Annotated in this window: 206 protein-coding genes, 4 tRNA genes, 4 pseudogenes and 1 riboswitch (2 of these 215 running past the window's edge); of the genes and pseudogenes, 55 read left to right on the top strand and 159 right to left on the bottom strand. The window is 70.7% G+C overall.

Annotation, left to right across the window (positions count from 1 at the left end):
• The 8 genes from ACFYNL_RS31505 to ACFYNL_RS31540 form a co-directional block, all read right to left on the bottom strand.
• A protein-coding gene (locus ACFYNL_RS31505) for a hypothetical protein (RefSeq protein ID WP_388809353.1) crosses the window boundary here: on the bottom strand, nt 1-860 show its 5' portion. The gene continues 1,813 nt to the left of window position 1, outside the view; 860 of the gene's 2,673 nt are visible here — the first part of the coding sequence; the start codon lies at nt 858-860; its stop codon lies beyond the left edge, outside the window.
• Nucleotides 861-865: 5 nt separating this feature from the next.
• Complete coding sequence (locus tag ACFYNL_RS31510; RefSeq protein WP_388809356.1) at nt 866-1,699, bottom strand: hypothetical protein; 834 nt, start codon at nt 1,697-1,699, stop codon at nt 866-868.
• Nucleotides 1,700-1,877: 178 nt separating this feature from the next.
• Nucleotides 1,878-2,618 carry a Crp/Fnr family transcriptional regulator gene (locus ACFYNL_RS31515; RefSeq protein WP_388809359.1) on the bottom strand — a complete coding sequence of 247 codons (741 nt, stop codon included), beginning with the start codon at nt 2,616-2,618 and terminating at the stop codon, nt 1,878-1,880.
• Between the two features lie 1,236 nt (nt 2,619-3,854).
• Nucleotides 3,855-4,844, bottom strand: a complete 990-nt coding sequence (locus ACFYNL_RS31520; protein WP_388809362.1) for a malate dehydrogenase — start codon at nt 4,842-4,844, stop codon at nt 3,855-3,857.
• A 665-nt stretch (nt 4,845-5,509) separates the two neighbouring features.
• Nucleotides 5,510-6,745 (bottom strand): DUF2690 domain-containing protein, encoded by a 1,236-nt coding sequence (locus ACFYNL_RS31525; protein ID WP_388809365.1) that lies wholly within the window; start codon nt 6,743-6,745, stop codon nt 5,510-5,512.
• 422 nt (nt 6,746-7,167) lie between these two features.
• On the bottom strand, nt 7,168-7,803 hold the full coding sequence (locus tag ACFYNL_RS31530) for a helix-turn-helix domain-containing protein (RefSeq protein ID WP_388809367.1): 636 nt from the start codon (nt 7,801-7,803) through the stop codon (nt 7,168-7,170).
• A 138-nt stretch (nt 7,804-7,941) separates the two neighbouring features.
• Nucleotides 7,942-8,418, bottom strand: coding sequence for a DUF3017 domain-containing protein (locus tag ACFYNL_RS31535; protein ID WP_388809370.1), 477 nt, complete (start codon nt 8,416-8,418; stop codon nt 7,942-7,944).
• Entirely contained in the window at nt 8,408-9,262 is an 855-nt protein-coding gene (locus ACFYNL_RS31540; protein WP_388809373.1) for a bifunctional methylenetetrahydrofolate dehydrogenase/methenyltetrahydrofolate cyclohydrolase, read from the bottom strand. Before ACFYNL_RS31540 ends, ACFYNL_RS31535 begins: the two co-directional genes overlap by 11 nt.
• Before the next feature lie 253 nt (nt 9,263-9,515).
• On the opposite strand from ACFYNL_RS31540, the gene ACFYNL_RS31545 reads away from it, so the two are divergent.
• From ACFYNL_RS31545 to ACFYNL_RS31590, 10 genes are all read left to right on the top strand, one after another.
• Nucleotides 9,516-10,193, top strand: a complete 678-nt coding sequence (locus ACFYNL_RS31545; protein WP_388809376.1) for an RDD family protein — start codon at nt 9,516-9,518, stop codon at nt 10,191-10,193.
• 263 nt (nt 10,194-10,456) lie between these two features.
• On the top strand, nt 10,457-11,059 hold the full coding sequence (locus ACFYNL_RS31550) for a hypothetical protein (RefSeq protein ID WP_388809378.1): 603 nt from the start codon (nt 10,457-10,459) through the stop codon (nt 11,057-11,059).
• Between the two features lie 162 nt (nt 11,060-11,221).
• Entirely contained in the window at nt 11,222-11,995 is a 774-nt protein-coding gene (locus ACFYNL_RS31555; RefSeq protein WP_388809381.1) for an FHA domain-containing protein, read from the top strand.
• Nucleotides 11,992-13,578, top strand: a complete 1,587-nt coding sequence (locus tag ACFYNL_RS31560) for a protein kinase (RefSeq protein WP_388809383.1) — start codon at nt 11,992-11,994, stop codon at nt 13,576-13,578. The genes ACFYNL_RS31555 and ACFYNL_RS31560 overlap by 4 nt, the downstream gene beginning before the upstream one ends.
• A gap of 93 nt (nt 13,579-13,671) precedes the next feature.
• Complete coding sequence (locus ACFYNL_RS31565; RefSeq protein WP_388809385.1) at nt 13,672-14,058, top strand: hypothetical protein; 387 nt, start codon at nt 13,672-13,674, stop codon at nt 14,056-14,058.
• 178 nt (nt 14,059-14,236) lie between these two features.
• Complete coding sequence (locus ACFYNL_RS31570; RefSeq protein ID WP_388809387.1) at nt 14,237-14,980, top strand: FHA domain-containing protein; 744 nt, start codon at nt 14,237-14,239, stop codon at nt 14,978-14,980.
• A complete protein-coding gene (locus ACFYNL_RS31575; RefSeq protein ID WP_388809390.1) occupies nt 14,977-16,371 on the top strand; it encodes a protein kinase in 1,395 nt (464 codons plus the stop codon). The genes ACFYNL_RS31570 and ACFYNL_RS31575 overlap by 4 nt, the downstream gene beginning before the upstream one ends.
• A 75-nt stretch (nt 16,372-16,446) precedes the next feature.
• The gene (locus tag ACFYNL_RS31580; protein WP_388809393.1) at nt 16,447-17,082 is read left to right on the top strand and encodes a M23 family metallopeptidase; all 636 of its coding nucleotides are present in this window, start codon (nt 16,447-16,449) and stop codon (nt 17,080-17,082) included.
• 210 nt (nt 17,083-17,292) lie between these two features.
• Nucleotides 17,293-17,712, top strand: coding sequence for a hypothetical protein (locus ACFYNL_RS31585; RefSeq protein WP_388809396.1), 420 nt, complete (start codon nt 17,293-17,295; stop codon nt 17,710-17,712).
• 23 nt (nt 17,713-17,735) lie between these two features.
• Nucleotides 17,736-18,284, top strand: a complete 549-nt coding sequence (locus ACFYNL_RS31590) for a peptidoglycan-binding domain-containing protein (RefSeq protein WP_388809398.1) — start codon at nt 17,736-17,738, stop codon at nt 18,282-18,284.
• On the opposite strand, the gene ACFYNL_RS31595 is transcribed toward ACFYNL_RS31590, so the two are convergent.
• Together ACFYNL_RS31595 and ACFYNL_RS31600 are read right to left on the bottom strand one after the other, a co-directional pair.
• Nucleotides 18,271-18,501: a DUF397 domain-containing protein gene (locus ACFYNL_RS31595; protein WP_388809401.1), complete on the bottom strand. Its 231-nt coding sequence runs from the start codon at nt 18,499-18,501 to the stop codon at nt 18,271-18,273. The two genes, ACFYNL_RS31590 and ACFYNL_RS31595, sit on opposite strands and share 14 nt — an antisense overlap.
• Nucleotides 18,479-19,273 carry a helix-turn-helix domain-containing protein gene (locus tag ACFYNL_RS31600; protein WP_388809403.1) on the bottom strand — a complete coding sequence of 265 codons (795 nt, stop codon included), beginning with the start codon at nt 19,271-19,273 and terminating at the stop codon, nt 18,479-18,481. The genes ACFYNL_RS31595 and ACFYNL_RS31600 overlap by 23 nt, the downstream gene beginning before the upstream one ends.
• On the opposite strand from ACFYNL_RS31600, the gene ACFYNL_RS31605 reads away from it, so the two are divergent.
• Together ACFYNL_RS31605 and ACFYNL_RS31610 are read left to right on the top strand one after the other, a co-directional pair.
• Nucleotides 19,253-19,741, top strand: coding sequence for a hypothetical protein (locus tag ACFYNL_RS31605; protein WP_388809405.1), 489 nt, complete (start codon nt 19,253-19,255; stop codon nt 19,739-19,741). The genes ACFYNL_RS31600 and ACFYNL_RS31605 overlap by 21 nt on opposite strands.
• Nucleotides 19,742-19,753: 12 nt before the next feature.
• Nucleotides 19,754-19,834: pseudogene (locus ACFYNL_RS31610) on the top strand (peptidoglycan-binding protein); the annotation flags it as partial.
• 93 nt (nt 19,835-19,927) lie between these two features.
• On the opposite strand, the gene purH reads toward ACFYNL_RS31610, so the two are convergent.
• Together purH and purN are read right to left on the bottom strand one after the other, a co-directional pair.
• Complete coding sequence (gene purH, locus ACFYNL_RS31615) at nt 19,928-21,493, bottom strand: bifunctional phosphoribosylaminoimidazolecarboxamide formyltransferase/IMP cyclohydrolase (protein WP_388809407.1); 1,566 nt, start codon at nt 21,491-21,493, stop codon at nt 19,928-19,930.
• Entirely contained in the window at nt 21,490-22,119 is a 630-nt protein-coding gene (gene purN / locus ACFYNL_RS31620; RefSeq protein ID WP_388810096.1) for a phosphoribosylglycinamide formyltransferase, read from the bottom strand. The genes purH and purN overlap by 4 nt, the downstream gene beginning before the upstream one ends.
• 353 nt (nt 22,120-22,472) lie before the next feature.
• Between purN and ACFYNL_RS31625 the strand changes: the two genes are divergently transcribed.
• Nucleotides 22,473-23,264, top strand: coding sequence for a hypothetical protein (locus tag ACFYNL_RS31625; RefSeq protein WP_388809409.1), 792 nt, complete (start codon nt 22,473-22,475; stop codon nt 23,262-23,264).
• A 1,097-nt stretch (nt 23,265-24,361) separates the two neighbouring features.
• On the opposite strand, the pseudogene ACFYNL_RS31630 reads toward ACFYNL_RS31625, so the two are convergent.
• Nucleotides 24,362-25,834 (bottom strand): annotated as a pseudogene (locus ACFYNL_RS31630) (DUF6350 family protein); the annotation flags it as partial.
• A gap of 96 nt (nt 25,835-25,930) precedes the next feature.
• Between ACFYNL_RS31630 and ACFYNL_RS31635 the strand changes: the two are divergent.
• Nucleotides 25,931-27,028: a helix-turn-helix domain-containing protein gene (locus ACFYNL_RS31635; RefSeq protein ID WP_388809411.1), complete on the top strand. Its 1,098-nt coding sequence runs from the start codon at nt 25,931-25,933 to the stop codon at nt 27,026-27,028.
• A gap of 90 nt (nt 27,029-27,118) precedes the next feature.
• On the opposite strand, the gene sucD is transcribed toward ACFYNL_RS31635, so the two are convergent.
• The 7 genes from sucD to ACFYNL_RS31670 form a co-directional block, all read right to left on the bottom strand.
• Nucleotides 27,119-28,003 (bottom strand): succinate--CoA ligase subunit alpha, encoded by an 885-nt coding sequence (gene sucD, locus ACFYNL_RS31640; protein WP_388809413.1) that lies wholly within the window; start codon nt 28,001-28,003, stop codon nt 27,119-27,121.
• 28 nt (nt 28,004-28,031) lie between these two features.
• Nucleotides 28,032-29,213 (bottom strand): ADP-forming succinate--CoA ligase subunit beta, encoded by a 1,182-nt coding sequence (sucC, locus tag ACFYNL_RS31645; protein WP_388809416.1) that lies wholly within the window; start codon nt 29,211-29,213, stop codon nt 28,032-28,034.
• A gap of 544 nt (nt 29,214-29,757) precedes the next feature.
• Entirely contained in the window at nt 29,758-31,893 is a 2,136-nt protein-coding gene (locus tag ACFYNL_RS31650) for a hypothetical protein (RefSeq protein ID WP_388809418.1), read from the bottom strand.
• 292 nt (nt 31,894-32,185) lie between these two features.
• A complete protein-coding gene (locus tag ACFYNL_RS31655) occupies nt 32,186-33,268 on the bottom strand; it encodes a hypothetical protein (protein WP_388809421.1) in 1,083 nt (360 codons plus the stop codon).
• A gap of 300 nt (nt 33,269-33,568) precedes the next feature.
• Entirely contained in the window at nt 33,569-34,732 is a 1,164-nt protein-coding gene (locus ACFYNL_RS31660) for a VWA domain-containing protein (protein WP_388809423.1), read from the bottom strand.
• Between the two features lie 207 nt (nt 34,733-34,939).
• Nucleotides 34,940-37,435 carry a DUF5682 family protein gene (locus ACFYNL_RS31665; RefSeq protein WP_388810099.1) on the bottom strand — a complete coding sequence of 832 codons (2,496 nt, stop codon included), beginning with the start codon at nt 37,433-37,435 and terminating at the stop codon, nt 34,940-34,942.
• Nucleotides 37,436-38,013: 578 nt separating this feature from the next.
• Entirely contained in the window at nt 38,014-39,144 is a 1,131-nt protein-coding gene (locus ACFYNL_RS31670; RefSeq protein WP_388809426.1) for an AAA family ATPase, read from the bottom strand.
• A 166-nt stretch (nt 39,145-39,310) separates the two neighbouring features.
• Here ACFYNL_RS31670 and ACFYNL_RS31675 point away from each other — a divergent pair, with 166 nt between their 5' ends.
• Complete coding sequence (locus ACFYNL_RS31675; protein WP_388809428.1) at nt 39,311-40,666, top strand: SWIM zinc finger family protein; 1,356 nt, start codon at nt 39,311-39,313, stop codon at nt 40,664-40,666.
• A 143-nt stretch (nt 40,667-40,809) separates the two neighbouring features.
• Nucleotides 40,810-42,438, top strand: coding sequence for a DUF5691 domain-containing protein (locus ACFYNL_RS31680; RefSeq protein WP_388809431.1), 1,629 nt, complete (start codon nt 40,810-40,812; stop codon nt 42,436-42,438).
• A gap of 230 nt (nt 42,439-42,668) precedes the next feature.
• On the opposite strand, the gene ACFYNL_RS31685 is transcribed toward ACFYNL_RS31680, so the two are convergent.
• On the bottom strand, nt 42,669-43,091 hold the full coding sequence (locus ACFYNL_RS31685) for a cobalamin-dependent protein (protein ID WP_019754804.1): 423 nt from the start codon (nt 43,089-43,091) through the stop codon (nt 42,669-42,671).
• A gap of 648 nt (nt 43,092-43,739) precedes the next feature.
• Between ACFYNL_RS31685 and ACFYNL_RS31690 the strand changes: the two genes are divergently transcribed.
• Together ACFYNL_RS31690 and ACFYNL_RS31695 are read left to right on the top strand one after the other, a co-directional pair.
• The gene (locus ACFYNL_RS31690) at nt 43,740-44,600 is read left to right on the top strand and encodes an esterase/lipase family protein (protein WP_388809434.1); all 861 of its coding nucleotides are present in this window, start codon (nt 43,740-43,742) and stop codon (nt 44,598-44,600) included.
• Nucleotides 44,601-44,894: 294 nt separating this feature from the next.
• Complete coding sequence (locus tag ACFYNL_RS31695; protein ID WP_388809435.1) at nt 44,895-46,358, top strand: M23 family metallopeptidase; 1,464 nt, start codon at nt 44,895-44,897, stop codon at nt 46,356-46,358.
• Between the two features lie 69 nt (nt 46,359-46,427).
• Here ACFYNL_RS31695 and pcrA read toward each other — a convergent pair whose 3' ends face one another.
• Nucleotides 46,428-48,914: a DNA helicase PcrA gene (pcrA, locus tag ACFYNL_RS31700; RefSeq protein ID WP_388809437.1), complete on the bottom strand. Its 2,487-nt coding sequence runs from the start codon at nt 48,912-48,914 to the stop codon at nt 46,428-46,430.
• A 622-nt stretch (nt 48,915-49,536) separates the two neighbouring features.
• A riboswitch (cyclic di-AMP (ydaO/yuaA leader) is annotated at nt 49,537-49,704 on the top strand.
• Between the two features lie 7 nt (nt 49,705-49,711).
• Here pcrA and ACFYNL_RS31705 point away from each other — a divergent pair.
• Nucleotides 49,712-50,887, top strand: coding sequence for an NlpC/P60 family protein (locus ACFYNL_RS31705; RefSeq protein ID WP_388809439.1), 1,176 nt, complete (start codon nt 49,712-49,714; stop codon nt 50,885-50,887).
• Nucleotides 50,888-51,057: 170 nt separating this feature from the next.
• On the opposite strand, the gene ACFYNL_RS31710 is transcribed toward ACFYNL_RS31705, so the two are convergent.
• A complete protein-coding gene (locus ACFYNL_RS31710; protein WP_388809442.1) occupies nt 51,058-51,411 on the bottom strand; it encodes a hypothetical protein in 354 nt (117 codons plus the stop codon).
• Between the two features lie 589 nt (nt 51,412-52,000).
• Between ACFYNL_RS31710 and ACFYNL_RS31715 the strand changes: the two genes are divergently transcribed.
• A complete protein-coding gene (locus ACFYNL_RS31715; RefSeq protein WP_388809444.1) occupies nt 52,001-53,062 on the top strand; it encodes an NlpC/P60 family protein in 1,062 nt (353 codons plus the stop codon).
• A 36-nt stretch (nt 53,063-53,098) separates the two neighbouring features.
• Here ACFYNL_RS31715 and ACFYNL_RS31720 read toward each other — a convergent pair whose 3' ends face one another.
• Both ACFYNL_RS31720 and ACFYNL_RS31725 read right to left on the bottom strand, forming a co-directional pair.
• Nucleotides 53,099-53,818, bottom strand: coding sequence for a LuxR C-terminal-related transcriptional regulator (locus tag ACFYNL_RS31720; protein WP_388809447.1), 720 nt, complete (start codon nt 53,816-53,818; stop codon nt 53,099-53,101).
• Nucleotides 53,815-55,140 carry a PspC domain-containing protein gene (locus ACFYNL_RS31725; RefSeq protein ID WP_388809450.1) on the bottom strand — a complete coding sequence of 442 codons (1,326 nt, stop codon included), beginning with the start codon at nt 55,138-55,140 and terminating at the stop codon, nt 53,815-53,817. The genes ACFYNL_RS31720 and ACFYNL_RS31725 overlap by 4 nt, the downstream gene beginning before the upstream one ends.
• A 143-nt stretch (nt 55,141-55,283) precedes the next feature.
• Between ACFYNL_RS31725 and ACFYNL_RS31730 the strand changes: the two genes are divergently transcribed.
• Together ACFYNL_RS31730 and ACFYNL_RS31735 are read left to right on the top strand one after the other, a co-directional pair.
• Nucleotides 55,284-56,717: a PspC domain-containing protein gene (locus tag ACFYNL_RS31730; RefSeq protein ID WP_388809452.1), complete on the top strand. Its 1,434-nt coding sequence runs from the start codon at nt 55,284-55,286 to the stop codon at nt 56,715-56,717.
• Entirely contained in the window at nt 56,704-56,955 is a 252-nt protein-coding gene (locus tag ACFYNL_RS31735; protein ID WP_388809455.1) for a hypothetical protein, read from the top strand. The genes ACFYNL_RS31730 and ACFYNL_RS31735 overlap by 14 nt, the downstream gene beginning before the upstream one ends.
• A 50-nt stretch (nt 56,956-57,005) precedes the next feature.
• Here ACFYNL_RS31735 and ACFYNL_RS31740 read toward each other — a convergent pair whose 3' ends face one another.
• Both ACFYNL_RS31740 and ACFYNL_RS31745 read right to left on the bottom strand, forming a co-directional pair.
• Entirely contained in the window at nt 57,006-57,536 is a 531-nt protein-coding gene (locus ACFYNL_RS31740) for a DoxX family protein (RefSeq protein WP_388809457.1), read from the bottom strand.
• Nucleotides 57,537-57,779: 243 nt separating this feature from the next.
• Nucleotides 57,780-59,060, bottom strand: a complete 1,281-nt coding sequence (locus tag ACFYNL_RS31745) for a hypothetical protein (protein ID WP_388809460.1) — start codon at nt 59,058-59,060, stop codon at nt 57,780-57,782.
• A 371-nt stretch (nt 59,061-59,431) separates the two neighbouring features.
• Between ACFYNL_RS31745 and ACFYNL_RS31750 the strand changes: the two genes are divergently transcribed.
• Nucleotides 59,432-60,328, top strand: coding sequence for a DUF4429 domain-containing protein (locus ACFYNL_RS31750; RefSeq protein WP_388809462.1), 897 nt, complete (start codon nt 59,432-59,434; stop codon nt 60,326-60,328).
• 51 nt (nt 60,329-60,379) lie between these two features.
• On the opposite strand, the gene ACFYNL_RS31755 is transcribed toward ACFYNL_RS31750, so the two are convergent.
• Nucleotides 60,380-61,186 carry a class II aldolase/adducin family protein gene (locus ACFYNL_RS31755; RefSeq protein WP_388809465.1) on the bottom strand — a complete coding sequence of 269 codons (807 nt, stop codon included), beginning with the start codon at nt 61,184-61,186 and terminating at the stop codon, nt 60,380-60,382.
• Between the two features lie 165 nt (nt 61,187-61,351).
• Here ACFYNL_RS31755 and ACFYNL_RS31760 point away from each other — a divergent pair, with 165 nt between their 5' ends.
• Nucleotides 61,352-61,825, top strand: a complete 474-nt coding sequence (locus tag ACFYNL_RS31760; RefSeq protein WP_388809468.1) for a pyridoxamine 5'-phosphate oxidase family protein — start codon at nt 61,352-61,354, stop codon at nt 61,823-61,825.
• A gap of 9 nt (nt 61,826-61,834) precedes the next feature.
• Here the strand turns inward: ACFYNL_RS31760 and guaA are convergent, their stop codons facing one another.
• Entirely contained in the window at nt 61,835-63,418 is a 1,584-nt protein-coding gene (gene guaA, locus ACFYNL_RS31765) for a glutamine-hydrolyzing GMP synthase (protein WP_388809470.1), read from the bottom strand.
• A gap of 303 nt (nt 63,419-63,721) precedes the next feature.
• On the opposite strand from guaA, the gene ACFYNL_RS31770 reads away from it, so the two are divergent.
• Both ACFYNL_RS31770 and ACFYNL_RS31775 read left to right on the top strand, forming a co-directional pair.
• Nucleotides 63,722-64,063 (top strand): chorismate mutase, encoded by a 342-nt coding sequence (locus tag ACFYNL_RS31770; protein WP_388810101.1) that lies wholly within the window; start codon nt 63,722-63,724, stop codon nt 64,061-64,063.
• A 930-nt stretch (nt 64,064-64,993) separates the two neighbouring features.
• Nucleotides 64,994-66,058 carry an LPXTG cell wall anchor domain-containing protein gene (locus tag ACFYNL_RS31775; RefSeq protein ID WP_388809472.1) on the top strand — a complete coding sequence of 355 codons (1,065 nt, stop codon included), beginning with the start codon at nt 64,994-64,996 and terminating at the stop codon, nt 66,056-66,058.
• Nucleotides 66,059-66,179: 121 nt separating this feature from the next.
• On the opposite strand, the gene ACFYNL_RS31780 is transcribed toward ACFYNL_RS31775, so the two are convergent.
• From ACFYNL_RS31780 to ACFYNL_RS31815, 8 genes are all read right to left on the bottom strand, one after another.
• Nucleotides 66,180-68,003 carry a GMC oxidoreductase gene (locus ACFYNL_RS31780; RefSeq protein WP_388809475.1) on the bottom strand — a complete coding sequence of 608 codons (1,824 nt, stop codon included), beginning with the start codon at nt 68,001-68,003 and terminating at the stop codon, nt 66,180-66,182.
• 48 nt (nt 68,004-68,051) lie between these two features.
• Nucleotides 68,052-69,665, bottom strand: coding sequence for a succinic semialdehyde dehydrogenase (locus ACFYNL_RS31785; protein WP_388809476.1), 1,614 nt, complete (start codon nt 69,663-69,665; stop codon nt 68,052-68,054).
• Nucleotides 69,666-69,785: 120 nt separating this feature from the next.
• Nucleotides 69,786-71,546: a protein kinase gene (locus ACFYNL_RS31790; RefSeq protein ID WP_388809479.1), complete on the bottom strand. Its 1,761-nt coding sequence runs from the start codon at nt 71,544-71,546 to the stop codon at nt 69,786-69,788.
• A 38-nt stretch (nt 71,547-71,584) separates the two neighbouring features.
• Nucleotides 71,585-73,321, bottom strand: coding sequence for a serine/threonine-protein kinase (locus ACFYNL_RS31795; protein WP_388809482.1), 1,737 nt, complete (start codon nt 73,319-73,321; stop codon nt 71,585-71,587).
• A gap of 92 nt (nt 73,322-73,413) precedes the next feature.
• Nucleotides 73,414-74,664 (bottom strand): serine/threonine-protein kinase, encoded by a 1,251-nt coding sequence (locus ACFYNL_RS31800; RefSeq protein ID WP_388810103.1) that lies wholly within the window; start codon nt 74,662-74,664, stop codon nt 73,414-73,416.
• 93 nt (nt 74,665-74,757) lie between these two features.
• Nucleotides 74,758-76,497: a protein kinase gene (locus ACFYNL_RS31805; protein WP_388810106.1), complete on the bottom strand. Its 1,740-nt coding sequence runs from the start codon at nt 76,495-76,497 to the stop codon at nt 74,758-74,760.
• 279 nt (nt 76,498-76,776) lie between these two features.
• Nucleotides 76,777-79,368 carry a protein kinase gene (locus tag ACFYNL_RS31810; RefSeq protein WP_388809484.1) on the bottom strand — a complete coding sequence of 864 codons (2,592 nt, stop codon included), beginning with the start codon at nt 79,366-79,368 and terminating at the stop codon, nt 76,777-76,779.
• Nucleotides 79,369-79,555: 187 nt separating this feature from the next.
• Complete coding sequence (locus ACFYNL_RS31815) at nt 79,556-81,709, bottom strand: protein kinase (RefSeq protein ID WP_388809487.1); 2,154 nt, start codon at nt 81,707-81,709, stop codon at nt 79,556-79,558.
• 193 nt (nt 81,710-81,902) lie between these two features.
• On the opposite strand from ACFYNL_RS31815, the gene ACFYNL_RS31820 reads away from it, so the two are divergent.
• The gene (locus ACFYNL_RS31820; RefSeq protein WP_388809489.1) at nt 81,903-82,985 is read left to right on the top strand and encodes a serine hydrolase domain-containing protein; all 1,083 of its coding nucleotides are present in this window, start codon (nt 81,903-81,905) and stop codon (nt 82,983-82,985) included.
• Between the two features lie 117 nt (nt 82,986-83,102).
• Here the strand turns inward: ACFYNL_RS31820 and ACFYNL_RS31825 are convergent, their stop codons facing one another.
• A complete protein-coding gene (locus ACFYNL_RS31825; protein WP_388809492.1) occupies nt 83,103-84,809 on the bottom strand; it encodes a glycerol-3-phosphate dehydrogenase/oxidase in 1,707 nt (568 codons plus the stop codon).
• A gap of 262 nt (nt 84,810-85,071) precedes the next feature.
• Here ACFYNL_RS31825 and ACFYNL_RS31830 point away from each other — a divergent pair, with 262 nt between their 5' ends.
• Nucleotides 85,072-86,280: a nucleotide sugar dehydrogenase gene (locus ACFYNL_RS31830; RefSeq protein ID WP_388809494.1), complete on the top strand. Its 1,209-nt coding sequence runs from the start codon at nt 85,072-85,074 to the stop codon at nt 86,278-86,280.
• 537 nt (nt 86,281-86,817) lie between these two features.
• On the opposite strand, the gene ACFYNL_RS31835 is transcribed toward ACFYNL_RS31830, so the two are convergent.
• The 4 genes from ACFYNL_RS31835 to ACFYNL_RS31850 form a co-directional block, all read right to left on the bottom strand.
• On the bottom strand, nt 86,818-87,942 hold the full coding sequence (locus ACFYNL_RS31835) for a GuaB3 family IMP dehydrogenase-related protein (protein WP_388809497.1): 1,125 nt from the start codon (nt 87,940-87,942) through the stop codon (nt 86,818-86,820).
• A 105-nt stretch (nt 87,943-88,047) separates the two neighbouring features.
• Nucleotides 88,048-89,550, bottom strand: coding sequence for an IMP dehydrogenase (gene guaB, locus ACFYNL_RS31840; protein WP_388809499.1), 1,503 nt, complete (start codon nt 89,548-89,550; stop codon nt 88,048-88,050).
• 254 nt (nt 89,551-89,804) lie between these two features.
• Nucleotides 89,805-90,392 carry a sigma-70 family RNA polymerase sigma factor gene (locus tag ACFYNL_RS31845; protein WP_003998749.1) on the bottom strand — a complete coding sequence of 196 codons (588 nt, stop codon included), beginning with the start codon at nt 90,390-90,392 and terminating at the stop codon, nt 89,805-89,807.
• A gap of 304 nt (nt 90,393-90,696) precedes the next feature.
• Nucleotides 90,697-91,308: a response regulator transcription factor gene (locus ACFYNL_RS31850; RefSeq protein ID WP_003948568.1), complete on the bottom strand. Its 612-nt coding sequence runs from the start codon at nt 91,306-91,308 to the stop codon at nt 90,697-90,699.
• Nucleotides 91,309-91,688: 380 nt separating this feature from the next.
• On the opposite strand from ACFYNL_RS31850, the gene ACFYNL_RS31855 reads away from it, so the two are divergent.
• Nucleotides 91,689-92,018 carry a WhiB family transcriptional regulator gene (locus ACFYNL_RS31855; RefSeq protein ID WP_388809503.1) on the top strand — a complete coding sequence of 110 codons (330 nt, stop codon included), beginning with the start codon at nt 91,689-91,691 and terminating at the stop codon, nt 92,016-92,018.
• Nucleotides 92,019-92,110: 92 nt separating this feature from the next.
• Here ACFYNL_RS31855 and ACFYNL_RS31860 read toward each other — a convergent pair whose 3' ends face one another.
• The gene (locus tag ACFYNL_RS31860; RefSeq protein ID WP_388809506.1) at nt 92,111-93,013 is read right to left on the bottom strand and encodes a LysR family transcriptional regulator; all 903 of its coding nucleotides are present in this window, start codon (nt 93,011-93,013) and stop codon (nt 92,111-92,113) included.
• An 80-nt stretch (nt 93,014-93,093) separates the two neighbouring features.
• On the opposite strand from ACFYNL_RS31860, the gene ACFYNL_RS31865 reads away from it, so the two are divergent.
• The 3 genes from ACFYNL_RS31865 (at nt 93,094) to ACFYNL_RS31875 (ending at nt 95,717) form a co-directional block, all read left to right on the top strand.
• On the top strand, nt 93,094-93,762 hold the full coding sequence (locus ACFYNL_RS31865) for an MOSC domain-containing protein (RefSeq protein WP_388809509.1): 669 nt from the start codon (nt 93,094-93,096) through the stop codon (nt 93,760-93,762).
• Nucleotides 93,763-94,109: 347 nt separating this feature from the next.
• Entirely contained in the window at nt 94,110-94,883 is a 774-nt protein-coding gene (locus ACFYNL_RS31870) for an SDR family NAD(P)-dependent oxidoreductase (RefSeq protein WP_388809512.1), read from the top strand.
• Nucleotides 94,884-95,027: 144 nt separating this feature from the next.
• Entirely contained in the window at nt 95,028-95,717 is a 690-nt protein-coding gene (locus ACFYNL_RS31875; RefSeq protein WP_388809514.1) for an ester cyclase, read from the top strand.
• Nucleotides 95,718-95,784: 67 nt separating this feature from the next.
• Here ACFYNL_RS31875 and groL read toward each other — a convergent pair whose 3' ends face one another.
• From groL to ACFYNL_RS31895, 4 genes are all read right to left on the bottom strand, one after another.
• Nucleotides 95,785-97,410 carry a chaperonin GroEL gene (gene groL, locus ACFYNL_RS31880; protein ID WP_388809516.1) on the bottom strand — a complete coding sequence of 542 codons (1,626 nt, stop codon included), beginning with the start codon at nt 97,408-97,410 and terminating at the stop codon, nt 95,785-95,787.
• 119 nt (nt 97,411-97,529) lie between these two features.
• Entirely contained in the window at nt 97,530-97,838 is a 309-nt protein-coding gene (gene groES / locus ACFYNL_RS31885) for a co-chaperone GroES (protein ID WP_003998759.1), read from the bottom strand.
• Between the two features lie 234 nt (nt 97,839-98,072).
• Nucleotides 98,073-98,924, bottom strand: coding sequence for a polysaccharide deacetylase family protein (locus ACFYNL_RS31890; RefSeq protein WP_388809519.1), 852 nt, complete (start codon nt 98,922-98,924; stop codon nt 98,073-98,075).
• Nucleotides 98,921-99,940 carry a polysaccharide deacetylase family protein gene (locus ACFYNL_RS31895; protein ID WP_388809522.1) on the bottom strand — a complete coding sequence of 340 codons (1,020 nt, stop codon included), beginning with the start codon at nt 99,938-99,940 and terminating at the stop codon, nt 98,921-98,923. Before ACFYNL_RS31895 ends, ACFYNL_RS31890 begins: the two co-directional genes overlap by 4 nt.
• On the opposite strand from ACFYNL_RS31895, the gene ACFYNL_RS31900 reads away from it, so the two are divergent.
• The gene (locus ACFYNL_RS31900; protein WP_388809525.1) at nt 99,923-101,200 is read left to right on the top strand and encodes a methyltransferase domain-containing protein; all 1,278 of its coding nucleotides are present in this window, start codon (nt 99,923-99,925) and stop codon (nt 101,198-101,200) included. The two genes, ACFYNL_RS31895 and ACFYNL_RS31900, sit on opposite strands and share 18 nt — an antisense overlap.
• Before the next feature lie 264 nt (nt 101,201-101,464).
• Here the strand turns inward: ACFYNL_RS31900 and ACFYNL_RS31905 are convergent, their stop codons facing one another.
• Together ACFYNL_RS31905 and ACFYNL_RS31910 are read right to left on the bottom strand one after the other, a co-directional pair.
• Complete coding sequence (locus ACFYNL_RS31905) at nt 101,465-102,862, bottom strand: FG-GAP and VCBS repeat-containing protein (RefSeq protein ID WP_388809527.1); 1,398 nt, start codon at nt 102,860-102,862, stop codon at nt 101,465-101,467.
• A 202-nt stretch (nt 102,863-103,064) separates the two neighbouring features.
• Nucleotides 103,065-104,180, bottom strand: a complete 1,116-nt coding sequence (locus ACFYNL_RS31910) for a LacI family DNA-binding transcriptional regulator (RefSeq protein ID WP_388809530.1) — start codon at nt 104,178-104,180, stop codon at nt 103,065-103,067.
• Between the two features lie 121 nt (nt 104,181-104,301).
• Here ACFYNL_RS31910 and ACFYNL_RS31915 point away from each other — a divergent pair, with 121 nt between their 5' ends.
• A complete protein-coding gene (locus ACFYNL_RS31915; protein ID WP_388809533.1) occupies nt 104,302-106,614 on the top strand; it encodes a glycoside hydrolase family 3 N-terminal domain-containing protein in 2,313 nt (770 codons plus the stop codon).
• Between the two features lie 506 nt (nt 106,615-107,120).
• Here ACFYNL_RS31915 and ACFYNL_RS31920 read toward each other — a convergent pair.
• Genes ACFYNL_RS31920 through tsaB form a run of 4 tightly spaced genes read right to left on the bottom strand, consistent with a single transcriptional unit; the run spans nt 107,121 to nt 109,708 of the window.
• Nucleotides 107,121-107,378, bottom strand: coding sequence for a hypothetical protein (locus ACFYNL_RS31920; protein ID WP_388809535.1), 258 nt, complete (start codon nt 107,376-107,378; stop codon nt 107,121-107,123).
• On the bottom strand, nt 107,375-108,514 hold the full coding sequence (tsaD, locus tag ACFYNL_RS31925; protein ID WP_388809538.1) for a tRNA (adenosine(37)-N6)-threonylcarbamoyltransferase complex transferase subunit TsaD: 1,140 nt from the start codon (nt 108,512-108,514) through the stop codon (nt 107,375-107,377). Before tsaD ends, ACFYNL_RS31920 begins: the two co-directional genes overlap by 4 nt.
• Nucleotides 108,507-108,995, bottom strand: a complete 489-nt coding sequence (rimI, locus tag ACFYNL_RS31930) for a ribosomal protein S18-alanine N-acetyltransferase (protein ID WP_388810109.1) — start codon at nt 108,993-108,995, stop codon at nt 108,507-108,509. Before rimI ends, tsaD begins: the two co-directional genes overlap by 8 nt.
• 56 nt (nt 108,996-109,051) lie before the next feature.
• Nucleotides 109,052-109,708: a tRNA (adenosine(37)-N6)-threonylcarbamoyltransferase complex dimerization subunit type 1 TsaB gene (gene tsaB / locus ACFYNL_RS31935; protein ID WP_388809541.1), complete on the bottom strand. Its 657-nt coding sequence runs from the start codon at nt 109,706-109,708 to the stop codon at nt 109,052-109,054.
• A gap of 112 nt (nt 109,709-109,820) precedes the next feature.
• Between tsaB and ACFYNL_RS31940 the strand changes: the two genes are divergently transcribed.
• Nucleotides 109,821-110,372 (top strand): hypothetical protein, encoded by a 552-nt coding sequence (locus ACFYNL_RS31940; protein WP_388810111.1) that lies wholly within the window; start codon nt 109,821-109,823, stop codon nt 110,370-110,372.
• Nucleotides 110,373-110,417: 45 nt separating this feature from the next.
• Here the strand turns inward: ACFYNL_RS31940 and ACFYNL_RS31945 are convergent, their stop codons facing one another.
• The 5 genes from ACFYNL_RS31945 to ACFYNL_RS31965 all read right to left on the bottom strand — a co-directional run bounded on the left by ACFYNL_RS31945 (nt 110,418) and on the right by ACFYNL_RS31965 (nt 114,914).
• A complete protein-coding gene (locus ACFYNL_RS31945; protein WP_388809544.1) occupies nt 110,418-110,612 on the bottom strand; it encodes a hypothetical protein in 195 nt (64 codons plus the stop codon).
• Nucleotides 110,613-110,758: 146 nt separating this feature from the next.
• Complete coding sequence (gene tsaE / locus ACFYNL_RS31950; protein WP_388809547.1) at nt 110,759-111,271, bottom strand: tRNA (adenosine(37)-N6)-threonylcarbamoyltransferase complex ATPase subunit type 1 TsaE; 513 nt, start codon at nt 111,269-111,271, stop codon at nt 110,759-110,761.
• Nucleotides 111,237-112,478: an alpha/beta fold hydrolase gene (locus tag ACFYNL_RS31955; protein WP_388809549.1), complete on the bottom strand. Its 1,242-nt coding sequence runs from the start codon at nt 112,476-112,478 to the stop codon at nt 111,237-111,239. Before ACFYNL_RS31955 ends, tsaE begins: the two co-directional genes overlap by 35 nt.
• Nucleotides 112,479-112,656: 178 nt before the next feature.
• The gene (gene alr, locus ACFYNL_RS31960; RefSeq protein WP_388809551.1) at nt 112,657-113,823 is read right to left on the bottom strand and encodes an alanine racemase; all 1,167 of its coding nucleotides are present in this window, start codon (nt 113,821-113,823) and stop codon (nt 112,657-112,659) included.
• A gap of 71 nt (nt 113,824-113,894) precedes the next feature.
• Complete coding sequence (locus ACFYNL_RS31965; protein ID WP_388809554.1) at nt 113,895-114,914, bottom strand: L,D-transpeptidase family protein; 1,020 nt, start codon at nt 114,912-114,914, stop codon at nt 113,895-113,897.
• An 84-nt stretch (nt 114,915-114,998) separates the two neighbouring features.
• Between ACFYNL_RS31965 and ACFYNL_RS31970 the strand changes: the two genes are divergently transcribed.
• A complete protein-coding gene (locus ACFYNL_RS31970) occupies nt 114,999-115,370 on the top strand; it encodes a holo-ACP synthase (protein ID WP_388809557.1) in 372 nt (123 codons plus the stop codon).
• An 82-nt stretch (nt 115,371-115,452) separates the two neighbouring features.
• On the opposite strand, the gene ACFYNL_RS31975 is transcribed toward ACFYNL_RS31970, so the two are convergent.
• On the bottom strand, nt 115,453-116,619 hold the full coding sequence (locus tag ACFYNL_RS31975; protein WP_388809559.1) for a hypothetical protein: 1,167 nt from the start codon (nt 116,617-116,619) through the stop codon (nt 115,453-115,455).
• A 145-nt stretch (nt 116,620-116,764) separates the two neighbouring features.
• Between ACFYNL_RS31975 and ACFYNL_RS31980 the strand changes: the two genes are divergently transcribed.
• Nucleotides 116,765-118,198 (top strand): NAD(P)H-hydrate dehydratase, encoded by a 1,434-nt coding sequence (locus ACFYNL_RS31980; RefSeq protein WP_388809562.1) that lies wholly within the window; start codon nt 116,765-116,767, stop codon nt 118,196-118,198.
• 49 nt (nt 118,199-118,247) lie between these two features.
• On the opposite strand, the gene ACFYNL_RS31985 is transcribed toward ACFYNL_RS31980, so the two are convergent.
• The gene (locus tag ACFYNL_RS31985; RefSeq protein WP_388809564.1) at nt 118,248-118,493 is read right to left on the bottom strand and encodes a hypothetical protein; all 246 of its coding nucleotides are present in this window, start codon (nt 118,491-118,493) and stop codon (nt 118,248-118,250) included.
• Nucleotides 118,494-118,571: 78 nt separating this feature from the next.
• Between ACFYNL_RS31985 and ACFYNL_RS31990 the strand changes: the two are divergent.
• Nucleotides 118,572-118,810, top strand: a pseudogene (locus tag ACFYNL_RS31990) (DUF397 domain-containing protein).
• On the opposite strand, the gene glmS reads toward ACFYNL_RS31990, so the two are convergent.
• Nucleotides 118,771-120,618 (bottom strand): glutamine--fructose-6-phosphate transaminase (isomerizing), encoded by a 1,848-nt coding sequence (glmS, locus tag ACFYNL_RS31995; RefSeq protein ID WP_388809567.1) that lies wholly within the window; start codon nt 120,616-120,618, stop codon nt 118,771-118,773. The pseudogene ACFYNL_RS31990 and the gene glmS sit on opposite strands and share 40 nt — an antisense overlap.
• Before the next feature lie 616 nt (nt 120,619-121,234).
• On the opposite strand from glmS, the gene ACFYNL_RS32000 reads away from it, so the two are divergent.
• From ACFYNL_RS32000 to ACFYNL_RS32010, 3 genes are all read left to right on the top strand, one after another.
• Nucleotides 121,235-125,803, top strand: coding sequence for a ricin-type beta-trefoil lectin domain protein (locus ACFYNL_RS32000; protein ID WP_388809570.1), 4,569 nt, complete (start codon nt 121,235-121,237; stop codon nt 125,801-125,803).
• 1 nt (nt 125,804) lies between these two features.
• Nucleotides 125,805-126,227 (top strand): hypothetical protein, encoded by a 423-nt coding sequence (locus tag ACFYNL_RS32005; RefSeq protein ID WP_388809573.1) that lies wholly within the window; start codon nt 125,805-125,807, stop codon nt 126,225-126,227.
• 109 nt (nt 126,228-126,336) lie between these two features.
• The gene (locus ACFYNL_RS32010) at nt 126,337-126,747 is read left to right on the top strand and encodes a hypothetical protein (RefSeq protein WP_388809575.1); all 411 of its coding nucleotides are present in this window, start codon (nt 126,337-126,339) and stop codon (nt 126,745-126,747) included.
• A gap of 53 nt (nt 126,748-126,800) precedes the next feature.
• Here ACFYNL_RS32010 and ACFYNL_RS32015 read toward each other — a convergent pair whose 3' ends face one another.
• Entirely contained in the window at nt 126,801-127,616 is an 816-nt protein-coding gene (locus ACFYNL_RS32015; protein ID WP_388809578.1) for an ABC transporter permease, read from the bottom strand.
• The gene (locus ACFYNL_RS32020) at nt 127,613-128,623 is read right to left on the bottom strand and encodes an ATP-binding cassette domain-containing protein (RefSeq protein WP_388809581.1); all 1,011 of its coding nucleotides are present in this window, start codon (nt 128,621-128,623) and stop codon (nt 127,613-127,615) included. Before ACFYNL_RS32020 ends, ACFYNL_RS32015 begins: the two co-directional genes overlap by 4 nt.
• Nucleotides 128,624-128,806: 183 nt before the next feature.
• Between ACFYNL_RS32020 and coaA the strand changes: the two genes are divergently transcribed.
• On the top strand, nt 128,807-129,775 hold the full coding sequence (coaA, locus tag ACFYNL_RS32025) for a type I pantothenate kinase (protein ID WP_388809584.1): 969 nt from the start codon (nt 128,807-128,809) through the stop codon (nt 129,773-129,775).
• A 28-nt stretch (nt 129,776-129,803) separates the two neighbouring features.
• Here coaA and ACFYNL_RS32030 read toward each other — a convergent pair whose 3' ends face one another.
• The 6 genes and pseudogenes from ACFYNL_RS32030 to ACFYNL_RS32055 form a co-directional block, all read right to left on the bottom strand.
• Entirely contained in the window at nt 129,804-130,322 is a 519-nt protein-coding gene (locus ACFYNL_RS32030; RefSeq protein WP_388809587.1) for a hypothetical protein, read from the bottom strand.
• 289 nt (nt 130,323-130,611) lie between these two features.
• Nucleotides 130,612-130,809: pseudogene (locus ACFYNL_RS32035) on the bottom strand (carboxyl transferase domain-containing protein); the annotation flags it as partial.
• Nucleotides 130,810-130,866: 57 nt separating this feature from the next.
• Nucleotides 130,867-132,225, bottom strand: coding sequence for a phosphoglucosamine mutase (gene glmM / locus ACFYNL_RS32040; RefSeq protein WP_388809589.1), 1,359 nt, complete (start codon nt 132,223-132,225; stop codon nt 130,867-130,869).
• A 229-nt stretch (nt 132,226-132,454) separates the two neighbouring features.
• Nucleotides 132,455-132,967 carry a 30S ribosomal protein S9 gene (rpsI, locus tag ACFYNL_RS32045; protein WP_019754544.1) on the bottom strand — a complete coding sequence of 171 codons (513 nt, stop codon included), beginning with the start codon at nt 132,965-132,967 and terminating at the stop codon, nt 132,455-132,457.
• Between the two features lie 42 nt (nt 132,968-133,009).
• A complete protein-coding gene (gene rplM / locus ACFYNL_RS32050) occupies nt 133,010-133,453 on the bottom strand; it encodes a 50S ribosomal protein L13 (RefSeq protein WP_356583574.1) in 444 nt (147 codons plus the stop codon).
• A 205-nt stretch (nt 133,454-133,658) separates the two neighbouring features.
• Entirely contained in the window at nt 133,659-134,906 is a 1,248-nt protein-coding gene (locus ACFYNL_RS32055; protein WP_388809593.1) for a glycosyltransferase 87 family protein, read from the bottom strand.
• Nucleotides 134,907-134,979: 73 nt separating this feature from the next.
• Between ACFYNL_RS32055 and ACFYNL_RS32060 the strand changes: the two genes are divergently transcribed.
• A complete protein-coding gene (locus ACFYNL_RS32060) occupies nt 134,980-135,864 on the top strand; it encodes a hypothetical protein (protein WP_388809595.1) in 885 nt (294 codons plus the stop codon).
• A 51-nt stretch (nt 135,865-135,915) separates the two neighbouring features.
• On the opposite strand, the gene ACFYNL_RS32065 is transcribed toward ACFYNL_RS32060, so the two are convergent.
• From ACFYNL_RS32065 to ACFYNL_RS32090, 6 genes are all read right to left on the bottom strand, one after another.
• Entirely contained in the window at nt 135,916-136,689 is a 774-nt protein-coding gene (locus tag ACFYNL_RS32065; protein ID WP_388809598.1) for a polyprenol monophosphomannose synthase, read from the bottom strand.
• A 288-nt stretch (nt 136,690-136,977) separates the two neighbouring features.
• Nucleotides 136,978-138,054, bottom strand: a complete 1,077-nt coding sequence (locus tag ACFYNL_RS32070) for an NlpC/P60 family protein (protein ID WP_388809600.1) — start codon at nt 138,052-138,054, stop codon at nt 136,978-136,980.
• A gap of 17 nt (nt 138,055-138,071) precedes the next feature.
• On the bottom strand, nt 138,072-138,554 hold the full coding sequence (locus ACFYNL_RS32075; protein WP_019753111.1) for a poly-gamma-glutamate biosynthesis protein PgsC/CapC: 483 nt from the start codon (nt 138,552-138,554) through the stop codon (nt 138,072-138,074).
• Between the two features lie 57 nt (nt 138,555-138,611).
• Entirely contained in the window at nt 138,612-140,378 is a 1,767-nt protein-coding gene (pgsB, locus tag ACFYNL_RS32080; RefSeq protein WP_388809603.1) for a poly-gamma-glutamate synthase PgsB, read from the bottom strand.
• 6 nt (nt 140,379-140,384) lie between these two features.
• Nucleotides 140,385-142,667, bottom strand: coding sequence for a HAMP domain-containing protein (locus tag ACFYNL_RS32085; RefSeq protein ID WP_388810113.1), 2,283 nt, complete (start codon nt 142,665-142,667; stop codon nt 140,385-140,387).
• 209 nt (nt 142,668-142,876) lie between these two features.
• Nucleotides 142,877-144,055, bottom strand: coding sequence for a CapA family protein (locus tag ACFYNL_RS32090; RefSeq protein WP_388809606.1), 1,179 nt, complete (start codon nt 144,053-144,055; stop codon nt 142,877-142,879).
• A gap of 191 nt (nt 144,056-144,246) precedes the next feature.
• Between ACFYNL_RS32090 and ACFYNL_RS32095 the strand changes: the two genes are divergently transcribed.
• Nucleotides 144,247-145,059, top strand: coding sequence for a hypothetical protein (locus ACFYNL_RS32095; protein WP_388809608.1), 813 nt, complete (start codon nt 144,247-144,249; stop codon nt 145,057-145,059).
• Between the two features lie 11 nt (nt 145,060-145,070).
• Here ACFYNL_RS32095 and truA read toward each other — a convergent pair whose 3' ends face one another.
• The 36 genes from truA to ACFYNL_RS32275 all read right to left on the bottom strand — a co-directional run bounded on the left by truA (nt 145,071) and on the right by ACFYNL_RS32275 (nt 169,884).
• Complete coding sequence (truA, locus tag ACFYNL_RS32100) at nt 145,071-145,928, bottom strand: tRNA pseudouridine(38-40) synthase TruA (RefSeq protein WP_388809611.1); 858 nt, start codon at nt 145,926-145,928, stop codon at nt 145,071-145,073.
• A 141-nt stretch (nt 145,929-146,069) separates the two neighbouring features.
• On the bottom strand, nt 146,070-146,573 hold the full coding sequence (gene rplQ, locus ACFYNL_RS32105; protein ID WP_388809613.1) for a 50S ribosomal protein L17: 504 nt from the start codon (nt 146,571-146,573) through the stop codon (nt 146,070-146,072).
• Nucleotides 146,574-146,752: 179 nt separating this feature from the next.
• The gene (locus ACFYNL_RS32110) at nt 146,753-147,775 is read right to left on the bottom strand and encodes a DNA-directed RNA polymerase subunit alpha (RefSeq protein WP_003966937.1); all 1,023 of its coding nucleotides are present in this window, start codon (nt 147,773-147,775) and stop codon (nt 146,753-146,755) included.
• 152 nt (nt 147,776-147,927) lie between these two features.
• Entirely contained in the window at nt 147,928-148,332 is a 405-nt protein-coding gene (gene rpsK / locus ACFYNL_RS32115; protein WP_003956432.1) for a 30S ribosomal protein S11, read from the bottom strand.
• Nucleotides 148,333-148,397: 65 nt separating this feature from the next.
• The gene (rpsM, locus tag ACFYNL_RS32120) at nt 148,398-148,778 is read right to left on the bottom strand and encodes a 30S ribosomal protein S13 (protein WP_019753104.1); all 381 of its coding nucleotides are present in this window, start codon (nt 148,776-148,778) and stop codon (nt 148,398-148,400) included.
• A 193-nt stretch (nt 148,779-148,971) separates the two neighbouring features.
• Complete coding sequence (gene rpmJ / locus ACFYNL_RS32125) at nt 148,972-149,085, bottom strand: 50S ribosomal protein L36 (RefSeq protein WP_003998809.1); 114 nt, start codon at nt 149,083-149,085, stop codon at nt 148,972-148,974.
• A gap of 62 nt (nt 149,086-149,147) precedes the next feature.
• Nucleotides 149,148-149,369 (bottom strand): translation initiation factor IF-1, encoded by a 222-nt coding sequence (gene infA, locus ACFYNL_RS32130; protein WP_003948620.1) that lies wholly within the window; start codon nt 149,367-149,369, stop codon nt 149,148-149,150.
• A 233-nt stretch (nt 149,370-149,602) separates the two neighbouring features.
• Entirely contained in the window at nt 149,603-150,439 is an 837-nt protein-coding gene (gene map, locus ACFYNL_RS32135) for a type I methionyl aminopeptidase (protein ID WP_388809616.1), read from the bottom strand.
• Nucleotides 150,440-150,603: 164 nt separating this feature from the next.
• On the bottom strand, nt 150,604-151,266 hold the full coding sequence (locus tag ACFYNL_RS32140; RefSeq protein ID WP_388809618.1) for an adenylate kinase: 663 nt from the start codon (nt 151,264-151,266) through the stop codon (nt 150,604-150,606).
• Nucleotides 151,266-152,579, bottom strand: coding sequence for a preprotein translocase subunit SecY (secY, locus tag ACFYNL_RS32145; protein WP_388809621.1), 1,314 nt, complete (start codon nt 152,577-152,579; stop codon nt 151,266-151,268). The genes ACFYNL_RS32140 and secY overlap by 1 nt, the downstream gene beginning before the upstream one ends.
• Before the next feature lie 245 nt (nt 152,580-152,824).
• Nucleotides 152,825-153,280 (bottom strand): 50S ribosomal protein L15, encoded by a 456-nt coding sequence (rplO, locus tag ACFYNL_RS32150; RefSeq protein ID WP_019753100.1) that lies wholly within the window; start codon nt 153,278-153,280, stop codon nt 152,825-152,827.
• Nucleotides 153,281-153,282: 2 nt separating this feature from the next.
• Nucleotides 153,283-153,465 carry a 50S ribosomal protein L30 gene (rpmD, locus tag ACFYNL_RS32155; protein ID WP_003974250.1) on the bottom strand — a complete coding sequence of 61 codons (183 nt, stop codon included), beginning with the start codon at nt 153,463-153,465 and terminating at the stop codon, nt 153,283-153,285.
• Between the two features lie 2 nt (nt 153,466-153,467).
• Entirely contained in the window at nt 153,468-154,073 is a 606-nt protein-coding gene (gene rpsE, locus ACFYNL_RS32160) for a 30S ribosomal protein S5 (RefSeq protein ID WP_019753099.1), read from the bottom strand.
• Nucleotides 154,074-154,109: 36 nt separating this feature from the next.
• A complete protein-coding gene (gene rplR, locus ACFYNL_RS32165; protein ID WP_019753098.1) occupies nt 154,110-154,490 on the bottom strand; it encodes a 50S ribosomal protein L18 in 381 nt (126 codons plus the stop codon).
• A gap of 3 nt (nt 154,491-154,493) precedes the next feature.
• A complete protein-coding gene (gene rplF / locus ACFYNL_RS32170; protein WP_019753097.1) occupies nt 154,494-155,033 on the bottom strand; it encodes a 50S ribosomal protein L6 in 540 nt (179 codons plus the stop codon).
• Between the two features lie 24 nt (nt 155,034-155,057).
• Nucleotides 155,058-155,456 (bottom strand): 30S ribosomal protein S8, encoded by a 399-nt coding sequence (gene rpsH / locus ACFYNL_RS32175; RefSeq protein ID WP_015658459.1) that lies wholly within the window; start codon nt 155,454-155,456, stop codon nt 155,058-155,060.
• Between the two features lie 212 nt (nt 155,457-155,668).
• Complete coding sequence (locus ACFYNL_RS32180) at nt 155,669-155,854, bottom strand: type Z 30S ribosomal protein S14 (RefSeq protein ID WP_003948630.1); 186 nt, start codon at nt 155,852-155,854, stop codon at nt 155,669-155,671.
• A 5-nt stretch (nt 155,855-155,859) separates the two neighbouring features.
• Entirely contained in the window at nt 155,860-156,417 is a 558-nt protein-coding gene (gene rplE / locus ACFYNL_RS32185; protein ID WP_019753095.1) for a 50S ribosomal protein L5, read from the bottom strand.
• The gene (rplX, locus tag ACFYNL_RS32190; RefSeq protein ID WP_062151337.1) at nt 156,417-156,740 is read right to left on the bottom strand and encodes a 50S ribosomal protein L24; all 324 of its coding nucleotides are present in this window, start codon (nt 156,738-156,740) and stop codon (nt 156,417-156,419) included. The genes rplE and rplX overlap by 1 nt, the downstream gene beginning before the upstream one ends.
• A 2-nt stretch (nt 156,741-156,742) precedes the next feature.
• Complete coding sequence (gene rplN / locus ACFYNL_RS32195; RefSeq protein WP_003998823.1) at nt 156,743-157,111, bottom strand: 50S ribosomal protein L14; 369 nt, start codon at nt 157,109-157,111, stop codon at nt 156,743-156,745.
• Nucleotides 157,112-157,210: 99 nt separating this feature from the next.
• Entirely contained in the window at nt 157,211-157,495 is a 285-nt protein-coding gene (rpsQ, locus tag ACFYNL_RS32200; RefSeq protein WP_018543912.1) for a 30S ribosomal protein S17, read from the bottom strand.
• Nucleotides 157,495-157,719, bottom strand: a complete 225-nt coding sequence (gene rpmC / locus ACFYNL_RS32205; RefSeq protein WP_108708260.1) for a 50S ribosomal protein L29 — start codon at nt 157,717-157,719, stop codon at nt 157,495-157,497. Before rpmC ends, rpsQ begins: the two co-directional genes overlap by 1 nt.
• Entirely contained in the window at nt 157,719-158,138 is a 420-nt protein-coding gene (gene rplP / locus ACFYNL_RS32210; protein ID WP_009190136.1) for a 50S ribosomal protein L16, read from the bottom strand. Before rplP ends, rpmC begins: the two co-directional genes overlap by 1 nt.
• A 5-nt stretch (nt 158,139-158,143) precedes the next feature.
• Nucleotides 158,144-158,965 (bottom strand): 30S ribosomal protein S3, encoded by an 822-nt coding sequence (gene rpsC / locus ACFYNL_RS32215; protein ID WP_003998826.1) that lies wholly within the window; start codon nt 158,963-158,965, stop codon nt 158,144-158,146.
• Complete coding sequence (gene rplV, locus ACFYNL_RS32220) at nt 158,965-159,312, bottom strand: 50S ribosomal protein L22 (RefSeq protein ID WP_388809630.1); 348 nt, start codon at nt 159,310-159,312, stop codon at nt 158,965-158,967. Before rplV ends, rpsC begins: the two co-directional genes overlap by 1 nt.
• A 43-nt stretch (nt 159,313-159,355) precedes the next feature.
• Entirely contained in the window at nt 159,356-159,637 is a 282-nt protein-coding gene (gene rpsS, locus ACFYNL_RS32225; RefSeq protein ID WP_003998828.1) for a 30S ribosomal protein S19, read from the bottom strand.
• A gap of 12 nt (nt 159,638-159,649) precedes the next feature.
• A complete protein-coding gene (gene rplB / locus ACFYNL_RS32230; RefSeq protein ID WP_019753091.1) occupies nt 159,650-160,486 on the bottom strand; it encodes a 50S ribosomal protein L2 in 837 nt (278 codons plus the stop codon).
• A 40-nt stretch (nt 160,487-160,526) separates the two neighbouring features.
• Nucleotides 160,527-160,946 (bottom strand): 50S ribosomal protein L23, encoded by a 420-nt coding sequence (rplW, locus tag ACFYNL_RS32235; protein ID WP_019753090.1) that lies wholly within the window; start codon nt 160,944-160,946, stop codon nt 160,527-160,529.
• On the bottom strand, nt 160,946-161,602 hold the full coding sequence (gene rplD / locus ACFYNL_RS32240; RefSeq protein WP_388809633.1) for a 50S ribosomal protein L4: 657 nt from the start codon (nt 161,600-161,602) through the stop codon (nt 160,946-160,948). Before rplD ends, rplW begins: the two co-directional genes overlap by 1 nt.
• Nucleotides 161,603-161,610: 8 nt before the next feature.
• Nucleotides 161,611-162,255: a 50S ribosomal protein L3 gene (gene rplC / locus ACFYNL_RS32245; RefSeq protein ID WP_019753089.1), complete on the bottom strand. Its 645-nt coding sequence runs from the start codon at nt 162,253-162,255 to the stop codon at nt 161,611-161,613.
• 17 nt (nt 162,256-162,272) lie between these two features.
• Nucleotides 162,273-162,581, bottom strand: coding sequence for a 30S ribosomal protein S10 (gene rpsJ / locus ACFYNL_RS32250; protein ID WP_003948644.1), 309 nt, complete (start codon nt 162,579-162,581; stop codon nt 162,273-162,275).
• A 604-nt stretch (nt 162,582-163,185) separates the two neighbouring features.
• The gene (locus tag ACFYNL_RS32255; RefSeq protein ID WP_388809636.1) at nt 163,186-163,671 is read right to left on the bottom strand and encodes an adenylyltransferase/cytidyltransferase family protein; all 486 of its coding nucleotides are present in this window, start codon (nt 163,669-163,671) and stop codon (nt 163,186-163,188) included.
• Nucleotides 163,671-165,164: a fibronectin type III domain-containing protein gene (locus tag ACFYNL_RS32260; RefSeq protein ID WP_388809637.1), complete on the bottom strand. Its 1,494-nt coding sequence runs from the start codon at nt 165,162-165,164 to the stop codon at nt 163,671-163,673. The genes ACFYNL_RS32255 and ACFYNL_RS32260 overlap by 1 nt, the downstream gene beginning before the upstream one ends.
• A gap of 123 nt (nt 165,165-165,287) precedes the next feature.
• Entirely contained in the window at nt 165,288-166,832 is a 1,545-nt protein-coding gene (locus ACFYNL_RS32265; RefSeq protein WP_388809639.1) for an oligosaccharide flippase family protein, read from the bottom strand.
• On the bottom strand, nt 166,829-168,442 hold the full coding sequence (locus tag ACFYNL_RS32270) for a hypothetical protein (protein ID WP_388809641.1): 1,614 nt from the start codon (nt 168,440-168,442) through the stop codon (nt 166,829-166,831). Before ACFYNL_RS32270 ends, ACFYNL_RS32265 begins: the two co-directional genes overlap by 4 nt.
• Nucleotides 168,439-169,884, bottom strand: coding sequence for a hypothetical protein (locus ACFYNL_RS32275; protein WP_388809643.1), 1,446 nt, complete (start codon nt 169,882-169,884; stop codon nt 168,439-168,441). The genes ACFYNL_RS32270 and ACFYNL_RS32275 overlap by 4 nt, the downstream gene beginning before the upstream one ends.
• A 159-nt stretch (nt 169,885-170,043) precedes the next feature.
• On the opposite strand from ACFYNL_RS32275, the gene ACFYNL_RS32280 reads away from it, so the two are divergent.
• Nucleotides 170,044-171,282: a glycosyltransferase gene (locus ACFYNL_RS32280; RefSeq protein ID WP_388809645.1), complete on the top strand. Its 1,239-nt coding sequence runs from the start codon at nt 170,044-170,046 to the stop codon at nt 171,280-171,282.
• A 9-nt stretch (nt 171,283-171,291) separates the two neighbouring features.
• On the opposite strand, the gene ACFYNL_RS32285 is transcribed toward ACFYNL_RS32280, so the two are convergent.
• The 5 genes from ACFYNL_RS32285 to ACFYNL_RS32305 form a co-directional block, all read right to left on the bottom strand.
• On the bottom strand, nt 171,292-171,996 hold the full coding sequence (locus tag ACFYNL_RS32285) for a CDP-alcohol phosphatidyltransferase family protein (RefSeq protein ID WP_388809648.1): 705 nt from the start codon (nt 171,994-171,996) through the stop codon (nt 171,292-171,294).
• A 307-nt stretch (nt 171,997-172,303) separates the two neighbouring features.
• Nucleotides 172,304-173,326 carry an NAD-dependent epimerase/dehydratase family protein gene (locus ACFYNL_RS32290; protein WP_388809650.1) on the bottom strand — a complete coding sequence of 341 codons (1,023 nt, stop codon included), beginning with the start codon at nt 173,324-173,326 and terminating at the stop codon, nt 172,304-172,306.
• Between the two features lie 71 nt (nt 173,327-173,397).
• Nucleotides 173,398-174,573: a nucleotide sugar dehydrogenase gene (locus ACFYNL_RS32295; protein ID WP_388809652.1), complete on the bottom strand. Its 1,176-nt coding sequence runs from the start codon at nt 174,571-174,573 to the stop codon at nt 173,398-173,400.
• 150 nt (nt 174,574-174,723) lie between these two features.
• Nucleotides 174,724-175,872 carry a glycosyltransferase gene (locus ACFYNL_RS32300; RefSeq protein WP_388809654.1) on the bottom strand — a complete coding sequence of 383 codons (1,149 nt, stop codon included), beginning with the start codon at nt 175,870-175,872 and terminating at the stop codon, nt 174,724-174,726.
• The gene (locus tag ACFYNL_RS32305; RefSeq protein WP_388809656.1) at nt 175,869-176,390 is read right to left on the bottom strand and encodes a putative colanic acid biosynthesis acetyltransferase; all 522 of its coding nucleotides are present in this window, start codon (nt 176,388-176,390) and stop codon (nt 175,869-175,871) included. Before ACFYNL_RS32305 ends, ACFYNL_RS32300 begins: the two co-directional genes overlap by 4 nt.
• Before the next feature lie 109 nt (nt 176,391-176,499).
• Between ACFYNL_RS32305 and ACFYNL_RS32310 the strand changes: the two genes are divergently transcribed.
• Entirely contained in the window at nt 176,500-177,459 is a 960-nt protein-coding gene (locus ACFYNL_RS32310) for a GDP-L-fucose synthase family protein (protein ID WP_388809657.1), read from the top strand.
• A 3-nt stretch (nt 177,460-177,462) separates the two neighbouring features.
• Here the strand turns inward: ACFYNL_RS32310 and ACFYNL_RS32315 are convergent, their stop codons facing one another.
• Nucleotides 177,463-178,938: a sugar transferase gene (locus ACFYNL_RS32315; RefSeq protein WP_388809659.1), complete on the bottom strand. Its 1,476-nt coding sequence runs from the start codon at nt 178,936-178,938 to the stop codon at nt 177,463-177,465.
• A 524-nt stretch (nt 178,939-179,462) separates the two neighbouring features.
• Here ACFYNL_RS32315 and ACFYNL_RS32320 point away from each other — a divergent pair.
• Nucleotides 179,463-179,897, top strand: coding sequence for a hypothetical protein (locus tag ACFYNL_RS32320; RefSeq protein WP_388809661.1), 435 nt, complete (start codon nt 179,463-179,465; stop codon nt 179,895-179,897).
• A 247-nt stretch (nt 179,898-180,144) separates the two neighbouring features.
• Here the strand turns inward: ACFYNL_RS32320 and tuf are convergent, their stop codons facing one another.
• The 5 genes from tuf to ACFYNL_RS32345 all read right to left on the bottom strand — a co-directional run bounded on the left by tuf (nt 180,145) and on the right by ACFYNL_RS32345 (nt 185,502).
• Nucleotides 180,145-181,338 (bottom strand): elongation factor Tu, encoded by a 1,194-nt coding sequence (tuf, locus tag ACFYNL_RS32325; protein ID WP_388809663.1) that lies wholly within the window; start codon nt 181,336-181,338, stop codon nt 180,145-180,147.
• A gap of 157 nt (nt 181,339-181,495) precedes the next feature.
• Nucleotides 181,496-183,622: an elongation factor G gene (gene fusA, locus ACFYNL_RS32330; protein ID WP_019754096.1), complete on the bottom strand. Its 2,127-nt coding sequence runs from the start codon at nt 183,620-183,622 to the stop codon at nt 181,496-181,498.
• A gap of 39 nt (nt 183,623-183,661) precedes the next feature.
• Nucleotides 183,662-184,132, bottom strand: a complete 471-nt coding sequence (gene rpsG / locus ACFYNL_RS32335) for a 30S ribosomal protein S7 (RefSeq protein WP_003998848.1) — start codon at nt 184,130-184,132, stop codon at nt 183,662-183,664.
• 2 nt (nt 184,133-184,134) lie between these two features.
• Nucleotides 184,135-184,506 carry a 30S ribosomal protein S12 gene (rpsL, locus tag ACFYNL_RS32340; RefSeq protein WP_003948652.1) on the bottom strand — a complete coding sequence of 124 codons (372 nt, stop codon included), beginning with the start codon at nt 184,504-184,506 and terminating at the stop codon, nt 184,135-184,137.
• A 456-nt stretch (nt 184,507-184,962) separates the two neighbouring features.
• A complete protein-coding gene (locus tag ACFYNL_RS32345; RefSeq protein ID WP_388809666.1) occupies nt 184,963-185,502 on the bottom strand; it encodes a DUF1707 and DUF4190 domain-containing protein in 540 nt (179 codons plus the stop codon).
• Nucleotides 185,503-185,666: 164 nt separating this feature from the next.
• Between ACFYNL_RS32345 and ACFYNL_RS32350 the strand changes: the two genes are divergently transcribed.
• Nucleotides 185,667-186,578, top strand: a complete 912-nt coding sequence (locus ACFYNL_RS32350) for a hypothetical protein (RefSeq protein ID WP_388809668.1) — start codon at nt 185,667-185,669, stop codon at nt 186,576-186,578.
• Nucleotides 186,579-186,590: 12 nt separating this feature from the next.
• On the opposite strand, the gene ACFYNL_RS32355 is transcribed toward ACFYNL_RS32350, so the two are convergent.
• From ACFYNL_RS32355 to ACFYNL_RS32415, 13 genes are all read right to left on the bottom strand, one after another.
• Nucleotides 186,591-187,262 (bottom strand): hypothetical protein, encoded by a 672-nt coding sequence (locus ACFYNL_RS32355; protein WP_388809671.1) that lies wholly within the window; start codon nt 187,260-187,262, stop codon nt 186,591-186,593.
• Nucleotides 187,263-187,460: 198 nt separating this feature from the next.
• Entirely contained in the window at nt 187,461-191,360 is a 3,900-nt protein-coding gene (locus ACFYNL_RS32360) for a DNA-directed RNA polymerase subunit beta' (protein WP_388809673.1), read from the bottom strand.
• 98 nt (nt 191,361-191,458) lie between these two features.
• The gene (gene rpoB, locus ACFYNL_RS32365) at nt 191,459-194,944 is read right to left on the bottom strand and encodes a DNA-directed RNA polymerase subunit beta (RefSeq protein ID WP_388809676.1); all 3,486 of its coding nucleotides are present in this window, start codon (nt 194,942-194,944) and stop codon (nt 191,459-191,461) included.
• A gap of 245 nt (nt 194,945-195,189) precedes the next feature.
• Complete coding sequence (locus ACFYNL_RS32370) at nt 195,190-195,345, bottom strand: hypothetical protein (RefSeq protein ID WP_388809679.1); 156 nt, start codon at nt 195,343-195,345, stop codon at nt 195,190-195,192.
• Between the two features lie 138 nt (nt 195,346-195,483).
• Nucleotides 195,484-195,873, bottom strand: coding sequence for a 50S ribosomal protein L7/L12 (gene rplL, locus ACFYNL_RS32375; protein WP_388810117.1), 390 nt, complete (start codon nt 195,871-195,873; stop codon nt 195,484-195,486).
• A 107-nt stretch (nt 195,874-195,980) separates the two neighbouring features.
• Entirely contained in the window at nt 195,981-196,511 is a 531-nt protein-coding gene (gene rplJ / locus ACFYNL_RS32380) for a 50S ribosomal protein L10 (RefSeq protein WP_019753717.1), read from the bottom strand.
• A 300-nt stretch (nt 196,512-196,811) separates the two neighbouring features.
• A complete protein-coding gene (locus tag ACFYNL_RS32385) occupies nt 196,812-197,681 on the bottom strand; it encodes a hypothetical protein (RefSeq protein WP_388809682.1) in 870 nt (289 codons plus the stop codon).
• A 134-nt stretch (nt 197,682-197,815) separates the two neighbouring features.
• Nucleotides 197,816-198,634, bottom strand: a complete 819-nt coding sequence (locus ACFYNL_RS32390; RefSeq protein WP_388809684.1) for a hypothetical protein — start codon at nt 198,632-198,634, stop codon at nt 197,816-197,818.
• A 131-nt stretch (nt 198,635-198,765) separates the two neighbouring features.
• Nucleotides 198,766-199,491 (bottom strand): 50S ribosomal protein L1, encoded by a 726-nt coding sequence (rplA, locus tag ACFYNL_RS32395; protein ID WP_388809687.1) that lies wholly within the window; start codon nt 199,489-199,491, stop codon nt 198,766-198,768.
• Between the two features lie 77 nt (nt 199,492-199,568).
• Nucleotides 199,569-200,003: a 50S ribosomal protein L11 gene (gene rplK / locus ACFYNL_RS32400; RefSeq protein ID WP_046419431.1), complete on the bottom strand. Its 435-nt coding sequence runs from the start codon at nt 200,001-200,003 to the stop codon at nt 199,569-199,571.
• Between the two features lie 167 nt (nt 200,004-200,170).
• Complete coding sequence (gene nusG, locus ACFYNL_RS32405) at nt 200,171-201,037, bottom strand: transcription termination/antitermination protein NusG (protein WP_388809690.1); 867 nt, start codon at nt 201,035-201,037, stop codon at nt 200,171-200,173.
• Nucleotides 201,038-201,117: 80 nt separating this feature from the next.
• The gene (secE, locus tag ACFYNL_RS32410; RefSeq protein ID WP_019756556.1) at nt 201,118-201,405 is read right to left on the bottom strand and encodes a preprotein translocase subunit SecE; all 288 of its coding nucleotides are present in this window, start codon (nt 201,403-201,405) and stop codon (nt 201,118-201,120) included.
• 108 nt (nt 201,406-201,513) lie between these two features.
• Nucleotides 201,514-201,586 (bottom strand) — tRNA-Trp (locus ACFYNL_RS32415).
• A 296-nt stretch (nt 201,587-201,882) separates the two neighbouring features.
• Here ACFYNL_RS32415 and ACFYNL_RS32420 point away from each other — a divergent pair.
• Entirely contained in the window at nt 201,883-203,109 is a 1,227-nt protein-coding gene (locus ACFYNL_RS32420) for a pyridoxal phosphate-dependent aminotransferase (RefSeq protein ID WP_388809693.1), read from the top strand.
• 122 nt (nt 203,110-203,231) lie between these two features.
• Nucleotides 203,232-204,263 carry an adenosine deaminase gene (locus ACFYNL_RS32425; RefSeq protein WP_388809696.1) on the top strand — a complete coding sequence of 344 codons (1,032 nt, stop codon included), beginning with the start codon at nt 203,232-203,234 and terminating at the stop codon, nt 204,261-204,263.
• A gap of 4 nt (nt 204,264-204,267) precedes the next feature.
• On the opposite strand, the gene ACFYNL_RS32430 is transcribed toward ACFYNL_RS32425, so the two are convergent.
• Complete coding sequence (locus ACFYNL_RS32430; protein WP_388809698.1) at nt 204,268-204,858, bottom strand: TetR/AcrR family transcriptional regulator; 591 nt, start codon at nt 204,856-204,858, stop codon at nt 204,268-204,270.
• 114 nt (nt 204,859-204,972) lie between these two features.
• Here ACFYNL_RS32430 and ACFYNL_RS32435 point away from each other — a divergent pair, with 114 nt between their 5' ends.
• Nucleotides 204,973-205,605 carry an NAD(P)-dependent oxidoreductase gene (locus ACFYNL_RS32435; RefSeq protein WP_388809700.1) on the top strand — a complete coding sequence of 211 codons (633 nt, stop codon included), beginning with the start codon at nt 204,973-204,975 and terminating at the stop codon, nt 205,603-205,605.
• 28 nt (nt 205,606-205,633) lie between these two features.
• Here the strand turns inward: ACFYNL_RS32435 and ACFYNL_RS32440 are convergent, their stop codons facing one another.
• From ACFYNL_RS32440 to ACFYNL_RS32480, 9 genes are all read right to left on the bottom strand, one after another.
• The gene (locus tag ACFYNL_RS32440) at nt 205,634-206,689 is read right to left on the bottom strand and encodes a UDP-N-acetylmuramate dehydrogenase (RefSeq protein WP_388809703.1); all 1,056 of its coding nucleotides are present in this window, start codon (nt 206,687-206,689) and stop codon (nt 205,634-205,636) included.
• A gap of 86 nt (nt 206,690-206,775) precedes the next feature.
• Entirely contained in the window at nt 206,776-207,156 is a 381-nt protein-coding gene (locus tag ACFYNL_RS32445; RefSeq protein ID WP_388809705.1) for a DUF3291 domain-containing protein, read from the bottom strand.
• 31 nt (nt 207,157-207,187) lie between these two features.
• Entirely contained in the window at nt 207,188-208,660 is a 1,473-nt protein-coding gene (locus ACFYNL_RS32450; RefSeq protein WP_388809708.1) for an MFS transporter, read from the bottom strand.
• Nucleotides 208,661-208,773: 113 nt separating this feature from the next.
• Nucleotides 208,774-209,337: a TetR/AcrR family transcriptional regulator gene (locus ACFYNL_RS32455; protein WP_388809710.1), complete on the bottom strand. Its 564-nt coding sequence runs from the start codon at nt 209,335-209,337 to the stop codon at nt 208,774-208,776.
• A 124-nt stretch (nt 209,338-209,461) separates the two neighbouring features.
• Complete coding sequence (locus ACFYNL_RS32460; RefSeq protein WP_019758604.1) at nt 209,462-209,890, bottom strand: MaoC/PaaZ C-terminal domain-containing protein; 429 nt, start codon at nt 209,888-209,890, stop codon at nt 209,462-209,464.
• 3 nt (nt 209,891-209,893) lie between these two features.
• Complete coding sequence (locus ACFYNL_RS32465; RefSeq protein WP_388809713.1) at nt 209,894-210,358, bottom strand: MaoC family dehydratase N-terminal domain-containing protein; 465 nt, start codon at nt 210,356-210,358, stop codon at nt 209,894-209,896.
• Nucleotides 210,359-210,548: 190 nt separating this feature from the next.
• Nucleotides 210,549-210,713 (bottom strand): 50S ribosomal protein L33, encoded by a 165-nt coding sequence (gene rpmG, locus ACFYNL_RS32470; protein WP_003948671.1) that lies wholly within the window; start codon nt 210,711-210,713, stop codon nt 210,549-210,551.
• Nucleotides 210,714-210,801: 88 nt separating this feature from the next.
• A tRNA-Met gene (locus ACFYNL_RS32475) sits at nt 210,802-210,874 on the bottom strand.
• 46 nt (nt 210,875-210,920) lie between these two features.
• Nucleotides 210,921-210,993 (bottom strand) — tRNA-Thr (locus ACFYNL_RS32480).
• 287 nt (nt 210,994-211,280) lie between these two features.
• Between ACFYNL_RS32480 and ACFYNL_RS32485 the strand changes: the two genes are divergently transcribed.
• Both ACFYNL_RS32485 and ACFYNL_RS32490 read left to right on the top strand, forming a co-directional pair.
• Nucleotides 211,281-212,546, top strand: a complete 1,266-nt coding sequence (locus ACFYNL_RS32485; RefSeq protein WP_388809717.1) for an amidohydrolase family protein — start codon at nt 211,281-211,283, stop codon at nt 212,544-212,546.
• A 97-nt stretch (nt 212,547-212,643) separates the two neighbouring features.
• A complete protein-coding gene (locus ACFYNL_RS32490) occupies nt 212,644-213,300 on the top strand; it encodes an SDR family oxidoreductase (protein ID WP_388809720.1) in 657 nt (218 codons plus the stop codon).
• Between the two features lie 105 nt (nt 213,301-213,405).
• Here ACFYNL_RS32490 and ACFYNL_RS32495 read toward each other — a convergent pair whose 3' ends face one another.
• From ACFYNL_RS32495 to ACFYNL_RS32505, 3 genes are all read right to left on the bottom strand, one after another.
• Nucleotides 213,406-213,618, bottom strand: coding sequence for a hypothetical protein (locus tag ACFYNL_RS32495; RefSeq protein ID WP_388809723.1), 213 nt, complete (start codon nt 213,616-213,618; stop codon nt 213,406-213,408).
• A gap of 614 nt (nt 213,619-214,232) precedes the next feature.
• On the bottom strand, nt 214,233-214,874 hold the full coding sequence (locus tag ACFYNL_RS32500) for a hypothetical protein (protein WP_388809725.1): 642 nt from the start codon (nt 214,872-214,874) through the stop codon (nt 214,233-214,235).
• Between the two features lie 180 nt (nt 214,875-215,054).
• Nucleotides 215,055-215,136: transfer RNA gene (locus ACFYNL_RS32505), tRNA-Tyr, on the bottom strand.
• 224 nt (nt 215,137-215,360) lie between these two features.
• Here ACFYNL_RS32505 and ACFYNL_RS32510 point away from each other — a divergent pair.
• The gene (locus ACFYNL_RS32510; RefSeq protein WP_019756392.1) at nt 215,361-215,849 is read left to right on the top strand and encodes a YajQ family cyclic di-GMP-binding protein; all 489 of its coding nucleotides are present in this window, start codon (nt 215,361-215,363) and stop codon (nt 215,847-215,849) included.
• A gap of 142 nt (nt 215,850-215,991) precedes the next feature.
• Here the strand turns inward: ACFYNL_RS32510 and ACFYNL_RS32515 are convergent, their stop codons facing one another.
• Entirely contained in the window at nt 215,992-216,258 is a 267-nt protein-coding gene (locus tag ACFYNL_RS32515; protein ID WP_388809727.1) for a GlsB/YeaQ/YmgE family stress response membrane protein, read from the bottom strand.
• Nucleotides 216,259-216,395: 137 nt separating this feature from the next.
• Here ACFYNL_RS32515 and ACFYNL_RS32520 point away from each other — a divergent pair, with 137 nt between their 5' ends.
• On the top strand, nt 216,396-217,664 hold the full coding sequence (locus ACFYNL_RS32520; protein ID WP_388809730.1) for an APC family permease: 1,269 nt from the start codon (nt 216,396-216,398) through the stop codon (nt 217,662-217,664).
• A gap of 149 nt (nt 217,665-217,813) precedes the next feature.
• Here the strand turns inward: ACFYNL_RS32520 and ACFYNL_RS32525 are convergent, their stop codons facing one another.
• The 10 genes from ACFYNL_RS32525 to ACFYNL_RS32570 all read right to left on the bottom strand — a co-directional run.
• Nucleotides 217,814-218,380 carry an SMI1/KNR4 family protein gene (locus ACFYNL_RS32525; RefSeq protein WP_388809733.1) on the bottom strand — a complete coding sequence of 189 codons (567 nt, stop codon included), beginning with the start codon at nt 218,378-218,380 and terminating at the stop codon, nt 217,814-217,816.
• A 141-nt stretch (nt 218,381-218,521) separates the two neighbouring features.
• On the bottom strand, nt 218,522-218,917 hold the full coding sequence (locus ACFYNL_RS32530) for a YccF domain-containing protein (protein ID WP_388809736.1): 396 nt from the start codon (nt 218,915-218,917) through the stop codon (nt 218,522-218,524).
• On the bottom strand, nt 218,914-219,774 hold the full coding sequence (htpX, locus tag ACFYNL_RS32535; protein ID WP_388809738.1) for a zinc metalloprotease HtpX: 861 nt from the start codon (nt 219,772-219,774) through the stop codon (nt 218,914-218,916). Before htpX ends, ACFYNL_RS32530 begins: the two co-directional genes overlap by 4 nt.
• A gap of 262 nt (nt 219,775-220,036) precedes the next feature.
• The gene (locus ACFYNL_RS32540; RefSeq protein ID WP_388809740.1) at nt 220,037-221,560 is read right to left on the bottom strand and encodes an NADH-quinone oxidoreductase subunit N; all 1,524 of its coding nucleotides are present in this window, start codon (nt 221,558-221,560) and stop codon (nt 220,037-220,039) included.
• Nucleotides 221,557-223,131 (bottom strand): NuoM family protein, encoded by a 1,575-nt coding sequence (locus tag ACFYNL_RS32545; protein WP_388809742.1) that lies wholly within the window; start codon nt 223,129-223,131, stop codon nt 221,557-221,559. Before ACFYNL_RS32545 ends, ACFYNL_RS32540 begins: the two co-directional genes overlap by 4 nt.
• 6 nt (nt 223,132-223,137) lie before the next feature.
• A complete protein-coding gene (locus tag ACFYNL_RS32550; RefSeq protein ID WP_388809745.1) occupies nt 223,138-225,132 on the bottom strand; it encodes an NADH-quinone oxidoreductase subunit L in 1,995 nt (664 codons plus the stop codon).
• On the bottom strand, nt 225,129-225,518 hold the full coding sequence (nuoK, locus tag ACFYNL_RS32555; protein ID WP_388809747.1) for an NADH-quinone oxidoreductase subunit NuoK: 390 nt from the start codon (nt 225,516-225,518) through the stop codon (nt 225,129-225,131). The genes ACFYNL_RS32550 and nuoK overlap by 4 nt, the downstream gene beginning before the upstream one ends.
• The gene (locus ACFYNL_RS32560; RefSeq protein ID WP_388809749.1) at nt 225,518-226,237 is read right to left on the bottom strand and encodes an NADH-quinone oxidoreductase subunit J; all 720 of its coding nucleotides are present in this window, start codon (nt 226,235-226,237) and stop codon (nt 225,518-225,520) included. The genes nuoK and ACFYNL_RS32560 overlap by 1 nt, the downstream gene beginning before the upstream one ends.
• On the bottom strand, nt 226,234-226,902 hold the full coding sequence (locus ACFYNL_RS32565) for a NuoI/complex I 23 kDa subunit family protein (RefSeq protein ID WP_388809752.1): 669 nt from the start codon (nt 226,900-226,902) through the stop codon (nt 226,234-226,236). Before ACFYNL_RS32565 ends, ACFYNL_RS32560 begins: the two co-directional genes overlap by 4 nt.
• Nucleotides 226,903-226,904: 2 nt before the next feature.
• On the bottom strand, nt 226,905-227,541 hold the 3' portion of the coding sequence (locus ACFYNL_RS32570) for an NADH-quinone oxidoreductase subunit H (RefSeq protein WP_388809755.1). Its footprint extends 332 nt past the window's final position; 637 of the gene's 969 nt are visible here — the last part of the coding sequence; its start codon lies off the right edge, out of view; the stop codon is at nt 226,905-226,907.

Here is a 227,541-nt window from a genome sequence, read left to right on the forward strand (position 1 = left end):
CCGGGCCGGGTGAGCGACAGCTCCAGCAGATAGCCGGTGCCGCGCCGGTTCTCCTCGCCCTCGCCGTCCAGCAGCTGCGCCAGCTGCCGCGGCCCGCCCTCCGGGTCGACCCGCAGCACCCGGGGGCCGGTGGTGGCCTCGGGCGCCGCGCCGCCCGGCGTGCCGCCGTCGCCTCCCGGCTCGGGCGAAGCCGACAGCTGGGGGACGGTGACCTCGTCGAGGAGCGACAGCGCCGTGCTCGTACGGCCGGTGCCGGGCGCGGCGCCGAGCACGAGCAGCCGCCGGGCGCGCAGCGCGGCGCGCAGCCGCAGATAGCCCTGCGGCTCGACATGGGCGCGCCGGAGCCTGAGCAGCTCCTCCTCGGGCACGGGGCCGCTGCGCATGCCGGCGCCGGTCCGGCCGGTACCCAGCAGCAGGTTGAAGTTGTCGCCGATGTGGGCGTTCTGGAGCCGTGAGTGGGCGAAGCTGATCAGGTCCCGGCGGACGTCGAAGAGCTGCCGGGTGGCCCGGCGGGTGCGTGCGGCGGCGGCCAGATCGGTGGGCCCGTCCTCGCCCTGGTCGTCGGCGAGCGGGTCACGGGTGCGCTCCTTGAACCGCCCGGCGGCGCGCTCGCGTTCCTCCTGCCGCTCCCTCTCCTTCTCCGCCTCCTCGTCCTGTGCGGACTTCTCCTCGTCGGACGTGCCGTCGTCGTTCCGGGACCGGTCGTCCCGGTCCTGCTTCCCGTCGTCCCCGGCCCGCTTTCCGTCACCGGCCCCGCGCTTGCCGTCACCGGCCTTCTTGTCGTCGTCGGACGACCGTGCCGCGCCGGGCTGCTCGGGGGCGTCGTCGGCGCCGCCGCCCGCCTGCTCGTCGTCGCTCACCCGCCTCAGCCCTTTCGCTGCTCGGTGCCGTGGTGGGTGGCGCCGCCGCCCATCCGCACGTTGCCGTGGTAGACGTTGTGCTCGTTATGGAACGTGTCGCGGCTGACTTTCGGATGAATGCCGAGGTCAGGGGCTGCTTCACCGGGCATGTCCACGACGTCGGCGTCTTCCTCGTCGCCGTCGCCAGGGGCGTCGGCGAGGGCCTCGTCGAGGGCGGGCGGAGGGCCCGCCACGGCCTGGCGGATCACCGGAGCGGGCCGTCCCGGCAGGTGGAACCAGGCGGTGACCTCCCCCTCCTTGAGCCGCAGCCGGGCGGGGGCGTAGTGCGCGGGCTCGATGAACTTGCCACCGGCGCTGACCACTTCCTCGTACAGGGACCCTGAGGTCACCAGCACGAGGTCGGCCTTCTCGGCGTCGAGGAGATCCCGGGCGACGGAGGAGTCGGCCAGCCGGCAGGCCAGGTCGACGGCGCGTCCGCTGATCCCCCGGCCGTCGTGCCGGACCGGTCCGACGTGCATGCCGATGCGCAGCCCGAGCGGCACGGCCAGGTCGCGGTTCTCGTCCCGCAGCTTCTCGTGCACCTCGACCAGCCACAGACCGAGCAGCCGGCTCGCCGCGATCCGGCCCGGCACCGACAGCAGCACGCCGTCGCCGCGGTCCTCCAGGTGCACGGCCTCGCGCGCCACCTTGGCGTGGGTGAAGGCCGTCTCCAGCACCCGGTAGATCCGGGCGCGCATACGCGGCTTGTCGACGTCGTCGTACTCGCCGGACCGTCTGGCGTCGACGCTGATCACCAACTCGTAGTGCGCTTCGGTGAGTTCTGATGCGTCGTGGTTCACCCGTGCCCCCTGCGTCTTCCGTTCGCTTGCCGAAGAGATGGTTCGTCCTGCCGATGAGTGCTCCGCGGAGCCGGCCAGGACGCTGGGCGACGGCGATGGTCCGCGGAGGGCCGCCCCTTCAGGGTCGGGCCCGGGACGAGAGGCGTCTGTAGCCGTTTACACACGGCGAGGCGTGCGTCTACTCCTGATGGCCGTCCGCGAGCAGGGCGAGGAGCGCGGGGTCGAGGATCTCCACCATCCGGTTGCCGGTGCGCACGATGTTCTGGGTGCGCAGCAGCCGCAGGGCCTTGGCGACGGCTTCGCGGGTGGCTCCTACCGTGGCGGCCAACTCGTCCTGGGCCAGGTGGACCACGGGGCCGGAGACGGCGGTGCCGTTCGGGCGGCCCGCGTCGGAGGGAGCGTAGGGGCCGGAGGGGGCGTAGGGGCCGGAGGGGTCGACTCCCGACAGTTCGACCAGTCGGCCGGCCAGGCGCTGCAGCACGGTGAGCGAGGCGAGCGCGGACCGCTCCTGGTCGGCGCTGCGCAGCCGGGAGGTGAGCTGGCGTATCACCAGGCCGCTGACCCGGGGGTGCAGGGCGAGGAAGCGACGGAACGCGTCCCCGGATATGACCTGGGCCTCTATGGGGCCCAGCGCGCGCACGGTGGCGCTGCGCGGGTGCTGGTCCAACGCGGCCATCTCGCCCAGCAGTTCACCCGGGCCGCGCAGGCCGAGTATCAGCCGGGTGGCACCACGGTCCGTCGCCACGGACACCGTCACCCACCCCCGAATCACGATCACGACATGGCTGGAACGGTCACCCTCGGTGAGGAGATGGGTGTCGGCCGGGTAGCTCTTCCGATTGCCGAGAGCCATGACGCTCTCGTGCTCCTGGGGCGTCAGCGTGTGCGCGAACGCCAGCTCATTTCCGAGCAGCCCCATGGCCAGCCCCCCGCCGCAGTCCGGACGCCTGGAATTTCGATGGGTGTCGATGGTGGCAGGGCGAACGTTCGGGACGAGCGGATTGCGCCATACCAGGGGTACCGACCGGTAGTTGTGGAATGCCAGGTTGGTCGCCCCCTGCTCACCCCGCCCCGCCGGAGCCTGCCCCTCCGCATCCATGGCAGGTGACACGCGCCACGTCCGCGACCGAGGGGTCGACCGTGAGGTCAGGCCCGGCAGTCGAACAACAGGGCGGATCGGCGCCGAAGTTCGGCCAGCCGATGGAGAGTTGGCGCAAACTCGGGTTTGGGCTGTGCCAGCGGTGATGACGTGGTGGTGGGGAGGTGAGGGGGCCGTGCGTCCCGAGGGGGGTGTGAGAGGGGAAAACGTCGAGACCTTCACGGCTGTCGCTCCGATGCCCTGCGGTGGTGCGCTCGCGGATCGCGAGGGGTGCCACCGTGGTCGCGGCCCCGTATGACACGGTCAGCCATCCGAGGCGGACGTGAGGGAATGTCGGGGAAACCCGTGCGCGCAGGTCGCGCAGGCGGGATCATGGCCCGTCCGACAGCGCGAGCGGCTACGGAGGGACGGGCCGGTGGAGACCCGGGCACCGCGGGCGGTGCGGGCAGTGCGGGCGGTGCGGGCACCGCGGGCACTGCGGGCGCTGCGGGCGCCGGCGGACCGCTCGCAGAACGGTCCGGATCCCTCGCGCAGCGGACTCCTCCCCGGCCTGATCGCCCATCGGCCTCGGCCGTCCCGGGCATCGGTGCGCGGCGGCCGCCCCTCCTCAGGGAGGCCCACCGGGTGGTGCCGATCGAGGCCCTGGAACCGTCCGCGGCAGTCGACGAGTTGATCCGGCTGTACGTGGGTCCCTGTCCGGCGACGCCTTCGCCATGGTGCGGCCCGGTTTCCGGGGGCGCCGTGACCCGGGCCGGCTGCTCACCACCTCCGCCGCCGCCGCGCGCACCGCGGACTCGCCTGCCTCGACCGGGCACCGGAGGCGGCCGGGCGGTCCCCCGCCCGGCCCGGGTACACGGGATCGACGAACCCAGCCGAAGATTCGCCGGGCCTGGCCCTGTCACATCGGCGACGGGACGGTACGTCCAGGCACGCGGGGGGCGAGATCCGTACTTCCTGGTCCGCGAGGAGTACGGGGACGGCGACCGGCGCGCGAACGGCCGCAGGCCCCGCCCGGGACGCTCCGGAACGGGGCCTGCGGCCGTCGTGCTGGGTGACTCAGATGAGGCCGAGGGAGCGGACCGCCTCGCGCTCCTCCGCGAGCTCCTGGACGGAGGCGTCGATACGGGTGCGGGAGAACTCGTTGATCTCCAGGCCCTGGACGATCTCGTACTTGCCGTCCTTCGTGGTGACCGGGAAGGAGGAGATGAGGCCCTCGGGCACGCCGTAGGACCCGTCCGACGGGATACCCATGGAGACCCAGTCGCCGTCGGCGGTGCCGTTGACCCAGGTGTGCACGTGGTCGATGGCGGCGTTGGCGGCCGACGCGGCGGACGAGGCGCCACGGGCCTCGATGATCGCGGCGCCGCGCTTGGCGACGGTCGGGATGAAGTCCTCGGCCAGCCACTTCTCGTCGTTGACGACCTCGGCGGCGTTCTTGCCGGCGATGGTGGCGTGGAAGATGTCCGGGTACTGGGTGGCCGAGTGGTTGCCCCAGATCGTGAGCCGCTTGATGTCGGAGACGGCCGAGCCGGTCTTCTTCGCCAGCTGGGTCAGGGCGCGGTTGTGGTCGAGGCGGGTCATCGCGGTGAACCGCTCGGCCGGTACGTCGGGCGCGGCGGCTTGCGCGATGAGCGCGTTGGTGTTGGCCGGGTTGCCGACGACGAGGACCTTGATGTCGTCCGCGGCGTGGGCGTTGATGGCCGCGCCCTGCGGCTTGAAGATGCCGCCGTTGGCCTCCAGGAGGTCACCGCGCTCCATGCCCTTGGTGCGGGGACGGGCGCCCACGAGCAGCGCGACGTTGGCACCGTCGAAGGCGACGTTCGGATCGTCCGTGATGTCGATGCCCTGCAGGAGCGGGAACGCGCAGTCGTCGAGCTCCATGGCGGTGCCCTCGGCGGCCTTGAGGGCCGGGGTGATCTCAAGGAGCCGAAGCTTGACCGGCACGTCCGCGCCGAGCAGCTGGCCGGAGGCGATGCGGAAGAGCAGGGCGTAACCGATCTGGCCGGCCGCGCCGGTGACGGTGACGTTCACGGGAGTGCGGGTCATGGCGTTCTCCGTATGACAGCTGGCGGTGGGCGTCCCCGCCCCGAGGGGTGGGACGTACAGATGATCGATCTCTTGGCGTCAAGATAGATCAGCGGTCAGGCTATCGCGCATCCGGGATCCCGGACGGCCGGGTCCGTGTGGCCCACCCCACAGAGGGGCCGCCGCTGCGGCAAAAGGGGGGCGGCCGCCCGGTCCGGGAGAGGGGGGACTGGAGCGGCCGCCGGGTGGGGGTACCGATTGCCGGACTCCCGTGGGGGTACGTTGCGCGTGCCCACTTTCCCGACGCTCATTCCTGCCCGTCCCGAAAACTTTCAGCGCCCGGAAACCACCGCCCCGAAATCCCTCTTCGTCCGGCCCGCGCGCCCCTCATCCCCCTTACGGCGCACCGCTCTCCGGCCTCCACCCGGACCAGCCCGAAGCCGCCCGGCCTCAACCACACCGGCCTGGGAAAGAGCCCGCGCCCGAAGACCACGGCACCCGGGAGCCTGCTCCCCCGACCCCCGACCCCCGGCCCCCGGTCGCCCGTCGCCCGGCCCCCGTCGCCCGCAAAGCAACCGGCAACGGGCCTTGCCAGGCGGGCCCCTGCGCCCGGCCCCCGAGAAACCCCGCCCCTCAATGCCACACCCCGGGGACCGACCGGCCCCCGGGCCCTGTCGGCACGCGTTCTACTGCGTGCACCCTTCCTGGCCCACGGCCAGCGTCACGCAGGCCGTGGCGTCGCCCGCGTCCTTCACCGCCACCATCGGCGTGTAGGCGATCGTGTCACCTGCGACGGTGATCGAGCCGGTCTGCTTCGCCTTGCCGGCCGTCACGACCACCTCGTCGCCCTGCGTGGCCTGCGTGATACGACCCCACGCCGCGCCGCACGCCTCGCTGTAGCGGACCTCGACCACGGCCGTGCCGACGGTCGCGGTCTTGGCCGTGGTGACCAGGTCACCGCTGCAGCCCATGCTCTCCGCGTCCTTGCCGGTGCAGGAGTCGCCGCTGCACTTCACCCCGGCGGGCAGATCGGGGTCGGTCGTCACGGACGGCGAGGGCGACTTCCCGGCCTGCTCGTTCTTGTCGCCGCGGCCGCCGTCGAGGAAGTAGAACACCGCCGCGATCACGACCAGCACGCCGACGACCCCCGCGAGGAACATCGTCAGCCGCCGCTTGCCACCGCCGCCGGACGCCCCACGCCCCGCACGACGCCCCCGTGGAGGCTCACCGTACGGACTCGGCGTCCCCGGCACGGGCGTCCCCGCGCCGCCGGGCGTCCCGGCCGTCCCCGGTGCTCCGTACGGCGTCGCCGTACGGCCACCCGTCGGCGACGGCCCCCGATACCCCGCGAGGCCCCACGAGTTGCCCTCGGAGGAGCCGTCCTCCCGGACGTCACCCCCCGCGGACCCCCGTACCGACGAGTCACGCACCTCCGGCGCCGTCGGCTGCACCGGCACCGAGGGCGGCACCGTCGGAGCCACACCCGCCGGGCCCGCCACCCCAGGGGTCGCCGTGGCGCTGCCGCCCTTGCGGACGGCCTTGCCCGCCTTCGCGTTCCCCTTGGCGTTCGCCGGGGGCGCCCCGAACTCGCTCAGCGCGGCGCGCGCCTGGGAGATCCGGATCGCCTCCATGGTCATGTCGTGGCGCATCTCCGAACGGCTCCACGCCCGCTCGGCGAGCTCCCACATCGTCGTCAGATGGATGGGGTTGGTGCCCGTGACCTCGGCGAGCGCCACGATCGCGCCCTTGGGCGCGAGCAGCCGCCCGTTCAGATACCGCTCCCAGGACGTCTTGCTGTATCCGGTGCGGTCGGACACCGCCGCGATGCTCAGACCACTGCGGTCCACGAGCCGCCGCAGCTGGCTCGCGAACTCCCTGACCTGCGGATCGAGTTCATCCGGCAAGTCCTTCCAACGAGGCATTGCTTCCCCCCTCTTCCCCCCGGTTCGTGCTGGTGTTTCTCGCGTTCCCCCCGCGCGTGGCGCCCTCTGCCGAGTCCCCGATGTGGCTACCCACAGGGATGCGCCGAGCAAGGATCTCAGTTCCCGGGGTGGGGGCGCACGGGAGCATTGGGATCGTGGGCATGCACCGTTGCACCCCCGGTCGACCGCGTCCAGTGTTCCACCGGCACCCCCGGCCGGCCGACGCAGCCCTGGCAGTAAGCCCTTGCGGAAACGCGGGACGCCCCGGACCGTCCCGAACGACCACGCTAGCCCGCTTGTCGAACGACTTCCTCGCAGATGCGCGAATTTGTCAACACATCGACACACGGAACGCACATAAATGATCGCTCGCGTCACTTGTGACGCATCCGGGTAAGTCAGACACGACTGCCTCACCGGGCTCAGCCCAGTGCCAGGACCCCGATCGCCGCCGTCAGCACCAGAGCGACGACGAGCGCGAGAGCCACTACCAGCAACCGCCGGGACGGCGGCCGCGGCTCCTGCGGCGGCGCGTCCCACCAGGGAAGCGTGGGCTCGTCCTCGTACTCCTCGTACTCCTCGTACTCCTCGTACTCCTCGTACCTCTCGGTCCCCTCGGTCCCCTCGTACTGCTCGTGCCCCGGGCGCTGCTGCGGACGCTCGGGCTGTTCACCCCGGTCCTGCCGGTCCTGCCGCTCCTGCCGGTCCCCTCGGTCGTACCGGTCCTGCCGGTCCCCTCGGTCGTGCCGGTCGCCCTCCGGCTTCGCCGGCACCGTCGCCGCCTTCGGCCACGCCCGCACCGCCAGTTCCCACCGCACCCCGAAGCGTTCCGCCTCGACCCTCTCGACCCCCGCCACCCGGCACAGCGCGGCGACCGCCTGACGGGGCGGGGGCTGCGTGGCGTTGAGGTAGCGCTGCCAGGAGGACTTGCTGTACGCGGTACGCGCGCCCAGCGCGACCAGACTCAGTCCCGTACGGTCCTTGAGCTGCCGCAACTGCTCCACGAAATGCCGCACCTCGGGCGGCAGACCGTCGGGCAGCGGCTGCCAGGCACTCATCACTCACCTCCGAACCAGACCCGATCGGGTGACGACACGGAGCGGCGCCTTGGTTCCCGGCGGCCCGGCGGTGGAAGCGCCGACGGCGGCCCGTCCTCGCCCGGAGGGGAGAACGGGCCGCCGTCGCGGGCGGGTGCTTCAGTTCTCGACCGTGAAGTGCAGCGCGTCCTTGAGGAACGGGACCTTCAGCAGCGGGTCCGGCTGCGCCATCAACGCCAGCAGCACGATCACCAGGCCCAGCACGCCGTACGTCACGATGTCCGTGAAGCGCGAGCGCACGGCGAGCATGCCGACGCTCGGCAGCAGCCAGCGCAGCACCGCGCCGGTCAGCAGGGCGGCGCCGATCACCAGCGTGCCGGCCCGGAAGACGTCGAGCGCGGTGATCATCAGTCCGACCCCGACCAGGCCGAGGACCAGGAGGACGGGCCACTGCCGGGCAGGCGCCGGCGCGTCACTCGGCGCGGCGCGGCCACCGCCCTCGGGGCGTGCCGTGTCCCGGGTGAACAGCGGGAAGCGGCGGGTGACCCGGCGGGGCACACCGTCCGCGTCCGGCGCGCTCACCGGATCCCGGACCTCGATCTCCTCCGCGCTGTCGGCGCGCCCCTCAGCCGACACCGCGCTCCGCCGCCTCGACCACGTTGACCAGCAGCTGCGCCCGGGTCATCGGGCCCACGCCGCCGGGGTTCGGGGAGATCCAGCCGGCCACCTCCGCGACACCGGGGTGGACGTCACCGACGATCTTGCCCTCGGCGCTGCGCGAGACCCCGACGTCGAGGACGGCGGCGCCCGGCTTCACGTCCTCCGGGCGGATCAGGTGGGCCGATCCGGCGGCGGCGACGATGATGTCCGCGCGCTTGAGGTGGGCGGACAGGTCACGGGTGCCGGTGTGGCACTGGGTCACCGTCGCGTTCTCGCTGCGCCGGGTCAGCAGCAGCGGCATCGGGCGGCCGATGGTCACACCGCGGCCGACGACCACGACCTCGGCGCCCTTGATCTCGACGCCGTACCGGCGCAGCAGGGTCAGCACGCCGTTGGGGGTGCAGGGCAGCGGGGCGGGCTCGTTCAGGACCAGGCGGCCGAGGTTCATCGGGTGCAGGCCGTCCGCGTCCTTGTCCGGGTCCATCAGTTCGAGGATGCGGTTCTCGTCGATGCCCTTGGGCAGCGGCAGCTGGACGATGTAACCGGTGCAGGCGGGGTCCTCGTTCAGCTCACGGACGGCTGCCTCGATCTCCTCCTGGGTCGCGGTGGCCGGCAGTTCGCGCTGGATGGAGGCGATGCCCACCTGGGCGCAGTCGCGGTGCTTGCCCGCGACGTACTTCTGGCTGCCGGGGTCGTCCCCGACCAGGATCGTGCCGAGGCCGGGCGTGACGCCCTTCTCCTTCAGCGCCGCCACGCGGGCGGTCAGATCGGACTTGATCGCGGCTGCGGTGGCCTTGCCATCGAGAATCTGGGCGGTCATGGTCCCATCCTCCCGGATGACGCCCACCCGGTTCCAATCGGGCCCGGACAGTGGTTCGTATCGCACGCGGCGGGAATCCGAAGATTGCATCTGCACAACAGCTTCCGCCGCAGACTGGACAAAATCGCACCGTACCTAGAACGATGAGCGGCGCAGTTTCGCGGATCGCACTCGGGGGGCAAACCGCTCAAACTATGACGTTCCTCCGTGTAATGCCGCACCGTCCCCGCATTTGCAACGGAGGATTCCGGCCATGAGTTTCGGCTCGCCCAACCAACCTTACGGTCAGCCACAGAACCCGCAGCAGGGCTACGGGTACCCCCAGCAGGGGCAGCCCGGTTACCCGCAGCAGCCGGGTTACGGCTACCCGCAGGCGCCGCAGGGCGTGCCGCCGCAGGGTTACGGCTACCCGCAGCAGCCGGGTTACCCCGGTGGTCCGGGCACGCCCCGTGTCGCCTCCATGGGCCGCCGCTTCGGTGCCCGGCTGATCGACGGCGTGGCCTTCGGCATCATCTACTTCGTCCTCGCCGCCATCGGTGTCGCCGGTTCCTTCAGCGCGGCGCAGGACTGCGACCCGTATGCCGCCGACTACAACACCTGCATCAACGACGCCAGCACCAACATCGTGGCCTCGATCGGCGCCGTGGTCGGTGTCCTCGCGCTCATCGGCCTGCTGTACGAGTGGCTGATGGTCGGTCTGGTGGGTGCCACTCTCGGCAAGATGGCCGTCGGCCTGCGGGTCGTGAAGGTCGACACCGGCCAGAAGCCCGGCCTGGGCTCCTCGTTCATCCGCTGGATCATCCCGATCGTGGGCAGCCTGGCCTGCGGTATCGGCCAGCTCCTCGTCTACCTGTCCCCGTTCTGGGACAAGTCGGGTCGCCAGCAGGGATGGCACGACAAGGCCGCGAGCACCATGGTCGTGCAGAACTGACGGTGCCCGCGGGCATCACCGGGACGCACCCCGGCCGGGCTGTCTCCCTCCTGTCGAAAGGAGGGAGACAGCCCGGTTCGTCTTTTACGCCGGATCCGCTCCGCCCGCGGACGAAATGCCGCTGGACAACCACGAGGCCCTGAAGAACGATGAGTTCCGCAGTGCCGCGGGCAGCACCGGGGGGACGAACCGCAGACGCACAGCCTTCCTCCGAACCGTGTCACGCGTCCCCACGCAAGAACGTGAACGGAGGAAAGACCACGATGAGTTTCGGCGACTCGAACAACCCCTACGGGAATCCACCGCAGCAGCCCCCGCAGCCCGGCTACGGCTATCCGCAGCAGGGCCCGCCCTCGGTCCCGCCGCAGCAGCCGTACGGCGCCTACCCGTCCGCTCCGCCGGTGCAGCCCTACGGTGGCCACCCGCCGGCCGGTCCGGTCGAGATGCCCGGCAGCGCCAAGGCCGCCCGGATCATGCTGGGCCTGGTCGCGCTCGCCCACGTGATCGTCGCGGGTGGGTACATCTGGGTTCTCTCCCGGTGGGACCAGGAGATGGCTGACGCGGGCATCAGCGGTGACACGGAGGCGGAACGTATCGCCGACGTGGGCAAGGGCTTCGTCGTCTTCCTGGTCGGGCTCGCCACGGTGTTCGCGATCCTCGGCGTCGTGCTGCTGCTGCAGTACGCCAAGGGCGGCAACGCCGTCCGCGTGTGCTCCATCGTCTACGGCTCGTTCGCCGTCATCACAGGCATATTCATGCTCGCCGCCTACGGGCTCGGACTGCTCATCATCATCGCCGCGATCCTGCTGATCGTCTTCTCCGCGAAGCGCGCCAGCGCCGAGTGGTTCAAGCGCCCGCGTTTCTGAGGCCGCCCAGGGCTCCTCGCCGGGCCCTCCGAAACCCTTGCGCGGGGGCGCAGTTCGCGCCAAACAGCCGCCGGGGCCGTGTCTCACCCGTTCGAGGGGGACACGGCCCCGCTGCGTCGCCCTACTCTGACGGCATAGCCGTCAGGCACGGGGAGACGCACCTTGTACAGCATCATCGTGGTACCTCCGCCGACCACGGAGGACGACAACCACCGCACCCAGATCCGGCTGGCGCCCGGCGAGCGGCTCGGCTTCGGGCGCTCCGCTTCCGGCAACGACCTCACGATCGCGCACGACGGGGTCTCGCGCAGGGCCGGGGAGATCACCGCGCACGGCGCGTTCTGGATACTGAGCAACCTCAGCCGCGAACAGACCTACGTCGTGGAGAACCCGGAGGGCGCCGGCGAGCACATCAAGGTCGGGCCGGGGCGCCTCGACGCACCGATCCCCTTCGAGTTCTCGCGGATCGTGCTGCCGGCTGCCGGTGATCTGCTGCCGATCGAGGTGTGGGCGCCGCGCCACGACTACATCGGCTCCGAGGGCGGTCTGGACGGCGCGACCACCGCCCCCGCCTTCTCGGTCGACCGCACCAAGCGCTACTTCGCGGTCCTGGCCGCCCTGTGCGAACCCCGCCTGCGCGGCGAACCGCACGCGCCGCTGCCCACGGTCGACCAGGTGGTGGACCGCCTGCGCCCCAACTGGCCCGCCGCGTCCCGCACCTCGGTCCAGTGGAACATCGACTACCTCGCCGTGAAGCTGCGGCTCAAGCCCGGCCCGGACACGGCGGACACGGGTCCGCGTCTGAACGGCAAGAAGGAGTCGCTGGTCTCGCTGGCGCTCCGGTTCGATCTGGTGCGCGAGGACGACCTCGTCGTGCTGAGGGAGCCCCTGCGGACGACTTCGCCCGCCCGCGCGTCCGGCCGGGCGGACCGGTGACCGAGCCGTACGCCGTGCCGGTGCCCAAGGGGTACCGGGTGGGCGTCTGGGAGGTGCGGGAGCCCATCGCCACCGGGGCGTTCGGGAGCGTGTACGAGGCGAGGCGTGTCGCCGCCGACGAGGACCTCGCCGAGGCGCTCCCGAGGACGGTGGCGCTGAAGTTCCTGCCCACCGGCACCGGCACCCCCCGCCAACTCACCCACCTGCGCGAACTCGTGGACCGCGAGGTCGAGTTGCACCGTCGGCTCCGGCAGCCCCGGCTGATCCGGATGTACGGCACCCTCACCGTCGACGACCCGGCCCGCCCCGCCCTCGACGGCGCCACCGTCCTCGTACTGGAGAAGGCGGAGGGCTCCCTGTCGGCGCTGCTCACGGCCGAGCCGCGTCCGGCCGCCGGCCCCGCACTGCTCGCGCAGATCTGCGAGGGGCTGGCGCAACTGCACCACGCCGGCTGGGTGCACGGAGATCTGAAACCGGCCAACGTGCTGCTGATGCGGGACGGCTCGGCACGGCTCGCCGACTTCAACATGGCGGCCGAGCTGGAGGGCACCCACGCCTACACGCCCGCCTTCTCGACGCCCGACTACACGCCCCCGGAGCTGCTCTGGTCGGAGATCGGCGAGCGGGGCCGCCGTATCCGTCCCTCGGCGGACGTCTGGGCCTTCGGTGTTCTGGCCCACCTGCTCCTGACCGACTCCTTCCCCCTGCCCGGCGCCACTGCGACGGCCCGTCGCGACGCGGCCGCCGCCTATGCCCGCGGCACCGACGAGCTGCGGCTCTCCCCCGAACTCCCGGACGTCTGGCGGGAGATCGTGCGGGACTGCCTGACCCGTACGCACGCCGACCGGATCGGCACCCAGGACCTGCTGCGCCGGGTCGAGGCCGCGGCCGGCACCGGCCGCTCCCCCCGCCTGCCCCGGGCGCTGCTGCCCCGCCGCCGCCCGAGCGGTACGGCGATGCTGGCCGCCGCGACCGCCGTGGTGGCCGTCTCCGCCCTCGGCTACGGCGTCGGCACCTGGGCGGACGGCGGGCCGGAAGCGGGCGGGGCGCCCGGCGGCGCCGGCCCGAAGGTCACGGCCGCGACCTACGGCGCCTCCGAACTCCGTACGGACAAGGGGGTCCCGGTGGCCTACCGCCGCCTGATCGTCGACTCCGCCCACGACTGCGTCCAGCCGGAGGTCACCCCCGCCCTGATCGCCGCCCTGCTGAAGGCGGAGAGCGGCTTCGACCCCGACCTGTCCGACCCGGACGCAGGGCGTGAGGGCGAGTACGGCATCGCCCGCTGGACGCCGAGCCTGCTGCGCTGGTGGATCCGCGCCGACGGCGTCCCCGCACGCGAGACCCCCAGGCCGCCCCTGTCCCCCGCCGAGTCCATCCCGGCCGTGGGCCGCTACCTGTGCTTCATGGAACCGCGCCTCGACCGGACCGGTCTGTCCGGCGACCGCCGGGTGCTGCTCGCGACCGCCTACCGCACTTCGACCAAGGTCGTGAACGGCGCGGGCGGCGTTCCCCCGAAGTACCGCGACTACGCCGACCGCGTCGCCCACTGGCTCAAGGAGTACACGCCGCCCGGGAAGAAGTGACCCTGAGAGGTACGAGGTACCGCCCGTCGCGGGCCGGGGCCATCGTGGTCCGTGTCCACCAACGGGGGTGGCACAACCGGAAGGACACCGACCATGAAGCGCATGCTCGCCACGCTCGGCTCGGCGGCCGTACTCGCCACGGGCGCCGTCGCCCTGACTCCGACGGCAGCCTCCGCGGCACCCGACGGCTGCTGGGGCAGCGGGCCGAACAACTCCCGCTACTGCCACAACTACCAGGGCGGCAACGTGATGTTCAACGGCGCCGTCGCGGGCTGGCTCAACGCGGGCGACAACTGGTTCGTCTGCCAGAAGAAGTTCCCCGGCCAGGAGAACCCGCCGGTCGGCGACGCCCGCAACGACTGGTGGCTGTGGACCCAGGCCGACACGAACGTCAGCAACGGCGGCTGGGGCTGGTTCCCGGCCAACAAGGTCTCCGGGGGCGTGAACTACGGGGCCGTCCCGGGACTGCGCACCTGCTGACCGGCGCCGGGTGCGTGGTCGCGGCCTCCGGCTCCCTCGGGGGAGGGCCGGAGGCCGCTCGCCCTTATCGCATAACCTCGCACATTTTGCACACGACACGCCGTTTTACATGCTCTTGGGATGCTCGCGCCTTCCCTTCCTACCCTGACCCCAGTTTCTGTCGGGGGAGGAAGCAGTCATGCACAGCATCATCGTCGTGCCCATGCACAGCGCGTGCCCGGACGATCACCTTCACCTGGAACCGGGCGACTCCTTGCCGTTCGGCCGAGTGGCACCACCGCACGGACCGCACCTGACCATCGCCCACGAGGGCGTCTCCCGTACGGCCGGAGAGATCACCGCAGTGGGCGCCTACTGGCGGCTCAGCAACCTGAGCAGCGCTCAGACGTACGTGGTCGAGAACCCGGAGGGCGCCGGTGAGCACATCAAGGTCGCGCCGGGCCGGCTCGACGCCCCGGTGCCGTTCGAGTTCGCCCGCGTGGTCCTGCCCGCCGGCAGCGACCTGCTGAGCTTCGATGTCTGGGCCCCGCGCCACGACTTCCTGGACCGCCCCGGCCCGCGGGACGGGGCGGCCACGACGTGCGCCTTCCCACTCGACCGCGGCAAGCGGTACTTCCAGGTCCTGGTCGCCCTGTGCGCCGGGCGCCTGCGCGGCGAGCCGCACGCCCCGCTGCCCACCGCCGAGGAACTGGTCGAGCGGCTGCGCCCACTGTGGCCGTCGGTCTCCCGCGCGTCGGTGGCGTGGAACATCGACTACCTGGCGGTCAAGCTGCGCCTCAAACCCGCTCCGGACTCGACGCCGGGCGGCGGCCCCCGTCTCAACGGCAAGAAGGAGCGCCTGGTATCCCTGGCCCTGCGCTTCGACCTCGTACGCGAGGAGGACCTGGCCCTGCTGAACGGGGACAGGAGCCTCGTCCGATGAGCGGCGAATCGTCGGCCCACGCCGTGGAGGTCCCGCGGGGTTACCGCGTCGGCGCCTGGGAGGTGCGCGAACCCATCGCGTCCGGGGGCTTCGGCAGTGTGTACGCCGCCCAGCGCGCCGAGCCCGCCGAGGGCATGCCGTCCGAGGTCGCACTGAAGTTCCTGCCCACAGGCACCCAAACGCCACGCCAACTGCACCACTTGCGGGAACTCGCGGAGCGCGAGACCGAGTTACTGCGGCGGCTGCAGCGTCCGCGCCTGATCCGGATGTACGAGGCCCTGACCGTGGACGACTCCGCCCGCCCCGGCCTCGACGGTGCCACGGTCCTCGTACTGGAACGCGCCGAGGGCTCCCTCGACCAGTTGCTCGACCAGTTGTCGGCCCGGCTGCGGGGCCGCAGGGGCGCGTCCGCCGGCCATGCCGTCGCCATCCCGGGCGGACCCTCCCTGGTCGCCCAGATCTGCGAGGGAGTGGCCCACCTCCACCACGCGGGCTGGGTGCACGGCGACCTCAAGCCCGCCAACGTGCTGCTGATGGCGGACGGTTCGGTCCGGCTCGCGGACTTCAACCTGGCCGCCGAGCTGGACGGCACCCACGCCTACTCCCCCGCGTTCACGACCTCCGACTACACCCCGCCCGAGCTGCTGTGGGCCGAGGTCGGCGAGCGTGGCCATCAAACCCGTCCCACCGCCGACATCTGGGCCTTCGGCATCATCGCCCATCTGGTGCTGACCGGCAGCCTGCCGTTCCCCGGGACGAACCCGACAGCCCGCCGGGAAGCGGTCCAGGGCTACGCCAAGGGCCGCGACGAGCTGCGCCTGTCGCCCGAACTCCCGGACGTCTGGCGGCAGATCGTCGCCGACTGCCTCGCCCCCACCCACGCCGACCGGGCCCCGCACACCGCGCAGGCCCTGCTGCGCCGGGTCGAGGCCGCCGCCGGAGCGGCACGCTCCCCGCGACTGCCCCGGCTGAAGCCGAGGCGCGGCCCGCATCCGGCCGTCCTCATCTCCCTCGCGGCGGTCGCGGTGGTGTCGCTGGCCACCGCCGGCCTCCTCGCCCTGCGCGAGCCCGCGCCCCAGGGGTACGCACGCTGCGACCAGGGAGACGTCTGCTTCTTCACCAAGCCGGACGGACAGGGCGAGATGTGCGCCTGGTACGAGCGCGACCACGACTGGATCGGCGGCGTCATCGTCTGCGACTGGGCGAAGACAGTCAGGCCGAGGTCAGCCTTCAACAACGGCTACACCGGGGACCCGCACCACGACGTCCAGCTCTTCCGCAAGGCCGACTGGGAGGAGCCGTTCGGCTGCCTCCAGGAGCTCCAGAAGATCAACTTCCCCGATCCGGGCGGCCTGGTGATCCGCTCGCACGAGTGGGTGAAGTCCTGCTGAGCCGCCGGCCGTCGCGCCGGCCCGCCCCACCACCGCGAAGAACGACGACAGAAGAACGAGAACGGGGAGACACACATGAAGACGCTGAAGACGACTGCCCTGACCCGACGCCGCGAGACGCCCGTGGCCCTCGCGGCCGGCGCCCTCGCGCTCGCACTCGGCTTCCAGCTCACCGCCACCACCACGGCCACGGCGGCTCCGGTCACGGACCAGGTGACCGACGCGGTCGCGGACCTGACCAAGCCCAGGTTCCAGATGCCGTTCGCCTGCGACACGCACTGGCAGATCAACACCTACGACAGCGGCCACAGCCCGGCGGTGGACATCGTGGTGAAGAACAACACGGGGTCATCGGGCAAGGCGGTGTACCCCGGCTACCTGGGCACGGTGGCCCGCACCTTCTGGGACAGTGGCGCCGGCAACGTCATCGTCATCAACCACGGTGCCGGCTGGTACACGGCGTACTACCACCTCAAGGAAAAGTACGACACGTACGTCCAGGTGGGCGACGTGGTCACCGCGAAGACCAGGATCGGCAGCATCGGCGCGACCGGCAGCAACAGCGGCAACTGGGCACACCTGCACTACGAACAGCGCTACAAGCTCACCGCCATCCCCACGGAGGCCGACCGCAGGCCGGTGCACTTCAACGGCACGGAGTACACGGGCACGGGCCGCACCTGGCCGGACGTCACCAGCAAGAACTGCTAGCGGTCCCCCTTCCCCCTCCCCCGGCTTCGCCCTCAAGGGATTGGCGGGAATCTGCCTATCACCGTGCCGGGGCGCCGGCTCGCCGGGGGGAGGGAGTCGGCGGTCCGGGGGCGACCCTGAAACCTTTTAGGTTCCGGCCGTATTCCGTTGCCGTCACAGTCAGGAGGCAAGCACGACGGAAGACGGAATCGAAGCCAAGGAGTGAACCGCATGACCTCGATACGCAAGACCGCCCTGGGAGCCATCACCTCGGCGCTTCTCCTCGCCGGCTCGGCCGCCCCCGCCCTCGCCGCCCCTTCGACGCCTCAGGCGGCTCCGGGTGAGGGCTGGGTCCGTGTGGCCGCCAGCGGCGACTTCACCGCCCAGGGCACGTGGAGCAGGTCCACGACCTGGGGCCAGTCGGCCGGGACCATCACCACCACGTCCGCCTCGGGCTGGGTCAAGGACCTTGACGACGACGGGTACTGCGCCCAGGTCGTCATCGACTGGTACGGCAGCAACGGAAAGAGGGACACCGACTACTCGCCCGAGGCCTGCCCCCAGGGCGACAGGGACGACTTCTCCAAGGCGCCCGGTGACAGCACCCACTGGACGGCCACCGGCTACGAGGTCTGGATGCGGAAGACCTGAGCGTCCGACGGGGGAAGAACCACATGGCCACCCATACGCATCGGCCCCGCCTGGCCTCGGCCCTGACCGCTGCCGTCATGAGCGCGGCTGTCGGCGCCACGCCGGCCCTGGGCGCCTCACCGGCGTCGGCGGCCGTCTCCGACGGTTACGTCAGCGGTGGCGGCAGTTTCAACAACGACTGGGGGGACGAGGGCCCGGTGTCCACCAGCGCCTATTCGCGGTCCAACGCCGCCTGTCTGTGGCAGAAGATCCTGTGGGCCGAGGGCCTGCTGAAGGAGTCGAGGATCAGCGGCAACTTCTCGTCGGAGACGCGCGTCGCCACCAAGAAGCTCCAGTCCCGCTGGAACATCACCACGACGGGCAAGGCCGACCCGAAGACGTTCAACACCGCCGGCAAACCCGGCAGGCTGAAGTACGTCTCCGGCAGCACCGCCAGCGGTAGGGAGCTGACGCTCAAGTACCAGGGCGGCGCACACGAGTTCACCGTGAAGCGCAACGACAAGGGCCGGTACGGCTTCTACGCCGACGGCGCCTGGAGGAGCGCCGCGTACAGGTCCCTCAGCTGTCGCTGATGTCCAGGGCGGCCCCGTCCTTGAGTGCCCCGACGAATACGCCCCAGGCGTGAGCGGGGAACACGAGGGCGGGGCCGTTGGGGTTCTTGGAGTCGCGGACGGGGGTGATGCCGGGGAGGTTGTGGGCGATCTCGACGCACTCACCGCCATCGGCGTTGCTGTAGCTGCTCTTCCGCCAAGCCACAGAGTCCAGCTCAGTCCCCTTGCTGCGCTTCATTTCTGTAGGTCCTCGCCACGTCGTCCATCAAGGCCAGGGACGCCTCGGGTGACAGTGCGACGGCCCTGAGCAGATCGTATCTACGACGGTACTCCTTCACCCGGGCCGGATAGTCGACGATCTGACCGGTGAAATCGCCCTCGGTGTACACCAGCGGCGGAGCGTCGGCGAAGGTCATGATCTTGGCCATGCCAAACGCGAGCGGGTGCCACGGGGTCGTTTCCGGGACGATCTGAACAACACTCCGCGTGGAACGACTGATGTCGAGGATGTGCTCCAGCTGCTCGGCCATCACCTCTGGGGGAAGTGGCGTCCTACGGATGACCGACTCGCGAAGGATCCCCCAGTAGCTGGGCCGCTCCTCCTGATTCCACAGCTCCGCACGCGCCAACCGTGCACCGATGCGCTTCTCGACCACCTCCGGTGGCACCTCCGGGTCCACGTGCTGGATCAGTCCACGAAAGTACGGTCCGGTCTGCAGCAGTCCCGGGACAGAATTGGGTGCCCACTCCTCCAGCGTCTGCGCCCGCTTCTCCATGTCAGGGACGTCCGCGGAGTACCACGCGTGCCCCACCCGCCGCGCTCTGGCCGCGTCTTCACAGCGCCGTTGGAAAAACCCGTCCGTCCCCAGCCGCTCGTCCGCGTGCTTGGCGAAGTCCATCGGCATTCCCCGCTCGCCACGCTCGATCTGGCTGAGGAACGAGATCCCCCGGAAGCTCCCCTCGACCAACTGCTCCAGCGTCAGCCCCGCTTGCTCCCTCCGGAAGCGCAACTCGGCACCGTAGAAGCAGCAGCAGGCAGCGCCGCGGCCGGCGACGCGCAGGTCTCTTCCCTCCCCCGTTCCTCCGCCTCGCCCTCCGGTGACAAGGAGGAGAAGAAGAGGAGGGACAAGGCCACGCCGGATACGGAGAAGGCGGAGGCGTCGAAGAGCCCGGGCGCCTCCGCCGGCGGAGCGGGCGGAACGCAGGCGACTCCCGCCGACGAAGCCTCCGCCCCGTCCGACGGCGACGAAAGCGGCGGCAACAGTGGCGACAGCACACCGACCGCCACGCCCACCAAGACCGCCACCACCCCGGCCACCCCGCCCTGGATCTCCCAGTGCACGTACTACTCCGGCACCGAGCTCACCGACTACGGCGACAAGGGCCGGCGCGTCGTCCGGGTGCAGTGCACGCTCACCAAGCGCGGCTACAGCGTCGGCGGCGCGGGCGTGGACGGCGAGTTCGGCAGGGACACCTAGTCCGCGGTCAAGCAGTTCCAGAGCGCCGGGGGACTCGAAGTGGACGGTCAGGTGGGTCCCAACACCTGGGCGGCGCTGCGCAGTTCGACGTAGCGCCGCCAGGGTGTCGTTCCGTCAGCGGAACAGCGGAATCAAACGAGCTCAACAAGCTCAACGAGATCGGCGAGATCGGCGAGATCGGCGAGCTCAGTGGAAGAAGTGCCGCGTGCCCGTGAAGTACATCGTCACGCCCGCCTTCTTCGCGGCCTCGACCACCAGCTCGTCGCGGACCGAGCCGCCGGGCTGGACCACGGCCTTGACGCCGGCCTCGGTGAGGATCTCCAGGCCGTCCGGGAAGGGGAAGAAGGCGTCCGAGGCGGCGTACGAGCCCTGGGCGCGCTCGGCGCCGGCGCGCTCCACCGCGAGCTTCGCGGAGTCGACGCGGTTGACCTGGCCCATGCCGACGCCGACCGAGGCGCCGTCCTTGGCGAGCAGGATGGCGTTGGACTTCACGGCCCGGCAGGCCTTCCAGGCGAAGGCCAGTTCCGCGAGCTCCTCGGTGCCGAGCGCCTCGCCCGTGGCGAGGGTCCAGTTGGCGGGGTCGTCGCCGTCTGCCTGGAGGCGGTCGGTGACCTGGAGGAGGACGCCGCCGTCGACGGGCTTGACCTCGACGGGGTTGCCGGGGCCCTCGGGGCAGCGCAGCACCCGGATGTTCTTCTTCTTGGTGAGGGCCTCCAGGGCGCCGTCCTCGTAGTCGGGCGCCACGATGACCTCGGTGAAGATCTCGGCGACCTGCTCGGCCATCTCCTTGGACACCGGGCGGTTGACGGCGATCACGCCGCCGAACGCCGACAGCGGGTCGCAGGCGTGCGCCTTGCGGTGCGCCTCGGCGACGTCCGCGCCGATCGCGATACCGCAGGGGTTGGCGTGCTTGATGATCGCGACGCAGGGCTCGGCGTGGTCGTACGCGGCACGGCGGGCGGCGTCCGTGTCCGTGTAGTTGTTGTACGACATCTCCTTGCCGTGCAGCTGCTCGGCCTTGGCGAGGCCGCCGCCGCTGCCGTCGACGTAGAGGGCGGCCGGCTGGTGCGGGTTCTCGCCGTAGCGGAGGGTGCTCTCGCGCTCCCAGGTGGCGCCGAGGAAGTCGGGGAACCGCGAGTCGTCCACGGGGGCGTAGGAGGAGGCGAACCAGCTCGCGACGGCCACGTCGTAGGCGGCCGTGTGCTGGAACGCCTCGGCCGCGAGCCGCTTGCGGGCGGCGAGGTCGAAGCCGCCGTCGCGGACGGCCGCGAGGACGTCGGGGTAGCGGGACGGGCTGGTCACGACCGCCACGGAGGGGTGGTTCTTGGCGGCGGCACGCACCATGGACGGGCCGCCGATGTCGATCTGCTCGACGCACTCGTCGGGGGTGGCCCCGGACGCGACGGTCTCGCGGAACGGGTAGAGGTTGACGACGACGAGGTCGAACGGCTCGACACCCAGCTCGGCCAGCTGCCGCCGGTGGTCCTCCAGCCGCAGGTCGGCGAGGATGCCGGCGTGCACGCGCGGGTGGAGCGTCTTGACGCGGCCGTCCAGGCACTCGGGGAAGCCGGTGAGCTCCTCGACCTTGGTGACGGGGACACCGGCCGCGGCGATCCTCGCGGCCGTGGAGCCGGTGGAGACGAGTTCGACGCCCGCCTCGTGCAGGCCGCGCGCGAGGTCTTCCAGACCGGTCTTGTCGTAGACGCTGACGAGCGCCCGTCGAATGGCCCGCTTGTTGCTCTCGGCGGTCACTGGATAACTACCTTTCGTCCCTCAATGCGATAGCCGTTGCGGGCGAGCCGCCCCACGACCTCGACGAGCAGCCTTCGCTCGACTTCCTTGATGCGCTCGTGCAGAGCGCTCTCGTCGTCCTCGTCCCGGATCTCGACCACGCCCTGAGCGATGATCGGCCCGGTGTCGACGCCGTCGTCGACGAAGTGGACGGTGCAGCCCGTGACCTTGGCTCCGTACGCGAGAGCGTCACGGACGCCGTGGGCGCCGGGAAAACTGGGCAGCAGGGCCGGGTGGGTGTTCACGAACCGGCCGCCGAAGCGCGCGAGGAACTCCTTGCCCACGATCTTCATGAACCCGGCGGAGACGACGAGGTCCGGCTCGTGGGCGGAGACGGCCTCGGCGAGGGCCATGTCCCACTCCTCGCGGCTGCCGTAGTCCTTGACCTTCCGCACGAAGGTCGGCAGCCCGGCGCGCTCGGCGCGCGTGAGCCCCTCGATGTTCTCGCGGTCGGCGCCCACGGCCACGATCTCGGCGCCGTACGCCTCGGGACCGACGGCGGCGATCTCGTCGAGCAGCGCCTGGAGGTTGGTGCCGGATCCGGAGACCAGCACGACGAGGCGCTTGGCCACGGGCTTGGCGGCCACGGTGGGGGCCCTTTCTCGGGGGTGCGTTCCTTCGTGGGCGGCGGCATGGATACTCACGGTGTCACCGTTTGTACGTTCATACGAATGCATCGCGCCCCGCGATACGGGGAAGTCTACGAAGCAGCCGACCGTCAGCAACGATACCGGCACACCGGGCAGCCCCCATGGGACGGGGGCACGGCCGGAAGGTACCGTCTGCCGGGAGCGGGCTCGGGAACGCGGTCAGTGTGCGGTGCGTTCACGCAGTGACAGCTCAAACGCGAGACAGCCGGGGCCGACTGCCACGGGCAGCCGTGTCCACGGTGGTACACGGTCGTATCCAGCCGCTTTCACAAGGGGAAGACGCTCACTTGATGCCGGACCGCAGCCTGCGACTCCTCACGCTCCCCCAGCATTCGGTGCAGGGAGGGGAGCACAGCGGCGTGCTGCTGCGTGAGCGCCCCGCTTCACCGCCCGACGCGCCCTCGGGCGGCCAGAACGGCGACGCGGGGGGCCGCGGCGGCTCGGCGCAGGAGGACAACCCCTTCGCCCCACCGCCCGAGGGCACGCCGGACCGCCCCTGGCAGCCGCGGCGCCGCAAGGGGGAGGACGGCTCGCGGGACTCGGGCGACGACGACGGGAACGCGCCCTGGGGCAGCCAGTGGAGCGACCGCCAGCCGGGACGCTCCTCCGGCGGCTTCGGCGACCGCCCCCGGGGCGGCGGCCAGGAGGGCCCCGGCAGCGGCGGCACGGGCACGGGCATGCGCTGGGACCCCACCGACCCCGCGCAGCGCCGCGCCCGCTACGCCCTGCTCTCCGGTATGTGGGCCTTCTTCTTCGCCCTGTTCAGCTGGCCGTACGTGGCCCTGCTGCTGGGCGCGCTGGCCCTGTACTGGGGCGTCAGCAGCCTCCGCGCCAAGACCCGCACCCCCGACCCGGACACCCCGGCGGCCCGGACCACCGGCCGCCCCCAGACGACAGCGGCGGTCAGCGGCCTGGTCACGGCGTCCCTCGCGATCGCGGTGGTCGCCGCCGGGTTCACCGCGCAGGTGGTCTACAGCGACTACTACACGTGCACCAACGACGCCCTGACCCACGAGGCCGAGCAGGCGTGCAACGACCTGCTGCCGAAGGAACTGCGCGGGGTCCTGGGGACGACCGACTGAGACCGGCTCGGGGCCCGGGCGGGGCTGCCCGGGCCGCGACCGCGCTGCCGGCCTGCCCGTCGGTCTCACTCCGGGGCCGTGTCCGCTTGCGCCTTCGGCGCGTCAGGGTCTTCCGGTGCCCCTGGTGCCTCCGGGGCGATCCGGTTCTCCGGGGCCGCCGCTGCCGGGGCCTCCGGGTTCTGGGGGACCTTCGCGTCCGCAAGGGGATGTGGGGTGTTCGGAGCCTCGGGGGAACCCGAGGGCTTCGGGGCGTCCGAGGCTTCCGGGATCCCCTTCCCGGCCAGGATCTGCTTCCCGGCCGGGATCTGCTTGCAGCCCGGACCGTCCGCGCCCGCGCCTGCCGGACCCGCCAGGGCGTCCCGGATCGCCGGGGTTTCCGAGGCTCCCGGGGTTGCCGAGGCTCCCGGGGCTCCCGGGATTTCCGGTGATCCTGGGGCCTCCCACGTTTCCGGCGCCCCCGCCCCGCCCGGCGTTGTGGGCGCCGCCGCCGCGTTCGGCGGATCCTGGGCCTCCTTCGCCGCCGTGCGCCCTTCCCCAGAGGTGTCGGCGCCCTTGGACGACGGCTCACCCCAGGACGATGACTCGGCCCACGACGACGGCTCACCCCAGGACGGCGGCTCGTCCGAGGACGGCGGCTCACCCGAGGACGCGAGGGAGGGCGGCGGCTCCGCCGGGGCGTCGGCGGACGGGAAGCCGTGCGGCTCGAACGTGGTGTCGTGGTCGTACTCCAGGTACGGGATCTCCTGATCGGACACCTCGCCCGAGGCGTCCTGAGCATGTGCCACGCGCCTCGCGCCCTTGTCGCGCCCCTTGGACCGCACCACCACGGCGCCGCTCTGGGACGGCACCGCCCGCTCCCGCGCCGACGCCCTCACCAGCACCTCCTGGTCATAGACGGTGCTCTCCGTGCGCGATCCCGTCGACGCAGCCTCGCCCGGCTCCGCCGCCCGCGCACGCCACCGGCCGATCAACGGCAGCCGCTCCCGCAGCCGGCGCCCTTCGGCCCCCGGCTCGCTCTCCGCCGCCCCCTCCATCCGGTGCCTGCCGATCCGGGCGTCCTGCGCCTCGCTCCCCCGGTCCGCACGCGGCCGCGGTACCGAGCGGGCCCGCCACCATCGCGCCACCACCGCCACCGGAACCGCCACCACCGTGGCCCAGCCCAGCGCCGCCGCCCCGGCCTGCCACCACACCGGCCCGAACTGCGCCAGCGCCCCGACGCCCAGCGGCCCGCCAGACAGCGCGGCCAGCGCCCCGACGAAGACCGCGCAGCACACCGCGGCCTGCAGGGCCACCAGGGCGGTCCGTCCACACGACCAGACGACGGCAGGCGCCTGGGCGGCCGCGGAGCGGGCCTTCGCGGCCGCCTGCCCACCCTTGGTCCGAGGCCCCTCGGGTGCGCGGCCACCGTTCGTCCGCGGCCCTCCGGTCACTTGCCCTCCGAGCGTCCGGGGCCCGCCGGACGCCCGTCCGCCCGATGTCCGAGGCCCCTCGTAGGGGGAGCCGTCCTCCGTCCGGGGCCCCCCGTGGACCGCCACGCCCGCGACGAACCACCCCACCACCACCCCGGCCGCCACCGGCACCGCCCCGACCGCCCACTGCACGGGGACCGCGACCCCCGCTCCCGGCACCGCCTCCAGCAACGGGAACGGCGGCAGCGACGGCGTCGGCGCCGAGGAAACCGGCCCCACCGCATGCCCCACCCCGAGAACGAAGCCCGGCCCGAGGGCGTACGACGCCGCCCACACGGCCGCGTTCGGCACGAGGGCCGCACACAGCATCAGCACCGCGAACCGCCCCGACCACCCCTCCGACAGCTGGAGGAAGGACGTCCGCGCGGCCCCGCCGTGCCACACCAGCGAAACGCCCACGAGCAACGCCCCGCCACCGACGAGCGCCGCGACCCCGGCTCCCGCGGCCCGTGCGGCGACCCCGAGCCGGGCCCGTGCCCGCACGCCGGGCACCAGCCGCCGCACCCGTCTCGGCAACGCGAGCAGTACCCCCTCCACCACCTCGGGCGGCCGACCGCACGCCGTCCACACCCCTGCCCCGGCCACCCCCGTCACGAGCAGCGGCACGAAGAACCCGGTCCACAGCCATGCCGGCCGCAGATCACCTCCGGCGGCGTAGGCGGCGGCGCTCACACCGACCGCGAGGTACCCGAGCACGACGCCCGCCCACGCGGTACGCCCCGACACCAGCACCTCTCCCTCGCCGCCGTCCGCAGCCTGGTCCCGCGCCGCCCGGTACACCAGCCACACCGGCAGCATGAACATCAGCAACGGGGTCACGCCCACCGGCGCGGGAACGCCGGAGAGGGTGTCGGCGCGGACGAGTTCGGCACCGTGGGCCAGCAGCCACAGCACGGCGGCGATCCGCAGCGCGCCCCCCGGTCCGCTGTCGGGGTAGGGCGAACTGACCCACAGCACCATCACCAGCACGGCGAACACACCCAGTCCGAGCCCCGCCGCGACCGCGCCGCTCAGCAGGCTGGCGGCCAGTCCGGGCGAGCGGTGTCGCACGCGTGTGAGCAGGGACGTACGGCGAGCGGTCATCTCGATCACGTTCGCCATGCTCCCAACGACACGCGCTTTTCCGGCGTAACGGGCAAAGCTCCGATGTGTCGCCCAATATATGTTTATGTACTTTTTCGTACGAAAGGGTGTCCGGTGACGCAGAGTCCTGCAACCCCGCTCCCCCCGCCCGAGGAACGCCGACGCCTGCGTGAGGCCGCCTCCATGACGCAGGCTCAGCTCGCCGCGCGCATGGGCGTGAGCCGTAAGACGGTGCGCGCGTGGGAGACGGGCCGTACGTCACCGAGCGGCCCCAGGAGAGAGGCGTACACCCGGCTGCTGGACGGTCTCGCGGCGAAGAGGCAGACGCAGGGGCGGGAGCCCGAAGGGGAGGTGACGGCGGGTCACCCCGAGGCCGGGTCCACGTCCGCCCCCAGTGCCGCCCACCACGAACACCCCCTCACCCCCGCCCAGGCCTTCGACGCGCTCTACGCGTTCTGCGCCCCCGCCCTCGTACGGCAGACCTACCTGCTCACCGGACGCCGCGAACTCGCCCGCGAATCGGTCGAGCAGGCCTTCCAACTGGCCTGGCAGCGTTGGCCGGAGGTGGCCCGCGACCGGGACCCGGCGGGCTGGGTGCGGGCGACGGCGTACGACTGCGCCCTGTCCCCCTGGCACCGGTTCCGCCCCCGCTACCGGCACCCCGAGCCCCCGCCCGCCGATGCCTCCCACCGCGCCCTGATGGACGTACTCCTCACGCTCCCGCCGTCCCAGCGCCGCACACTTCTGCTCTACGACGGTGTGGGCCTCGACCTGCCGGAGACCGCGGCCGAGACCGAGGCGAGCACCCTGGCGGCCGCGAACCGCCTCCTGCACGCCCGTGCCACCGTCGCCGAGCGCCTCCCCGTCCTGTCCGACCCCGAGGAACTCCACCGCCGACTGGCCGAACTGGCCGCCACGGAGCGCCTGCGTGCGGCCGAGCCGGCGACGGTACGCGACGGCAGTGAACGCCGGGCCCGCTTCTGGACCCGTGCGGCGATCGCGTTCACCGTGGCGCTCATCGGCACGACGGCACTGACGCTGCGCACGGCCCCGACCCATTACGAACCGCCGGTACCGCCGGGGGAGACGGTGCTCGGCGTCCCGCCGAAGGTGGCGCCGGGGCCGCTGTCGGCGAAGCAGCAGAAGCTGCGGGACAAGCTTCGCGCGGATGCCCGGCACGGCCCGGAACGCCTGGCACCACAGCCGCGGTGACCCCGGCCCGGTGCACGCAAAAGCCGGTGGGCCCGCCCCCGTGCGGGGAACGGGCCCACCGGCGTACAGCCGGGCGGCGCCTGGGTGAGGTCAGCCGCCGAGGATCTCGCGGGCCAGCTTCGCCGTCTCGGTGGGCGTCTTGCCCACCTTGACGCCCGCGGCCTCCAGGGCCTCCTTCTTCGCCTGGGCGGTGCCCGACGAACCGGAGACGATGGCGCCGGCGTGGCCCATGGTCTTGCCCTCGGGCGCGGTGAAGCCCGCGACGTAGCCGACGACCGGCTTGGACACGTTCTTCGCGATGAAGTCCGCGGCCCGCTCCTCGGCGTCGCCACCGATCTCGCCGATCATGACGATCAGGTCGGTCTCGGGGTCGGCCTCGAACGCGGCGAGCGCGTCGATGTGCGTGGTGCCGATGATCGGGTCGCCACCGATGCCGACGGCGGTCGAGAAGCCGATGTCACGCAGCTCGTACATCATCTGGTACGTCAGCGTGCCGGACTTCGACACCAGGCCGATACGGCCCGGCTTGGTGATGTCGCCCGGGATGATGCCGACGTTCGACTGGCCCGGGGTGATGATGCCGGGGCAGTTCGGGCCGATGATGCGGGTCTTGTTGCCCTTCTTGCCGGCGTACGCCCAGAACGACGCCGAGTCGTGCACGGCGATGCCCTCGGTGATCACGACGGCCAGCGGGATCTCGGCGTCGATGGCCTCGACGACCGCGTCCTTGGTGAACTTCTCCGGCACGAAGATGACGGAGACGTTGGCGCCGGTCTTCTCGATGGCCTCGGCGACCGTCCCGAAGACGGGTACCTCGGTGCCGTCGAAGTCCACGGTCTGACCCGCCTTGCGCGGGTTGACGCCGCCCACGACGTTGGTGCCGTCACCCAGCATGAGCTTGGTGTGCTTCATGCCGGTGGCGCCGGTCATGCCCTGGACGATGACCTTGCTGTCCTTGTTGAGCCAGATAGCCATGGTGTGTTGGTGTCCTCGTCCTGAGTGCTTACTTGGCGGCGTGGGCCAGCTCGGCGGCCTTGTCGGCCGCGCCGTCCATGGTGTCGACGCGCTGCACCAGCGGGTGGTTGGCGTCGGTGAGGATCTGCCGGCCGAGCTCGGCGTTGTTGCCGTCGAGACGGACGACGAGCGGCTTGGTGACCTCCTCGCCGCGGTCCTCCAGCAGCTTCAGGGCCTGGACGATGCCGTTGGCGACCTCGTCACAGGCGGTGATGCCACCGAAGACGTTGACGAAGACGGACTTGACGTCCGGGTCGCCGAGGATGATCTCGAGGCCGTTGGCCATGACCTGGGCGGAGGCGCCACCGCCGATGTCCAGGAAGTTGGCCGGCTTGACGTTGCCGTGCTTCTCACCGGCGTACGCGACGACGTCCAGGGTGCTCATGACGAGACCCGCGCCGTTGCCGATGATGCCGACCTCGCCGTCGAGCTTGACGTAGTTGAGGTTCTTCTCCTTGGCGGCGGCCTCGAGCGGGTTGGCCGCGGCCTTGTCGTGGAGCTCCTCGTACTCGGGGTGACGGAACTCGGCGTTGTCGTCGAGCGACACCTTGCCGTCCAGGGCGATGACCTCGCCGGAGGCGACCTTCGCGAGCGGGTTGACCTCGACGAGGAGGGCGTCCGACTTGATGAAGGTGTCCCACAGCTTGATGAGGACGTTCACGACCTTGTCCGCGACCTCGGCCGGGAACTTGGCGGCCTCGACGATCTCGCGGGCCTTGGCCTCGTCCACGCCGTCGATGGCGTCGATCGCGATCTTGGCGACGGCCTCCGGACGGGTGGCCGCCACCTCCTCGATCTCCATGCCGCCCTCGACGGAGGCGATGGAGAGGAAGGTGCGGTTGGCACGGTCGAGGAGGAAGGAGACGTAGTACTCCTCCAGGATCTCCGGGGCCGTCTCGGCGATCATGACCTTGTGGACCGTGTGGCCCTTGATGTCCATGCCGAGGATGTCGGTCGCCCGGGCGACGGCCTCGTCCGCGCTCGCGGCGAGCTTGACGCCACCGGCCTTGCCGCGGCCGCCGACCTTCACCTGTGCCTTGACGACGGACTTGCCACCGAGGCGCTCAGTGGCTGCGCGGGCCGCCTCAGGCGTGTCGATGACTTCACCGGCCAGCACCGGTACATCGTGCTTGGCGAAGAGGTCCCTCGCCTGGTACTCGAACAGGTCCACGCGCTTCCGTCCCTATCAGTGATCTCGCGGTTCGTTGGATGCGTGGGCGTGCCGCGAAGGGCAACGTGACGTCCGCTGTCACAAGGGAGGCGCACACGGTGTCCGAGCGCGCGGCATGTCCGTCTCGCAGGTTATCGCTGGTTGCGGAGGGCCCCTAAATCGAGGGTCACACCTGAGCGGTGATACCTGTCACATGATGCCGCGATCAGCAAAGATCTCTGGCACGGCGTGCCGACTGTGAGCGAACGGGAACACACCGGGGGAGAACCTCACCGGGCTGGGGTTGACCCGGCGAGGCCCCCGGAACAGCCCGAAGGGGCGCGAATGGGCCACCCCTCGGGGCACCGGCCGGGTGATCCCCACCCCAATGGGGACCACCCGGCCCTTCCGCGGGGTCCCGGCCGGACGGACCGACGGCTTTCGGCCGTCCGGGGCCGTCTGCTCCGCGGAGTCGTGGTTCGCCTCGGCGGAGCGGCTCGCGCCGCCGGGCGACGGAAGCGTCGTACGCGGCCGAGGCCCTCGTACGACGTCCGGTTCGGTCCGGTCAGATGCGGTACGCGCCTCCCAGGTGCGGGTCCTGCGCGTAGTCCGGTGTCATCGACCCGGCGAGGCCCTGCACGCCGGTGGCCGCGTTGCCCGCCAGCGGGCCGGCCGAGTCCCGGACCGTGCCGGTCAGGTCCTCACCGAACGGCGCGACCTGGCCCGAGACGCCGTGGGCGAAGGGGCCGACCTCGCCGGCCAGCCCGTCCGCGAAGGGCCGCACGTCGCCCGTGACGCCGTACGCCAGGCTGGTGGCGCTGCCGCCGACGCCCGTCACGACCGGCTGTGCCGTGTCGACGACCTCGTGCACGAGGGGCTGCGCGGTGCCGGCGACGCCGTACGCGAACGGCCGCACCTCCTCCGTGACGCCCTCGGCGAAGGGAACGGTCTGACCGGCCACCCCGTGCACGAACGGGTCGACCTCGCCGGCGACCCCGTCCGCGAAGGGCCGGACGTCACCGACCGCTCCGTAGGCCAGCGCGCCCGCGTCCCCGACGGCCTGACCGGCGACCGGCACCGCGCCGCGCACGGCGGTGCCGGCGACGGGCGGCAGGACGGCACCGGTGACGTCCGCCGCGGCCCGGTCGGTCAGGCCGGTGGCGTACCGGGGCAGGTCGGCGGCGACGCCCCGCACGGCCGGCCGGGTGGCGGAGACGACGTCGGCGGCGAGGTGGCCGGCGCCGGAGACGGTACCGGCGGCCACGGGCCGGACGTCGGCGACGGTGCCGTGCGCGAGGTGCTCCACGCCGTCGGCCGTGCCATGGGCCACCGGCCGCACGTCCTGGAGGGCATCGGCGGCGATCGGCCCCACGCCCGCGACGGCCTGGGTGGCCAGCGACCCTGCCTGCGCTGCGATGCCGTAGGCCAGCGCGGTCGTGGCGTCGACCGTGTGCCCCGCCGCCCCGGCCGTCCCGGTCACTGCCCCGTGCGCGACCGGCACGACGCCGTCCACCGTCCCGCCGACGACCGGCCGCACCCCGGTCACCGCCCCGACGGCCGCCGACTGCACACGGTCCACCGCGTCCCCGGCGAGCGGGGGGATCCCGGCGACCGCGTGCCCGGCGGCCGGCATGACGCCGCCTACGGCGTGCCCGGCGACGGGCAGGACGCCGTTCACGGCCTGGCCGGCGATCGGCGGGACGACCGCGTCGGTGGTCTGCTCCACCACCGGGGTGACCGTGCCGGGGACGGTGGCGACCGTGCCGACGACCCGCTGCTCGACGCCGCCGACGGTGCCGACGGTGCCGGTGACCGCGCCGGTGACGCTGCCGGTGAGGTGCTTCGGGACGGCGGAGACGGAGCCCTCGGCCGCTGTCCTGACGGCGGCGGCCCGTTCGGCGGCGGCGGCCCGCGCGGCCGTTGCCGTGCCCTTGGCCTCACCGTCGAGGTGCGCGGCGGAGGACTGGGCGACCTGCTGCACACCCGATCCGGTGCGGCCCGCGCCGGCGACGGCGTACTGCGCCTTCGCCCGTACGACGCCCTCGACTCCCTGCGCCTGCGAACGCGCCGCCGCCTGGGTGCCCTGCAGCTTCGACTGCGCGGCGGCGAGCGCCTGCTCCAGCTCGGGGGCGAATGCGGCCAGCGGGCCGAAGAGGTAGTCGATGGTCTGGGAGGGCCGCGGTGTGTGCTGGGCGATCTGCTCCGCGGCCCGGTCGGCGCGGGCGGCCTTGGCGCCCTGGATGGCCTGGGTGGCCTTCGGGGAGGTGGTGGAGGTGGAGATGGAGGTGCCGGTGGAGGACGGGACGGTGACCTCGGCGTCGACGTAGCGGCGGGCTTGGTCGGCGGTGCTCGTCGGCACCTGCTGGGCCTTGCGGGCCGCGTCGGTCGTGCCGGTCGTGCCGGCTGTGCCGGTCGTGCGGGCTGTGCCGGTCGCTTCGGTCGTGGCGGTGACCGCGCCGGTGGCGCCTCTGGTGACGTCCGAGACCGTGCCCGTCACGTCGGAGACGACACCGTCGACCGCGTCGAGCAGGTCGGGGGAATCGGGGTGGCCGGACGTGGCGTCGCTCGCGTCGGCGGCCGTGTCCGCTGCGGAGAGGGAGGAGGCTGGCAGCTCGTCCGCGTGGGAGGCGGTCGAACCGAGCGCCCAGGCGCCGGTGACGCCGGCGGCTATGACGATCGAACGGCGGATGTTCTTGTTCATGCTTACGTCGGATCCCTGGATCTTGGGGCTCCGAAGGCTTCCGGAGTTCAGCGGATGCGCGAGGCTCCGGGGCTTCGGACGGGTTGGGGACAGTGCGGCGCCGGTTCCGGTCGCGGTCCGGGGAATCGAGGACCAGCGTGAGCGGATACGGCTCCGGCGGCTTCCGTCCGGCAGACGCCCGGTGAACGTCCTCAGGACGTTCGGAACCGGGGTCCGGACGGGCGGGCAGACCTGTTTCCACCCCCGCGCGGCAGGTCCGCGGCGGGGAGGCCGGTCCGGCCGGTCTGCCGGCCTAGGCCGGAGAAACCGGTATGTCCCGGTGCCTGTCCCGGATCTCGTCCGCGTCGGCACGCGCCGCGTCGCCGGGCAGCAGCCGCACCGGCGCCCGCTGCGTCACCGACAGCGCGTGTGCGTCCCCGTGCCGTGATCCGCCGCCGTCCCCAGCCGAACGGTTGCCCATCACACCGGGGCGATCGGCCGACACCCGGTGGTCGGGGACGTCCGCAGCGGGCGCGGTGCGGTGCGCATCGGTGCGAGCGGAGGCGCGGGACACGGCGGGCTCGGCCCCGTACCGCGGGCCGTGGGTGACGGCCACGGCGGCACGGGAGCGCCCCTCGTCCGCACGACCGCCGTCCTCCGCCGACACCGACGCTTCCGGCCGCGGCGCCGCGGTGACGGGCGCGGGCGGGGTGTGGCCGGGGGTGTCAGGAGGGGACGGCAGATCGGGAACGCCAGGGGTGCTGGGGAGACCGGGGGTGTCGGGGAGGGAGGGGAGGTCGGGAGTGGCGGGGGCGTCGGGCAGCCCGGGGAGGTCCGAGCCGTCGGGGAGGTCCGGGATGGTGGGCAGCCCCGGGCCGTCGGGGAGGTCCGGGATGGTGGGCAGCCCCGGGAAGCCGGGCGGGTTCGGCGCGTCGAAGCCCGGGAGGGACGGCACCGGCGGCGCCTCGTGCGCCCCCTCGACCACCGAGTCGACCACCGACTCGACCAACCCCCCGACCGGCTCGACGACCGGCTCGACGACGCGCTCGGTCACGGGCCGCGGAGCCACGCCGACGGAATCGCCGACGGACGCGGCGGTGGACTCACCGTCGTGCACGGCGTGCGGGGCGCTCCCGGCCTCCGACAGCGCGGGTTCGATCCCGACGGCGCCCGAGGACAGGGAGGTTGGGGACACCGAGGCTGGGGACACCGAGGCTGGGGAGGACACGGTGCCGGCGTCGATCGGCGCCCGGTCCGCCGCGTACGCCCGTTCGCCGCAGAGGAACGCCAGCGCGAACAAACCGCCCACCAGCAACGCCGCCTGCAGCGCACGACGCCCGGCCGCCGTGCGCAGGACACGCAGAGCGGCGACAGGCGAAGCGGCTGGCCAGGTCAAGGCGAGACGGGTCCTCCCGTGCGGCGGAACGAGGTACACGTGACGGCAACGAGTCGGCGCGACACGGTACGGACGAGCGGCGCGCGGGCGCACCGCTGAAGAGAGAGCGATCCTTGCACGCCCCTCCCGAGGTCGCGCAAGCCCCCCGTTACCGATGGGTATTCATGTCCGTTTTGCTGGCCCGAGTCGATAGTCACCACGTCGACAAATCACCGGGCATCCTCCCCGTTGCCCTCCATCTCCACCTGGACAGAGGCTGCTCAGCGCCTTCCTCCCTCCTCCTCCGTCCTCCTCCGTCCGTCAGTCGTTGTCCGGCACCGGAACCGGCCGCTTCTCGATGGCCGCCGCCATCACCTCCGGAAACAGGTCCGGCGTGCAGGCGAACGCCGGTGCGCCCAGTGCCGCCAGCGCGGCGGCGTGCTCCCTGTCGTACGCGGGCGCCCCCTCGTCCGACAGCGCCAGCAACGCCACGAACTGCACCCCCGACGCCTTCATCGCCGCGACCCGCTTGAGCATCTCGTTGCGTATGCCGCCCTCGTAGAGGTCGCTGATCAGCACGACCACCGTCTCCGCGGGCCGGGTGATCTGCGACTGGCAGTACGCGAGCGCCCGGTTGATGTCCGTGCCGCCGCCGAGCTGGGTGCCGAACAGGACGTCGACGGGATCGTCGAGCTGATCGGTGAGGTCGACGACGGACGTGTCGAAGACGACCAGCCGCGTGCTGATGGACCGCATGGACGACAGCACGGCTCCGAACACGGACGCGTACACCACCGACGCCGCCATCGACCCCGACTGGTCGATGCAGAGGATGACCTCCTTCTTCACCGACTGCGACGCCCGCCCGTACCCGATGAGCCGCTCCGGCACGATCGTTCGGTACTCGGGCAGGTAGTGCTTGAGGTTGGCCGCGATCGTGCGGTTCCAGTCGATGTCGTGGTGACGTGGCCGGTTGACGCGGGCACTGCGGTCGAGGGCGCCGGTGAGAGTGGCCCGGGTACGGGTGACGAGCCGCTTCTCCAGGTCCTCGACGACCTTGCGTACGACGGCCCGTGCCGTCTCTTTCGTGGTCTCCGGCATCGCCTTGTTGAGCGACAGCAGCGTGCCGACGAGGTGCACGTCCGCCTCGACCGCCTCCAGCATCTCCGGCTCCAGCAGCAGCGTGGACAGCCCGAGTCGGTCGATGGCGTCCCGCTGCATGACCTGGACGACGGAGGACGGGAAGTACGTCCGGATGTCCCCGAGCCACCGGGCCACCGACGGCGCCGACGCCCCGAGCCCAGCCGACCGGTCCTTGCCGGATGACCCCTTGTCCTTCTTGCCGTAGAGAGCGGACAGCGCCCCGTCCATCGCCGCGTCCCGTCCGGAAAGCGCGCACCCCGTGCCGTCGGCGGCGTCGCCGCCCAGCACCATCCGCCACCGCCGCAGCCTCTCCTGGGCGGGATCCAACGCTTCGGTCGTCATCAGCACACTCCCTTGCGACGCCGCCTCGCCATGGGAACCACCGGCATCGTCACCGTCATCGACACGCCCCCTCACGAGCCCGCTCCCACAGCGGCATCACCGGCACCGTCGTCGTCCTCGGACGGCTCTGCGCCACGAAGCCGGCCGGTCGCCCGCCGACGCCGACCGCCGCGACCCGCACTGCCGGTTCCTTCACCGCGTCAGTCGTCATCCCGTCACCCCCACAGGGTCGTTGTCGCCGAGGCCGCCTTCGACGTCCTCTGCCGCTTCCGCTTCCATCTGGTCCAGCCCGAGCAGCAACCGCACCACCGGCACCACGGCGTCAGCCCGCTCCGCGTCGAGTTCGGCGCCGAAGCCGGGTATGCCGGAGCCCCCGGCACCCGTGCTCCCCCGCTGACCCGGCCCACGACGGACCAGCTCACCCAACGTCCGCCGCACGCCTGGCTCGTACGCCGAGAAGGTGCGGCGCAGCAGTGGCAGCACATCCGTGAACGCCTCCCCCGGCACCCCCGTCAGCCACGCGTCGACCAACCCGAGCAGGCGCTCGTCGTGCACGAGCAGCATCCCGCCGCCCGAGCCCCCGCCGACGAACCCCTCGATCCACACAGCGGCATCCGTCGGCGGAGTCCCCGGGGACAGCGCCAGCCCCATCAGCCGCGCCGCCTCCTCCTGCGCCAACTCCCCGTCGTCCAAGAGCAGGCGTACCGCACGCCCTCGGATGGCACCGGGCACGCTCTCGCGCGCCGACAGCACCCGAAGCACCCCGTGCCAGCGGCTGCGCAGGCCACCGTGACCGGGAGCGGGCGGATGTCCGGGGCCGCCGGGAGTCACCGGCTCCGCCCCGTCGTCCAGCAGGGCCACCGCTCCCTGCACCGCGTCCACATGGCGCCGCATCTCCTGCGCGGCCTCCGCGTCCAGCGCCGCGCAGGCCGGGGGCAGGCCGACGAAGACGCGCTCGGCGAGGCCCGCGGCGACCTCCGCGAGAGCTCCGGTGTCCGTGCCGCGCACGTCGCCGTACCTCAGGGATCGGACCAGCGCGGGCAGGGCCTGGGCGAGCCGGCCCACGTCCGTGTCGAGGGCGGCCCGGTCGGCGAGGATCCGCATCACCACGGGCAGCGCGTCCGGCAGTTCGGCCAGCAGGCAGCGCTCGGCGAGCGCGGTGACATCGGCCAGCCCCTGCGCGGCGACGGCGTCCGCCTCGGCCTTGGCCGTCGCCGCGGCCGGCACGGTCGTCCCCCACACCCCGGCTTCCGCGACCCGTACGGACAGCTCCGGTTCCCACCGCAGCCGCCACGTCTCCCGGAAGGTACCCGTGCTCCCCCGGGACTCGACCGCTTCACCCCAGGCGACGCCGAGCAGCCGCAGCCGGTGCAGCAGCCTGCTGCGGCCGGCGTCGTTCTCCTTGCGCAGGTCGAGCTCCAACTCCCGCTCCAGCGCCTCCGGTTTGAGCCGAAGCCGACGCTGAAGCCGGTCGAGGTCCCGCTGCAACGGCACCGCCGGCGCCGCCCGCGGCACCTCCCCCAACACGTCCCCCACGACCAGCCGGTCCCGCACCAGCGCCAACGGCACGTCCGAGCCCTCGCACATCACGGCCCGCACGGCGTCGGTCGTCTCGCTCAGCCCCGCCAACGGCCGTCCACGCATCGCCGCGAGCGTCTCCGCCAACCGCACCGCCTCGATCACATGCGCCGAGGACACGATCCGGTCCTCTTCACGCAGCAGCCCGGCCACCTTGGTCATCCACCGCTCGACCGGCCGGTCCGGCGCGCCGAAGAGGTGTCCGTACCACCCCGGAGAGTCGATGCCCGCCCCGTACCCGCTGGCCCGAGCCAACCGGCGATACGTCCACGGCACCCAGGTCATGTCCGCCTTGACCTTGGGCAGCCCTTTCAACAGTGCCTTGTCGGCGGCCACGGTGCTCTTCCGCCGCAGCGCCGGAACGTGCCACGCCCCGCAGACCACGGCCACCTCGTCGCCGAACTCTCGCTGTGCGGAGCGCAGTTGGAGTCGCATGTACGCCTCTCGTACGAGATCCCGCTCATGTCCCCCGCTCCCGTACGTCTCCCGCAGCGCCCCCATGGCCTCCTCAAGCCCGGCGAACGGGGCGAACACGTCCCCGTCACCCGACCCCCGGTGCTCGACGACGTCCTCCCACCACCGCTCGGGATCGTCGTAACCGGCGGTTTCGGCCAGAACGGCGAGGGGGTCCAGTCGGACGTCGGCGCTGGGGCCACGCTCGTCCGGCGTACCGTCGTCGGCCGCGCCGGGTGCCGGCACCGGACCTCCCGTCCCGCCGGTGTCAGCGGGGCCGCCCTCCGGGGCGCCGCCGCCCCCCGGCTGAGCACCGGCCTCCGGCTCATCCCTCTCACCGGGCCCCGCGCCTGACGTGGCCTCGTCCTGTTTCCCCCATGCCAGCGTGTGTGTGGCGGGCAGGTCGATGAAGCGGGCCGGGATCTGGTGCTCCAGGGCCCAGTGCATCGCGACCCACTCCGGGGAGAACTCGGCCAGCGGCCAGAAGGCCGAGCGTCCGGGCTCGTCCACGGCGTGGGCGAGGAGGGCGACCGGCGGTCGCATCGCCTCGTCGGCGGCGAGCGGGATCAGTGCGTCCGCCTCGGGTGGCCCCTCGATCAGCACGATCCGTGGCCGGGCGGCCTCCAACGCCGCCCGCACGGCCCGCGCCGATCCGGGCCCGTGGTGCCGCACGCCGAGCAGCAGAGGTCCTGGCGGGTTCGACGCCGTGGCGGGTGCGGTCGAGGCATCCGACCCCGCCCGCGCGTCGTCCGCCTGGCGGGTACCCGCCCCTGTGGTACCGCTGCCGGGCTCGCCGACGCCCCGGCTCTCAGCCCTCTCCACACCTGTCACACCGAACCCCCTCGCCTACGTGTTCCCTCATCGCCCCTCCTGCCGGCCCCGACCGCGCGGTGCCTCACGGTCACGGACCGCCGTCACGGCACCACCGCGCAACAACTCGCGGTCACGGCACCGCCGCGCGCCGACTCGCCGTCACTGCACCACCGCGCGCCGACTCGTCGTCACAGCTGCGGCATCCGGCCGTCGCCCACCACCCAGTCGCGCCCTGCGACGCGAGCCGGCGAGTAACCCCTGGCAGGGCAGCCGCCACGTACCGCACCCGCCGCCCACCGGCTCGGCCCCGCCCACCCGGACTCGTCCGTCCGCCCTCGCGGCACCGCTTCAACGGGCCGCCCCGGCCACGGATCGACCCGGCTTGGATCCACCCGTCTTGGACCCCCCGCTCGGGCGGCCCCACCCCAGGTCGTCGTTCACGCGCTCACCTCTCGGCACGCCCGGTAGAAGTCCGTCCAGCCGTCCCTCTCGCGTACCACCGCCTCCAGGTACTCCTGCCAGACGACCCGGTCGGCCGCCGGATCGCGGACGACGGCGCCGAGGATGCCCGCGGCCACGTCGCCGGGTCGCAGCACCCCGTCACCGAAGTGGGCGGCCAGGGCGAGGCCGTTGGTGACGACGGAGATCGCCTCCGCGGTCGACAGCGTGCCGCTCGGCGACTTCACCTTCATGCGGCCGTCGGAGGTGACTCCGTCGCGCAGCTCGCGGAACACGGTCACGACGCGACGGATCTCGTCGGTGCCGTCGGGCGCGGCGGGCAGATCGAGGGAGCGGCCGATCTGGTCGACGCGGCGAGAGACGATGTCCACCTCGGCCTCGACGCTCTCCGGCAGCGGCAGCACCACGGTGTTGAAGCGCCGGCGCAGGGCGCTGGAGAGGTCGTTGACGCCACGGTCACGGTCGTTGGCCGTGGCGATGAGGTTGAACCCCCGGACCGCCTGCACCTCCTGCCCCAACTCCGGTATCGGCAGCGTCTTCTCCGAAAGAATCGTGATCAGCGTGTCCTGCACGTCCGCCGGAATCCTGGTCAGCTCCTCGACCCGCGCCGTCATCCCCTCGGCCATGGCCCGCATGACCGGGCTCGGCACCAGGGCGTCCCGGCTGGGCCCGTGCGCGAGCAGTTGCGCGTAGTTCCACCCGTATCGGATCGCCTCCTCCGGTGTGCCCGCCGTGCCCTGCACCAGCAGCGTCGAGTCACCGCTGACGGCTGCCGCCAGGTGCTCGGAGACCCATGTCTTCGCGGTGCCGGGCACGCCGAGCAGGAGCAGGGCGCGGTCGGTGGCGAGCGTGGTGACGGCGACCTCGACGATGCGGCGCGGCCCCACGTACTTCGGCGTGATCACTGTGCCGTCCGCGAGCGTGCCGCCGAGCAGATAGGTGGCCACGGCCCACGGTGACAGCTTCCAACGGGCCGGACGCGGACGGTCGTCCTGCGCGGCCAGCGCCGCGAGCTCCTCGGCGAAGGCGTCCTCGGCATGCGGTCGCAACGCGTCGGCCGCCGCGGGCTCCCCCGTTTCGACGGTGATCGGTTCTACGGACACAGGCATGGCAAAGTCCCCCTCCAGCTCGGCCGGTTCAGCCGTTTCGGATCTGGCATCCACGTTGCACCACGCCACTGACAATCCGTTCCGACCTGCGAAAACGTGCTCGCGGCGGCGCTTGCGGCGCCTCGGCGCCGACCGATTGTCAGTGGGGGGATCTACCTTCGATGTCATGACTCAGCAGGGGGTGCGCTGGACCGCGGACCAGGTGCTGGCACTGGCGCCTGACTCCGCGTCACGCAAAGCGGGCAGCAAACTCGGCGCGGCGGGACCGTGGTCCGAGGCGGGGAGTTCCGACGAGGGGACGGTGTGGGGGCTGTGCAAGGGCAGTGGCAGCAAGCCGTATCAGACGGTCGTCGACATCGCGGACGCGTCCGGTCCCGCGTACAAGTGCAGTTGCCCGAGCCGGAAGTTCCCGTGCAAGCACGCCCTCGGGCTGCTTCTGCTCTGGGCGGGCGGCGAGGGCGCGGTGCCGCCCGGGTCACCGCCGGACTGGGCGGAGCAGTGGATGAAGGGGAGAAGGCAGCGGGCGGAGGAGAAGCGGACGGCGGGCACGTCCGGTTCCCCTCCCGGGTCCGGTGATCCCGAGGCGGCGCGGCGCAGGTCGGAGCGCCGGGCCGAACGGGTCACCGCGGGCGCCACGGAGCTGGAGCAGCGTCTGGCCGACCTGCTGCGCGGCGGCCTTGCCGGTGCCGAACAGTCGGGATACGGCCTGTGGGAGGAGACGGCGGCCCGTATGGTCGACGCCCAGGCCCCCGGACTGGCGGCGCGAGTGCGGGAGTTGGGGGCCGTGCCGGCATCCGGCCCCGGCTGGCCGGTGCGTCTGCTGGAGGAGTGCGCCCTCCTCCACCTTCTCGACCAGGGCTGGCTGCGCCGCGCGGACCTGCCCGCGGATCTGTCGGACACGGTCCGCTCCCGCGTCGGCCTGCCCTCGTCCGCGGACGGCAAGCCGGTGCGGGACCGGTGGCTGGTCCTCGCCCAGTACGACACGGCGGACACCAAACTGACGACGCGCAGGATATGGCTGTACGGCGCCGACTCGGACCGCACCGCGCTGCTCCTGTCCTACGGCGCCGCCGGCCGTGCCCCGGAACTGGCGCTGCCGGTGGGGCTGGCTTTGGAAGCCGAGGTCTCGGCCTACCCGGGCGCCGGGCAGTTGCGGGCGGCGCTGGGCGAGCGGTTCGCACCGCCCGTACCCGCGCAGACACGGCCGCCAGGGGTGACGACGGCAGAGGCGGCCGCCCGGTACGGCGAGGCACTGCGCGCCGACCCCTGGCTGGACTCCGTCCCGGTGACGCTGGACCGGGTCATACCGACTCCGGACGGGGACTCCTGGCAGCTGGCGGACGCCGAAGCGGACACGGCCCTGCCGCTCACGCCGTCCGCCCGCGCCCGCCCTGGCCTGTGGCGCCTGGTCGCCCTGTCGGGTGGGGCTCCGGTCAAGGTGTTCGGCGAGTGCGGACACCGCGGCTTCACCCCGCTGACGGCATGGCCGCAGGGGGCGGGAGAGGCGGTGCCACTGTGCTGAGCGACGTGCAGGGCGACAGTGACCGTGAAGCGACCGCCTCCGACTGCTCCTCACCACCTCGGGGCGGGTGGAGCGACCCCGCGATGGCAGAGAGGAATGAACCGATGGCCGGCCCTACCGCTCCTATGACTCCTGTGGCTCCTATGACTCCTGTGACGTCGTCCGCGCCGGACGTCTGGGAGGAACTCGTCACGGCGGCGCTGCTGGGGACGGACCGGCGCACGCCCCCGGGTGGTGCGCCGGGGCGCGAGGCGCCGGTGGTGCTGCTGGACGCGGCGGCCTTGGAGACCGTACGGCGACGGGCCGGTCTTCGTCCGGCGCGGGCTGCGCGGCGGCCGCAGCCGGCCCCCGAGGACCCGCGACCGGTGCTGCCCCCGGCGGCGGCCCGGCGGCTGGCCATGTTGCTGGCCGATCGCCCCGGCACCGGGGGCGGCGGCCGTCGCGGTACGGCGCCGGACCTCATGGAGCTGCTGCCCCAGTGGCTCGCGGCGGTGAACGACCGCGGTTTCGCGCCGCCCCCTGAGTCGCTGCCCGCCCTCCTGGACGCGGCGCGGGGGCGTACGGATCTGCGGCCGGCGGCGCTGAGCTTCGCGGGCCCCCGGGCCGTGTGGCTGGCCCGGCTGAACCCGGAGTGGCGCTTCGCCCTGCGTGCGACACCCGGCGGGGGCGCGCCGTTGCCCTCGCTCGAGGACTCCGAGGAGGTGCACAAGCTGTGGCAGGAAGGGCTGTTCGCCGAACGGGTCGCCCTGCTCTGCGCGATCCGCGCCCATGAGCCCGCCGCCGCACGCGAGCTGCTGACCACGACATGGGCGACGGAGCGGGCCGAGGACCGGCTGATGTTCCTCGACTCGCTGCGGACCGGGCTGGGCCCGCGGGACGAGCCGTTCCTGGAGCAGGCGCTGGCCGACCGGAGCCGCAATGTCCGGGCGACGGCGGCGGAGCTGCTCTCCGCGCTGCCGGGCTCGGCGCTGGCCGCACGGATGGCGGTGCGCGCGGCGGCGTGCGTGGCACTGGATCACACGCACGCCACTGCGACGATCAGTGTCGAGGCACCGCACGAGTGCGACCCGGGCATGGAGCGCGACGGTGTGGTGTCCAAGGCTCCGGCGGGGCGCGGTGAACGGTCCTGGTGGTTCGGCCAGTTGGTGGAGGCCGCGCCGCTCGGGGCGTGGCCGGGCCGGCTCGGTGGGCGTACGCCTCAGGAGATCGTGGCGCTACCCGTGGCGGACGACTGGCAGAGCGAACTGCATGCGGCGTGGTGCCGGGCGGCGGTTCGGCAGCGGGACGCCGAGTGGGCGAGAGCGCTCCTCGGATCGCCGTCGGCGCCCGAGGCCGGAGGTCCGGGGGCCGTGTCCCTGGCGGAACGCGCGAAGCTGCTCGGCACGCTGGGCTCCGCCGAGCGGGCCGAGTGGGTCGCCGGGTTCATCGCTACGCATGGGCTGTCGGAGGCGTTTCAACTGCTCGGGGTGTGTGCGCTCCCGTGGGCGCCGCCTCTGGGAAGGGCGGTGGTCGACGCGCTCAACATCGCGCGGGACGCGGGGAGTTATCCATGGAGTTTCAGTGGCGTGATGGGTTTGGCCGAGCGCTGTCTCGACCCGGCCGAGGCGAGCCGTCTCGACGGCCTGCTGGCCGTACCCGACGAGGCGGAGGACGCGTCGCCGGGAGCCGGGGGGTACTGGGCGGAGGCGTTCCAGCGGCTGGTCACGACGCTGCGGTTGCGGGCAGCCATGATCGAGGAGATGGGACCGCCACCCAGCTCGTCCGGCGCATGAGGGGTGGTGGGCGCCTCCAGAACCGAAACCGGAACCGACCCCGGGCCGGAACCGAGACCAAACCGGGCCGGAACCGAAACCGGGCCGGAACAGAGGAACCGAAACCGAAACCGGAACAGGAACAGGAACCGGACCCAAACCAGAGCCGAGCGGGACCCGGGGGGGCAGCCGCCTGCCCAGGACGGTCACCCCACCGACGGTCAGTCCGCCGGCCCGCGCCCGACCCCGGCTCAGCCTCCGGAGGCAGCAGGCTGCCGCACGTTCGCCCGCACCCAGTCCACGATCGACTGCGTCGTCGCACCGGGCGTGAAGATCTCCGCGACGCCCTTCTCCTTCAGCGGCGCAATGTCCGCCTCGGGAATGATCCCGCCACCGAAGACCAGGATGTCCTCCGCCTCGCGCTCCTTGAGGAGGTCGATCACGGCCGCGAAGAGGGTGTTGTGCGCTCCGGAGAGGATCGAGAGGCCGATGGCGTCGGCATCCTCCTGGATGGCGGTGTCGACGATCTGCTCGGGTGTCTGGTGAAGCCCGGTGTAGATGACCTCCATACCGGCGTCGCGCAGCGCCCGCGCGATGACCTTGGCTCCTCGATCGTGGCCGTCGAGCCCCGGCTTGGCCACCACCACGCGGATCGGACCGGCTGCCACACCCATCACTGCCTCCATGAAGCGACTACATCCATCCGTACCGACAAGTACCGCTCATATATGAGTTATGCCGCACAGGGCGCACATGCCATACATGGTGCGTGTATCGCGATTTCCGCCGCTCACGCGCCGGACGCACCGTCCCCGGCACGGATGCCCCGGGCCACGCCGCCCGAGGAAGTGAACGAACGTTATCTCCAGCATCCCGCAACCGGCAGTTTCGCGGTGCGGAGCGAGGGGGAAATCACACGGTGGGACACGTTCGCCGCGCACCGTTCCACATCTTTGCGGCACACGGGCCGCAGCAGTCCGCGGCACGCGCGTCGCAGCGGGACCACGCGCAACGGGAGCCGCAACGAGGTCGCCGCACCACCGCGCCGCGGGCCGCGCGCCGTGACGGTGCGGCGCGTCGACGGTGGCACGAAGGGCACGCAGGGCAGGTCAGGCACGACAGCGGGGAGCCTCGTCGCCGACACCGGCAGGGCACCCCGTCAGGCGATCGACGCACCACGGCCACCAGGGCCGGCTCACGACGCCACACGCCTCGCCTGCCCCACGCGCTCTCCGTACCCTCGCCGATCACCTCCGCAGCGACTTCCACGAGGGCACACGGGGGTCGGAGTCGTCCTCCTGCGTGCCGCAAGGAGGTCGGCCATGAAGGTCACCGGGGCAGTCTTCCCCTTTCTTCCCGTCTGTCGGCGCCTGCTCCCGAGCAGGCTGGCCGGCCTCTCCGTAGCCCTGCTGAAGGCGACCGCCCTGGAGATCGCGATCCTCGCCGGGCATCTGCTCCTGTACCCGTCCGGCATCACGCAGGAGCGCCGGGCCGCACCCGCCCTCCCCACGGAAGGCACCACACACCTGCCCGCGGAGGCCCGGCCCCCCGTCGTCCTGCTGCACGGCTTCATCGACAACCGCTCGGTCTTCGTCCTGCTGCGGCGCAGCCTCGCCCAGCACGGCAGGCACCAGGTCGAGTCCCTCAACTACTCGCCCCTGACGTGTGACATACGCGCCGCCGCCGAGTTGCTCGGCCGCCACATAGAGGAGATCTGCGAGCGCACCGGAAGCCGCCAGGTCGACATGGTCGGGCACAGCCTCGGCGGGCTGATAGCCCGCTACTACGTCCAGTGCCTGGGCGGTGACCTCAGGGTCCGCACGCTCGTCACGCTCGGCACCCCGCACTCCGGCACCCGGGTCGTCCCGCTGGCCAACGCGCACCCGATCGTCCGTCAGATGCGCCCCGGATCACCGATCCTCGAGGAGCTGGCCGGCCCGGCGCCCGGTTGCCGCACCCGCTTCGTGAGCTTCTGGAGCGACCTCGACCATCTGATGGTCCCGCTCGAGACGGCCTGCATCGACCACCCCGACCTGCTGGCCCAGAACATCCGTGTGAGCGGCATCGGCCATCTCGCCCTGCCGGTGCACCCCGCAGTGGCGACCGGGATACGGCAGGCCCTTGACACCGCCGGAGCGGGAGCCGAAACGGACCGGGAGGCCGGCGGTCTGACCGTGGCGTGACCGACCCGTCCCCCTCGACCGCGGACGGCCGCCCGAGCAGGCCTCCCCACCCGACTCCGACTCGCCGCACAGCCGCCGGACAGCCGAGCAACGTCGAACAATCTTCGAACACAAGGCCAAACTCGCGCCCGCAGTCCGCCAAAACACGGCCGAATGCCCGTTTCCTGCGCGCGTGAAACCTGCCGAAGATTGTCGTGCCCGCGTACCGCCGGGTACAGTCGCCGCACTGCTCTGGCAGCCCCTGTTGTCGAGGCGAGAGAGAAGTTGGTGAACGATCGTCACCCGTCGGGGACAATGACCTCCCCGACCCCGGCTTCCGATGCCGCCCCGGCGCACTACGCGTCGTACGGCGCCCAGGAGGCCCACTACGGTGACTCCACCACGTACGGTGCCTACGACGCCACCCATTTCGACTCCGCCGGCCACACCACCACCTTCGACGCGGACCCCCTGTTCGGCAGCCTCCCCGGCGAGAACACGGGCGCGCACGACGCGACGCAGTGGTCCACGGGCAGCCAGCAGACCGTGAACTACGACGCCTACGCGGCCCAGCACCACGCCGCCTACGACACCGGCGCGTACGACACCACCGCGTGGACGACCGGCCATCAGCAGCTGTCGTTCGTGCCGCAGCAGGCCACCGGTCACGACATGTCGGGCCAGTGGGACGCGAGCGCCTGGCTCCAGCCCGACCAGTCCGGCGCCCCGGCGGACCAGACCCAGCACTGGGAATGGGGCACGCAGAACTTCGAGACGGGGACGTACGACGCCACGCAGTGGAACTCCGACGGCGGCACCGACACCACCGCGCAGCCGGGCGGCGAGTACGAGCAGTCAGCAGAATCCTTCGATCAGCAGGCCACGGCCCACTTCGAGCAGATCGAGCAGCCCGGCTACGACGACCCCGCCCACGACGACACCGAGCTGACCTCCACCGGTCAACTCCCCGAGGTGGCACCGCTCCTCGACGACCAGGAGGAGGCCGCTCCGGCTCCCTCCCCCCGCGCCGCGTCCCGCAGCGGGGCGCGTTCCCGCCGCCGTACGCCGCCCAAGCGCTCCGCGCTGCTGACCATCGCCGTACCGTCGGCGTGTGTGATGGGTGTCGCGGGCATCGCGGCCGCCTCCGTCGGCACCCTGACGGAGGACCAGGGAACGGTGACGACCGCTTCGGACGGCGAGGCCGTGAAGCCGTCCACCGCGAACAACAAGCTGGACGCCCAGCTGGAGACCCTCGCCGCCGGCGCCGACGACTTCGGCGACCGGGTCAGCCGTACGCAGGAGCGGATCGACCTCAAGGCCCAGCAGGAGGCGGAGAAGCGGAAGGCCGCCGAGGAAGCGGCCCGCAAGGAGCGGCTGCGCCCGAAGTTCGCCCTCCCGGTCGCGCAGCACGGACTCAGCGCCTACTACGGCCAGTCCGGCATCAACTGGATGTCCCTGCACACCGGCATCGACTTCCCCGTCTCCTACGGCACGACCGTCATGGCCGCGACCGACGGCACCGTCCGCACGCAGTGGAACAGCGCCTACGGAAACATGATGATCGTGACCGCGAAGGACGGCACGGAGACGTGGTACTGCCACCTCTCCAGCTACCGTGTCGCCTCCGGTACGACGGTCAAGGCCGGCGACCCCATCGCGTACTCCGGCAACTCCGGCAACTCCACCGGCCCGCATCTGCACTTCGAGGTGCGTCCCGGAGGCGGCTCGGCCATAGACCCGCTGTCCTGGCTGCGCAGCCACGGGGTCGACCCCACGTAAGAGGCGCCCGCAGCCCTGACTTGCCTGTGCGCCCCCGCTCCACGGCGGGGGCGCACACGTGTCCGCGGGCTACAGCTTCTCCACCGGCGCGTACCGCAGCAGCAGCCGCTTCGGCTTGGTGTCCCCGAAGTCGATCGTCGCCTCGGCGTTCGCCCCCGTGCCCTTGACGCCCGTCACGGTGCCGAGACCGAACTGGTCGTGGGTGACCCGGTCACCGACCGCCAGCTGGACGACCGGCTTCTCCGAGGTGCGTCGCGTGGCGAAGCCCGATGCGCCCGACGCCGAGGAGCGCGAGCGGGACGACGACAGCGAGGCGGCCACGCCGGCCGCGGGACCGGAGGACAGGGGCGCGCTCGCCCCCGTCCGCTTCCAGTCCACGTGCGCCGACGGGATCTCCTCCAGGAAGCGGGAGGGCGGGTTGTACGACGGCTGCCCCCACGCACTGCGCATCGACGAGCGGGTCAGGTAGAGCCGCTCACGCGCGCGCGTGATGCCGACGTAGGCGAGGCGCCGCTCCTCCTCCAGCTCCTTGGTCTGGCCGAGGGCACGCATGTGCGGGAAGACGCCGTCCTCCATGCCGGTGAGGAAGACGACCGGGAACTCCAGGCCCTTGGCGGTGTGCAGGGTCATCAGGGTGATGACGCCGGAGCCGTCCTCCTCCTCGTCCGGGATCTGGTCGGAGTCGGCGACGAGCGCGACCCGCTCCAGGAAGTCCGCCAGGCCGCCGGAGGTCTCGCCCTCACCCGTCTCCTGCTCGAACTCCAGGGCCACGGCGGCGAGTTCCTGGAGGTTCTCGATACGGGTCTCGTCCTGCGGGTCGGTCGAGGCCTGCAACTCGGCGAGGTAGCCGGTTCGTTCGAGAACCGCCTCCAGGACGGTCGCCGGTCCCGCGCCGGATTCGACGATCGTACGGAGCTCCTCCATCAGCGTGTTGAACCGCTTGACGGCGTTGGTCGACCGGGCGGCCATGCCGTACGCCTCGTCCACGCGCCGCAGCGCCTGCGGGAAGCTGATCTTCTCCCGCTGGGCGAGGGCGTCGATCATCGCCTCGGCGCGGTCGCCGATGCCCCGCTTGGGCACGTTCAGGATCCGTCGCAGCGGCACGGAGTCCTCGGGGTTGGCCAGCACCCGCAGGTAGGCCAGGACGTCCCGGACCTCCTTGCGCTCGTAGAACCGCACACCGCCGACGACCTTGTAGGGCAGGCCCACCCGGATGAAGACCTCTTCGAAGACACGGGACTGGGCGTTCGTCCGGTAGAAGACGGCGACGTCACCGGCCTTCGCCTGGCCCGCGTCCGTCAGTCGGTCTATCTCTTCGGCGACGAACTGCGCCTCGTCGTGCTCGGTGTCCGCGACATAGCCGGTGATGCGCGCGCCCGCGCCCGCGTTGGTCCACAGGTTCTTCGGGCGGCGGGATTCGTTGCGCTCGATGACCGCGTTGGCGGCGCTGAGGATCGTCTGCGTCGACCGGTAGTTCTGTTCGAGCAGGATGGTCGTCGCGTCCGGGTAGTCCTCCTCGAACTGGAGGATGTTGCGGATCGACGCGCCTCGGAAGGCGTAGATCGACTGGTCGGCGTCGCCCACCACGCACAGCTCGGCGGGCGGGATGTCGAACTCGCTGGGCGGCACGTCGACGGGGTGTTCGCGGGTGCCGACGAGTTCGCGCACGAGGGCGTACTGGGCGTGGTTGGTGTCCTGGTACTCGTCGACGAGGACGTGCCGGAAGCGGCGGCGGTAGTGCTCGGCGACGTCCGGGAAGGCGCGCAGCAGGTTGACCGTCGTCATGATCAGGTCGTCGAAGTCGAGGGCGTTCGCCTCGCGCAGTCGCGACTGGTAGAGGGCGTAGGCCTGGGCGAGGGTCTTCTCGAAGCCGTCGGTGGCCTGCGCGGCGAAGTCCTCCTCGTCGATCAGCTCGTTCTTCAGATTGCTGATCTTGGCGCTGAAGGACTTGGGCGGGAACCGCTTGGGATCGAGATCCAGATCCCGGCAGACGAGCGCCATCAGCCGCTTGCTGTCGGCGGCGTCGTAGATCGAGAAGGACGAGGTGAACCCGAGCTTCTTGCTCTCTCGCCGCAGGATGCGCACGCACGCGCTGTGGAAGGTCATCACCCACATCGCGTTCGCCCGTGGGCCGACGAGCTGCTCGACGCGCTCCTTCATCTCGCCCGCGGCCTTGTTGGTGAAGGTGATCGCGAGAATCTGCCCCGGATGCACATTCCGCTCGGCCAGCAGATGGGCGATGCGGTGGGTGAGCACCCGGGTCTTGCCGGAGCCGGCACCGGCCACGATGAGCAGCGGGGTGTCGGAGTGGACGACGGCGGCACGCTGGTTCTCGTTCAGCCCGTCCAGGAGCGCGGCCGCGTCGAGCGCCGGGCGTGGGGCGCCGTCGCGGTAGTAGGCGTCCCGGTCCGGCGGCACGTCGAACTTCCCGCCGAACAGATCGTCCGGAACGGGCTCCGGAGCATGATCGTCCTCGGGCGGTGGCGGGTGTTCTTCCTCATGGGCCCGCGGGGCCTGGAGGTCCGCCAGGAAGCTGTCGTCAAAGAGGCTGCTCATCGCTCTCCGAGTCTAGGGCGCCCCACTGACAGCCCGCCCCCGCCCTTAGAACATCGCCGGATTCCGCACCCCCAGCCTTCCCAGGCCCGCACTCAGGGCACTCGCCACTACCACTCCGCCACGTTCTGTGACCATCGCAACCACTCGCCGTAAGCGGTCACGCTCCTCAAACCATCACCGGCCACCCGAATCCACAGCCGACGATCACACGATCGAGCTACCCGACCACGGCGAGGCCCCCCGGAGGAGACTCCGGGGGACGGGGAGGCGATCACCCGAGACGGCCACGGAGAGGACCCGGAAAACGACCTGAAGACGACCGAAGAGAGCCGGAAGAGGGCCGAGGGAGGACCGAGGGCCGGCCGAGGGCCGGCCGAGAACCGGGAAGACGGCGGGAAGCCACGACGGAGGACACGACCACAACGGGACAGACATCACTCCTCCCCTCGAACCCTCGCAACTCCCCTCAACCACCCCCCGATCACCCCTCGACCACGACGACCTGACTCAAGGTCACGAAAATGTATCGGGCATATCGAACATCAACCTTCACAGGGGCCACATGAGTTGGCTACCGTGCCCGGCAGGCCGTACGACCCCCTCCGGCGAACGTCGCCGGGCCGCGCGGCCTCCGTCGAGTCCGGTGTGCCACCGCGCAACCGGAGCCGGGGACCCACCTAAATTGGGGTGAATCGGCCACATCCCGTCCAGGGAAGGCCGTAGGGCAACCCTTCCGAACCACCCGCCCGAACCCGACAGCTAACTCGGTAGGCGGAACGTGGAAGGAGTCGCCTCCCTTGGCGTCGCACCGCAAGTCGCGTCCCGCTGGTACGCGCGTAGCAGGCATACGGACCCCCGCCCTCGCCACGGCGGCCCTCACCTCCGTCGCCCTGCTGTCCCAGTCGGCCAACGCGAGCCCCTCGACGGACGACAGGCCGAGCCTCGAAGAGGTCGAGAAGAAGGTCGACGACCTCTACCGCCAGGCGGAGTCGGCCACCGAGAAGTACAACGCGGCCAAGGAGAAGACCGCCAAGCAGCGCAAGCGCGTCAGCACCCTCCTGGACGACGTCGCCAAGCGCACCCAGAAGCTCAACGAGGCTCGCGAGGAACTGGGACGCAATGCAGCCGCCCAGTACCGCACCGGAGCCGCCGCCCCCGACACGGCGACCTTCCTCCTGGCGGACACCCCGCAGGACTACTTCGACCAGTCCCAGCTGATGGACCGTATGACCGGCCGCCAGAAGGAGGCGGTCGACGAGTACTTCACCCAGCAGTCGGCGACGATGAAGAAGCGCCGGGAGGCCACCCGGAGCCTTGAGACGCTCACCGAGTCGCAGAACGACCTGCAGGCCGCCAAGACCACCGTCCAGCGGAAGCTCTCCGACGCGCGCGAACTCCTCTCCCAACTGACGGCCGAGGAGAAGGCCCGCCTCGCCGCGATCGAGAAGCGCAAGCAGGAGGAGGCGGCGCGCGAGGCCGCGGAACTGGCCCGTCAGCAGGCGGAGGCCGAACGCCGGCGCCAGGAGGCCGCCCAGCAGCAGGAGGCCGCCCAGCAGGACAGCGAGTCGGCGGAGTCGGGCGTCTCGGAGGCACCGGCGCCCGACTCCTCGTACGCCACCAAGGCCGAGAAAGCCCTGGCCTTCGCCCGCGCCCAGATAGGCAAGCCGTACGTCTGGGGCGCCACCGGCCCCGACTCCTACGACTGCTCCGGCCTCACCCAGGCCGCCTGGAAGGCCGCGGGCGTGGACATCCCGCGCGTCACCTACGACCAGGTCGACGCCGGCACCACGGTCCCCCTCTCCAGCGCACAGCCCGGCGACCTGGTCTTCTTCTACGACGACGTCACCCACGTGGGCATCTACATCGGCAACGGCATGATGATCCACGCCCCCAAGCCCGGCACGTACGTGCGCGAAGAGTCGATCTACTACGACGGCGAGTCGTCGATCCACAGCGTGGTCCGCCCCGCCTGACGCCGGCCACGCGCGGAGAGGGCGAGGGCGCCGCCGGCCCTCTCCGCAGCCGCCCCCGTGGGCGCCGCCGTGAGGTCCCGCGGCTCAAGGCGCCGGCCAGGTCCTGCCGTGGATCGCCGTGGCGGCGTGGCCGGCGGTCGCCGCGGGCGCGGTGCGGTCCTACGCCGAGGTCATGTCCACAGAACGGCGATGAAGACGTTCGCCACGGTCAGCAGCCCCACCAGTGCGAACAGGCTTTTGTCGACCTTCTCCTCGTCCCGCTTCACATAGACCAGCCCGAGGATCACGATCAGCAGCGCCAGCTTCACGCCGATCTTGATGTTGTCGACCGACTGGTCGTCCGCCTGATTGAGGCCGACGAGAATCACCCCGGTGACCAGCATGGTCAGCGCACCGTGCAGCATCGCGGGCACGAACCGGGCGGCACCCTGGCCCATCGCCTTCATCTGGGTGAGGAAACCACCGAGCAGCGCGGCGATACCGATGATGTGCAGGCCGACGAAGAGGTGGATGAGTACGTCCATGGAGCCGGAGCCTAATCAGCGCCGCGAAACCACCCCACACCGCCCCACTCCCTCTTCCGCCCTCGCTCATCCGACCTGACGCGTCCACCCTCACTCACCGTCACCCCCGAGCGGCCCCCACACCCTCCGCCCCCCGCTCCCCGCCTCCTGGAGCGCGCATATATGCGCCCCATAGCACCCCACCATCCCCACCGTTCCCGGAACCGCCAGATCGGTCAGCACCCCGTGCGAACCCGACGCCGCCGCCCCGGAATCAAGTTCACTTACGGTCACCGCCGGTCCACTCCACGGCACTTCCGTACAACGCGTTACCGAACCGTCACAGTGAGGTTTAGCGTCCTTCACCAGGTGACCGGCTCCCCACCGCCGCCCGGGCCAGGGGCGGCAGTCGGACACCACCGCCGAGAAAGTCCGGCGGCGGCTCGCTCCCCCTGTGTGGGCCGTCGCCGGACGCGTGTCCCGCCCCCGGCGGCCGTACGTCCGCTCCCCAGGCGCTCGTGCGTCCACCGCTCCGCCCGGGGCGTAAAACGTCCGCCTCCCGGGCGGACGCACGGGACGAGGCGGTCGTACGAAAGGACGTGCAGTCCACGTGGCAGCGCACCGAAAGCCCCGTCAGCGCTCGGTCGGCGGCAGTACGGCCCGCACGGCATGGACGATCGCCCTGGCGGGCGCGGCGACGGCGACGGGCTTCGACGGAACCGGACACGCGGAGCCACGACCGACACCGGAGCAGGTCGAGGCGAAGGTGGAGAAGCTGTACCAGGAGGCGGAGGTCGCCACCGAGAAGTACAACGGCGCGAAGGAGCAGGCGGACACGGCTCAGCGGCGGATCAGGACCCTGCAGGACGAGGCCGCCCGCCGAACCGTGAAGCTCAACTCGGCTCGGGACGCCCTGGGTTCCATGGCCGCGGCCCAGTACCGCGACGGCGGCCTCGATCCCGCCCTCCAGCTCGCCCTCTCCGACGACCCCGACCGCTACCTGGACTCGGCGGAGTTCGCCGAACGCGCCGGCAACCGGCAGGCGACCTCCGTCGCCAGCGTCCGCAACCAGCTCCGGGAGATCGAGCAACTGCGCGGGGCGGCACGCGTCGAACTGACCTCGCTCAAGTCCCGCCAGGCCGAACTGCGACGGCACAAGAACACGATCACCGGCAAGCTGGCCACGGCCCGGGACCTGCTCGCCCGGCTGACCGCCGAAGAGCGCGCCCAGCTACGGGGCAGTGGAACGGACCGTGCCGCCCGCTCCTTCGCCGCCCGCGAAGCCCTCGCACCCTCCGGCTCCGCCACGACCCAGGCCCCCAACGCACGCGCCGCCGCCGCCATTTCGTACGCCTACTCCAAGCTCGGCAGCCCCTATGTCTGGGGCGCGACCGGTCCGGACGCCTTCGACTGCTCCGGCCTCACCCAGGCCGCCTACCGCTCGGCGGGAGTCTCTCTGCCCCGCACGACCTACTCCCAGATCGACGCCGGCCGCCGCGTAACGCGCTCCGAACTGCTCCCGGGCGACCTGGTGTTCTTCTACTCCGGCATCAGCCACGTCGGCCTCTACATCGGCAACGGCCAGATGATCCACGCCCCCAACCCCTCGGCACCGGTCCGGGTCGCCCCCCTCGACGAGATGCCGTTCGCCGGGGCCACGCGGGTGGCGTGAGGAGTGAACCGGGCCGGACCCCGGGACGGGACGGGCTCAGACCAGGCGTCGCGCCGTCGCCCAGCGCGTCAGCTCGTGCCGGTTGGACAACTGGAGCTTCCGTAGAACCGCCGAGACATGCGACTCGACGGTCTTGACGGAGATGAACAGTTGCTTGGCGATCTCCTTGTAGGCATAGCCACGGGCGATCAGGCGCAGCACCTCGCGCTCGCGCTGGGTGAGCCGGTCGAGGTCCTCGTCGACCGGCGGCGCGTCCGTCGACGCGAACGCGTCCAGGACGAACCCGGCGAGGCGCGGCGAGAACACCGCGTCGCCCTCCTGGACGCGGAAGATGGAGTCGATCAGGTCGGTGCCGGTGATCGTCTTCGTCACGTAGCCGCGGGCGCCGCCGCGGATCACGCCGATGACATCCTCGGCCGCGTCCGAGACCGACAGCGCGAGAAAGCGGACCGGCTGCTCGGTGTCCGCCATCAACGGGGCACAACGGCGCAGCACTTCGACCCCGCCGCCCCCGGGCAGGTGCACGTCGAGGAGGACCACTTCGGGCCGGGTCGCGGTGATGACCGTGACCGCCTGGTCCACGTCCGCGGCCTCGCCGACGACCTCGACGCCGGTCTGCTCGGTCCGGCCGATCTCGGCCTGGACGCCCGTACGGAACATGCGGTGGTCGTCGACGAGGACCACGCGCACATGCCGGTCGCCCGTGCTCTTGCCGGTCGACTCCACGGGCTCGTTCGCCTCGGTCGGCTCGCTCATGACGTCTTCTCCGCCCTCTCCATCTCCAGCTCGACCTCCGTGCCGCCGCCGGGTACCGCCCGGAGCCGGGCCGTACCGCCGTTGCGCTCCATGCGGCCGATGATCGATTCTCTGACACCCATGCGGTCGGCGGGTATCGAGTCGAGGTCGAAGCCCGGACCGCGGTCCCGGACGGACACGAAGACGGTCTTCCCCTCCACCTCGGCGTAGACCTGCACGGCGCCGCCCTCGCCACCGTACTTGGCGGCGTTGACCATCGCCTCGCGCGCGGCCTGCATCTGTGCCGCGATCTTCTCGTCGAGCGGACAGTCGCCGACGACAACGACCTCTATGGGGACGCCGTGCTTGTCCTCGACCTCGGCCGCGTTGCGCCGGACCGCGTCGGCGAGGTCGGTGGGTTCGTCGGCCTCGTCCTTGCCGGTTCCCTCCGGTTTGTACAGCCAGGTGCGCAGGTCGCGCTCCTGGGCGCGGGCGAGGCGGCGGACCTCGCTCGCGTTCTCCGCGTTGCGCTGTATCAGGGTCAGGGTGTGCAGGACCGAGTCGTGGACGTGCGCGGCGACCTCGGCGCGCTCCTGGGCGCGGATGCGCATCAGGCGCTCCTCGGAGAGGTCCTGGGTCATCCGGACCAGGTACGGGCCCGCGAGGAGCGTTATCCCGACGAGGACCGCCAGGGCGGCCTGCAGGACGGAGCCGAGGTGGGCGGCGGAGCCCTGCAGGACGAAGATGCCGGAGACGCCGGCCGTGACCAGCACGACGCCGGCCGCGGCACGCAGCAGGGTGAGGGTGCGCCGGCGTCGGCCCACCTCCATCCAGCGGGCCCGGCGGGCGTTGTCCGCCTGGCGCCAGACCAGGGCGACGCCCGCGCCGACGAGCACGGCGGGCAGCAGGTACGCCTTGGCGCCGTTGCCCAGGTCCACGCTGCCGACGAAGATCATCGCCACCACGACCATGAGGAGCAGCGCGACGATCTGTCCCCTGTCCGGCTTGCGGGCGACGAGTCTGCGGCGGCCGTCGGCCGCGGTCTCGGTGGCGAAGGGGGACGGCCGGTGTGCGTCGACACCGCCGAGGCCGAGCGGCACGAAGAACCAGAACGCGGCGTACAGCAGCGCACCGAGGCCGTCCGCCATGAACAGGCCCACGAACACCAGGCGCACCCAGATGACGGGCAGGCCGAGATGCCCGGCGAGCCCCCGCGCCACGCCCCCGAGCCAGCGTCCGTCGCTGCTGCGGTAGAGCTTGCGCGGCGGCCGCGGTTCGGAGAGTGGCGCTGCTGCGGCTTCCGGCATGCCATCGATGTTCACACGGCCGGCCGAGCGGAGCATCAGGGTCGATCCCCTAGACGCCCCTGATCTTCGCGGCGGGTCGGCTCGAACGCTTCCCCCGTACCTGCCTCAGGGCCGATATCAGGGTCCGACCAGGGTCGTTCCGACTCCCGTCGAGCCGACCCGCCCGTCACCATGGACACATGACAGATCACCAGCCCGCCGCGGACTCCGTGCCCGAGCCGGACGCCGTGCCCACCGCGGGCACCCCGTCCGGCGCGGCGTCCGCGAGCGCCGCGGGTGGGGAACCGGGCGCGCACCGGGACGCGGGGGCGGGATCGCCGGCGGGGGCGGGCCCGACCGACCCGCCGCACGGGTTCCGCCGCGACCGGCGGCACAAGACGCTGGCCGGTGTGTGCGCGGGCCTCGGACGGCAGTGCGACATGGACCCGGTGATCTTCCGGATCACCCTCGCCGTGCTCTCCGCGACCGGCGGCATAGGCCTCATCTTCTACGGCTTCGCCTGGCTCCTCGTCCCTTATGACGACGAGGACGAGAACGAGGTGCGCAAGCTGCTGACCGGCCGCGTGGACGGCCAGGCGCTGACGGCCGTGCTGTTCGCGCTGATCGGCTGCGGCGTGTTCCTGACGATGCTGAGCAACGGCGGTGTGCTGGCGTTCGCCGTCGTCCTGTCCGTCCTGCTGGCGGGCGCCGGGTACTGGTCGCGCAATCGCGGCACCCCCGATCCCGACCCGCTGGCCGCCCAGGCAGTCGCCGACGCCCCACCGGAGGCCAAGGCGCCGCCGGTGCCCGCCGCCTACCCCTCGTGGTGGCGGGACCCGATCGTGAAGGACGGCACACACGAGGGTGGTACGGGATATCTGTGGGGCCCTCGTGACTCGCGCGACCGGGACGTCGCGGCCGCGGTCAACATCGGCCTCGGCGGGACATGGAGCAGCCGCGAGGAGCTGCGTACCCGCCGCCCGTCCTCTCCTAAGCCGCGCGGCCCCCGCTGGATCGGCGGATGGGTGTTCCTGCTGGCCCTGCTGGCGGGCGCCCTCGGCACGGGCGCGACCTGGCAGGACCGTTCCCTGGGAGCCAGCCTGCAGACGGGGCTGGCCTGCGCGCTGCTCGTCATCGGCCTGGGCATAGCGGTGAGCGCGTTCCTGGGCCGTACCGGAGCGGGCTCCATATTTCTGGCGATCATGACCGCGGGCCTCCTGGCCGCCTCCGCGGCCCTGCCCGGGGACATCGGCACCCGCTGGATCGAGCGGAGCTGGCGGCCGGCGGCCGTGACCGACGTCCGCCAGCACTACGAGCTGGGCACCGGTGTGGGCACCCTGGATCTGACCCGGGTGCCGTTCACCGAGGACGGGACGGTCACCACGCGGGCCGACGTGGGCGTGGGCCGGCTGAAGGTGATCGTCCCCAAGGGCGTGACCGTGAGGCTGAACGTCGACGTGGGGGTGGGGGACATCCAGTTGCCGGGCGACGACAAACAGGACGTGGACGTGGCACCGGGCAAACGCAAGGAGCTGACCCTGACACCGACAGCGGGCACCAAGGAGGCGGGCACCCTGGACCTCGATCTCAGTGTGGGAGTCGGACAGGCGGAGGTGAGCCGTGCTGCGTCATGAGTTCCAGCCCGGGAGGCTGGTCGCCGGCGCCTTCCTGACCCTTGCCGGGATCGTCTATGTCGGCGACGCGGGCGACGCCTGGGAGACCCCGTGGTTCGTGGTGATCCCGCTGGTGGTCGGCGGCCTGTTCCTGGCGGGCACGGTCGGGCTCCTGAGCCGGGGGATACGCAGACGCCGCGGCCCGGGCCCCACACCCGCCGCACCGCCCACCGACCCCCGCCCGGACGTACCTCGTTGACCGGCGAAGCTCCCCGTGCCACCCGCCACCGGTCGTTCGGCCGACGCGGGCTAGCGGTAGCCCCCGGCCCGCTGCCGTCGCCGGGAACGGAGTGCGGCATCGACGGACAGCATGGGGGCGCCCGCCAGCACCAGGGGCAGCCAGGCCATCAGGTAGGCGAGGTCGTTGCCGTAGTAGTACGGATCGGAGGCCCAGCTCACGGTCAGCCAGAGACTGAGCGAGATGAGTGCACCGCCGAGCGCCGCCAGCCGGGCGAACAGCCCGATGAGCGTGCCGATACCGACGGCCAGCTCGCCGAAGGCGATGGTGTAGCCGAAGGCGACGGGGTTCTTCAGGGCCATGTCGACCAGCGCGGGGATGGCAGAGGAGTCACGGACGGCACGCATCATGTCGCCGATGGACCCGGACCCGGCGTCCTTCATGAAGGCGCTGTCGGTGATTTTGTCCAGGCCGGCGTAGATGAAGGTGACGCCGAGGAAGACGCGGAGCGGGAGGAGGGCGTAACGGGTGGCGGTGTCCCGCCAGCCGTGGCCGCCGTTGAGGGGCGGGATGTGCGTGTCCATATGCATACGGTGAGTCATCGCCCTTAGCCGCCTCTCGCCCGCCGTGCCGTGACCCCTCAAAAGAACGACACGTACGCAGTGACTGCGCCGCTCAACAGTTCAGAGCCGTATTGTCCGACCCGGACCGTCCGGGGGAAACCCCGAGGGGACGCCGGAGACGGGCCACCGCGGGGCACCCGGCCGGCCTCGCCGCCGGGACAGGCGGGCAGGCGACAGGGGTCGGGCGGCAGACGGCAGACGGCAGACGGCAAGGGACGACAGTCACTCCGTCACATCGATCGAGTACCCGTTCGTCTCCACCCCGGCCGCGGTGACCACCCGCACCTCGACCCGCCCCGGCTCCACGTCCGCCGGCACCGGCACCCTCAGCACCGCGTCCGTGGGATTGCTGAAGCCTCCGGCCACCGGCACCAACGGCACATGCACGTGGACCGCCCCGATCCGCACCACCATGCGCGACAACCGGTCCGCGGTCTGCGCCCCGGGCGGCACGAACCCGGCGCCCCGGATCTCAATGTCGTCCCCGGTGCGGATGGGTGCGTCCAGGTCCCCCGCCTCCCGCGCCCGCACCACCGAGAGGATCACCGGCCGGCCGCCCTCCGCATACTTGCCGGCCAGGTACGTCGCCGCCGAGATCAGCACCACCGCCGCCAGCCCCCACGGCAGATCCGGCAACTGATCCGGGCGCCGGCCCAGCCGGACCGCCGCGAACAGCAACCCGACCCCGCCGATCACGACGTACTGGATGTCCGAGAACGTGCCCCGTCCCGCGTCGTCCGTCAGCAGATCCGCCGCCCGGGGCCGATCCGCGCGCACCTTCTGCAGACGCTGCCCGAGCACGCGCACCCCGACCACCCGCCGCACCAGGACGGCGATCGCGCAGACCACGGCGAGGACGGTGACCACACCGGCGCCCCGCCCCAGTTCAAGCCCGGCGATCAGCGCGTCGCGCTCCTCGTGCCCGGACGCCGCGGCCAGCCGTGCCACCAGCACCAGCACCGCATAGGCGAGGAACAGCACCCACGCCCCGGCCATCGCACGCGAGGTGGACAGCCTGTTGTCCTCACCGATGACCGGCGCCAGCACCCCGCCCCGCGCCCGATGGAACCACGACGCCGCGGTCAGCGCGCCGGCCGTCACCAGCGCCGCCAGCAGCCCGGCCGTACGGGCCGGCGTCCACCCCGCCCCGATCGCCGTGAGCGCCTGCACCAGCAGCAGCACCACGACCAGCAACCAGACGACCGACGCCGTACGCCACCACAGCCGCGCCAGCCACACCGCGCTCTCGGCCCGCCCTCGCTCGGCGACCAGCTCCGCCGACTGCGTCAGCTCCTCGGACACCCACTGCCGGGAGGCCGACGCCGAGTGGGCGACCGCGGCGGGAAGGCCCTGCCCCGCCGCGAACTCCTCGCGCTTCAGCAGGAACTCGGCGACCGCCCGCCGATGTCCCGCACGTGCCCCGTGCGGACAGTGCCCACAGGTGCAGCCGCCCCCGTGCGCGCCCATCGCCGTGCCACCCTGCCCAGCCTCCTGCACCGCCACGCCCGACGCCCGCCTTCCCCGCGACCTCATACCCTCATGACCTCACGGCCCTCGTGGCTTGCCGCCCTTCGAGCCCTTGCACTTCCACACCGCGGGGGCCGACGACACGACACCCCGAAGACCCTCACGACCCCACCGCTTCATGGCCTTATAGCCCGTACGGCCCCACGATCGACAGCCCGTCTCGGATACCGGCCACCGGTCACCGCGGCGGCCGCCCCGCCGCCCCGGCCCGCTGTCACCGCTCCACCGGCAACTCCCTCAAGACGCCAGCGAATTGTGCCCCATGTCATCCCCTCCGCGCCCGGCAGGCCCACCCTGCGCGGGTGAAGGAAAATCCACCGTGTTGACCCGACTGCGAGAATTTCCCCATGGCCGAGATCATCCAGCGCGACGGGACCTGGGCCTTCGACGGCACCACGGTCCGGATCACGCCGGGACTCCACCGCTCCGTGCCACTGTTCCGGCAGACGTACGGGGAGATCGCCGTACCCCTGGAGGCCGTGGCCAGCGTCGCCTTCGAACCCGAGCGCAGGCGCGGCCGACTGCGTATGCGGCTGCGGGAGGGCGCCGACCCGCTCCTCCAGGCCACCGGAGGCCGCCTCCCCGACGCGGCGGATCCGTACCGGCTGACGGTGGACATCGACCGGGCCGGAGTCGCCGAGTACCTCGCCGAGGAGATCCGCCAAGCGCTGCTCCTGGACCGGATCCCCAAGGAAGCGACCAGGACGTACCTGCTCCCCGGCCCGCCGGTCCCCGTCTCCGTGCGCTCCTCCGACGGTACGGTCTCGTTCGACGGCACCCAGGTGCGCATCGACTGGTCCGAGACCTCCGACCGGGTCAAGCGGGCCACCGGTCCACGTGTCATCACCATGGGCGATCTCGTCCAGGTCGCGTGGCTGCCCAACACTTCCCACGAGGACGGCTTCCTGCGCTTCGTGACCCGCGAGACCGCGTCCGCGGAACTGCCGCCGGAGAAGGACCCGTACGCCCTGGACCTGTGGGGCAGCGCCCGCCGCGACCTGCTCACCGCCCTGGTCGCCACCGCGGTCACCGCCCGCCTGCCGCACCCCTCCACCCGTCCCGGCCCCGGCGGCCCCGAGGCGCGGGACGGCCGCCGCCGACCGGCCGCGGCCGTCCCGGGCCCGGCCGACCACCACGACGTTCTGCTGCGCCGCCTGAGGGAGTTGGGCGAACTGCACCGCGACGGCGTACTCACGGACGAGGAGTTCGCGAGGACGAAGGCGGTAGTCCTGCGCGGTTTCTGACCGAGGCGTCCGCGCGCCTCCACGCGGCGGTTGCGCGGCGTTCACGGACGCTCAGCTCAGCAGGTCCGGCTCGCTGCGGCTGACGTCCTGCCACAGCGGCTGGTAGTTGATCCAGGCCACCAGATCCCCGCCCAGCTGCTCCCGCGTGGCCACCGCCTGCCGGTGCTCGATGAGCACCGGACGCCCCGCGGCCCGGGCGGTCAGCTGGACCTGGCAGGACCGTTCCATCGACAGGAACCACCAGGCCGCCGCGTCCACCGAGTCGCCGACGGTCAGCAGACCGTGGTTGCGCAGGACGAGCCCCTTGTGCGAGCCGAGTGCGGCCGCGATCCGCCGGCCCTCCTCGGCGTCGACGGTCACGCCCGAGTAGGCGTCGTAGAGCGTGTGGTCCTCGTAGAAGGCACAGCTCTCCTGGGTGATCGGGTCCAGCAGCTCCCCCAGCGCCGCCAGTGCCCGCCCGTGCACCGAGTGGCAGTGCGCTACGGCGACGACGTCCGGGCGGGCGGCGTGGACCTGGGAGTGCACGGTGAAGGCCGCCTGGTTGACGTGGTAGCGGCCGTCGATCACCTGGCCCTCGGAGTTGGCGAGCACCAGGTCGCTGACGGTGACGTGCTTGAACGGCATCCCGAAGGGGTTCACCCAGAAGCAGTCGCTGAACTCGGGATCGCGTGCGGTGATGTGCCCGGAGACCCCGTCCTCGAACCCGAGCCGTCCGAAGATCCGCAGCGCGCCCGCGAGCCGCTCCTTGCGGTGCCGGCGCTCGTCCTCGACGGACTCGTGCATCGGCGGCATCGCGAACCGCAGCCGGTCGGTGGGCAGGGGCGGTGGCGGAGTGGGCCCGAGGGGCGTCCCGTGCATGCGTCGTCCTTCGGCGCTGGGTTTGCGGTACGGGGCGGAAGTTACCGGCGGTCAGCGCGGGAGAACAGAGCCGTTCTGTAAAGATGCCGCGCGCGACACGGCGGACATCCCCGCTCGGCCGCATACCCGACAGCGGATGTCGGGTATCGGCGCGACACTCACCGTATGACAGCGAACTGGGCAACCTTCACCGAGGCGGAACCCGACCTCGCCCGCACCATCGAGGACCGTTTCGGCGCCTTCACCCACCACGTCCTCGCGACCCTCCGCAAGGACGGCTCCCCGCGCACCACCGGTCTGGAGGTGCGCTTCCTGCACGGCGAGCTGTGGCTCGGCATGATGCCGGACTCGTTCAAGGCCCTCGACCTGCGCCGCGACCCTCGCTTCGCGCTCCAGGCGAACCCGGGTGAGGGCACCTCGATGGGCGGTGGGGACGTCCGGATCAGCGGGCGGGCGATCGAGGTCGAGGACCTGGAGACGAAGAAGGCGTACACACAAGAGGTGGAACCGCCGGAGCCGTTCCACCTCTTTCGCACCGAGCTGACGGAGGTCGTACGGACCTACGTCGAGGACGACACGTATCTGGTCGTCCAGGTCTGGAAGCCCCAAGAGCCGGTGCGCACGCTCAAGCGGACCTGACGGGAGGGACTACTCCCACTCGATGGTGCCCGGGGGCTTGCTGGTCACGTCGAGGACGACGCGGTTGACGTCCCGCACCTCGTTGGTGATCCGGGTCGAGATCTTCGCGAGCACGTCGTACGGCAGCCGCGACCAGTCGGCCGTCATGGCGTCCTCGGAGGAGACCGGACGCAGGACGATCGGGTGGCCGTAGGTGCGGCCGTCACCCTGGACGCCGACGGAGCGGACGTCCGCGAGCAGGACCACCGGGCACTGCCAGATGTCCCGGTCCAGGCCGGCCGCGGTCAGCTCCTCGCGCGCGATGGCGTCGGCCTCGCGCAGCAGGTCCAGGCGGTCCTTGGTGACCTCGCCGACGATACGGATACCGAGACCCGGGCCCGGGAACGGCTGGCGCTGGACGATCTCCTCCGGCAGGCCGAGCTCCTGGCCGACCATCCGGACCTCGTCCTTGAACAGCTTGCGCAGCGGCTCGATCAGCTTGAACTCAAGGTCCTCGGGCAGGCCGCCCACGTTGTGGTGGGACTTGATGTTGGCCGTGCCGGTGCCGCCGCCGGACTCGACGACGTCCGGGTACAGGGTGCCCTGGACGAGGAACTCGACGGCCGGACCCTCGTCCGCGATGATCTCGGCCTGGGCCTGCTCGAAGACCCGGATGAACTCACGGCCGATGATCTTCCGCTTCTCCTCGGGGTCGGAGACCCCGGCGAGCGCCTTGAGGAACCGCTCCTCGGCGTCCACGACCTTCAGCTGCACGCCGGTCGCGGCCACGAAGTCCTTCTCGACCTGCTCGGTCTCGCCCTTGCGCATCAGGCCGTGGTCGACGTACACGCAGGTCAGCTGGGAGCCGATGGCCTTCTGGACGAGGGCGGCGGCGACGGCGGAGTCGACGCCGCCGGACAGACCGCAGATGGCGCGCTTGTCGCCGACCTGCTCGCGGATGGCCGCGACCTGCTCCTCGATGACGTTGCCGGTCGTCCAGTCCGGGGTGAGCCCCGCGCCCCGGTACAGGAAGTGCTCCAGCACCTGCTGCCCGTGCGTGGAGTGCATCACCTCGGGGTGGTACTGGACGCCGTACAGCTTCTTCTCGTCGTTCTCGAAGGCGGCGACCGGGACGACGTCCGTGGAGGCCGTCACGGAGAAGCCCTCGGGGGCCGCGGAGCAGGCGTCACCGTGCGACATCCACACGTGCTGCTCGGCCGGCGTGCCCTCGAAGAGGGTGGAGGACGACTTCGACACGTGCAGATCCGTACGGCCGTATTCACGGGCGCCGGTGTTGTCGACCGTCCCGCCGAGGCTCTGCGCCATCAGCTGGAAGCCGTAGCACATACCGAAGACGGGGACGCCGGCCTCGAAGATCGCGCGGTCGAGGCGGGGGGCGCCCTCCTCGTACACGGACGAGGGGCCGCCGGAGAGGATGATCGCCGCCGGGTTCTTGGCGAGCATCTCGGCGACCGGCATGGTGCTGGGCACGATCTCGCTGTAGACCCGGGCCTCGCGGACGCGACGGGCGATGAGCTGGGCGTACTGCGCACCGAAGTCGACGACCAGGACGGTGTCGGGGGCGGCGGCGGCAGCGGGGGTCGCTGGTGACACGGGAGCCTTCCGGCGGTGGGGCGGGGTCTCTGTGCTGGCCAATTCTACCGGGGTGCTCCGCCGGGTCGGGCGGGCGCGTTTTCCGGGGCCCGGAAGCGGGCCGGCGGGAAGCCGGTGCCGGCCCGTCTCAGGATGCGAACCGGGTTGGACGTCACCGAACGACCCGGCATACTGGCCGCATGCTCACGCACCCGACCTTCGTCTTTACCTATGGCATCCGGCCCGCCGGCTGCCATGGTCGTGCTGCTTGAGCAACTGACAAGCGACTTCCCAGGCGCCCCGGGCCGACAAGGCCCGGGGCGTCTGTCGTTCTCCGGGTCCTGTCGCTCCGGGGCACCTCCCCCCTCCACGAGGAGCCCCGAAATGACCGCCATCGACGTGACCGGCGCCCGTACCACCGAGGCCGCGGACGTGATCACAGGTGCCCGTGAACGCATCGACGCCCTGGACGACCGGATCATCGGGCTGATCCAGGAACGCATGGCCGTCTCGGCCGTCATCCAGGAGGCCCGGATCACCTCCGGCGGGCGGCGCGTGAACCTCTCCCGGGAGATGGAGGTCCTCACCCACTACAGCGAGGCGCTGGGCAAGCCCGGCACGACCCTCGCCATGACGCTGCTCGAACTGTGCCGCGGTCGCATCTGAGTTCGGGGCTCCTCTCACCCGTACGGCGCGTGACGCCTGCCGGGCGCCTTCGTTGGTACCGGTGTCCGTGCCAGCCAGGGGCGGGCCCGAAAGAACCACGCGTGGCTCACTGGAGCGATGAGGCGTACGGATCACCCGTGCGCCGTGGGACCTCGCTCCAGGCAAGTGACCGGACGGCAGGGGACAGCAGCCCGGTCACTCAAGAGAAGGTCGGCTCCGGGGACGCCCGGGGCCGACCGGCGGAACGGTAAGAAGACGTGCGTAGTGCAAGAAGACGTACAAGGCTGGGTCAAGCGGTTGCGGTGACCGCGGCCATCGAGCACGATGCGTAGAAAGCCCCGGGTCCCGCCGGGCAAGTCCCGCCACAGACAACTGCATTGCCTTTCGCCCCGCGGTGCGCCGCCGCACTGCCAGAGGTCGAGACCGCTCGTGCGCGCCGAGTGCGCCGGGGCGCCGACCCGGGGCACGAAAGGCTCGAAGACCAGCGGCGCGACCCCCCGGCGCCGCATCCCAGGCACCGACGCTGCCCTGACGTCGGTGCTGACGAAAAGAAGGGCCCCGCGGCCTCCGCCTGCGGGGCCCTTCTCATGTCCGGGCTGCTCGCCCGGCGGCTCGGACGCGTGTGTCTCGTGTCGGGGGTTCCGGACGGCCGGGCGCGAGCGGTGCGGGGCCGGTCGGGTTACGGCCGTCCGGGCGACGTCGGCACGTGCCCGGCGTCAGGTGCGCGAGAGGGTGCCGCAGTCCGCCCCGGTCCCGTCCAGCCCTCTGCTGTGACGTAGGACACATAAGAATTCCGTTAGTGGCGGCACAACCTTTCACAGCGGTCACTGATCAAACCCTGCGAACCAAGGGCCACACCCGCGCCCCACACGCGGAGGCCTCCCTTACGCGTGTTGCGAGTCGCAGCACTCCGGACTTCCCGAGGTCTTCATGAAGCTTCGCCGTGCACTGGCCGCCGCAGCCACGACGGCCGTCATAGCGCCGCTCGCGCTGCTCTCCGCGCCGGCCGCGTTCGCCACGGACGATGAGACGACGGCGCCGACGACGGTGGAAACCACGCCGGCCGACCAGGAGACGACGGCGCCGGCCGAGGACGAGACCACCGCCCCGGCCGACGACGAGACGACCACCGCTCCCACCGACGAGGAGACCGTTCCGGGCGACGACACCCCCGGCGACGACGAGACCACTCCCGGGGACGACGAGACCACCGCCCCGGCCGACGACGAGACGACCCCGTCCGAGGAGGAGAGCAGCCCCGCCGCGACGCCGTCGCCGAGCGCGAGCGAGAGCGCCCCCGAGGAGGTCGACTTCTGCGAGGACGCGGACGAGGACTCGGTCGGTCTCAGCGAGGACCTGCGCAGCGGCCTGTCGGGCCTGCCCGAGACGATCGTCGCCGGCAGCGGCTGGACCGGCTTCTCGTTCGACGTCTCCAACTCCGGCGACCAGGACATCAAGGGCATCAAGCCGCTGATCGGCGTCGCCGCCGTCGGCTGGGACGAGAACGACTACTCCGGCCAGATCACGGTCCAGGTCTTCGACAAGGCGTCCGGCTCCTGGCAGACGCTCGCCGACGCCGCCGGTGAGGGCGCGACCTTCACCGCGTTCTCGCTCGACGCCGGTCAGTCCACCTCGTTCAAGCTGCGGCTGAGCGTCAGCGGCAAGGTGCCCGACGCCATCGGCATCACCGGTGGCTTCGCGCAGTACTCGGACGCCGACGGCTGCTGGATGGCCGACGACCCGAACGGCTGGATCTACTTCTTCGACATCCTCGCCGCGGGCTCCGACCCGGGCAAGCCGGACGACGCCAAGCCGCAGACCGGTGGCAGCAAGCCGATCTCCGACGTCAACGAGGTCGACGTGGACGGCGAGCTCGCCCACACCGGTTCGGACTCCAACCTGCCGATCATCGCCACCGTCGGCGGGGTCGCCATCGTCGCCGGTGCCGGCGTGATGTTCGCGATGAAGCGTCGTCGGAGCGGTGCCGAGGCGTAAAGCCTCGCCGAAGCTCGACGCTAGACGGAGAAGGACCTGCGCTCGGAGGGGGGCGCAGGTCCTTTTTCCGTGGGTCGTCAGGGTGTGAGGGCGTCGGGGCGTCAGGGACGCCGCCTGCCGCCTACTGCTTCGCCTCTCTCTTCGGCGGCATCGCCGGCATCCCCAGGAACGGCAGCCTGAGCGCGCCGAACGCGTCCGCCGGGACCGCCGGGGACTTGGGCTCGACCGGCTTGAGGCGCTCGTACGCCGCTCCCTGCGCCGGCCGCGGGTCCGCCTCGCCCTTGTTGGGCCAGTACGACATGGCCCGCTCGGCCTGCGCGGTGATCGTCAGCGAGGGGTTCACGCCCAGGTTGGCGGAGACCGCCGCCCCGTCGACGACCGAGATGCCGGGGTGGCCGTACAGGCGGTGGTACGGGTCGATGACGCCGGTCTCGGGGGAGGAGCCGATCGGGCAGCCGCCCAGGAAGTGGGCGGTGAGCGGGGTGCCCATCAGCTCACCGACGTTGGAGCCGGCGAAGCCGTTGATCGACTCTGCGATCGCCGACGCGCCCTGCGAGGCCGCCTTGATCTGCTTGGGGTTGGGGGAGCCGTGACCCTGGCGGGCCGTCAGCAGGCCCTTGCCGACCCCGTCCGGCTTCAGGTACGTCGTCAGCGAGTTGTCCAGGGACTGCATCACCAGGCCGATGATGGTCCGCTCCGACCAGCGGCGGTTGGACAGAGAGCGCAGGACCAGCAGGGGGTGGCGGGCGGCGTTCGCCAGCCAGGCCCCGGCGCGCGAGCGGCCCTCGGCATAGGGGACCTGGAGGATCGACAGGCCGCCCATCGAGTTGGAGCCCTTGCCGTAGCGGACCGGCTCGATGTGGGTGTTCTCGTCCGGGTGGATCGAGGACGTGATCGCCACTCCGCGCGTGAAGTCGACCTTCGCCTCGCCGGTCGCCTTGCGGTAACGCCGGTTGTCGGTCTGGGCGCCGACCAGCGCCTCGGAGTTGGTGCGGGTCAGCTCGCCCAGCCTCGGCGAGATGTACGGCAGCTGACCGCCCGCCTTCATCCGGTGCAGGAGCGTCTGCGTGCCGTACGTGCCTGCCGCCAGCACCACCCGGCGGGCCTTGAACAGCCGGCCCCTGCCCTTCTTCCCGCGGCCGGTCGGCAGGGTCGCCACGGCGTACCCGCCCTGCGAGTCGTCCGTGACGGAGACGACCGTGGTCAGCGGGTGGACGACCGCACCCGCCTTCTCGGCCAGGTAGAGGTAGTTCTCGTTCAGCGTGTTCTTCGCGCCGTGCCGGCAGCCCGTCATGCACTCGCCGCACTCGGAGCACGCCTTGCGCGACGGGCCCGCCCCGCCGAAGTAGGGGTCGGCCACCTCCTCCCCCGGCCTGGCCCGCACCGTGCCCTCGGCGTCCTTTCCGTCGCCGAAGAACACGCCGACCGGCGCCATGTGGAAGGTGTCGCCGACGCCCATCTTCTCGGCGGCCGCCTTCAGGTGGACGTCGGACGGGGTCATCGTCGGGTTGAGCCGTACGCCGAGCATGCGCTGGGCCTGGTCGTAGTACGGCTTCAGCTCCTCCTGCCAGTCGGTGATGTCACGCCACTGCGGGTCCTCGAAGAAGGGCTTCGGCGGTACGTAGAGGGTGTTGGCGTAGTTGAGGGAGCCGCCTCCGACGCCCGCTCCCGCCAGCACCATGACGTTGCCCAGCAGGTGGATGCGCTGGATGCCGTACATGCCGAGCCTGGGGGCCCAGAGGTAGTTCTTCAGGTCCCAGGAGTTCTTCGGGAGGGTCTCGCGGGTCCAGCGGCGGCCGGCTTCCAGGACGCCCACGCGGTAGCCCTTCTCGGTCAGGCGGAGCGCCGTTACCGACCCGCCGAACCCCGACCCGACGACGATGACGTCGTAGTCGTACCCGCAACCGTCGTCGTCCTGTTGGTGGGCAGAGTTCTCCTGTGACACGTGCTCTCCTCGTCGAAAGCGGTGGTACGGCGGGCTCGGCGGCCGGCCCTAGCGGAAACGGAACGCCTTCATCACCCGCAGGCTCCGGCTCATGAACTGCGCGTACTTCTCGTCGTCCATGCCCAGCGACGGCGCCATCGGCAGCAGCCTCTGCTGGGCGATCGTCTGGGCCTCCGTGTACTTGAGGATGCCCTCGGAGCCGTGGCGGCGGCCGAGCCCGGAGTCCTTCATGCCGCCCATGGGCGACTGGACACTGCCGTACGCGGAGGCGTAGCCCTCGTTGACGTTCACCGTGCCGGTGCGCATGCGGGCGGCGACCTCGCGGCCACGGCGGCCGTCCTTGGTCCAGACGGACGAGTTGAGGCCGTACGGCGTGGAGTTGGCGAGTTCTATCGCCTCGTCCTCGGTCTTGAAGCGGTAGAGGGAGACGACGGGGCCGAAGGTCTCCTCGGAGCAGACGGCCATGGGCGCCTCGACGCCGTCGAGGATGGTCGGCTCGAAGAAGTACGGGCCGATGTCGGGCCGTGCCACACCGCCCGCGACGAGCTTGGCGCCCTTCGCGACGGCCTCCTCCACGTGCCGGGTCACCGTCTCCAGCTGACGTTCGCCCACCAGGGAGCCCATGTCGGCACCGTAGGCCAGGGACTTGCCCAGCCGCATCGCCTTGGTGCGGGCGGCGAAGCGCTCGACGAAGGCGTCGGCGACGGACTCGTGGACGTACAGCCGCTCGACGGAGATGCACAGCTGACCCGCGGAGGAGAAGCAGGCGCGGACGGCGCCCGCGGCGGCCTTCTCGATGTCGGCGTCCTCCAGCACCAGCATGGCGTTCTTGCCGCCGAGTTCGAGGGAGACGCCGACCAGGCGGGCGGCGGCGCCCTGGGCGACCTCGCGGCCGGTGCGGGTGGAGCCGGTGAAGGAGACGTAGTCGGCGTGCCGGACGACCTCGGGGCCGATGACCGGGCCCTCGCCGAGGACGACCTGGAAGACGTCGGCGGGCAGACCGGCCTCGATCAGCAGGTCACGGGCCCACAGGGCGGTGAGGCAGGTCTCGGTGTCGGGCTTCATCACGACCGCGTTGCCCGCGACGAACGCCGGGAGCGCGTCGCCGACGGACAGCTCCAGGGGGTAGTTCCAGGGGGCGATCTGGCCCACGACGCCGCGCGGGTGGCGCAGTTCGGTGACGCGGGTGAGCGTGGGCATGGCGCCCGCGTGCCGCTTCGGCCTGAGGTAGGCGGGGGCCTTGCGGCCGTAGTGGCGGGCCGCGACGGCGACGGCCTGCACCTCCTCGTGGGCGTGCAGTCGGGCCTTGCCGGTCTCCAACTGGATGAGGTCGAGGACCTCGGCCTGGCGTTCGAGTACCAGGTCGTGGAAGCGGAGCAGGACCGCGGCACGCTGCCGCACGGGCACCAACGCCCAGACCGCCTGGGCCGCGCGGGCCGTGTCGAACGCCTTCTGCACGTCCTCCGGCGTGGATTCGGGCAGGTCGGCCAGCTTCTCGCCGGTGAACGGCGTGTGGTTGGCGGTGCGACCGGAGCCGGCCACGTCCTTGGTGAGCTGGGCCACCAGTTCGGGAGTGACCACGTCGGCGGCGGTACGGGCGCCCTCCGGGGCGGGGGCGAGGGGGTTGGTGCCGGTCTTGGCCGGGGCCTGCGCGTCCGTCATGAGGCGCAGGGTATGCCGGAGCGAGGGCTTTGTGTACCCGTCGGTAATAGGGATTCACCGACTGCACACATGCCGCCAGTGTTCACTGGCAACAAACGCGCTGATCAGGGCCTCGCCGAGTCATTCGATCTCGAGTCGGTCACGAGCGCCCTTGAAGACCGCGGTGCCCTTCTTCTCCGAGGGCGTGCCCTTGGGCATGTCGACACGCAGTTCGTACATGCGGTCGTCACCGGTGACCACGAACAACTGCATGACCCGGGTCGGGGACTCCTCCTTGTCGTAGGTGGTGTCCGACAGGACGGCGTCGTAGCCCTTGAAGACGGTGCGGGTGGCCTGGGTGCCGGCGTCGTGGTTGTACTTGTTCCAGGTCTCGTGCGCGTACCGCGCCTGGTCGAGGAGCGGGCGGGGCGACTTGTCCCACTGGGTGAGGCGGACCTGGACGAGGCCGATGTCGTAGACGACGAGCCGGGGCCGGCCGCTCGCGCCGCCCTCCCGTGCGGCCTCCTTGTACTCGGCGGGGAGGGAGAGGACGGCGGCCATGTCCTTGTGCCGGTGCGCGATCCAGGTGCCGGGGGCCGGGGTCGCGGTCCGCTCCGGGGCCGTCGGGGACGAACCGCGGGCGCCCACCGTCTGCTTGGGGGCGTCGCCCTCGTCGAAGGGGAGGAAGGACGCGGTGAACCAGGTGGCGCCGGCGAGGAGAATGCCCAGCGCCGCGACGGGAACCGGGCGGAGCAGGCGGCGGCCCCCGCGCTCGCGGATCGAGGAGGTGGGGTCGGACGTCGCCCCCCGCGCCGACGCGGACGTCACCTCGGGCTCCGGCTCCGGCTCGCCCTGCCCCTCGGGCGCCGCCGCACCCCGCAGCCGTACCGTTCCCGGATCCTCCGCCGACTCCCGCGGCTCCGTTGCCTCCGGCGCCCCCGCCCCTCCCACGCCGCTCACGGGATCCGGCACTTGCCGCCCCTGCGCCACGGATTCGGGCACTTGCCGCCCCTGCGCCACCGGTTCGGGCACTTGCCGCCCCTGTGCCACGGGATCCGGCACCGGCCGCCCCTGCGCCACGGCCTCCAGAACCGCCCCGGTCTCCTCCGGGCCGGGCCGCTCCCGCGGTTCCTTCGCCAGCAGCCGCACGATCAGCGGCCCCAGCGGCCCCGCCTGCTTCGGCTCGGGCGGATGCGCCCCGAGGATCGCGGCGAGCGTGGACTCCAGGGTCGTACGGCGGAACGGGGACCAGCCCTCCACGGCGGCATAGAGCAGCACCCCGAGCGACCACAGGTCGGAGGCGGGGCCGGCGCCGCTGCCGGACATCCGCTCGGGGGCGATGAACTCCAGGGAGCCGACGAACTCGCCGCTGACGGTGAGGGATTCCTCGCCCTGGATGTGCGCGATGCCGAAGTCGGTGAGGACCACGCGGCGGTGGGGGCCGAGCAGGACGTTGGCGGGCTTGACGTCACGGTGGACGATGCCGACGGCGTGCGCGGCGCGCAGGGCTCCGAGGACGGCGAGGCCGATGCGGGCGGCCTCGGTCGCCTCGACCGGGCCGCGCCGCAGGACCTCGTGCAGCGACTCGCCGCGGACCAATTCCATGACGATCCACGGCAGTCCGTCCTCGGCGACGACGTCGTGGATGGAGACGGCGGCCGGATGGTCGACACGGGCGGCGGCGCGGGCCTCGCGATAGAGCCGGTGGGCGGCCCGCTGATGGGCCTCGTCCTCCGGGTCGCCGGGCAGCCTCGGCTGCTTGACGGCGACCTCGCGCTCCACCAGCTCGTCGATCGCCCGCCAGACGGTGCCCATCCCGCCGGATCCGATGCGCTCGACCAGCCGGTAACGCCCGCCGATCACCCGGCCGTTGGGGCTGGTGCCGCCACCGTCGTTGCTCATCCCCCATGACTACCTTGCGAGGCCGACCGTTGGCCAGTTCAGAGCTTGTCGATGTCCAGGTTCGCGATGGCTGTCCGCGCCACCTCGCGTCCGCGGTCCGTGAAGTCGCCGTCGCCCGGGTAGCTGACGGTGAGCTTGTACATGTCTCCGGCGGAGGTCCGGTAGTAGAACATCCGCATCTCGCGCGGGCGGGGGTTCTGGATGTCGGTCGTCGTGTAGCGGATCAGGTTCTCGGCGGACTTCCTGCCCCGGTACGTGGTCTCCTCGGGCTCCGTCTTCGGGTTCGCCGGCATGCCGACCTCGGACTTGCCGCTCTGCTTGAAGTCGCCGTCGTCGTCGTACATCTCGGCGGCCGCGGACCCGGCGATGGCGTCGCTGGTGTCCTCGGCCTTCTTCTCCAGCTCCAGGGTGAGCCAGATGACGCCGCTCGCGTCGGTGTACGTGACCCAGTGGCCGTCGTCCGTCTCCTCGGGCAGGCTCGGCTTGTAGCGCGCGGGGACCGCCAGCGTCGCACCGAGGGCCTTCTCGTGATGCGTGTCCCAGCCGTCCGGCAGCGGCCCCGCGAACGGGTCGGCGATCACCAGGTAGGCCGCCACCGCGGCCGCCACGACCGCCGCACCGAGCCCGAGCAGCGCCTTGCGCCCCAGCCGGACGCCCGCCTTGGCGGCTTCGGGGATCCGTACGGCCTGGGTGACGGCCGGCGCCGGCGGGTCGGCCGCCTGTTCCAGCAGCGCACGCGTCTGCGCGGCGTTCGGCCGGCGGGCCGGGTCCTTCTGCAGGAGGCCGTTGATGGCCTCCGCGAGCGGGCCCTGCGCGGAGGCGGGTGGCGCGGGCGTGGCGTTGAGGACGGACTGGAGGGTCGCGGGGGTGTTGCTGCGGCGGAACGGCGAGACGCCCTCCGACGCCGCGTACAGCACGACGCCCAGGGACCACAGGTCGCTCGCCGGGCCGGGCCGCTGGCCCAGGACACGCTCGGGCGCGATGTACTCGGGCGAGCCGACGAAGCCGCCGGTGTCGGTGAGGTTGGTCTCGCCCTCGATCTGGGCGATGCCGAAGTCGGTGAGGACGACCCGGTCGTGACGGCCGAGGAGGACGTTGTCCGGCTTGACGTCGCGGTGCAGGATGCCGGCCGCGTGGGCGGCCTCCAGGGCGCCCAGCACCTCCAGGCCGATTCTCGCCGCCTCCCGGGCGTCGAGCGTGCCCTCCTGGAGCAGGTTCCCCAGTGAACGGCCCTGCACCAGTTCCATCACGATCCACGGCCGGTCGTCCACGACGGCGACGTCATGCACGTTCACGACCGCCGGATGGTCGAGGCGGGCCGCGGCACGGGCCTCGCGGCGCATCCGCTCGTAGGCGTTGGCGCGTTCACGTTCGGGAAGGTGGTCGGGTACGCGGGGCTCCTTGACGGCGACCTCGCGGTCCACCGTCTCGTCCTTGGCCCGCCAGACCGTGCCCATGCCGCCGTGCCCCAGCTTGGCGAGGAGCCGGTAGCGGCCGGCTATCAGGCGTCCGGTGCCGGGGGCCGGGTCGGTGGGACGGGCGGGGACCGGGTCCGCGGGACGGGCGGGAGCCGGGTCGGCGGGACGGGCGGGGGGCATGGCGGGGGGCGCGGAAGGAGGAACGGACGGCGCCGCCTGCTGCGGTGCTGCCCCGGCGGGGGCCGCATACGGGTTGCCCGGATGAGGCACGGGCGCGGACGGGTTCGGCCGCGGCGGTTGCAGGTCAAAACTCGTGGGCTCGTCGGACCGGTAAGGGGCTCCCCCGTTGCTGCTCATGGCTCCATCCATATCGCGGCAAGCGGTCACGCATCCAGCGTGACCGCTTGCCGGTCACAGAGCCGTGACCCCCGTTGCCGCTTATCTCCCCTTCATCCAGGGTTGCCGGACGACGGGGAGGCGCCGGGTGTACGGGTCCGGCTCGCTGTCGCGGTGGGCCCCTTCGTGGCCGTGGGTCGCCCGGTGGCCGTCGGCCGCACCGTGACCGTCGGCTTCACCGTGACCGTCGGCTTCACCGTGACCGTGGGCCGCACCGTGACGGTGGGCGTCACCGTGACCGTCGGCTTCACCGTGACCGTGGGCCCCGTGGACGTCGGCCCGCCGGAGGTCTCCGGCGCCGGGCCGGTGGGCACCACACCCCCGTCACCGCCCCCGTTCACCAGCAGCGCCGCCGCCGACACCCCGGCCACGGCCATCGCGGCGACCAGCACCGCGGTGGCCAGCTTGGTGCGCGCGGGGTAGCGCGGCGCCACACTGCCGAACCGTTTCGGCACACTCGTGAGTCCCGTCTCCAGGAACTCCCGCAGCATCCGCTCCGCCCCCTCCGCGTCCAGCCGCCGCCCGGGGTCCCGCTGCAACAGCCCGTGGACGACGGGCAGGAGCGGCTCCGCCTGCGCGGGCGGACGTATCTCGGCCGACACGACGGCGAGCACGGTGCCGCTCAACGAGTCCCGTCTGAAGGGCGATTCACCGCTCAGCGCCGCGCACAGCAGCGCCCCCACCGACCACAGGTCGGATGCCGGCCCTGTTCGCGCCCCGGACATCCGCTCGGGCGCGGTGTACTCGGGCGAGCCGACGAACGAGCCGGACTCGGTGAGCGTGCTGGTGCCGCGCACCTGGGCGACACCGAAGTCGGTGAGCACGACGCGGTCGGTGCCGTTCTCGATGAGCACGTTGGCCGGTTTGATGTCCCGGTGCAGCACCCCGGCAGCATGGGCCGTGCGCAGCGCGTTCAGCAGATCGGCCCCGATCCGCGCGGCCTCCGGCGCGTCGACGGGCCCGTACGTCGCGATCCGGTCGGCGAGGGAGTCGCCGTCGATCAACTCCATGACGATGTACGGTCGTTCGTCGTCCTCGATGACGTCGTGGACGACGATCACATGCGGATGGCTCAGCTGCGCCACCGCCTGGGCCTCGCGCAGGGTGCGCTCACGCTGCCGCCTGGCCTCGGCCGCGGAGAGCGTCTCGTCGAGGGGGAGCTCCTTGACGGCGACTCCCCGCCCCAGCAACTGGTCGGTCGCCCGCCATACGACGCCCATGCCGCCGCGACCGAGCCGCTCCTCCAGGCGGTAACGCCCCGCGATCACACGGAAGTTGGCCCCCTCGGTCCCCATGCGCCCCATCATGCCGCACCGGACGGATCGACTCCGGGATGCCGATCGGCCAACTATGCAAAGCAGCAAAGGCTGTCAAATGCCGCCCGGCCGCCACAAAACTCAGGGGCTGCTGGCCTGCCAGCCCTTCAGCACCGCCGAGAACTGCTTGAGCGTGGCGTCCCAGTCCTCCTCGGGCGAGGACATGTAGATCGCGTACTCCGTCCCGTCCCGGTCGATGTACGCCTGGTCGATGGCCCGGCGAGGCCCGGGGAAGGGGTCGTCCTTGGGCTGCGCGGTCCAGGTGTACTCCCACAGGGAGCCGTCGCGGTCGCGGTACAGGTTCCGCTCCAGTGACACCGTCTTGTAGTCGACCAGCCTCTTCAGCTCTTCCACCAGATCGCGCTGGTGGTCGTAGGCGTTCGCGAAGTCGGGCGAGGTGTCGACGGCGATGCGCACGAAGTGCTCGCCGCCGTCGGGCGAGTAGTCGACCTGCTGGAGGCCCTGGAACTCCTTGCCGACCACCTTCCGCTTCCATCCCTCGGGCAGGTAGAGCCTGAACCCCAGCGGGTCGTCGACGGGCTTCCAGGAAGCGGGCACTCCGGCTCCCGGGCCCGGCTCACCGCTCTCCGTGGGGTCGGGCGAGGGCGAGACCGAGGTGCCGCCGCCCTCCCGGAGCCCCCACTCGTGCAGCACCACCGCGGTGCCCCCACCGACGATCGCGGCCAGCGCGACGACGAGCGCGAGCGTACGCAGCCGCCGGCGCCTCGGGTGCCGGGCGGCGGACGGACCGTGGGTGCCGTGAGTGCCGTGGGCAGTGCCGGTGCCCGTGCTGTCGTACGGCGGGCCGGCGGCCGTCGACGCGGTCGGACCGGCCATCGGGGGATACGGCGTGCCGATCGGGGTCTGCGTGCCGGTGCGCGCGGCGGGCCCCGGGTACGCCGGAGCGGAGCGCGCCGCGGTCCCGGTCTGCGTGGGTCCCGTGCGCCCCTCCGGCTCGTGGCGCGTGTGCTGGGTCGGCACGTACGCCTGCGCCGCGTTCGGCTGCCTGCCCTCCGCCGCCTCGGCCAGCATCTGCTCGGTCTCGGCGGCGCCCGGCCGGGTGGCCGGATCCTTGCGCAGCAGGGCGCTGATCACGGGCGCGAGCGGGCCGGCGTGCCGGGGCTCGGCGGCCTCCTCCTCCACCACCGCCTGCATGGTGCCCAGCGGCGAGGTGCGGCGGAAGGGCGAACGGCCCTCCACGGCCGTGTAGAGCGTCGCGCCGAGCGCCCACAGGTCGGAGGCGGGGCCAGGATCATGGCCCCGGACGCGCTCGGGGGCGAGATAGTCGACCGAGCCGACGACCTCTCCGGTGCGGGTGATGGTGGTGTCGCCCTCGATCTGGGCGATGCCGAAGTCGGTCAGCAGGACTCGGCCGTCGTCCTCGGAGAGCAGGACGTTGCCGGGCTTGACGTCGCGGTGCAGGACGCCGGCGGTGTGCGCGGCGCGCAGGGCCCGCAGCACCCACAGGCCGATGCGCGCGGCCTCGGTCGGCTCGACGCGACCGCGCTCCTTGACCGCGTCGGCCAGTGAGTGGCCCTCGACCAGCTCCATCACGATCCAGGGCCGACCGTCGTGCTCCAGCACGTCGTGCACGGTGACGACGGCGGAGTGGTTGATACGCGCCGCGGCCCGCGCCTCGGCGCGGGTGCGCGCGAGCAGCCGGTCCAGGTCGCTCTCGGAGACGTAGAGCGCGGCGGTCAGTTCCTTGATCGCCACGGCCCGGTGCAGAACCTCGTCATGCGCACGCCATACACGGCCCATACCGCCGCTGCCGATCGCGTCGGCGAGCCGATAGCGCCCCGACACGAGCTGGCCCTGCATCTGATTCACGTCGCCCCGCAATGTTCTTGACAGAGTCAGATTAGGGACCGGCCGACGTGACCGGAACCACGGGGGTGCCAAGGAGACCGCACTGTGATGGTTGTCGCTTTCGCTGCCGCGAAGCAACCGTCACGCAGGGTTCGTAGGGAAAACCACTCGGTGACCCGCACTACCGTCGGTACGCCTTCGGTAGGCCGTCGGTGGCGTCGATGGGCCGTCGGTGGCGTCGGTAGGCGCCCGGCAGTGTCGGTACGCCCCCGGCGGCCTCGGTTTCCGGTGTCAGCCGGTGAACTTGTAGGTCGCCGACGCCTGCTCGAACAACCGTGTCACCTCGTCCCGCTCGGCCTCCGGACCGCGCAGCTGCACCACGTGGTACCGCCCCTCGATCAGGATCGCGAGATTGCGCACGTACAGTTCGCGCCCCTGGTCGTCGGTCCACGTGAACTGCCCCTCGGCCATGGACCGCTCGCCGACCTTGATGCTCTTCAGCCCGCTGGAGGAGGCCCAACTGGAGTCCCGGTACGGCTGGAGTTCCCGCTCGTGCTCCCGCTGGTAGACCATGGGGTCGCTGCCGTACTGGTCCGCGGTGTCCCGGCCGGGTACGACGATGAGGTCGAAGTCGCCGTGCGCGTACACGACCTGCCCGCGGCCGCTCTGCGCTGTGCGGTTCCATCCGTTGGCCACGGCGACCTGAAAGCCGGCCGCGTCGTCGCGCACGGTGAAACCGTTCGGGACATCGGGGCCGGTGGTCTGCGTCTCCTCCGAACCGGCGTCGTCCGAAGGGCTGTTGCCCGAGCCGGGGGACGTCTGGTCGGGCCGCGGCTCGCTGCTGGCCTCGGGGGTCCGCTCGGGCGCCGTCTGCTCGGCCCGGCCCGCGGCACCGGTGCGGTCGGCGTCGGCCGTGGCGCCGGCGCCCCGGTCGGCCTTGGGCATGAACAGCATGGCGTACGCGATCGCCGCGGCCATGCCGAGCAGGACGAGCAACAGCAGGGTGCGGCCGAGCCGCTTGGGCGAACGCGGCGCCGACCTGGCCCGCTTGTGCCGTCCGTGGTGCGCGGGCAGCCCGGCCCGGCGGCGGCGCACCAGCTCGCCGCGACGCCTCACGATCGGCAGCCGCTGCGGGTCGGCCGGCGGGACGGCGACCACATGCGCACCGGCCTCCGGCTCGGGCGCCGACCGCACGAGTGAGCGCAGCCAGCCCCTGAGCTCCTCGAAGTCCGAACGCTCGGTGGGGTCCTGACGCAGCAACGACTCCACGACCGGCCGCAGCGGCCCGCACTCCTCGGCGAACGCGGGCGGCTCCGCGCACACCATCTGCACCAGCTCGGCCGTCGACTCCTCCGGATACGGCGCATGCCCCTGCACGGCCCGGAAGAGCAACGCCCCCAACGCCCACAGGTCGGTCGCGGGCCCGATCGGCGCCGCCAACCGCCAGTTCTCGTGCACCGGACCGGCCTGCTCCGGCGCCCACCGCTCGGTCACGGGCCCCACCACGGCCATCCGCGCCTGCCGGGCCCGCTCCGCGGCGAGCGCGGTGGTGGGGCCGCGGTGGGCGGGGGTGCCGGCCACGAGGTCGTTCCAGCGGGTCGGGGGGAGGGGGGTGTCGGGGGGAGGAGGCGCGGCGGCGCCCTGCGCCGGGACAGCCGCAGTGCCGGGGAACGCGCCGAAGGCGGGCGGCTGCGGGCGCGGCTGCGCCGGCGGCAGCGCCGTGCGGTCATGGTGCTCGTCCCTCGGCGCACCGCCGCCCCCGCCGCGGGGCGCGGCACCGTGCCAGGACGCGGCCCGCACGCCGTACGGGTCGGCTATCTGGCCGGGGGGCGCGATGCTGCCGCTGCCCGAGGGGTACGGCTGCTGCGCCGAGCCGTTGGCCAGGGCGGCCGGGCCGTCCTCCGGCGCCGAGCGGGCCCCGGGCAGTGCCGCCCGTCCGCTCTGCTGCGCCTCCTGCACTCGGGCCGCGGCACGTGCCCCCGCCCGGTACGCGGCGATCGCTCCGGCCCGCGCGGCCCTGATGTCCCCACCGGTTTCCAGCACACCGTTCGCCGCGGCACCGGGCGGCCCGGCCGCACCGTCCGCGTCGCCGCCGGGCGCCGGGAGCCCGCCGGTGGCACGCGCCTCGATGGCGGCACGCCTCGCGGCCTCGGGGTCCACGCCCGCGGGTTCGGGACCGCCGATCCCGCCGCCCGCGGCCGGCCCGCCGCCGAACGTCCCGGCCTCATCTCCGCCTTCACCGTCCTCGACCGGCACCGGGTCGTAGCCGCACAGCGCCTCTTCGGCCGCGCCGACCGCGAGCCCGGTCAGCATCACCCTGCCGTCGTCGCAGACGAGCACCGTGCGTGCCGTGATGTTGCGGTGGACCCAGCCGTGGGCGTGCAGCACCCGCAGTGCCGTGAGGACGTCGGAGGCGACCTCGGCCGCCCGGTACGGCGTCAGCGGCTTCTCGGCGAGCAGCGCGGCCAGCGGACGGGCTGCCACCAACTCGCTCACTATCCACAGCGAACCGCCCTCGGCGAACACGTCGAAGACTTGGTCCAGCCGGGGATGGTCGGGGATCCGCGCCGCGGCCTGCGCGGCCTCGACCGCCCGCCGCACGGCGGGATCGCTGGGCCGGCGGTTGTTCGAACGCGCCGAGCCCCGGCGCCCCGCCCCACGGTCCCGGCCGTCCCGCACGTCCCGGGCGGTGAAACCGTCCGGCAGGCCTTCCGCGTCGAGCACCTCCGCCTCGACGACCTCCGGCAACGGCACCTGCCGGACCAGCACTTCCTGCCCGCTGTAGGTGTCGAAGGCTCGGCTCTCGGTGAGTTCGTACTCGTCCGAGGGCGGCAGCGGCAGGCGGTAGCGGTCGGCCAGCACCCGACCCGCATAGTCGTCCACGTTGCCTCCCCCGGCCGCCCGGTTGGTCAATTCCGCTCGCCTAGCGTCCCGTTCCGGACGCACGACTGAATGCGCACGGTCCGCAAACACTCACGATACGTGCCGGAGGCAACCCGCAAAGAGCGGTTGCCGTATCTCACGGCCCAAACCGTGCCGTCGCGCCCCCGCCCCTGGGCAGACGCTCACTTCACGACTTCGGCTCGAACGATTCCGTCAGCGTCCGCCAGGTGTCCTTGCGCAGGTCGCTGTCCCAGTCGGCGGCCTTCGCCGTGTACATCAGCGCGTAGGCGAGATGGTCGTTCACGACGAAGCCACGGTCGATCGTCCGGTACTTCGTCCCGCCCTCGACGTAGGTGAACTCCCAGTCGGCGGTTTTCCAGTCCCGGTAGTCCACCGCCTCTATCCGGATCTTCTTGTACTGCGAGCGCACCATGAACCGCTCCTGGTTCTCCCAGTCCGCCACCGGGTCGCTCTTCGGCGTGGACGTCCACGGGATGAGCAGCTTCTGACCGTCGGGTCCCGTGAAACGGTCCCCTGTACGCCCCGAGGACTGGAACTTCCACCCCTTGGGCAGCCCGATCGAGTACCCCTGGCCGCCCTTGTACGTCGACACGGCCTTGCTGTCGCTCCCGGACCCCGCCTCGGCACCGCTCCCGCCGGTCGCGCTCGTCCCGGCACTCGGCTCCTTCCCGGCCTCGCCGGAGCCGGACCCCGCGCCGGTCTTCCCGGACCCGGACCCGGCGCCGTCCGTGTGCGTGCCGCCCTTCTCCTTCTGCTTGGTCTCGGCGCTCCCGCTCGCACTGGCGGCAACTTTGCTCCCGCCGTCCTTCCCCGACGCCTGCGAGTCGCCGAAGCCGTTGATGACGAGGGCCAGCACCACACCGATCACGGCGAGCGCCACGACCACCGCGATGATCACCAGCGTCCGCTTCGGCACCACGTCGGTGAGCGGCGCCCTCGGCACGGGCCGCTGCGGCAGGTCCGGCGGCGGCATCACGGGCCACCCCGAACTGCGCCCCGCGCTGTCAGCGTCGGCCACCGTCTTCGCGTCCCCCTTGCCGGTGCCCGCACCGGTACGAGAACCGGCAGCGGCACCGGAGCCGGCAGCCGCATCGCTCTCGGAGGGCCGGCCGGAACCGGCCACCGCGGAGGACGCCTCGGACCCGCCGGTGCCCGTGGACGGTTCAGCGGCCGCTCCACCGGACGCTCCGTCGCGGTCCCGCTCCGCGGCTCCCGGCACAGCCGTCCCGTCCCCGGCCTCGGTACGGCCCGCCGCCGCCCCGGCGGCGCCCGCGCTCACCGCGGCCTTCCGCACGGAACGCAGCGCCCCGCGCAACCGCTCGGCGGCCTCCTCGCCCCGCTTGCTCCCGGTGCCGGCGCCCGAACGGCCCTTGCCCGCCGCCCGGTCGGGCTGCGGCGGCAACGGCACGACCCTCGTCGCGTCCATCGCCGACTCCGGCTCGTCCTTGGGGGCGGGCGCGTGGATGACGGCTTTGAGCATCGCCCGCGCACCTGCGTCGTCGAGCCGCTTGGCCGGATCCTTGGTCAGCAGGCCGTAGATGACGTCCCTCAGCGGCCCCGCGTTCTTCGGCTCCTCCAGCGGCTCGGTCATCACCGCCGTGAGTGTGGCGATCGCGGAACCCTTGTCGTACGGCGGCACTCCCTCGACCGACGCGTACAGCAGCCCGCCCAGCGACCAGAGGTCGGCAGCCGGGCCCGGCTTGTGGCCGCGGGCCCGCTCGGGGGAGATGTAGGAGGGAGCGCCGACGAGCATGCCGGTCGAGGTGATGGAGGGGTCGCCCTCGACCTGGGCGATGCCGAAGTCGGTGAGCACGACGCGGTCGGTGTCGGACTCCAGCAGGACGTTCGACGGCTTCACGTCGCGGTGCAGGATGCCCTCGCGGTGGGCGGACCGCAGCACGTCGAGGATGGCCAGACCGACCTGGGCCGCCCGCTTGGGCTCCAGCAGGCCGTCCTCCCGGATGACTTCGGCGAGCGACTTGCCCTCGACGAGCTCCATCACGATCCACGGCCGGTCGTCCTCCTCGACCACGTCGTAGACCGTCACGGCGCTGGTGTTGCGGATCCGCGCGATCGCCTTGGCCTCACGCAGCGTGCGCGTGATCAGCCGCCGCTTCTCCTCCTCGTCGATGTTCGACGGGAACCGCAGCTCCTTGACGGCGACCGTCCGCCCAAGGGTCTCGTCCTCGGCCCGCCACACCGTGCCCATGCCGCCCCGGCCGAGCACACCGCCCAGCCGGTACCGATCCGCGAGGAGACGCTCACGGTCGTCCTGACGAGTGTCCTGACGAGATGTCCCCGCCCGCTCCGCCTCCGACATGCGTCCCCTCATACAACCCGCCCTGACAGAGCCTCCATTGTCTCTCACCCGACAAGTGCCCGACGCCCAGGGTGCCCGACGCCCCACCACACCACCGAACGGCCCGGGCCTCCCGGCCGCGACACGCCCGAACCCGGCTGAATCACTGATTCCGGTACGGGGCATGATGGGCGCGGCCGAGGAAGGGACGCGCATGGCACGACCGGCGACGCCGCTGTTTCGCACGCTCCTCGGCATACCTGTGTGTCTGTCCCTTCTCGGTCTGCTCTCGGTGGCGCTCCTCGGCATGGCCCCGACGGCCTCGCCGCTGCCGTCGGCGCGACCGACGGGTGCGCTGGTTCCGCTGCTCGTCACCCGGGGCAAGGCCCCCGCCGCGGCCCTGCTGGCCCATGACGAGTCCGGCACCCGCTATGCCCAGGAGGGCCAGGGCCTCGCAGCCGACCAGCACTTCCGGGCCGGCAGCATGACGAAGACCTTCATCGCGACGGTCGTTCTGCAACTGGCCGCCGAACGACGGCTCTCCCTCTCCGACACGGTGGAGCGGCATCTGCCGGGCCTGGTACGCGGGGCGGGCAACGACGGGCGCGCGCTGACCCTTCGTTCGCTGCTGACCCACACCAGCGGGCTGTACGACTTCACCTCCCGGACCCGGGGTGCCGTCCCCGTGACGCCGATTCAGGCCCTGCGCATCTCACTCACCCACCCCCCTGCCGCCCCGGGCGACTATTCGTACTCGAACACCAACTACGTCCTGCTCGGGCTGATCGTCGAACGGGTCACCGGCCGTTCCTACGCCGCCGAGGCCGAGCGCCGCGTCATCGCTCCGCTGGGTCTGACCGGGACCTCCTTTCCCGGCTCACGCACATCGCTCCCCCTCCCGCACGGTCGTGCCTACGCCACCGACGGGACCGACGTCACCGAACTCGACCCGCGAGTGGCCGGCGCGGCCGGCGAACTGGTGACCACGCTCGCCGACCTCGACCGCTTCTACGCCGCACTGCTCGGCGGCCGACTGCTGCCCCCGCGCTGGCAGCGCGAGATGCTCGACACCCGTGTCGCGCATGGCTCGTACGGCATGGGAGTCTTCCCCTCGAAGTTGCCGTGCGGCACCGTCGTATGGGGGCACAACGGGCGCATCTCCGGCAGCTACGTGCGCTCCGCGGCCACCGTCGGCGGTCGTCATGTCCTCACTTTCCGGGTGAACACGACGGCGATCGCAGATCCCAGCCTCGAACCCCGGCTGCTCGCCGCCGAGTTCTGCCCTCGCACCTCGTAGAACGGTCGAGGTCCGAGAGGTGCTCCCGTCACCCGCCACTCGTTCGGGTGACGTTCCCGCCGGGCCGGGGCGCCGCTGCCCGAGCTGGGCGGCACACCCGGCGCACGAGGGCACCGCCTACAGCGGAACGATGTCCGGCGCCCCCAGCCGCGCCGCGTCCGCCGTCAGGTCGTCGGGCTGTCGCTGCGACTCCCGCTCGGCCTCCACCCGCTTCTGGTAATGCTCGACCTCGCGCTCGATGTGGTCCGTGTCCCAGCCCAGCACCGGCGCCATCAGTTCGGCCGCCTCGCGGGCGCACCGGGTGCCCCGGTCGAAGGTCTCGATGGAGATGCGGGTCCGCCGTGTCAGCACGTCGTCCAGGTGCCGCGCCCCCTCGTGCGAGGCGGCGTAGACGATCTCGGCACGCAGGTAGTCGTCGGCGGACTGCACGGGCTCGCCGAGCGCGGGATGCGCGGCGATGAGTTCGAGCACCTCTTCCGCCAGCGATCCGTACCGGTTCAACAGGTGCTCCACGCGCACCACGTGAAGACCCGTCCGCGCCGCGATCCGCGCCCGCGCGTTCCACAACGCCCGGTACCCCTCTGCGCCCAGCAGCGGAATGTCCTCCGTCACGCACTCGGCGACCCGCATGTCGAGACCGTGCACGGCCGCGTCCACCGCGTCCTTGGCCATCACCCGGTACGTCGTGTACTTGCCGCCGGCCACGACGACGAGCCCGGGCACGGGGTGGGCCACGGTGTGCTCGCGGGAGAGCTTGCTGGTGGCGTCCGACTCCCCGGCGAGCAGCGGCCGGAGTCCGGCGTAGACGCCCTCGACGTCGTCCCGGGTCAGCGGCACCGCGAGTACCGAGTTCACGTGCTCCAGCAGGTAGTCGATGTCGGCGCTGGACGCGGCCGGGTGAGCCTTGTCGAGGTCCCAGTCGGTGTCGGTGGTGCCGACGATCCAGTGCCGGCCCCAGGGGATGACGAACAGCACGGACTTCTCGGTGCGCAGGATGAGCCCGGTCGTGGAGTGGATGCGGTCCTTGGGCACGACCAGGTGGATGCCCTTGGAGGCGCGTACGTGGAACTGTCCGCGCTCCCCCACCATCGACTGGGTGTCGTCGGTCCACACACCCGTGGCGTTGACGATCTGCTGGGCGCGGATCTCGTACTCCCCGCCCCCCTCGACGTCCTGCACCCGCGCCCCGACGACCCGCTCGCCCTCGCGCAGGAATCCGGTCACGCGCGCGCGGTTGGCGACTTTCGCTCCGTAGGCCGCCGCGGTGCGCACGAGGGTGGCCACATAGCGGGCATCGTCCATCTGCGCGTCGTAGTACTGCAACGCGCCGACCAGGGCGTCCTTCTTCAGGGCAGGGGCCACGCGCAGGGCGCGACCGCGGCTCAGGTGGCGGTGCATGGGCAGGCCGCGGCCGTGGCCCCGGGCCATCGACATGGCGTCGTAGAGCGCGACGCCCGAGCCGGCGTACCAGCGCTCCCAGCCCTTGTGCTGCAGCGGGTAGAGGAACGGCACCGGCTTCACCAGGTGCGGGGCGAGCCGCTCCAGCAGCAGGCCGCGCTCCTTCAGCGCCTCGCGGACGAGGGCGAAGTCGAGCATCTCCAGATAGCGCAGGCCGCCGTGGATCAGTTTGCTGGACCTGCTGGACGTGCCCGACGCCCAGTCACGCGCCTCGACCAGGCCGGTGGACAGTCCGCGGGTCACCGCGTCCAGGGCGGTGCCCGCACCCACGACACCGCCGCCCACGACCAACAGGTCCAGCTCGCGCTCGGCCATTGCTGCGAGTGACTCGGCGCGCTCCGCCGGTCCCAGTGTCGCTGTCCTCACGCTGCCTCCCGCTCATCGGTCGCGTAGGCCGCACCCGTCGGGCGAAGCCCGGTTCCTACCTCCCCTGCCCAGAATTCTGACCGGGTTGCCCGACTTCAGCCACTACTCGCCCTCAGCCTGTGGACAACACTCCGGGAAACGCGATCATCCAATCCCGCAAATCGGTCATATTTACTCCTAGTCTGACATTGCGCTCCCTCGTTCTGTCCACAGGGCTTGCGCACCTGCTCCACTTCGGTTATTGGGAAGGACGGCCCACGCCATGCCCGCAGATCTCGCCGTCATCGGACTGGGCCCGTACGGCCTGCCCCTGGCCAAGGCCGCCGTCGCCGCCGGCATCCCCACGCTCGGTTACCGGACGGGACCCGAGGTGGCCTCCCTCAGCCCGGCCGAACTGCGCCGCATGCATGCGGGGGGCTTCCGGCACGCCACCAGCCCCGCCGAACTCGGCCGGGTCCGCACCGCCGTCATCTGCCCGCCGACCCCGCGGGGCGCCGACGGCGGACTCGACCTCGGCCAGGTCGAGGCGGCCGCCCACGCCCTGGCCGCACGACTGCGCCCGCACACCACCGTCATCCTGGAGTCCCCGGTGCCTCCGGGCACCACCGAGAACGTCCTGCTCCCGCTCCTCGAAGAGGGCTCGGGCCTGCGCGCCGGACGCGACTTCCACCTCGCCTACTCCCCCAGCCGCGTCGACCCCGGCAACCGGGACTTCAGCCCCACGAACACCCCCAAGGTGATCGGCGGGCTCACCCCGGCCTGCACCGAGTCCGCCGCCGCCTTCTACGGCCGCCTCACCGACAAGGTGGTACGCGCGCGTGGCCTGCGCGAGGCGGAGACCGTGCAGGTGCTGGAGACCAACTTCCGGCACGTCAACATCGCCCTCGTCAACGAAATGGCCGTGCTCTGCCATGACTTGGGCGTCGACCTGTGGGACGTCATCCGCTGCGCGGAGACCAAGCCCTTCGGCTTCCACGCCTTCCGGCCCGGCCCCGGCGTCGGTGGCCACGCCGTCCCCCAGGACCTCACCGGCCCGGCCGGCCGCACCCTGCGCATGGTGGAGCTGGCCCAGCAGGTCAACAACCAGATGCCCCGCTACGTCATCCAGCGCGCCGCCGCCCTCCTCAACGAGCACGGCAAGTCCGCCCGCGGCGCCCGCGTCCTCCTGCTCGGTGTCACCTACAAGCCCGACCTCGCCGACCAGCAGTCCACGCCCGCCGAGGAGGTCGCCGTCCGCCTGCTGCAGCTGGGCGCCTCCATCAGCTACCACGACCCCTACATCCCGTCCTGGAGCGTCCTGGACCGCCCGGTGCCGCGCGCGGACTCGCTGTACGAGGCGGTCGCGGACGCCGACCTGACGATCCTGCTCCAGCAGCATCGGACGTACGACCTGCAAGGGCTCTCGGTGAAGGCCCAGCTGCTGCTGGACACGCGGGGGGCCGCGCCCACGGGGGCGGCGCATCGGTTGTGAAGAGGGGCGCGTGGGAGGGGCGGGCACCCGAGGCTGGTGGCATACGGGGCACGGCGCGGGTACCTTACGGACAGGTGGAGCCCACCGCAGCGGCTACTGCGGCAGGCTCCTGGATGGTTCACGGAGTGTCCGCCCCTAGGTTGTGTGGGGGCGGCCGCTCATCATCCGAACAGACGCAAGACCCACCTCCTGCGGCACTTCACCATCCACAGACGGATCCGGTCCCAGCGGGTGGGCTTGCGGTGGCGACCCATCGGCGCCCCCTTCCAAGACACCGCCCAGTAGCCCGGTGGACGGTCCGTCGGAATCGGGCCGGGCCCCGAGGGCGGGGTCCGGACCAGGTCCTTGGAAGGGGGCACTCCAGCAACCTGGGGCGCCGACAGGGACGTTATCGCTGACGGCCCGGCTGACCAGGGCGTATCCGCCTCGAACGCAACCACGCGCCCCCGCGCCACGCCACACGCCCCGCGGGACGCCCACGGCACGCGAAAGGGCCGGTCGCCGCACAGGCGACCGGCCCCCCTCACGTCGTACGGACTACCGCATGTGCTGCGAGTCCGCCACCGTCACCTCGACCCGCTGGAACTCCTTCAGCTCGCTGTAGCCGGTCGTGGCCATGGCACGGCGCAGGGCGCCGAAGAAGTTCATCGAGCCGTCGGGAGTGTGCGACGGGCCCGTCAGCACCTCCTCGATCGTGCCGACCGTGCCGAGGTCCACCTTCTTGCCGCGCGGCAGCTCCTCGTTCACGGCCTCCATGCCCCAGTGGTTGCCCTGGCCCGGCGCGTCCGTGGCGCGCGCGAGCGGGGAGCCCATCATCACCGCGTCGGCGCCGCAGGCGATGGCCTTGGGCAGGTCGCCGGACCAGCCGACACCGCCGTCCGCGATCACGTGCACGTACCGGCCGCCGGACTCGTCCATGTAGTCACGGCGGGCCGCCGCCACGTCCGCGACCGCCGTGGCCATCGGGACGCGGATGCCGAGGACGTTGCGCGTGGTGTGCGCGGCGCCGCCGCCGAAGCCGACCAGGACGCCCGCCGCGCCGGTGCGCATCAGGTGCAGGGCCGCGGTGTAGGTGGCGCAGCCGCCGACGATCACCGGGACGTCGAGCTCGTAGATGAACTGCTTCAGGTTCAGCGGCTCGTGCGAGGACGAGACGTGCTCCGCGGAGACCGTCGTGCCGCGGATGACGAAGATGTCCACGCCCGCGTCGACGACGGCCTTGGAGAACTGGGCCGTGCGCTGCGGGGAGAGCGCCGCGGCGGTGACCACGCCCGAGTCGCGCACCTCCTTGATGCGCTGCCCGATCAGCTCCTCCTTGATGGGAGCGGCGTAGATCTCCTGGAGGCGACGGGTCGCCGTCTCGGCGTCCAGGCCGACGATCTCGTCGAGGAGCGGCTGCGGGTCCTCGTAGCGCGTCCAGAGACCTTCGAGGTTCAGCACGCCCAGGCCGCCGAGCTCGCCGATGCGGATGGCGGTGGCCGGGGAGACGACCGAGTCCATGGGGGCCGCCAGGAAGGGCAGCTCGAAGCGGTAGGCGTCGATCTGCCAGGCGATCGAGACCTCCTTCGGGTCCCGCGTACGACGGCTCGGGACGACGGCGATGTCGTCGAAGGCGTACGCCCGGCGGCCGCGCTTGCCGCGCCCGATCTCGATCTCAGTCACGTCTGTGGCCTTTCCCTGATGCGTTTCAGCGTCTTCCAGTATCGCCGACGGGCACGACGAGGGCGGCCCCGGAGGTTCCGGGGCCGCCCTCGCGAGGCCTGGCGACTACTTACGGCTGTAGTTCGGCGCCTCGACCGTCATCTGGATGTCGTGCGGGTGGCTCTCCTTGAGGCCCGCGGAGGTGATGCGCACGAAGCGGCCCTTGGTCTCCATCTCCCCGATGGTCGCCGCGCCCACGTAGCCCATGGTCTGGCGCAGACCGCCGACGAGCTGGTGCAGCACGTTGGCCAGCGGACCGCGGTAGGGCACCTGGCCCTCGATGCCCTCGGGCACGAGCTTGTCGTCGGAGGCGACCTCGGCCTGGAAGTAGCGGTCCTTCGAGTACGACCGGCCCTGGCCACGGGACTGCATGGCGCCCAGCGAGCCCATGCCGCGGTACGACTTGAACTGCTTGCCGTTGATGAACTGAAGCTCGCCCGGGGACTCCTCGCAGCCCGCGAGGAGGCTGCCCAGCATCACGGTGTCGGCGCCGGCGGCCAGCGCCTTGCCGATGTCGCCGGAGTACTGCAGGCCGCCGTCGCCGATCAGCGGGACACCCGCCGGACGGGCCGCGAGGGACGCCTCGTAGATGGCCGTGACCTGCGGGACGCCGATACCGGCGACGACCCGGGTGGTGCAGATCGAGCCGGGGCCCACGCCCACCTTGATGCCGTCGACACCGGCGTCGATCAGCGCCTGGGCGCCGTCGCGGGTGGCGACGTTGCCGCCGATCACGTCGACGCCGACGGCCGACTTGATCTTCGACATCCAGCTGAGGGCGTTGCTGTTGTGGCCGTGCGAGGTGTCGACGACCAGGAAGTCCACGCCGGCCTCGGCGAGCGCCTGGGCCCGCTCCAGGGCCTCGGGGCTGGCGCCCACGGCGGCACCGACGATCAGGCGGCCCTCCGCGTCCTTGGCGGCGTGGGGGTACTGCTCGGCCTTGACGAAGTCCTTGACGGTGATGAGGCCCTTGAGGATGCCCGCGTCATCGACCAGGGGAAGCTTCTCGATCTTGTGGCGGCGCAGCAGCTCCATGGCTTCGACACCGGAGATCCCGACGCGCCCGGTGACCAGCGGCATCGGGGTCATGACCTCGCGCACCCGGCGGGTCCGGTCGTTCTCGAAGGCCATGTCGCGGTTGGTGACGATGCCGAGCAGCTTCTTGTCGCCGTCGGTGACCGGGACACCGCTGATGCGGAACTTGGCGCACAGCGCGTCGGCCTCGGCCAGGGTGGCGTCCGGGTTCACGGTGATCGGGTCGGTGACCATGCCGGACTCGGAGCGCTTGACCAGGTCGACCTGGTTGACCTGGTCCTCGACGGAGAGGTTGCGGTGGAGCACGCCGACGCCGCCCTGACGGGCCATGGCGATCGCCATGCGGGACTCGGTCACCTTGTCCATCGCGGCCGAGAGCAGGGGGATGTTCACCCGGACGTTGCGGGAGATGCGGGACGAGGTGTCGACCGCGTTGGGGAGCACCTCGGATGCGCCCGGCAGCAGCAGCACGTCGTCGTAGGTCAGCCCGAGTGTCGCGAATTTCTCGGGCACTCCGTCGACGTTGGCAGTCATGACACCTTCCCCAAATGGCCTTGATCGGTGCGGATGTCCATGCTAACGGGAAGCATGGCTGTCTCATTCCACGGTTCTGGGTCGCTCCAGGCTTCGTATGTTCGTACGGAACCCGGGGTGCGCCTGTTCAGATGAGACCGGCGGACGGGAGCCGTGACGGATGCCCGGACCCCTGTGGCGCCGGTGTACACCGCCTTCACGGCCGGTCGCCGTCGCGTTCCACGGCGAGCGCCGTCGCGACGGAAAGATCGTCTCTACTGCTCGGCCAGGGCGCGCAGGCGGCTGAGCGCCCTGTGCTGTGCAACCCGGACCGCGCCGGGTGACATTCCCAACATCTGGCCCGTCTCTTCCGCGGTCAGTCCCACCGCGATCCTCAGCAGGAGCAGCTCCCGCTGGTTCTCGGGCAGGTTGGCCAGCAGTTTCTTGGCCCATTCGGCGTCGCTGCTGAGCAGCGCGCGCTCCTCCGGGCCCAGTGAGTCGTCCGGCCGCTCGGGCATCTCGTCCGAGGGGACCGCCGTGGAACCCGGGTGCCGCATCGCCGCCCGCTGCAGGTCCGCGACCTTGTGCGCGGCGATGGCGAAGACGAACGCCTCGAAGGGGCGGCCGGTGTCCTTGTAGCGCGGCAGCGCGAGCAGGACGGCGACACAGACCTCCTGGGCGAGGTCCTCGACGAAGTGGCGGGCGTCACCCGGGAGGCGCGACAGCCGGGTACGGCAGTACCGCAGCGCCAGGGGGTGGACATGCGCGAGCAGATCGTGCGTGGCCTGCTCGTCCCCGTCCACGGCGCGATGGACGAGTGCACCGATCGCCCCTGCGGCTTGGGCCGCCTCGTCGTCGCGCATCGGTCCATGGTGCCTTGCGGCCGTACGGTCCGTGGCATCGCGCCCGATGTTGTGCACCGAAGCGTTATGAGCAGGTGCGCCGGAACTCATCCCCTGCGCCCTCCCCTTCCGCTCGACCGACTCGTCCCCGAGAGACTCCACATCTCAAGGATGCGGCATCGGCGCCGAAACGAGCAGCGGGCACCCGACGGGACGCCCCGTCACCCCCGCTCACCTCGCGGTGAGCGCGCCGGACCACCCCGCGAAAAGCAGCCCCGCCCACCACATGGCGGGCGGGGATGACCGTGCCCCCGCTGAGGCCCACCTACCGGACCAGGCCCCACCGGAAGCCGAGCGCCACCGCGTGCGCGCGGTCCGAGGCGCCGAGCTTCTTGAACAGGCGTCGGGCGTGCGTCTTGACGGTGTCCTCGGAGAGGAACAGCTCGCGGCCGATCTCGGCGTTGGAGCGTCCGTGGCTCATGCCCTCCAGCACCTGGATCTCACGCGCCGTGAGTGTCGGCGCGGCCCCCATCTCGGCGGACCGCAGCCGGCGCGGGGCGAGCCGCCAGGTGGGGTCGGCGAGGGCCTGCGTGACGGTGGCACGCAACTCGGCGCGCGAGGCGTCCTTGTGCAGATAGCCGCGGGCACCGGCGGCGACCGCGAGGGCCACGCCGTCCAGGTCCTCGGCGACGGTGAGCATGATGATGCGCGCACCGGGGTCGGCGGACAGCAGCCGCCGCACGGTCTCGACGCCGCCCAGACCGGGCATGCGTACGTCCATCAGAATCAGGTCCGAGCGGTCGGCGCCCCAGCGGCGGAGGACTTCCTCGCCGTTGGCCGCCGTCGTCACGCGCTCGACGCCGGGCACGGTCGCGACCGCGCGGCGGAGCGCCTCTCGGGCAAGCGGGGAGTCGTCGCAGACGAGGACGGATGTCATGGCCGCCCTCCGCAGCTGATGCACGTCACCTTGAGCCTCCAGGCTGGTACGAAATCGTCACCTGTGCGGTCGACCGTCTCGGACGCCTGCCCGAGCGCTTGTTCCTTCAACCGCCTCGCCCTCTCAACGACGGTCACTCGAAAGAGTTACGGGGCCGTGTGCCATCTTCGGCACTCTACGTGAGGGGGCGGATACGGGGCAGACATGCGCGGCGGACCCACAACGTTTCATCACAACCCATGCCCCATTCAGCCCTTTTTCTTCCCGTTTGTTGGCGTTTGGAGCTAGATTCGCAATGAGTCATATTTTCATCTCCTTAGATCGTAGATGTACGGTCGTGAACACCGTATCCGCCCAGAACGGCTACAAGGGGTCACGCAATGGCAGATTTCTCCCGCCTTCCCGGACCGAACGCGGACCTGTGGGACTGGCAGCTGCTCGCCGCCTGTCGCGGGGTGGACAGCTCGCTCTTCTTCCATCCGGAGGGCGAGCGCGGGGCGGCTCGGAGCGCTCGTGAGAACTCGGCCAAAGAGGTCTGCATGAGGTGCCCGGTACGCGCGCAGTGCGCGGCGCATGCGCTGGCGGTGCGCGAGCCGTACGGCGTCTGGGGCGGCTTGACCGAGGACGAGCGCGAGGAGCTCATGGGGCGTGCCCGCAACCGGCTGGTCTCGGCGTCGACGACCAGCGGGGAGACCGCCTCGCAGCATTGAAGGAACGTTTCTGCAACCAGGGCACGCACACGCGTGCCCTTTCTTGTCGCTACCGGGCGGCGTCTTGTCGTTACCGGGCGGCGTTCTTGTCGCTACCGGGCCGCGGCGCGCGCCAGTTGCTCAAGCGTCGCCGTCACCGCGGGCACCTGCGCCAGATCGGGCAGGGTGAGGGCGACGATCTCCCGCCGCACCGCCGGCTCCAGCGTCACCGTGCGTGCCCCTCGGGGCCGTACCGACTCGACCGCGAGCTGGGGCAGGACGGCCACTCCCAGTTCGGCCCCGACCAGGCCGACGACCGCCGGGTAGTCGTCGGTGGCGAAGTCGATGCGGGGCGTGAAGCCGGCGCCCTCGCACACCTCGATCAACTGGCCGCGGCAGCGGGGGCACCCGGCGATCCACGGCTCGGCCGCGAGGTCCTCGATGGCGACGGCACGCGCGCGTGCCAACCGGTGCCGCTCGGGCACGAGGGCGACGAGCCGGTCGGTCAGCAGCGGGCGTACGACGAGGTCGTCCCACTCACCCGCCGGTGCGCCCGCGGCACCCTCGTAGCGGAAGGCGAGGGCCACGTCGCAGTCACCCTCGCGCAGCATCTCGACGGACTTCGGCGGCTCGGCCTCCTCCAGGGAGACGCGGGTGCCCGGGTGCGCGGCACGCAGGGCGGCGAGGGCGGCCGGGACGAGGGTGGAGCTGCCGCTGGGGAAGGAGACGAGACGCACGCGGCCCGCGCGCAGACCCGCGATGGCGGCGACCTCCTCCTCGGCGGCGGTGAGCCCCGCCAGGATCCCGGCGGCGTGCCGCACCAGCGCCTCGCCGGCCTGGGTCAGCCGCATCTCACGTCCGCTGCGGACCAGCAGGGGCGTACCCACGGACGCCTCCAGGGCCTTCATCTGCTGACTGACCGCGGGCTGGGTGCAGCCCAGTTCGCGCCCCGCCGCCGAGAAGGAACCGGTGGCGGCGACGGCGCGCAGCACACGGAGATGACGAGCCTCGATCATCCGCCAAGCATAAGTGAGCCTTGGACGCCGCACCGAATACCGCGTGGACGCTTTGACCACGGGTCGCCTACCGTGCCGCCATGAAGCTTCTGTCTGTGAACCTCGGCCGCCGGACGCGCGTGCCGTACACCGATCACCCGGAGGGCCTGACCGGCATCGACAAGCGGCCGGCGCAGGGACCGGTACGGGTGGCGGCGCCCGGCCCCAAGGGGGTCGGGGCCAGCGGAGTGGCCGGGGACGACGTGTGCAGCACGCGCTACCACGGCGGCGACGACCAAGCCGTGTACGCGGTCGCGCGCGAGGACCTCGACGACTGGGAGCGCGAACTGGGGCGGCCTTTGGGCAACGGCCAGTTCGGCGAGAACCTCACCACGCAGGGCCTGGACGTCTCGGGTGCGCTGATCGGCGAGCGCTGGCGGATCGGGCCCGAGGTGGTGCTGGAGGTCACCTCCGGGCGGATTCCCTGCGCCACCTTCCAGGGCCACCTGGGTGAGCGGCAGTGGGTGAAGCGGTTCACGGCGAAGGGCGCGCCGGGCGCGTACCTGCGGGTGATCGAGCCGGGCGAGGTCCGGGCGGGCGACGCGATAGAGGTCGTCCATCGCCCTCGTCACGAGGTGACGGTGGCGCTGCAGTTCAGGGCGGTGACCACGGAGCGGGCCTTGCTGCCGCGGCTGCTGGAGGCGGGCGAGGCGCTGCATCCCGAGTGGGCGCAGGAGGCGCGCAAGTACGTGGCGAAGTACGGGGGCTGACGGTACGTCCGCCGGGGCGGCGGGCGGGCTCGGCGGACTCGGCCTGGGCGCGGGTGGCTGCCGGAGCGGGCCGGGCCGTGGACCGGATCCGGCTGGCACCGGGAGAGCGCGCCGAGGTCGCCGTGCGGATGCGGGCGGGTGAGCGAGTGATGCCGCGCGGCATGGCCGGTGCACTTCGGCCCTCGCCCGGCATCCCCGGCATCCCCGGCTTCCCCGGCTTCTGGGCGAGTTGGAGACACCCGACGCCGCCGGCTCGGTGCGGGGCACGCACGGGCACGGGCCACGGGCCGGGCCGAGAGCCGGCAGAGGAGCGGAGGTGGGCAGTCCGGGGTCACTAACCTTGCGCCATGACAACGGCACTGATTACGGGTTCGACCGCGGGCATCGGCGCCGCGTTCGCGAGGCGGCTGGCGGCTGACGGGCACGACCTCGTCCTGGTGGCCCGGGACACCAAGCGGCTGCGGGAGCAGGCGACCGAGTTGCACGACCGGCACGGCATCGAGGCGGAGGTGCTCACGGCCGACCTGGCGGAGGACGACGGCATCGAGGCCGTCGCCGCACGCCTCGGGGATCGCAGGAACCCCGTCGACCTGCTGATCAACAACGCCGGCTTCGGCAACAAGGGGCGCTTCCTCGATGTCTCCATGGCCGACGAGCTGAAGATGCTCAAGGTGCACTGCGAGGCGGTACTGCGTCTGACGTCGGCGGCGACGGAGGCGATGCGGGAGCGGGGGCGCGGGGGGGTCGTCAACGTCGCCTCGGTGGCGGCCTTCGTGCCACGGGGGACGTACGGCGCGTCCAAGGCGTGGGTCGTGCAGTTCACGCAGGGCGTGGCGCGGGATCTGGCGGGCAGCGGGGTGCGGCTGATGGCGCTGTGCCCCGGGTTCGTGCGGACCGAGTTCCATGAGCGGGCCGGCATGGGGACGGACAACATCCCGGGCTGGATGTGGCTGGACGCGGACAAGCTCGTGGCGGCCGCGCTCGGCGATCTGGCGAGAGGGAAGTCGCTGTCGATCCCGGATCCCCGGTACAAGGCGTTGATGGGACTGGTGAAGGTGGTGCCGCGCGGGGTGCTCGGGGGGATCAGTTCCCGCACGGGGCGCAAGTACGGGCCGCAGTAGCGAAAGCCGGCGGGCGCCGTCCGGTGCGCGCGGTTCGCGCGAGTCGGCCGTTTCCCGCAGGGCAGGGCGCGAGGCGCCCCGCCGTCGCAGTGGCGAGAATGGTGCTGTCCAGCCGCACCCAGGCACCCGGGAGGCGATGACGACATGACCTTCGTGCAGCTCATCGACTGCAGGACCAGCCGCTTCGACGAGATGAACCGGCTGATGGACAGGTGGGTCGAACAGACCAAGGGGAAGCGGACGGCGACGCACGACATCATCGGCAAGGACCGGTCCGATTCCTCGCACTTCATCGAGATCGTGGAGTTCCCGTCGTACGAGGAGGCGATGCGCAACTCCCACCTGCCCGAGACGGACCGGATCTTCCAGGACATGGTCGCGCTCTGCGACGAGGCACCCACGTTCACCGATCTGGACGTGGTGCGCGACGAGCAGCTGAATGTCCTGGCCGCGCGGGCCTTCTTCGAGGCGATGGGCAGGATGGAGCCGGATCGGATCGGGGAGCACCTGACCGACGACTATGTGGACAACGATCCGTCGTACCCGCAGCCCGTGCGGGGGGTGGCCGGGGTGCGCGAGCAGTACGCGGGGTGGCGTACCGCCTTCGACTTCACCTTCCGGATCGACGACCAGATGGCCCAGGACGACCAGGTGTGCACCCGCTGGACCTGGGTCGCCCGGCACAAGGGCGAGTTCCTGGGGATCCCGGCGACCGGGCAGGACGTGAGCATGCGGGGCATGACCTGGCAGCGGTTCCGGGGCGGCAGGATCTGCGAGAGCCACTGGCTCTACGACCGGGCGGGTCTGCTGGAGCAGCTGGGGGTACTCGGGTGAGTGACGCCCGCGAAGGGAGAAGCCCCCGCTGCCACGGCAGCGGGGGCTTCTTCGGGTGGTGCGTGCCTCAGTGGGCGTGGCCGTGGCCGTGGCCCGCGGCGGCCGGCTCCTCCTCTTCCTTCTTCTCGACGACCAGGGTCTCGGTCGTGAGGAGGAGGGAGGCGATGGAGGCGGCGTTCTCCAGGGCGGAGCGGGTGACCTTGACCGGGTCGATGACGCCGGCCTTGACCAGGTCGCCGTACTCGCCGGTGGCGGCGTTGTAGCCGTTGCCCTTCTCCAGCTCGGCGACCTTGGAGACGATGACGTAGCCCTCCAGGCCGGCGTTCTCGGCGATCCAGCGCAGCGGCTCGACGGCGGCGCGGCGGACGACCGCGACACCCGTGGCCTCGTCGCCGGTCTTGTCGAGGTTGCCCTCCAGGACCTTCACGGCGTGGACCAGAGCGGAGCCACCACCGGAGACGATGCCCTCCTCGACCGCGGCGCGGGTCGCGGAGATGGCGTCCTCCAGACGGTGCTTCTTCTCCTTCAGCTCCACCTCGGTGGCGGCGCCGACCTTGATCACGCACACGCCGCCGGCCAGCTTGGCGAGGCGCTCCTGGAGCTTCTCGCGGTCCCAGTCGGAGTCCGTGTTCTCGATCTCGGCCTTGATCTGGGCGACGCGGCCCGTGACGTCCTCGGACTTGCCGGCGCCGTCGACGATGGTCGTGTCGTCCTTGGTGACCGTGACACGGCGGGCGGAGCCCAGCACGTCCAGGCCGGCCTGGTCGAGCTTGAGGCCGACCTCCTCGGAGATGACCGTGGCGCCGGTGAGGACCGCCATGTCCTGCAGCATCGCCTTGCGGCGGTCACCGAAGCCGGGGGCCTTGACCGCGACCGCGTTGAAGGTGCCGCGGATCTTGTTGACGACCAGGGTCGACAGGGCCTCGCCCTCGACGTCCTCGGCGATGATCAGCAGCGGCTTGGAGGAGCCGGCCTGGATGACCTTCTCCAGGAGCGGCAGCAGGTCGGCGATGGAGGAGATCTTGCCCTGGTTGATGAGGATGTACGGGTCCTCCAGGACGGCCTCCATGCGCTCCTGGTCCGTCACGAAGTACGGCGACAGGTAGCCCTTGTCGAAGGCCATGCCCTCGGTGAAGTCCAGCTCAAGGCCGAAGGTGTTGGACTCCTCGACGGTGATGACACCGTCCTTGCCGACCTTGTCCATCGCCTCGGCGATGAGCTCGCCGACCTGCTGGTCCTGGGCGGACAGCGCGGCGACGGCGGCGATGTCGGACTTCTCGTCGATCGGGCGGGCCGAGGCGAGCAGGTCCTCGGAGACGGCCTTGACGGCGGCGTCGATGCCCTTCTTCAGGGCGGCCGGGGAGGCACCGGCGGCGACGTTCTTCAGGCCCTCGCGCACCAGCGCCTGGGCGAGCACGGTGGCGGTGGTCGTACCGTCACCCGCGATGTCGTTGGTCTTGGTCGCCACCTCCTTCACCAGCTGGGCGCCGAGGTTCTCGTACGGGTCCTCGACCTCGACCTCACGGGCGATGGTGACACCGTCGTTGGTGATGGTGGGGGCGCCGAACTTCTTGTCGATGACGACGTTGCGGCCCTTGGGGCCGATCGTCACCTTGACCGTGTCGGCCAGCTTGTTGACGCCGCGCTCGAGGGCGCGACGGGCGTCCTCGTCGAACTTCAGGATCTTCGCCATGACAGCGGGAGCCCTCTCGGAAATCTGTGGGTGAAAAAGGCACTGCGCCCCAGGGCGCCCGGCTTCTCAAGTGGTCGCGGGGGCCAGGGGCGCAGCGTCGAGCAATGTGCTGAGGTGACTTACTTCTCGATGATCGCGAGCACGTCGCGAGCCGAGAGGACGAGGTACTCCTCGCCGTTGTACTTCACCTCGGTGCCGCCGTACTTGCTGTACAGCACGATGTCGCCGGTCTTGACGTCGAGCGGCAGGCGCTCGCCGTTCTCGAAGCGGCCCGGGCCCACGGCCAGGACGACGCCCTCCTGGGGCTTCTCCTTGGCGGTGTCCGGGATGACCAGGCCAGAGGCGGTGGTCTGCTCGGCGTCGAGCGGCTGGACCACGATGCGGTCCTCAAGCGGCTTGATGGCAACCTTGGAGCTGGTGGTCGTCACGATCCGACCTCCCCCTTCGGAGATCTCACGGGGTTAACTGTCTGAGGTGGCGACCAGGTGGATCCGTCGTCGCGGGTGCCGGACCTGCCCGTCGCGTAGTTGGCACTCTCCAGGGGGGAGTGCCAGAGCCGAGACTATGACCGTGATTAGCACTCGGTCAAGCGGACTGCTAATTGCCCGCGGCGCGGCGCCGAGTTTGCCGTGTGCCGTTCGCCTGTGCGGACGCACCCGGCGTCAGACGTAGTCCTCCAGCCGACCGACCGTCAGCCCTCCTCGGTGGATCTCGCGCAGCAACCTCGCCGTCCGCTCCCTCAGCGTCATTCCGGTCGGCTCCCGGGACGGGACGGAGACGATGTCGCCGGCGCGCAGCCGGCCGGGGCCCTCGGCGTAGGTCAGTTCGCCGTCGCCCTCCATCGCCGCCCGCCACAGCACGACGGCCCGTACGCCGCAGTCGGCCGCCGCGCGCAGCGTGGTGGTGTCGTACGTGCCGTAGGGCGGCCGGAAGAGGTGGGGGCGGATGCCGAAGCGGGCGCGGAGCTTGTTCTGCTGGCCGCAGATCTCGGCGCGCTGGCCGGCGTACGGCAGACCGCGCAGGGCCGCGTGGTCGAGGGTGTGGTTCTGCATCGACGCGCCCACCGAGCGCAGGCGCGCGAAATGGCCGTAGCCCGGGCCGACCACGCTGTCGGTGAGGAACATGCTGACGGGCAGCCGCAGTTCGCGGACCATGTCGACGAAGCGGGGGTCCTTCTCGGCGCCGTCGTCGTAGGTGAGGAACACGACCCTGTCGCGGGTGGCGACGCGGTCCACGACGGGCAGCGGGCCGCCCCCGGGCGGCGGCTGCGGCCGGGCGGGCGGGGACGGCGGCGCGGACAGCGGGGCGGTGAGGCCCCAGCGGCGGTACGGCTGTGCCGTGGGCGTCGGGCCCTTGGCCGAGCGCGCCTCCTGCGCCGCCTTGTGGCCCGGCACTCCGCCGGGCCCCACCGTCGCGGTCGGCCGGTCGCAGCCGGTGAGCAGGACGGCCGCCACGGCCGCCGCCGTCAGGGCCCGCAGTCCCGCCCGCCGCCTCGGCGCCCGCCCGGACCTCACAGGTAGTCCTCCAGCCGGGCCACCGCATACCCCTCGGCCGTCACCTTGTTCAGGAATCGGCGGATCATGTCGGGCATTGTGCCCTTCCAGTCGTCCCGTCCCCGGAAGTGTGTGAGGACGATGTCACCCGGCCGGATCCTGCGGTCCCACTCGCGGTAGTCCCAACGGTCCACGAAGACCTCCTCGTTCCACAGGGGGACGTACTCGATCCCGCATCGCTTCGCGGCGCGCAGCGTGTCGCGGTCGTAGTTGCCGAAGGGCGGCCGGAAGAGCACCGGGCGCTTGCCGTAGCGCCGCTCGATCACCTCCTGCATGCCGCAGATCTCACGCTTCTGGCGGAGGTAGGACAGGGCCGGGAGGTAGGGGTGGTGCAGGGTGTGGTTGTTCAGGACCACGCCTGCGTCCTGCATCCGTTCGAAGTAGCCGTAGTCCTCCTTGATCAGGTAGTCGCTGAGGAAGGCGGTGTACGGCACCTGGAGGTCGCTCATCATCCGCAGGAACGCCGGGTCCTTCTCGGCACCGTCGTCGATGGTGAGGAAGACGACCTTCTGCTTGGTGGGGACGGTGGTGAAGACGGGTGGAAGGCCGAGTTCCTCGTGACCCGCCACCTCGAAGCCGTCGCGGGTGGTGATCCTCGGCTTCTTGGCGGGCGGCGGCGGAGCCGTCAGCGGCACCCGCGCCAGGCGCCAGCGTCTCGCGGCGGCGACCCGGGCGGCGTGGGCGGCCCGGGCGGACGGGAACTTCCCGGGGGGCGCGGCCCCGGCGTGGGCGTGCTCGGAGTGCGGGTGGGGGCTGCCGAGCGGGGGTGGCGCCTTGAGGGGCCGGCCGCTCGGGCCCGCGCCGGCGCCGGACGGCCCGGTGCTTCGCCCCTCGACCGGGGCGCAGCCCGAGGCGAGGGCGGCGACCGCGAGGGCCGTGATGCCGCCGCGGATGAGCGAGCGCCGAGCCGCCCGGCGGCGGTGTGCCGCGGTCGCCCCATTCGAGCGACTTTTGTCATTTTGTACTACTACTCGCATGGTGCGGGATCTTCGCAGGCACCCGCCCCGAACCCCGGCCGACACCGCCGCAGGAAGCGCCCCGTCAACCAAGTGGCCGACAATGACCCGGTGAACGACCTCGCCTCCTTCGCCTCCCTCCTCACCCCCGAGGGCCACGCCCTCCTCGACGCCGTGCGCGACACCGACCCCGCCGACGAACTCGCGGTCGCCACCCGGCTGCGCCGCGAGCACCCGGCCGAGCTGGTGTCGGCGGCGCTCGGGCAGGCCCGGCTGCGGCAGCGGGCGGTGGCCAAGTTCGGGGCGGCGGACGCCGGGCGGATGTTCTTCACGCCCCACGGGGTCGAGCAGTCGACACGGGCGAGCGTCGCGGCGCACCGGGCCGGACGGATGAAGGAGCTGGGGGTCTCATCCGTCGCCGACCTGTGCTGCGGCATCGGCGGTGACGCCCTCGCCCTGGCACGGGCCGGGATCCGGGTGCTGGCCGTGGACCGGGATCCGGTGACCGCGGCGGTGGCGCGGGCGAACGTGGCGTCCCTCGGTCTCGCCGGACTGGTCGAGGTGCGCGAGGCGGATGTCACCGAGGTGGACACGACCGGCTACGACGCCGTGTTCGTCGACCCCGCGCGGCGGGGCGGCCGGGGCAGGGTCTTCGACCCGGAGGCGTACTCGCCGCCGCTGTCCTGGGCCGTGGAGGCGGCCCGGAAGGCCCCGCGGGCCGCGCTGAAGATCGCGCCGGGCATTCCGCACGAGGCGGTCCCCGACGAGGCCGAGGCCGAGTGGATCTCGGACGGCGGGGACGTGAAGGAGGCGGTGCTGTGGTTCGGGACGCAGCCCGGTGCCGTGCGGGCCACCCTGCTGCCGGGACCGCGGTCGCTGCTCTCCCGGGGGCTGCCCGACCCCCGGGTCCGGCCGGTCGGGAGGTACCTGTACGAACCCGACGGCGCCGTCATCCGGGCGCATCTGGTCGCCGAGGTCGCCGACCAGCTGGACGGCGGCCTCGTCGACGCGACCATCGCCTACGTCACGGCGGACGAGCTGCGCCCCACGGCGTACGCGACGGCGTACGAGATCACCGACCAACTGCCCTTCAACCTGAAGAAGTTGAAGGCGCTGCTGCGCGAGCGCGAGGTCGGGACGCTGACCGTGAAGAAGCGGGGGTCGGCCGTCGAGCCGGAGGAACTGCGCAGGAAGGTCAAGCCGCAGGGGCCGAACTCGGCGACCGTCTTCCTGACGCGGGTCGCCGGGGCACCGACGATGCTGGTGGGCCGGCCCGCCTGACACGGGACCGTTCCGCGGCCCTGCGCGGGAGCGGGCGCCCGCGCCTGCTCCTTACGGCCGAGGCGGTCCGGAGGTCGCCTTACGGCCGAGGCGGTCCGGAGGTCGCCTTACGGCCGAGGCGGTCCGGAGGTCGCCGCGCACGCCCGGCGGCACATGGTGGTTGGTCCCGCCGGGCGGGTTCGGCGGCGATCGCGTCGACGATCTCCGGCGAGGGTCGCGGCCCCTCGGCCATCGGTCCCGGCGTTCGTGCGGCGCGCGGGACCGTCAGCCCACCTCGGACCCGAACCCGCTCCTCGCGTAGGGCGCCCCGACCGCCCGGCCCCCGAACACCAGTGCCGCGTCCGTCACGATGCCGGCCGGCCTCCCCCGCAGCAGCCACACCGCACCGTTGTCGTTGTCCTCGCCCTTCGCCGCGGCGGCGAGATCCGCGTAGCCGTTGCCGTTGATGTCGAGGATCCGGACGGCGTTGCCGAACGTGTCCCCGGGTTCCGCGGTGCCCGGCACTCCGGCGGTGTTCTGGGTGAACGCCTGGGCGCCCGTCCCGGTCAGCCCGGTGCGGCTGCCGCGCAGGACGTCGACGACGCCCGCGGCACCGGCCTCGCCGAGCCCCTCGCCGGGCGCCCCGACCACCACGTCGTCGATGCCGTCACCGGTGATGTCACCGACGGCGAGGGCGGAACCGAAGTGGTCGCCGTTCTCCGACGTGCCCGGGACGCCCGGGGTGTCCTGGCTGTACGACGTCCAGGTGCCGGAGGGCGTGAGACCGGACGGCGAGCCGTACGCGACCTCGATCCTCTCCTCGTTGCGGAAGCCGACCAGCAGGTCGTCGCATCCGTCGCCGTTGACGTCCCCCAGGGCCACGTCGCCCTCCCCGTCGGGGGCGGTGGCACGGGTGAGCCCGGTGGCCGAGGACCGGTAGAACTTGGTGCAGTCGAAGACGCCGTCGCCGCAGTAGGCACGCAGCGCGAGGTCGTCGCGTCCGTCGCCGTCGACGTCACCGACCGCGCCGTCCTTGACGTCGACGTACCGGAGGTGCTCGGGGTCGAGGGGCGCGGTGCGGGCGGGGGTGCCCGTGCGGGTGAACGGGCCCGACCAGACACCGGCCGTCGTGCCGACGGGGTCGTCGCCGGGTGCCTGGCCGGTGCGGAAGGCCGCCAGGTCCAGCTTGCCGTCGCCGTCGAAGTCGCCGGTCGTGGTCCTGTTGGCGTCGATCGCGGCGCTGCCGGCACCGGACAGGCCCTGCGGTGCGCCCCAGACGATCACCGCGTCGCCGGGCCCGGAGACGAACCCGATGACCAGGTCGGCGTAGCGGTCGCCGTTCAGGTCGCCCTTGGCGAGCTGTGCCCCGAACTCCTGGTTCTCGACCGGGCTGCCCGGCACACCGCTCGTGGCACGGCTGATGACGGTGCTCCGGCCGGCCGACAGGCCGTGCGGGCCGCCGTACATCACGGTGACGAAGCCCGCTCCGGGCCGTCCGCCGACGGTCCCGTGCAGGGCTCCGACGGCGAGGTCCTGGTAGCCGTCTCCGTTGAAGTCGTCGCGTACGGGCGGCGCCGTCGCGGCCTCGGCGCGGCCCGCGTGACCGGCGGGCAGTACGCCGAGGGCGAGCACCCCCGCGACGGCCGGAACTGCCCAACGGCTGGACGACTTCAGCGAAAACACCGGGAGACCCCCTGGTCACGTCGACACGGTCACCGCACCAGACTCACCACCGCCCCCAGGGGTTGTACCGGGCGGCTCGACGGAGCCCCCCTCTCCAGGGCGTCACCGGGAAACCGTCGAAACTTTCGACACGAGACCCGATTGACTTCGGCGCCGTCGCGGAGGCCGGAGAACGCCCGGCCATGGAGTGCGCCCGTCCGCCTCAGGCCGCCGGAGGCGCTCCCGTGCTGCTGCGCACCACCAGGCTCGTCGCCAGCTCCACCCGCGTGTTCGTCGGCGTCCCGTCCTCCCGCGCGAGGGTCAGCACCAGCTTCGCCGCCGCCTCCGCCATCTCCGTCAGCGGCTGCCGTACGGTCGTCAGCGGCGGCCCCATCCAGCGCGCGACCGGCAGATCGTCGAAGCCGACCACGCTCAGGTCCTGCGGGATCCGCAGCCCCAGCTCGCGCGCGGCCTCGTACAGCCCGAGCGCCTGAAGGTCGTTGCCGGCGAAGACGGCGGTCGGCCGGTCCGGACGGCGCAGCAGCTCCAGGCCCTGCCGGTAGCCGGTCTCGTGGTGGAAGTCGCCGGGCCGGACCAGGTCCTGCTCGACCGGGAGCCCGGCCGTCTCCAGGGCGGCCCGGTAGCCGTCGACGCGGGCGCGGCTGCACATCATCCGGGACGGTCCGGTGATCGCGCCGATCCTGCGGTGGCCGAGCTCGACCAGGTGCCGGGTGGCGGCGAGCCCGCCCTGCCAGTTGGTCGCCCCGATCGACGCCACGTCGGCACCCGGGTCGCCCGCCGGGTCCATCACCACGAACGGGATCGACCGGCTGGTGAGCAGGGCGCGCTGGGACTCGTCGAGGCCGGAGAGCACGAGGACCACGCCGTGCGGGCGGCGGGCGGCGACCTGGTCGGCCCAGGTCCGGCCGGGCGTGAGCCGCCCGGCGCTCTCGCTCAGCACCACGCTCAGCCCGGCGTCGCGGGCCACGTTCTCCACCCCCCGGATGACCTCCATCGCCCACGCGCTCTCCAGTTCGTGGAAGACCAGGTCGATCAGGGGCGAGCGGCCGGCCTCGGCGCGGCGGCGCCGGTAGCCGTGGGCGCGCAGGAGGTCCTCGACCCGGCTGCGGGTGGCCGGGGCGACGTCGGCGCGGCCGTTGAGGACCTTCGAAACAGTCGGCGCGGAGACGCCGGCCTCGCGGGCGATCTCGGCGAGCGTCGCGGTCTGCGCGGACCGGCCGGTCGCGGGCGCCGTCGGCGTGGTCGTCCGGGTTTGCGACCTTGTCGTCCGGGTTTCCGACGGTGTCGTCCGGCTTTCAGCGGGCTCACGGGCTGTCATGGCGGCGATCGTATCCCTGCGTGCCCCCTTGACGAACCCTTCTCACCGCACCTAGGTTCCCGGAACATTCGAGGTGAACAACGAAACATTCGCGAGGCCCCTTCGCCCCGACAGGAGTTTCATGACCCCCGCCCCCTGGCGCGACCCCGCCCTGTCCGCCGCCGACCGCGTCGACGCCCTCCTCTCCCTGATGACCCTGGAGGAGAAGACCGCCCAGCTGTACGGCGTGTGGGTGGGCGCCGCCACGGACGGCGAGGGTGTCGCCCCGCACCAGCACGACATGACCGCCGCCTCCGCCGACGAGTACGACGAGCTGATCGCCCACGGCCTCGGGCAGCTCACCCGCTCCTTCGGCACCGCCCCCGTGGACCCGGCGCTGGGCGCGCGGGCACTGGCCCGCGCCCAGCGCCGGATCGCCGAGGCCGGCCGCTTCGGCATCCCGGCGGTGGCCCACGAGGAGTGCCTGGCGGGCTTCACGGCCTGGCGGGCCACCGCCTACCCGGTACCGCTGGCGTGGGGGGCCTCCTTCGACCCCCCGCTCGTGGAGGTGATGGCCCGGCGCATCGGCCGGGACCTGCGCTCGGTGGGCGTCCACCAGGGCCTCGCGCCGGTCCTGGACGTCGTACGCGATCCGCGCTGGGGGCGGGTCGAGGAGACCATCGGCGAGGATCCCTACCTGACCGGCACGATCGGCGCGGCCTACGTCCGGGGCCTGGAGTCGGCCGGCGTCGTCGCCACGCTCAAGCACTTCGCCGGGTACGCGTCCTCGGCGGGCGCCCGCAACCTCGCACCCGTACGGGCGGGCGTCCGGGAGTTCGCGGACGTCACCCTGCCCCCGTTCGAGATGGCGCTGCGCGAGGGCGGGGCGCGCTCGGTGATGGCGGCGTACAACGAGACGGACGGCGTGCCGGCCTCCGCGGACCCGTCGCTGCTGACCGAACTCCTCCGGGAGCAGTGGGGTTTCACCGGCACGGTCGTGGCCGACTACTTCGGCATCGGCTTCCTGGAGACGCTGCACCGGGTGGCGGGCGACCCCGCCGAGGCGGCCCACGCGGCGCTGGCAGCCGGCATCGACGTCGAGCTTCCGACCCTGAAGTGCTACGGCACCCCCCTGGTGGAGGCCGTCCGTGCCGGCGAGATCCCTCAGGATCTGGTGGACCGGGCGGCCCGCCGGGTGCTGCTGCAGAAGTGCGAGCTGGGCCTCCTCGACGAGGACTGGAACCCGGAGCCCACCGGCCCGGTCGACCTCGACTCCCCCGCGAACCGGGCGGTCGCCCGAAGGCTGGCCGAGGAGTCCGTGGTGCTGCTCGACAACCCCGACGGCGTGCTGCCGCTGGCCCCCGACACGAGGATCGCGGTCGTGGGCCCGCGCGCGGCCGACGCCCTGGCGGTGCTCGGCTGCTACTCCTTCCCCTCGCACGTGCTCACGCACCACCCGGACGTCCCGACGGGCATCGAGATCCCGACCGTCCTTGAGGCACTGCGCGCCGAACTGCCCGATGCCAAGGTGACGTTCACGGAGGGCTGCGGGGTCTCCGACGCGGACACGGCGGGCTTCGAGGAGGCGGTGGCCCGGACCTCGGAGGCGGATGTGTGCCTGGCGGTACTGGGCGACCGGGCGGGGCTGTTCGGCCGGGGCACGTCGGGCGAGGGCTGCGACGCGACGGACCTGCGGCTGCCCGGTGTGCAGGGCGAGTTGCTGGACGCCCTTGTGGCGACCGGTGTCCCGGTGGTCCTGGTCCTCCTCACCGGCCGCCCCTACGCACTGGGCCGCTGGCAGGGGCGGCTGGCAGCCGTCGTCCAGGCGTTCTTCCCGGGTGAGGAGGGCGGCCCGGCCGTGGCCGGGGTGCTGTCGGGCCGCGTCAGCCCGTCGGGCCGCCTGCCGGTGAGCGTGCCGCGCGAACCCGGCGGCCAGCCGTGGACGTACCTGCAGCCGCCGCTGGGGCTCGCGGGCGAGGTCAGCAACCTGGACCCGACGCCGTTGTACGCGTTCGGACATGGGCGGTCGTACACGGAGTTCACATGGGACGCGTTCCAGGGGACCGCCACGGAGATCACCACCGAGGGCACCCATGACCTCTCACTCACCGTCCGCAACACCGGTGACCGTGAGGGTGCGGAGGTGGTCCAGCTGTACCTGCACGACCCGGTGGCGTCGGTCACCCGGCCGGACGTACGCCTGATCGGCTACCAGCGGGTCCAGTTGGCGCCGGGCGAGGCGGCTCGGGTGACCTTCCGCTTCCACACCGACCTGTCGTCGTTCACCGACCGTTCGGGGCGAAGGGTGGTCGAACCGGGCGTCCTGGAACTGCGGTTGGCGGCGTCCAGCACGGACGTACGGCACACCACGCGGCTGAATCTGACCGGACCGGTACGACACGTGGGTGCGGACCGGCGCCTGCGATGCCTGGCCGAGGTGACGGCCCGGGCCTGAGCCGCGCCTGGCGGACGGGCCCGGACGGTCAGGCACGCCCCGGGGGAGCCACGGGCGGCCCCGATCCCCGGACGGCCGGCCGTCGACCGGCCGGGTGCGGCGGCCGCGGCCACTCACGGAAGCGCCGGAACGGCTTGCTATGCAGCACGGCACGGGCGTGAGCCGCGCCTGGCGGACAAGCCGGACGGTCAGGCACGCCACCGCGCAAGCCGTGGCCGACCGGGATCCCCGCCCAACCGACCCTCGACCAACCGGGTGCGGCGGCCGCGGCCGCTCACGAGGAGCGCCGGAACGGCCTGCTATGCAGCACGGCACGGGCCTGAGCCGCGCCTGGCGGACGAGCCGGACGGTCAGGTACGCCCCGTGGGAGCCACGGGCGGCCCCGATCCCCGGACGGCCGGCCGTCGACCAGCCGGGTGCGGCGGCCGCGGCCACTCACGGGGAGCGCAGGTACGGCCTGCCGCCGCGGCGGGGCCGGGTGGGCGGCAGGCCGTGGGCGCTTCCGGTCAGGTCCCGTCGACCGATTCGAACCGCCACCGATGCACCGTCCGCGTGACCAACTCGGCCGCGGGTTCAGGCAGTTCGGGAAGGTCGGCGTCGAGCTCCGCGTCCCACCAGGTGATGACGAGCACCCGGTCCTGCGGTGCCCGGAGGGTCTCCCGGCGCAGGGGCCGTGCGGCCAGCTCCTGCGCCCGTGCCCAGGCCAGCAGTGCCTCCCCCTGGCCGGGCACCGCACGCGCCTCCCACATCAGGGCGACCGTCATGAGTAGAGGTTCTCCTTGCTGACCTCGTGCACATGGTCGTGACCGTGGTGGCCGTGACCGTGGTCGTGGCCCTGGTCCGCGAAGTCGCCCGGCACATGGGGATCGGTCACCGGCAGCGACGAGTCCGCCGAAAGGTCCCAGCCGGAGGCCGGCCGGTTGCGCGCGACCATCTCCGCGCCGAGCGCGGCCACCATCGCGCCGTTGTCCGTGCACAGCTTGGGCCGGGGCACCCGCAGCCGGACACCGGCCGCCTCGCAGCGCTCCTGGGCCAGCGCCCGCAGCCGGGAGTTGGCCGCCACGCCACCGCCGATCATCAGGTGGTCGACGCCCTCGTCCTTGCAGGCCCGCACGGCCTTGCGGGTCAGCACGTCCACGACCGCCTCCTGGAAGGAGGCCGCGACGTCCCGCACCGGAACCTCCTCGCCCGCGGCCCGCTTGGCCTCGATCCAGCGGGCGACCGCCGTCTTGAGGCCGGAGAAGGAGAAGTCGTACGCCGGGTCGCGCGGTCCGGTCAGACCCCGCGGGAACGCGATCGCCTCGGGGTCGCCCTCGCGGGCGTACCGGTCGATGACCGGACCGCCGGGGAACCCCAGGTTCAGCACCCGGGCGATCTTGTCGAAGGCCTCGCCGGCCGCGTCGTCGATGGTCGCGCCCATCGGGCGGACGTCGGAGGTGATGTCCGAGGAGAGCAGGAGGGAGGAGTGGCCGCCGCTCACCAGCAGCGCCATCGTCGGCTCCGGCAGCGCGCCGTGCTCCAGCTGGTCCACGCAGATGTGGGAGGCGAGGTGGTTGACGCCGTAGAGCGGCTTGCCCAGCGCGTAGGCGTACGCCTTCGCCGCCGAGACGCCCACCAGCAGCGCGCCCGCGAGGCCCGGACCCGCGGTCACCGCGATGCCGTCCAGGTCGCGGGCGGAGACACCCGCCTCCTTCAGGGCGCGGTCGATGGTCGGGACCATCGCCTCCAGGTGCGCCCGGGAGGCGACCTCCGGCACGACACCGCCGAAGCGGGCGTGCTCGTCGACGCTGGAGGCGACGGCGTCGGCGAGCAGGGTGGTGCCGCGCACGATCCCGACACCGGTCTCGTCGCAGGAGGTCTCGATGCCGAGTACGAGAGGCTCGTCGCGTGAGTCAGCCATTGATCTCGGTTCCTTGTACGGGTGTTCCTGGTACGGAAGTGGATGGGTCGGTCAGTCGCATCACCAGGGCGTCCACGTTCCCCGGCTGGTAGTAGCCCCGCCGGAAGCCGATGGCCTCGAAGCCGAAGCGCTCGTACAGCTTCTGCGCGCGGACGTTGTCCACCCGGCACTCCAGCATCACTTCGGCGCAGTCGAAGTCGGTCGCCGCCCGCAGCAGTTCGGTGAGCAGCCGGCTGCCGAGCCCGGTGCCCTGGTGGTCGCGGGCGACGGCGATGGTCTGGATGTCGGCGAGGTCGCCGGAGGAGGCGAGCCCGGCGTACCCCACGAGCCGCCCGCCGTCCTCGGCGACGAGATAGCGCCGGGTCGCGCCGGGGCCGCGGGCGTGGGCCAGTTCGGACCAGAACATGCCCCGGGACCAGGCGTCCTCGGGGAAGAGGTCCTTCTCCAGCTCCAGCACGGCGTCGATGTCCCACCAGCGCATCTCGCGCAGCGCAGGAGTCACGGGCGGCCCGGTCTCCGGTCCGGTCGGCTGTCCTGTCACTTGGGGGTGACCACCTTGTAGTTCTTGGGGACCTGTGCGTCGGGCCGGCGCAGGTACAGCGGCCGGGGCGCGGGAAGTTCCTCGCCCGCCGCGAGCCGCTCGACGGCCAGGGCCGCGAGGGCCGCCGCCGACACGTGCTCGGGCTCGTGGGCGCCGGGGAAGGTGTCGGGGTACAGCAGCGCGCCCGCGCCGACGGCCGGCAGTCCGGCGACCTGGTCGGCGATGTCGGCGGGCCGGTCGACGGCCGGGTCGGTCAGGCGGGTGCGGGAGTCGGCGTACCGCGCCCAGTAGACCTCCTTGCGCCGGGCGTCGGTCGCGACGACGAAGGGGCCCTTCTCGATGTCGGCGGCGTAGGCGAGGCCGTCGAGGGTGCACACGCCGTGCACGGGGACGCCCAGGGCGAGGGCGAAGGTGTCGGCGGTCATCAGACCGACGCGCAGACCGGTGTACGGGCCGGGACCGATGCCTACGACGATGCCGGTGACGGCGTCGAGCTTCGCACCGGCTTCGGCGAGGACACGGTCGACGGCCGGCAGCAGCAGTTCGCCGTGCCGGCGTGCGTCGACCTGGCTGGAGGAGGCGATGACGTCCGTGCCGTCGTGCAGGGCGACGGTGACGGCGGGGGTGGCGGTATCCAGAGCGAGCAAGAGCACGCAAACAGCCTACGGCGCCCGCGCCCCGGGAAGCGCCGCCCCGGTCGGGCCCTTGACGACTGCTACGGTCGGCTCGATCACGACGTACGACACGAACGCTGAGGTGGCGACGGTGGCAGGCAGCAGCGCGGGATTCGTGGCGGCGCTCACCGCGGCGGCTCTCGCGGCCGTCGGCTTCCTCACCTACCAGGCCTCCGCCACCGTGCCGGGCGCGCTGGGCGAGCCCCGTGCGAGCAGCTCACCCGACGCGGCTGTCTCCGCCGGCCCCCGCGACCGCGACGACACCGCCCTGCCGGCCGGGTCCGGCACGGGTGTGCGGGTCGTGTACTCGGTGGGCGGCGGGCGGGTGTGGCTGGTCGGTGAGGGTGAGCAGGTCAGGCGCACGTTCCGCGTCACCCCCGGATCGGTCGATCCGGCGCCGGGCGTCTACGTGGTCACGTCCCGCTCGGGCACGGTCACCGGATCCGACGGCGCCCTCGTCGAGCACGTCGTCCGCTTCACCACCGTGGAAGGCATCACCGTCGGCTTCAGCGCGGCCGTCGACGGCTCGACGCACACGCCGGACCCGGCCATGAAGACGGGCGGCATCCGCGAGTCGCGGGAGGACGGCGCCGCGATGTGGGAGTTCGCGACGATCGGCCGAACGGTGGCCGTGATCCCCTGAGCGGCCCCCCACGAGGGGCAGCGGAGCACCGGCCGGCGAAGTCTCCTACGCGGCTTCGCGGTGCCCGTGCCGGGCGGGCGGTAGGGCCGTCTCCGGATCGGGGAGGCGCGGCGGGGTGGAGATGAGGTCGGCGGCGGCACCGGCCGCGAGCAGGTCACGCATGGACACCCCGGCGACCGGCGGGTACGACCGCGGGTGCGGGCGCACCTCGTCGGGAGTCCTGTTCTCCGATGCCGTCATGGACGCCTCCTGGGGCCGGGGGCGGACGTAGTTAGGTACACCTAACTACGGACTGGGTACCATGTGACCACGCACAAGACCACGAACGCAATATGTTGCCGACGTCTTGTCGGAATGTTCATCCGGTCCGCACCGCCGCAGCCCGCTCAGGCGGACAGCACGCTCAGGTCCACCGCCGCCCAGCGCTCCCCGAGCCCGGTCACCGTCACATGGCGTACCTCGTCCGTCGTGTCGCCGACGGCCCGGTGGATGACGACCTGGAGCCGGTCCTCGGTCAGTTCCTCGACCTTGCCCTCGCCCCACTCCACGACGACGACCGACTCCGGCAGCGAGACGTCGAGGTCGAGGTCCTCCATCTCGTCCAGGCCGCCGGACAGCCGGTAGGCGTCGACGTGGACCAGCGGGGGGCCCTCGACGAGGGAGGGGTGGACACGGGCGATGACGAAGGTGGGGGACGTGACAGCTCCCCTGACCCCCATGCCCTCGCCGAGCCCTCGGGTCAGCGTCGTCTTGCCCGCGCCGAGCTCCCCGCTGAGCATCAGCAGGTCGCCCGCGCGCAGCAGCTTGGCCAGGCGGCGGCCGAGTTCCCGCATCTGGTCGGGAGAAGTGACGGTGAGCTCGATGTCACCCGCGTTGTGCGGTGCTGCTGGTGCTTCCATAGCCACTTACGGTAGCCCCTGCGGGCACGGCACCCGCCCGGGTGAGCAGGTCGGCCAGCCGGTCGGTGACCACCTCCGGGTGTTCCAGCATCACCAGGTGCCCGGCGTCCGGAACCAGGACCAGCTCGGCGTCCGGCAGCAGATCGGCGATGGCCTCACTGTGCTCGCTGGGCGTGACCAGGTCGCCCACACCGGCCAGGACCAGCACCGGCATGTCCGTGAACAGGGCGAGAGCCTCGGTCTTGTCGTGGTCGGCGAAGGCCGGGTAGAACTCCGCGACCACGTCGATCGGCGTCCCCTCGATCATGCGCTCGGCGAACCGGGCGATGGCCGGGTCGACGTCCCGGGACGAGAAGGAGTACCGCTTGATGATCCCGGCGAACAGGTCGGCGGTGGCCCGGCGCCCCTTCTCCACCAGTTCCGCGCGCTGCCCCAGCGCCCTGAGCACGCCCGGCAGGACCCGCCGCACCGCGTTCACCCCGGCGACGGGCAGCCCGAAGTTGACCTCGCCCAGCCGCCCGGACGAGGTACCCACGAACGCGGTGGCGACGACCCGGTCCCGGATCAGCTCCGGGAACTGGTCGGCCAGCGCCATCACCGTCATCCCGCCCATGGAGTGGCCGACCAGCACGAGCGGCCCCTCGGGTGCGGCCGCGTCGATGACGGCCTTCAGGTCACGCCCGAGCTGTTCGATGTCGACGTGCGCGCCCTGCTGCGTCTGGGCGACACCCCGCCCGGACCGACCGTGGCTGCGCTGGTCCCAGTGCACGGTGCGCACGACGCCCCGGAGCGCCGCGCGCTGGAAGTGCCAGGAGTCCTGGCTGAGGCAGTAACCGTGACTGAAGACGACCGTCACGGGAGCGGGGGCCTTGCGCCCGAAGAGGCGCCGGCGGCGCGGGCTCAGGGCGGGGGCCGCCTCCGGGTCGACGTCGTCGACCTCGTAGTACAGCTCGGTGCCGTCGTCGGCGTACGCCTTGCCGGGCTGACCGCGCAGCGATCCGTACGGCCCGGCCGAGTCCAGGGCGAGACGGGCCTTCGCCCGCATGCCGCGGCCCACCGTCATCCGCTCTATGGCGACGCCGGCCGCCGCGCCCGCCGCGAGCACGCCTATCGCCGCACCGGCGAACCCGGTCGCCCTGCGCCAGTTCGCGGCCGCCCCCGTGGCGGAGGCGACGGCCGCGACGACCTCCGCGCTGCTCTCGCTCACGTACCGCTCCTCTTCGCTGGGTGTGCCCGGTGTGACTGAGGTGGTCGATGGTGCCGGTGTTCCGTTGCAGTGCTCCGTTACGGGTTACCCGTCTCGTTCCTCATTCACAGAGACACATGCCCTCACACACCCGCACTCGGCCGCATGCACGCGCATGGACGCCTCTGGACGGCCGCATCTACACGGACTCGTTCACATAGACGCGCGGAACGCGCGTTCCGATCCGGGTGACGATCTCGTACGCGATGGTCCCGGCCGCCTGCGCCCAGTCCTCGGCAGTGGGCTCGCCGCGGTCACCGGGCCCGAACAGCACGGCCTCGGCGCCCGGCTCGGGCTCGTCGCCACCCAGGTCGACGACGAACTGGTCCATCGCGATCCGCCCGGCGACGCTGCGCCATTTACCGCCGACCAGGACCGGACCGGCGCCGGACGCGTGCCGGGGGATGCCGTCGGCGTAGCCGAGGGGGACGAGGCCGAGGGTGGTGTCGCCCGGGGTGATGTAGCCGTGCCCGTAACTGACGCCGTGGCCGCCGGGCACGTGCTTCACCAGCGCGACGGACGCCGTCAGGGTCATCACGGGCCGCAACCCGAAGTCCGCCGGGCTGCCGAGCTCGGGGCTGGGCGAGATGCCGTACGTCGCGATGCCGGTGCGCACCAGGTCGAAGTGGCTGTCCGGCAGGGTGAGCGTGGCCGGCGAGTTGGCGATGTGCCGCACCTCGGGTCGCGCGCCCTGCTCCTCGGCGTACGCGACCATCTCGCGGAAGCGGGTGAGCTGGGCGGCGATGGAGGGGTGGCCGGGCTCGTCGGCGCAGGCGAAGTGCGACCAGAGCCCGGTGATCCGGATCAGGCCCTCGGCCTCGGCCCGCAGGGCCGCCCGCACCAGCTCGGTCCAGTCCTCGCCCGGCTGGCAGCCGCCCCGCCCGAGCCCGGTGTCGGCCTTGAGCTGCACGCGCGCGGGAGCACCGGCCCGCCGGGCCGCCTCGGTGACCTCCCGCAGGGCCCACATGCCGCTCACCGAGACGTCGACGTCCGCCTCGATGGCCTCTTGCCAGGGCCCGCCCGGCGTCCACAGCCAGCACAGGATCCGTACGCCGTCCACGCCGGCGGCCCGCAGCACGAGGGCCTCCTCGGGCGTGGCGGTGCCGAGCCAGCCGGCCCCGGCCTCGACGGCTGCGCGGGCACAGCGCAACGCCCCGTGGCCGTAGGCGTCCGACTTGACGACGGCCATCAGGGCCGCGCCGGGCGCGAGGGCGCGCAGGGTCCGCACGTTGGCCCGCAGAGCGGCCAGATCGATCTCGGCGCGGGCTCGCAGGGGCGCGGTCCGCAGAGCAGCTGTTTCTGTCATCGCGCCCCCAGTGTCTCAGAGGGGTCCGACAGCGCCGCCGAGCCGGGATCCGGAGACCCGCTCCGCCGTGTCTACTCCTCGGTCCTGTGGCCCCACACGTACACCCGGTCGTTCTTCTTCAGCACGCGCCACAGCGCGCGGGCGTCGTCCAGGCGCAGATTGACGCAGCCCATGGACCCGACCGGGGTGAAGAGGCTGCCGTAGACGCCGTGGAAGGCCTGGCCGCCGTTGAAGAACTGGGAGTACGGCATCGGGCTGTTGTACAGGGACGAGACGTGGTTCTTGTGCCGCCAGTAGATCCGGTGCCAGCCGGCGCGCGTCCCGTACCCCGCCCGCCCGCTGCGGATGTGCACGGGCCCGAACACGACCCTCCTGCCGTTCTGCACCCAGGCCAGCTGCCGGTCCAGATCGACGCAGGCGACCCGCTGCGCACGCACCGGGCACTTCTTGGCGGCGTTGGGGTTCTTGCGAGCGGCGACCAGCTGCATGGTGGCCCAGGTCACCGGTCCGGCGAAGCCCATCGCGGGCTTGATCCGGTGCTTCTTCTGAAAGGCGCGGACGGCCCGGCAGTCGGCGGCCGACTGCTCCCCGTCCACCTTCAGCTTCAGGTACTTCTCGACCTGCCGCTGGTGGGGGCCCGTCTCCTCGCTGCACTTCACGTTCTCGAGGGCGTCCATGGGAGGCACGTACTCCACGAGGTCGTACGCCTCGTCCGGCGCGTCCCGCGGCTCGACGGCGTCCTCCTCGGGGCTGGGCTTGTACACCCTCGGCGGCAGCGCCTGGTCGGGCGTGTCGGTCTGCCAGAGCTGGAGGACGTTCAGGGGTACGCCGGGCACGAGGTCGGACTCGGGTCCGGAGGCCGGCGGCACGGGGTCGGTCTCCGTCCCGGGAGCCGGGGTCACCCGGTCGGCCTCCGCCCCGGAAACCGAGGGCGCGGAGCCGGCCTCCGCCCCGGGAGCCGGCGACACCCGGTCGGCCTCCGCCCCCGAGACCGGGGGCACGGGGTCGGCCGAGGCGCTGCCGACGGGCAGCAGGGAGGCCGCGACGAGCACCACGGCGATGCTCCGGCATGCGATACGTCCGCTGATCATGCGCTCAGAAAAGCGTGCGGGGGTGCCGGGCCCCAGGTGCCGCGCTGGCGGGTCACCCTATCGAGGACCCATAAGGTGCTGGGCATGAGCATCATCGGGGTCGGGATCGACGTGGCCGAGATCGACAGGTTCGAGGCCGCGCTCAGGCGCACACCCGGGATGGCCGAACGGCTGTTCCTGGAGAGCGAGTTGCTGCTGCCCAGCGGTGAACGCCGGGGCATGGCCTCGCTCGCGGCCCGTTTCGCGGCGAAGGAGGCCCTCGCCAAGGCGCTGGGGGCGCCCCCTGGTCTGCTGTGGACGGACGCCGAGGTCTGCGTCGAGGACAGTGGCCGGCCGCTGCTGCGGGTGACGGGGACGGTGGCCGCCCGGGCGGCCGAACTGGGCGTGCGGTCCTGGCATGTGTCGTTGAGCCATGACGCCGGGGTGGCGTCGGCGGTGGTGGTGGCGGAGGGCTGAGCCCCCGCCACCGGTCCCGCCTCACCGGTCCCGCCTCACCGGTCGTCCGCCACCGGGCATCCACCCCCGGTCGGGTTGGGGTTCAGCAGATGGACTGGCTGGTGTTCACGCGGGTGATGTTGCGGAACGTGGTGTTCTCGCCGCAGGGGCTCTCCCTGATGGCGGAGTTGGTCACGGTCAGGTTCTGGATGGTGATGTCCCGGTTGTTCGGGAACTCCGACCGGGCCGCCAGCCGCAGCTCGCCGCCCCCGCTGATCGTGCCGCTTCGGGCGGCGAGGCTGACGTTGTAGCAGTTCTCGATCAGAACCGAGTTGTTGCCGGTGTGGGAGAGGGTCACCTTGTCGATGACCGCCCCGCCGCTCTCGGAGACGCAGAACACGCCGCGCCCGCCGCCGCGCGCGATCACCTCGCCCACCCGGATGTTGGTCGGGTAGGAACTGCCCACCCGCCCGTTGCGGTTGGCCATGCGGAAGGCGGCGTAACCGGTGCCGGTCCCGGCGTTCTCGGCGTCCACCTTGGTGACGGTGGCGTTGATGGTCTGGTTGAACAGCAGGCCCGACTCGCCGACACCCCGCGCGGTCACGGTCCCGATGGTGATGCCGTCGACGCCGTACGTCTCGACGGCGTGGCTGGAGGCGCCGGAGACGTAGACGTCGTCGATCCGGACGTTGCGGGTCCACTGGCTGGTGTCGCCGCGGTTGTCGATGCGTATGCCGAGGCCGCGGGAGAGGCGCATGTCGATCCGGCCGAGGACCACGTTCTGGACGTTGCGCATGAAGATGCCGTACAGCGGGGTGCCGGTGAGCTTGAGGTTCTGGACCTCCACGTCCCGGGTGCCGCGGGAATAGACCGGGGCCTGGTCCCCCGTGCCGCTGCCGGTGACGTCGATGGTGCCGCAGACGTCGAGCACGGTGTAGCTCGGCAGGGAGATGCGCGAGCCCGCCGACATGGAGCCGGAGCCGCGCACCACGACCCGCTCCTTCGAAGTGCGTCCCGCGGTGAGGCTGTTGACGGCCGCCTGCACGGCGGCGCGCATGTCGGTGCCGGTGTAGACGGTGCTGCCGCCGCGCCGGGCCGTCCAGTTGCTGCCGCTCTGCACGGCCTCGGCCCGGAAGGAGCCTTCGCCGCAGGCGGCGGCCGCGGCGGGGGTGGGGGCGGTCAGGGTGCCGACGGCGGCGAGGACAGCGGTGGCGCCGGCGGCGGCGCGGAGTGTGACCCTCCGCCCCTTTGATGCGGCTCTGCGTCCCATGGGGACTTCCTCTCGTCGAACCGATCGGCGTCGAACGCATTCGACTGAATCGATTCACCTGTGGGGGCGGGTGAGTTTGGCAAAGCCGCGGCAAAGCGTCAACGGATGCGACGTGCTTCGCCGGGTCCGGGAGAGACTCGGTCGCATGCGGACTGCGTACGACGTGGAGACGGTAAGGGCGGCCGAGCGGGAGCTGATGGCACGGCTTCCGGACGGGGCGCTGATGCAGCGGGCGGCGGCCGGACTCGCCGCGGCCTGCGCGGATCTGCTGGGCCGGGTGTACGGCAGCCGGGTCGTCCTGCTGGTCGGCAGCGGCGACAACGGCGGCGACGCCCTGTACGCCGGGGCCCGGCTGGCCAGGCGCGGTGCGGGGGTGACGGCGGTCCTGCTGACGCCCGAGCGGGCGCATGCGGGCGGCCTCGCGGCGCTGCGGCGGGCAGGTGGCCGGGCCGTCGGCACGGACGCCGCCGAGGAGCTGATCGAACGCGCGGACCTGGTCGTGGACGGCATCGTCGGCATCGGCGGCAAGGGCGGCCTGCGGCCGGAGGCGGCACCGCTGGCCGCCGCGGCCGAGCGGTCCCGGGCCGCCGTGGTCGCGGTGGACCTGCCGAGCGGCGTGGACGTGGACACCGGCGAGGTACGGGGCACGGCGATGCGGGCCGACCTCACCGTCACCTTCGGCACGCACAAGCCGGGGCTGCTGATCGATCCGGCGCGGGAGTACGCCGGGGTGGTACGGCTGGTGGACATCGGGCTGGACCTGCCGCCCGGGGCGGAACTGGAGGCGCTTCAACACGCTGACGTGGCACGTCTGTTGCCGGTGCCGGCGGCGGAGTCGGACAAGTACCGGCGCGGGGTCGTGGGCATCGCGGCGGGCTCGGCACGCTATCCGGGCGCCGCGGTCCTCGCGGTCGCGGGGGCGTTGCGCGGTGGGGCGGGGGCCGTGCGGTACGTCGGTCCGGCCGGCGACGCGGTGATCGCCCGGTTCCCCGAGACGCTGGTGTCGGACCGGGGGCCGAAGAAGGCGGGGCGCGTGCAGGCGTGGGTGGTCGGCCCGGGCGCGGGGGACGACGCGGCGACGGTGGCGGAGGTGCTGGCGACGGACGTACCGGTACTGATCGACGCGGACGGGCTGCGGCTCGCGGACGCGGCGGCGGTACGGGGGCGGACGGCGCCGACGCTGATGACCCCGCACGCCGGGGAGGCGGCGGCGCTGCTCGGGGTCTCCCGCGAGGAGGTCGAGGGGGCCCGGCTGGCCTCGGTACGGGAGTTGGCGGGGCGATACGCGGCGACGGTGCTGCTGAAGGGCTCGACGACGCTGGTGGCGGACGCCGGGGGCGAAGGCGCGGTCCGGGTGAATCCGACGGGGACGTCCTGGCTGGCCACGGCGGGCAGCGGGGACGTGCTGTCGGGACTGACCGGCTCACTGCTCGCGGCCGGGCTCGCTCCGCTGGACGCGGGGAGCGTCGGGGCATACCTGCACGGCCTGTCGGCACGGCTCGTGGCCGACGGGGCGCCGGTGGGGGCGCATGACGTGGCGGAGGGGATTCCGGAGGCTTGGCGGGAGGTGCGGGCGTGAGGGGTCCGGGTGGGGCGAGGGCAGCCCCACGGGGTCACCCGGCTGCGGATCAGCGGTCGACGAACAGGTCCTCCGCGCTGTGCGCATGAAGCGCCCGCTCGAACCAGGCGTCGAGCCGGTCGAGGTCGGAACAGGCCCCCACCCGCTCGCGCACCCAGCCAGGGACCGGGATGCCGCGCAGGTCGAGGAGCTTGAGGACCTTCGCGGCGCGTTCCTTCTCCATGCCCTGCTCGATGCCCTCTTCGCGTACCTGCTGCGCCGGCGGGTGCCGCCAGAAGTAGTTGATCGCCGTCATCAGGCCCCTCCAGATCTGCTGCGCCTGGGGATCGGCCAGGCAGGAGTCGACGAACTGGACGAAGGCCGTGGCGCCCCCATGGAGGGGCGTCCATCGACGCCGAGGGACAACTGGCGGAAGTCGTCCTACTCAGGTCCCGACGACGGCAACGACTTCGTGGAGATGGCAAACACCCGCACTCGCGTCGGCGTACGCGACTCAAGGCCCCGGCCAGGGCCACCCTCACCTTCCCGGCCGGAGCCTTCTCCGCCTTCCTCGACGGCGTGAAGGCCGGTGGCTACTCCACCGTCACCGACTTCGCCAGGTTCCGCGGCTGATCCACGTCGTTCCCCCGGGCCGTGGCCAGCTCGCACGCGAACACCTGCAACGGCACCGTAGCCACCAGCGGTTGCAGCAACGTGGGCGTCGCCGGGATCCGGATCAGGTGGTCGGCGTACGGCACCACCGCCTCGTCGCCCTCCTCCGCGATCACGATCGTCCGCGCGCCCCGAGCCCGGATCTCCTGGATGTTGGACACGATCTTGTCGTGCAGGACCGAGCGCCCCCGCGGCGAGGGCACGACCACGACCACCGGCAGGTCGTCCTCGATCAGGGCGATCGGGCCGTGCTTCAGCTCGCCCGCCGCGAACCCCTCGGCGTGCATGTAGGCGAGCTCCTTCAGCTTCAGCGCGCCCTCCAGGGCGACCGGGTAGCCGACGTGCCGCCCGAGGAACAGCACGGTGTTCTTCTCGGCGAGGCTGCGCGCCAGCTCCCGTACCGGCTCCATGGTTTCCAGGACGCGCTCGACCTCGCCCGAGATCTGGGACAGGTCGCGGATGACGGCCCGGATCTCGTCGCCCCACTTGGTGCCCCGCATCTGCCCGAGGTAGAGCGCCACCAGGTAGCAGGCCACCAGCTGCGTGAGGAACGCCTTCGTGGAGGCGACCGCGACCTCCGGACCGGCGTGCGTGTACAGCACGGCGTCGGACTCGCGCGGGATCGTGGAGCCGTTGGTGTTGCAGATGGCCAGCACCTTCGAGCCCTGCTCGCGGGCGTGCCGCAGGGCCATGAGCGTGTCCATGGTCTCGCCGGACTGGGAGATCGCGATGACGAGGGTCTGCTGGTCCAGGATCGGATCCCGGTAGCGGAACTCGCTCGCCAGCTCGACCTCGCAGGGGATGCGGGTCCAGTGCTCGATGGCGTACTTGGCGATCAGCCCGGCGTGGAAGGCCGTACCGCAGGCGGCGATGACGACCTTGTCGACCTCGCGCAGTTCGGAGGCGCTGATGCGGACCTCGTCCAGGGTCAGCGAACCGGAGGCGTCGATGCGCCCCAGCAAGGTGTCGGCGACCGCCTTGGGCTGCTCGGCGATCTCCTTCAGCATGAAGTAGTCGTAGCCCCCCTTCTCGGCGGCGGAGGCGTCCCAGTCGACGTGGTAGGAGCGGACCTCGGCCGGTCGCCCGTCGAAGCCGGTGACGTTCACGCCGTCCCGCCGCAGCTCCACGACCTGGTCCTGGCCGAGTTCGACCGCCGAGCGCGTATGGGCGATGAACGCGGCGACGTCCGAGGCGAGGAAGGCCTCCCCCTCCCCGACGCCCACCACGAGCGGCGAGTTCCGTCGCGCGCCGACGACCACGTCGGGCTCGTCGGCGTGCACCGCGACCAGCGTGAAGGCCCCCTCCAGCCGCCGGCACACCAGCCGCATGGCCTCGGCGAGGTCGGCCGTCGCCGAGAACTCCTCGGCGAGCAGATGGGCGACCACCTCGGTGTCGGTCTCGGAGGCCAGCTCGTGCCCGCGCTCCGCCAACTCGGCGCGCAGGGCGGCGAAGTTCTCGATGATCCCGTTGTGCACCACGGCGACGCGCCCGGCGTTGTCGAGGTGCGGGTGCGCGTTGGCGTCCGTCGGCCCGCCGTGGGTGGCCCAGCGGGTGTGTCCGATGCCCGTCGTGCCGGTCGGCAGCGGACGCTCCGTCAGCTCCTTCTCCAGGTTGACGAGCTTGCCCGCCTTCTTCGCGGCCGCCAGCCCGCCGTCCGCCAGCACGGCAACCCCGGCCGAGTCGTAACCCCGGTACTCCAGCCGCTTCAGCCCGGCGGTCACGATTTCGAGCGCCGACTGCGACCCCACGTATCCCACGATTCCGCACATGGGGCGCAGCCTACGTTCCGCGCGCGGCCCGTTTCCGGCACTTCGTGCCCGAAATCGGAAATCCCCACCCGGGTGGGAACGCCCGCCGGCCCCGCGAAGAGACGGTCGAAATTCGGCCATCCTTATGCGTCGACAGAGACATGATCATCACCATTTACACACACAAGGTGCACAGAAACCGCCTGGTCTGCGAAGAGAACGAACACACGGGAAGGTTCGCCCGACCAGTGAGCGCTTTCACGCCAGCGTCCCCATCCGCACAAAACACCCTTGCCGCATGCCGTCACCTCATGACTATGGTTACGCCGCGCGTGACGGGATCATGACCAGTTCCCTGGACGCGCACATCCGTCAGCGACCGGGGGAACAGTGTCGCTTCTGGGGGATCCTCATGCCGCAGCGCCTGCGCGTCGTACGTCTCACTGCGATGCGCTCCTCGTGTCCGTGACTCCTGCCAGGGCGACCTCGCCCGTCCCCCACTCCGCCTGAGCCTGCTCGGCCGAGCTCCCGGTTGCCCTTGTTGCGATGAAGGGGTGCCCCCTTGCGTTCCAGACCACCAACCTTCCTGACGCCGACGTCAGGAAGACGCGGGTTGTTCGCCCGCCTCGTCCTTCTCGTGAGTGCGGTCGCCGTCCTGGCCACGCTCGCGGTACGACCCGACCTCGCCCATCTCGCCAACCTCGACACTCTCGCGGGTACGGCCACGAGCCGGTCCAGCGACAGACCGGAGGACTGGTACGAGACCACGGCCGACGAGCAGCTGCGGTTCGACCAGTGCCTGATGGCGGACGCCGTGCGCCTGGGTGCTCCGCGCATGTACGGCTTCGCCCAGGACGCGCTGAACCAGACGCCGCAGAAGCTGCGCGAACTGGCGACGCTGGACGGCTCGTTCGACGGGCCGTTGCGGCAGGCGCACGAGAAGGACGAGACCGACTGGAAGGCCACCTGGGAGCGTCTGCACGCCCGCAGGAACGCGTGGGAGAAACCGCTCGACGGTCTGCGGAACCCGAGCGGCTTCACCGACGCCTCCTTCCACTGGGTGCCCGGTGTGCACGAGGGCGACGACTTCTACGACCAGACCGGTCTGGGCAAGTGGGCCGGTGGCCTTCCTGACTGGAACAAGCGGTTCGACTTCTACGACCCGACGCCGCAGGCCGACGAGAAGACCCTCAAGGCCGTCACCGACCTGGGTACGCCTCTGTACGGCGACAAGCCCTACGACCCGAACCTCTCGGTGGAGGAGCGCGAGCGGCAGTACTACGAAAAGCGGGCCTTCGAGGCGCTCTTCGACACGTTCCACGGCAAGGGCGGCGACGACGCCCGCCTGTTCCTGGCCTCCGGTGGGTTTCCCCGTACCGCTCCCGAGCCCGGCACCCCCGAGTACCGGGTCGCGGTCGAGGACATGAAGACCCGGTTCGCCTCGTGCGCCTGGCGGGACCCCATCGACCCGAACAAGGCCCTGCGGCAGGTGGAGGACACGGCGGCGCAGGAGTGGCAGCAGGAGATCGCCTCCCAGGCCGTCCCGCGCAACCAGATCCTCGACGCCAACCGCGACGCCACGACGGCGCTCACCAAGGGCTCCGAGGCGATGGCCGACCTGCTCGGCCAGTCGTGGATCGCCGATCACCTCACGCGCTGGCAGGACTACTGGTCCCCCGGCGGCATCGGCTGGATCGGCGACTCCTTCTCCGCCATCAAGGTCGAGGCCGCGAGGGGCAAGTGCCTCGACGTCGCCGGCGGCAAGACGGACAACGGCACCCCGGTGCAGATCTACACCTGCAACGACTCCGCCGCGCAGGACTGGCAGATCATCGGCACCGGTGACGGCTACGCCCTGTGGAACCTGGCCGCCAAGAAGTGCCTCGACGTGAAGAGCAGCAACGCCGCGAACGGCACGAAGATCCAGATCTGGACGTGCAACAACAGCAAGGCCCAGCAGTGGGACTTCGACGTCCGCGGCGTCGGCGAGCTGCGCAATGCCGCGACCGGCAAGTGCCTGGACCTGAACAAGTTCGACAACAGCCACGACGCCTGGCTGTGGGCGTGCAACGGCACCAACCCGCAGAAGTTCCGGATCGTCCCCGAGGGCCACAACGGGGAGGTCCAGCCCAAGGCCCACTTCGAGCAGGCGAAGAAGGGCATCGCGGCGGCGCAGGCCCAGGCGAAGAAGCAGCTCGACGTCATCAAGGCGCAGTTGGTGGTGGCGAAGAAGGCCGCCGCCGCCAGTGACACCGCCGAGCAGGCCGCCTATCGGATCGCGGACGCGGGTGGTGCTCCGCGTGGCCGGGGTCTGCTGGTCGGTCAGCAGAAGGCGCAGGTGACCAAGGGCGCCGTCGCCGGCCTGGAGGCGTTGGTGAAGGCCGGGGAGACCGCCGAGGCGGCCACCCGTGCCTCGGCCGGTGACAGTGCGACCGTCGCGCAGCGTGCCCTGGCCCAGGCGGCGCAGTCGAAGGCCGAGTTCCGCAAGGCCGCCGCGGCGGCGGCCGAGGCCCAGGCGAAGGCCGCGGCCGACGCGGCGAAGGTGCACCGTGACAACGCCAAGAAGGACAAGGAGACCGCGGAGGCCAAGCTCGCCGAGGCGCTGAAGGCCGAGGGCGACGCGAAGGCGGCCGCTTCCGAGGCGCACGCCAAGCGGCTGGCCGCGGAGGCCGAGGAGAAGAAGGCCGAGGCGGAGAAGAAGAAGGCCGCGGCCAAGCAGGCCGATGCCGCGCAGCACAGGCAGAACGCCGAGGCGGAGGCGACGAAGGCGAAGACCGCCAAGGACAAGGCCGAGGCGGCCGAGGGCACGGCGGTCGAGAAGAAGAACGCCGCCGTCGAGGCCCGCGACCACGCCAAGGCCATGCGGGACGACGCGTGGGACGCCGAGCAGAAGGCCGACGCCTCACGCGCCAAGGCGGACGCGAAGGCCGCCTACGCCGACTCCCTGGACGCGGGTGAGGCGGCGGACGCCGCGCGTGCCGCCGCCAATGACGCGGACAAGCACGCGGACGACGCCGAGGCGGCCGCCGGGCGGGCCCGTTCCGAAGCAAACGCCGCCACCAAGGCTGCCGAGGAGGCGGACGCCGCGGCCACGCGTGCCGAGGCGGCCGCCAAGCGCTCCCGTGCGCACGCGGACGCCGCGCAGGCCGCGAAGCTGAAGTCCGACGCCGCGGTGAAGACCGCGACCAGCGCCGCGGCGGACGCGATCGCGGCGGCCAAGCACGCCGCGTCCGAGGCGAAGACGGCCGTCGAGCTGGCCGACGAGGCGGAGAAGAAGGCCAAGACGGCCAAGGGGCAGGCCGACGAGGCGGGCAAGGAGGCCGTCAAGGCGCTGGCCGCCTCGGCGAAGGCCGCGGGCTTCGCCTACGTCACCGCCCAGGCGGCGGTCGACGCGGGCAAGGCGGCCGCCCAGGTCGCCAAGCCGGCCAACGACGCGATCCAGCTGGGCTCCCCGTACGTCGACACCGACTCGGCCGCGGGCCTGGTGGTCCTGACCGGCCAGGCGTCCAAGACGATCGCCGAGCAGCAGAAGGCCGTCGCCGAGGCCCACGCCAAGAACGCGGAGGCGGAAGCCTCGGCGGCCAAGAACCTCGCCGAGCAGGCGCAGGGCGACGCCAAGGCGGCCTACCAGCACGCCGCGAACGCCGCCAAGCACGCGTCGGACGCGCGCGGTTACGCCAAGGAAGCCCTCGGTTACGCCGCCGACGCCGCGAAGGCGGCGTCCAAGGCGACGGCGTCCCTGGCCCGCACCATCGAGTACAACCGCCAGGCCACCGCGGACGCCGAGGCCGCCGACAAGGCGGCGGGCCGCGCCGAGAACCACGCCAAGGACGCCCGCGACTCGGCCGACCAGGCGGCACTCGACGCCCAAGCCGCCCGCGCCGCGGCCTCGGAGGCCGAACAGGCGGCCAAGGACGCCCGCGCGGCGGCCGACCGGGCCGACAAGGCGGCGACCGAGGCGGAGGAAGCGGCGAAGGACGCCGAGAAGTACGCCAAGGAAGCCCAGGAGGCCGCCGACCGCACCGAACGCGAGCAGGCCAACGAGCAGGTGTCCACGGGCGCGGGCACCGGGGTCGGAGGCGTGTTCTACGTCATCGACGAGAAGACGACGAAGATCGTCAGCGCGAAACAGATCGGCGAGTGCCCCTCGAACGCGCCTCTCGTCGGCTGCACCGCTTCGTACAAGGTCACAGGAACGGTCAAAACCGACTTCTACCTGTGCACCGACAAGGACGCCCTCGCCACCGCGCAGGGCTGTCCCAAGGGCGCGTGGAAGTGGCTCGACGAGAAGACCATCCCGTTCGAGGACGTCGAGTGGTCGCACTTCTTCTCCGGCTCCGAGATCATCAAGATCGGCTGGCAGAACCTCTTCGGGGACACGCTCGGCGGGATCCTCTACGAGATCATCCTCGGGGACGCCATCAAGTGCCTCCACGGCAGCAAGACCGCCTGCGCGTGGACCGCGGCCATGTTCCTCCCGCTCAGCAAGCCGCTGGCCGCCCTGACCGACGCGGTCAGGGCGCTGGACGCCGCCGCGAAGACCGGAATCGGCTTCCAGGACGCGTGGAAGGGCCTGCGCGCCCTCAAGGTGTCCGACGAGGTCGCCATGGGGCTCGGCATCAAGGCCCTCGACGACCTCGTCAAGGGATGCACCAAGGGCTCCCGAGCGCTGACCGCGGGGGCGTCCCGGGCCGGGCCCTCCTGCCCGGTGGGAATGGTCGCCTACAACAGCACCGAGCTCGGCACCATCGCGTTCAAGGCCAGGATCGCCGGCGGATACGAGTTCAAGTACCGGCGGAACGTCGCCGTCGCGAAGGTTCCGGGCTGGAACGACCCCAAGACCGGTGACTACGTCTGGGGGTACAGCCAGGGCGGCGGGTACCACTCGGAGAACCATATTCTGGACCAGTTGGCAGGACGGGGGTTCAAGCCGACCCAGATCGCGGCTCTCTACAGTGAGCGCCAGCCCTGCCCCGTGTGCGGGCCGCTTCTGGATGACGTCCTCAAGCCGGGGACTCCGATCAGCTGGTCGGTCCCGTGGGGCTCCGACGGACTGATGAACAGCGTCTCCGACGAGATGCTGAAGCAGGCGATCAAGGTGGCCGGTGGACACCGGGCCGCACGTGTCGGGCGCACCGACGCGGCGGACGCTCCGGCGGTGCCGGGCCCTTCCGCGGGACAGACCGACGCACAGAGACGAGAGTGACGTGTCCGACCATCCGTTCGACCCCCGCGAAGCGCCCGAGGACGTCGTCGCCGAGCGCACGGCCCTGGCCGACCAGGTCTGCCGGGAACTCGCGCTGGCCGGCCTGCCTGCCTCCCGGGAGGACCGGGACGATCAGACAGGTGCGCTCGTCGAGATCGACACCGGTGACGACGCGGCGGGAGGTGTCTTCGTGGACTGGCGGCCCGACCCGTCCCTGACCCGGGCCGCCACGGAGAAGATGCAGAAGGGCGAGTACCGAGCACCCGTCGTCGAACACGACGGGGCCGTCCGCGCCCACATGCAGAAGGCCATCATCGAGATTCTCCGATCCGCCGGCTTCCGGGCCGATGCCGCGGCCGCCTTCGACGGCGACCTGCGCCCGCTGTCGGTCCGTGTCGAACCGGGCGGTCCGACGACGCACTGACCCGGCATGACCGAGGCCCGCACTCCCCTCGCCGAGGAGTGCGGGCCTTGGCGTCCTCACGCGGCGAACGCCTGGACCTTCTCGGTGGCAGGACGTCGAGGGGAGCTTCATGAGTTACAGCCTGACCTTCTGCAGATTCTCGGAAGGTGAACTGACCGAACCCGACATGGCTGAGGTCCGGGCGGTCCTTTCGCCGTACGACACCGCGCCTGAGGAAATGACGGACGGCGCCACGGAGTTCTGCATTCGTGCCGCCGACGGCAGTGCGGCCGAGGTGAGCGTCTTCGACGGCATCATCGGTGTGGAGCGCCCGCAGGCGGGCGACGTGTGGAAGATCATCATCGAGCTGGCGGACCGACTCGGATCGGGCATCCTCATTCCCGACGGCACGTTCCTGTGCCGTGAGGACATGCGGGCGCACCTTCCCGAGGGCATGGAGAGTGATTCCGTCTTCGTTCCGGAGATCACCCTCGAAGCCTTCGAGAGGATCGCGGGACCGTTCCGCCATCCGCTGACCTGAAGGCTTGACCGAGGCCCGCACTCCCTCGCCGAGGAGTGCGGGCCTCGGCGTCCTCACGCCTTCGCCCGATAGGCCCGCATGGCCAGCGGATAGAACACCACCGCGATCCCCGCGGCCCACACCAGCGACCAGAACACCGGCTCCGCCACCGCACCGCCCAGCAGCAGCCCCCGGAACGCGTCCGACAGGTGGGTCACCGGATTGACGTCGCTCCACGCCTGCAACCAGCCCGGCATCGTGTCCACCATGACGAACGCGCTGCTGGTGAAGGTGATCGGGAAGATGAGCGTGAAGGCGAACGCCTGGACCTTCTCGGCGTCGCCCGCGAGCATCCCGATCAGGACCGCCGACCAGGACACCGCCGCCGCGAACACGATCACGAGCAGGGTGCCGAGCAGGAATCCGTCCAGGCCCCCGGTGATCCGGAAGCCCAGGAGAAGGCCGAGGCCGATCATCAGCAGCAGTGCCCACAGGTGCTTCGCCAGGTCCGCGGTGATGCGGCCGATGAGCGGGGCGGAGCGGGCTATCGGCAGGCTGCGCAGGCGGTCGAAGACGCCCTTGGTGAGGTCGGTGTTGAGGGCCATCGCCGTGTACATCGTCATGAACAGGGTGTTCTGCACGATGATCCCGGGCAACGCGTACTTCAGGTACGCCTCGGGCGATCCGGCCATCTGCCCGCCCAGCACGTAGGTGAAGAGGAACACGAACATGATCGGCGTGATGCTGTAGTCGACCAGTTCCAGCGGGTTGTGCTTGACCGCGACCAGGCTGCGCCAGGCCATCGTGAAGGTCTGGCGGAGTCCGTCGAGCGGGCGCACCCGGCCCGACTTGGTGACCGGGGCCGTGATCGTAGTGGCGGAGGCGGTCATGGCCGCATCACCGCCTTCTGGAGCTCGTTGTCGTCGTCCCGGACGGCCGCTCCGCCGTCACCCTCGGGCTCGCCGGGTTCCGCGCGGTGGCCGGTCAGGGCGAGGAAGACCTCGTCGAGGGACGAACGGCGCAGGGCCAGCTCCCCGACCGCTATCCCCTCGCGGTCGAGCGCCCGCACCACGGCCGGCATCAGCTCGGGATCCTTCACCGGCGCGGTGATCGACTCGCCCTCGATCTGGGTCTGCGGTCCCGCCGCCCCGGCCACGAGCGCGTGCACCCGCGCGAGGTCGTCCGCGAGCACCGGCCGCAGCTCCAGCACCTGCCCGCCGACCTGGGACTTCAACTCGTCCGGGGTGCCCTCGGCGATCACCCGGCCCTTGTCGATCACCACGATGTCGTCGGCGAGCACGTCCGCCTCGTTCAGATACTGCGTGGTCAGCAGGGCGGTCGCGCCGTCCGCGACCAGGCCCCGCAGCAGGTCCCAGAGCTCACCGCGGCTGTGCGGGTCCAGGCCGGTGGTCGGTTCGTCGAGGAAGAGGATGCTGGGCCGGCCCACCAGGCTCGCCGCGAGGTCCAGGCGCCTGCGCATGCCGCCCGAGAACGTCTTCACCGCGCGCCCGGCCGCGTCCGTCAGCTGGAAGCGCTCCAGCAGCTCGGCCGCCCTCGCCCGGGCCTCCCGGCGCGGCAGCCCGAGCAGGCGGCCGATGAGCAGCAGGTTCTCGGTGCCGGTCAGGTTCTCGTCCACCGCCGCGTACTGCCCGGTCAGCCCGACCATGGCGCGCACGACCCCGGCTTCCCGGACCACGTCGTGCCCGGCGACGTGGGCCCGGCCGCCGTCGGGCTGGAGCAGCGTCGCGAAGATCCTGACCGCGGTCGTCTTCCCCGCACCGTTGGGACCCAGCAGCCCGAGGACCGAGCCCCTGCGGGCCCCCAGATCGACCCCGGCCAGCGCCTCCGTGTCCTTGAACCGCTTGACCAGGCCTTCCGCCTCGATCGCATACGTCATGGGTCACCCCCTCGGGGTCGGTGGGCCCCGGTCTGGACCCACCTCTCCGACAACTGTGACGCACGCCACTGACATTCCGCGTCCGGGGCGGTTCCTCCCGAAATCGACAGCGCGTGACGGATCCCACGCCGCGGTCCGTTCGTACTCCCGTAACAATGGACTGTGATCTCTCCGGTCTCCTCGATGCCCCGGAGCGCCCACCGGCCCAGGCCGGAGGCGACTCCCTATGTGGACCTCACCCGCTCGGAGTGGAGCGCGCTGCGCGACAAGACCCCGCTGCCGCTCAGCGCGGAGGAGGTCGAGAAGCTGCGCGGCCTCGGCGACGTCATCGACCTCGACGAGGTGCGGGACATCTACCTCCCGCTCTCCCGCCTGCTCAACCTCTACGTCGGCGCCACGGACGGCCTCAGAGGGGCGCTGAACACCTTCCTCGGCGAACAGGGCTCCCAGTCCGGCACGCCGTTCGTCATAGGAGTCGCCGGCTCGGTGGCCGTAGGGAAGTCCACCGTCGCCCGACTGCTCCAGGCGCTGCTCTCGCGCTGGCCCGAGCACCCGCGGGTCGAGCTGGTCACCACGGACGGCTTCCTGCTGCCCACAAGGGAGCTGGAGACCCGCGGCCTGATGTCGCGGAAGGGATTCCCCGAGTCGTACGACCGCCGCGCGCTGACCCGGTTCGTCGCCGACATCAAGGCGGGCAAGGACGAGGTCAGCGCCCCGGTCTACTCCCACCTGATCTACGACATCGTCCCCGGCCAGAAGCTCACCGTCCGCCGCCCGGACATCCTGATCGTGGAGGGCCTGAACGTCCTCCAGCCCGCCCTGCCCGGCAAGGACGGCCGCACCCGGGTCGGTCTGGCCGACTACTTCGACTTCAGCGTGTACGTCGACGCACGCACCGAGGACATCGAGCACTGGTACCTCAACCGCTTCAAGCGGCTGCGCGAGACGGCCTTCCAGAACCCGTCCTCCTACTTCCGCAAGTACACCCAGGTCTCGGAGGAGGAGGCCCTCGACTACGCCCGCACGATGTGGCGCACGATCAACAAGCCCAACCTGGTGGAGAACATCGCCCCCACCCGCGGCCGGGCCACGCTCGTCGTACGCAAGGGCCCGGACCACAAGGTGCAGCGGCTGAGCCTGCGCAAGCTGTAGGACGGTCCGCGGAAGCTGCCGGCAGTCCTCAGTAGCGCGTCTCGCAGTCCGCGGCGACGGTGTCGCCGAGGTCGCGGAAGACGACGTCGGAACCGCCGTCACAGGTCACCGTGTCGTTGCTGGCGACCCCGTCGCCGATGCCGATCGTGTCGTTGCCCGCGCCGGTCGCCACGGTGTCCGAACCTGGGCCGGCGTCCACCGTGGTACGGACCGCGACGGTCCCCTGGAAGCTGTCGTCGCCGTCGCCCATACCGATCGCGAGCCGCCCGAGCGTGGTGGCGCTTCCGCAGTCGGCACTGGTGGCAGACACCCGGACACACCCCGGCCCGATCGCCACGCCCGTGGTGTCCGTGAGGATCAGACGACCGTTGGAGACGCTCGCGGACATCTGGTTGTGCACACCGGCCCGCGCGTTGAGGAAGGCGTTGCCGAACACCCGGAACGCGGTGGAGCCCGGAGTCTGGGCCGCGGCCGGGGTGGCGAGCGCGGTGACGAGGAGACCGGCGGCCAACACCGGACCGGCCGCTCGCCTCAGGATGCTGCTCACTCTCTTCATGCTCGGTTTCTCACTTTCGTCGAGGAAGGGCACCGGGCCCTCCTCGACGAAGTGAAACAACCAGCCATCCGACATGCACCCTTTGCCAGGTACGTTCGAGTGACACCTGCCGACCGGGGCGGCCCCCGGACCACTTACGTCCGTGGCACCCACCTCGGCCGCCCTCATCTCGTACGACTCAGATGCGGCTCGCCGCGAACGTGGCCGCCGCGTCCGCGTCGGACCTGTAGCCGAGGTGCGGCTGATTGGCGACGACGCCGACCGACTGCCCCTCGACGCGGGCCGGCGCGCAGACGAGCAGGTCGCGTACGGCGTGGAGGGCGTCCTCCCCGTCGGCGGCGAGGAAGTGGGCGTTGCCGTTGACGGCGTTGCCGGTGTGGGCGCCGCCCAGTTCCTCGGCGATGGCACGCTCGCCGGTGACCGCCTCGATGACGTCGGGGCCTGTGACGAACGTGTGCGAGGCGCCGTCGACAACCACACCCGGCGGTCAGCCCCCGCACAGCGAAACCCGCCGCCCCTGACCGGGCACGGGGTCCTATCCGAGCGCCGACTTCACCGCGTCGGCCAGCCGCCCCGCCACGGACCGGGCCTGCTCGATGTCCGCGGCCTCGACCATCACCCGGACCAGCGGCTCGGTGCCCGACGGCCTCAGCAGCACTCGCCCGGTGGATCCGAGTTCCCGCTCCGCCTCGGCGACGGCGGCGGCGAGCTCGGCCGACTCCCCGACCCGGGACCGGTCCACGTCCGGCACGTTGATCAGCACCTGCGGCAGCCGCTCCATCACGGAGGCGAGGTCCCGCAGCGAACGCCCGGTCTCGGCGACCCGAGCGGCCAGCAGCAGCCCGGTCAGGGTCCCGTCGCCGGTCGTGGCGTGATCGGAGATGATGACGTGCCCGGACTGCTCGCCACCGAGGGCGTAGTCGTGCTCCTTCATCTCCTCCAGCACATACCGGTCCCCGACGGCGGTCTGCACCAGCGTCAGCCCCTCCCGCTCCAGCGCCAGCTTGAAGCCGAGGTTGGACATCACGGTCGCCACGACGGTGTCGGCGCGCAGGGCGGAGCGTTCCCGCATGGCCAGCGCGAGCACCGCCAGGATCTGGTCGCCGTCCACCTCCGCACCGGTGTGGTCCACGGCGAGGCAGCGGTCGGCGTCGCCGTCGTGCGCGATGCCGAGGTCGGCGCCGTGCTCGCGGACGGCGGCCTTCAGCAGGTCCAGGTGGGTGGACCCGCAGCCGTCGTTGATGTTGAGCCCGTCCGGTTCGGCACCGATGGTGACGACCTCGGCCCCGGCCCGCTTGAACGCCTCGGGCGAGACACCCGCCGCGGCGCCGTGCGCCTCGTCGAGGACGATCTTCAGCCCGTCGAGCCGGTTGGGCAGGACCGCGAGGAGGTGGGCGACGTACTCGTCGAACCCTTCGTCGTAGGACCGCACCCGTCCGACGGCCGCGCCGGTCGGCCGCTGCCACGGCTCACCGTGCCGGTGCTCGTCGTAGACGGTCTCGATACGGTCCTCCAGCTCGTCGGCGAGCTTGTGGCCGCCCCGGGCGAAGAACTTGATGCCGTTGTCGGGCATGGCGTTGTGGCTGGCGGAGAGCATGACGCCCAGGTCGGCGCCGAGCGAGCCGGTCAGGTGGGCGACGGCGGGTGTCGGCAGCACGCCGACCCGCAGCACGTCGACACCCGCACTGGCGAGGCCCGCGACCACGGCGGCCTCCAGGAACTCCCCGGACGCGCGCGGGTCCCGTCCGACCACCGCGGTGGGCCGGTGGCCCTCGAAGGTGCCCGCCTCGGCGAGCACGTGCGCCGCCGCCACGGACAGTCCGAGCGCCATCTCGGCGGTCAGGTCCGCGTTGGCGACACCACGCACGCCGTCCGTGCCGAAGAGTCGTCCCACTTGTCCTCCTGAGGAAACTTCAGATCCGGAAGCGGAGCCGGCGCACGATCTGCCGCCGGAGGGCTCCCGCTTCCCGGCATTCCATGCCTGGGCATCGGATCGCACAAGCCTTTGAACGTCTTGTGCCGTTATACGCCCGAGGCCGGTGATAAAACGAACGCCCCGGTGGCACTGTGGCGTGCCGCCGGGGCGTTCGGAGTACCGGAGTACGAGCAGAGGCAGCTGCTGTTTAGCGCTTGCTGTACTGCGGAGCCTTGCGGGCCTTCTTCAGACCGGCCTTCTTGCGCTCGACCGCACGGTCGTCGCGCTTGAGGAAGCCGGCCTTCTTCAGCGGGCCGCGGTTGTTGTCCACGTCGGCCTCGTTCAGCGCGCGGGCGACACCGAGACGGAGCGCACCGGCCTGGCCGGAGACACCGCCACCGGCGATGCGGGCGACGACGTCGTAGCGGCCTTCGAGCTCAAGGACCTTGAACGGCTCGTTGACTTCCTGCTGGTGCACCTTGTTGGGGAAGTAGTCCTCAAGGGTGCGACCGTTGATCTTCCACTTGCCGGTGCCCGGAACGATCCGGACGCGGGCGATGGCGTTCTTGCGACGGCCCAGGCCGGCGGCCGGCTGGGGCTCACCGAAGCGCGAGGCGAGGGACTCGGAGGTGTACTCGCCCTCCACCGGAACCTCGGACTCGGTGGTGTAGCTGTCGATGTCAAGCTCTTCGAGCGGCTGCTCGGCAGTGGTCTCGGCCACGATTCTCCTCAGATTCTCTTCAGTCTTAGGGGGTGGCCGGACTTACTGCGCGACCTGGGTGATCTCGTACGGCTGCGGCTGCTGCGCGCCGTGCGGGTGCTGGTCACCCTTGTAGACCTTCAGCTTCGAGAGCATCTGACGGCCCAGGGAGTTCTTGGGGAGCATGCCCTTGACGGCCTTCTCGATGGCCTTCTCGGGGTTCTTGTCGAGCAGCTCGTCGTAACGGACGGAGCGCAGACCACCCGGGTAGCCGGAGTGGCGGTACGCCATCTTCTGGGTCCGCTTGTTGCCGGAGAGGTGCACCTTGTCGGCGTTGATGATGATGACGAAGTCACCGGTGTCGACGTGGGGCGCGTAGATCGGCTTGTGCTTGCCCCGCAGGATGGAGGCGGCGGTGCTGGCGAGACGGCCCAGGACGACGTCCTGAGCGTCAATGACGTGCCACTGGCGCGTCACATCGCCGGGCTTGGGGCTGTACGTACGCACGGTTCGTAGCCTTCGCTTCGAGTGAATGGTCCTGAACAGGTCACCGAAACGATCACGACAGCCTAGACCGCACGGCGGCGACGCATACCGCGTACGTGGGGTCGCTGGTCATCGGCCCGGTGGACCGGTGTAAGGGCCCGTCCCGTGAGAATGAGCAAGCCAATACACAACGAACATGCAGGATACCTGCGGCGCCACGGCCGGGTCAAAACGGCTTGGCGGAGGTCGGTCCTGCCGCTCCGCACCCAGCGTAGACGCCCCGCCGGGAACCGCCGCCGGGCAGGCGCGGCCGGCGCCGCAGACCTCCGGCGGTCCTGGAGCAGTGCGCCGCCAGCGTCACCGCCAGACCACACAGTGTCACCGCGTCCCTGATCGCCCGCCGCTGCACGCTCTCCAGAAAGGGCCAGGTCACGCCCGGCAGCTGCGGCACCAGCGCCAGCCAGAACCACGGCCCGCGGGCCGCCGCACCCGCGCACGGCACCCCGGCCAGCACCACCGGCACGACGACCAGCAGATAGTGGTCGTACGACGGACGCGAGACGAGGAACGCCGACAGCATCAGCGTCGCCGCCACCTCCGCGAGCCTCAGCGACCTCCCGCCCTCGCTCCCCTCCCCGCTCCGCCACCGCCGGTACGCGCACCCGACGCCCACCGCCGCCGCGACCGACGCGACCCCCTGCGCCACCGCCCCGGGCACCCCCGCCCGAGGCAGCACCGCGACCGGCGACGCCTCGTACAGCCGGACGAACCCGTCGTCGCCGCGCAGCAGGAACGGCAGGGTCCGGGTGAAGAAGCCCGCGGGATCCGGCAGCAGCATCGCCGCCCCCACGGACGCGGCCACCGGTACGGCGACCATCACCACCAGCCCTCGCCACCGTCCCGCGAAGACGAACAGCAACGCCAGGGGCGCCAGCAGCGGTTTCAGCGCGACGGCCGTCCCGATCACCGCCCCGGCCGCCACCCACCGCCCCCGCCCGGCCAGGGACAGGCCCAGCGGCAGCGCGAGCACCGCCGTCGCCGTCCAGTTGCCCAGCTGCACGAGATGGGCGAACGGCGCGAACCCCGCCGCGAGGCCGGTCAGCCCGAGCGCCGCGAACCGGCTGCGCAGGGGCACGGCGTGCAGCCGCAGGGCGCACACCCACCCGCCCACCAGGCACCCGGTCACCGCCAGCGGCACCAGCACGCACAGCGCCTCCCGCGGGACCAGCACCTGAGGAGCCGCCGCGAGCACCGCACTCGGCAGATAGAGGAAGTGGTCGTCGTCATACGGCGAACCCCCGGCCAGCCACACCCGCGCCGCCCGCACGACGATGGCGTTGTCCATCCCTCCGTCCGAGGTCACACGCGCCGTACGCACGACGAGGGCAGCGAGCACGGCCCCGGGCACCACCCACAGATGCCAGGTCGCCCGTCGTACCAACCACCCGAAGATGTCGCTTTTGCACTCGCTCATCGACTGAACGCTAGGGGCCTGTGCGGTTCTTGGGACGGAGCGGCACACCCACGACCCGTCTAAGATGCGCCCCATGAGCTACGGGCAGCAGGGGGGACCACAGTCCCAGTGGGATCCCTGGAAACCGCATTCCCAGCAGCCGTGGAACGGCGGCACCGACGAAACGCCTGACTGGGCGGCCCTCGCCGAGGCCTCCGAGTCGCGCCACAAGCGGCGTCGGATGCTGTTCATCGGCGGTGGCGCGCTCGCCACCGTCGCGATCGGTGCCGCCGTCGCCGTCGCCGTGGTGTCGGCCAACGGCAACTCCGACCCGAACAAACCGGCTTCGGGGCTGCCCGCGACCGCCGACCTGCCGGGCCGGACCGACGGAGCGACCCCGTCGTTCGAGTCGACGAGCGCTCCGCCGCCGCTGGACCCGAGGGACTTCATCGCCAGCAAGGGCAAGGACACCGCCCCGCTCGGCGCGCAGATCCTCTTCCCGGGCACGCAGCTGACCATGGGTGAGACGGTCTACAAGAAGGGCGCCACGGACGACACCAAGAGCTGTTCCGCGGTGTCCAAGGGCGGCCTGCCGAAGATCCTGACCCAGAACGACTGCACCCGCTTCCTGCGCGTCTCCTACATCAAGGAGGGCATCGCGGTGACGGTCGGCGTGGCCGTCTTCGACACCCAGGCGCAGGCGGCCAAGGTCAAGAGCCAGGTCAACACCGAGAAGGACATCATCAGGTCGCTGTCCGGCAAGGGCATCAAGGACTTCTGCACCGCCTCGATCTGCCGCACGACCTCCAACTCCGTGGGCCGTTACGCCTACTTCACCATCGCCGGTTTCACCAACGGCAAGGACGTCACCGAGAAGGACACCCCGGTCTTCCAGATCGGCGACAACCTGGAGGAGTTCACGTTCCGTCAGATCCTCAGGCGGGGCGAGGCCCAGGCCTCGGCGGCGGCCGACGAGTAGACGCGGGCGACGAGCGGCGGCGGTCGGCGGTGGCCGGCCGCCGCAGCCGTCTCACCGGTGCTTCAGGCGCAGCCGGATCGGTACGACCGCAGACTCCAGCTGCGTCCGCAGGGTCATCTTGGACACGCCCTCGGTCCGCTCCTCGAAACGGATCGGGATCTCGACGGCACGGTGACCGGCCCGTACGGCCTTGTACTTCAGCTCGACCTGGAAGCTGTAGCCCGCGCTGTCCAGGGTGGTCAGGTCGAGGTCCCGCAGGGTGGCCGCGGACCACAGGTTGAAGCCGGCCGTGATGTCCCGGATCTCGGTGCCGAGCACGGTCCGGGCGTAGCGGTTGGCGAAGCGGGAGAGCAGGACGCGGTGCACCCCCCAGTCCTCGTCCAGTGAGCCGCCCTCGACGTACCGGCTGCCGATGACCAGGCCGACGTCCGAGGCGACGGCCGTGTCCAGCATCCGCGGCAGCACCTGTGCCGGGTGGCTGCCGTCGGCGTCCATCTGGACGACGTAGGCGGCGCCCTCCTCCAGCGCGGCGGTCATGCCGGCCACGTACGCCCGTCCGAGGCCGTCCTTCTCGGTGCGGTGCAGCACGCTCATCCGGCGCTGCCCGGCGGGCAGGTCGGCGTTGTACTTCTCGGCCAGTTCCTCGGCGAGCCGTCCCGTGCCGTCCGGGCTGGAGTCGTCGACGACCTTCAGATGCAGCCGGTCGACGGGCAGCCCGAGCACCAGCTCGGCCATCCGCGGCAGGTTCGCGGCCTCGTTGTACGTCGGCATCACCACGGTGACCGGGACGCCGGGGTGCCCCTCGTGGCTGTCGCGTTCCGTCATGGCTCTCTCTTTCCCTCCCTCGGGAGCCCCTACCGAGGCCCCTCCCCGAAAGGAGCGGGCCTGCCCGGCGCCCGGGGCACCGGTCCGCCGCGGTCCAGCGGTCCGGGTCGAGCACCGGACTGCGGCCACTGGGTCAGATGCAGCGAGCGGCCGGTGCGTTGCAGCACGGTGGGATGGCATCGGCGCGGTCGAGAGCCGGTGCGTCGCGGAGGTCGCGGTACCGCGGCCGGGCGGGCCGTCTCGGGCCCGGGCGCGGCACGGGCGTCCGGAGCGTGACGCCGAGCGGGCTCACAGCCGCTTGGCGCTCCGCAGTGTCTTGGCGTAGTAGCCGTTGCCGTCCAGCCGCGACACCCCGCCCACGTCACCGATGGTCGGCCCGTTGACCTCCTCACGGCTGGAGACGAAGATCAGATGCCCCTGGGTGTCATGGCCGAGCACCATGCCGACGTGGTCCAGACGCTGGCCCGTGCGCGCGTCGAGCTTGAAGAAGACGAGGTCCCCCGGCTGGAGCTGGTCGATGGCCGAGGGCCGGTCCTTTGCCGAGATGCCGGCCAGCGGCAGGATGTCCGCGCCTTCCTTGGAACGGGCCATCCCGTTGGCCGTGCGGGGCAGCCCGTCGCCTGAGGTGTCCGACGACATCAGGGGGTAGCGGGCCCGGTAGCCCAGCACCATCCGGATGAACCCCGAGCAGTCGATCGACCGGGCCCGCGCGCTCTCCGGCTGCCCGACGACACCGTCCCGGAAGGGGTACGGCAGACCCAGGTAGTCGTAGAAGTCGGACTGCTCCAGCCGCAGGTCGCCGCCCTCGGCGCCGGAGGCGTTCAGCGGACCGAAGTTCGCGTCACCGGCGTAGACCGTGCCCTGCGCGTCCTTCTTCTGCGGCGCGCCCGCCACGTACTGGAAGGCGAAGGCGAAGATGTCGTCCTTCTTGCTGTCCTTGTTCTCCGCGTACCACTCCTTGAACCACTTCTTCTTCTCCGCGCCCGCGGCCCAAGGCTCGGGCATGAGCCGCACCCAGTCCGTGGTGGACACCTTGGAGGAGGTCGAGGTCGGCTCCTGGAACGTACGCGCCGGCCCGGTCAGCGTCGCGGTGCGCGCGCCGTCCGTGAACACGGCCTTGATCTGGCCGTCGGATCCGCGCAGCACGGACCGTGCCGGGTTCTCCAGCCGGGACCAGGCCTCCTTCCCGGTGTCCGCCGAGGCACCGGAGCCCCTGCCGCCCTCCAGGACACCGACGTTGCGGACCTCGGTGACACCCGGCTCCTCCTGCTTGCGGAGTTCCACCGTGAGGTAGCCCGAGGCCGCGACGAGCGTGAGCAGTACCAGGCCCGAGACGACCGGCCGCGACTTCTTCTTCCCTGCCATCGTTTGCTCCTCGGTTCTCAGACGGTCGGCATGACGCCGAGCAGCAGGCCGGCGGCGACGACGATGTAGGCCATGAGGGAGACGGTGCCGGTGGCCAGCAGTGTGGCCCCCTTGGGCTGGCGCACCATCTGGTAGGCGATCAGGCCCGGCACGATGAAGCCGAGCGTCTGGTTGCCGTACAGCAGCGGGAACTCGATCGAGAGCACGATCATCACCGTGGCCTGCAGCAGCACGCCGAGCAGCACCACCGCGGCGAACAGCCGCTTGCCGTAGAGGATCACCAGCCGCTGCATGATCTTGGTGCCGCCGTAGGTGAGGGCGGTGACGCCCACCACCATCGCCGCGCGCTGGAGGTCCTCGATGAGGGTGAGCGCGAGCCAGCCGGGGGTGATCATGCCGCCGGGCGACAGGTTGGTCGTGAGATAGCACAGCAGCGAGAAGAACAGGCCTATGGCGATGCCCAGGGCGGCCATCTCGGGGGTCAGTGCGGCGGTGGTCAACGGGGTCTCCGGGCAGGGGATACGGGTTCGAAGGCGGGGTGGGCGGCGGTCGACGGGTCAGACACGCGGTGGGTGTCCCCCTCCGTCGTCGTCCCCCGGCCGCCGGACCGGCCGGCCGAACGGATCGTCGTCGTACGACCGCTGCCCGGGGCCCGCGCCGTACGGCGGCTCGTGCCCGGGCTCGGGCCCGGGATCCGGCTGGCGCGCGGTCCGGAACCACGCCGAGACCTCCGCCTGCCCTTCCGCGTACGGAGCCTGACCCGGCCCCTGCGGCGGACCCGCCGCGTACGACGGCCCTTCGCCGTGCTGCGGCTGGGCCCCGCCGTGATGCGGGGTCTGTGCGTGGTGCTGTGCCCTTCCGGCGTGCTCGGCCCCGCCGTGGTGCGGTGTCCCGCCGTACTGTGCGGTGCCGCCCTGGAACGGGCCCTCGCCGTACGACCCGCCCCGCCCGGCGGCGTACGCCCCCGGCGCCTCGGCGTACCGGCCCGCGGGCTGGGCCGCGAGGGTGATCACCGGGATCTCCTGGGTCTGCGAAGCCTGGTACCGCTCTTCGTAGGCCGTGGGATAGGAGGCGTACGGGTCCAGGCGCTGCGGTTGCTGCGGCGCGGCGACGACCGCCGGCCCGCCCTCGTCCGTGCCGCTCTCGTCCGCCGGGAGCTCGGCGAGGTACTCGAGGAGTTCCTCGCCCTGCCCGTGGATGTTGCCGATGGCGACCAGGGAGGAGCCGTCGGACATCCGGCCGAGCAGCGTCGGCATGAACTCGTCCGCCGCGCGCCGCTCTCCGCCGAGGTCGACCGCGCGGTCGCGCCAGTCGGCGGGGATGGCGTCGATGGCGCTCTTGGACGGGTGGCCGATGACGAACACGTTGTCCGGCTGGAGGTCGGGGATGATCTCGCCCATCTGCCCGTTGCGCTCCACCCGGTCCGGGCGGCAGTTGATCACGACGTTCAGGGGACGGCGGATCGCGCCGAGGTCGAGCAGCTGGTTGATGTTCATCAGCGTCGACTCGGGGTCGTTGGCCGCGAACACGTTGGCGAAGGCGAGCCGCTTGCCGTCGGGGGCGACGTACCGCTCCACGGACAGCACACCCGGGTCCGGCGGGGCGTCGTACATGCCCTGCAGCGCGACCTTGCGCTCGATGCCGAGCAGCTCCGCCACGACCAGCGCGATGGCGACGTTCTCCTTGAAGGTGAACCAGCTGAAGCCGCGCAGCTCCTCGTCGGTGACCGTCTCCGGGTCGGCGTAGACCAGCTTGCAGTCACGGGCGTCCGCCTCCTCCTGGAGGATGTGGAAGCGCTCCTTCTCCGCGGTGACGCAGATGCCGCCCTCGGGCATCGAGCGGCACAGCGAGCGGGCCACGTCGTCCAGGGTGGGTCCCATCTCGGCGAGATGGTCCTCACGGACGTTGCACAGCACGCCGATCGTCGAGCGGATCAGCTTGCTCTGGTTGACCTCCTGCAGCGCCGGCATGACGGCCATGCACTCGATGACCAGCGCGTCGGGACGGTAGGTGGCGGCCCGGCGGACGATGCCGATCTGCTCGACGACGTTGGCGATGCCGAACTTGCGGTAGACCGGCTCCTCCGTCGCGTCCGGGTGGATGAAGCGCGCCGCGGTGCCCGTCGTCTTGGCGACGGTGACCAGGCCACCGCCGCGCAGGGCACCCGCGCACAGCCGGGTGATGGAGGACTTGCCGCGGATGCCGTTGACGAGCACCCGTGAGGGGATGGTGTGCAGCGCGGCGTAGTGCCTGCGCTGCTCGATGACGCCCGCGACGAACAGGCACACGCCGCCGATCAGCAGCACGAAGTAGAGATAGAGCACGGCCGGTCACCTTCCTCCGGCGCCGAGCCGGGGCTCGGCACTGCGGCGCGCCTGGTTCTGCCTGCGGGCCTGCAACTGCTGGCGCACCAGTTCGAGGCTGCGGACGACGGCCCCGACCTCGTCGTGGTAGCGGGGGTACAGCACGGTCTTGAGGTCGCCGTCGGCCAGCTTCTCGGCGCTGCTCGCGAGGGCGCGCAGCGGCCGGACCACGACCAGGTGGATCCAGCCCAGGCAGACGACGATCAGCGCGAGCCCCAGCATTCCGGCGAGCACACTGCGGTCCTCGCGCTCGTAGGGGGCGATCTCGAAGTGCTTGGCGTTCTGCCAGCTGACGACGGTCCAGCCGATGTCGGCCGCCACACCGCCGCCGGAGAAGGGCGCCGCGGCGGCGACGGTGACCGAACGCCCCTCGCGCAGCAGCAGGCCGTTCTCCACCGGCCCCGCGCCGACGTGGACGCTGCCCGCCCGCACGACGTCGGCGAGCGCGTCGCGCGGCAGCTCCTCGAACGCCAGGAATCCGTCGCTGGCGGCGATGGTCCTCGCCTCGGCGTCGACCACGCGGACCTCACCGAGACCGGGCCGGTTCAGCAGCGAGTTCAGGAACTCCACCCGTACCTCGCCGACCAGGGTCAGGTCCTTGTGCCCGGGTACCGGGGACCCGGCCTGGATCACCGGCTTCTTGCCGCCTTCGCCCGCCACCCGGATGAGCGACGGGCCCTGCTCCCCCGCGCCCTCGTCCGCGTCCCAGTCGGCGCTCGGCTCGGCACCGGCACGGGCGACGACCTCGCCGCCCGCGTCGACGACGTACAGGGAGCCGTAGCGGGTGTGCTTGCGCAGGGCGTCGTCGAGGACACCGGTCGTGGCGTCGGGGTCGTCCGCGTCGATCAGCCGGGAGGTGGACACCAGGTCGGCCTGGGCCTCGTTGAGAGCCCGGCGGACCCGGTCGGCGACCAGGTCGGTGCGGTCACGCTGGTCGTTGACCATGGTGCTCGGCACGCTCACCGAGGCGTCCGTGCGGTTGAGCAGCAGCCCGACCGGCACGCACCACAGCAGCAACAGCACCGCGGTCAGCCCGAGCGGCGCCCGCAGACCCAACCGGCCGCCGCGGCGACCGCCGCGCCCGCCGGTGCCGTCCCGGCCGCCCTGCTCGACTCCCTCGTCGGACAACTGCGCGCGCAGCCGTTCCAGTGCGGCTCCCACGCGCGCCGTCTCGCCCCAGCGGGGCACGTCGACGGGCCGGGTCAGATCGCCGCGGGCCAGCCGGCGGGACTCCAGGAAGAGCAGCAGCAGCGGCCGCTGCACCGCCCGCCACAGCAGGGCCGCGGCCAGCAGGCCGAACACCACCAGGACACCGGCCGCCACCAGCCCGTACAGCTCGCGCTCCTGCCCGACGGCCTGTTCCTGCACCACGGGCAGCATGGCCACGACCGTCAGCCCGAGGCCCGCGCCGACGCTCTTCTTCTCGTCCGGGTCGGACGAGGCCAGGGAGGCGTATCCGGCGGTGGCGACCCGGCCGTTGTACGCGTCGCCGAGCAGGGTTCCGCTGACGCCCGGGTAGCCCCGTGAGCCGGGCTCCCTGGCGCTGACCGGGTCCTGCTCGGTCTCGGTCGCGGCCCGGTCGGACAGCCGGGTCATCTGCTTCTGCAGGAAGGTCAGTTCGCTGCGCTCGGCGTCGGAGTTGAGCGCCTCGGCCTGCTCGAAACCGGCCGTGGCGAGGACCTCGCCGCCCCGCGCCACGACCGACATCGAGCGGAAGGGCCCCAGGTTGATGGGGGGCACGGAGAGGCTGCCCGAGGCGATGAGCAGCTGCTGCGGCCGGTCCTCGAAGTCCAGGACCGCCATGGTCATCAGCCGTACGTCGCCGGTCCTCAGCCGCACCATGCGCGGCGTCAGGGCGTCGTCTCCGGTGAGGACGTCCTTGTCGAGCCAGGCGAGGGGAATCGTTTCACCCCGTGCGGCGAGCACCTCCCCGCTCTCCAGGTCCAGCACGGTGGTGCCGGTCCACTTCTGGTAGGTGCTGCTCAGGTCCGACAGCACGCGCTCGGGAGCCACCGGCTTGCCCGCGTTCAGGGCGGCCGCGGTGCGGTTCAGGTCGGTGACCCGCTCGTCGATCGACGCGCGCAGGGCGATGGCGCCGTCCTCCGCGAAGTGCTGCTGGGAGTTCAGCACCGCCTTCGGCACGACCGGTTCGCCGGCCGGACCCAGCACCTTGGCGGTCAGCCCGGCCAGGGCGAAGATCAGCAGGCACAGCAAAGCGATCGGGGGTCGGATGCCGCCGAGGAGCGGCATGTCCGCGCGTCTGCGGATGCGCCGCCGCCCGCCCCGTCCGGGACGCGGCGCACCTTGGGTTGGAGTCACCGGTGGTTTCCTTCGCCTCTTCACTACTCAGGCGCTCGCAGGAGCCACCGCTGACGCGGGCATGAGACGCCGTCCACTTTTAAGACTCTTGACCCGCTTCGGGGTTGGGCTGTGGCAGCAACAAGTTGCTGTGGCTCTCGTCACTCCCGCGACGAGAACTGCTCCAGACCGTCACCGCCCGGGGCTCCCCGGTTGTAGAGGAAGCCGCTCGTGCGCTCCTCGGCCAGCCGGTAGCGGGCGAGCCGGTCCTCGGACAGGGAGCCCGGGTCGTCGAGCGCCTTCTGCACGTCCACCACCCGGTGGTCCTCGACCGCGCCCGCGGGCGCCTTCGCACCCGGCTCCAGCTCCGGCGGGATGTCGACCAGCGTGGTCCGGTAGCGGGCGCTGACGTCCCAGCCGTCCGTCGTCTCCTTGAACTCGAACCAGCCGATCGCGCCCTCCTCGGTCAGACCGGTCGGCGAGGAGTGGCGGGCCACCTGGTTGCCGAGGCTGTAGGCGATCCAGGTGCCGTTGAGCTTCTGGATCGGCTGCACGACGTGCGAGTGGTGGCCGATGACCAGGTCGATCCCGGTCTCCTCGGTGATCCGCTCCGCCAGGTCCAGCTGCGGCACGCTCGGCTCGTTGTAGTGCTCCAGACCCCAGTGGACGGAGAGGATGACGACCTCGGCGCCCTTCTTGCGGGCCCGGGCCTCGGCCTTCTTGATGTCGTCGGTGCTGAGCCGGTTGAAAGCCCAACGCTCCTTCTCGGGCGTGGGGTTGAGGAAGGACTCCCAGGAGAACGACAGGTGGGCGACCTTGACGCCGTTGACGTCCCGGATGTTGATCTGTTGTGCTTCCTCGGGCGTACGCGCGGACCCGGTGTGCCCGAGGCCCACCTTGTCCATCGTGTCCAGGGTGCGCTTGACGGCCTTGAGACCGTGGCCGTAGGTGTGATTGGAGGCCGTCGAGCAGGTGTCGTAACCCACACCCTTGAGAGCCGTGAGGATCTGCGGGGGGACGAGGAATTCCGGGTATCCCTCGAAGGGGCCCTTGGGCGTCCCGACCGGCGTCTCCATGTGACAGATGGCCAGATCCGCCTTGCTGATGACCGGCTTCACCCCGGCCATGAGCGGTCCGAAGTCCAGCCCGGCCTGCCCCGCGCCGGTCTTCTTCGCATCCTTGGCCGCCTGTTCGACCAGCTCGGGATGGATGAGCACATCGCCCGCGGCGGCGACGGTGAACGAGCGGCCGTCCGGCTTCACCTGCGCCTCGGAGGGGCCGGAGGTGCAGCCGGCGGTCAGGCCGCCCAAAGCCACCAGAACCGCCAGCGAGCGACCCATACGGAGAGACTTACGGAATGTCACCGCGACATATTCACACGCGCCTCACAACCGCACCGGGCTTTACCATCACGGGACAGTCACGGTTCGCTCGCGTTTTCGCCCAAACCGTTTTGATCCTGGCGCTCGCCGGTTGCGACCTGACGCCGTCCGAAGCACCGGAAGAATCCGCTCCGCAGGCCCGGGAGCTGGTGGACCTCCGCAGCCGCATCCTCGACTACACGGCCGGCCTCGAACCCGACGCCCCCTACACCCCGCCCGGCGAAGACGAACGTGAGCGACTGGCACGCGGGGTGGGACTTCTCCTGGACGGCGACGCCGCCGAGGCGGAACGCCTGCTCGCCCCCCTCGGCCTCGGCATCACGCGCCTCACCGACACCGACTCCGGCCGCCGCTACGACGAGGTGGCCGCCACCCGGCGCAACGGCAAGGCCGCCCGGTGGGGCCGCCTCTACCTCAACGCCGACTCCGCGCTCCGCTGGAACGTCCAGGTGCCGCACCCCGTCTCCGACCGGGACACCGAGCAACTCGGCGTCCGGCTGCTGGAGGGCACCCCCTCGGGCGCGCTGGTCCTGGCCGGCGCCCACCGCCGCGCGGGCCGCGGGGACGAGGCGGACGTCGCCCACCAGGAGTCCAGTGCCTTCCACACCGTCGTCGTGGAACTCCAGAAGCGCGGCGTGCCCGGCCTCCAGGTGCACGGCTTCGCCGAGACCTCCGAGCGTCCCTACGAGGCGGTCGTCTCCGGTGGCGCCGCGCAGACCGCGTCCGGTGAGGCGGCCGCGCTGGCCGACCGCATGGAGGCGGACGGGCTGCGCGTCTGCCGGGGCTGGTCCGCACGCTGCCCGCTGGAGGGCACCACGAACGTCCAGGGCAGGTCGGCCGAGCGGCAGCACGCCGCCTTCCTGCACGTGGAACTGGCCCCCGACGCCCGCGGCGACGGCCCCGACGCCGACGAGGCGGCCGACGCCCTCGGCGAACTCCTCACCACCTGGTCCGACGACTGACCCGGCGGCCCTCAGCAGCAGCCGGCCCCCGGCAACGACCGCTTGTTCCGCGCCTCCTTGTTCCGCGCGGCCAGCAACTCGTCGGCCGGGTACCCGACCTCTTCGAGAGTCAGCCCATGCGGCCGTACGACGTGCACCGCGGAGTCCCTGACACCGGCGGCGAGCACCTTCCCCGGCCAGTCGGCGGGCCGGTGGCCGTCCCCCACGAACAGCAGCGCCCCGATGAGCGAACGCACCATGTTGTGGCAGAAGGCGTCCGCACGCACGGTGGCGGTGATGATCCCGTCGTCCCCTCGCACCAGGCTCAGCTCCTGCAGCGTGCGGATGGTGGTGGCCCCCTCCCGCTTCTTGCAGTAGGCCGCGAAGTCGTGCTCACCGAGCAGCCCGCGTGCGGCCTCGTTCATGGCGTCGACGTCGAGCGGCCAGTCGTGCCAGAGGACGTGACCGCGCAGCAGCGGATCCACCCCGCCCGGATTGTCGGTGACGCGGTAGGCGTAGCGCCGCCACACGGCCGAGAACCGCGCGTTGAACCCCGCGGGCGCCTCCCTGAGCGCCCACACCCGCACATCCTTGGGCAACCGCCCGGCAAGCCGCTTGAGCAACTTCTCGTGGTGCTCGCGCCACACGGACTCCGGCAGATCGACATGCGCGACCTGCCCCCGCGCATGGACCCCGGCATCGGTCCGCCCGGCCACGGTCAGCTCGTACGTCGTCCCGCCCGACCGTGTCACGGTCCGCAGCGCGTCCTCGATCTCCCCCTGCACGGTCCGCCTACCGCCGGCCTGCTTGGCCCAGCCGTGAAACGCGCTGCCGTCATAGGACAGGTCGAGGCGAACACGGACGTGACCGGGTGCAGCTTCATCACTCACGTACAGATCCTCTCAGGTACACAAAAGCGGGCCCGCCCCTCGGAAGGGAACGGGCCCGCAAACGCCCTCAAGGGGCGCGGGGAACTGCGCGAGCGACCACGACGGCGCCGCAGCCGCGAACGCACAGCCCCCGGCAGACGCTCAGGCGTCCTTGGACTCCTCGGCAGCCTCATCGGCCTGAGCCTCGTCGGCCTTGGTCGTGTCGACCTTGGCCTCGGCGACCTCGGCGTCCTTGGCGGCACGCTTGGTGGCGGCCTCGGCCTCACCGGTCGCCTCCTGCGCGACCGTCAGCGCCTCGACCAGCTCGATGACGGCCATGGGCGCGTTGTCGCCACGGCGGTTACCGACCTTGGTGATACGGGTGTAGCCACCCGGACGGTTCTCGTACCGCGGGCCGATCTCGGTGAAGAGCGTGTGGACGATGCTCTTGTCCGTGATGACCTGGAGCACCTGACGGCGGTTGTGAAGGTCACCCTTCTTCGCCTTGGTGATCAGACGCTCGGCGTACGGCCGCAGACGGCGGGCCTTCGCCTCGGTGGTGGTGATACGGCCGTGCTCGAACAGCGACTTCGCGAGGTTCGCGAGGAGCAGCTTCTCGTGCGCGGCGCTGCCGCCCAGACGGGCACCCTTGGTGGGCTTCGGCATGGTTCTTCTCCTGTGTGTCTGCCCCGGCCGTGTCAGGTACCGGGGTCAGTATCCGAGCGGGCGGTCGCCCGTCGGAGATCCGGGAGCAACCCGAAGGGGCGCTCCCGGAAGGGGCGCGGGGAACTGCGCGATCAAGCACAGCGCACCCGCACCCGAGTACGGGCCGTCGGCCCGAGCTCTCAGTACTGCTCGGTCTCGACGAACCCGGCGTCCGCGTCGTCGTCCGCGCCGAAGGCGTCGGCGGCGGCGGTCGGGTCGAATCCGGGCGGGCTGTCCTTCAGGGCCAGGCCCATGCCGGCCAGCTTCGCCTTGACCTCGTCGATCGACTTCGCACCGAAGTTGCGGATGTCGAGCAGGTCGGCCTCGGAACGGGCGACGAGCTCACCCACGGAGTGGATGCCCTCGCGCTTGAGGCAGTTGTACGACCGAACGGTGAGCTCCAGCTCCTCGATCGGCAGCGCCAGATCGGCGGCGAGCGCGGCGTCCGTCGGGGACGGACCCATGTCGATGCCCTCGGCGTCGATGTTGAGCTCACGGGCCAGCCCGAACAGCTCGACCAGCGTCTTACCGGCCGACGCCATGGCGTCACGCGGACGCATGGCCTGCTTGGTCTCGACGTCGACGATCAGCTTGTCGAAGTCGGTGCGCTGCTCGACACGCGTGGCCTCGACCTTGTACGTGACCTTCAGAACCGGCGAGTAGATGGAGTCGACCGGGATACGGCCGATCTCCTGGCCCACCTGCTTGTTCTGCACGGCGGAGACGTAACCGCGGCCACGCTCGACCGTGAGCTCCATCTCCAGCTTGCCCTTGCCGTTGAGCGTGGCGAGGACCAGGTCGGGGTTGTGCACCTCGACACCGGCCGGGGGCGCGATGTCGGCGGCGGTGACCAGACCCGGACCCTGCTTGCGCAGGTACATCACCACGGGCTCGTCGTGCTCGGACGACACGACCAGCTGCTTGATGTTGAGGATCAGGTCGGTGACGTCCTCCTTGACGCCCGGCACGGTGGTGAACTCGTGCAGGACACCGTCGATGCGGATGGACGTGACCGCCGCACCCGGGATCGACGACAGGAGGGTCCGGCGCAGGGAGTTGCCGAGGGTGTAACCGAAGCCCGGCTCCAGCGGCTCGATCACGAACCGGGAGCGGAACTCGTCGACGACCTCTTCGGTCAACGAGGGACGCTGAGCGATCAGCATGTGTGGATCAGATCCTTCTTTCGTGGACGCCCGCTATTTGACGCCCGACGGAAACCGCACCCATGACGAGTACGGGTACTGCAAGGGTACGGGCGATACGGCCCCTGTACGGAGCCGTACCGCCCGAAAACCCGAGACCTACCGGCCGTGCGTCAGACGCGACGGCGCTTCGGCGGACGGCAGCCGTTGTGCGGGGTCGGGGTGACGTCCTGGATGGAGCCGACCTCGAGACCGGTCGCCTGGAGCGAACGGATCGCGGTCTCACGACCCGAACCCGGACCCTTCACGAACACGTCGACCTTGCGCATGCCGTGCTCCTGGGCGCGGCGGGCAGCCGACTCGGCGGCCATCTGCGCGGCGAACGGCGTGGACTTCCGGGAGCCCTTGAAGCCGACGTGGCCGGCGGAGGCCCAGGAGATCACGTTGCCGGACGGGTCCGTGATGGAGACGATCGTGTTGTTGAACGTGCTCTTGATGTGCGCGTGGCCGTGAGCGACGTTCTTCTTTTCCTTGCGGCGCACCTTCTTGGCAGCGCCCTGACGTCCCTTGGGGGGCATCTACTAACTCCTACGGGAGGTGGTCGGTCCTACAGCGAAGACCGTGGACAGGTGTCCGCTGCGGACTACTTCTTGCCCGGCTTCTTCTTGCCGGCGATGGCGCGACGCGGGCCCTTGCGGGTACGAGCGTTGGTGCTGGTGCGCTGACCGCGGACGGGCAGACCGCGACGGTGACGCAGACCCTGGTAGCAGCCGATCTCGACCTTGCGGCGGATGTCGGCCTGGATCTCACGACGGAGGTCACCCTCGGTCCTGATGTTGTTGTCGACGTACTCGCGGATCGCGACGAGCTGCTCCTCGGAGAGGTCGCGAACGCGGGTGTTCGGGTCGACGCCGGTGGCGGCCAGCGTCTGCTGCGAAAGGGTCCGGCCGATGCCGAACACGTAGGTGAGGGCGACCTCCACGCGCTTGTCGCGCGGGATGTCAACACCGGAAACGCGTGCCATTCAATGGCTCCTGGTGATCTTCGGAGGTCTTCCGCAGAACCGACTCCCAGCCGCCGTACCAGGTACGAACTGGGTCCCCGGCCTCCGAGCCGGGGGTGTCAGACGATCGCTCGCCTGGGTCCTGCGTATGAACATATTCAGCTCGCGTCGCGCGAAACTCTGCGATAGCGGTGCAGAGGGGGTTGGTCGTGCGTCAGCCCTGGCGCTGCTTGTGGCGCGGGTTCTCGCAGATGACCATGACCCGACCGTGACGGCGGATCACCCTGCACTTGTCGCAGATCTTCTTGACGCTCGGCTTGACCTTCATGGGATGTGAGGTTCTCCGGGTCAGTTGCCGGCGGCCCCGCTCGCGCGGGACGTGGGCAAGATCTACTTGTACCGGTAGACGATCCGGCCACGCGTCAGGTCGTACGGAGACAGCTCCACCACGACCCGGTCGTCAGGGAGGATGCGGATGTAGTGCATACGCATCTTGCCGCTGATGTGTGCCAGGACCTGGTGGCCGTTCTGGAGCTCGACCTTGAACATGGCGTTCGGCAGAGACTCGACGACAGTGCCCTCGATCTCGATGGCACCTTGCTTCTTGGCCACGCTTCGCCCTTCGAATCGACTACCTTGATCGACTCCCTTGCGTTTCCCTTACGGGCGCATGCGGACATGCGGGTGCACGAGAGCCGACGAGTCAGTCTACGTCAGCGCACCCGGAAAGACGAATCGGGGAAGTCTGCCCCACGCCGGAGATCATTAAGCGAGGGGGTCGGAAGCGGGCGCGATGCCGTACCCCGCGAGCCCGGCCGTGCCCCGTGCGCGCCCCGGCCCCGCGGTCAGGCCAGCGGGTCCGGCGCCGCCGTCACCCCGTACTCCGCCAGCTTGGCCTTGCCCCCGTCCGGGGCGGTCAGGACCAGGGGGCCCTGCTCCGTCAGCGCGACCGAGTGCTCCCAGTGGGAGGACCAGGTGCCGTCCGTGGTGATGACGGTCCAGTCGTCCTCAAGGACCTCGGTCCTCGGCGTGCCCAGGGACACCATCGGCTCGATCGCCAGGCAGAAGCCCGGGACCAGCTTCGGACCCTTCCCCCGCCGGCGGTCGACGTAGTTCAGCAGGTGCGGGTCCATGTGCATCTCGGTGCCGATGCCGTGGCCGCCGTAGTCCTCGATGATCCCGTAGCGGCCGCCGCCCGGCTTGGGCTGACGGCGGATGTAGGTCTCGATCGCCCGCGAGACGTCGACGAGCCGGTTGCCCTGCTTCATGGCCGCGATGCCGGCCCACATCGACTCCTCGGTCACCCGGGAGAGTTCGACCAGCTCCGGGGCGTGACCGGAACCGACGAAGGCGGTGTACGCGGCGTCGCCGTGCCAGCCGTCGATGATCGCGCCGCAGTCGATGGAGATGAGGTCGCCGTCCTTGAGGACGACATCCTCGGACGGGATGCCGTGCACCACGACGTCGTTCACGGAGGTGCAGATGGTCGCCGGGAAGCCGCCGTAACCCAGGAAGTTCGACTTGGCCCCGTGCTCCGCGAGCACCTTGCGGGCGACCTCGTCCAGATCCTTGGTGCTGGCCCCTGGAACCGCGGCCTCGCGCGTGGCCGCGTGAATGGCGGCGACGACCAGCCCTGCCTCACGCATCTTGGCGATCTGCTCGGGGGTCTTGATCTGCACCATGATGGGAACGCGCCTCCTGGCCACTGGTATCGCGGCACACCAGGATACGCGTAGCACAGACGTGCGCCGAAGCGGCGGAGGTGTCCGCCGGGGACGGCACAGCCGAAGGAGCCCCCGTCGTCCCTGGTGGGCGACGGGGGCTCCTGGTGAGCTGTCGAACGCTGCTACCTGCCGGCCTCATCACGCTGCAGCGCCTCCATGGCGCGAGCCGTGACCTCCTCGACCTTGCCGAGCGCGGAGATGGTCACGACCAGCCCCTGCGCCTTGTAGTAGTCGATGATCGGCTCGGTCTGCGTGTGGTAGACCTCGAGCCGCTTGCGGACCGTCTCCTCCGAGTCGTCGTCCCGCTGGTACAGCTCGCCGCCGCAGGCGTCGCAGACGCCCTCCTGCTTCGGCCGGCTGTACGTGACATGGAAGACGTGGCTGGAGTCCTTGCGACAGATCCGCCGCCCGGCGATGCGCTTGACGACCTCTTCCTCGGGGACCTCGAGGTCGAGCACCGCGTCCAGCTTCATGCTCTCGGACTGGAGCATCTCGTCGAGCGCCTCGGCCTGGGAGACGTTGCGCGGGAAGCCGTCCAGCAGGAAGCCGCCCTCGGCGTCCGGCTGCTCCATACGGTCCTTGGCCATCCCGATGGTGACCTCGTCCGGCACCAGGTTGCCCGCGTCCATGTAGGACTTCGCGAGCTTCCCCAGTTCGGTCTGCCGGCTGATGTTGGCGCGGAACAGGTCGCCCGTGGAGATGTGCGGGATCGACAGGTTCTTGGCCAGGAACGCGGCCTGCGTTCCCTTCCCGGCACCCGGCGGCCCGACGAGGACGATTCGCATCAGCGGAGGAACCCTTCGTAATTGCGCTGCTGGAGCTGGCTCTCGATCTGCTTCACCGTCTCAAGACCCACACCCACGATGATCAGGATGCTGGTCCCGCCGAACGGGAAGTTTTGGTCTGCCCCGAAACCAGCCAACGCCGTCGTCGGCACGAGAGCGATCAGACCCAAGTACAGCGAGCCCGGCCAAGTGATCCGGTTGAGCACGTAGGAGAGGTACTCAGCGGTCGGTCGGCCAGCCCGGATGCCCGGGATGAAGCCACCATACTTCTTCATGTTGTCCGCGACTTCCTCGGGGTTGAACGAGATGGCCACGTAGAAGAAGGCGAAGAAAATGATCAGGAAGAAGTACAGGACCATGTGCATCGGAGCGGACGGCTGCGCGAGGTTCTTCTCGATCCAGATCTTCCATCCGGAGTTTCCTCCGGCGAACTGCGCGATCAATGCCGGGATGTAGAGCAGCGACGAGGCAAAGATCACAGGGATGATGCCCGCCTGGTTGACCTTCAGCGGGATGTACGTCGACGTACCGCCGTAGGACCGGCGGCCGATCATGCGCTTCGCGTACTGGACCGGAATACGGCGCTGAGCCTGCTCGACGAAGACCACCAGGCCGATCACGACAAGGCCCACGGCGATGACGGTGGCGAACTCGATCCAGCCGCCGGCCAGGGAGCCCTGCTCCTTGATGGCCCACAGCGCGGACGGGAAGGTCGCCGCGATCGAGATGAACATCAGGATCGACATGCCGTTGCCGATGCCGCGGTCGGTGATGAGCTCACCGAGCCACATCACGGTGGCCGTGCCCGCGGTCATGGTGATGACCATCACGATGGTGGTGAAGATCGAACGGTCCGGCACGATCTGACCGGCCACCTGGCAGTTCGGGAAGAGCGAGCCGCTGCGGGCCGTGGCCACCAGGCCGGTGCCCTGCAGGATCGCGAGCGCCACGGTCAGGTACCGGGTGTACTGAGTGATCTTCGCCGTACCGGCCTGCCCCTCCTTCTTGAGGGCTTCCAGACGCGGGATCACGACGGTCAGCAGCTGAAGGATGATGCTCGCCGTGATGTACGGCATGATGCCGAGCGCGAAGATCGTGATCTGAAGCAGAGCGCCGCCGCTGAACATGTTGACCAGACCGAAAAGGCCCGTGTTGGTGCTCGCCTGGTCGATGCAGACCTGGACGGCCCTGTAGTCGACGCCGGGGATCGGGACATGCGTACCGACCCGGTAGATCACGATGATGCCGAGCGTGAAGAGCAGCTTCTTGCGCAGGTCGGGCGTCTTGAACGCCCGGGCGAACGCGGTGAGCACGGTGCCTCCTGCGACCCCCGCGCTACTGCGTCAAGGGTGACGGTCTTGAGGTTCGACTAATAGGAACGACTTAGCTAACGGTCAACTGCCGCTCAGAGTGCCCCACACGACGCACTCCGTAAAAGTGGGCAGTGCAGGCCACCTTACCGGCGAGACTGCCGCCCTTGGAACGACCAACCGGGGATACCCCATTTGTGGGGTATCCCCGGTCGGGATCGCTCAAGTCATCGAGACGCCTGATGGGTTCAGACGAGCTCGGTGACGCTACCGCCGGCGGCGGTGATCTTCTCCTTGGCGGAGCCGGAGACGGCGTCGACCGTCACCTGCAGCGCCACGGAGATCTCGCCCTGGCCGAGGACCTTGACGAGGCTGTTCTTGCGAACGGCACCCTTGGCGACCAGACCCTCGACGGTGACCTCGCCACCCTCGGGGTACAGCGCCGCCAGCTTGTCGAGGTTCACGACCTGGTACTCGGTCTTGAACGGGTTCTTGAAGCCCTTCAGCTTCGGGAGACGCATGTGGAGGGGCATCTGGCCACCCTCGAAGCGCTCCGGAACCTGGTAACGGGCCTTCGTACCCTTGGTACCACGACCGGCCGTCTTACCCTTCGACGCCTCACCACGACCGACACGGGTCTTGGCGGTCTTGGCGCCCGGGGCGGGACGGAGGTTGTGGATCTTGAGCGGGTTCTGCTCCGCCATGATCAGTCGACCTCCTCGACCGTCACGAGGTGGCGGACGGTGTGCACCATGCCGCGGAACTCGGGGCGGTCCTCCTTGACGACCTGCGTGTTGATGCCCTTGAGACCAAGGGAGCGCAGGGTGTCACGGTGGTTCTGCTTGCTGCCGATGTAGGACTTGACCTGCGTGATCTTGAGCTGCGCCATGATTACGCACCCGCCCCGGCACGCGCACGGAGAAGGGCCGCGGGAGCGACGTCCTCGAGCGGCAGACCACGGCGGGCCGCGATCTCCTCGGGACGCTGCAGGCCCTTCAGGGCCTCCACGGTCGCGTGCACGATGTTGATCGCGTTGTCGGAGCCGAGCGACTTCGACAGCACGTCGTGAATACCGGCGCACTCGAGCACGGCACGCACGGGACCACCGGCGATAACACCGGTACCCGGCGAAGCCGGCTTGAGGAGAACGACGCCGGCAGCCTTCTCACCCTGGATGGGGTGCGGGATGGTGCCCTGGATACGGGGGACCTTGAAGAAGTGCTTCTTGGCCTCCTCAACGCCCTTGGCGATGGCGGCCGGCACCTCCTTGGCCTTGCCGTAACCGACACCCACGGTGCCGTCACCGTCGCCCACCACGACCAGCGCGGTGAAGCTGAAGCGACGACCACCCTTCACAACCTTGGCGACGCGGTTGATCGCGACGACGCGCTCAACGTACGCGGTCTTCTCGGCGGCAGCAGCGCCGCCGTCACGGCCCTTCCGGTCCCGCCGCTCGCCGCCACCGGCACCGCTTCCGCGGCGCTGGGGTCCAGCCATTGGATTACCTCTCTCTTTCCGCTAGCTACAAGCGGCTCAGAACTTGAGCCCGGCTTCGCGGGCGGCGTCCGCCAGGGCGGCGATGCGCCCGGCGTACTGGTTGCCACCACGGTCGAACACGACGGCCTCGACACCGGCGGCCTTGGCACGCTCGGCGACCAGGGCGCCGACCTTCTTGGCCTGCGAGGACTTGTCCTCGGCACCGCGGATCGACGCGTCCAGAGACGACGCCGACGCCAGGGTGTGACCCTTCAGGTCGTCGATCACCTGCGCCACGATGTGGCGGTTGGAGCGGGTCACGACCAGACGGGGACGCTCCGCCGTACCGTTGATCCGCTTGCGGATCCGGATGTGACGGCGCTTGATCGCGGCGCGCTTGTAGGCGTCGCCCTTGAGGATCTTCTGCCCGTATGCCATGGCTTACTTACCCGCCTTTCCGACCTTGCGGCGGATGACTTCGCCCTCGTACTTGACGCCCTTGGCCTTGTACGGGTCGGGCTTGCGCAGCTTGCGGATGTTGGCCGCAACCTCGCCGACCTTCTGCTTGTCGATGCCCTCGACCTGGAAGCGGGTCGGGGACTCCACCTTGAAGGTGATGCCCTCGGGCGCCTCGACCGTGATCGGGTGGCTGTAGCCGAGCGCGAACTCGAGGTTCGAGCCCTTGGCCGTCACGCGGTAACCGACACCGCTGATCTCGAGCTTCTTCACGTAACCCTGGGTCACGCCGGTGATCATGTTCGCCACCAGCGTGCGGGACAGGCCGTGCAGGGCCTTGTTCTGACGCTCGTCGTTGGGGCGGGTGACGTTCAGAACGCCGTCCTCACCCTTGGCGATGTCGATCGGCGCGGCAACGGTGTGGGTCAGGCTGCCCTTGGGGCCCTTGACCGAAACCGTACGGCCGTCGATGGTGACGTCCACGCCGGCGGGAACCGTGATGGGGAGCTTGCCAATACGCGACATAGCTGTTTCCTCCGTTCCCTTCCGTTACCAGACGTAGGCGAGGACTTCCCCACCCACGCCCTTCTTGCCGGCCTGCTTGTCGGTGAGGAGCCCGTGCGACGTGGAGATGATCGCCACGCCGAGGCCGCCGAGCACCTTCGGCAGGTTGGTGGACTTCGCGTAAACCCGCAGACCGGGCTTGGAGATCCGCTTGATGCCCGCGATGGAGCGCTCACGGTTGGGGCCGAACTTCAGCTCCAGGACGAGGTTCTTGCCGACCTCGGCGTCCTCGACCTTCCAGCCCGTGATGAAGCCCTCCTGCTGGAGGATCTCCGCGATGTGCGACTTGATCTTCGAGTGCGGCATCGCCACGGTGTCGTGGTACGCCGAGTTCGCGTTCCGCAGACGCGTGAGCATGTCTGCGATCGGATCAGTCATGGTCATGAATTGGCCTTCGGCCTCTCTCGCCGGGGTTTCCTGGTGCGCCATCCCTCTCCCCGATCCGAGACGGGACGGGTGCGGCGCGGTGGACCTACGGCGTAGTAAGTCGTACGGGCGCGACAGGCGCCCAACCCCACAAGCCTAAGCCATGCGGGAGTGGGCCCCTGTCCACCCAGATGCTTACCGAGAGCTTCCGGAATCCCTGAAAGAGGGGATTACCAGGAGCTCTTGGTCACGCCCGGCAGCTCGCCACGGTGAGCCATCTCACGAAGGCACACGCGGCACAGGCCGAACTTGCGGTACACGGAGTGCGGGCGGCCACAGCGCTGGCAGCGGGTGTAGCCACGCACACCGAACTTGGGCTTGCGAGCAGCCTTAGCGATCAGAGCCTTCTTCGCCATCTCGCTCACGCCTCCTTGAAGGGGAAGCCGAGGTGACGAAGGAGCGCGCGGCCCTCAGCGTCGTTGGTCGCCGTGGTGACCACGGTGATGTCCATACCCCGGACGCGGTCGATCTTGTCCTGGTCGATCTCGTGGAACATGACCTGCTCGGTGAGACCGAAGGTGTAGTTGCCACGGCCGTCGAACTGCTTGGGGGACAGACCACGGAAGTCGCGGATGCGCGGCAGCGCGAGCGACAGGGTGCGGTCCAGGAACTCCCACATGCGGTCGCCACGGAGCGTGACGTGGGCACCGATCGGCTGGCCCTCACGCAGCTTGAACTGCGCGATGGACTTGCGGGCCTTGGTGACGGCCGGCTTCTGACCGGTGATCGTGGTGAGGTCGCGGATCGCGCCCTCGATCAGCTTCGAGTCACGGGCGGCGTCGCCGACACCCATGTTGACCACGATCTTGACGAGGCCGGGAACCTGCATGACGTTCTCGTACTTGAACTCGTCACGCAGCTTGCCCGCGATCTCCTCGCGGTACTTCTGCTTCAGACGCGGAGTGGTGGTGGTAGCCATCAGATGTCCTCACCCGTCCGCTTGGCAACGCGGATCTTGTTGCCCTCTTCGTCGAAGCGGTAGCCGACACGCGTGACGACCTTGTTGCCGTCCTTCTCAACGACCAGCTGGACGTTGGAGACGTGGATCGGCGCCTCGGTGGTCACGATGCCGCCGGCCTGCGAGCCCTTGGCGGTCGGACCGGCCTTGGTGTGCTTCTTGACCCGGTTGACACCCTCGACCAGGACGCGCTCGTCGCGCGGGTAAGCGGCAATGACCTTGCCCTGCTTGCCCTTGTCCTTGCCGGTGATGACCTGGACCAGGTCGCCCTTCTTGATCTTCATGCTTACAGCACCTCCGGCGCGAGCGAGATGATCTTCATGAACTTCTTCTCGCGCAGCTCACGGCCGACCGGGCCGAAGATGCGGGTGCCGCGAGGGTCGCCGTCGTTCTTCAGAATGACGGCGGCGTTCTCGTCGAAGCGGATGTACGAGCCGTCCGGACGGCGGCGCTCCTTGACGGTGCGAACGATGACCGCCTTGACGACGTCACCCTTCTTCACGTTGCCACCGGGGATCGCGTCCTTGACGGTGGCGACGATGACGTCACCGATGCCCGCGTAGCGGCGACCGGAGCCACCGAGCACACGGATGCAAAGGATCTCCTTCGCACCAGTGTTGTCGGCGACACGCAGTCGCGACTCCTGCTGGATCACGTCTATCTCCTGTTTGTCTGCCGGTTCCCCGGGTGGGTGTGCGCGTGACACACCCACCCGGAGCCTGGCGGAACTGTCCTGCGGGATACCCCGCAGGAATTACTTGGCCTTCTCGAGGATCTCGACGACGCGCCAGCGCTTCGTCGCGGACAGCGGCCGGGTCTCCATGAGGAGGACGCGGTCGCCGACACCCGCGGCGTTCTGCTCGTCGTGCGCCTTGAGCTTGTTGGTACGGCGGATGACCTTGCCGTACAGCGCGTGCTTCACACGGTCCTCGACGGCGACGACGACGGTCTTGTCCATCTTGTCGCTGACGACGAGACCCTCACGGGTCTTGCGGAAACCGCGCGCCTCTGCGTTCTCAGTCACGTTCTTCTCGCTCATCAGGCGTTCTCCACCGTTTCGATGCCCAGCTCACGCTCGCGCATCAGGGTGTAGATCCGCGCGATGTCCTTGCGGACCGCCTTGAGACGGCCGTGGTTCTCGAGCTGACCGGTCGCCGCCTGGAAGCGGAGGTTGAACAGCTCTTCCTTGGCCTCGCTGAGCTTCGCCAGAAGCTCCTCGTTGCCCAGTTCGCGCAGCTCGGACGCCTTGGTACCGGCCGACATCACGCTTCACCTGCCTCGCGCTTGACGATCCGGCACTTCATCGGCAGCTTGTGGGCGGCGCGAGTCAGAGCCTCACGGGCGATCTTCTCGTTGGGGTACGACAGCTCGAACATCACGCGTCCGGGCTTGACGTTGGCGATCCACCACTCCGGCGAACCCTTACCGGAACCCATGCGGGTCTCGGCGGGCTTCTTGGTGAGCGGACGGTCCGGGTAGATGTTGATCCAGACCTTGCCACCACGCTTGATGTGACGCGTCATGGCGATACGAGCGGCCTCGATCTGACGGTTCGTCACGTACGCCGGGGTGAGCGCCTGGATGCCGTACTCGCCGAACGCAACCTGCGTCCCACCCTTGGACATACCGTTGCGCTTCGGGTGGTGCTGCTTGCGGTGCTTGACCCTACGGGGGATCAGCATGTCGGTCAGGCCTCCGTTCCGGTGCTCTCAGCCGGAGCGGACGCGGGAGCCTCGGCCTTGGGGGCCTCGGCGCCGGCAGCCTGCTGCGGCTTGCGACCGCGCCGCTCGCCACCACGGCCACCACGGGCCGGGCGGTCGGCACCGCCACGGGCCGGGCGGTTACCCGCACGGGCCGCAGCGTTCTCGGCGCGGACCTCGGCGATGTTCTTGACGTCGCCCTTGTAGATCCAGACCTTCACACCGATGCGGCCGAAGGTCGTCTTGGCCTCGAAGAAGCCGTAGTCCACGTTCGCGCGGAGCGTGTGCAGGGGCACGCGGCCCTCGCGGTAGAACTCCGAGCGGGACATCTCGGCGCCACCGAGGCGGCCACCGCACTGGATCTTGATGCCCTTGGCGCCGGCCTTCATCGCCGACTGCATGCTCTTACGCATGGCGCGGCGGAAGGAGACGCGGGAGGAGAGCTGCTCGGCGACGGCCTGGGCCACCAGCTGAGCGTCCGTCTCCGGGTTCTTGACCTCGAGGATGTTCAGCTGGACCTGCTTGCCGGTCAGCTTCTCCAGGTCACCGCGGATGCGGTCGGCCTCGGCGCCACGGCGGCCGATGACGATGCCCGGACGCGCGGTGTGGATGTCCACGCGGACACGGTCACGGGTGCGCTCGATCTCCACCTTCGAGATACCGGCGCGCTCCATGCCGGACGTCATCATCCGACGGATGGCGACGTCTTCCTTGACGTAGTCCTTGTACAGCTTGTCGGCGTACCAACGCGACTTGAAGTCGGTCGTGACACCGAGCCGGAACCCGTGCGGGTTTACCTTCTGGCCCATTACCGGGTTCCTTCCTTGCTGGCGACGACCACGGTGATGTGGCTGGTCCGCTTGCGGATCCGGTAGGCACGGCCCTGGGCACGCGGACGGAACCGCTTCAGGGTCGGGCCTTCGTCGACGTACGCCTCGCTGATGTACAGCGAGGAGGCGTCCGGGTGGTCGTAGTTGTGCGCGGCGTTGGCGATGGCGCTGTCGAGCACCTTGCCGACCGGCACAGAGGCAGCCTGCGGAGCGAATCGCAGGACCGCCTGGGCCTCCGTGGCGTCCATGCCACGGATGAGGTCCACCACACGGCGGGCCTTCATGGGCGTGACGCGGATGTACCGCGCCTGGGCCCTGGCTTCCATGGTTGTCCCTTCAGTTACTTACGTGTCTGAATGCGATCCGCTACTAGCGGCGCTTCGACTTCCGGTCTTCCTTGACGTGGCCCCGGAAGGTGCGCGTCGGCGAGAACTCGCCGAGCTTGTGGCCGACCATCGACTCGGTGACGAACACCGGGATGTGGGTCTTGCCGTTGTGCACCGCGAGCGTGTGGCCGAGCATGGCCGGCACGATCATGGAGCGACGGGACCAGGTCTTGATGACGTTCTTGGTGCCGGCTTCGTTCTGGGCTTCCACCTTCTTGATCAGGTGGTCGTCGACGAAGGGCCCCTTCTTGAGACTGCGCGGCATCTAAACCCGCTCCTAGCGCTTCTTGTTCGTCTTGCGGCGGCGGACGATGTACTTGTTGCTCGCCTTCTTGGGAGCACGAGTACGACCTTCCTTCTGACCCCACGGGGAGACCGGGTGGCGACCACCGGAGGTCTTGCCCTCACCACCACCGTGCGGGTGGTCAACCGGGTTCATCGCCACACCGCGAACGGTCGGGCGGACGCCCAGCCAGCGCTTGCGGCCGGCCTTACCCCAGTTGATGTTGCTCTGCTCGGCGTTGCCGACCTCGCCGACGGTGGCGCGGCAGCGCACGTCGACCAGGCGGATCTCACCGGAGGGCATGCGCAGGTGGGCCATCTGGCCCTCCTTCGCGAGCAGCTGCACGGAGGCACCGGCGGAGCGGGCGAACTTGGCACCGCCGCCCGGACGAAGCTCCACGGAGTGGATCGTCGTACCGACCGGGATGTTGCGCAGCGCCAGGTTGTTGCCGGGCTTGATGTCGGCCGCGGGGCCGTTCTCGATCCGGTCACCCTGGTTGAGGCCCTTGGGGGCCAGGATGTAGCGCTTCTCGCCGTCCGCGTAGTGCAGGAGCGCGATGCGCGCGGTGCGGTTCGGGTCGTACTCGATGTGCGCGACCTTCGCCGGCACGCCGTCCTTGTCGTGACGACGGAAGTCGATCACGCGGTAGGCGCGCTTGTGGCCACCACCCTGGTGGCGGACGGTCACACGACCGGAGTTGTTACGGCCACCCTTGCTGTGCAGGGGGCGGACCAACGACTTCTCCGGCGTGGACCGCGTGACCTCGACGAAGTCGGCGACGCTGGAACCACGACGGCCCGGCGTAGTCGGCTTGTACTTGCGGATTCCCATTTCTCAGTCCTCGTCCGATATCGGACGATCCGGACCGCCCTCAGGCGGTCGGACCGCCGAAGATGTCGATACGGTCGCCCTCGGCGAGGGTCACGATCGCGCGCTTGGTGGCGGCGCGCTGGCCGAAGCCCGTGCGGGTCCGCTTGCGCTTGCCCTGGCGGTTGATCGTGTTGACCCCGGTGACCTTGACCGAGAAGACCGCCTGGACGGCCTGCTTGATCTGGGTCTTGTTGGCGTTCGGGTCGACGATGAACGTGTACTTGTTCTCGTCCAGGAGCGCGTAGCTCTTCTCCGACACGACCGGCTTCAGCAGCACGTCACGGGGGTCCGTGTACGCCTTGCTGGGCGCGGTGACGACGGTGTTCTTGCCCTCGGCGGCGTGGCGACGCGCCTTGGCGACGCGAGCGGCCTTGGCCTTCTTCGCGGCCTTCGAGGCAATGGCGGGGTGACGGATAGCCATCAGGCCTCGCTCCCTTCGGTGTCATTGGCCTTCGGGCCGGACACGAAGGACTCGAAGGCGGCCTGGGTGAAGACCACGTCGTCGGAGACGAGAACGTCGTACGTGTTCAGCTGGCCCGGCTCCAGGATGTGGACCTGGGGCAGGTTGCGGGCGGACAGCCACGCGGCCTCGTCGGCGCGCTCGACGACCAGGAGCAGGTTCTTGCGCTCCGAGATCTTGCCGAACAGGCTCTTCGCGGCCTTCGTGGACGGGTTGTCGCCCTCGATCACGCCAGAGACGACGTGGATGCGGTTGTTGCGGGCCCGGTCGGTGAGGGCGTGGCGCAGGGCCGCGGCCTTCATCTTCTTCGGGGTCCGCTGCGAGTAGTCACGCGGCACGGGACCGTGCACGACGCCACCACCGGCGAACTGCGGCGCGCGGGTCGAACCCTGACGGGCGCGACCGGTGCCCTTCTGGCGGTACGGCTTCTTGCCACCACCGCGGACCTCGCCACGCGTCTTGGTCTTGTGCGTGCCCTGGCGGGCAGCGGCCAGCTGTGCGACGACGACCTGGTGAAGCAGCGGAACGCTGATCTTCTCTACGCCGAAGATCTCCGCGGGGAGCTCGACGGAACCGGCCTTGTCGCCCGCCGGCGAAAGGATGTCAACAGTGCTCATCGGTTACCTCAGGCCCCCTTGGCCGCGGTGCGGACCAGGACGAGGCCGCCGTTCGGACCGGGAACCGCGCCCTTGATGAGCAGCAGACCCTTCTCCGCGTCAACGGCGTGGACGGTCAGGTTCTGGGTGGTGACCCGCTCGTTGCCCATGCGACCCGCCATGCGGAGGCCCTTGAACACACGGCCCGGGGTGGCGCAGCCACCGATGGAACCGGGCGAGCGGTGCTTGCGCTGGGTGCCGTGACCGGCGCCGAGGCCACCGAAGTTGTGGCGCTTCATGACACCGGCGAAGCCCTTGCCCTTGCTCTTGCCGGTGACGTCGACCTTCACGCCGGCCTCGAACACCTCGGCGGTGACTTCCTGGCCGAGCGTGTACTCGGAGGCGTCCGCGGTGCGGATCTCGACGAGGTGACGACGGGGGGTGACGTCGGCCTTCGCGAAGTGGCCCTTGAGGGGCTTGTTCACCTTGCGCGGGTCGATCTCGCCGAAGGCGAGCTGGACGGACTCGTAGCCGTCGACGTCGTTGGTACGCACCTGGGTGACGACGTTGGGGCCGGCCTTGACGACGGTGACCGGAACAACACGGTTGTTCTCGTCCCACACCTGCGTCATGCCGAGCTTCTCGCCCAGGATGCCCTTGATCTGCTTAGCCATTCTCAGATCACCGACCCTCAGAGCTTGATCTCGATGTCGACACCGGCCGGGAGGTCGAGTCGCATCAGAGAGTCAACGGTCTTGGGCGTCGGGTCGAGGATGTCGATCAGGCGCTTGTGCGTGCGCATCTCGAAGTGCTCGCGCGAGTCCTTGTACTTGTGCGGCGACTTGATGACGCAGTACACGTTCTTCTCAGTGGGCAGCGGCACCGGGCCCGCGACCGACGCACCAGTGCGGGTCACCGTCTCGACGATCTTCTTCGCCGAGGAGTCGATGACCTCGTGGTCGTAGGCCTTGAGCCGGATGCGGATCTTCTGTCCCGCCATGGCTACTCAGTAGTCCTGTCTCTCTTACGCTCTGGAACCCGGTGTTCCCTGCCCTCTCCTCCGACCCACGCGGTCGGGCGTGTCGCGCTCCCGCTGACACAGATGTCCCTTGTTCGAACATCCCTGCGTGGGAACACGGCCCTTCCGGAACCGCAAGCCGGGAGCTGAGAGGCCCACCGGGTGCCTGGTCGGTGCCGCGCATACGCTTCCCGGAAGATTCCCGTACGTCCGCCCCAGCGCTGCCTAGTGGCAGTTAGGGCGACGAGTACTGTGGGACTCGCTTCCAGTCCTCCCGGCGGGAGGCGCGCAGCATCAACACTCGACCGAGCAACTCGGACAGTCTGCCATATGGGGACGGGGCTCCGCCAATCGAGCCGGAGAGAATACCCCGAGGGTGATGTAGGTCAAACCCGGGCGCCCGCTCGCGGGGCCGACCGGGTTCCCCGCCCCTGCCGCCGGGTCACGGCGGGAGGCGCGCCGCTCCGCACCGGGATGTTCACCAGCCGTGCTCGCGCCGTCGGCCACCGGTGGGCCGCGAGGCGGGTCCCCGCAGCCTCGGGGCCGGGCCCGTGAGCCGGCCGGCGCCGGTCTCACGGGCCTCCCGTCAGCTCTCCGCTCCTCCTGGGCGGGGTCCCGTGAGCTGCCCCGGGAGCGGCTCGGCCGGGTGCTCGGGGACGAGGAGTCGGAGCGCGTCGCGCAGCAGCGTGCTGGAGGTGTGCACGGTGTAGGGGAAGTAGACGACCTCCACGCCCACCTTCGCGAACCGGTCCTCGAGAGACGTCCAGACCTCGGTGCCGAGCCAGTCGTCGCCCTTGAAGATGACGTCGAACCCGACCTGCTTCCAGATCTCGATCTTGTCCTCCACGGTCGCGACGAAGGTCTCGTCGACGTAGCGCACACTGCGGACGATCTGGAGTCGCTCGGAGAGGGGGACGACGGGCGGTCTGCCTTTCATCCGCACCACGAGGTCGTCGGAGCAGACACCGGCGACGAGCCGGTCGCAGTGCTCCCGGGCCCGGCGCAGGATGTTCAGATGGCCCACGTGGAAGAGGTCGAAGACCCCGGGTGCGTAACCGAGGCGTTCCCCCATCAGCGGTCGCCCTTGGTCCGTGCGGTGGTGGCCGCGGTGACCACGAGCGCGCTCGACATGGGCGAGGCGTTCTCACCGTCGGTGACGGCGATCCGGTAGCGGTGGCTGGAGCCGGGGGTGACGGTGTCCGTGTACGTCATCAGGGGGCGGCGCCACTCCGCGGACCGCCGCGTCGGCGTGGCCACGAGCCTGCCGTCCCGGTAGATGAGGTACTTCAGCCTCGCGTCGTCCCGGTCCCATGCGGCACGCCAGGTGAGCGTGATCCGGCCGGCGCCCGAGGACGAGGCCCGCAGCCGTGGCGGGTCCTGCGGGGCGCCCCGGTCGGGTCCGGCCGCGAAGCGGGTCAGGCTCTGCTGCCGTCTGCCGTTGACCGTGGTGAACTCGCCGCCGGCCCAGAGGACTCCCCCGGCCATCTCCAGCGCCCGGGGGCCGTTGCCCTCGCCGAGCCCTCCGTCCGTGTCGGGGAACCAGTGCAGGATGCGTCGGTTTTTGACCGACTGGGCCAGGAAGTGCTGGCGGAAGTTGCCCTCGGTGAAACCTCCGGGGGTGTCCCTGCAGTCGTGGGCGTGGGATCCGCTGTAGAGGACGCCGTTGTGCAGGGCGAGGGCCTGGGTGGCGCCCAGGCAGGTGTCCTTCCACACCATCTTTCCGCTGCCGAGTCGGCCGGCGATGCGGCCGTCGAAGATGCCTGTTCCGCTGCCCTCGGCGGCGACGTAGAAGTTGGTCGCGTCGCGTGTCAGTGCCTTCACCGCCGACCTCGCCGGCAGCCAGTCCGGGTAGGAGGTCACCGTCTTGCCGGTGGCCGGATGCAGGGCGACGAGCTTGAACTCGAACTCGTCGTTGACCTCCAGGAAGTCGCCGCCGACGATGATCTTGCCGAATCGGGGCGCGGCGCTGAGGGCCCGTACCGGAGCGTCGATCCTCGCTTTGAACGGCAGCAGTGAGCCGTTGGGAGTGAGCGCCGCGATGCGCTGCCTCCTCTTGCCGTTGACGCTCGTGAAGTCGCCCCCGAGATAGACCGCGCCATCCGTGACGTCGATGGCCCGGACGTACGACGACACGTCCGGGCGGAACTCCTTGCGCAGCGAGCAGTCGGCCGTGTCGAGCGCGGCCGCGCCGAACGCCTCGGCATGGCCGGCCCTGCCGAACGAGCCACCGATGTACAGCACCTTGCCGTCCTGCGACGCCTTCAGCGCCCGTACGGTGTCGCCGGCGCCGGAGAAGGACGGGTCGCACGGCAGCAGTCGGCCGGTTCTGGCGTCGAACGCGGCGAAGTTCTTGCGTGCGACCTCCTGCTGGCCGGATCCGGCGCCCGGGGGGCGGACGTTGTCGAAGGTTCCGCCGACGTACACGACGCCGCCCGCGTACTCGATCGACCAGACGATGCCGTCGGTCTGCCAGGTCGCCAACGTGTCGGCGGTCAGGGTCCTTTCGTCACCGTCGGCTGCCGAGGCCGAGGCGGTGATGAGCGAGGCAGCCGCGAGGAGCGCCACGGCCGAAGCCGTGGTAGCCCCTCTTTTCGTGCTTTTTCTCAGGCGCATGGGACATCCCGGGTTGCAGCAAGTACGGGTGGGAGAAGGGGAGAAGGAGCGGCGGTCTCGGTGCCGAGATCCGGCTCATGTGGCGCGTTCGCGCAGCACACCGACGAGTTCGTGGACTCCCAGAGCTTTGCGAAATCGCCACAAACCTATACCGAATGTGAAAAGTCCTACGGTGATTGCGGCGGCAAGTCCGACGGCCGTGTCACCTGCCAGCAACCTGACGGGAAGGACCGACGGCACGGTGAGACACAGGCCTGTGACCGTCGCCATGAGGTATCCGCCGTCGACGATCGTGAAGCCGGGATGCCGCCGTACCAACGCGGCGGCGAGCAGGTTCTCGACGATGGTCGCCGCTCCCCAGGAAAGGGCGGCTCCGAGGACGCCCAGCCGGGGAACGGCGAGGAGGCCGACCGTCAGCTGCACCGTGAACGCGACACCGGTGACCGCCAGATGCCAGGAACTCTTGCCGGCCATGAGAAGCACGGTCTGGGCGTTTCCCACGCCCACGTTGACCGCCGAGGCGACACAGAGCACCACCAGCGCGTACGCCCCCTGCTCGAACTCCGGCCCGAACAACGACAGAACGGTGCCGGGGAAACTCGTGAGCAGGACGAGCAGTGGCCAGGAGAACAGCACGATCCAGCGCGTGGAGATCCGGTACAGATGGCGCCCCTGGGCGATGTCGCCGACCGCGAGGAGACGGCTGATCTCCGGGGCGACGGCCAGCCGGATGGCGAGCTGGAGCAGCGTCGCCGCGATGACGACACGGCCTACGGCGGTGTAGATGCCCGCCTCTTCGCTCGTCGCCAGGCAGGAGAGCAGCACGACACCCACCCAGACCGCGCTGATGTCGAAGACGGAGGAGACGGCCCGTGGCGCGGCGAAGGCCCAGAATCCGCGCCGGGTGCCGGCCATGTCCCGTGCGGACGTGTGCGCCGGGCTCGTCCGGCGGCATCGGCGCAGCGCGAGGAAGGCGATGAGGAAGCCGGCCAGGGACGGCACGAGCCAGGCCGCGGCCAGATTCAGCACGCCTGGGGCGAGCAGCACCACCGGGACGGCGATCAGCACGCGCAGCACCGGTTTGCCGATCTGCTCGACACCGACGAACGGGATCACGGTGCCGTAGCCCTGGGTGGCGCCCAGCATGATCAGGGTGACCGTGGCCAGGGGGAGGAACACGGCGAAGAGCCGGACCAGGGTCACCGCGTCGTCCGCGGCGAGGTTCGGCAGCAGCGAGGTGGCGGCCCACGGCGACAGGAACAGGAGCGTGGCGGCCGCGGTGCTCGCCGCGGCTCCGGGCAGGACCGCGCTGCGCAGGAGTGCGCCCACCTTGTGGCCGCCGGTGGTGGCCAGGTCCCCGGAGACGAACCGCACCAGGCCGGTGTCGGCGCCGAGCTTGCAGGCGTTGCACAGGATGGTGAAGGCCGCCACTCCGGTGAACACCGCCCCCGCCCCGTACGCGCCGAGCGCGCGGGTGACCAGGGCGACCAGGACGTATCCGAAGACCGCGTTGACCGTCGAGCCGAGAAAGCCCCACCACCCGCCGCGCGCGGTGGCGGCGACCCCGCATCGGGCGGTGGGTCCGCCGGTCGCGGGGACAGCGGTACCGGAGGCGCTCACCGGGAAGCGGTGAGCGTGTCGTCCCGCACGGGTGCGGTCGGTTTCTCCACGGTGTCGCCGCCCGGCGCGGACGGTGCGGGGGAAGGCGTCCGCCGCCACGCGCGGCGCGTCCGCCCGCTGTCCAGGAGGCGGGCCCGCCGGCCGCGTCGTGCGCCGTCGTGGAGCGCGGCGCCCACGATGCGGCCTCCCGAGCAGCCGATCAGCTCGCGTACCCGCTTCAGGTCGTCGCGCCTGCTCTCCCCCAGGCCGGCCACCACGACGACGCCGTCCACGCGTTGGGCGAGCGCGAGACTCTCGGCATGCTCCAGCAGGGGCGGGGCGAGGACGAGCGTGGCCCGTTCGGGAGCGGCGCCCGACAGAGCGCGCGCCGCGATCGGGGCTGCCGGTCCGTCGTCGGCGGCGGTGCCGCGGACCTCGGGCCGGAGCGTGAATCGCCCGGCTGTGCCGGCGTCCACGACCACCGCGCCCCCGGGCATGTCGGGGGGCACGGACTCGTCGGCCGTCAGCGGCAGCCGTGCCGGCAGACCGGGTGTGTGCCCGGTCGCGTCCACGAGCAGCACCTGCTCACCGCATTCGGCGAGTGCGGCGGCGAGGTTCACCGCGACGGCCTCGGCGCCTCGTTCCCGCTTCGGTGCCACGACCATGAGCGTGCCCACGGCCGCGGGACCGTCGCCGCCGCGCAGCCGGAAGGCGAGGGCGCGGTAGGCCTCCGCGCGGCTGCCGGCGGTCCGGCCCACCTCCAGCGGTTCGCCCTTGGCGTCGGGGCCCGGGAGGATCCCCAGCACCGGGGCGAGCAGCGTGCCTCGGACCTCGCTGATCGAGCGGGCCCGCGGCTCCAGAGCGGATCGCAGCCAGGCGAGCACGACGCCCAGGACGAGACCGCCGATCAGGCCGAGCGGGAGGAGCCGGCCGGGGCCCGGCCCCACGGGTCGCGCCGCCGGCTCGGCGGTGCGGACGATGTCGCCACCGGTGGTGTCGTACGCCCTGATGTCCGAGAGTTTCTTGCGCAGAACGCCGATCTGCTGCTGGACGCCCGCGGTGCCCGCGGCGGCGTCGGCGGACTTCTTCCCGGCAGCGATCCGCCGGGTGAGCTCGGCGACCTGCCGCTCCAGCCCGGTGGCCATCCGCGCGATCATGGACTTGGACCGGTCCTGGCGGTCGGCGAGGTAGGCCGCCGCGAAGGCGTTGCTCACCCGGGCCGCGCGCTTCGCGTCGCCCGCGGTGTACTCGAAGCGGAGCACCTGGGTGTCCGGGGGATGCGACACGCGCAGGTCCGTCAGCAGCGCATCGGCGCGAGAGGGTTGTCCCAGTGCCGTCGCCGCCCGTTCCGCGACCGTCGCGCTGAGCGCGATGTGCCGTTCCGTGCCCATGCTCACCTGGTTGTCGGCGGCCACTCCGAAGGTGCTGAAGGGGTCGGTCCTCGGGCGGACGAGCACCTCGCTGGTGGAGGTGTGGTCGCCCGCGCGCAGCAGGACCAGGAGCAGCCCGCCGAGCAGCCCGAGGAGCACGCCCAGCGCGATGGTCGTGCGGTAGCCGAGGAGCAGGCGCATCTGGTCGCGAAGCCGGTCGGGGTCGTCGTACCGATCGTCGAGGCCGGCGGGGCTGGTCACGGATGCCTCCTGTGTCCGGGGACGAGTCCGGGGATGGGTGCGTGGTCCGAGGTCGCGGGCGGCCGCACCGGTGACGGGGACCGGGACGGCCCGGCGGCGCGGGTGGTGATGAGGAGCGGAACGGTCAGGAGCAGCAGCAGAGGACCGACGATCGCCATGAGACTGCCGCGCAGGAAAACCATCTGGTAGAAGGCGAAGGCGGGAACCAGCAGAACCGCCAGCGCGCGTTGCCGGTGCCGCAGTCGCTCCCGGACGTCGTCCATCCGCCGTCCGGCCGCGCCCAGCAGGCAGAAGGCTGCGACAACGCACGGAGCACCGCCCCACAGGTAGCTCTCGATCCACACCGGAGCGGAGAGGTTGTGGAAGTCGTAACCGGCGTACTGGGCGAGTTCGATACCCGTGGCCTGTGGTTTGTCGGGCCACATGGAGCGGGGCACCATGAACAGGACGAGGCCGAGCGCCGCCGACGGCGAGAAGCCGTTTTCCTGCACATAGTCGATGCCGGTCTGCATTTGCTGAAAAGCGTCGTAGTCCATGCTGCTGGTGAACTGCTCCGCCAGCGGTACGACGTGCAGCGCCTCGCGTTCGTCGTAACGGAAGTAGTCGCTGTACGGGAAAGCGAAAAGCACCACGGCGGTGATCGCCGCGGCGGCGACACGGAAGACCCGCGGGCTGCTGAACCGGCGCCAGGAGAAGAGCAGGACCAGAAGGACGGTGCCGGCCCAGAAACGCGGCCTGCTGATCGGGTTGTTGACGATCACGTTGAGCGCGAGGAGGCACGGGAGCGCCGTCCAGCGCACCGCCCGCAGCACCCGGTGCTTCCGGTCGGGGCGGGGCAGTCGGACGAGGGCCACCAGGGCCCAGAAGGCGGGCACGGCGAGGATCCAGACCCGTAGCGTGTGCGTGGGGTCCGCTTCGGTCCGCGTCCGCCACAGAGCCTGTCTGCTGGTGAAGAACGCCCGCAGACCGCCCTCCTGCCCGGGGATCAACACGAGCGCGAGGACGAGCGACACACCGCACAGGAGAAGGACGGGCAGCGGCGAGAGGCTGCGGGACAGCAGGGGCGCGAACACCAGGGACCTGCTGTCGTCGCGTCCGGCGGCCAGTGCCGCGCCCGCGCTGTAGGCGAGGAGCCCGAGTTCGGTGAGCCCGGTGGCCGCCAGAGCGGTCGTCTCACCGGTGCGGTAGTGCAGCGGGTAGGAATCGGTGGCGAGCATGGCGAGCGGAGCCAGTCCGAGCCACACATAGGCGAAGAGCCAGAATCCGAAGGCGACGAGGCGCACCGAGGTGTCCGTGAGAACTTTGGTGAGCCCTCCTCCGGCATGCGCCACGACCACGCACTGCACGGCGAGAGCCGCCCCGAATCGCGTGTCCGTGGACTGCAGGATCAGCGCGGGCAGAAGGACGACGAGCAGCAGGGCCCAGACGCATACCGCAGCCATGCAACGGACTCGGCTGTCCCGCACCCGCATCCCCTCATCGATGCCGTGAATGAACGAATCAACAGCGATCGATTTATAGCCCAGAGCCGGAACATATCAGGCGATATTGCCGGGCGTTTCTTTCAGGGAATTCCCTTATGTGTGTCGTATTTTAATTAAATGACTGATATGTTCGCTGGTCGCCGCGTACTTCTCGTGTCGACCAACTACGCCCCCGAGCACGCCGGAATTGCCCCCTACTCGACCCTGACCGCGGAACACCTGGCCGCCCGCGGCGCCGAAGTCGACGTCCTGGCGGGAATGCCGCACTATCCGGGCTGGCGGGTGCACGGCGACTACCGCGGGCGCTGGCGCATGGTGGAGGACCGCGGGGGCGTCCGGGTCCATCGCCGCCGCGGCTTCGTTCCCACGCGTCAGACCGCGCTGCTCAGGGCGGCCTACGAGGCCAGTTTCCTGGCGCACGGCTCCATCCGGCCGCCGGACGGCACGCCGGACCTGGTGCTGAGCCAGATGCCGACCCTCGCCGGCGGTGTGATCGGCGCCGGGGTCGCCCGTCGCCACCGGGTGCCGCACGTGGTCGTGGTGCAGGACCTGATGGGCGCGGCGGCCGCGCAGAGCGGGATCAAGGGGGGCGGCCGGGTGGCGTCCCTGGTGGCCGCAGTGGAGTCGAGGATCCTGCGCGCGGCCACCCTGATCGGCGTGGTGCACGAGTCGTTCGTCGGCCGTGTCACCGCCATGGGCGTACCCGTGTCACGCGTCAGGGTGGTGCCCAACTGGAGTCATGTGCCGCCCCCCGCCGGCGACCGCCGCACGGTACGGGCGCGACTCGGCTGGCGTGACGAGGAGTTCGTCCTGCTGCACGCGGGGAACATGGGCCTGAAGCAGGGGCTGGAGGTGCTGGTCGAGACGGCCCGCGTCGCGGCCCGCCACACCCCGCGCCTGCGGATCGTCCTCATGGGCGACGGCAGCCGGCGAACGCACCTGGAGCGTCTCGCCGCCGGTCTGGCAAACGTGGACTTCCTGCCGCCGGCGGCCGACGCCGACTTTCCCGACGTGCTGGCCGCGGCGGACGCCCTCGCGCTCACCCAACGGGCGTCCGTGGGCGACATGAGCCTGCCGTCCAAGCTGACGTCCTATTTCGCGAGCGGACGGCCCACCGTCGCCTCGGTGGACGCCCGGGGCGGCACGGCCCAGGAGGTGCGTCGGTCCGGGGCCGGAGTGATCGTCCGCGCGGAGGACCCCGTGGCGCTGCACGACTGCGTCGCGGAGCTCATGCGGGACGCCGACCGATCGGCCGCGCTCGGCGCACGCGGTCCCGTCTATGTCCGGGAGCGGTTGAGCCCGGAGGCCGGACTGGGCCGGATCACCGCGATGCTCTGCGAGGTCCTGGCCCGTTGAGAGCCGTTCTCAGGAGAGCTCCCGGAACCACTTGGCGAGGAACGCCGGCACCAGCACCGCGTGGGCCGCGAGCAGGGCGACGTACAGGGTGAAGAAGAGCTTCTCGTGCCCCAGGAACAGGAAGATCAGGCACAGCAGGCCGTAGTCCACGGGGAGCAGCGCCACGCCCCGGACGGTGGAGGGCGCCGTCCCGGGGCCGACGGGCACGTCGGCGCCCCGCCGTCTCAGCTGGTCCGTCAGCGTCCCCCCGAAGAACAGCAGGACGGCGGCGAACTGGAACCCGATCGGGACGAGCAGGAACGCCGGATGCGGCAGGTCGAAGAAGCGGTAGAAGGAAATCAGCACCGCGGCATGGACACCCAGGAGCTTCGCGCAGTCCACCACATGGTCCGTCCACTCCCCCGCCGGACTGGCCGACCGGTGCAGCCGGGCGAGCTGGCCGTCCGCGGAATCGAGGGCGAAGCCGAGGAGCAGGGCAAGGGCGACCCACTGTCCCAGGGCGGGGGAAGGAGGGTGCACGCAGATCCCGGCGACGGCGGCGAAGGTGGCCAGCGCACTGGCCGCGGTCACCTGGTTGGGCGACAGCCCCAAGCGGTGCGCCGTGGCCGCGAGCACCCGTCCGGCCGGGCGATTGACGAGCCGCGTGTAGACGGGAACTCCACGGGCCGGCTTCTGCGCTTCCGAGAGCTGCCTCAGTGCGCTGGAGAAGTCCACTCTCTACACCTCGTGCCTGAACGGGCGGGATGATTCCGGGCTTCGACGCGGGCAAGCACGTGTCCGGGCCGGCCTCGCCCGCCCCACCCCGTCGTCGGTCCGCGGCGGAAGTGCGCAGGGCGGCGTCGACCGGGTCACCGGTGCGGGTGGCGTTCCCGTCGAGGTCACCGACGACGGTCGCCCAGGACGCACCATTCGAACCTAGAGCGGTGGGCCGCCTCGCCGGATGCGACAAGCAGGCTGTTCATAAGATCCATCCGATTGGCCGTTCGTGCCGGCCGGCACGAGGTCCTCGTGGCACGACCGGTCAGAGGCGGCCCTCGGCGATCGCCTGGCGCACCCAGGGGATGACCTTGTCGAGGATGTCGTCGAGGGTGGCCGACGCGGTGAAGCCGAGTACGTCCCTCGCCTTGGACACATCGGGGCTCCGGCGCTGGACATCGTGCTCGAAGGGCTGGTCGGTCGTGTAGCGGAACGGCTCGTCGGGTCCGTGGATCTTGTGCCAGATCCGCTCCGCCAGCTGCAGGACGCTGGTCGGCTCGGCGCTCGCCAGGTTGAAGTCCTCGTTCAGCGCCGCGGGATGGAAGATCGCCATCCGGATGCCCCGGGCCAGGTCGCCTGCGTAGGTGAAGTGCCGCGTCTGGGCGCCACTGCCGAGGATGTGCAGGGGGTCCTGTCCCTTGAGGACCTTCTGCACCAGGTCGGGGACGACATGAGACATGTTGATCTTGATGTCCCCGGACCGCTCCTCGCTCTGGCCGACGGTCCGCTCCTCTCCGACGTCCACGCAGTTGAAGGGCCGCACGATGGTGAAGGGGAGGCCGTACTGGTCGTGGGCCGCCCGGGCGAAGTACTCCACCGCCAGTTTCTGGAAGCCGTACGAGGACGACGGCGGGGCGATACGACGCTCGTCGCCCTCCCGGGACGGCCAGAAGTCGGTGTTCTCGTACACCATCGAGGAGCTCAGGTACGTCACCTTCCGCAGCGGCCCTTCGCCGTGCACCCGGATCGCCGCGTCGCAGGCCGCGGCGGTGATCCGCTCATTGGTGGCGAGGAGGTCGTAGGCGTAGGTGTGGAAGTAGGAGATGCCACCGATCATGGCCGCGCCGGCGACGAAGTGATCGCAGTCGGCGAGCAGCTTCGCCATCAGGTCCGTGTCGCGGGCGTCCCCCTCGACGAGCCGGTATCGCGGGTTCTCCACCGGAGCGCGGCGGACCGCGCCGTACTTGGAGAAGTTGTCGAGGCCCACGACGGTGTGCCCCTGTTCGAGGAGTTCCCTGACGAGGTGGCTGCCGATCAGACCGGACGCGCCGGTGACGAGAACCTTCACAGGAGACCTTTCTGGTGCGAGTGGTGCCCGGTGCCAGGGACCGGGTGGGAAAGCCTTCGCCGTACGGCCGATCAGGCCCGGACACCTCTGCCGGTGATGCCCCAGAGGTCCACGACCGGCTTGTCGGTGACCAGATCCCGGTAATCGCTGTGCGGTGTCGCGATGACCAGGACGTCGGCCCGGCGCATGACCTCGTCCAGGTCCACGAAGCGTGGATCGCTGACGTACGGATCGGTGCACAGCGTTTCCCGGGCCTTCGCCATCAGAATGCGGCGCAGTTTGAACGACAGGCTTTCGCGGACGTCGTCACTGCCGGCCTTGAAGCCCATGCCGAGAACGCCCACCCGCGTGTCCGAGAGCGGGAACCTGCGCTCAAGGCGCGACACGAGGTAGAGCGGCAGTCCCTCATTCACGAGCATGGCCGCGTGACCCAGCACGAAATTGTTCCCGGTGAACGCAGCCAACTGCAACGTGTCCTTGAGCAGGCAGGGACCGGCGGCGAATCCCGCTCCTGGCATGTCGGCGGCCCGGGGATACTCGTACGTCATCGCGTGGCGAATACGCTCGAAATCGAGTCCGAAATCATTTGCCATCATCCAGAATTGATTCACCGTGGCGAACTTGATGTACCGCCAGGTGTTGGCGAAGAGTTTTGCGAGTTCCGCCTCCTCCGGCTCCATCCGGACGATTTTGTCCGTGAGCGTGCGGAAGAACTTCTCCGCCCTGTCCCCGGCCCGCTGGGAGCGGGCCGCCACCAGTTGCGGCAGCTCGAACAGCTCGGTCATGGCCGCGCCCTCGGCGATGCGCTCCGGGCAGAAAGCCACGTCCACGGTGGTGCCGAGCCTCTCAAGGAGCCGCTCGGTCAGGGCCGTGACTCCGGGGTGCACCGTGCTCCTGAGCATGACCAGCTGCCCGCTGCGCAGATACTCGGCGCAGCGCTCCAACGCCCGGGGCACCGCGCCGAGATCGGGGTTGAGATGCTCGTCCACCGGCGTTCCCACCACCACGACCAGGTTCTCCGTGGTGGCGACACTGGCGGCGTCGGTCGTGGCGCGCAGCAGTCCGTCGCGCACACTCTCGCGCAGCGGTTCGGCGGCCCCCGCCTCCCGGAACGGAAGCTCTCCCCGATTGACCGTGTCGACGGCCGCGGCATCGATGTCGTAGAGCGTCACCGAAAGCATGCCGCGGGTGGCGAGCGCGATTCCCAGGGGAAGTCCTACCCGGCCGCAACCCCCGATGATGACCACGTCGGCGGTGTTCCGTGAATTCTCCGTGTCGCCGCGTGATTGCTCGATCATGCCTAGCACTCATTTCGGTCGCTCGGTCACCGGACGGGCGGACAACGATGCGGAGACCTTACAAAGATCTTGAGAGGAAATGATCAGGGAAACAGGTCGTCAGGCAGAGTTACTCCGGACAGCCGAAGTGGCTCGGCACAGCTTCCGGTAGATCTCCTCCAGCCGGTCCGCCACCGCATGAATGGAGAAGGCCTCCTCGACGGCCCGGTGGCCCGCGTCCACGAGCGCGTCGCGCCTGCTGTCGTCCGCCAGCAGATCGCACACGGCGTCGGCCATGGCCTGCGGGCTGCCGTCGGTGACGACCGCCGCATCACGGCGCGCCAGTTCGTCGGCCATGCCGCAGGTGTCGGTGCACACGACGGGAGTGCCCGCGCACAGGGCTTCGATCACCGTCATGGGGAACGGCTCGTCGACGCTCGGCAGCACGTACACGGCCGCCTTCGCGTAGGCGCTCACCGCCTCCGCGTGACCGAGCGCACCACGGTAGGAGACGGCCCTCTCAAGGCCGTGCGCGGCGATGAGCCGGCGTACCTCCGCCAGGGACCCCTCGTCCGCCCCGTACAGGGTGAACCGTGCGTCGGGCACCCTGCGGTGGACCAGGGCGGCCATCTCGACGAAGGCGTCCGGGCGCTTGCGCGGGTGCAGGCGGGCGAGGAAGAGCACCTCGCGCTCGCGCTGCCGATGCGGCGCGGAGCCGGCACGCGAGGGCCTGACCCCGTTGGGGAGCCGCAGCAGCGGCGGACCGTCCGGACCGACCACCTCGGCCACGGCCCGCCGCTCCCGCTCGGTGAGGACCAGGCAGCCCCGCGACCTGCGCAGCAGCGGCACGTAGACGCGGTCGAAGAGCCGGACGGCTGCCCGTCGACGCGGCTCCACCATGCCGTGCGTCTGGGTGAGGAACCTCTTGCGGGCCAGCACGGCGAGGCCGAGCGCCGTCAGGGAGACGAGGTCGCGCCCCGCGTGGATGTGCACCACGTCGGCCCGCCCCATGGAACGCCACAAGTCCCCGACGAGCAGCGGGTGCATGAGCCCGGTGAAGCGCCCCGGGAGCAGGGAGCGCGCCGGGCGCGTACGCACCGGCACCGACCCCACGCGTGCCGGTGCCGGGGAGCTGCCCCGCCACAGGGAGACGAGCTCGACCTGGTGGCCTCGTGCGGCACACTCCTGGAGCTGCCCGGTGGCCACACTCGTGGGGCCGCCGTAGGCACCGTCGTCGCTGAGCAGCGTCACCACGTGCAGGAGTCTCATGCCGCGACTCCCGTGGTGACGACCGCCCCCGGTCCGACGTCATGACGGGCGACCGCCGAGGCACCCACGACCGCCCCGCGGCCGACGGTGACCCCGCGCAGCACCACCGCCCGGGCCGCGACCCACGCTCCCCGTTCCAGGCGGATGGGCGCGTTGTCGAACTCGAAGGCCGCGCTGCGACGCCGATGGCTGCCGGTGCACAACAACGCCTCCTGCGAGACGCACACATCGCTGTCGATCGTGATGCGTTCCAGGTTCAGCAGCCATGCGCCCTCGCCGATCCACACGTCGTCCCCGATCTCCAGCCGCCACGGCCAGTGCACACGCACCCGGTGACGGATCAGCACGCGCTCTCCGATCCGGGCACCGAACGCGCGCAGCAGGGCCGGTCGCCAGCGAGCGGGAAACCACCACCGGACGAAGACCAGGTTGAGGACGGCGAACCAGGCCGCCTGAACGAGCAGGGGGCGCCCCTTGTCGTAGCCGACTCCCGTGAAAGACCGGAGGGAACGGTCCATGGCGCTGGTCCTCCTGAGCTCGCCGGCATGCGTTCTGCCTGGTCGATTCTCCGGAGGGGACCCCAAGGAGAGCGGGATATACGCCCTTATTTGGTGCAAACTACGCCACATGGAAGATCTCCTCCCTGCATCCGCCCGCGTATACGTCGCAGGCCACCGCGGCCTCGTCGGTTCGGCGATGGTCCGCCGTCTGACCGCCGACGGCCACGAGGTCCTCGCCCGGACCCGGTCCGAGCTGGACCTCCGCGACTCGGCCGCCACCGCCGCCTTCCTGCGCGAGAGCCGGCCGGACGCCGTGGTCCTCGCCGCGGCCAAGGTCGGCGGCATCATGGCCAACAGCACCTGTCCGGTGCAGTTCATCGAGGACAACCTGCGGATCCAGCTGAGCGTGATCTCCGCCGCGCACACCGCCGAGGTGCCGCGCCTGCTGTTCCTGGGATCGTCCTGCATCTACCCGAGGCTCGCGCCGCAGCCGATCCGGGAAGACGCCTTGCTCACGGGCCCGCTCGAACCGACCAACGAGCCGTACGCGCTCGCCAAGATCGCGGGCATCGTCCAGGTGCGGTCCTACCGGCGGCAGTACGGGGCCTCGTACATCTGCGCGATGCCGTGCAATCTCTACGGCCCGGGCGACAACTTCGATCCGGAGTCCTCGCATGTCCTGCCCGCTCTCATCCGCCGCTTCCACGAGGCCGAGCGGGACGGGCTGGACGAGGTGGTCCTGTGGGGAAGCGGCACTCCCCGCCGGGAGTTCCTGCACGTCGACGACCTCGCCGACGCCTGCGTGACGCTGCTGCGCCGCTACGACGACGACACGCCCGTCAACGTCGGATGCGGGGACGATCTGACGATCCGTGAACTGGCCCACCTGGTCGCGGAGGTCGTCGGCTACCGGGGCCGGATCACCTTCGACACGACGAAGCCGGACGGTACGCCCCGCAAGGTGCTCGACATCTCCCGTATGCGGGAGCTGGGTTGGGCGCCGAGGATCACGCTGCGCGACGGCATCGCGGCCACCTACGCGGCATGGTCGAGCACGCAGCGGCCCCGCCCGGTGGTCGGCGTCTGAGCCTCAGTAGGCGCCACGTCCGTCCAGTACGGCGCGGACCGTGCGGGCCATGACCGCCATGTCCCAGGTCCACGACCAGTTGTCCACGTACCGCAGGTCGAGTGAGACGGTCTCGTGCCAGGACAGGTCCGACCGTCCGCTCACCTGCCACAGTCCCGTGAGACCGGGTTTGACGCTCAGCCGGCGCATCTCCACCCGGTCGTAGCGGGCGACCTCCTCGGGAAGCGGCGGGCGGGGTCCCACCAGCGACATGTGCCCGAGCAGCACGTTGACCAGCTGGGGGAGCTCGTCCAGCGAGTGGCGGCGCAGAAAGCGTCCGACAGAGGTGACCCGCGGGTCCTGGCGCAGCTTGAACATGGGCCCGTCGTGCTCGTTCGCCGGCGCCAACTCCGTCTTCATCCGGTCCGCGTCCACGACCATGGTGCGGAACTTCCACATGGGGAAGTGCCTGTTGTCCCGTCCGACACGCGTCTGACGGTAGAGGACGGGGCCGGGCGAGTTCAGACGCACGGCGAGCGCCAGGACGACGAACAGCGGGGCCAGCGCGACGAGCAGGACGAGGGCGCCCACCTGGTCCGTGACGGCTTTCACCAGCGTGGGAAGGCCACTGCGCGACGGTGGCGCGATGTGCAGGAGGGTGAGCCCGGCCGCCGAGCCGAGCCGGATCCTGTGCCGGGCGACCTCCACGACGCCCGGCAGCACCATCAACGGGCGACCCTGGTCGTGCATGGCCCACGACAACCGGCGCAGCCGGTCCCCGGACATGTGCCTGTCGGCCGCCACGAAGATCATGTCGGCGCCCAGCGCCTCGGCCGACTCCCCCACCGATACGGCGTCCTCGCCCGGGCCGGCCGGCTCGTCGGCCCGGAGCCGGGCACACACCCGCACACCTGACTGGGGATCGCCCTCACCCACGACACACGCCCCGACCGTCACGTAGCCGTGGTCGGTGCGCTCGGCGAGCCGCCCCACCACGGCGTCCACCGCGGTCGCCTCGCCGATGACGAGGACGCGCCGCAACGCCCGGGCCCGGCGGCGTACGGCCAGCAGACGGAAGTGGATCGCCTTGCGGCAGGCCACGGTGGCCACCAGCGACGGGCACAGCACGGCGAGAGCCGCCGGTGGTGCGCTGCCGAGACCGGACGCGGCGTGCAGAGCGGCCAGGACACCGAGCAGCACGAGCCAGTCCCGCACGACCGGGCCGACCGGAGCCCCCTCGTCCCAGCTCCAGGGCGTGTACCGCCGGCGGACGACACCCATGAGCACCCAGAGAGCAGTGATCACCAACGCCTGACGCACCGGGCGGGCCTCGCCGATCGCGACGAACACCGCCGTCGCCGTCAGCGCCACCGCGACGGAGTCCGCACAGATCGCGGCCTGTACGTACCACCAGCCGGCCGTGGACCCTCGGCGCCGGGTCGCCCGGGGCTGCGCGCGAGAGGCCGCGCGCCCTGACGCCGCGCCGGTGAACTGCTGCATGACTCTCCCTGTGACCCCGACGAGGAAGGACGCGGCCGCAACGGCGGTGCAGGGCCCACGCCTCACGAGATGCTTATATCAAGTTTCATGATGTTATGTCCTATTTTTGAGACTCATCGCGGCGGTGGGGATGCGCGCTCGCCCTCGACAGCAGGCCCCTGGCGGAGCGCCTGGACCGACAGAGGGCGCGCCACCCCCTTCCCGCCCCGATACCCCCCGCCTCCTTTCGTCGCACTTTCACACCGTCTGATGGGCTTTCACCTGTCAGGTGCTCATTTGAGGACCGGATGGCCCACGAATGCAGAGGGGTGACGCGTGACGCCGGTCCGATCACGGAAGTGATGCTGCGCCCGGCGGTGGATGGACATCACCACCCGAATTGCCGACGAAAAGGCAAGGGATTCAGCCAGGGCCAACTCAGGTGAAAACGAAGAGGAGGAGTACTCGTCATGCGAGTAACCACTCGAGCTAGTCGAACCAGGACCGGAACGAGACGGGCGGGGCTGGGAGCGAAGCTGATCGGCGTGGGTCTGACCACGGCGGTCGCCATCGGCATCTCCGCCGGCCCGGCAGCGGCGGCATCGGTCACCCCCGTCCTCGTGATGGGCAACCCGCCGCTGGCTTGTCCTGCCGGCTCGGTCGGTTTCCGGGTCGACCCGCCCGTGGACACCACCGTCCCGGTCACCGTCGACGGCGAAAGCGGCACGGTGATCGTCGACTTCAACGCCAACACCACCCAGGTGAGCTTCAACACCACGGGTGACATCGCCGTCCGCCAGGTCACCGTGAAGGGTGGACCGGACGCCAACCGGTACATCTACGACGCCAACTCCACCCCGACGAGCTTCCCCGACGGCATCGCGGCCGACACCGCGCTGACCGCGCCGCTCAACCCCGGGGGCAACATTCCCACGATCAGCCACGTCGACTTCTGCGTCATCAAGGGCAACGGCAGCTGAGCCCTGGGCCCAGGCCGTCGAGCCGTCGGCAGGGGGACTGATGACCGTACGACTCCGTGGACGCATGACGATCACCGCCGGACCGGCGTGGTCCCGCTGGTGAACCCGTAGCGCGAGTCCACCGCCCACCGCAGGACCGGCATCCGTCCGCCCCTCGACACCGACAAAAAGAAGGGGCCCGTACGACCGAGGTCGTACGGGCCCCTTCCGGAGCTCTCGCTGGAGCTACCAGGTCAGATCAACAAGCTCACTTGTTGATCTTGGTGACCTGGCCGGCGCCCACGGTCCGGCCACCCTCACGGATGGCGAACTTCAGGCCCTCCTCCATGGCGACGGGCTGGATGAGCTCCACCTTCATCTCGGTGTTGTCACCCGGCATGACCATCTCGGTGCCCTCGGGGAGGGTCACCACGCCGGTCACGTCCGTCGTACGGAAGTAGAACTGCGGGCGGTAGTTGTTGAAGAACGGCGTGTGGCGGCCACCCTCGTCCTTGGACAGGATGTAGGCCTGCGCCTCGAACTCGGTGTGCGGGGTGACCGAGCCCGGCTTGATGATGACCTGGCCGCGCTCGACGTCCTCGCGCTTGATGCCGCGGAGCAGCAGACCGACGTTCTCACCGGCCTGGCCCTCGTCGAGCAGCTTGCGGAACATCTCGATACCAGTGACCGTGGTGGTGGTCTTCTCGGTCTTGATGCCGATGATGTCGACGGTCTCGTTGACCTTGAGGATACCGCGCTCGATACGACCGGTGACGACGGTGCCACGACCGGTGATCGTGAAGACGTCCTCGATCGGCATCAGGAACGGCTTGTCGACGTCGCGCTCGGGCTCCGGGATGGACTCGTCCACGGCCTTCATGAGCTCGAGGACGGAGTTGCCCCACTCCTTGTCGCCCTCGAGGGCCTTCAGGGCGGAGACCTTGACGACCGGAACGTCGTCGCCCGGGAACTCGTACTCGGAGAGCAGCTCACGAACCTCGAGCTCGACGAGCTCCAGGATCTCCTCGTCGTCCACCATGTCGGCCTTGTTCAGGGCGACGACGATGTACGGAACGCCGACCTGGCGGGCCAGGAGCACGTGCTCCTTGGTCTGCGGCATCGGGCCGTCGGTGGCGGCGACCACGAGGATGGCGCCGTCCATCTGGGCAGCACCGGTGATCATGTTCTTGATGTAGTCCGCGTGACCGGGGCAGTCGACGTGGGCGTAGTGACGGGTCTCCGTCTGGTACTCGACGTGCGCGATCGAGATGGTGATACCGCGCTGGCGCTCCTCGGGAGCCTTGTCGATCTGGTCGAACGCCGAGGCCTCGTTCAGGTCCGGGAACGCGTCGTGCAGCACCTTGGTAATGGCGGCCGTGAGGGTCGTCTTACCGTGGTCGATGTGACCGATGGTGCCGATGTTGACGTGCGGCTTAGTCCGCTCGAACTTCGCCTTCGCCACTGGGGTCCTCCTGTGGAGTGGTTCTGAACGCCTTGCTTCATCGGCGCCAGGTGATCTTTGCTGGAAAGCCCGGGCCCCGGGGCATTCCGGCCGCTATTGCGGTGGAATGCCCCCTTGAGGCTCCGGAGTCAAGCCTAAAGCGTGTGAACGCGGAGCGTTACTCGCCCTTGGCCTTCGCGATGATCTCCTCGGCGACGTTCCGCGGAACCTCGGCGTAGGAGTCGAACTGCATGGAGTAGCTGGCGCGGCCGGACGTCTTGCTGCGCAGGTCGCCGACGTAGCCGAACATCTCCGAGAGGGGCACGAGGCCCTTCACGACGCGGGCACCGGCCCGCTCCTCCATGGCCTGGATCTGGCCACGGCGGGAGTTGATGTCGCCGATGACCTCACCCATGTAGTCCTCGGGCGTGGTGACCTCGACGGCCATCATCGGCTCAAGGAGCACAGGGCTGGCCTTGCGCGCGGCCTCCTTGAAGGCCTGCGAACCGGCGATCTTGAACGCGAGCTCGGAGGAGTCGACCTCGTGGTACGCACCGTCGAGCAGCGTGACGCGGACACCGGTCATCTCGTAACCGGCGAGGATGCCGAACTGCATGGCCTCCTGCGCACCGGCGTCGACCGAAGGGATGTACTCCTTCGGGATACGACCACCGGTCACCTTGTTCACGAACTCGTACGACGTGTCGCCGCTCTCGAGGGGCTCGATCGCGATCTGCACCTTGGCGAACTGGCCGGTACCACCAGTCTGCTTCTTGTGCGTGAAGTCGACACGCTCGACGGCCTTGCGGATCGTCTCACGGTAGGCGACCTGCGGCTTGCCGACGTTGGCCTCGACCTTGAACTCACGGCGCATACGGTCGACCAGCACCTCAAGGTGCAGCTCGCCCATACCACCGATGATGGTCTGGCCGGTCTCCTCGTCCGAGTGGACCTGGAAGGACGGGTCCTCCTCGGCCAGGCGCTGGATCGCGACGCCCAGCTTCTCCTGGTCGCCCTTCGACTTGGGCTCGATGGCGACCTGGATGACCGGCGCCGGGAAGTCCATGGACTCCAGGATCACCGGGTTCTTGTCGTCGGCCAGCGTCTCACCGGTCGTGGTCTGCTTCAGACCCATGACGGCGATGATGTCGCCGGCGCCCACCGACTGGATCTCCTCACGCTTGTTCGCGTGCATGCGGTAGATCTTGCCGATGCGCTCCTTCTTGCCCTTGACGGAGTTCAGCACCTGCGTGCCGGACTCCAGGCGGCCCGAGTAGACCCGGACGAAGGTGAGCTTGCCGAGGTGCGGGTCGCTCATGATCTTGAACGCCAGCGCCGACAGCGGCTCGTCGTCGGAGGGCTTGCGCTTCACGACCTCCTCGGGGTCGTTCACCGCGTGGCCCTCGATGGCCTCGATGTCGAGCGGGGAGGGCAGGTAGCGGACCACCGCGTCGAGCAGGGGCTGCACGCCCTTGTTCTTGAACGCGGTACCACAGAACACCGGGGTGACCGTGGTGTCGCTGGACTTGCCGGAGGCGATCGTGATGCGGCGGATGGCCGCGTACAGCTGCTCCTCGGAGGGCTCCTCGCCCTCCAGGTACAGCTCCATGATCTCCTCGTCGTTCTCCGCGACGGCCTCAAGCAGCTTGCCGCGCCACTCTTCAGCGGCCTCGGTGTGCGTGGCCGGGATGTCGACGACGTCGTACATCTCGCCCTTGGTCGCCTCGGCGGACCAGACGAGCGCCTTCATGCGGACCAGGTCCACGACGCCCTTGAAGTCGGCCTCGGCACCGATGGGGAGCTGCATGACGAGCGGCTGGGCACCCAGGCGGTCGCTGATCATGTCGACGCAGCGGTGGAACTCCGCGCCCGTACGGTCCAGCTTGTTGACGAAGCAGATACGCGGAACGCGGTAGCGGTCCGCCTGACGCCACACCGTCTCGGACTGCGGCTCAACGCCGGCGACGCCGTCGAACACCGTCACGGCACCGTCGAGCACGCGCAGGGAGCGCTCCACCTCGACGGTGAAGTCGACGTGGCCCGGGGTGTCGATGATGTTGATGGTGTGGTCGACGTCTTCCAGCGGCCAGTGACAGGTGGTGGCAGCAGAGGTGATCGTGATGCCACGCTCCTGCTCCTGCTCCATCCAGTCCATGGTGGCAGCGCCGTCGTGGACCTCACCGATCTTGTAAGACACACCGGTGTAGAACAGGATCCGCTCGGTGGTGGTCGTCTTGCCCGCGTCGATGTGGGCCATGATCCCGATGTTGCGGACCTTGGCCAGGTCAAGTGAAGTGGTAGCCATAAGGCTTCAGTCTTCTCTCGGTCTCGATGTGGGTAGCGACTACCAGCGGTAGTGCGCGAAGGCCTTGTTGGACTCGGCCATCTTGTGCGTGTCCTCGCGCTTCTTCACGGCCGCACCGAGGCCGTTGGAGGCGTCGAGGAGCTCGTTGAGGAGACGCTCGGTCATGGTCTTCTCGCGACGGGCGCGGGAGTAACCGACCAGCCAGCGCAGCGCCAGGGTGTTGGCACGGCCGGGCTTGACCTCGACCGGCACCTGGTAGGTCGCGCCACCGACACGGCGGGACTTGACCTCAAGGGTCGGCTTGATGTTCTCGAGAGCGCGCTTGAGGGTGATGACCGGGTCGTTGCCGGTCTTCTCGCGCAGGCCCTCCATGGCGCCGTACACGATCCGCTCAGCGGTGGAGCGCTTGCCGTTCAGCAGCACCTTGTTGATGAGCGACGTGACCAGAGGAGAACCGTAGACCGGGTCGATGATGACCGGGCGCTTCGGGGCGGGGCCCTTACGAGGCATTCTTACTTCTCCTTCTTGGCGCCGTAGCGGGAACGGGCCTGCTTGCGGTTCTTGACACCCTGGGTGTCGAGGGAGCCACGGATGATCTTGTAGCGAACACCCGGCAGGTCCTTCACACGGCCGCCGCGCACGAGCACGATGGAGTGCTCCTGCAGGTTGTGTCCCTCACCCGGAATGTAAGCGGTGACCTCGATCCCGCTGGTCAGACGCACACGCGCGACCTTACGCAGGGCCGAGTTCGGCTTCTTCGGGGTGGTCGTGAACACACGCGTGCAGACGCCACGACGCTGAGGGGAACCCTCGAGTGCGGGCGTCTTGTTCTTCTCGACCTTGTCCTGCCGGCCCTTGCGGACCAGCTGCTGGATCGTAGGCACTACTTCTCCGGTTTCTGTGTGCCGATGGGTACAGCTAACCTGGAACTTTGCCGACCCACGCGGTCGGGTGTGTCGAATCCGGCGGACTCCCGCCGCGAGGCGAAAAGAGCACAGATTACGGTGGCCGCTCACAGCTCGTTATGCGGTTGAAGGCACGCACGAGAGCCAGGGCACACCCCAGGCACAAGGTCTGAGCGTACCTACCTCATTCGCTGCGGTCAAAACAAATGGGCCTCGCCCGCATCGCCATACGCCCGATGTCAAGACCGCACGACGATTTCGATCTTCGAATCCCCGATCGGAGCACGTCAGGACCGGCTCGCCGCGGGTCGTCCCACATCGGGTGGTGGCGATGCATGCGGAGTCGAGGGGAAGGGCCGCGCGGAGGTGCTGCCGGGCCCCTACGGGCGCGGCGGCCGGCACGCGCAGGCGGTTCGGGGCGGGCGACGACACGGCTCACGCGGACGCGGCGGCGGCCACGATCATCAGGGCGAACAGGACCGCCCAGCCCGCGGTCGACAGCCACCCCAGTACGAGGCCGGTCAGAGCGAGGGTGTCGCCGGCCTCTCCGGTACGGCGTATCTCGGAGCGCGCGGCATGGCCGAGAACCACGGCCGGAATGCCGGTCAGCCCGAAGGTCACCAGGCACAGCGCCCCGCAGAGCGCCGACCCGACGGCCTTGCCGTTCGTCCGCGGCCGGGGTGCCGCCAGGAACGTCCCCGGCACGGCGGTGACGGGCGTCTGCTGCGGTACGGGGCCCTGGGGCAGGTCGGCGACCAGCAGGGCCAGTTCGCCCACCGTACGGGCCGCGTAGGCCCGCGCGACCCGCTGCTCGAACTCCGGCTGCTCCAGCCGCCCTTCGCCGTACCCGGCCCTGAGCACGTCGACGGCACGCTCGCGGTCGGCGTGGGAGGCGAGCATGGCGGGGATGTACGGGCCGGACCACGGCTGCGGGGCACCGCTCCCCTGCCACGGCTGCCACGGCTGCTGCGTCATGGAGCACCTCCGTACCGGTCGGAGTCCCTCCATCATGCGCCGAACCGGCGTCCGTGGCATCGGGGTCCACCCCGAGAGAACCCGGAGATGTTCCCGCCGCACCGGTCCACCGAGCGGAACGGCTCCGCGTGCGGGGACCGGGTCCGGCGAACACACTGAGGATCATGTCTCCGCCGTCGACCGGCAACGGTCCCCCACGCTCACCGACGGCGACGTTCGTGCAGAAGGCGGCGTACGTCGTGGCGCCGGGGACCGTCGTGTTCGCCCTGCTCTACTACTTCGGCAGCATCTACAACAAGGCGTACTACTCCGCCCTGGGCGTGATCCCCGAGGATCTCGGGTTCTCCGTCCAGGGCACCGTTGCCAGCAGTGCGAACGCGGTGTTCATCCCCCTGTGCCTGCTGCTGGCCGGTGGGCTGGTCGTGTACCTGTTGCTCGGCTGGCTGGGTCTGGCACTGGCCGAACCGGAGCACGCGGCTCGTCGCCGCTCGGTGGTCGGCCTGCTGCTGGCCGTCGGTGCGGCCATGGTGCTCGTCGGGTTCCCCGCCCTGTTCACGAACGTGGCGGCCCTCTTCCCGGCGGGATGGCCACGCAGGTTCATTCCGGCCCTGCTGGTGGCCCTGGGCGCCACGCTCGCCGTCTTCGCCGTCCACCAGCGACTGAGCGAGGGTGCCGACGACTCGGTCCTCCGGGCCCGTGCCGCGGACCGGATGTGGCTGGCGGGCGGCACGCTGCTCGTCGCCCTGCTCATGCTGAGCCTGTTCTACGGCATGGCCCAGTACGTGGCGGACCTCGGTCGCGGCAACGCCATCCTGGAGGCGGAGCGCGGTTACCCGGACAGCGCCTTCGTGGTGGTCCACTCGCGTCTGCCCCTCTCCCACCATGCCGAGCGCATCGGTTTCACCGACCACGGCGGGGTGGGCGGGACGCACCGCTACGAGTACCGCGGTTTCCGGCTCCTCGCGAAGACGCCCTCTCGCTTCTACCTCGTATCCCACGCCACCCGCCACAGGGACCGCCTTCTGGTGGTGCTGCCCGACAACGGCAGCGCCTGGCTGGAGATCCGCAGCCCGTGAGGAACGGCCCGCTCAGGTGAGGTTCGGTGTGGGCGGCGACGTGGTGACGACGGGCGGCGATGTCGTCACGTCCGGGGGCGCGGTCGTGGTGGGAGGAGTGGTCGTGGTGGTCTCGGGATCCGGGGTCGTGGCCGCGGAGGTGTCCGTCGTGTCCGCGCCGACCGCCTCCCCGGAGATGGGGGCGGTGACGGTGGACCCGTCGGTCATCGTCACCGTCAGTTCCCCGCTGTACGGTCCCGGTTGTTGCGGTGTGTACGTGAAGATCACGTCGCAGCCGTCCGCCGGCAGGGGTCCCAGGCACTTCTGGAGAAGTGCGAGGAGTTCACCGTCGATGTTGCCGTCGACGTTCTGAACCGTCTTGGGCGGCCCCTGTTCCGATCCCTTGATCGTCACTTCCCCTCTGGTCGGCTCCCCCACCTTGGTGCTCGGGAGCTTGATCGCCGACGCGGAGGGCGCCTGGGATTCGCTGCCCGGGAAGATCGAGGCCTGCGCCCGCACGTCGCCGGACGTCGGTGTCCCTGTTCCGTTCGTCTTGCCCCCGGTCACCGTGGTGTCGGCCGGTCCGGAGGTCCGGTCCTGGACGGACTCACCTCCCCCGCCCGCACCGCCCCCGCAGGCCGCGGTCCCCGCCAGGACGACCACCAACGCCGCTGCGGCGAGTCCTCGGGCAGTACCTGGCGTCATGGCGTCGCCACCTCCGCTTGCGCTCGGCCCGGTTCGGCCCAAGCTCGCACACAGGCCACCGCGAAAGCAGGGACAACACCGGGTGACACAGCGCGGTCACTCGAACGCCGAGTCCGAACAACACCGAAGGGCGGCCACCCCACAGGGTGACCGCCCTTCGGCTCAGCCGGAGTCAGTGCGACTCAGGCGGACGCTCGCTCACTGGTTGTACGGACCGTAGTCGTAGTCCTCCAGCGGAACGGCCTGGCCGGAGCCCGTGCCGAACGGCGAGTAGTCGATGTCGTCGTAGCCGACGGCCGAGTACATCGCGGCCTTGGCCTCCTCGGTCGGCTCGACCCGGATGTTGCGGTAGCGGGACAGACCCGTACCGGCCGGGATGAGCTTACCGATGATGACGTTCTCCTTGAGGCCGATCAGCGAGTCGGACTTGGCGTTGATCGCCGCGTCCGTGAGGACTCGCGTCGTCTCCTGGAAGGACGCCGCCGACAGCCAGGACTCCGTGGCCAGCGAGGCCTTGGTGATACCCATGAGCTGCGGACGACCGGAGGCCGGGTGACCGCCCTCCTGGACCACACGACGGTTCTCGGTCTCGAACTTCGAGCGCTCGACCAGCTCGCCGGGCAGCAGCTCGGCGTCGCCGGACTCGATGATCGTCACGCGGCGGAGCATCTGCCGGATGATGATCTCGATGTGCTTGTCGTGGATCGACACACCCTGCGAGTTGTACACCTTCTGGACCTCGCCGACCAGGTGGACCTGGACGGCACGCTGACCCAGGATGCGCAGCACGTCGTGCGGGTTGGTGGCACCCACGGTGAGCTTCTGGCCCACCTCGACGTGCTCGCCCTCGCTGACCAGGAGTCGGGCACGCTTCGAGATCGGGTACGCCGTCTCGTCGCTGCCGTCGTCCGGGGTGACGACGATCTTCTTGGTCTTCTCGGTCTCCTCGATCCGCACGCGGCCGGTGGCCTCGGAGATCGGGGCGACACCCTTCGGGGTACGGGCCTCGAAGAGCTCGACGACACGCGGCAGACCCTGGGTGATGTCGTCACCGGCCACACCACCGGTGTGGAAGGTACGCATCGTCAGCTGGGTACCGGGCTCACCGATGGACTGGGCGGCGATGATGCCGACCGCCTCACCGATGTCGACCAGCTTGCCGGTGGCCAGCGAACGGCCGTAGCACATCGCGCAGGTGCCGACGGCGGACTCGCAGGTCAGGACCGAGCGGGTCTTGACCGTCTCGACGCCCGCGGCGACCAGCTGGTCGATGAGGACGTCACCGAGGTCGACGCCCGCCGGGGCGAGCACCTTGCCGTCCACGACGATGTCCTCGGCGAGGCAGCGCGCGTACACGCTGGTCTCGGCGTTGTCCGCCTTGCGCAGGACGCCGTCGGCGCCGCGCTCGGCGATGGCCAGCTTGAGGCCGCGGTCGGTGCCGCAGTCCTCCTCGCGGATGATGACGTCCTGGGAGACGTCGACCAGACGACGGGTGAGGTAACCCGAGTCGGCGGTACGCAGGGCGGTGTCCGCCAGACCCTTACGGGCACCGTGCGTGGAGATGAAGTACTCCAGCACGGACAGGCCCTCACGGAACGACGCCTTGATCGGACGCGGGATCGTCTCGTTCTTCGCGTTCGACACCAGACCACGCATACCGGCGATCTGACGCATCTGCATCATGTTGCCTCGTGCACCCGAGTTCACCATCATGAAGATCGGGTTGGTCTTCGGGAAGTTGTCGTTCATCGCCTCGGCGACCTCGTTGGTCGCCTTGGTCCAGATCGCGATGAGCTCCTGCGTGCGCTCGTCCTTGGTGATCAGACCGCGCTCGTACTGCTTCTGGACCTTCTCGTCCTGCGCCTCGTAACCGCGGACGATCTCCTTCTTCGCCTCGGGAACGACGACGTCGGAGATGGCGACGGTGACGCCGGAGCGGGTGGCCCAGTAGAAGCCGGACGCCTTCAGGTTGTCGAGCGTCGCCGCCACGATGACCTTCGGGTAGCGCTCGGCGAGGTCGTTGACGATCTCGGAGAGCTGCTTCTTGCCGACCTCGTAGTCGACGAACGGGTAGTCCTCGGGCAGCAGCTCGTTGAAGAGCGCACGGCCCAGCGTGGTCTTCAGACGGAAGCTGTCACCCTGCTGCCACTCCGGCTCACCCTCCTCCTGCGCCGGCGGGGTCCAGCCACGCGGCGGGATGGTGCCGACCGGGAAGCGGATGTCGATCTTCGACTGGAGCGAGAGCTCGCCCGCGTCGAAGGCCATGATCGCCTCGGCGACGGAGGAGAAGGAGCGGTCCTCACCCTTGATGTCCCGCATCTCACCGTCGGTGGTGAGGAAGAACAGACCGAGGACCATGTCCTGGGTCGGCATCGTCACCGGACGGCCGTCGGCGGGCTTGAGGATGTTGTTCGAGGACAGCATCAGGATGCGGGCCTCGGCCTGTGCCTCCGCGGACAGCGGCAGGTGCACGGCCATCTGGTCACCGTCGAAGTCCGCGTTGAACGCGGTGCAGACGAGCGGGTGGATCTGGATGGCCTTGCCCTCGACCAGCTGCGGCTCGAAGGCCTGGATGCCGAGGCGGTGCAGGGTGGGAGCACGGTTCAGCAGCACCGGGTGCTCGGCGATGACCTCTTCGAGGACGTCGTACACGACCGTGCGGCCGCGCTCCACCATCCGCTTGGCGCTCTTGATGTTCTGCGCGTGGTTCAGGTCGACCAGGCGCTTCATCACGAACGGCTTGAAGAGCTCCAGCGCCATCGCCTTGGGCAGACCGCACTGGTGCAGCTTCAGCTGCGGACCGACGACGATCACGGAACGCGCGGAGTAGTCCACACGCTTACCGAGCAGGTTCTGACGGAATCGACCCTGCTTACCCTTCAGCATGTCGCTGAGGGACTTCAGCGGGCGGTTACCGGGACCGGTGACCGGGCGACCACGACGACCGTTGTCGAACAGCGCGTCGACGGCCTCCTGGAGCATGCGCTTCTCGTTGTTCACGATGATCTCGGGCGCACCGAGGTCGAGAAGGCGCTTCAGTCGGTTGTTCCGGTTGATCACACGGCGGTACAGGTCGTTCAGGTCGGAGGTCGCGAAGCGGCCACCGTCCAGCTGCACCATCGGACGCAGGTCCGGCGGGATGACCGGGACGCAGTCCAGCACCATGCCCTTGGGGCTGTTGCTGGTCTGCAGGAACGCGGAGACGACCTTCAGGCGCTTGAGCGCACGGGTCTTCTTCTGGCCCTTGCCGGTACGGATGATCTCGCGGAGCTTCTCGGCCTCCTCGTCGAGGTCGAAGGACTCCAGGCGCTTCTGCAGCGCCGCGGCACCCATCGAACCGTCGAAGTACGTGCCGAAGCGGTCACGCAGCTCGCGGTAGAGGAGCTCGTCGCCCTCCAGGTCCTGGACCTTGAGGTTCTTGAAGCGGGTCCACACCTCGTCGAGGCGATCGATCTCGCGCTGCGCACGGTCACGCAGCTGCTTCATCTCGCGCTCGGCACCCTCGCGCACCTTGCGGCGCACGTCGGCCTTGGCGCCCTCGGCCTCCAGCTCGGCCAGGTCGGTCTCGAGCTTCTTGGCGCGGGCCTCCAGGTCGGCGTCCCGGCGGTTCTCGATCTGCTGGCGCTCCACGGAGACGTGCGCCTCCAGGGAGGGCAGGTCGCGGGTACGGCGCTCCTCGTCGACGTACGTGATCATGTACGCCGCGAAGTAGATGACCTTCTCCAGGTCCTTCGGGGCGAGGTCGAGCAGGTAGCCAAGCCGCGACGGAACGCCCTTGAAGTACCAGATGTGCGTGACGGGCGCGGCCAGCTCGATGTGGCCCATCCGCTCACGGCGCACCTTGGCGCGAGTCACCTCGACGCCGCAGCGCTCACAGATGATGCCCTTGAAGCGGACGCGCTTGTACTTGCCGCAGTAGCACTCCCAGTCCCGGGTCGGACCGAAGATCTTCTCGCAGAAGAGTCCGTCCTTTTCGGGCTTGAGGGTGCGGTAGTTGATGGTCTCGGGCTTCTTGACCTCGCCGTGGCTCCACTGACGGATGTCGTCAGCGGTGGCCAGACCGATCCGGAGCTCATCGAAGAAGTTGACGTCGAGCACTATGCGTCAATCCCTCTCAGGGTTGTAAGTCTTGGGGTCTGAAACGGGGGCCTGGGGGTCGGCGGGGCCCTGTGGGTGAGGGCCCCGCCGGACTCCCGTCAGACCTCTTCGACGCTGCTCGGCTCGCGCCGGGACAGGTCGATGCCGAGCTCCTCCGCAGCGCGGAAGACGTCCTCGTCGGTGTCACGCATCTCGATGGACATACCGTCGCTGGACAGCACCTCCACGTTCAGGCAGAGCGACTGCATCTCCTTGATGAGCACCTTGAAGGACTCGGGGATGCCGGGCTCGGGGATGTTCTCGCCCTTGACGATGGCCTCGTAGACCTTCACGCGGCCGGTGACGTCGTCGGACTTGATGGTCAGCAGCTCCTGGAGGGCGTAAGCGGCGCCGTACGCCTCCAGCGCCCACACCTCCATCTCACCGAAGCGCTGGCCACCGAACTGGGCCTTACCACCCAGCGGCTGCTGGGTGATCATGCTGTACGGGCCGGTCGAGCGCGCGTGCAGCTTGTCGTCGACCAGGTGGTGCAGCTTCAGGATGTACATGTAGCCGACCGAGATCGGGTCCGGGAACGGCTCACCGCTACGGCCGTCGAACAGCCGCGCCTTGCCGGACGGGAGCACCATGCGCTCGCCGTCGCGGTTCGGGATGGTGTGCTGCAGCAGACCCGCGAGCTCGTCCTCACGCGCACCGTCGAAGACCGGGGTGGCGACGTTGGTGCCGGGCTCGACACTGTCGGCGCCGATGGCCTGCAGGCGCTGGGCCCACTCGTCGGCGAGACCGGAGACGTCCCAGCCGCGGCTGGCGAGCCAGCCGAGGTGGATCTCCAGGACCTGTCCCGGGTTCATTCGGGACGGCACACCGAGCGGGTTGAGGATGATGTCGACCGGGGTGCCGTCCTCCAGGAACGGCATGTCCTCGATCGGCAGGATCTTGGAGATGACGCCCTTGTTGCCGTGACGGCCGGCGAGCTTGTCACCGTCGGTGATCTTGCGCTTCTGCGCGACGTACACGCGCACCAGCTGGTTCACACCGGGGGGAAGCTCGTCGCCCTCCTCGCGGTCGAAGACGCGGACGCCGATGACCTTGCCGGTCTCGCCGTGCGGCACCTTCAGCGAGGTGTCACGGACCTCACGGGCCTTCTCACCGAAGATCGCGCGCAGCAGGCGCTCCTCCGGCGTCAGCTCGGTCTCACCCTTCGGGGTCACCTTGCCGACGAGGATGTCGCCGGCGATGACCTCGGCACCGATGCGGATGATGCCGCGCTCGTCGAGGTCGGCGAGGACCTCCTCGGAGACGTTCGGGATGTCCCGGGTGATCTCCTCGGGGCCGAGCTTGGTGTCACGGGCGTCGACCTCGTGCTCCTCGATGTGGATCGAGGAGAGGACGTCGTCCTGCACGAGGCGCTGCGACAGGATGATCGCGTCCTCGTAGTTGTGACCCTCCCACGGCATGAACGCCACGAGCAGGTTCTTGCCCAGCGCCATCTCGCCGTTCTGGGTGGCCGGACCGTCGGCGAGGACCTGGCCCTCGACGATCCGGTCGCCCTCCTGGACGATGACCTTCTGGTTGACCGAGGTGCCCTGGTTGGAGCGGGCGAACTTGGCCAGGCGGTACGTGATGTACGTGCCGTCGTCGTTGGCGGTGGTGATGTAGTCCGCGGAGACCTCCTGGACCACACCGGCCTTCTCGGCCTTGACGACGTCGCCGGCGTCGACGGCGGAGCGGTACTCCATGCCGGTGCCGACGAGCGGGGCCTCCGCCTTGATGAGCGGAACGGCCTGGCGCATCATGTTCGCGCCCATGAGGGCACGGTTGGCGTCGTCGTGCTCGAGGAACGGGATCATGGCGGTCGCGACCGACACCATCTGGCGCGGCGAGACGTCCATGTAGTCCACGTCCTCGCCGCCGACGTAGTCGACCTCGCCGCCACGACGGCGGACGAGCACGCGGGCCTCCTCGAAGCGGAGGTCGTCGGTCAGCGGGGCGTTGGCCTGCGCGATGACGAAGCGGTCCTCTTCGTCGGCGGTCAGGTAGTCGACCTCGTCGGTGACCTGGCCGTCGATGACCTTGCGGTACGGGGTCTCGACGAAACCGAACGCGTTGACCCGGCCGTACGAGGCGAGCGAGCCGATCAGACCGATGTTCGGGCCTTCGGGCGTCTCGATGGGGCACATACGGCCGTAGTGCGACGGGTGCACGTCACGGACCTCGAAGCCGGCCCGCTCACGGGACAGACCACCCGGGCCGAGCGCGGACAGACGACGCTTGTGCGTCAGCCCGGACAGCGGGTTGTTCTGGTCCATGAACTGCGACAGCTGGCTGGTGCCGAAGAACTCCTTGATGGAGGCGACGACCGGCCGGATGTTGATCAGGGTCTGCGGCGTGATCGCCTCGACGTCCTGGGTCGTCATGCGCTCGCGGACGACGCGCTCCATACGAGCCAGACCGGTGCGGACCTGGTTCTGGATGAGCTCGCCGACGCTGCGCAGACGACGGTTGCCGAAGTGGTCGATGTCGTCGGTCTCGACGACGATGCTCTGACCGCTGTCGCCGACCGTCTCGGTCTCGCCCGCGTGCAGCTTCACCAGGTACTTGATCGTCGAGATGATGTCCTCGACGGTCAGGATGCCCGCGTCGAGCGGAGCGTCCGCACCCAGCTTCTTGTTGACCTTGTAGCGACCGACCTTGGCGAGGTCGTAGCGCTTCGGGTTGAAGTAGAGGTTGTCGAGCAGCGTCTGCGCGGCCTCACGCGTGGGGGGCTCGCCCGGACGCAGCTTGCGGTAGATGTCGAGCAGCGCGTCGTCCTGGCCCTGGGTGTGGTCCTTCTCCAGGGTGGCGCGCATCGACTCGTACTCGCCGAACTCCTCGAGGATCTGCTCGGTGGTCCAGCCGAGCGCCTTGAGCAGGACGGTGACGGACTGCTTGCGCTTGCGGTCGATACGGACACCGACCATGTCGCGCTTGTCGATCTCCATCTCCAACCAGGCACCCCGGGACGGGATGATCTTGGCCGAGAAGATGTCCTTGTCGGACGTCTTGTCGATGGAGGAGTCGAAGTAGACACCGGGGGAACGGACCAGCTGCGACACCACGACACGCTCGGTGCCGTTGATGACGAAGGTGCCCTTGTTCGTCATGAGCGGGAAGTCGCCCATGAAGACCGTCTGGGACTTGATCTCACCGGTCTCGTTGTTGGTGAACTCCGCCGTCACGAAGAGCGGGGCGGCGTAGGTGAAGTCGCGCTCCTTGCACTCGTCGATCGAGTTCTTCGGCGGCTCGAAGCGGTGGTCGCGGAACGTCAGTGACATCGACCCGGAGAAGTCCTCGATCGGGGAGATCTCCTCGAAGATCTCCTCGAGGCCGGACTTGGTGGGGACGTCCTGACCGGACTCCAGAGCCTCCTCGACCCGACTCTGCCAGGCGGTGTTGCCGAGCAGCCAGTCAAAGCTCTCGGTCTGCAGCGCGAGCAGGTTCGGAACCTCGAGGGGCTCCTTGATCTTTGCAAAGGAGATGCGCAGCGGGGCGGTGCTGGCGCCGTTGTTCGTATTCGCGGTCGAGGCAGTGCGCGAGGCGGCCAAGAGGGGGTCCTTCCGAGGGCTCGGACTCACTACGCGCGTACCGGCCCCTCACCCACACACAGAGACAGAAATCCCAGGTCAGGGATACTCGATCATCGATGCTGAGGCGAGGGCAGACCCCTGGTGACGGGCAGGGGACAGCTAACAGGCAGCGCAAAGGGTCAGTGTAGCCACTTGGCACACTGATGTCCAGTCCCGGTTTTCAGAGACCCTCGTTGTTCTCAACGCCTGCGCCATGCCTGCCTTCAACGCACGTTGATACTGCCCTCTTCGTCGTCGATCCATGCCTCGGATTCGGATCCTTGTGACGACGCGTCCTGAGAATTGCGCGCTGCGTGCGGTTCGTCAAGGCCCCCATGCCCGAACCCCAGGCCGACCAGGGACACGACGAAGATCACCATACCCCCCGTCCCGGCGGGTGCAAGGCAACCGCGGCCGCGCCCCGGAAACGCCGAAGAGCGACCACCCGAATGGATGATCGCTCTTCGGTGCGTTCGCGTTACAGCCCTACGGGACTGTCACAGGCGTTCGCGAAGGTCTTACTTGACCTCGACGGAGGCACCGGCGCCCTCGAGGGCCTCCTTGGCCTTGTCCGCGGCCTCCTTGTTGACCTTCTCCAGGACCGGCTTCGGCGCACCGTCGACCAGGTCCTTGGCCTCCTTGAGGCCCAGGGAGGTGAGCTCGCGCACGACCTTGATGACCTGGATCTTCTTGTCGCCGGCGCCCGCGAGGATGACGTCGAACTCGTCCTTCTCCTCAGCGGCCTCGGCACCACCGGCGGCACCGCCGGCAGCCGGGGCGGCGACGACGGCCGCGGCGGCGGCGGTGACGTCGAACTTCTCCTCGAACGCCTTCACGAACTCGGAAAGCTGGATGAGGGTCATGTTCTCGAACTCGGCGAGCAGTTCTTCCTGGGTGAGAGCCACGATGGCTTTCCTTCCACTAATTCGGCAGGTGCCGGATGTACATGAGTGGCGGGCGTACGTTGGCCCGCTACGACCGCTGCCCGAGGGCGGCGATCATGATGCGAGCCGAATTACTCGGCACCGCCCTGCTCGTCCTGCTTGGCACGGAGCGCGTCCACGGTGCGGACGAGCTTCGTCGGGAGCGCCTGGAGGAGCTGAGCAGTCTGCGTCTGCTTGCCCTTCAGAGCGCCCGCCAGCTTGGCGAGCAGAACCTCGCGGGACTCGAGGTCCGCAAGCTTCTTGATCTCGTCGGCGGACAGCGCCTTGCCGTCAAGGACACCGCCCTTGATGACGAGATTCGGGTTGTCCTTGGCGAAGTCACGGAGACCCTTCGCCGACTCCACCGGATCACCGGTGACGAAGGCGACAGCCGTCGGACCGTTGAACAGGTCGTCCAGCGTCGAGATCCCGGCCTCGTTGGCCGCAATCTTGGTCAGCGTGTTCTTCACCACGGCGTACTGGGCGTTCTCACCGAGCGAACGACGCAGCGTCTTGAGCTGCGCCACGGTGAGACCGCGGTACTCGGTCAGCACGGCAGCGCTGGAGTTGCGGAACTGCTCCGTCAACTCCGCCACTGCGGCAGCCTTGTCGGGCCTCGCCATAGAGCCTCGGCCTCCTTCCGGGTGATTCTGACCGCGCGGACCCGAAGGAGGACTGGGGAAAACGAAACGCCCCGGCGCAGGCGCACGGGGCGGACTCGACCGATCGGACGCACGGGACGTGCGCACTCCGGGAGCTCTTCCACTGTCACCTGCGCGGGTCGTCCGCATTTCAGCGGATCCTTCGGCCACCGCGCCCTCCTGCGAGCGCACGGCAACGACCAGCGGTCTTTGGCTTCTGTAGGAGAGTACGGGACGCCGTCGCCGTCAGGCAAATCGGCCCTTACGGCGCCCGGCTCCCGCTCAGCTCCCGCTCTTCTTCAGCGGCTTGCGCAGGTCGGCGGTGTCCGCGGCGCGGGGTGCCCGGACGGTCACCGGTCCGTCCTGGTCGAGGAAGGTGAAGGTGAGGTCGAGCGTGCCCCGGCGGCCGGCGGCCTGGGTGCGGAGCCGCTTGACGCGGTCGTCGCCGTCGACCCAGACGTCCAGGGTGAGCGCGTCCACGCCCAGCTTCTCGTACTGGTCGAGGCTCTTCTCGCGTCCCCGCCGGGCGGCCTCGTCCTCGACGTCGCCGAGGGAGGCGCGGAGCTCGTCGACGGCGGCCGTGCCCGTGTAGTGCGCGGTGTCGACGCCGTCGACCGTCTCGGTGCCGATCCGCTCCACGTCCTCCGCGGCGGCCAGGAAGGCGGCTTCCCGGGCCGGGTTCCGGCTCACCTGGTCACGCAGGCCGGCGACGTCCATGCGTAGGCCACCGGCCGTGGTGAACTCGGCGGCCGGCCCATAGCTGATCCAGTGTCTGCCGCCCATCTCCTTGACCATGTCATCGGTCGCGCTCGCGTACAGCACCCCGTCGACCAGGCGCAGCTCGGACCGGCCCCGATCCTCGCCGCTCAGGTTGGCCGTTGTGAGGCGGGCGGCGGTCGGCTTCGTGCGTACGGACGCCTCGTCCGCGATCTTCCCGCGTTCCGGTATCCGGCCGGTCACCCGGTACCGCAGGAACCGGTCGCGCTCGGTCCGCTCCGCGGCCCGCTCGACGGCCTCCGCGGCCGACGAGTCCCCGGACCGTCCCGCCTCGGCACCCGCCCCGCAGCCGGCGAGGAGCAGCGCGGCCAGGACGGCCCCCGCCGTCCGACGCGGCACGGCCACGGGCACGGGCACGGGCACGGGCACGGGCACGGCAACACCTATGGAACGCCTCATCGATTCCCCCCAAGGAACGCATGGCTGGTGCGTGGTCGGCGCACAGCAGGATCGGGAGCGTACCGGGAGGCGGCCGGGCCGTCCCATGAATTGAGCGCTGCCCCGCGGGCTCACCGGGTGCCGTCGAGCCCTCCGCGTATCTTCAGCAACTCCTTGAAGTCCGCGGTGTCCCCCGCCGGAGGCTTCTCGGCCGTGGCCTTCACCCCGTAGTCGGCGTAGTAGGCGGTCTGGGTCAGCCCTCCCGTGGCCGTCCGCCCCTTCTCGACCTTCTTGACCAGCAGGTTCCGGTCGTCGACCCATATCTCCACGGTCTGTGTCCCGGAGCCCTCCCCCTGCACGGTGCCGGAGTACCGCGTGGCGCGCACGCCCCGCACCGTCTCCTCACCGACCTTGCGTACGTCCGCGGAGGACAGCAGCAGCTTCACCGCCGTGTGGGGCGCGTTGCCGCGCATCTGGTTCGCCAGGTCCGCTCCGGCACTCCCCGCGAGATTCTTCAGGTCGTCGTAGACGTACCTGATCCAGTGCCTGCCGTCGGCCTTCTCGGCGAACGTCTCGCCCAGGCGCGCGTAGTAGGCGTCGGGGAGATAGCGGGCCTCCATCGACGTGGTGCCCAGCCGGCGCATCGTCTCGGCCGTCGTGCCGCCGGTGTATGTGATCTTCAGGGTGCCGGTGAGGCCGTCGCTCCAGGCGAGGGCGCCGTCGGCCTTCATGGACAGCGACGAGCCCATGGTGGTGGTGGACCTGACGCGGGCCGACTCGGCGCGGTCGGTGGAGCGCTCGACGGTGCGCAGGGCGGCTGTCACGGCGGCGGCGGGAGCGGCGCGGCTCTCCTCGGCAGGGCGGTCGGAGGACGTGCAGGCGGCGAGAGCCGTCAGCGCGGTGGTCAGCGCGATCCAGAGCGCCGACCGGCGCGCCCTCATGCTCGTCATTCGTCCCCCCTGTGTGAATCCCGTGAATGCACGTTAACCCAGGGCACTGACGAACGGGCCGGAGGACGACAACGGGCCCCGCACCCGGGAAAGGGTGCGGGGCCCGCCTACGAGCCTGGTGAGCCGGTGGCTCAGACCGCGGCCGGGTCCTCCTCGACGAGGAGGTTGCGGGTGCGGTTCGGGTCGACCGGAATGCCGGGGCCCATCGTGGTGGTGATGGCGGCCTTCTTGATGTAGCGACCCTTGGCGGCGGACGGCTTGAGACGGAGGATCTCCTCCAGCGCGGCGCCGTAGTTCTCCACCAGCTTGCTGTCGTCGAACGACACCTTGCCGATGATGAAGTGCAGGTTCGAGTGCTTGTCGACGCGGAACTCGATCTTGCCGCCCTTGATGTCGGTGACGGCCTTGGCCACGTCAGGGGTGACGGTGCCGGTCTTCGGGTTCGGCATCAGACCACGCGGACCGAGCACCCGGCCGAGGCGGCCGACCTTGCCCATGAGGTCCGGGGTGGCGACGACGGCGTCGAAGTCCAGGCGGCCCTTCGAGACCTCGTCGATCAGTTCGTCGGAGCCGACGATGTCGGCGCCCGCGGCCTCCGCGGCCGCAGCACGGTCACCGGTCGCGAAGACCAGGACCCGGGCGGTCTTGCCGGTGCCGTGCGGAAGGTTCACGGTGCCACGGACCATCTGGTCGGCCTTACGCGGGTCGACACCCAGACGGAAGGCGACCTCGACGGTGCCGTCGAACTTGGTCGCGGACGTCTCCTTGGCGAGACGGACGGCCTCGAGCGGGGCGTAGAGCTTCTCCCGGTCGACCTTGGCGTCCGCAGCGCGGAGAGTCTTGCTGCGCTTGCTCACTACTGCTCCTGGGTTTTCTTAGGAGTTGTGGTCCGGGCCGAGCAGGCCCTGCCACTGACTGCTTGGGGAGGTTGGGGTCAGCCCTCGACCGTGACGCCCATGGAACGGGCGGTGCCGGCGATGATCTTCGCGGCGGCGTCCAGGTCGTTGGCGTTGAGGTCGGGCATCTTGGTGGTGGCGATCTCGCGGACCTGCGCCTCGGTGATCTTGGCGACCTTGGTCTTGTGCGGCTCGCCGGAGCCCTTCTCCACGCCCGCGGCCTTGAGGATCATCTTGGCGGCCGGCGGCGTCTTGGTCACGAAGGTGAAGGAACGGTCCTCGTAGACCGTGATCTCCACCGGGATGACCCAACCGCGCTGCGACTCGGTCGCGGCGTTGTAGGCCTTGCAGAACTCCATGATGTTGACGCCGTGCTGACCCAGCGCGGGGCCGACCGGCGGGGCCGGGTTGGCGGCACCGGCCTGGATCTGGAGCTTGATGAGCCCCGTGACCTTCTTCTTCTTGGGAGGCATAGCTCTCCGGTTCCTCTCTTCGGGTCCTACCTGCGCCCAGATGGCTCCTCTGGATGCAGGCATACCGCACAACGATAACGGGTATAGATGCGCGGCCAAAAACCGAGCAGGTCAGACAAGCTGTGACAGCCGGTCTGACCTGTTCGGAGGCTCTTCTGCTGAAGAAGCTAGTTCTTCTGGATCTGGTCGAAGCTCAGCTCGACCGGGGTCTCCCGACCGAAGATCTCGACGAGACCCTTGACCTTCTTCGAGTCGGCGTTGATCTCGTTGATGGTCGCCTGCAGCGTCGCGAACGGGCCGTCGGTGACGGTGACCGAGTCGCCGACCTCGAAGTCCAGCACCTGGACCTCGACCTTGCGCTGCGGTGCGGGCTTGCCCTCGGCCTCGGCGGCCTCGCGGGCGGCCTTCTCCTCGGCCTCCGGGGCGAGCATCTTGACGATCTCGTCCAGGGTCAGCGGGTACGGGTCGTAGGCGTTGCCCACGAAGCCGGTGACGCCGGGGGTGTTGCGGACGACACCCCAGGACTCGTTCGTCAGGTCCATGCGGACCAGGACGTAACCCGGCAGCTTGTTCTGCTTGATCGTCTTGCGGTCGCCGTTCTTGATCTGGACGACCTCTTCCTGCGGCACCTCGGCCTGGAAGATGTAGTCCTCGACGTTCAGCGAGACGGCGCGCTGCTCCAGGTTGGTCTTCACGCGGTTCTCGTAGCCGGCGTAGGTGTGGATGACGTACCACTCGCCGGGGAGGGTGCGCAGCTCCTCGCGGAGCGCCGCGACGGGGTCGACCGGCTCGGCCTCCTCCTCGGCGGCTTCGGCGGGCTCGACGGCTTCGGCCTCGTCCTGCGAGGACTCGTCCTCGGGCTCGTCCTCCACGTGCAGCGCGGCTTCCTCGGCAGGCTCGCCCGCCTCGGCGTCGGCAGCCTCGACCTCGTCCAGGTCCTCGTCCGCGCCTTCGACGATGTCGAGCTCGTCTTCCACGGACTCGACACCCTGCCCGTGTGGCTCGATGGCGTCGTTCACGTTCTGGTCAGACACGGTGGCTGCTTCTTCCTGGATACATAGGGGTGGAACATGCGAAAGGGGCGCCGGTAACCACGGCGCCCTTCGCTCTTGGCTCAGCCAAAGACGTACTTGGCGGCGTTGTCGAGCCCATAGTCAATCACGGTCACCAGGCCGATCATGATGACGACGAAGATGATCACCACAGTGGTGTACGTCATCAGCTGGTTGCGCGTCGGCCAGACGACCTTGCGAAGTTCCGCGACGATCTGGCGGTAGAAGAGCGCGAGTCGCTTCAGCGGGCCCTTCTTGGCGCGCTTGCCGCCCTTGCGGGTCTTCTTCTTGGACTCCGGCGCCTCGTCCTGGGCATCAGGCATGTCGATGGAGCCCACGGCGTCCGTCACTCGTCCTCACCTGATTCCGGGTCGTGGCCGTGCCGCGCCCGGTCTGAGCCGCACGGCGGTGCATTGCTGTACGTACATGCGCACACATCCTGGCGAAGGTGTGTGTAGCAGGGCCGGAGGGACTTGAACCCCCAACCGCCGGTTTTGGAGACCGGTGCTCTACCAATTGAGCTACGACCCTTTGGTGTGTCCCCCAACGTACCGCATCCAACCGGGTGCTCGCTGTGCACCGTGTGGCTGCGGGCTGCTGAAGGCCAACGAGGTGAGAGTGTACGTGGTCGCGAGCGCCTCGTCGAACAGAAAGTGCCCGCTGAGGGCTTGGCCGACGGAAGATCGCCTGGTGATCGGGCCGGCGGCGAGGCAAGGGCGGGGCAAGATCGCGCAGGCCGCGGCCAGGATCCGGACGGATGTTCAGCTGATGTTCAGTCTGTGAAACCCCCGTGCCGGGCGCGTTTCCGGTCTGAAACCATGGGCCCCATGAGCGCTGCAATCCCTCCCTCCGAGCGCCGGGTCTCCGCCCGAATCGGCGCGATCTCCGAGTCCGCCACCCTCGCCGTGGACGCCAAGGCGAAGGCCCTCAAGGCCGCCGGGCGTCCCGTGATCGGCTTCGGCGCCGGTGAGCCCGACTTCCCGACCCCGGACTACATCGTCGAGGCCGCCGTCGAGGCCTGCAAGAACCCGAAGTACCACCGCTACACCCCGGCCGGTGGTCTGCCCGAGCTGAAGTCCGCGATCGCCGCGAAGACGCTGCGTGACTCCGGCTACGAGCCCGACGTCTCGCAGATCCTGGTCACCAACGGCGGCAAGCAGGCCATCTACGAGGCCTTCGCCGCGATCCTCGACCCGGGCGACGAGGTCATCGTCCCGGCCCCGTACTGGACGACGTATCCGGAGTCGATCCGCCTCGCGGGCGGTGTCCCGGTCGAGGTCGTCGCCGACGAGACGACCGGCTACCGCGTCTCGGTGGAGCAGCTGGAGGCGGCCCGTACGGAGAAGACGAAGGTCGTCCTGTTCGTCTCCCCCTCGAACCCGACCGGCGCGGTCTACACCGAGGCCGAGACCGAGGCCATCGGCCGCTGGGCCGTCGAGCACGGCCTGTGGGTGCTGACCGACGAGATCTACGAGCACCTGGTCTACGGCGAGGCCGCCGCGGTCTCCCTGCCGGCCCTGTTCCCCGAGCTGCGGGACAAGTGCATCGTCGTCAACGGCGTGGCCAAGACGTACGCCATGACCGGCTGGCGGGTGGGCTGGGTCATCGGCCCGAAGGACGTGGTGAAGGCCGCGACCAACCTCCAGTCGCACGCGACGTCGAACGTCTCGAACGTGGCGCAGGTGGCCGCGATCGCCGCCGTCTCCGGTGATCTGGACGCGGTGGCGAAGATGCGGGAGGCCTTCGACCGCCGCCGCAAGACGATCGTCCGGATGCTCAACGAGATCGACGGCGTGGTCTGCCCGGAGCCCGAGGGCGCCTTCTACGCGTACCCGTCGGTGAAGGCCCTGCTGGGCAAGGAGATCCGCGGCAAGCGCCCGCAGAGCAGCGTCGAGCTGGCGGAGCTGATCCTGGAGGAGGCCGAGGTCGCGGTGGTCCCGGGTGAGGCGTTCGGCACGCCGGGCTACCTGCGGCTGTCGTACGCCCTCGGTGACGAGGACCTCGTCGAGGGTGTGAGCCGGATCCAGAAGCTGCTGGCCGAGGCGCGGGACTGACGGTTCCGTATCGGCCCGGGGCACATACCAGATCTGGTATGTGCCCCGTTTGTTTGTGCGAGCAAGACCACGAATGGGGAAACCGCTACCGGGACGGCGGACACGTGCGGCAGGATCCTGGAATGGAGCGCGTACGTGATGTCTCTGAGCTGCCGAAAGCCCATCTGCACCTGCATTTCACCGGCTCGATGCGGCCGACGACCCTGCTGGAACTGGCCGACAGGTACGGGGTGCGCCTGCCCGAGGCGCTGACCGACGCCCTGACCGGTGGGGAGCCTCCGAAGCTGCGCGCGACGGACGAGCGGGGCTGGTTCCGCTTCCAGCGCCTGTACGACGCGGCGCGCTCGTGCATCAGGCGGCCGGAGGACATCCAGCGGCTGGTCAGGGAGGCCGCGGAGGAGGACATCCGGGACGGCTCCGGCTGGCTGGAGATCCAGGTGGATCCGACGTCGTACGCGCCCCGCCTGGGCGGCCTGATCCCGGCGCTGGAGATCATTCTGGACGCGGTGGAGACGGCGTCGCGCGACACCGGCCTCGGGATGCGCGTCCTGGTCGCCGCGAACCGGATGAAGCACCCGCTGGACGCCCGCACGCTGGCACGGCTCGCGGTGCGCTACGCCGACCGGGGCGTGGTCGGTTTCGGGTTGTCGAACGACGAGCGCCGGGGCATGGCACGGGACTTCGACCGTGCCTTCCACATCGCCCGTGAGGGTGGACTGCTGTCGGCGCCGCACGGCGGCGAACTGACCGGCCCCTCCTCGGTGCGTGACTGCCTGGACGACCTGCACGCCGACCGGCTCGGCCACGGCGTACGGGCGGCGGAGGACCCGCGACTGCTCAAGCGCCTCGCCGACAGGGGTGTGACCTGCGAGGTCTGTCCCGCCTCGAACGTCGCCCTCGGCGTCTACGAGAAGCCGGAGGACGTCCCGCTGCGGACCCTGTACGACGCCGGCGTCCCGATGGCCCTCGGCGCCGACGACCCTCTGCTCTTCGGCTCCCGTCTCGCCGCCCAGTACGACATCGCCCGCCGGCATCACTCCTTCACGGACGCGGAGCTGGCGGAACTGGCTCGGCAGTCGGTGCGGGGCTCCGCGGCGCCGGAGGAGGTCCGAAGGAAGCTGTTGGCCGGGGTGGACGACTGGCTCGCCGCCTAGCGCGTCACGCGGCGAGCCCGGCGACCAGCGTCCGTGCCAGCCGAGCGGCGAACCCGGCCGCGTCGGGCCGCTCCTGCGCCGCCTCGTAGGCGAAGGCGCGCTGGGCGCAGGCGCCGAGGAGCAGCGACGCGCCCGCGAAGGTGTCGGCGCCTGGACGGACGCGGCCGAGGGCCTGCTCGGCGCGCAGGTAGGCGTCCAGCCCCTCGATGGGAATGTGCGGGCCCGTCCCGTGCTCCCGCATCGCCTCGTCGTGCCGTCGTTTGAGCTGGGGCTCGGCGTACAGGGAGGCGGCGATCGGGAAGCTCTGCTCGTAGAACAGGCAGGCCTGGTGGGCGATCTCGGTGAGGTTCTCCTCCAGGGAACGCCGGCCCGGCTCGGCCGCGAGGCTGCTGAGCAGCGGGGCGAGCGGCGGCAGTCGTTCCGAGAGCACCCGGACGAACAGGTCCTCCTTGCTGTCGAAGTGCTTGTAGAGCGCCGCCTCGGAGCAGCCGGCCGCCCGAGCGATCTCCTTCGTCGTGGTGCGCGCCAGCCCGAGCGTGAGCATCAGGTCGTGGGCGGCATCGAGCAGTCGGACTCGGGTGGGTCGGTTCTCCATGGCAGGTCCGCTCGCTCTTGACGGGTGGGTGAGTACTTACCCACTCTAGAACCATCAGAGGTGAGTGAATACTCACCCACCTCTGTTCCGACGAGCACGACCACGGGAGCTCCCATGAAACTCACCGTCTTCGGCGCCACCGGCGGCACCGGTCAGGAGATCGTCCGACAGGCTCTGGACGCGGGGCATCAGGTCACGGCGGTGGTGCGGGACCCGGCGCGGTTCACCCTGGCCGGCGAGCGGCTGGAGGTGTTCCGTGCCGACCTGAGCGACCCGGGGGCCCTGCGCCCCGCGGTCGCGGGGAGGGATGCCGTGCTGTCCGGGCTCGGCGCCCGCAGCCGCAAGGACGCCGGGGTGGCGGCACGGCTGACGCGTACGGTGCTGGGCGCGCTGGAGGCCGAGGGGGTGCGGCGCCTCGTCGTGGTGAGCGCGGCCCCGGTCGGCCCCGAGCCCGAGGGCGACGGTTTCCTCGACCGCACCGTGCGGGGCATCGTCTCGGCGGTCCTGAAGGACGTCTACGTCGACCTGCGGGAGATGGAGGCGGAGCTCGTCCGCAGTGCCACGGACTGGACGGTCGTACGGCCACCGCGCCTGCAGGACAAGCCGCTCACCGGCAGGTACCGGAGGGTGGTGGGCGGTTTCCCGCGCGGGGGCCGGTTCTTGGCGCGTGCCGATGTGGCGCACGCCATGCTGGGCGCGGTCGGCGACCCGGCCACCGTGAAGCAGGGGGTGGGGGTGGCCTACTGAGAGGGATCCCGACGCGAGGCGACGGCTCTCACAGGCTCACACCGACCGTCACCGGCTCGTTGACCAGGGTGATTCCGAAGGCGTCGCGGACCCCCGCGACGACCTCGCGGGCGAGCGCGAGAAGGTCCTCGGTGGTCGCATCGCCGCGGTTGGTGAGGGCCAGGGTGTGCTTGGTGGAGATGCGGGCGGGGCCGGTGCCGTACCCCTTGCTGAAGCCCGCCTTGTCGATGAGCCAGGCCGCGGAGGTCTTGGTGTGCCCCTCCCCCGCCGGGTACGCGGGCGGCTCCACGCCGTCGCCGAGACGCTCACGCACGCGCGCGCGGAACACCGCGAACTGCTCGTCGGTCAGGATCGGGTTGGTGAAGAACGATCCGGCCGACCAGGTGTCGTGGTCCTCGGGGTCCAGGACCATGCCCTTGCCGGTACGCAGCTTCAGCACGGTCTCGCGCGCGGCGGCCAGCGGCACGCGGTCGCCGGGCTCGACGCCGAGGGCGCGGGCGGTCTCGGCGTACTTGATGAGGGCGGAGAGCCCGGCGGCGTCCTCCAGCCGGAAGCGGACGCGCAGGACGACGTAGCGCTCGGGGTCGGCCTTGAAGCGGCTGTGGCGGTAGGAGAAGGCGCACTCGGCGTTCGGCAGGACGACGGTCTCGCCCGCCTCACGGTCGTACGCGATCACCTCGGTGATCGTCGAGGAGACCTCCTGGCCGTAAGCCCCGACGTTCTGGATCGGCGTGGCGCCCGCGGAACCAGGGATTCCGGCGAGGCACTCGATACCGGCGAGCCCGGCCTCCACGGTGCGGGCGACGGCATCGGTCCACACCTCGCCGGCGGCCAGTTCGAGGTCGGTGCCGTCCAGCTCGAAGCCCTCGGTGGCGATCACCAGCGCGGTGCCGGCGAAGCCCTTGTCCCCGATGACCAGGTTGGATCCGCCGCCGATCAGCAGCAGCGGGGTCCCACTGGCGTCCGCCTCGCGCACGACGTCGATCACCTCGGCGTCGGTGGTGGCGGTGACCAGCCGGGTGGCGGGGCCGCCCAGCCGGAAGGTGGTGAGGGGGGCGAGGGGGGCGTCGTGGAGTTCCTGCACGGGCTCAAGACTACGAGACGGCACTGACAGCCCCGGCACCCGTACAGGGCGCCGGGGCCGATGCGCGCACCACGCGCGCGTGCCTCTCACGCCAGGCGCCGGAACACCTGAGGCCAGTCGACCGGGAGGTCGTCGCTCGACGCCTGCCAGGTGGCGAACTTCGCGTCCCGCATCTGCGCGGACAAGCCCTGCGCCGCGGGCGCGTGGGCGCCCGAGCGGGCGAACTCCTTGAGCGCCGCGGGCGACTCCCAGGCCGACAGCGTCCAGAAGGTGCGTTTGAACGGCTCCGCCTTCAGCGATGCCCCGTACGCTCCGGGCGCCCGGCTCACCTGCCGCCACACGCCCGGCGTGCGGGCGAAGAAGAGGAGCGCTCCCCACAGCGTGCGCGTCTCGAAGCGGGAGGCGAAGACGTACACCTCGGTGGCGGGCGGCGCGGGGTTCGCAACGGTCCAGGGAAGTGTGGGCATGACTGCTCCTTGTGGTCCGAAGGTGGGGTGGTCAGTGCGAGGCCGTCTCCAGCGCCGGTCGCGGTGTCTGCTCGACCGGGCCCACGGTCACGTCGGCGCGCCGCCTGCCCGGGATCAGCAGGGCCGCGACTCCGGCGACGGCCACCACGGCGGCGCCGGTCACCAGGGCGGGCCGCAGACCGTCGACGAAGGTCTGTCCGGTCTCGTAGCCGCCCTGCGCGGAGAAGATGGACGCCATGACGGCGATACCGAGCGCCCCGCCGACCTCGCGCAGCGCGTTGTTGGCGCCGGAGGCGATGCCCTGCTCCGAGGCCCGGACGCTGGACATCACCAGGGCCGAGGCCGGGGCGAAGAACAGGGCCATGCCGACACCGCTGACGATCAGGGCGGGCAGCTGGGCGGCGTAGGAGGCGTCGACGGTCGCGACGGAGGCCATGTAGGCGAGGCCGGCCGCCTGGAGGAACAGGCCGGTCGCGACGACGGGACGGCCCCCTGTGCGGTCGGAGAGGATGCCGGCGATCGGCGCGACGAGCATCGGCATGCCGGTCCACGGCAGCATCCGCAGCCCCGCCTCGGTGGGCGTGTAGCCGAGTACGCCCTGCATGTACTGGCTGAGCAGGAAGATCGAGCCGAACATGCCGAGAAACATCAGCATGCTCGCCGCGTTGATCCCGGCGAACGCACGCGAGCGGAACAGGCGCATCGGCAGCATCGGGTTCTTGGCGCGGACGCTGTAGAGAACGAACCCGACGAGCAGCGCCCCTCCGGCGAACAGGCCGGTCAGGACCATGGGGCCGGTCCAGCCATCGGCGGGTCCACGCACGAGGCCGTACACGATCCCGAACAGGCCGCCGCTGGCGAGCAGGGTGCCGGGGATGTCGAGCGGGGCACCGGTGCCGTAGGACTCGGCGAGGCGCAGACGGGCGAGCGGCAGCAGGGCGAGGCCGAGCGGAACGTTCAGCCAGAAGATCCACTGCCAGGAGATGTGCTCGGTGAGGCTGCCGCCGATGAGCGGCCCGGACGCGATCGCGAGCCCGTTGACGGCACCCCAGATGCCGTACGCCATCCCCCGCTTGGCGGCGGGCACGGCCGCTGTCAGCAGGGTCAGCGTCAACGGCATCATGACGGCCGCGCCGGCGCCCTGGACCGCGCGGGCGGCGATCAGCGAGTCGATGCCCGGCGCGAGGGCCGCGGCGGCGGACGCGCCGGTGAAGATTGAGATGCCGGCGAGGAAGAGCCGGCGACGGCCGAAGCGGTCGCCGAGCGCCGCGCCGAACATCAGCAGGACGGCGAAGGTGAGGGTGTAGGCGCTGACCGTCCACTCCAGATCGTGCAGCCCTCCGCCCAGGTCCTCGCGGATGGAGGGCAGCGCGGTGGTGACGACCAGGTTGTCGAGCGACGCCATGAACCCGGCGACGCTGGTGAGCACGAGGGCCCAGCCGGCTCCGGCCAGGCGGGCGGTTGGCGGCTGGTGGTCGGTCTGGCGTTCGGTCTGGTGTGACATCGCTCCCCCAGGGGTGACGCGTTACGGATTACTGACGGTCCCGACTTAGATAGTTATCAGTCACTAACTTCCAAGGGCGTGATGAGACGCGGGCAACCCTCAGGCCCCCACCCCTACGACCGCCCCTCGCGGTGCTCCGGCGGCTCCATCCCGGCCCAGACCCGGTGCTCGGAAGGAAAGCCCATGGCCACCAGGCAGTTGATGAGCATGCCGTAGGCCATGAAGGTCGTCGTCTTGTCGACGTCGGCTCCCAGCGGCAGGTGAACGGTGTCCCACAGCCGCATCCAGCCGACTCGCACGGACTCGCCGAAGTCGTGGTCGCCCTCCTCGTCGGCGGCCGCCACGGCGAGGTACATCTGCATCTGCATCATCAGCCGCTCGGGCTGCTCCGAGACGACCTTCCGGTACGCCTCCCCCATGGCCTGCAGGGCCTCTTCGCCCTCCAGTCCCTCGGAGGCCTCGGCGAACATCCGGGTGGTGTCCTCGACACAGCGCTCCGCCGCCGCGAGAAAGATCGCCTTCTTGCCCGGGAAAAGCCGGAAGAGGTACGGCTGCGAGACGCCGACACGCTTGGCGATCGCCTCGGTCGAAGTGCCGTGGTAACCCCCACGCGCGAACTCGGCCATCGCCGCACGAATGACGCTCTCGCGCCTCTCTTCTGCGCTCATCCTGACCATGGAGATTAAGTTAGTACTCAATCACTAACTACGTCAAGGCAGAACCGGGCGCAGGTCGGCACCCACGCGTAAGGGGCGCCCCACCATGGAGAACGCCCCTCACCGCCCGGCACGCGCGCGCTGTTCACGCCAGTCGTACGACCGCCCGCGACATCCCGAGCACCTTCTGGCCGGCGCTCTTCACGGTCAGGTCCACACGGACCTTGTTGTCGTCGAGCAGGGCCGCGACCTTGCCGCTGACCTCGATCGTGGCGCCCTGGTCGTCGTTCGGGACGACGACGGGCTTGGTGAAGCGGACGCCGTACTCCACGACCGCTCCCGGGTCACCGGTCCAGTCGGTCACCACACGGATCGCCTCGGCCATGGTGAACATGCCGTGCGCGATGACGTCGGGCAGCCCGACCTCCTTGGCGAACTTCTCGTTCCAGTGGATCGGGTTGAAGTCACCGGAGGCCCCCGCGTACTGGACGAGCGTGGCGCGGGTCACGGGGAAGGTCCGGGTGGGCAGCTCGGTGCCCACCTCGACGTCGCCGTACGCGATCTTCGTCGTCATCGGTCAGGCCTCCCCTTCCGCGGAGTCGGCCGGGCGAGCCACCAGCTTCGTCCAGGCGGTCACCACGTGCTCACCCGCCTCGTCGTGGACCTCGCCACGGATGTCCAGAATCTCGTTGCCCGCCATGGTCTTGATCGCCTCGATGGTCGAGGTGACGGTCAGCCGGTCACCGGCGCGCACCGGGCGGGTGTAGGCGAACTTCTGGTCACCGTGCACCACACGGCTGTAGTCCAGGCCGAGTTGCGGGTCCTGGACGACCTGTCCCGCTGCCTTGAAGGTGATCGCGAACACGAAGGTCGGCGGGGCGATCACATCGGAATGGCCGAGCGCCTTGGCGGCCTCCGGGTCCGTGAACGCCGGGTTGGTGTCCCCCACCGCCTCCGCGAACTCACGGATCTTTTCCCGACCCACCTCATAAGGGTCGGTGGGCGGGTAGCTCCGCCCCACGAAGGACTGGTCGAGCGCCATGGCTCGGCACCTCCTGATGTCTGCTGTGGTTGACCTGCTGTGCGCACGGCCGATCCGTCCCGCCCATACGTCAGGGCGATCACATCCGGCCGTTTTCATCCGCGACGGGCCGGAACCGACCGGTAACCAGGGCGGAAACGACGCGAGGCCGCCCCCAGACTGTGGGGACGGCCTCGTGTACGAGCCTGATTTATCGCGTCTCGCGGTGCGCGGTGTGCGCGTTGCAACGCGGGCAGTGCTTCTTCATCTCAAGACGGTCCGGGTTGTTACGCCGGTTCTTCTTGGTGATGTAGTTCCGCTCCTTGCACTCCACGCAGGCCAGCGTGATCTTCGGGCGGACGTCGGTGGCAGCCACGTGAGTGCTCCTTGACGAACGGATAGACTGATTAACGCAAGCAAGAGTAGCCGATCGAAGGACCGACCCCGCAATCGGCTACTGTCAGTAGCGGTGACCGGACTTGAACCGGTGACACAGCGATTATGAGCCGCTTGCTCTACCGACTGAGCTACACCGCTGTGATGCGATCGGGACCCGCCTTGCGGCGGGAACCTCTCACACCAGAGCCCCAAAACGGAATCGAACCGTTGACCTTCTCCTTACCATGGAGACGCTCTGCCGACTGAGCTATTGGGGCGAGCGATGAAGACATTACACGCTCGGCCGCCGTTCACCCAAATCCGTTTCGCGGCACCGTCCGGAGGTCCGATCGGATGACCGCACCGACGCCTCACAGGCCACAGCGGTGGCCGGGCAGCGGCTGCCGTTCGGCGGACCACACCGGTACGACTATTGCGCTCCTGCGCGCCGGCACCGTGTCCCCACCCTAGGCTCGTCTCACTCTGCGTGATCTTGCGTGCCCGGCGCAGTTCCCCGGCGCCGTCCCCGCAGCCCCGCCGCGCCGCCCCGAGCCTCTGGAACGCGATGCCCGACAGCCAGCCCCAACCGCCCCACTCCTCGTCCTCGTCGGGCCCGTCCGGACCGGCCGACCCGGCCGGGCTGCTGCTGTGCGGGGCCCGCCTCACCGACGGCCGGACCGTGGACGTACGGCTGGGCGGCGGGCGCATCGAGGCGGTCGGCACGGCCGGGAGCCTGACGGGGGACGGCACGCGCGCGTGCGGCGCACGTGTGGACCTCGGCGGCTATCTGCTGCTGCCGGCGCCTGCCGAGGCGCACGCCCACGCCGACACCGCGCTCTCCGCCGACGTGGGCGGACCGGTCTCCTACGACGCCCAGGACGTCCAGCGCCGGGCCACCGAGGCGGCCCTGCTCCAACTCGGGCACGGTGCGACCGCGCTGCGGGCGCATGTACGCGTGGGCGACGTCCAGGGTCTGGGCGCGCTGACCGCCGTGCTTCAGGCCCGGCGTTCACTGCGCGGGCTCACCGAGCTGACGACGGTCGCGGTGCCCCGGCTGCTGACCGGCGTGGCCGGCGCCGAAGGGCTCGCGATGCTGCGGGACGCGGTGAAGATGGGTGCGTCGGTGGTCGGCGGCTGCCCGGACCTCGACCCGGATCCCACGGGGTACGTGGAAGCGGTCCTGGAAGTCGCCTCGGAGCACGGCTGCCCCGTCGACCTGCACACCGACGCCGCCGACCCGGCACGCCTGGCCCGCCTCGCCGCGATGGCCGGCGGGCTGCGCCCCGGCGTGACGCTCGGCCCCTGCGGCGGCCTGGGGCGGTTGCCGACCCAGGTGGCCTCCCGCACCGCGGACCAACTCGCGGCGGCCGGGGTGACGGTGGTCTGCCTGCCGCAGGGCGGCTGCGGGGGCGTGGAACGGCGCGGCACGGCACCCGTACGACTGCTGCGCTCCGCCGGGGTACGCGTCGCGGCCGGAAGCGGCGCTCTGAGGGACGTGTCCAACCCCGTGGGGCGCGGCGACCCGCTGGAGGCCGCCTACCTGCTGTCCTCCCGCCACGGGCTGCGCCCGGAGGACTCGTACGACGCCGTGAGCGCGTCGGCGCGTGCGGTGCTGGGCCTGCCCGAGGTACGGGTGGAGGCGGGCTTCCCCGCGGAGTTGCTGGCGGTGCGCGGGGACCGGCTTGCGGGGGCGCTCTCGCTGGCGTACAGCCGCATCGTGGTGCACCGGGGGCGCGTGGTGGCGCGGACGAGCGCGGTGCGGGAGTACTGCAACTCGGCTGCGGCGGTGGAGTTGGGGTTGCCGCGGCAGGGGCGGGGAGAGTTGTCCTGAGGGTGGGCGGCCACCCCGTGGCCCACCGGTGTGGCGCGCATGGGGCCTGGCTGAACTCGTGCGGCGGATGCGGCCGTCCGGGCGTACGGTCGGAGACATGCGCATTGTCATCGCTGGTGGTCATGGTCAGATCGCGCTGCGGCTGGAGAGGCTGCTCGCCGGGCGCGGGGACGAGGTCGCGGGGATCATCCGCAAGGCCGAACAGGGCGACGACCTGCGGGAGGCCGGTGCCGAACCCGTGCTGCTGGACCTGGAGTCGGCCTCCGTCGAGGAGGTCGCGGAGTGTATGCGAGGAGCGGACGCGGCGGTCTTCGCGGCCGGCGCGGGCCCGGGCAGCGGGTCGACCCGCAAGGACACGGTGGACCGGGGGGCTGCGGTCCTGTTCGCGGACGCGGCGGTCCGGGCGGGCGTACGCCGCTTCGTGGTGGTGTCGTCGATGGGTGCCGACCCGAAGCACGAGGGGGACGAGGTCTTCGACGTCTACCAGCGCGCCAAGGGTGAGGCCGACGCCTACGTTCGCGGCCTCGACGCCCTGGACTGGACGATCCTGCGCCCCGGCATGCTGACGAACGACGCCGGAACGGGCCTGGTGCGCCTGGAGGCCCACACCGGCCGCGGCCCGATCCCACGCGACGACGTGGCCGCCGTGCTGGCGGAGTTGCTCGACACCCCGGCGACGGCGGGCCTGACGCTCGAACTGGTCAGCGGCTCCGCTCCGGTCTCGGTGGCGGTGAAGTCGGTGGCGGGAAACTGACGTTGTACGTCGCGGGGTTCGCCGCGGGGCAGGGGGCGCCGGCCGAACGAGGCTCGGTAGGGCAAGCAGAAGATCGGTAGAGCCTTCAGAAGAGTGGTAGCGCCTTCAGAAGAGTGGGAGCTGGCCGGGGAAGTCCGGCACGGTGTATCCGTCCAACGCGGGCTGCGCGGCGCCCAGTTGAGCCTGGCGGCGAGATCCCGGACACGAGACGAGCTCGCCGGTCTCCCGAGCGCCGGGCGGGTCGTGCCTGGCGAACCGGCCGGCGACGACCGCGATCTCGCGACGGCACTCGGGACAGCTTCTGCGACGCATGGCCATGGGATCAGTGTGCCCCCGGCCACTGACAGTGGAATGCGAAGACCTTCGGCATCCGGTCGCGCTGGCCCTTCCGGCTTCCGGCCGTCGCTGCGTAGATCACACCCACCGGCCCCCACGGGGCCGGCGCGGGCTCGGGGCTCGGGGCTGCGCTCATGCCTTCGGCCCGCGCCGCCCCGGCCCCGGCCCCGCGCCACACGTTGCCCCGGGATGATCCCGCTTCACGCTCCGATCCCGCCGAGGGCCGATGCACCGGACCGATTCTGATTCCCCTCCCCGGCCCACACCGCCACGCCGAGCCCTGGGGGAAGACGGCATTGCCCACGGGCTCGGACGCACGGTGCCGCCATGGACCCAAAGGACGCTTAGTGCTCCAAAAGCAGGTGCGCGACGGCTTGGGCTTCGTTGGATCATGCGGGCCGTGGTGGGCGGGATCGTGGGGGCTGGGGCGGTCGGCTCCACGACTTTAGCCAGCCACTTTGGCGCGAGCCTCGAAGATCATGGCCCCAACGTCGTGCTTTAACGGGCAGGTCAACAGACTGCCCGACGCGCCGGAAGCTTACGGGGCCATGATCACTCGCGCCAAAGCAGCTCCCGGCCAAAGTCGCTCCACCGACCTATCTGGCCAGCGCATCGACGATCATCGCAACCAGTGACGTGAGAGCCGCGAGAGCGCCAAGGATTGCTGGTAGTACTCCCGATCGTTCCGAGGTAGACGCTGCTGGCTCCGGACTCTCATTGATCACTTTGGTGTCAATGAAGTAGTGATCCACAGTAAGTCGGGGCTTGCCCTGAGCGATCAGAGAGATCGTCACAGAGTGCCCGGCAGGCATCAACTCGGGGCCGTACTTGACTTGGCTGCCGCTCACCTGGAATGCGCTACCCGTCGGACTGTCGAGCAGCACGACAGGGCGACCCAGGTCAAACTTGATCGGTCTCCCCTGGTCATAGTGCTCACTCGCTACGGCATGACGCCCTGTACTCCGCAACCGAAGCTTGACGACATGCGGATCCCGTAGATCTTCTCCGTTGTAGTTGACCGTGAGAGCTCCCGGCAGGGCATGCGCGTCACCGGCCAAGAGCCTGGAGATATCCATCCTGTACGAGATAGCCCGATTCGCCGGGAAGAGCGCTCGCCGAGCGTAGAGAACGCCCACCACGCCAGCAATCAGGGCGAGAAGCGCAATGATGATCGTGACGAGGTTGAACCCTCGGCCCTCAAGCCAGTCCGCAGCCATGAAGCTGTCCCCCACGCTCACGCCAGACCTTCTTGTTCGCTTGCCCTTGTCGGCCCGCCCAGCGCCGTGTCATTCGCTTGCGGCGTGCCACTCGCGTGCCAGATCAGACGGGGAGCGACAGGGAATGACGGCGAATCGCGGGATGCAGATGCAGGAACGGTCCCTGACCGCTTGCGCTGGTCAGGGACCGTTTCCCCAGTGTGGCGGCGCCAGGATTCGAACCTGGGAAGGCTGAGCCGGCAGATTTACAGTCTGCTCCCTTTGGCCGCTCGGGCACACCGCCGGGTTTGCTGCCCTTCGCACCACTTTTCGGCGGTGCTCCCTGGCAACGACGTAAACAATACCCGATGGACAGGGGTGCTTCGCCACCCGATTGATCGCCTCCCGCGGGACGACGGGTGGCTAGGCTTGTCCGGATGCGGTCCGGGTCTGCCCCGGGCTCGGCGGCCACCCCCACGCCCGCCGAAACGCACCTCACACGCACCCCGATACAAGGAGCCACAGGACATGGCCGACTCCAGTTTCGACATCGTCTCGAAGGTCGAGCGGCAGGAGGTCGACAACGCCCTCAACCAGGCCGCCAAGGAGATCTCGCAGCGCTACGACTTCAAGGGCGTGGGTGCCTCGATCTCGTGGTCCGGTGACAAGATCCTGATGGAGGCGAACTCCGAGGACCGGGTCAAGGCTGTCCTCGACGTCTTCCAGTCCAAGCTGATCAAGCGCGGGATCTCTCTGAAGGCCCTGGACGCGGGCGAGCCCCAGCTCTCGGGCAAGGAGTACAAGATCTTCGCGTCGATCGAGGAGGGCATCTCCCAGGAGAACGCGAAGAAGGTGGCGAAGATCATTCGCGACGAGGGCCCGAAGGGCGTGAAGGCCCAGGTGCAGGGCGATGAGCTGCGTGTCAGCTCCAAGAGCCGGGACGACCTCCAGGCTGTGATCGCCCTGCTGAAGGGCAAGGACTTCGACTTCGCGCTGCAGTTCGTGAACTACCGGTGAACCGCTGAGCCGGTGCCGGATCCGGCGCGCGGTTCAGTCGCGCCTCGCATGCGGCTGCGGCAGCGTACGAGGAAGGGTGGGCACCGTGCCGGTGCCCACCCTTCTCGTCCGTCGGCCGCGGTTCGGGGCCTGTCCGCCTCGCTCAGTCGCGTGAGTGGCCGAACAGGATGCGGTAGGCGATCAGGAGCACGAGGGAACCACCGATCGCGGCGGCCCAGGTGGCGCCGTCGTAGAAGTCCTTCGAGACGGGGTGGTCCAGCCAGCGGGCCGAGATCCAGCCCCCGAGGAATGCGCCCGCGACGCCGATGACCGTGGTGCCGATGAGACCGCCGGGGTCACGACCCGGCAGCAGGAACTTGGCGATGGCCCCGGCCAGCAGCCCCAGAATGATCCAGCTGATGATCGTCATGCCGTGAACCTGCCCTTCCGCGCTGTGCCTGCACTCTCCCGGCACTGTGATTTCGGGCGCGAGTTGTTCGTGATCTGTTGATGAACAGGACGTCGCGACGGAACACGGCGGTTGCGGCGATCAGTAGGGTTCGGGCCATGGTTCAGTCCCACTCCTCCCCTGAGCTGCGGCGCTCCCTGGGCCTGGGCGACGCTGTGGTCATCGGGCTCGGCTCGATGGTCGGGGCCGGTGTCTTCGCCGCCCTTGCCCCTGCCGCGCGTGCGGCCGGATCCGGTCTCCTGCTCGGGCTCGCCGTCGCGGCGATGGTCGCGTACTGCAACGCCACGTCGTCGGCACGGCTTGCCGCCCTGTACCCGGCCTCGGGCGGCACCTACGTCTACGGGCGCGAGCGGCTCGGGGAGTTCTGGGGGTATCTCGCGGGCTGGTCGTTCGTCGTCGGCAAGACGGCCTCCTGCGCGGCGATGGCACTCACCGTGGGCGCGTACCTGTGGCCGGAGCAGGCACACGCGGTGGCGGTCGCGGCCCTGGTGGCACTGACCGCCGTGAACTACGGCGGAGTCCAGAAGTCCGCCTGGCTGACGCGGGCGATCGTGGCCGTCGTCCTGGCTGTCCTCGCCTGTGTCGTCGTCGTGTGTCTGGGGTCCGGGGAGTCCGACGCCGGACGCCTGGACGTCGGGGCCTCGGGCGGCGTGGGCGGGGTGCTGCAGGCGGCAGGGCTGCTGTTCTTCGCCTTCGCCGGCTACGCCCGGATCGCGACCCTCGGCGAGGAGGTACGGGACCCCGCGCGGACCATCCCGCGGGCGATTCCGCTGGCCCTGGGCATCGCCCTGGTGGTGTACACGTGTGTGGCGGTGGCTGTCCTTTCGGTGCTGGGCGCGGAGGGCCTCGGGCACGCCGGCGCGCCGCTGGCCGACGCCGTGCGGGCGGCCGGGGTACCGGGGTTGTCGCCCGTGGTTCGGGTGGGCGCGGCCGTCGCGGCGCTGGGCTCCCTGCTCGCCCTGATCCTCGGCGTCTCAAGGACCACGCTGGCCATGTCCCGCGACCGGCATCTGCCGCACGCCCTGGCAGCCGTGCATCCGCGCTTCCAGGTGCCGCACCGGGCCGAGCTCGCCGTGGGTGCGGTGGTCGCGGTCCTGGCCGCCACGGTGGACGTGCGCGGTGCGATCGGGTTCTCCTCCTTCGGGGTGCTGGCGTACTACGCGGTCGCCAACGCGTCGGCCTGGACTCTCGACGCTGCGCCGCGCGCACGGTTCGTGCCGGCGCTGGGGCTTCTCGGTTGTCTGGTGCTGGCGTTCTCGTTGCCGGAGGCCGCCGTCGTGACCGGTGCGGCGGTGCTGGCTGCGGGTGTGGGCGTGTACGGCGTACGACGGTGGGTGGCGAGGCGGGCGGGCGCACGGGGGCGGTAGACCGTCGTCGGTGGCCGCGAGTCGGTGGCGCGAGTCGGTGCGTGTCCGGATGGGGGGTGCGGGGTGCGGGGTCGCCAGGGGGCGTCCGCCTTGCGCCACCGGTGCAGTTCGCGGCCTGTCTGCCGGCTGGGCTGTGGGTTCGCGGCTCGTCAGGAAGCCTGTATCGGTGCCGTCCGTATGCGGAGGTCGGTCCAAGGAGCCATCTCCATGCCCTCGCTCGCCTCCTCGTACCAGCCGGTGCCGTCGACCCAGGCACGCAGCCAGCCTTCGAGGCTCGGGGCGTCGACGTACCAGGCCTCGTCGGCGTCATCGGCGTTCGGCTCGAAGAGCAGGACGGTGGTGTGAGGGCTTCGGCAGTCCACGCAGGCGTACATCGCGCAGCCCCAGTGGGATATCGGCAGGACGCCCTCGGGCCAGGGCCAGTCGGGGTCCTGGCGGGCGCTCTCCCGGTTGGCGAGGTACTGGGTGACGGCGGCGGGCTCGCCGGCCGGAGGGCTGTCGAGCAGCGGCAACAGGCCGTACTCCGGGCCGAACCCGCCGTCTCCTATACGCAGGTAGAGGTCGGCGAGCAGCGGGGGCAGGCGGAAGCCGAGGGCGGCCTCGGCGCGGGCCACGGCGGCCGCGTCCACAGGCTCGGGAAGGGAAGTCCAGCCCCACGGGCGGGTGTTGCGAGCCTTGTCCGCCACCCGCGTCAGCAACTGCTCGATCTCGGTCATGCATTCATGATGCAAGCCGCCACTGACAATCGGTCCGGCCTGTGGACAACCACCGGATTGTGGAAACCTCGTGGCCTCCGTCCCCGCCCCGCCGAAGCCACCGCCTCGCTGCGCCGGGGCCACCGCCCTCGCACCAAGGCGCTACCAGCTCTGGGCGAACGGCCTGTCCGTGGACACGATTTCGCGGCCCAGCGGGAACAGCGACACCGGGATCAGCTTGAAGTTGGCGATGCCGAACGGGATGCCGATGATCGTGACGCAGAGGGCGAGGCCCGTGACGATATGGCCGATGGCCAGCCACCAGCCCGCGAGGACGAGCCACAGCACGTTGCCGACGCAGGACGGGGCTCCGGCGTCGCGGCGCTCGACCGTCGTGTATCCGAAGGGCCACAGGGCGTAGACGCCGATACGGAAGGCCGCGACACCGAACGGGATACCGATGATGGTGATGCACAGGAGCACGCCCGCGAGCAGGTAGCCGAGGCACAGCCAGAAGCCGCTCAGGACGAGCCATATGACGTTCAGAATGGTCTTCACTGGGGGCCTGCCATCTTCTCCAGCCGGGCGATACGCTCCGCCATCGGCGGGTGGGTCGAGAACATCTTGGAAAACCCCTGACCCGGGCGGAAGGGGTTGGCGATCATCATGTGACTGGCTGTCTCGATGCGGGGCTCCGGGGGCAGCGGCAGCTGCTTGGTGCCTCGTTCGAGCTTGCGCAGGGCGCTGGCGAGGGCGAGGGGGTCCCCGGTGAGCTGGGCGCCCGACGCGTCGGCCTCGTACTCCCGCGAGCGGCTGATGGCCAGCTGGATGAGCGAGGCGGCGAGCGGGCCCAGGATCATGATCAACAGCATACCGAGGAGGCCGGGACCGTCGTCGTCATCGGACCGCCCGATCGGGATCAGCCAAGCGAAGTTGACCAGGAACATGATCACCGAGGCAAGGGCACCGGCGACCGACGAGATCAGGATGTCGCGGTTGTAGACGTGGCTCAACTCGTGGCCGATGACTCCGCGCAGTTCGCGTTCGTCGAGGAGGCGCAGGATCCCTTCGGTGCAGCACACGGCTGCGTTGCGCGGGTTGCGGCCCGTGGCGAAGGCGTTCGGCGCCTCCGTCGGAGAGATGTAGAGGCGGGGCATGGGCTGGCGGGCCTGGGTGGAGAGCTCGCGGACCATGCGATAGAGCCCCGGGGCCTCGAACTCGCTGACCGGGCGTGCGCGCATCGCGCGCAGCGCCAGTTTGTCGCTGTTCCAGTACGCGTACGCGTTCGTGGCCAGCGCGATCAGGACCGCGACGACGAGCCCCATACGGCCGAAGAAGCTGCCGATGACGATGATGAGGGCGGACAGTCCTCCGAGGAGTACTGCGGTCCTGAGCCCGTTGTGCCGGCGGTGCACGGTACGCCCTCCAAGTGGTGCGGCAGGGGAACCCTTTACTGGTCGATCTCGACGCCACTGGTGCCGTGATGTCACGTCCAGTGGACCCTTCTGTACTGGTCAACGCCAGGCGAGGGCCCCGGGTTCCCTGGTGCGTACGGCTGCGGGCGTGAGCCGTACGGGTGAGGGCTCCGGCGCCGCCGACCACGCGCGCGTGGAGGCCGGTACCCCACGCGTGCGTGGAGACCGGGTGCCCCGCGCGCGAAGGGAATGCGCCAGGAGCTCAGAAGAGGCCGGTGTCCGCGAAACGCAGAATCAGCTGGGGGGCTCCCGACAGGGCGATGCCGACGATGCCGGTGAGAGCCATCGTGGCCGTCACGGGCGCGGGGACGAGGTGCTTGACGGGCTCGCCCTCGGAGGCGCGGAACAGCAGGGCCGTCCACTGCAGGTAGTAGAACAGCGCGATCACGACGTTGACGGCCATGACCACGGCCAGCCAGCCGAGCCCCGCGTCTACGGCTGCGGAGAAGACGGTGACCTTGGCGAAGAGGCCGATGATGCCCGGCGGGAGTCCGGCGAGGCAGAGCAGGAAGAAGGCCAGGATCAGGGCGGACAGGGGGTTGCGGGCGTACAGGCCCCGGTAGTCGCTGATGCGGTTGAGGGTCTTCGTACGGCCCACGAGTGCGACCACCGCGAAGGCACCGAGGTTCACGGCGGCGTACATGAGGGCGTAGGCGACGGTCGAGCCGATCGAGCGCTCGGCGTCGTCGGAGTACGCGGCGGCGGCGATCGGCACCAGGAGGTAGCCGGCCTGGCCGACGGAGGACCAGGCGAGCAGCCGTACCGCGCTGTACGCGCGCGTGGCCTGCTGACGCAGGGCGCCGACGTTGCCGACGGTCATGGTGAGGGCGGCCAGCACCGCGAGAGCCGGTCCCCAGACGTCGGCGTACGACGGCAGCGCGATGACCGTGACGAGGATCAGGCCGGTGAAGCCGACCGCCTTGCCGACGACCGACAAGTAGGCGGCGACCGGCAGGGGCGCTCCCACGTAGGTGTCCGGTACCCAGAAGTGGAACGGCACGGCTGCCGTCTTGAAGGCGAAGCCGATCAGGGTGAGGACGACTCCGGTCTGGGCGAGGGTGTGGAGCTGTCCGTCGACGTTCTGGATCCGCTCGGCGATCTGGGTGAGGTAGAGGGTGCCCGTGGAGGCGTACACGAAGCTGATGCCCATGAGGCTGACCGCGGTCGCGGTGACCGAGGACAGGAAGAACTTCAGTGCCGCTTCCGAGGACTTGCGGTCGCCATGGCGCAGGCCGACGAGGGCGAAGGCGGGGAGCGAGGCGACTTCGAGGGCGACGATGAGGGTCGCCAGATCCCGTGAGGCCGGCAGGAGGGCGGCTCCGGCTGCGGAGGAGAGCAGCAGGAACCAGAACTCCCCTTCGGGAAGCTCCTTGTCGGCATCCTTGAGGGCCGTGACCGACAGGAGGGCCGCGAGCAGGGCGCCACCGAGGACCAGGAACTGGATGACGAGAGTGAAGCGGTCGGCCGTGTAGCTGCAGACTCCGGGATCGCCGGTGAGGCAGAAGGTGGCGCGGTCGCCGTCCAGGAGGGGCAGCAGCAGGAGCGCGGAGGCGGCCAGGCCCACGACGGACACCCAGCCGAGCAGGGCCTTCTTGGACTCCGCGACGAACAGGTCGGCGACGAGGACGACGAGTGCCACGACCGCCGCGACGGTGGGCGGCGCGATGGCGAGCCAGTCGACGGACTGGACCACGGACTCGGCGAGCGGCTGGGCCAGGGCGCTCATCGGGAACCTCCTGCGAGGAGCTGCTGCACGGCCGGGTCGGTCAGGCCGAGGAGGGTTTTCGGCCACAGTCCGGCGACGACGGTGAGGGCGACGAGCGGCGTCCAGGCCGCGAACTCGTAGGTCTGCACGTCGGCGAGGTTCGGGCCGTCCTGCGGGACCGCGCCCATGCAGACGCGGCGGACCACGACGAGCATGTACGCAGCGGTCAGCAGGGTGCCGAGAACGCCGATCGCCATGAACGTCAGGAAAGCCGGACGGCTGAGGCCGTCGGCGGGCTCGAACGCCCCGAACAGCGCGAGCATCTCCCCCCAGAACCCGGCCAGACCCGGCAGCCCGAGCGAGGCGACCGCCGCGAAGGCGAGCAGGCCGCCGAGGCGAGGCGCCTTGCCGTACAGGGCGGCCCCGGTCTGTTCGGCGAGGGCGTCGAGGTCGGTCGTGCCCGTACGGTCCTTCAGCGCGCCGACCAGGAAGAAGAGCAGGCCGGTGATCAGGCCGTGGGCGATGTTGGCGAAGAGGGCGCCGTTCAGGCCGGTCGGGGTCATCGTGGCGATGCCGAGCAGCACAAAGCCCATGTGGCCGACGGACGAGTACGCGATGAGGCGCTTGAGGTCGCCCTTCGCGCCCTGCCGGGCGAGCGCGAGGCACGCCAGGGATCCGTAGATGATCCCGACGACGGCGAAGGCGGCGAGGTAGGGGGCGAAATCGGCGAAGCCGTCGGGAGCGATCGGTAGGAGAATACGGACGAACCCGTACGTTCCCATCTTGAGCAGTACACCGGCCAGCAGCACCGACCCGACGGTCGGCGCGGCGGTGTGTGCATCCGGCAGCCAGCTGTGCAACGGCCACATCGGGGTCTTGACCGCGAGCCCCAGTCCGATCGCCAGAACGGCGATGACCTGTACGGATGCGGACAGCGGGCGGCCGTTGTCAGTGGCGAGTGCCACCATGTCGAACGTGCCCGCCTTGATGCCGATCAGGAGCAGGCCGAGCAGCATGACCACGGAGCCGAGCAGCGTGTAGAGGATGAACTTCCAGGCGGCCTCGGCCCGGCCCTCGCCGCCCCAGCGGGCGATGAGGAAGTACATCGGGATCAGGACCATCTCGAAGGCGAGGAAGAAGAGCAGCAGGTCGAGGACGGCGAAGGTGGCGAGGGTGCCGGACTCAAGGACGAGCAGCAGTGCGACGAAGGCCTTCGGGGTCGGGCCCGCGGGCATCTTGAAGTAGGAGTAGAGCGCGCAGAGGAAGGTCAGCAGCGCGGTCAGGACCAGCAGGGGGAGGGAGATGCCGTCGATGCCGAGGTGGATGCGCACGTCGAGTGCGGGGATCCAGCTGATGTCCGTGCTGGCCTGCATCTTCGACGGCTGGTCGTGGTCGAAGCCGAGCGCGAGGACGATCGCCGCGGCGAGGATCGCGCCGGTGACGGTGACGCCGTGCCGGAGCACGGCCTGCTCGGGCGACTTCCCCTTCAGCCCTGGCGGGGCCGGCAGGAGGGCGGCGGCCGCGCCGAGGAGCGGGCCGACGACCACGAACGCCAGAAGGAACTGCATCACGGACTCGTTGATATCGATCACGCCTGCTCACGCTCCCGTGGCGACGAGGACGACGGCGACCGCCAGGACGACGGTGCCGGCGAGCAGCGCGCTCACATAGGTCTGCACATTGCCGGTCTGGGCCCGCCGTACGGCGATGCCGAGCCAGCGGGGTAGGGCGCCCGCGCCGCGTACGTAGGTGTCGACGACCTCGCGGTCGAGGAACCGGACGAGACTCGCGCCGCCCTGGACCGGGCGGACGAACAGCGCCCGGTACACGGCGTCGAGGTGGAAGCCGACAGCGGCGTGCCGGTGCAGCGGTCCGAGCAGCACTCGCCCCGGGTCCGCGGGGTCGGGGGCGTAGGCCACTCCCCCGTACACGGGCGCATGGCTGGCGATGGCCTCCGCCTCGACCTGGGCGGCGTCGCCCTCGGGATGGGCGGCGACCGCACCCAGCGGTACGCGGGCCGCGAGGGAGGTGGTGTGGCGCCAGGCCGCGTAGGTGGCGATGCCACCGATGAGGGCCATACCCGTACCCAGGACGGAGGTGGTGAGAGTCGGGGCGAGGTCACGGCCGTCGAACCAGTCCGGCAGCACACGGTAGGCGAGTGCGCCGACGGCGAGGGAGGGGACCGCGAGCACCCACAGCACCACGGTCATGGTCAGCGGCTGCCTGCCGTGGTCAGGGGCCTCGGCGCCCCGCCCGCGGAAGGCCAGCAGCCACAGGCGCGTCGCGTAGGCGGCGGTGAGCAGGGCGGTGACCACGCCTGCGACCAGGACGGTCCAGCCCGCGGCACCCGGGACGTTCTCGGCGTGGCCGGTGGCGGCGTGCTCGGCTGCGCCGAGGACGGACTCCTTGGAGAAGAAGCCGCTGAACGGCGGGATCGCGGCCAGCGCGAGGAGGGCCACGGTCATGGTCCAGAAGGCGTCGGGGACACGGTCGCGCAGGTGGCTCATGCGGGACATGGCAGCCAGCGAGTTGGTGCCCGAGGCGTGGATGATCACGCCGGCCGCGAGGAACAGCAGGGCCTTGAAGGCACCGTGCGAGAGGAGGTGGAAGACGGCGGCACCGCGGTCGGCGACCGCGAGGGCGCCGGTCATGTAGCCGAGCTGACCGATCGTCGAGTAGGCGAGGACCCGCTTGATGTCGTCCTGGGCGAGTGCGGCGAGGCCGGAACCCGCCATCGTGACCGCGGCCATGACGGCGAGAACGATCATCGCGGCCTGGGAGGCCTCGAAGACCGGAAGGAGACGAGCGATGAAGTAGACGCCGGCGGCGACCATCGTCGCGGCGTGGATCAGCGCGGAGACGGGCGTGGGACCCGCCATCGCGTCGGGGAGCCAGGTGTGCAGCGGGAACTGCGCCGACTTGCCCGCGACACCCGCGAGAAGCAGCAGCGCGATCACGGTCGGGTGGTCGAGTCCGCCGCTCGTGACGGCGCCGAGGATCTTCGTGATGCGGAAGGACCCGGCGTCGGTGGCCAGGGCGAAGAGTCCGATGAGGAAGGGGACATCACCGAGTTTGGTCACCAGGAACGCCTTGATGGAGGCGGCCCGGGCCTCCGGCGTCTCCCAGTAGTGGCCGACCAGGAAGTACGAGCAGATGCCCATGATCTCCCAGCCGACCAGCAGCACCATGAGGTCGCCGGAGTAGACGACGAGCAGCATCGCGGAGGTGAACAAGGAGACGAGCGCGGCGTACGAGGGATAGCGCGGGTCCTCGCGCAGGTAGCCCGTCGAGTAGATCTGCACGCAGGTGGCGACGACGCCGACGAGGACGGCGACGAGTGCGGCGAAGCCGTCGATGTGCAGGGCCAGCTCGATCGGGACCGAGCCGGTGGGCGTGAGTTCGGTGGCGGCGTTGATCGCCTGGTCACCGCCCTGGCGCACGGCGACCACCGCGGCGAGCACGAGGGCCGCGAGCGTCGGCAGGACGGCCAGCGGGCGCACGAAGCCGGGGGCCGTGCGGCCCAGGAGCAGGCCGGTCGCGGCGCCCAGGAACGGCAGGAGGGGGACCAGTACGGCGAGGGTGGTCGTGGTCACGCGGTGGCCTCAGCCTTCTCGGCCTGTCCGGCTGTCAGGGCGTCGTGGTCGGCGCCGTCGGAGTCGTGACCTTCGGCGGTGTCGCGGAGTCTGTCGATGTCCGAGGTGCCGCGGTTGCGGTGAACGGCGAGGACGATCGCCAGGCCGATGCCGATCTCGGCGGCGGCGATGGTGATCGTGAAGAGGGTCAGTGCCTGGCCGGAGTGCAGGGTCTCCTCGGCGGCCTTGCTGAGCCAGACGTCGAAGGCGACCAGGTTGAGGTTGACGGCGTTGAGCATCAGCTCGACCGACATCAGGACCAGGATCGCGTTGCGGCGGGCGAGGACGCCGTACAGGCCGGTGCAGAAGAGGAGGGCGGAGAGGACGGCGGGATAGGCAAGGTGCATCAGCGGGCGCCTTCCTGCTCGGCCGACTCAGTTCCCTCGGACGCTCCGTTTCGCCCGATCGGGTGATTCCGGGAATCCGGGACGGATGGGGAACTCCCGGTCACCGCCCGGGAGTTCACAGGGGGAGAGCTCGACTCCGCCTTCGCCTTGCGGGACAGGACGATCGCGCCGACCAGTGCGGCGAGGAGCAGGACGGAGAGGCCCTCGAAGGGGAGGACCCAGTTCTGGAAGAGGCTCTCGCCGGTGGCTTTCGTGGAGCCCGCGGCGGGACCGTCGAGGTCGATCCACGTCGCGCGGAAGGCGTCGACCACGACCCAGACGAGGGTGGCCGCGGACGCCAGGGCCACGGCGCGGGCGGCCCAGCGGTTGCCGGAGTCGGCGTCCGGGGAACGGCCGATCGGTGCCCTGGTGAGCATCAGACCGAACAGGAGGAGGACGACGACGGAACCGACATAGATGAGGACCTGCACCCAGGCGATGAACTCGGCGGTGAGCAGGAGGTACTCCACGGCGAGGCCGCCGAGCGTGACCACCAGCCACAGGGCGGCGTGCACGAGTTGTCGGGTGGTGACGGTGACCAGCGCGGCGCCGAAGGTGACCAGGCCGACGAGAAGGAAGGCGATCTCCACCCCGGTCGGGGAGAGGAAGCCGTGGGTTTCGGTGGCGGCCCTGGTGGTCGGGCCCCCCGCGAGAAGGCCCGCGGTTGTGGCGAGGGTCATTCCCGGCCCTCCTGCCTCGGCTGGTCCGTTTGCTGCTGGGACTCCCCCGCCGGCCGGGTGGGCTGCTCGGCAGCGCGGGCCTGCTGCTCGGCGTGCGGCTCGGTCTCCGTGGGGGTGGCGGGTGCGGCGGCCGCGTCCTGCCGCTGGGCTGCCAACTTCTCGGCGGCCTTGCGGGCGGTGGCGATCTCCTTGGGCTCCTCCGCGCCGGGGTCGAGGGCGGGCGGGGCCGGGACGGTCCACATCCACTCGCGGAGCTTGTCGCGCTCGTGGGTGAGGTCGCGGATGTCGGTCTCGGCGTACTCGAACTCCGGAGACCAGAACAGGGCGTCGAAAGGACAGACCTCGATGCAGATACCGCAGTACATGCACAGGGAGAAGTCGATGGCGAAGCGGTCGAGGACGTTGCGGCTGCGCTCCCGTCCGCCGGGGGTCGCCGCCGGGACCGTCTCCTTGTGGGAGTCGATGTAGATGCACCAGTCCGGGCACTCGCGGGCGCACAGCATGCAGACCGTGCAGTTCTCCTCGAACAGGCCGATCACTCCGCGGGTGCGGGGCGGCAGATCGGGCTGGGTGTCCGGGTACTGCGCGGTGACGGACTTCTTCGTCATCGTGCGGAGGGTGACGGCCAGGCCCTTGGCCAGGCCACTGCCAGGAATGGGGGCCATGGTTACTGGATCACCACCTTGACGACGCCGGTGAGAGCGATCTGGGCGAGGGAGAGAGGGACGAGGAGAGTCCAGGAGAGCTTTTGGAGCTGGTCCTCGCGCAGGCGGGGGTACGTGACACGGAGCCAGATCACGATGAAGGCGAGGACGGCGGTCTTCAGCAGGGTCCAGACCCAGCCGAGGCCGTCGGCGCCCCAGGGACCGTGCCAGCCGCCCAGGAAGAGAACGGTGGTCAGGCCGCACAGGACAACGATTCCGGCGTACTCGGCGAGGAGGAAGAGAGCGAAACGCAGGCCCGTGTACTCGGTGTACGCGCCGAAGATGATCTCCGAGTCGGCGACGGGCATGTCGAAGGGCGGCCGCTGGAGTTCGGCGAGGCCGGCGACGAAGAAGACGATCGCGCCGACGATCTGCCAGGGCAGCCACCACCACTCGAAGGCCTCCAGGATGCCGGGCAGCGACACGGTGCCGGCCGCCATCGCCACGGAGGCGGCGGTCAGCAGCATCGGGAGTTCGTAGGCGAGCAGCTGGGCGGCGGTGCGCAGGCCGCCCAGGAGGGAGAACTTGTTGGCGGAGGCCCACCCGGCCATGAGCGAACCGAGGACGCCTACGCCCATGACCGCCAGGACGAAGAAGATG

The organism is Streptomyces sp. NPDC007808 (assembly GCF_042868655.1).
Lineage (GTDB): Bacteria > Actinomycetota > Actinomycetes > Streptomycetales > Streptomycetaceae > Streptomyces.

What these genes read in the sequence shown, in the direction of transcription:
- ACFYNL_RS31515 (WP_388809359.1), bottom strand. Translation starts at nt 2,618, where the DNA reads ATGGGGCTGCTCGGAAATGAGCTGGCGTTCGCGCACACGCTGACGCCC.
- ACFYNL_RS31520 (WP_388809362.1), bottom strand. Translation starts at nt 4,844, where the DNA reads ATGACCCGCACTCCCGTGAACGTCACCGTCACCGGCGCGGCCGGCCAG.
- ACFYNL_RS31525 (WP_388809365.1), bottom strand. Translation starts at nt 6,745, where the DNA reads ATGCCTCGTTGGAAGGACTTGCCGGATGAACTCGATCCGCAGGTCAGG.
- ACFYNL_RS31530 (WP_388809367.1), bottom strand. Translation starts at nt 7,803, where the DNA reads ATGAGTGCCTGGCAGCCGCTGCCCGACGGTCTGCCGCCCGAGGTGCGG.
- ACFYNL_RS31540 (WP_388809373.1), bottom strand. Translation starts at nt 9,262, where the DNA reads ATGACCGCCCAGATTCTCGATGGCAAGGCCACCGCAGCCGCGATCAAG.
- ACFYNL_RS31545 (WP_388809376.1), top strand. Translation starts at nt 9,516, where the DNA reads ATGAGTTTCGGCTCGCCCAACCAACCTTACGGTCAGCCACAGAACCCG.
- ACFYNL_RS31550 (WP_388809378.1), top strand. Translation starts at nt 10,457, where the DNA reads ATGAGTTTCGGCGACTCGAACAACCCCTACGGGAATCCACCGCAGCAG.
- ACFYNL_RS31565 (WP_388809385.1), top strand. Translation starts at nt 13,672, where the DNA reads ATGAAGCGCATGCTCGCCACGCTCGGCTCGGCGGCCGTACTCGCCACG.
- ACFYNL_RS31570 (WP_388809387.1), top strand. Translation starts at nt 14,237, where the DNA reads ATGCACAGCATCATCGTCGTGCCCATGCACAGCGCGTGCCCGGACGAT.
- ACFYNL_RS31575 (WP_388809390.1), top strand. Translation starts at nt 14,977, where the DNA reads ATGAGCGGCGAATCGTCGGCCCACGCCGTGGAGGTCCCGCGGGGTTAC.
- ACFYNL_RS31580 (WP_388809393.1), top strand. Translation starts at nt 16,447, where the DNA reads ATGAAGACGCTGAAGACGACTGCCCTGACCCGACGCCGCGAGACGCCC.
- ACFYNL_RS31585 (WP_388809396.1), top strand. Translation starts at nt 17,293, where the DNA reads ATGACCTCGATACGCAAGACCGCCCTGGGAGCCATCACCTCGGCGCTT.
- ACFYNL_RS31590 (WP_388809398.1), top strand. Translation starts at nt 17,736, where the DNA reads ATGGCCACCCATACGCATCGGCCCCGCCTGGCCTCGGCCCTGACCGCT.
- ACFYNL_RS31595 (WP_388809401.1), bottom strand. Translation starts at nt 18,501, where the DNA reads ATGAAGCGCAGCAAGGGGACTGAGCTGGACTCTGTGGCTTGGCGGAAG.
- ACFYNL_RS31625 (WP_388809409.1), top strand. Translation starts at nt 22,473, where the DNA reads ATGCCGGACCGCAGCCTGCGACTCCTCACGCTCCCCCAGCATTCGGTG.
- sucD (WP_388809413.1), bottom strand. Translation starts at nt 28,003, where the DNA reads ATGGCTATCTGGCTCAACAAGGACAGCAAGGTCATCGTCCAGGGCATG.
- ACFYNL_RS31650 (WP_388809418.1), bottom strand. Translation starts at nt 31,893, where the DNA reads ATGAACAAGAACATCCGCCGTTCGATCGTCATAGCCGCCGGCGTCACC.
- ACFYNL_RS31660 (WP_388809423.1), bottom strand. Translation starts at nt 34,732, where the DNA reads ATGACGACCGAAGCGTTGGATCCCGCCCAGGAGAGGCTGCGGCGGTGG.
- ACFYNL_RS31670 (WP_388809426.1), bottom strand. Translation starts at nt 39,144, where the DNA reads ATGCCTGTGTCCGTAGAACCGATCACCGTCGAAACGGGGGAGCCCGCG.
- ACFYNL_RS31675 (WP_388809428.1), top strand. Translation starts at nt 39,311, where the DNA reads ATGACTCAGCAGGGGGTGCGCTGGACCGCGGACCAGGTGCTGGCACTG.
- ACFYNL_RS31680 (WP_388809431.1), top strand. Translation starts at nt 40,810, where the DNA reads ATGACTCCTGTGACGTCGTCCGCGCCGGACGTCTGGGAGGAACTCGTC.
- ACFYNL_RS31685 (WP_019754804.1), bottom strand. Translation starts at nt 43,091, where the DNA reads ATGGGTGTGGCAGCCGGTCCGATCCGCGTGGTGGTGGCCAAGCCGGGG.
- ACFYNL_RS31690 (WP_388809434.1), top strand. Translation starts at nt 43,740, where the DNA reads ATGAAGGTCACCGGGGCAGTCTTCCCCTTTCTTCCCGTCTGTCGGCGC.
- ACFYNL_RS31695 (WP_388809435.1), top strand. Translation starts at nt 44,895, where the DNA reads ATGACCTCCCCGACCCCGGCTTCCGATGCCGCCCCGGCGCACTACGCG.
- pcrA (WP_388809437.1), bottom strand. Translation starts at nt 48,914, where the DNA reads ATGAGCAGCCTCTTTGACGACAGCTTCCTGGCGGACCTCCAGGCCCCG.
- ACFYNL_RS31710 (WP_388809442.1), bottom strand. Translation starts at nt 51,411, where the DNA reads ATGGACGTACTCATCCACCTCTTCGTCGGCCTGCACATCATCGGTATC.
- ACFYNL_RS31720 (WP_388809447.1), bottom strand. Translation starts at nt 53,818, where the DNA reads ATGAGCGAGCCGACCGAGGCGAACGAGCCCGTGGAGTCGACCGGCAAG.
- ACFYNL_RS31725 (WP_388809450.1), bottom strand. Translation starts at nt 55,140, where the DNA reads ATGCTCCGCTCGGCCGGCCGTGTGAACATCGATGGCATGCCGGAAGCC.
- ACFYNL_RS31730 (WP_388809452.1), top strand. Translation starts at nt 55,284, where the DNA reads ATGACAGATCACCAGCCCGCCGCGGACTCCGTGCCCGAGCCGGACGCC.
- ACFYNL_RS31740 (WP_388809457.1), bottom strand. Translation starts at nt 57,536, where the DNA reads ATGACTCACCGTATGCATATGGACACGCACATCCCGCCCCTCAACGGC.
- ACFYNL_RS31750 (WP_388809462.1), top strand. Translation starts at nt 59,432, where the DNA reads ATGGCCGAGATCATCCAGCGCGACGGGACCTGGGCCTTCGACGGCACC.
- ACFYNL_RS31755 (WP_388809465.1), bottom strand. Translation starts at nt 61,186, where the DNA reads ATGCACGGGACGCCCCTCGGGCCCACTCCGCCACCGCCCCTGCCCACC.
- ACFYNL_RS31760 (WP_388809468.1), top strand. Translation starts at nt 61,352, where the DNA reads ATGACAGCGAACTGGGCAACCTTCACCGAGGCGGAACCCGACCTCGCC.
- ACFYNL_RS31775 (WP_388809472.1), top strand. Translation starts at nt 64,994, where the DNA reads ATGAAGCTTCGCCGTGCACTGGCCGCCGCAGCCACGACGGCCGTCATA.
- ACFYNL_RS31785 (WP_388809476.1), bottom strand. Translation starts at nt 69,665, where the DNA reads ATGACGGACGCGCAGGCCCCGGCCAAGACCGGCACCAACCCCCTCGCC.
- ACFYNL_RS31790 (WP_388809479.1), bottom strand. Translation starts at nt 71,546, where the DNA reads ATGAGCAACGACGGTGGCGGCACCAGCCCCAACGGCCGGGTGATCGGC.
- ACFYNL_RS31795 (WP_388809482.1), bottom strand. Translation starts at nt 73,321, where the DNA reads ATGAGCAGCAACGGGGGAGCCCCTTACCGGTCCGACGAGCCCACGAGT.
- ACFYNL_RS31800 (WP_388810103.1), bottom strand. Translation starts at nt 74,664, where the DNA reads ATGGGGCGCATGGGGACCGAGGGGGCCAACTTCCGTGTGATCGCGGGG.
- ACFYNL_RS31805 (WP_388810106.1), bottom strand. Translation starts at nt 76,497, where the DNA reads ATGCAGGGCCAGCTCGTGTCGGGGCGCTATCGGCTCGCCGACGCGATC.
- ACFYNL_RS31815 (WP_388809487.1), bottom strand. Translation starts at nt 81,709, where the DNA reads ATGTCGGAGGCGGAGCGGGCGGGGACATCTCGTCAGGACACTCGTCAG.
- ACFYNL_RS31820 (WP_388809489.1), top strand. Translation starts at nt 81,903, where the DNA reads ATGGCACGACCGGCGACGCCGCTGTTTCGCACGCTCCTCGGCATACCT.
- ACFYNL_RS31830 (WP_388809494.1), top strand. Translation starts at nt 85,072, where the DNA reads ATGCCCGCAGATCTCGCCGTCATCGGACTGGGCCCGTACGGCCTGCCC.
- guaB (WP_388809499.1), bottom strand. Translation starts at nt 89,550, where the DNA reads ATGACTGCCAACGTCGACGGAGTGCCCGAGAAATTCGCGACACTCGGG.
- ACFYNL_RS31845 (WP_003998749.1), bottom strand. Translation starts at nt 90,392, where the DNA reads ATGCGCGACGACGAGGCGGCCCAAGCCGCAGGGGCGATCGGTGCACTC.
- ACFYNL_RS31850 (WP_003948568.1), bottom strand. Translation starts at nt 91,308, where the DNA reads ATGACATCCGTCCTCGTCTGCGACGACTCCCCGCTTGCCCGAGAGGCG.
- ACFYNL_RS31855 (WP_388809503.1), top strand. Translation starts at nt 91,689, where the DNA reads ATGGCAGATTTCTCCCGCCTTCCCGGACCGAACGCGGACCTGTGGGAC.
- ACFYNL_RS31860 (WP_388809506.1), bottom strand. Translation starts at nt 93,013, where the DNA reads ATGATCGAGGCTCGTCATCTCCGTGTGCTGCGCGCCGTCGCCGCCACC.
- ACFYNL_RS31865 (WP_388809509.1), top strand. Translation starts at nt 93,094, where the DNA reads ATGAAGCTTCTGTCTGTGAACCTCGGCCGCCGGACGCGCGTGCCGTAC.
- ACFYNL_RS31870 (WP_388809512.1), top strand. Translation starts at nt 94,110, where the DNA reads ATGACAACGGCACTGATTACGGGTTCGACCGCGGGCATCGGCGCCGCG.
- ACFYNL_RS31875 (WP_388809514.1), top strand. Translation starts at nt 95,028, where the DNA reads ATGACCTTCGTGCAGCTCATCGACTGCAGGACCAGCCGCTTCGACGAG.
- groL (WP_388809516.1), bottom strand. Translation starts at nt 97,410, where the DNA reads ATGGCGAAGATCCTGAAGTTCGACGAGGACGCCCGTCGCGCCCTCGAG.
- ACFYNL_RS31895 (WP_388809522.1), bottom strand. Translation starts at nt 99,940, where the DNA reads ATGCGAGTAGTAGTACAAAATGACAAAAGTCGCTCGAATGGGGCGACC.
- ACFYNL_RS31910 (WP_388809530.1), bottom strand. Translation starts at nt 104,180, where the DNA reads ATGACAGCCCGTGAGCCCGCTGAAAGCCGGACGACACCGTCGGAAACC.
- ACFYNL_RS31915 (WP_388809533.1), top strand. Translation starts at nt 104,302, where the DNA reads ATGACCCCCGCCCCCTGGCGCGACCCCGCCCTGTCCGCCGCCGACCGC.
- ACFYNL_RS31920 (WP_388809535.1), bottom strand. Translation starts at nt 107,378, where the DNA reads ATGACGGTCGCCCTGATGTGGGAGGCGCGTGCGGTGCCCGGCCAGGGG.
- tsaD (WP_388809538.1), bottom strand. Translation starts at nt 108,514, where the DNA reads ATGGCTGACTCACGCGACGAGCCTCTCGTACTCGGCATCGAGACCTCC.
- rimI (WP_388810109.1), bottom strand. Translation starts at nt 108,995, where the DNA reads ATGCGCTGGTGGGACATCGACGCCGTGCTGGAGCTGGAGAAGGACCTC.
- ACFYNL_RS31945 (WP_388809544.1), bottom strand. Translation starts at nt 110,612, where the DNA reads ATGACGGCATCGGAGAACAGGACTCCCGACGAGGTGCGCCCGCACCCG.
- tsaE (WP_388809547.1), bottom strand. Translation starts at nt 111,271, where the DNA reads ATGGAAGCACCAGCAGCACCGCACAACGCGGGTGACATCGAGCTCACC.
- alr (WP_388809551.1), bottom strand. Translation starts at nt 113,823, where the DNA reads ATGACAGAAACAGCTGCTCTGCGGACCGCGCCCCTGCGAGCCCGCGCC.
- ACFYNL_RS31965 (WP_388809554.1), bottom strand. Translation starts at nt 114,914, where the DNA reads ATGATCAGCGGACGTATCGCATGCCGGAGCATCGCCGTGGTGCTCGTC.
- ACFYNL_RS31970 (WP_388809557.1), top strand. Translation starts at nt 114,999, where the DNA reads ATGAGCATCATCGGGGTCGGGATCGACGTGGCCGAGATCGACAGGTTC.
- ACFYNL_RS31975 (WP_388809559.1), bottom strand. Translation starts at nt 116,619, where the DNA reads ATGGGACGCAGAGCCGCATCAAAGGGGCGGAGGGTCACACTCCGCGCC.
- ACFYNL_RS31980 (WP_388809562.1), top strand. Translation starts at nt 116,765, where the DNA reads ATGCGGACTGCGTACGACGTGGAGACGGTAAGGGCGGCCGAGCGGGAG.
- ACFYNL_RS31985 (WP_388809564.1), bottom strand. Translation starts at nt 118,493, where the DNA reads ATGACGGCGATCAACTACTTCTGGCGGCACCCGCCGGCGCAGCAGGTA.
- glmS (WP_388809567.1), bottom strand. Translation starts at nt 120,618, where the DNA reads ATGTGCGGAATCGTGGGATACGTGGGGTCGCAGTCGGCGCTCGAAATC.
- ACFYNL_RS32010 (WP_388809575.1), top strand. Translation starts at nt 126,337, where the DNA reads ATGAGTTACAGCCTGACCTTCTGCAGATTCTCGGAAGGTGAACTGACC.
- ACFYNL_RS32015 (WP_388809578.1), bottom strand. Translation starts at nt 127,616, where the DNA reads ATGACCGCCTCCGCCACTACGATCACGGCCCCGGTCACCAAGTCGGGC.
- ACFYNL_RS32020 (WP_388809581.1), bottom strand. Translation starts at nt 128,623, where the DNA reads ATGACGTATGCGATCGAGGCGGAAGGCCTGGTCAAGCGGTTCAAGGAC.
- coaA (WP_388809584.1), top strand. Translation starts at nt 128,807, where the DNA reads ATGCCCCGGAGCGCCCACCGGCCCAGGCCGGAGGCGACTCCCTATGTG.
- ACFYNL_RS32055 (WP_388809593.1), bottom strand. Translation starts at nt 134,906, where the DNA reads ATGAGCGAGTGCAAAAGCGACATCTTCGGGTGGTTGGTACGACGGGCG.
- ACFYNL_RS32060 (WP_388809595.1), top strand. Translation starts at nt 134,980, where the DNA reads ATGAGCTACGGGCAGCAGGGGGGACCACAGTCCCAGTGGGATCCCTGG.
- ACFYNL_RS32065 (WP_388809598.1), bottom strand. Translation starts at nt 136,689, where the DNA reads ATGACGGAACGCGACAGCCACGAGGGGCACCCCGGCGTCCCGGTCACC.
- ACFYNL_RS32070 (WP_388809600.1), bottom strand. Translation starts at nt 138,054, where the DNA reads ATGGCAGGGAAGAAGAAGTCGCGGCCGGTCGTCTCGGGCCTGGTACTG.
- ACFYNL_RS32085 (WP_388810113.1), bottom strand. Translation starts at nt 142,667, where the DNA reads ATGCCGCTCCTCGGCGGCATCCGACCCCCGATCGCTTTGCTGTGCCTG.
- ACFYNL_RS32090 (WP_388809606.1), bottom strand. Translation starts at nt 144,055, where the DNA reads ATGGGTCGCTCGCTGGCGGTTCTGGTGGCTTTGGGCGGCCTGACCGCC.
- rplQ (WP_388809613.1), bottom strand. Translation starts at nt 146,573, where the DNA reads ATGCCGAAGCCCACCAAGGGTGCCCGTCTGGGCGGCAGCGCCGCGCAC.
- ACFYNL_RS32110 (WP_003966937.1), bottom strand. Translation starts at nt 147,775, where the DNA reads ATGCTGATCGCTCAGCGTCCCTCGTTGACCGAAGAGGTCGTCGACGAG.
- rpsK (WP_003956432.1), bottom strand. Translation starts at nt 148,332, where the DNA reads ATGCCCCCCAAGGGACGTCAGGGCGCTGCCAAGAAGGTGCGCCGCAAG.
- rpsM (WP_019753104.1), bottom strand. Translation starts at nt 148,778, where the DNA reads ATGGCACGCGTTTCCGGTGTTGACATCCCGCGCGACAAGCGCGTGGAG.
- rpmJ (WP_003998809.1), bottom strand. Translation starts at nt 149,085, where the DNA reads ATGAAGGTCAAGCCGAGCGTCAAGAAGATCTGCGACAAGTGCAGGGTG.
- map (WP_388809616.1), bottom strand. Translation starts at nt 150,439, where the DNA reads ATGGTGCAGATCAAGACCCCCGAGCAGATCGCCAAGATGCGTGAGGCA.
- ACFYNL_RS32140 (WP_388809618.1), bottom strand. Translation starts at nt 151,266, where the DNA reads ATGCGAATCGTCCTCGTCGGGCCGCCGGGTGCCGGGAAGGGAACGCAG.
- rplO (WP_019753100.1), bottom strand. Translation starts at nt 153,280, where the DNA reads ATGGCGGAGCAGAACCCGCTCAAGATCCACAACCTCCGTCCCGCCCCG.
- rpmD (WP_003974250.1), bottom strand. Translation starts at nt 153,465, where the DNA reads ATGGCGCAGCTCAAGATCACGCAGGTCAAGTCCTACATCGGCAGCAAG.
- rpsE (WP_019753099.1), bottom strand. Translation starts at nt 154,073, where the DNA reads ATGGCTGGACCCCAGCGCCGCGGAAGCGGTGCCGGTGGCGGCGAGCGG.
- rplR (WP_019753098.1), bottom strand. Translation starts at nt 154,490, where the DNA reads ATGGCATACGGGCAGAAGATCCTCAAGGGCGACGCCTACAAGCGCGCC.
- rplF (WP_019753097.1), bottom strand. Translation starts at nt 155,033, where the DNA reads ATGTCGCGTATTGGCAAGCTCCCCATCACGGTTCCCGCCGGCGTGGAC.
- rpsH (WP_015658459.1), bottom strand. Translation starts at nt 155,456, where the DNA reads ATGACCATGACTGATCCGATCGCAGACATGCTCACGCGTCTGCGGAAC.
- ACFYNL_RS32180 (WP_003948630.1), bottom strand. Translation starts at nt 155,854, where the DNA reads ATGGCGAAGAAGGCTCTGATCGCTAAGGCTGCTCGCAAGCCCAAGTTC.
- rplE (WP_019753095.1), bottom strand. Translation starts at nt 156,417, where the DNA reads ATGGCTACCACCACCACTCCGCGTCTGAAGCAGAAGTACCGCGAGGAG.
- rplX (WP_062151337.1), bottom strand. Translation starts at nt 156,740, where the DNA reads ATGAAGATCAAGAAGGGCGACCTGGTCCAGGTCATCACCGGCAAGGAC.
- rpsQ (WP_018543912.1), bottom strand. Translation starts at nt 157,495, where the DNA reads ATGAGCGAGAAGAACGTGACTGAGAACGCAGAGGCGCGCGGTTTCCGC.
- rpmC (WP_108708260.1), bottom strand. Translation starts at nt 157,719, where the DNA reads ATGTCGGCCGGTACCAAGGCGTCCGAGCTGCGCGAACTGGGCAACGAG.
- rplP (WP_009190136.1), bottom strand. Translation starts at nt 158,138, where the DNA reads ATGCTGATCCCCCGTAGGGTCAAGCACCGCAAGCAGCACCACCCGAAG.
- rpsC (WP_003998826.1), bottom strand. Translation starts at nt 158,965, where the DNA reads ATGGGCCAGAAGGTAAACCCGCACGGGTTCCGGCTCGGTGTCACGACC.
- rplV (WP_388809630.1), bottom strand. Translation starts at nt 159,312, where the DNA reads ATGGAAGCCAGGGCCCAGGCGCGGTACATCCGCGTCACGCCCATGAAG.
- rpsS (WP_003998828.1), bottom strand. Translation starts at nt 159,637, where the DNA reads ATGCCGCGCAGTCTCAAGAAGGGGCCCTTCGTCGACGACCACCTGATC.
- rplB (WP_019753091.1), bottom strand. Translation starts at nt 160,486, where the DNA reads ATGGGAATCCGCAAGTACAAGCCGACTACGCCGGGCCGTCGTGGTTCC.
- rplW (WP_019753090.1), bottom strand. Translation starts at nt 160,946, where the DNA reads ATGGCTATCCGTCACCCCGCCATTGCCTCGAAGGCCGCGAAGAAGGCC.
- rplD (WP_388809633.1), bottom strand. Translation starts at nt 161,602, where the DNA reads ATGAGCACTGTTGACATCCTTTCGCCGGCGGGCGACAAGGCCGGTTCC.
- rplC (WP_019753089.1), bottom strand. Translation starts at nt 162,255, where the DNA reads ATGGCTAAGCAGATCAAGGGCATCCTGGGCGAGAAGCTCGGCATGACG.
- rpsJ (WP_003948644.1), bottom strand. Translation starts at nt 162,581, where the DNA reads ATGGCGGGACAGAAGATCCGCATCCGGCTCAAGGCCTACGACCACGAG.
- ACFYNL_RS32255 (WP_388809636.1), bottom strand. Translation starts at nt 163,671, where the DNA reads ATGGGGGAACGCCTCGGTTACGCACCCGGGGTCTTCGACCTCTTCCAC.
- ACFYNL_RS32275 (WP_388809643.1), bottom strand. Translation starts at nt 169,884, where the DNA reads ATGGCTGCGGTATGCGTCTGGGCCCTGCTGCTCGTCGTCCTTCTGCCC.
- ACFYNL_RS32280 (WP_388809645.1), top strand. Translation starts at nt 170,044, where the DNA reads ATGACTGATATGTTCGCTGGTCGCCGCGTACTTCTCGTGTCGACCAAC.
- ACFYNL_RS32300 (WP_388809654.1), bottom strand. Translation starts at nt 175,872, where the DNA reads ATGAGACTCCTGCACGTGGTGACGCTGCTCAGCGACGACGGTGCCTAC.
- ACFYNL_RS32305 (WP_388809656.1), bottom strand. Translation starts at nt 176,390, where the DNA reads ATGGACCGTTCCCTCCGGTCTTTCACGGGAGTCGGCTACGACAAGGGG.
- ACFYNL_RS32310 (WP_388809657.1), top strand. Translation starts at nt 176,500, where the DNA reads ATGGAAGATCTCCTCCCTGCATCCGCCCGCGTATACGTCGCAGGCCAC.
- ACFYNL_RS32315 (WP_388809659.1), bottom strand. Translation starts at nt 178,938, where the DNA reads ATGCAGCAGTTCACCGGCGCGGCGTCAGGGCGCGCGGCCTCTCGCGCG.
- fusA (WP_019754096.1), bottom strand. Translation starts at nt 183,622, where the DNA reads ATGGCTACCACTTCACTTGACCTGGCCAAGGTCCGCAACATCGGGATC.
- rpsG (WP_003998848.1), bottom strand. Translation starts at nt 184,132, where the DNA reads ATGCCTCGTAAGGGCCCCGCCCCGAAGCGCCCGGTCATCATCGACCCG.
- ACFYNL_RS32345 (WP_388809666.1), bottom strand. Translation starts at nt 185,502, where the DNA reads ATGACGCAGCAGCCGTGGCAGCCGTGGCAGGGGAGCGGTGCCCCGCAG.
- ACFYNL_RS32350 (WP_388809668.1), top strand. Translation starts at nt 185,667, where the DNA reads ATGTCTCCGCCGTCGACCGGCAACGGTCCCCCACGCTCACCGACGGCG.
- ACFYNL_RS32355 (WP_388809671.1), bottom strand. Translation starts at nt 187,262, where the DNA reads ATGACGCCAGGTACTGCCCGAGGACTCGCCGCAGCGGCGTTGGTGGTC.
- ACFYNL_RS32370 (WP_388809679.1), bottom strand. Translation starts at nt 195,345, where the DNA reads ATGGTGATCTTCGTCGTGTCCCTGGTCGGCCTGGGGTTCGGGCATGGG.
- rplJ (WP_019753717.1), bottom strand. Translation starts at nt 196,511, where the DNA reads ATGGCGAGGCCCGACAAGGCTGCCGCAGTGGCGGAGTTGACGGAGCAG.
- ACFYNL_RS32390 (WP_388809684.1), bottom strand. Translation starts at nt 198,634, where the DNA reads ATGACGAGCATGAGGGCGCGCCGGTCGGCGCTCTGGATCGCGCTGACC.
- rplK (WP_046419431.1), bottom strand. Translation starts at nt 200,003, where the DNA reads ATGCCTCCCAAGAAGAAGAAGGTCACGGGGCTCATCAAGCTCCAGATC.
- ACFYNL_RS32420 (WP_388809693.1), top strand. Translation starts at nt 201,883, where the DNA reads ATGAGCGCTGCAATCCCTCCCTCCGAGCGCCGGGTCTCCGCCCGAATC.
- ACFYNL_RS32425 (WP_388809696.1), top strand. Translation starts at nt 203,232, where the DNA reads ATGGAGCGCGTACGTGATGTCTCTGAGCTGCCGAAAGCCCATCTGCAC.
- ACFYNL_RS32430 (WP_388809698.1), bottom strand. Translation starts at nt 204,858, where the DNA reads ATGGAGAACCGACCCACCCGAGTCCGACTGCTCGATGCCGCCCACGAC.
- ACFYNL_RS32435 (WP_388809700.1), top strand. Translation starts at nt 204,973, where the DNA reads ATGAAACTCACCGTCTTCGGCGCCACCGGCGGCACCGGTCAGGAGATC.
- ACFYNL_RS32445 (WP_388809705.1), bottom strand. Translation starts at nt 207,156, where the DNA reads ATGCCCACACTTCCCTGGACCGTTGCGAACCCCGCGCCGCCCGCCACC.
- ACFYNL_RS32450 (WP_388809708.1), bottom strand. Translation starts at nt 208,660, where the DNA reads ATGTCACACCAGACCGAACGCCAGACCGACCACCAGCCGCCAACCGCC.
- ACFYNL_RS32455 (WP_388809710.1), bottom strand. Translation starts at nt 209,337, where the DNA reads ATGGTCAGGATGAGCGCAGAAGAGAGGCGCGAGAGCGTCATTCGTGCG.
- ACFYNL_RS32460 (WP_019758604.1), bottom strand. Translation starts at nt 209,890, where the DNA reads ATGACGACGAAGATCGCGTACGGCGACGTCGAGGTGGGCACCGAGCTG.
- ACFYNL_RS32465 (WP_388809713.1), bottom strand. Translation starts at nt 210,358, where the DNA reads ATGGCGCTCGACCAGTCCTTCGTGGGGCGGAGCTACCCGCCCACCGAC.
- ACFYNL_RS32485 (WP_388809717.1), top strand. Translation starts at nt 211,281, where the DNA reads ATGCCCGACAGCCAGCCCCAACCGCCCCACTCCTCGTCCTCGTCGGGC.
- ACFYNL_RS32490 (WP_388809720.1), top strand. Translation starts at nt 212,644, where the DNA reads ATGCGCATTGTCATCGCTGGTGGTCATGGTCAGATCGCGCTGCGGCTG.
- ACFYNL_RS32495 (WP_388809723.1), bottom strand. Translation starts at nt 213,618, where the DNA reads ATGGCCATGCGTCGCAGAAGCTGTCCCGAGTGCCGTCGCGAGATCGCG.
- ACFYNL_RS32510 (WP_019756392.1), top strand. Translation starts at nt 215,361, where the DNA reads ATGGCCGACTCCAGTTTCGACATCGTCTCGAAGGTCGAGCGGCAGGAG.
- ACFYNL_RS32515 (WP_388809727.1), bottom strand. Translation starts at nt 216,258, where the DNA reads ATGACGATCATCAGCTGGATCATTCTGGGGCTGCTGGCCGGGGCCATC.
- ACFYNL_RS32520 (WP_388809730.1), top strand. Translation starts at nt 216,396, where the DNA reads ATGGTTCAGTCCCACTCCTCCCCTGAGCTGCGGCGCTCCCTGGGCCTG.
- ACFYNL_RS32525 (WP_388809733.1), bottom strand. Translation starts at nt 218,380, where the DNA reads ATGACCGAGATCGAGCAGTTGCTGACGCGGGTGGCGGACAAGGCTCGC.
- ACFYNL_RS32540 (WP_388809740.1), bottom strand. Translation starts at nt 221,560, where the DNA reads ATGAGCGCCCTGGCCCAGCCGCTCGCCGAGTCCGTGGTCCAGTCCGTC.
- nuoK (WP_388809747.1), bottom strand. Translation starts at nt 225,518, where the DNA reads ATGCACCTTGCCTATCCCGCCGTCCTCTCCGCCCTCCTCTTCTGCACC.
- ACFYNL_RS32560 (WP_388809749.1), bottom strand. Translation starts at nt 226,237, where the DNA reads ATGACCCTCGCCACAACCGCGGGCCTTCTCGCGGGGGGCCCGACCACC.
- ACFYNL_RS32565 (WP_388809752.1), bottom strand. Translation starts at nt 226,902, where the DNA reads ATGGCCCCCATTCCTGGCAGTGGCCTGGCCAAGGGCCTGGCCGTCACC.